Raw genomic sequence first — 229,241 nt, 5'->3', positions numbered from 1 at the left:
GCCGGTGCGCCCCTGCTGGTGACCGTGCGGACCTCCGCCGAGGGCGGGGGCGCGCGGCTGGACGACGACGCCTACCGGGCGCTCCTGCCGGCGCTCGCCGAGGGCCTGGCCGCCCTGCCCGGCCGAGTCCGGCCCGCGGCCCTCGACGTCGAGCTCGCCCGAGGCCGGACCACCGGGCTCGTCGCGCGGGCGCACGCGGCGGGGCTCGACGCCGTCGTCTCCTCCCACGACGTCGGCGCCACCCCGCCCGACGCCGTCATGCTGGGGCGCCTGCGCGCCATGGCCGAGGCGGGCGCGGACGCGGTCAAGCTCGCGGTCGTGCCGCACGACCCTCACGACGTCGCACGGCTCCTGGGCGTGACGGCCCGGGCGAGCGAGGAGCTGGACGTGCCGGTGGTCACGATGTCCATGGGCGGCCTCGGAGCGGTCAGCCGGGTGTCCGGCGCGGTGTTCGGCTCGGCCCTCACCTTCGCCACCGCGGGCGGCGCGCCCTCGGCCCCCGGTCAGCTGCCGGTGGAGCGGGTGAGGGCGGCGCTGGAGCTGCTCCCCGGCCCCTCCGGTTCCGCTTTCGCCGAGATCGGTCCGGTTCCGCGTCGAGATCGGTCGTAATCCACGTCGAGATCGGTCCGGTTCCGGCTCGAGATCGGTCCGACGGCGCCGTGCCCGGCCACCGGGGCCACGAGTCGGGCATTTCGGCGTGAGTCGGACGGCGGCGTCGTCGGACTCGTGCAAGGATGCCCGACTCGCGATCAGGGGGCCGGGCCCGCCGGCGCCGCCGCCCGCTCGCCCGCCCGCTCGGCCGGCGCCGCCGCCCGCTCGACCGGAGCCGCCGCCCGCTTGGCCGGAGCCGGGCCGCGCGCGTAGGGTGGCGGTGTTGCCCCGGCGAGGGACGCGCTCACCAGCGCGCATCCGTGATCGACGTGGTGGTGCCGCAGGGCGCTGCGCGTCGTCGCGCCCCGCCGGACCACCCGACCGCGGAGCGCCGCTCCGCCATGACCGAGGAGAACCTCATGGCCAACAACGCCATCACCCTCAAGGGCACAACCCGGACCACTGTCGGCAAGGGAGCCTCCCGCCGGGCCCGCCGCGCCGGCCAGGTCCCCGCCGTCGTCTACGGCCACGGCACCGACTCGCGCCACATCCTCCTCGACGAGCACGACACCCGCCTCGCCCTGCGCGACACCGACAACGCGCTCATCGAGCTCGACATCGACGGCGAGAGTCTGCTGACCCTGACCAAGGAGGTTCAGCGCCACCCCATCCGCCCCGGGGTGCAGCACGTCGACTTCCTCCTGGTGGATCGCAATGAGCGCGTCGAGGTCGAGATCCCCGTGAGCGTCATCGGCGACGCCGCGCCCGGCACCATCCACATCATCGAGCTGCCCCACGTCCTCGTCTCCGCCCCGGCCGTGTCGATCCCCGAGTCCATCGACGTCGATATCACCGGTGTCGAGGCCGGCACCGCGATCCGCGTCTCCGATCTCGTCCTGCCCGGGGGCGTCGAGGCCCTCACCGACGAGGAGATCGACGTCGTCAACGTGGCCGCCGAGGCCGCCGTCGCCGACAAGGCCCCCGAGGACGTCGCCGGCACCGAGGACGCCGGCGACGCCCCCGCCGAGTGACCTCCTGTCCGATTCCCCGGAGCCCCGCTCCTCCGAAGGAGCTCCCGTGAGCGAGGCCTGGCTCGTCGTCGGGCTGGGGAACCCGGAGGCCCGGTACGCCCGGAACCGCCACAACGTCGGCCGCATGGTCATCGACGTCCTGGTCCGGCGCACCGGGTCCCGGCTCTCCGGGCACAGAACCCGCGCGCGGGTCGCGGAGGCGCGTCTGGGCGTGCTGCCCGGAGGCGCGCCCGGGCCCCGGGTGATCCTCGCCGAGCCCGCCGCCCTCATGAACGTGTCGGGCGGCCCGGTCAAGGCCCTCGCCCGCTTCTACGACGTCGCCCCGGCGAACCGGCTGCTCGTCATCCACGACGAGCTCGACCTGCCCGCCCACGAGCTGCGCCTCAAGCGCGGTGGCGGCGAGGGCGGGCACAACGGCCTGCGCTCGATCAGCCGGGCCCTGGGCGCCAGGGACTACGCGCGCCTGCGCGTGGGGATCGGACGGCCCCCGGGCCGCCAGGACCCGGCCGACTTCGTCCTGTCCGACGTTCCCGCTCGGGAGCGCGACGCGCTCGCGGTCACGCTCGAACGGGCGGCCGACGTCGTCGAGGACGTCGTCGCCCACGGCTTCGCGGAGGCGCAGCAGCGGCTCCACTCAGCATGACTCCGTGTGACTCCGTATGACTGAGCATGACTCAGCATGAGACGACCCTCAGCCCCGCCCGATTGGATGCCCGACTGCTGCGACCGGTTCCGCAACGAGTGATGACGCCGTCCTCGCCTGCTCGCACCTGCGCCGGGTGTTCGGGAGGGATGAGTTCGTCGCGATCGAGGACGTCTCGCTGGAGGTCGGCGCGAGGCATGTTCACGCCCTGACCACGGGCGCCTCCGCGACCCGGTCTAGTCCCGGCCGGCCCCCGGAGGAGCCCCCGGGTCCCGGCCGGCCTCAGGCCATGAGGCCGGTCTCGTAGGCGACGACGACGGCCTGGACGCGATCGCGCACGTCCAGCTTGGCCAGGATGTTGCCGACATGCGTCTTGACGGTCGTGGCCGAGACCACCAGGTGCGCGGCGATTTCCGAGTTGCTCATGCCCTGCGCCATGAGGACGAGGATCTCCCGCTCCCGCGGCGTCAGGGAGACGATCCGAGGATCCTCATCGGCCTGCCGGCCGCCGCTGTCGGGCAGGTGGGAGGCGAACATCTCCAGCATGCGCCGTGTGACGCGGGGGGAGACGACGGCCTCGCCGCTGGCCACGGTGCGGATCGCCTCCGCGAGCTCGGCGGGACGGGTGTCCTTGAGCAGGAATCCGCTGGCGCCGGCGCGCAACCCCGCGAAAGCGTACTCGTCCAGGTCGAAGGTCGTCAGGATGAGGATCTTCGTGCTGGGGCACTGGTCGGTGATGGCCGCCGTCGCGTCGATGCCGTTCATGCCGGGCATGCGCACGTCCATGAGGATGACGTCGGGGCGCAGCGCGCGCGCCTGGGCCAGGGCGGAGGTGCCGTCGGAGGCCTCGCCGACGACCTCGATGTCGTCCTCGGCCTTGAGGATCATGCGGAAGCCCATGCGCATGAGCGCCTGATCGTCGGCCAGCACCACCGTGACCGGTGCGTCCTCGGGCTGGTCGGTGGAGTCGATGGAGGAGTTCATAGCGGAAGCTGCCACGGAGAGGTCCTTTCGTCGTCTTCGTCCCAGCGCAGGACGGCGCGCACGCGCCATCCCGTGGCGGTCGGCCCGACCTGAACAGTGCCACCATAGACGGCCGCGCGCTCCCGCATGCCGATCAGGCCCTTGCCCGATCCGTGCATGGGAGTGGAGCCCGGTGCGGCGTCGTTGTCGACCGTGAGCACCGCCGTCCCCACGTGGCGGTCCACGCTCACCGTGACCGCCTGCGTCGTGGGCGCGTAGCGCAGGACGTTGGTCAATGATTCCTGGGCGATGCGGAACAGCGTCAGCTGCAGGCCCTTGTCGTCGGGCAGCTGGTGGCCGTTCCACGCGTAGGTCACGGGGATTCCCGCCGCCTTGAACCGGGCCACGAGCGCCGCCAGATCCGCCTGCTCCGGTGCGGGCGCCATGGGTGTGTCGCCCCGGGAGGCGTCCGCGCCCTTGCCGGTGGCCTCTCGACGCAGGTTGACGATCTCCTCACTGGGCTCGACGGGAGCGACGGTGCCGGGCGGTGCGAACTCGGGCACGGGCAGGTCGCGGACCACCGGCGTCGGGCCGGTGCCGGCGGGGGAGGAGCTGCGGGGGCGGGGCCCGCCGGGGAGGACGGGCTCGCCGGGCTCCTCGCCGATGCTTCCGCCGGCCTCCTCGGGCACGAGCGCCGTCGGCGCCGATGGGGCGGACGTCTCGGGGTCGTCGCGCAGAACGCCGACGAGACGACGGGTATCGGCCAGGGCGGAGCGCCCGGTCTCGGCGAGCACCTCGAGCGCCTCCTTGGCCATGTCGGGGCTGCGGTCGATCGCGGCCACGGCGCCGTCGGCCATGGTGATCATGACGGCCAGCGAGTGGGCGACGACGTCGTGCATCTCGCGGGCGATGCGACTGCGCTCGTTGGCCGCCGCGAGAAGGGCCTCCTGCTCCCGGGCCAGCGCCAGGCGCGCCGAGCGCATCTCGACCTCGTGCAGCTGGACCTCCTGGATCCGCAGGATCATGCCGATCAGGGTGGCGATGGCGAAGATCAGGCACTGGAAGAGGTAGAGGATCCCCACATCCTTGAGAGACATGTCCATCAGGCGAATGTCGACGAGCAGTGATGGCACTCCCGAGACGAGGGTCGCCGCCCACGACCACGAGACGCGGTACCGCATGGCGAGCGCCGTCAGGCACAGGGGCGTTCCGATCAGGACATAGGCGTTCAGGGTGGTCGAGACGATGGCGAGGGTCCGTGAGTCGAGGTCGCAGGCGTGGTGGATGATGACGTCGTGCAGCGCCGGGACGACGACGCCGACGGCCCACGCCGTGGCCGGGCGGGTGCGCCGCAGGCACAGGGTCGCCGTGCTCAGGATGATCGCCGTGGTCGTGATGGGCAGCCAGGACGCGGCGGAGGACATGCCCTCGCTCAGCACGGGAACGACCCCCAGGAGCACGTCGAGGCCGAGCACCAGGGCCGCCAGGACGGAATCGGCCATGACTCGGTGCCTGCCCTGCCAGCGCATCAGGCGCGTCGCGGTGGGGGATATGCTCATCGCCACTGCTCCGTTCCGGCCCGCGGCGGGGGTGTCTGCGTGGTCCACGGGGCCATTGTGTCCTTGCGTCCGGTGCGACCGGCTGATGCGCGCGGGCCGGGTGCGCCGACGACGCCCGGAGGTTGCGCGTATCGGGCGTCGTCGGCGGGGTGATCGGGGCTTCCGGGGGCGCGAGCGCCGCGGCGGTCGGCCGCTGCGACGGTGCTCAGGCGTCGCGCCTGGTGAAGACGACCCAGCCCGCGATCACGGGGAGGAGGAACCATGCGCCGAAGACGAGGACGGCCTGCCACTGCTCGAGGAAGGCCATGGTGCCGGGGTATCCCCACATCTGACGAAGGGCGAAGGGGTCCTGAACGGCCAGCGCAACGGTGGCGGGCTCCAGGCCCTGGAGGGTGACGGCCCAGTCCCACTGGCGGCTCATGAATTGGAGGGGGATGTCGATGACGAACAGGAGCGTCATGACGGCGGTGACCGCCCCGGCCGTGGATCGCAGGAGGTGGCCCAGCCCCATCGCCATGAGCGCGAAGGCGGCGTAGGACAGGCCGACCCCCCAGAAGTAGCCCAGGTAGTGCGTGTCGGTGAGCGGCAGCGCGTGGCCGTCCATCATCGGGGCGGAGATCGCCCAGGTCAGGAGCATGGCGGCGACCCCGGTGAGGAAGGACCACACGGCGATGACGAGGGCCTTGGCGACCAGCAGGCGCCCGCGGTGGGGGACGGCGGCCAGGGAGGAGCGGATCTGGCCCGAGGAGTACTCGCCGGTGACGACCAGCACCCCCAGCACCGCCACCGCGATCTGGCCGAAGGTGCTGCCCGCGCCGATGACGTGGGCGGCTGCGGCCTCCTTGCCCGGTGCGTGGGCGTAGCCGACGGCGATGCCCGCGCCGAACAGGACGGTGAGCGCGATGGCGAGGAGGGAGGTGATCCAGGTGGATCGCAGGGTGCGGATCTTGAGCCACTCGGCCCTCACAGCGCGCAGGAGGGTCTGCTTGCCGGTCGTACGAGGGGCCCGCCTGCGCGGGAGGGCGCTCGCGGAGAGGGCGGAGCGGGCCGGGGGCGCGGAGACGGTGGCGGTTGTCGCGGTGGCCATGAGGTCGTGCCTTTCGTCGGCGGGGCGCGAGGATCGATGCCGCTCAGGCGTCGCGCCGTGAGAAGACGAACCAGGCGGCGACCAGGGGGACGATCGCCCAGGCGGCGAAGACCGCGACGGCCTGGCCGTGGCTGAGGAACTGGACTCCCTCCCCGCTCCACTCGGTGGTGCGCTGGAACGGGTCGGAGACGGCCTCGGAGACGGTGCTGGGCAGGCAGCCTATGATCTTGATGGCCCAGTCCCACTTACTGGCTGCGAGTCGGAGTGGGACCTGGATGACGAACAGGAGGGAGACGACCACGGTGATGGCGCCGGCGGTGGAGCGCAGCAGGAAGCCGACGCCCAGGGCCATCAGGGCGATGCAGACGAAGGTCAGACCCGAGCCCCAGATGTGGCCGACGTAGTGCGAGTCGGTGAGTGAACCGGCGTGCTCGCCGAGGAAAGGCTTGGAGATCGCCCAGGACAGGAAGACGGACACCGAGCCCAGGAGGAAGGTGATAGCGCTCAGGACCACGGCCTTGGACGGCAGGAGTCGTCCGCGGCGGGGGACGGCGGCCAGGGAGGAGCGGATCTGTCCGGAGGAGTACTCGCCGGTGATGATGAGGGCTCCCAGGACTGCCACCACGATCTGCCCGATTGTCAGACCGGAGGTGATCATGTTCATGGCCTTGTCCTGGTACTCCTCGGACTGTCCGACGGCGATGGCGATGCCGGCGCCGAACAGGACGGTCAGGATGATGGTGACGAGGGAGGTGATCCAGGTGGACCGCAGGGTCCAGATCTTGATCCACTCCGAGGCGATGGCGCGCGCGACGGTCTGGCGGCCGTGAATGCGAGAGTTCGCGCGGCGGTGACTCGTGCTGTCGCCGGACGAGGGGGCTGCGGCCGGGCGGGCGGGGGCGTTGGTGGTCATAACAAGGCCTTCGTGAGGAAAGAGCTGTGAGGAGTGCGAATGAGACATGGGAGGTGCGAAGGAGCTATGGGGCCGTCGGCGGTCGCCGGTGCGCGTGGGTCATCGGCGTGCGCCCGTCGGTCATCGGTCACCGTCCCGAGGGGCGCCCTCGGAGGGACCGCGCTGCGCCGCCCGCCGGGGCGCGTCCCGGTGGGCGGGGTCGGTGCGGTACTCCACGGAGTCGCCGGTCAGAGTCAGGTAGGCCTCTTCAAGGCTGGCGTGAATGATCGTCAGCTCATGCAGGACGATGCCGGCCTGCGCGGCGAGCTCGCCGATGGTGGCGGCGGTGGTGTCCGTGGTCTCCAGGACCCCGGGCCCGACGGCGCGGGTGACGAGGTCGCGCTGGGCCAGCAGCTCGGCGAGCCGGGCGGCCTGCGGGGAGGCCACGCGCACGCGGTCGGTGGTGGCCGAGGCGATGACGTCGTCGACCGGGCCGGCCGACAGGATGCGGCCGCGCCCGATGACCAGGAGCTGGTCGGCGGTCTGGGCCATCTCGCTCATCAGGTGCGAGGAGATGAAGACGGTGCGGCCCTCGCCGGCCAGCCGGCGGCAGGTCTCGCGCACCCATTTGACGCCCTCGGGGTCCAGGCCGTTGACGGGCTCGTCGAACAGGAGGACGCGCGGGTCTCCCAGGAGGGCGGCGGCGATGCCCAGGCGCTGGCCCATGCCCAGGGAGAACTCCTTGACGCGCTTCTTGGCGACGGCGGTCAGGCCGGTGATCTCCAGGACCTCGTCGACCCGATTGGCCGGGATGCCATTGGAGGCGGCCAGCTGGCGCAGGTGGTTGCGGGCGCTGCGCGAGCCGTGCAGGCCCTTGGCGTCCAGCAGGGCGCCGACCTCGCACAGGGGGGCGGACAGCTCTCGGTAGGGGCGGCCGTTGACGGTCACCTCGCCGTCGGTGGGCTTGTCCAGGCCCATGATCATGCGCATCGTGGTGGACTTGCCGGCCCCGTTGGGCCCGAGGAAACCGGTGACCGTGCCCGGTTCCACGGTGAAGGAGATGTGGTCGACAGCGGTCTTGCTGCCATAGCGCTTCGTCAGGTTGACGGCCTTGATCATGAGGAATCACTCTTCTGTAGAGCCTGAGTCGGTTGGCGAGGGGCGGCGCCCCCGGAGTGATGTCAGGTTAGGGACGGCCCGACTCCCGGCCATCGGCTCGTGTGATGAGCCGTCACGGGCGGTCGGCTCGTCCTGGAGGACGATGGGCCTCGGCCCGGGCGGTGAAGGGCGCCCGTGACGACGACGCGGGGCGGCCGGGGAGGCCGGAAGGGGACGGGGCGGGCCCGCCGTGACGGTGCCGCGCCCGCCCGCTCTCAGTCGGCGCCGCACCGGCCGGGAGCCGGGCTCTCGCGGGGAGGGGCGACCCCGGGGCATCAGCCCGCCGGCGCTGCGCCGGCCGGGAGCCGGACTGGAATCCCGAGCGGGATTCACGTGTTGCGTATGATGTACCAGCGTCGGAAGGCCCCGGTGCAGGCCGGCGCGCATCTTCGTCCCCCCATCGAGAGGACACCGCAGTTGAGTAATCCATTCTTCTCCCGCAGCCCTGCTTTCAACGATCGGGGCCCCGTCGCCGCACCGTCGCGGCCGCTGACGCCCAACGGCTACCCGACGATGCCCGGCTACCAGCCCGGCCAGTACGGCCAGGCCGGCTACGGCCTGCCCGGCCAGACCGGTCAGTACGGCCAGTACGGCCAGACCGGCCGGCCCGGCCAGGCCGGTTACGGCCAACCCGCTCCGGTGTCCGCCGAGCAGCTCGCCGGCCTGGAGAGCCAGTACGGGGCGCCGAGCGCCACCAATGTCGACCGCGGGCGCATGACGTACGACGACGTCATCGTGCGCACCGCCGGGATGTTCGCCGTCATCCTCGGCGTCGGCGCGGTCTCGTGGTGGGTCGCCACCAACCCGGCCACGGCCGGGCTCGGCTACGCCGCCATGCTCGGCGGCTGCATCGGGGCGCTCGTCCTGGGGCTCGTCAACGCCTTCAAGAGGGAGCCCAGCCCCGCCCTCATCATGCTCTACGCCGTCTTCGAGGGCGCGATGCTGGGGGCGTTCTCCGGCGTCATGGAGATGGCCTTCCCCGGCATCGTGGTCCAGGCGATGGGCGCGACCGCCGCGACCTTCGTCGTCATGCTGTGCGCCTACAAGTTCGCCGGCTTCCGCGTCTCGGGCAAGGCGGCGCGCATCCTGCTGATCGCCATGGGCGGATACCTGCTCTTCAGCCTCATCAACCTCGTCCTCATGCTCACCAACGTCACCACCGATCCGTGGGGTCTGCGCAGCATGGAGGTCATGGGGATCCCGCTGGGCGTGATCGTCGGCCTGCTGGCCGTCGTCATGGGCGCCTTCAGCCTCGTCCTGGATTTCGAGGCCATTCAGCGCGGTGTCGAGCGGGGCCTGCCCACCCGCTACGCGTGGGCGGGGGCCTTCGGACTCGTCGTCACCATCGTGTGGCTCTACGTCGAGTTCCTCCGCATCCTCGCCATCCTGCGCGACAGCTGATCCGGCCCGGCTGCGTCGGCCGAGCAGACTAGCTCGCTGTGCCGGATGGGTCGGTCGCCGTCGTCGGTCATGGGCACCCGGTGACGTCCCGCGCCGTCTCGCTCTCCTTGCGGTGCCCGGCGGCGATCGACCTCGGGGCGGGGCTCCCGGTGGTGACTCGGCGCGCAGTTCGCGCTGGGCCGAGGGCCGCGGCGGCCGGGAGCGGGCCGCCTCACGTAGGCTCCGCAGCATGATCAACACCAACATGCCCTCGGTCGAGGGATCCAAGGGGACCAAGCCCGTCCTCGCCTTCCCGGGACCGGACGCGCCCGAGGGGCTCCAGGTTCAGGTCCTCGACGCCGGCGACGGTCGGGTCGTCGAGGCCGGCGACACCATCGTCGCACACTATCTGGGCCAGACCTGGGACGGGGACGTCTTCGACAGCTCCTACGACCGCGGTCAGCCGCTGGACTTCCAGGTCGGCGTCGGCATGGTCATCCGCGGCTGGGACGACGCGCTCGTCGGCCAGCGCGTCGGCTCGCGCCTGCTGCTGTCCATCCCCGCCGAACTCGGATACGGGGACCGCGGTGTCCCGCAGGCCGGCATCGCGGGCGGTGCCACCCTCGTCTTCGTCACGGAGATCCTCGGCGTGATGTGACGTCGCGGCGGAGAAGGGCGGGAACAGGGGGGGGGACGAGAGGACGACGGAGGAGGATGAACGGAGAGGGAAAGGGGCGGAGCCGTGGTTTCGGCTCCGCCCCTTCGCGCGGCTCGGGGCGCGGCGGGGGCTCAGGCGCGACGTGCGCGTCGGAGCGCCATGGCGCCGGCCGCCGTCAGCAGCAGCGCGGCACCGAGCGGGCCGGCGCTCGCCGGTCCGGTCCTGGCCAGCTTCCCGGGGCTCCCGGAGCCGGTCGCCGCGGGCCTCCCGGAGCCGGTCGCCGCGGGGCCATTCGGGCCCTTCGGGTCGGCATCCGGCGTGGCGGAGGCGTCCGCATCGGTGGGGGCGGCGGATGCGCCGGGCGACTCGCTCGGCTCGGGAGCCGGCGCGGCGGAGGCGCTGGGCGTGGGAGTCGGCTCGGGGGAGGGAGCGGCGGCTCTGGTGGTGACGCGGAAGGAGGGCGCCATCACCGGCGCGCCGTCCACGGTGACCTCCGGGGCGTAGGTGGTGTCGGCTCCGTTGCTCTCAGGAGCCCGCCGGGTCACGGGAACGGTGGCCTTCCAGGCCCCGTCCTGCACCGTGCCGGTCACGGCCGCGCCGTCGACGGTGACCGCGGGCGGAGTGCCGGGCGCCCCGGGGTCCGATGGGGCGGGCGGGGTCCGGGAGTCCAGTCTCCAGGCGGCCAGGTACTCCCCTCCGAAGTCCCCCCTGCGGAAGGCCTTGAGCAGCGCGCCGCCGTCGGGAACCGCGCAGGTCACGGTTGCCCGCTCCCCGGGGCTCAGCCTCTGCTCCTCGGGGGTGCATGTTCCGGCGGGCAGCTCCGTCCCCGCCTCGTCGGTGATGTGGAAGCGCATGTCCGCGGGGCCGGCGAACAGTCCGGTGCCGTTCGTGATGAGCAGCGAGACCCTGCGCGGCGAGTCGGGGGAGGCCTGCGAGGGGATCTCGATCCCGTAGTTCCTGGTGATCTCGCTGCTCGGCTCCACATCCAGGGCGTCGGCCGGGGAGTCGAGCAGGGTGACCGTGGGCGTGCCCCAGGAGACGGAGGGGCCCGGCTGGTCGTCCGCGTAAGAGGCCGACAGGCTGCCGAAACGGCCCGGGCCCTCGCACATGAATCCGCCGTCGGCGCACTGCAGGGTCGGCTGGTCGGCGGCGGCGACGGGGGACAGGGCGATGCCTCCCACCGCGACGACGACAGCGGCCGCGACCGTGGTGAGCGCGGTGAGCGGATGGCGTGAACGATGATGTCTCATGGAGCCTCTCGTTTCAGGATGCGGGGAGCGGAATGGATGAGGGTAGGCGAAGCATATCCGTGGCGCATGATTCCGCGGACGCTCGGACCGGATGGAATGACTCACGTCACGGGGCCCGATCCGTTCGCCGATGAGCGGATCGTCGACATCTACGGACATCACCGCAACGGTCGCCGGCCTGGGAGCCCTGCCTGAGGTCGACGTCGAGGCCCCCCCCGCGAGCGCCCGTACCCTCGCGAGCGCCCGTACCCTGTCGTCCGAGTTCGCCCGCCGGACGCTTGTCGGCTCCCTCGCGCGGCTGCTGCAATGGCGCGATGAAGCTGCTTCCGCCCAAGGCCCGTGCCGGTGATCGCGTCGCGATCCTGTCCCCGTCCCTGGCGGCCCCCGGCTTCGCCCCGGCGGTTCACGAGCAGGCCATGGCCAGGCTTGAGGCTCTCACCGGCCTGGTTCCCGTGGAGTACCCGACCACGAGGCGGCTCGGCGCCTCGCCCGAGGAGCGCGCCCGCGACCTCAACGCCGCCTTCGCCGATCCCAGCATCCGCGCGATCCTGGCGACCGTGGGCGGCGATGACCAGATCGCGGTCATACCGCACCTCGACGGCGCCGCGGCGCTGTCCGACCCCAAGCCCTTCCTCGGGTACAGCGACAACACGAACCTCCACCAGTGGCTGTGGTCGCTGGGCATCGCCAGCTTCTACGGCGGCTCCACCCAGGTCCACGTCGGCCCGGGCCCGTACGTCGACCCGATCCACCTCGACTCGCTGCGGGCGGCGCTGCTGACCGGGGCCGAGCTGGAGATCACCGAGCCGGGGGAGTCCGAGGACATGGGGCGCGACTGGCTCGATCCCCGCGCCCTGACCGAGTTCGGTGAGCGTGAGGCCACCGGGCCCTGGACCTGGGCGGGGCCGTCCCTCTCGGTGACCGGCCCTACCTGGGGCGGTTGCCTCGAGGTGCTCCAGTGGGTGCTGACCGCCGGCAGGTTCCCGGCCGACCCCCACGTCCTGGATGGCGCCGTCATGCTCATCGAGACCTCGGAGACGCTCCCGTCAGCTTCCGAGGTGGGGTGGATCCTGCGTGCCATGGGAGAGCGCGGACTGCTGGCCGCCGTCGACGCGGTCCTCGTGGCTCGCCCGCCCGCCTCCTCGCTGGAGGACCGCCGGGACGCCCCGGACAGGGCCCGCTTCCGGGCGGAGCAACGCGATGTCGTCGTCGAGACCGTCGGGCGCTACAACCCCGAGGCGGTCATCTGCGTGGGGGTCCCCTTCGGGCACACCCGCCCCCAATGGATCGTGCCGCACGGCGGAGCCATGACTCTTGACGGCGCCTCGCACCGGATCACTGCCAGCTACGCCTGAACGGCCCGGGACGGGTGCCTCTCAGGTCCAGCCGTCGGCCGCGACCGCTGCGACGGGGCTCCGGCCGCGACCCTGGGGCAGTCGAACCGCTCGCCCCAAGGAGACGTTCATGCCCGCCTGCGCTGCGTCAATCAGCAGCCGATGACGACGGACGCGCGTTCGCGTACGGCGCCCCCGGGCCCGCGATCACTGCGATAGCCTTGGGGCGGCGCGCTCGCGCCACACCCGGTAGCACGAACTGCACGGTCCGGAGGAAGTCCGGATGACGCCGTCGGGGGCCGCAGTCCCCGGACTCGCCCCGACCTCGTCGTGGGCGCACAACAACCAGGCGTTCGTCACCTCGGGGATGCCGTTCACCGGCCGCCACGGGGACTCCTGCTGCACCGGGTGCGATCACTCGCACCCGAAGGAGCCCCATGTCGAACCTGTCCGCCTCTGACAGCCGGCCCGGCGTCCCCGCCAGCATCTCAGTCCAGTTCACCCTCTACTTCGACGGCCGCTTCTGGGTCGGCGTTCTCGAGTGCCGTGAACGCCATCATGGCGGTGACGTGAACGGTCAGGCGATCACTGTGCGGGCGGCGCGGCACGTCTTCGGGGCCGAGCCCAGCGACGTCGAGCTCTACGACTTCCTCCTGGCCCGCGGCGGCGAGCTCATCGACCGGGCCGCCGCCTCTCCTCCGGTGTCGGTGGGCTCGACGACGGCGGACCCGTCGTCGAGCCGCCGGGCCAGTCCCAAGCGCGCCGCCCGGCGGGCCGCCAAGGAGGCCGCTCGGGCCCGCCCGTCCACCGCCGCGCAGGCCGCCCTGGCAGCCGCCCGTGAGGAGACCGCGGCCCGCACCTCCCGCAACCGGAGCCTGCGCCGCCGTCAGGAGGCGGACGAGGCCTGGGCCCGTCGTCGGGAACGGGCCAAGCGCCGCCACCGCGGCCGGTGACGTATATCAGGCGCATCGGCGCCGGTGGATGCAGTGACGCAAGGTGAGTGTTCCGCAAATAGTGGCCGCGAGGGCCGCGTCGAGAACGGCGGTCCCAGATGCGGGGGAGTGGCCTGCGACCGCGCCGGGTCGGCGTTATCACGTCTCAGGGACGGATCTCGGTGCGTCAGGACGGGCCGGTGGGGGATACGCTGTGGCAACACGGCGTCGTGAAGCGTCGGCTCTCTCGCGGACGGCTCCCGGCGGCGCCATTCCCGTTGGACTGTCCGCAAAGGATTCCCCATGCCGCAGTATCGCAGCGCCACCTCCACCATGGGCCGCAACATGGCCGGCGCCCGCGCCCTATGGCGCGCGACCGGCGTGAAGGACTCAGACTTCGGTAAGCCTATCATAGCCATCGCGAACTCCTTCACCCAGTTCGTCCCCGGGCATGTGGGCCTGCGCGACGTCGGGCGGCTCGTGGCCGCCCAGATCGAGGCCGCAGGCGGCCTGGCCAAGGAGTTCAACACGATCGCCGTCGACGACGGCATCGCCATGGGCCACGACGGCATGCTCTACTCCCTGCCCAGCCGTGATCTCATCGCCGACTCCGTGGAGTACATGGTCTCCGCCCACTGCGCCGACGCCCTCGTGTGCATCTCCAACTGCGACAAGATCACCCCCGGCATGCTCATGGCCGCCCTGCGCCTGAACATCCCCACCATCTTCATTTCCGGCGGCCCCATGGAGTCGGGCAAGCTGGTCACGGCCGACGGCGCCACCCGCAAGCTCGACCTCATCGACGCCATGATGGACGCCGCCGACCCCACGGTGGCCGACGAGACCATCAGCGCCATCGAGCGCCTGGCCTGCCCGACGTGCGGCTCGTGCTCGGGCATGTTCACCGCCAACTCCATGAACTGCCTCACCGAGGCGCTCGGGCTGGCCATGCCCATGAACGGCACCCTGCTGGCCACCCACGCGGACCGCGGTGAGCTGTTCGAGGAGGCGGGCCGACAGATCGTCGAGATCACCCGGGCCTACTACGAGCACGATGACTCCTCCGTCCTGCCGCGCTCGATCGCCACCAAGGCCGCCTTCGAGAACGCCATGAGCCTGGACATCGCCATGGGCGGGTCCACCAACACCGTCCTCCACCTGCTGGCGGCCGCTCAGGAGGCCGAGGTCGACTTCACCATGGCCGACATCGACCGCCTTTCGCGCAGGGTCCCCCACCTGGCCAAGGTGGCCCCCTCGACGAGCCTCTACCACATCGAGGACGTCCATCGCGCCGGTGGGATCATGGGGATTCTCGGCGAGCTCGACCGGGGCGGTCTGCTGAGCACGACGACGTCGACGGTGCTGCGCGGCACGCTTGCCGACTCCCTGGCCGCCTACGACATCGCGCGGCCCGGTCCCGATTCCGCACCCGGCTCGGGGCTGGCGGACGAGGTGCGCACCCGCTACCTCGCCGCTCCTGCGGGCGTGCGCACCACCACGATGTTCGGCCAGGCCTCGCGCTGGGAGTCCCTCGACACCGACCGCGCCGGCGGCTGCATCCGCGACGTCGCCCACGCCTACTCCGCCGACGGGGGGCTGGCGGTCCTGTTCGGCAACATCGCGGAGAAGGGCTGCATCGTCAAGACTGCGGGCGTGGACGCCTCGATCCTCGTCTTCGCCGGTCCCGCCGTCGTCTTCGAGTCCCAGGACACCGCCGTCGAGGGGATACTCGGCGGGAGGGTCGAGGCCGGCGACGTCGTCGTCATCAACCACGAGGGCCCGCGCGGCGGGCCGGGCATGCAGGAGATGCTGTACCCGACCACGTACATCAAGTCCATGCACCTGGGCAAGGAGTGCGCCCTGCTGACCGATGGGCGCTTCTCCGGAGGCACCTCGGGTCTGTCCATCGGGCACGTGTCCCCGGAGGCGGCCGCGGGCGGGCTCATCGGTCTGGTGCGCGACGGCGACCGCATTGAGATCGACATTCCGGCGCGTCGCATCGAGCTCGTGGTCGACGACGCCGAGATCGCCCGTCGCCGGGCCGAGGAGGAGGCCCGCGGGAGCGACGCGTGGTCGCCGCACGCCGAGCGCCCCCGCAGGATCAGCGCTGCCCTGCGCGCCTACGCCATGCTCGCCACCAGCGCCGACGTGGGTGCGGTGCGCGACCTGTCGAGGCTGCCGCGGTACTGAGCCGGCTCTCCGTCGAGATCGGTCCGGTTCCGGCTCGAGATCGGTCCGGTTCCGGCTCGAGATCGGTCCGACGCCGCTGCGCCCGGCGGCCGGGACTGCGAATCGGGCATTCCTGCGCGAGTCTGCTGCCGCCGGACTCATCTCGACACGTCCATCTGAACGCGGGGCGCGAAGGCGGCGGAGCGGTGGAGGCCGTTCCGCCGACGCCGAGCCGCGAACTCGGGCGGGCCCACGCAGTACGCGGTTGTGCATCGGGGCGCTCGGCATCGGCCGCGGCCGCGCGGAACGGCGTGCCGTGATGCTCTCTCGGTCCTGAGGGGGTTCGTCCGAACTGCCATGACGCGTGCTGGGGCGGTCGAGCCTTGTCGGCGTGAGGGACTCTTCCGGGCCCGCTCGAACTCGGACGTCGACATGTGCTGCGGGGCGTCACGCGCGCCGCCGCCCGATGCCCCACCCGGCCGATGGTGATATGGGCCGCCCTGGAAGAATTTGAGGACATGTCATCCGCCCGCATAGGCTGATGGACATGAAAATCGTTCTCGCTGACCTGGGCGTGACCATCGGAGGTCGCACCCTTGTCGACGACGTCAGTCTTTCCCTGACCCGCGGCGCCCGGACGGCGCTCGTCGGCGCCTCGGGCGCGGGCAAGTCGCTGACCTGCGCCGCCCTGGCCGGAACGCTCACCCCTGCTGCGAGCGTCACCGGCAGCCTCACGATCGAGGATCCGGACGGTTCCCGCGACAGCGCCCCCGGCAGCGACCTCCTCCGGGTCCCGGCTGCTCGCCGCCCTCGTGGGGCCCGTGCGGCTCTCGTCCAGCAGGACCCCGCCACCGCTCTCCACCCGCTCCTGCGCGTCGGGGACCAGGTCGCCGCCGCGGCCAGCGCCGCTGGGCACGCCCGTCGGGAGGCGTCGGCCCGTGCGCTCGCCCTTCTCCAACGCGTCGGCATCGAGCCCGCCCTCGCCGAACGGGTTCCCGGGCGGCTCTCCGGCGGCCAGCGCCAACGCGTCGCGGTGGCGCTCGCCCTGGCCGCCGAGCCGGTTCTGCTGCTGGCCGACGAGCCCACGACGGCCCTCGACGTCGTCGCCCGAGCCGAGCTCCTCGCCGCCCTCGACGACGTCACGACCTCCGCCCCGGCTGAGCCCGGCGCCGTGCCCGCCCCGGCTGAGCCCGGCGCCGTGCCCGCCCCGGCCGGGCCCGGCGCCGTGCCCGCCCCGGCCGGGCCGCCAGTGCCCCCTGCCCTACTGCTCGTGACGCACGATCTCGCGGCCGCCGCCCTGTGCGACGAGATCGTCGTCCTCCACGAGGGGCGCGTCGTCGAGCGAGGACCGGCGCGCCGCGTCCTCACCCGGCCCGAGCATCCCGTCGCCCGCTCCATGTGCGCCGCCGCCCGCGAGGAGACTCTGGCGGGGGCCCTGGTCGCCATCGAGGCCCGCGCCGACCTCGACGACGACTCCGTCGGCGAGATCGCCGTCCCCGTATCCCCGGCGGAGGTCCGCGCGTGACCGCCTCCTGCCTCGAGGTCACCGGACTGCGCCGCACCTACCCCGACGTCGCGGGCGAACGTCGCACCGTCCTGCACGACGTCGACCTGCGCCTGGAGTCCTCCGAGAGCGTCGCCCTGCTGGGGCGCTCCGGCTGCGGTAAGACCACGCTCCTCAAAGCGCTTCTCCTCCTGGACGCCCCCGGCCCCGCCGACTCCGGCGCGATTCTTCTCGACGGCGAGCCCGTCGTCGCCGGCCGCCGACGTCCCGGTGCGCGCGCGCTGCGTCCCTACCGTCGCGCCGTCCAGTACGTGCCCCAGGACCCGGCCAGCAGCCTCGACCCGCGTCACGACGTCATCTCCCAGATCACCCGCGCGCTCCACACCCTTCGGGCGCCGGGAGGCCCCGACGAGCACAGGGAGGTCGCGGAGTCTCTTCTGGAAGCCCTCGACCTGCCCAGGGGGAGCTGGCACCGCCGACCTCACGAGATCTCCGGCGGACAGGCGCAGCGCCTCGCGCTGGCGCGGGCCCTCGCGCCCGGCCCCCGCTACCTCCTCCTGGACGAGCCGGTCTCCGGCCTCGATCCCGCTCTGCGCCACCAGGTCCTCGACCTGCTCTCCGGACTCGCCGGCGACGACGGCTGGTGCCTGCCCGTGCCCGCCCCGGACGCGCCTGCGGCGCGCCCCGCCGTGCTCCTCGTGTCGCACGACCTCGCCGCCGTCGCCCGCGTGTGCACCCGCAGCATTGTCATGGACGCGGGCCTCCTCGTCGAGGACGCTCCCACCGCCCGACTGCTCGACGCGCCCGAGCACCCCGCCGCCAGGGCCCTGCGCGACGCCGTCCCCGTGCTCCCCGAGGACTGAGACCCGGGCCGAAGCGCTCACCGACCACCTCCCGTGCCGTCCGGCACCCGACACAGAAGGACCCTTCACATGGCACACCCAGCACACGCAGCCGCCTCACTCCCGTCCCCTCCCGACTCCGCGCTCCCGGAGGTCTCCCGACGACACGTCCTGGCCCTGCTGGGGGTCGGAGCGGCGGCCGGCGCCGTCGCCGCCTGCTCGGGGCGCTCGGGTCCCAGCGGCTCCTCGGCCAACGGCCGTATCCGCCTGGCCATGCTCCAGCCGCCCCGCTCGGGCCTGAGCCCCCTGTCCGACGACGCCTTCAAGCTCTCGCGCTGGTCCACCGCCGAGACCCTCATCTACCTCGACGCCGACGGCAACGCCCTCGAAGGCCTGGCCGCCACCTGGAAGCGGGAGAACGACACCACCTGGCGCTTCGCCATTCGCGACGGCGTCACCTTCCACGACGGCACGCCCCTGACCGCCGACAGGGCCGCGGCCGCCCTCACCTTCGCCGCCGGATACGCGACCCCGCCGCGCATCCTCGACGGCGTCGACCTCAAGGCGACCGCCGAGGGCGGCGACGTCGTCGTCACCACGGGCGCCCCCGACCCCCTCGTCCCCCAGCGCCTGTCCAGCCCGCAGCTCGCCATTCTCGCCGAGGCCGCCTACCCCGCCGATGGATCGTCGGACGGCCCGCTCGCCCCCGTCGGCCACGGCACCGGCCCGTTCGAGCTGACCGCCGTGAACGGCACCGCCTCCGCCACCCTCGAGCGCTACGACGACTACTGGGGCCAGAGGGCCGAGGCCGCCGGCATCGACGTCACCTTCGTGCCCGACGGCACCGCCCGCGGAGCCGCCCTGCGCACGGGTGAGGCCGACCTCGTCGAGGCGGTCCCCGTCTCGCAGGTCGCCACCGTCGACGAGACGCTCCTCCACGAGGTGCCCATGCCCCGTACCGCCACCCTCTACCTCAACACCCGCGACGGCGCCTTCAAGGACCCGGCCCTGCGCGCCGCCGCCCGGGACGCCGTCGATGCGAGCAGTCTGGTCGACACCATGTACGAGGGGCACGCCGACGTCGCCGCCGGACTGCTCGGCCCGGCCCTGGCCTGGGCCTCCCAGAAGCGCCCCTGGGGCGGATCCGCCTTCGCGGGCGCCGACGGCGTCGCCGCCACCGGCAGGACGAACGGCGCCCCCGTCACCTTCACCAAGGCCGGCACCGTTCCCTCCGGCACCTCCATCGTCCTGGGCGGTTACACCGACCGGCCCGAGCTCGCCGAGATGGTCGTCCTCATCGCCCAGCAGCTGGAGGCCGTCGGCTTCACCGTCAAGCAGGACGTGCGCGAGTACGCCCAGATCGAGGCCGACGCCCTGGCCGGAGCCTTCGACTGCTTCCTGCTCTCGCGCGCCACAGTCCTGGACTCCGGCGACCCGGTCGCCTACATGGTCTCCGACTTCTCCTCCACCGGCTCCTTCTCGCTGAGCCTCCTCGCCGACGACGCCGTCGATGCCGCCCTGGCCAAGGCCGCCGGCATCGAGGCGGGCGAGGAGCGGCAGGACGCCATCATGGCCGCCGAGGAGCTCATCCTCGCCACCGGCGCGGCCGTCCCGCTCCTCCACGAGCGCGTTCTCCAGGGCGAGGCCGCCGGTCTCGCCGGTGCCGAGCGCGACCCGCGCGAACGCGCGCTCATCACCTCCGCGACCGTTGTCGCCTGAGCGCGCCCGCACCATGAGCACTGCGAGTCCCTCGAGCGCCGCGAGTACTGCGAGCCCCGGACCCCGGGGCTCCGGCGCCGCGCGGACGGCGGAGCGGACGCGCCGTCCCGGTCGTCTGCGACTGCTCGGGCGCGGGTCCGGCGCCGTGGCCGTCTCCCGGTCCCTGGCCGTTCTCGCACTGGTGGCCCTCGTGGGGCTGCTCCCGTGGCTGTCCAGCAACGACCCGGCGCTGACCATCCTGCGCGCCACCAGCGCCGAGCGCGAGGCCACCCCGGAGGTGCTCGACGCCATCCGCGAGCGGCTGGGCCTGAACGCGGGCCCGGTCGGCTCGATCCGGCACTGGCTGTCCGGCCTGATCCACGGAGACCCGGGAGTCTCCTGGATCTCGGGCGACTCCGTGGGCCCGGGGACCCTCGACGCCTTCGGCGTGTCCCTGGTCCTCATGGGCGCCTCGCTCGCCGTCGCCCTCGTGACCGCTGCGCTCCTGACCCTGCCGACCCTCGTGGACGGCCTGACCGGGCGCCGCCGCAGCCGGGGAGGCGCCCTCGCCGCCGCGCTGACCTCGCTGCCCGAGTATCTGCTCGCGCCCGTCCTGCTGCTGATCCTGTCGGTCTACCTCGGCTGGCTGCCGCCCTACGGGTGGGGCGGGCCGGAGCGGATCGTCCTGCCGGCCCTCTCCCTCGGACTGCCCGGAGGAGGTCTGCTCGGCGGGCTCCTGTCGGACGCGGTCGCCGCGGTCTTCGCCGAGCGATGGGTCACCACCTGGACGACGGCCGGCATCGGTGGGCGCGGGCTCGCGCTCGCCGTCCTGCGTCGTGCGCTCACCCCGCTGACCGGGCAGGTCGCGCTCGTCGTCGTGGGCCTGACAGGCGGCGCGGTCGCCGTCGAGAAGGTCTTCGCGATCCCGGGGATCGGGCGGGCCCTGCTCGGATCCGCCACCGCCCAGGACGTGCCCGCCCTCCAGGCGGGCGTGCTGCTCCTGCTGGTCCTGGCCCTGGTCGCGGGGGCGCTGGCCGTGCTCGCATCCCGCGCCCTGGTCGGCCGGGCCGCGGGGGCGGGCGGGCTCGCCCCCGCCCCTCCGGTGGAGCGCACCGGCGAGGGCGCTCGCGTCGTCGCCGTGCTCGGGGCGGCCGGCCTGGTCGGGCTGGTCCTGGCGGGGATCGGACGGGACCCGTACGCCGTGGTGGGCCGCCGTCTCGAGGCGCCGTCGTGGGCGCTGCCGCTGGGGGCCGACGCCCTGGGGCGCGACGTGCTGGCCCGGGTGGCCCACGGCGCGGTGGCGACGGCGGTCTCCGCGCTGGTCGTCACCGTCGTGTGCGCCGTCATCGGACTGCTGCTCGGGCTGGCGCCGCGCGCCTCGGTGGGGCCGGTGGAGGTGGCCAACGCCGCCCCGCCCGTGCTCGCGGGCCTCATCGTCGCCGCGGTCACCGGGCCGAGCGCCTCGGGGGCGGCGCTGGCCGTGGCCTGCGTCGCCTGGGCCCCGCTCGCGGCGCACGCCGGGGCGCTCGTCCAGGAGGCGCGCGAGCGCCCCGACGTCGCCCTGGCGCCCGCGCTGGGGGAGGGACGGGCGCGGATCATGCTCACCCGGGTGCTGCCGGGGGTCGTTCCCGTCCTCGCGCGCCATGCCGCCCTGCGCCTGCCGGGCGTGGCGCTGGCGCTGGCGGGGCTCGGCTTCCTCGGCCTGGGGGCGCAGGCCCCGACACCGGAGTGGGGGCTCGTGCTGGCCGAGGCGCTGCCCTACATCGAGCGGGCACCGTGGGCGGTAACGACGCCGGCGGGGGCGCTCGTGCTGCTGTCGGTCACGGCCGTGGCCGCCTCGCGCTCCGGTCGCTCCTGAGAGTGCGGGAGGACCTCGACGGCGTCTGCGGCGACTGAGGCCTCCGGCCCGGACGGGCCCGACCCGGCCCGCCCGGTGCCTCTCATCTAGGGTGGGGCCGTGAACGACCGCACCGCTGGGCCCGCCGACGACGCGCCCTGGGACTCCGCCCGCTACCTGCGCGAGATCCTGCGCGCCCCCGTCTACGAGGCTTCCGAGCACACGCCGCTGCAGGTCATGGCGACCCTGTCGGCCCGAGTGGGCAATACCGTGGAGGTCAAGCGGGAGGACCTCCAGGCCGTCCACTCCTTCAAGATCCGCGGCGCCTACAACGCCATGCGCTCCCTGACCGACGCCCAGCGGGCCCGCGGCGTCGTGACCGCCTCCGCCGGCAACCACGCCCAGGGGGTCGCGCGGTCCGCCTCGGTCCTGGGTGTCCGCGCCACCATCGTCATGCCCACCGTCACCCCGAGCATAAAGATCGACGCCGTGCGATCGCTGGGCGGGGAGGTCCTCCTGCGCGGCGAGAACTTCGACGCCGCCAAGGCCGAGGCCCAGCGGCTCTCCGAGGTCGAGTCCCTGACCTTCATCGCCCCCTTCGACGACCCGCGCGTCATCGCCGGCCAGGGCACCATTGGCCTGGAGATCATCCAGCAGGACGCCGAGCTCGACCGCCTCTTCGTGCCCGTGGGCGGTGGCGGTCTGGCCGCCGGGGTCGCCGTCCTCATCAAGGCCCTCATGCCGCAGGTGCGGGTCATCGGCGTCGAGCACGAGGAGTCGGCCTGCTTGGCCGCGGCCCTCGCGGCGGCCGAGCCGGTCACCCTCGAGCGCGTCGGCCTGTTCGCCGAGGGCGTCGCCGTGCGCCGCATCGGCGACGAGACCTTCCGCCTGTGCTCGGCCCTCCTCGACGACGTCGTCACCGTCTCCTCCGACGAGACCTCGGCCGCCGTGCGCGACCTCTTCGAGGACCTGCGCGCCGTGCCCGAGCCGTCCGGCGCCATCGCCCTGGCCGGCCTGAAGAAGTACGTCGCCGCCCACCGCCTGGCCGGCGAGCGGCTGGCCTGCGTGCTCTCGGGCGCGAACCTCAACTTCCACCAGCTTCGCTACATCTCCGAGCGCAGCGAGATCGGCGAGCAGCGCGAGGCCATCCTCGGGGTGACCATCCCCGAGGTCCAGGGAGAGTTCCTCCGCTTCGCCTCGGTCCTGGGCGGGCGGGCCGTCACCGAGTTCAACTACCGGGTCTCCGCCTCGGCCCCTCCCGGTTCGCCGGCTCGCATCTTCGTGGGCGTGCAGCTCACCCGCGGGCGCGAGGAGCGCGCCGAGATCGTGCGGGACCTGAAGGCCGTGGGCTACGGCGTCGTGGACCTGACCGACGACGAGCTCGCCAAGGTCCACGTGCGCTCCATGATCGGTGGCCGGGCCCCCCGGGGGCTGGCGGAGCGGCTCTTCAGCATCGCCTTCCCCGAGGCCCCCGGCGCCCTCGTGCGCTTCCTGGAGGTGCTCGGCACCCGCTGGAACATCACCCTGTTCCACTACCGCACCGACGGCGCCGACTACGGGCGCATCCTGACCGCCTTCGAGGTCGACGGCGACGGCCCGACCGACTCGACGCTCACCGAGCACATGGACCGCCTCGGGTACGCCTACCACGAGGTGACCGACGACCCCTCGGCCCGCTTCTTCCTCGCGCGGTGAGCGACCCGGGGCGGGGCCCGCCTCCGACCGACCGCCGGCTCGTCGGTGACCGCTGGCGCCGCCCCGCCGCGTGATGCGATTCATCGATGGGCGGCACGGCTTTGTGGGACTGAAGACCTAGGATGATTCATGAATCAATGACCGGTGCGCGCCGAGCGCGCGGGCCGGATCCGTGCTGTCTTCGTGAAGGACTCCCATGACCCGTCTTGCCGTCATCACCGGCTCCGTCCGTCCCAACCGCGTCGGCTCCGCCGTCGCCCAGTGGGTCGCCGAGAAGGCGTCCACCGTCGAGGGGGTCGAGGCCGAGGTCCTCGAGCTCGCCGACTTCGGCCTCCCGGTCTTCGCCGAGGAGATGCCTCCGATGATGGCCGCGCCGAAGGACCCCGCCGCCGTGGCGTGGAACGAGGCACTGGCCCGCTTCGACGCCTGCATCGTCGTCACCCCCGAGTACAACCGCTCCATCCCGGGGGCCCTCAAGAACGCACTCGACTTCGTCGTCCCCTCGGTGCTCGCCAACAAGGCCATCGGCCTGGTCGGCTACTCCTACCTGGGCGGCGTCCGCCCGGTCGAGGAGCTGCGTGACATCCTGACCAACTTCACCACGGGCGTCGTGGGCCGGCAGGTCAACCTGTCCCTGGCCACTGACTTCGAGAACGGGAGCGCCTTCATGCCCGCCGCCTACCACGACGGCGAGGTCCCCGCCATGGTCCGGGACATCGTCGCCCAGGACCGGGCGCTGGCGGCCCTGCGCTGAGCGGCCGTCCGGGTCGGTCTCAGGCCAGGTCGAGGCCCCGGTAGCGGTCGACCGCCCCGGCGACATCGACCATGCGAGGGCGCACCAGGAAGGCCGGGCGCTCGTGAATCGAGCACAGCGCGTCCAGGCCCTCGTCGTCCAGCAGCGCGTCCAGGTCCTCCAGGCACTCCGCCAGCGAGGAGATCCCGTCGAAGCGCTGCTCCAGCAGCGCTCGCAGCGCGTGGGCGATCGCTTCGGTCTGCCCCGGGTCGACGATGCCGGACACGTCGGCGACGTCGATCTCCTCGCGGTCCAGCTGGAAGCGGTCCAGGCCGCGCGCCCGCGTGCGCGTCGGCCCCCGCCGCTCGCGCGGAGGCGAGGGCAGGGGCGCGCGCGGGCGCGCCGTCGGCCACTGCGGCAGCGCCGTGTCCTCGCGCGGCTGGGCGGCCACGACGGCGGCGGCCCGGTCGGTGGCGTCGCGCAGCTCGTAGGAGTCCATGAGCAGGATCCTGTCGGCGACGTCCAGGTAGTCCCCCGACCCTCCCATCACCATGACCGTGGAGACCCCGGTGGCCGCCAGCGCCCCGACGCGGTCGACGAAGGGCGTGATCGGCTCGCGCTCGTCGGCCACCAGGGAGCGCATGCGGGCATCGCGGATGAGCAGGTTGGTCGCCGAGGTGTCCTCGTCCAGCAGCAGGGCGCTCGCCCCCGCCTCGATGGACTCGATGATCGACGCGGCCTGCGAGGTCGAGCCCGAGGCGTTCTTAGTGGTGAAGGCCACGGTGCCGCGTCCGCCCGGCAGGTGCGAGATGAAGGGGGACAGATCGACGCCGGTGACCGCCCGACCGTCCGCGGCGCGCACCTTGACCGCGTCCGGCACGGTGGCCACCAGCTCGCGGCCGTCCCCGGGCACGTGCGGGTAGACGCCCCGCTCGACGGCGCTCAGCAACGTCGACTTGCCGTGGTAGCCGCCGCCGACGATGACGGTGACGCCGGTTCCGATGGCGGTGCCCCGCACCTGCCCGGCGTGAGGCAGGGTGACGACGGCGGCCAGCGAGTCGGGCGCCTGAAGCGGCACGGCGTCCACGTGCAGGGGCTCGTCGCTCACCCCGGAGCGTCGTGGCAGCAGGGCGCCGTCGGCGAGGAAGGAGACCCATCCGCGCTCGCGCACGGTCCTCGTCAGGGCGCGGTGGTCCTCGAGCGCGGCCACATGGGCGAGCAGCCGCTCGGCCCGCTCGCCGGACAGGTCCAGGGCGGTGCCGATCGCGCGAGTCAGGTCGCGCGCCACGATGCGGGCCGCCTCGTGGCCCTGGATGGAGCGGCCGCGCGCGGGCAGCGCCATGCGGGCCCGCACCTCCAGCCTGCGGACTCCCGCCTCCGACGACCCCTCGTCCTCCGGCTTGTCGTCCGGGCTCCCGTCTCTCGTCTCCTCGTCCTCCGGGTCCTCGGGTGGGGCCAGGACCGCGGAGCGCTCCAGGATCTCCTGGCCCGGGGCTGCGATGGACAGGCTGGTGCCCTTGAAGGCCGCGTGCAGCTCACGGGTGAGGAAGTCGCACACCGCCAGGCGACGATCGTCGGTCGTCAGGAGCTCCCGATCCTCCAGGATCTCCAGCCCCGACAGGTCGGTGGGCGCCTCCAGACGGATGCGGGTCGGGGGCGCGTAGGGGTCGGGCTGGACGCGGTCGACGTGCAGGACCCAGTCCTCGGGCGCCTCGTAGCGGCCCACGATCGCCCTGTACGCCGCGTAGGAGCGGCCGTCCAGGGCGTGGAGGTGCCCCACGAGGTCGGACAGAGAGCCGTCGCGCGGCTCATCGTCGTACTGGCGACGCCGACGGTCGTCGCCGCGTCCGGGGACGCTGTAGTCGTCCCGTCCGCCGGATCGCGGTCCTCTGCGGTCGTCGCGATGCCCGCGGTAGCCGCGGTCGCCCCCGCGGCTCCTGTAGGGTCCGTCGTACCGGCGCGAGCCGCCGCTGCGGCCCGCGCGGCCGCCTCGCCCGTATCCCTGATGCCGGTCGTCCGGTCGCTGCCCGTCGTTGCTCATGGGGCGATCCTGGCACATCACTGCGGCTGTTCCGCATATGCGTCGAGATCGGTCCGGTTCCGCGTCGAGATCGGTCGGGCTCCGGCTCGGGATCGGTCCGTCCCCCGCCGTCCGCATTGCGAGGCGGGCCGTGGCGCGCGGAGCTCACCGGCTCCGCTTGAAGCCGTCGCGCACGGCCCTCGTGAGCCGGTCCAGTCCCGCCGAGGCGATCGACCAGCGGTGCCAGAACAGTGCACGGTCCAGGGCGGCCAGCCCGGGCACGGTCACCAGGCCCGGGTGCGCGTCCAGCTGGCCGGCGGGCAGCATGCCCCAGCCCAGGCCGGCCTCGATGGCCGCGGCGAGCCCGGCGGTGGTGGGGACGACGGCGCGCGGCGCGGGCACCGGCAGGCCCGCCGCGCGCAGGGCGAGGTCCTGCAGATCGTCGTCGGCGTCGAAGCGAACCACCGGCAGCGAGGAGGCCGTGGCCCCGGCGACCAGGAGCCCGGGCGCGACGACGGGGACGTAGGTGGTCGTTCCCAGGCGCTCCGCCCGGCATCCGGCCGCGCGCGCACCCGAGGCGGACACGGCGCACATGACCCGCCCCGATCGCAGCAGTTCGGAGGTGCGGCTCTCGTCGGCCACGATCAGGCGGAGACGGCAGTTCCATGCGGCGGCCTCGTGCAGGACGGCGGGGAACCAGGTCGCCAGTGAGTCGGCGTTGACGGCGACAGCCAGCTCGACCGGTTCCGCCTCCCCCGTTCCGGTGCCGGCTCGTGGGCCGGTCGTCCCGTCGAGGTCGAGCTCGGCCGTCATCTCAGCGGCCAGGAGTGATTGCTGGCGGGCGTAGCGCAGCACGACCTCGCCGTCGGGCGTCGGGGTGGAGGGGGAGCCGCGTCGTACGAGAACGCGACCGAGAGCGGACTCCAGCGCCCGGATTCGCTGGCTGACCGCCGAGGTCGAGACTGCGAGCCGACGGGCGGCGGCCTCGAAGGCGCCGGTGTCGGCGACGGCCTCCAGGGCGGCGAGCTGATCCGGATGCATGAAGGAACTCTTCATGAACTGAAGAATATCGCGTTGGTCTTTATGAGTGCGCCGTGCTTAACCTCGGCGCATGATCGTCTCGTTGACCGCTCTCCTGACCTCGGCCCGGACGGGCGCCTTCGCCGCCTCGGCCATGTCCGCTCCGGCCGGGCTGCCCGCATCGCTTGACCTCGCCCCCGCCCTGACCGGCTTCGGCACCGGGCTCGGCCTCATCGTCGCCATCGGCGCCCAGAACGCCTGGGTGCTGCGACAGGGGGTGCGCCGTGAGCACATCGGGCTGGTCGTCGCGATCTGCGCCCTCAGCGACCTCGTCCTCATCGCGGTGGGAACCGGGGCGATCCGCATCGTGACCGGCATGGCCCCCTGGGTGCTCGAGGTGCTGCGCTGGGGAGGGGTGATCTACCTGGTCGCCTTCGCGCTCACCTCGTTCCGCTCGGCGCTGCGCCCCGAGGCTCTGGAGCAGTCGGCGGCGCGCCCGGCCGCCTCGGTGGCGGCGACCACGCTGGCGCTGACCTGGCTCAACCCGCACGTCTACCTCGACACGGTCCTCATGCTCGGCACGGTGACCAACAACTTCGGGTCCGCCCGTTGGTGGGCCGCGGCCGGCGCCGGCGCGGCCTCCGTCCTCTGGTTCGCCGGGCTGGGGCTCGGAGCACGTGCCCTGTCGGGTCCGTTGTCCAGCCCCCGGACGTGGCGAGTGGCGGACGTGCTCGTCGGCTGCGTCATGCTGGGGGTCGCCGCGCACCTGGCTCTGGGCGCATGACGGGTCGTCCCCCCGCGTCGAGATCGGTCCGGTTCCGCGTCGAGATCGGTCCGGCCGGCAGCGCCTCGGAGCCGCTCAGGCGCCGCTCGCGTCCTCGGCGGCCTCCTTGCGGAGCGTGCGCAGGCCGAAGGAGAGCATGGTCCGCAGCAGGAGCGGGTTCCACACCCTGGTGAATCGGGTGACGGTTCGCTTCGGCATGCGGCGCAGGACGGCGACGACGCGCCTCGTCTCACCGCGTTCGGGCGCGAGCGGACTCGTCCTGACCATCGCCTCGACCGTGATGGACAGCGCCGCGCCGCGCCCGGCGAGATCCTCATCCGGCAGCGCGCGCCACGAGCCCTGACGATGGGCCTCCTCGAGGACGGTCAGGGCCGAGCCCAGCCCGGCACGAGACAGGCCCACCAGCTCCGGGCGGATCCGCTCGGCGTCGAGGCGCTCGAGGAGCTCCGCGGCCAGCGGTAGGGCCGAGGACGCCAGCACGTCGATCAGGCCGTTGACCTCGGCGCGCTCCTGGGGCGACATCTCGGGCGTCCCCGGCGCGGCCCCGCCCTCGTCGTCGACGTCCCCGGAGAAGAGCGCGGGCACGCCGAGCGCCTCGGCGCGCTTGGTGGCGCGATGCACGTCGGCCAGGCGCTGGTGCGCCGCCGGGGAGGCCGCCAGCGCGGTGAGCAGCTCGTCGGCGGCACGCCAGCGGAACTCGGCCCTCTCGGTTCGCTCGGCCTCCTCGTCGCCGGTCCGCGGCGCGGTCGGTCCCGGTTCAGACATCGGGAGCCGTCTCGGGCGGCAGCACGTCGGTCTGGGCGGGCAGATCCGCGACGCCCACCGGGCAGGTCACCCCGTTGGGGCCGTGGTTGCAGTAGCCGCCCGGATTCTTGTGCAGGTACCCCTGGTGATAGTCCTCGGCCAGGTAGAAGGGGCCGCCGAACTCGGCGTACAGCCCGTCGACCGGTCCGATCGTCGTCACGCAGGTGCCCAGACCCAGGCGGGTCAGCTCGCTCTGGAACAGGTCGCGGATCCCGTGGGCGGCGGCGGCCTGGGCGGGTGTCGTCGTCCACACGGCCGAGCGGTACTGGGTGCCGACGTCGTTGCCATGCCTGTTGGGGCGGGTCGAGTCGTGGTTCTCCCAGAAAGCGCGCAGCAGCGCCTCGCCACCCGCTCCGACGACGGCGGGGTCGTAGACCGCCCGCACCGTCTCGGCATGGCCGGTGGCCCCGGTGCTGACCTCCTGATAGGTGGGGTTCGGCGTCGTGCCGCCCATGTATCCGACGGCCGTGGCCACGACGCCGGGCAGACGCCACAGGATCCGCTCCACGCCCCAGAAGCAGCCGCCCGCCAGGTGGATCACCTCGGTGCCCTCCGGCCAGGGGCCGTCCAAAGGACCGCCGAGGACGACATGATCGCCCGGTTCCGGCAGCAGGCCGGTCTCGCGGCCGGGGATCGCGGGGTTTCGGGACGGGATCCCAGAGGGCGCGTTCTTCATGGCGGTCACACTACCGTCCCCGCCCTCCGCGGGACGGGCGCCCGGAACGCGCTCGCTCGTACGAGCCGCGGGCGTGGGAATACGTGCCGGTGCCCGATGACGGCCGGCACCGCCGGCCGTCATCTCAGACCGTGGTGACGTCGACGATCTCCGCCTCGATCTCCTTGCCGGTGGGGGCGGCGTAGGTGACGGTCTCGCCGGCCCTGTGCCCCATGAGCGCCTTGCCGAGCGGAGCATCGGGGGAGAAGACCTTGACGCCCGCGGGGACGTCCGCGGTGATCTCCTGTCCGCCGAGCGCGAAGCGCTGCTCCTTGCCGGCGACCCTCGCGGTCACGATCGTTCCGGCGGAGACCGAGCCGTCGGAGGCGGCCTCGCCGATCTGGGCGTTCTCGAGCAGGTCGGTGAGCTGGATGATGCGGGCCTCGTTGAGTCCGGCCTCCTCGCGCGCGGCGTGATATCCGGCGTTCTCGCGCAGGTCGCCCTCCTGGCGGGCGGCCTCGACGCGCGCCGCGATCTCCTTGCGGTCGGTGTCCTTACGGCGGCGCAGCTCCTCGGTAAGACGGTCGAAAGCGTCCTGCGTGAGCCAGGTGCCCTGTTGCTCGGTAGTCTCCTCGGCCATGGGTCCTCCTAGACTGAACGACGAGTTCAACTCGTGATCTTAGCCCCCGATCCTCGACCCATCAGTCCGCTCCCCGCCTCTCAGTCGAGGACGGCGAGGTAGCAGGCGACGCAGTGGCAGGCCCACCCCGCGACCGTGCACAGGTGGAAGATCTCGTGGAAGCCGAACCACTCCGGCGACGGATCGGGGTGCTGGCGGACGTAGATGACGCCCCCGATGGTGTACAGGACGCCTCCCGCTATGAGCAGGCACACGATGGCCGGTCCCCCGGCGACCCAGAACTGGGGCAGGAACCAGAACGCCACCCAGCCCAGGGCCACGTACAGCACCGTGGAGAACCAGCGCGGCGCGCTCCGCCAGACCAGGCACTTGACGATGCCCAGCAGCGCCCCGCCCCACACGATGCCCAGCACGGCCGCGGCGATCCCGGTGCTGAGCAGCGCCACGGACAGGGGAGTGTAGGTGCCCGCGATCAGCAGGAAGATGTTGGAGTGGTCGAAGGACTGGAGCACGACGGATACGCGGCGCGTCCACCGACCGCTGGAGATGTGGTACACGCCGGAATTGGCGAAGAGCAGCAGGGAGGAGACGAGGTAGGCGACGCACGCCCATGTCCGCCCGGCGCCGGGGGCCAGGACCGTCAGCACGATGCACGCGGCCAGCGCCAGGGGCGCGGTGCAGGCGTGGATCCAACCGCGCAGGTGCGGCTTGGGGTAGCCGTCGTAGGTGAGGGAGGGCTTCTTGCTCGTGCTGCTCTGCATGGTGCTCTCCTCGACGGCGTTGGACGCGACGACGTCCTCGGGTGCGCGCACGGTCTCGTGCGCGGGAGCCTGGATGCTCATCGACGGACCTCCTCGACGGGTTCGCTCAGCTCGCGGGCCAACAACTTACGGTTCCGTAGGTTACGTTACCGTAGGTTTGTGTGGAAGGGTGGGGAGCGCCTCATTCCCGCGCTACCGTTGCTCCAGAGAACCCGCGGGCGCCCGCGCGTGGCGGGCGATCGCACCCGGAGGAGGGGCATGGCAGGGAAAAACCTCGTCTACGAGTTCTATGAGCGTCGCCTGGCCGCGCAGATCGACCCCGAACGGGTGCCCGGTCACGTCGGCGTCATCCTCGACGGCAATCGGCGCTGGGCGCGCACCAGGGGCTTCGGGGCCGCCCAGGGGCACAAGCGGGGTGCGGACAAGATCGAGGAGTTCCTCGGCTGGGCGCAGATCGCCGGAGTCCGCATGGTCACCCTGTGGCTCCTGAGCACTGACAACCTCTCACGGGATCCGGCCGAGCTGTCCCCGTTGCTGGACATCATCGCCCACGCCGTCGATGAGCTCGCGTCCACCGGCCGCTGGCGCCTGCGCCTGGTCGGCGCGGTCGATCTGCTGCCCGCGTCCGTCGCCGAGCGCCTGCGCAGCGCCGTCGCCTCCACGGCCGCGCCCCGGAGCGCCGACGACGGCGCGGAGGGGACCTTGGGGGACCGGGCCGACACGCGCATGCACGTCAATATCGCGGTGGGGTACGGCGGCCGCCAGGAGATCGCCGACGCCGTGCGGGATCTCCTGCGGGAGCGGGCCGCCACCGGCGACAGCCTCGAGGACGTCGCGGCCACGCTGTCCGAGGAGGACATCACCGACCACCTGTACACCAAGGGCCAGCCGGATCCAGACCTGGTCATCCGCACCTCCGGCGAGCAGCGGCTCTCGGGCTTCCTGCTGTGGCAGTCGGTCCACTCGGAGTTCTACTTCTGCGAGGTCAACTGGCCGGCATTCCGGCGCATCGACTTCCTGCGCGCGCTGCGCGACTACGCGGGCCGGGAGCGCCGCATGGGACGATAGGCGCGTCCCGGGAGCCCGCAGCCGTTCCGGGTGCCCGTGCGAGGGCGCCCGGCGACCGGGCCCGCGCTCGCGGAGCCCGGGTCGCGAGGCCGACGGCTCGGGCTCAGGACTCGAGCTCGGCGCGGGTGGGCGGGTTCGCGCCCGCCCGCGAGACCGTGATGTCGGCGATCGCCGCGGCGTGCCGCACGATGCGCTCGAGCGTGGCCGCGTCGATGGCGCGCAGGGCCTCGCGCCGGTCCGCTCCCACGAGGTTCTCGGCCCACAGGCCGTCCTCGAGTCCGCCCATGAAGGAGTCCCCGGCGCCCACGGTGTCGGTGACGACGACGTCCGAGCCCGCGGGGACCTCCAGGCGCAGTCCGGAGGCGGTCATCGCCAGGGCGCCGTGCTTCCCCCGTGTCACGACGACGACGGCCGGCCCGCGCGTGAGCCAGTCGTTCAGGATGTCCTGGAGCGCGGAATCGGTGGAGGCGTCGATGCCGTAGAGCCAGGCGATGTCCTCGTCGGAGCACTTGACCAGGTCGGACAGGGCGACGAGCCGCTCGACGATGGCGCGTGCGCCGGCCGGTTCCCCCATGAGCTGGGGGCGGGCATTGGGGTCGTAGCACACGGTGGAGGTGGCGCGGAAGTCGGTCAGGACCTTCTCGACCGTGGTCGCTCCGGGAGAGAGGATGGCTGCGATCGAGCCGGTGTGGACGAGCAGCGGGGGCTCCGCGTCCTCGGCGCGGGTGGGGTAGGGGGGCTCCCAGCTCAGGTCGAAGACGTAGGAGGCGGCGCCGTCCGGACCGATGGTCGCCTCGGCGGTCGAGGTGCGCGCGGCGCCGTCGGAGCCCGGGGTCAGTCGCACGCCGTCGGCCTCGAGGTGGGCGCGGACGGCCTTGCCGCGCGCATCGGTGCCGATCCAGCAGTCGAGCTCGGCGTCGCGGCCCAGCCTGGCCAGGCCGAGAGCCACATTGGCCGGGGAGCCGCCGGGAATGTCGGTCGGCGATTCGTCGGGGCGGATGACGACATCGACGAGGGCCTCGCCGATGACGAGAGCGGTTCCTGGGCGGCCGGGGGCGGTCATGATGGCTCCTTGCGGTGGAGGTGACGGGGGTCAGGAGGGGGCTTTCTCCCGCTCGGCGACGGCGGCCAGGCGAGTGCGCGCGTCATCGAGCCAGGCCTGGCAGCGGGCGGCGAGGGCCTCGCCGCGCTCCCACAGCGTGAGAGCCTCCTCCAGCGGAACCTGGCCGGCCTCGAGGCGCTGGACGACGGAGACGAGCTCCTCACGGGCGCGCTCGTAGGACAGCGTCGCGACATCGGCGTTGGCGTCGGACGAGCCGTTGGACGGGTCGGTGGCGCCGATGGAGGAGGACAGGCTCATGGTGTGGATTGTTGCACGTTGTCCGCCTCCCGGGGGCGGGTCCGGGGTTCGAAGTCCGAAGTCGGCCCGGGAGGCGTCCCGGGGGCCGGCTCGGAGTCGAGCGCGGGCTTGGTGGCGCCCACCACCTGGGCGACCATGCGCCCGGAGGCGAGCACGCCCTCGATGAGGTCGCCCTTGGCGACGTCCTCGGCGCTGGTGATGATCGTGCCGCCGGGCTTGCGCAGGATGGCGTATCCGCGGTCGAGCACCCCCTGGGGGGAGAGCGCCGTCAGGCGCGCGCGCTCGGCGTGCAGGTCCGCCTGCGCCAGGGACAGGGCGGTGCCCAGGCCGCGGCGCAGGCGCTCGCGGATCTGGTCGAGCTCGGTCTCCCTGTCCCGGACGATGACGGCGGGGTCGGTCATGACGGGGCGCTCCCGCACCTGGTCCAGACCGCGCTGCTCGGCCTCCAGCCGCGCGGTCAGAACGCCCCGCATCCGCTCGCGCGCCGAGTCGAGCCCGATCGTCTCCTCGGCCAGATCTGGCACGATGCGCCGGGCGGCATCGGTGGGGGTCGAGGCCCGGTAGTCGGCGACGAGGTCCAGCAGCGGGCAGTCCGTCTCGTGCCCTATGGCGGAGACGATCGGAGTGCGGGCCGCGGCCGCCGCCCGCACGAGGCCCTCGTCGCTGAAGGGGAGCAGGTCCTCGACGGCGCCCCCGCCGCGGGCGACGACGATGACGTCGATGGATGCGTCGCCGTCCAGCTCGCGGATCGATGCGGTCACCTCGCGCACGGCCTGCGCGCCCTGGACCGCGACCTCGCGGACGACGAAGGGCAGGCCGGGCCAGCGCAGCCGGGCGTTGACCAGGACGTCGTCCTTGGCCTTGGCCCCCCTGCCGCACACGAGGCCGACGGCGCGCGGCAGGAAGGGCAGGGGGCGCTTGCGCTCGGGGGCGAACAGGCCCTCGGCCGCCAGCACCCGACGCAGCTGCTCGATGCGCGCCAGCAGATCACCGACGCCGACCGGTCGGATGTCGTCGGCGCGCAGCTCCAGGCTGCCCCGTTTGGCCCAGAAGCGCGGTCTGGCGTGGACGACGACGCGCGCGCCCTCGGACACCCGAGCGCCCGTCGCCGTCTCCAGGGCCGCCAGGTCGCGGGTGAAGATCGACACCGACATCGACACGTCCGCGTCGGTGTCGCGCAGGGAGAGGTACTGCATGCCCGAGCCGGGGCGGCGGTTGAACTGGACGACCTGCCCCTCGACCCACACGTGGGTCATCCGCGCCACGTAGTCGTCGATCTTGGACGACAGCAGGCGCAGCGGCCAGGGGTTGTCCGCGGTGGTGTCCCGGGCCAGGCGGGCGAGCGGGGCCCCGGTGGGCGGGACCGGGGTCGTCGTCGGCGCGGGCCGGGGGGCGCTGGGCCCAGCGGGTCCTGCGGGCTCTATCGGCTTTGCGGGCTCTGTCGGCACTGTCACGTGCACCACTGTGCCATGTTCTCCCCTGGGGGCCCGCGACGGGCTGTGGCACAGTGGTCGCGTGACCGACCATCCCACCGCTCAAACCAGCGCCCCGCCCGCTGATCCCGACGTCGGACGGATCCTCCTGGCCGCCCCGCGGGGCTATTGCGCCGGGGTGGACCGCGCAGTCGATGCCGTCGAGCAGGCGCTGACGCACTACGGGGCTCCGATCTACGTGCGTAAGGAGATCGTCCACAACAAGTACGTCGTCGAGGCCCTGTCGCGGCGCGGGGCGATCTTCGTGGCGGAGACCGACGAGGTGCCCGAGGGCGCGCGCGTGATCTTCTCCGCTCACGGCGTGTCCCCGGCGGTGCACGCCCAGGCGGAGGCCCGTCACCTGCGGACGATCGACGCGACCTGCCCGTTGGTGACCAAGGTGCACAAGCAGGCGATCCGCTTCGCCAAGGGTGATTACGACATCGTCCTGGTCGGGCACGCCGGTCACGAGGAGGTCGAGGGGACCCAGGGCGAGGCGCCCGACCACATCCAGGTCGTCAACGGCCCCCACGAGGTCGACGCGGTCACGGTGCGCGATCCGGAGAAGGTCGTGTGGATCAGCCAGACGACCCTGAGCGTGGACGAGACCCTGGAGACGGTCCGCCTCCTGCGCGAGCGATTCCCGCACCTGGCCGATCCGCCCGGTGATGACATCTGCTACGCCACCCAGAACCGTCAGGGAGCGGTCAAGGCGATCGCCCCGCGCGTGGATGTCATGGTCGTGGTCGGCTCGGGCAACTCCTCCAACTCCGTGCGTCTCAAGGAGGTCGCCCTTGAGGCCGGAGCGCCGGCCGCCTACCGGGTGGACGACGCCCGTGAGCTGGAGGAGGCCTGGTTCACCGGGGCGAGGACGGTGGGATTGACCTCGGGCGCCTCGGTGCCGGAGATCCTTGTGCGCGAAGTCATCGAGCGCCTCGGCGAGCTGGGCTTCGGCGAGGTCGAGATGGTGCGCACCGCCACGGAGAAGATGTCCTTCTCCCTGCCCAAGAACCTGCGGGCCGACCTCAGGGCGGCCGCCGGCGGGCCCGCAGCGGATCGACGGCGCGGGCCCGCGGCCGACCGCGCCCGCTGAGCGGGTCAGGCGGCAACGATCTGGGTCAGGCGGGTGTGGTCGGCGCAGACCTTGTCGAAGGGGACGATCCACGCCGGTCCCTCGGGCGTCGTCACCCGGGTCACGAGCCCCTCCTCCTGAAGGCACTCCAGACGCGTGGCGGTGTCCTCGCCCTGGGTCTGCCAGGCCGGCTCGCTGTCGGGGATAACGTATCCGCCGAGCGTCGGGGCGGCCCAGCGCAGCAGCAGCACGCGGGCGCCGGCCCGTCCGGAGACGTCGGGGTTGGACGCCAGGGAGGAGGCCACGCCCTTGGCGGAGCCGATGCCGACGGCGCTGGCCAGCGCGCCGTAGGTCGTGCACAGGGCGGGCGTGTGCGCCACCAGGCGGGCGACGGCGGTGGCCACACGCTCACGCGCCGAGGACGCGGCGGCGGCGTCGGCGATGGCGCGGACGCGGGCCCCGGTCAGGCGCGATCTGGCCGCCAGCTCGGAGGAGCTCATGCCGTGGGCGAGGCCGCGCAGGATGAGCTGGTCGCGCTCGTCGCGCAGGGCGGTGAGCTGCGCCTGGAGGGCCTCCTGCTCGGTGGCGAGTGATTCCAGGCGTCTGATGACGCGATCGACCTCGGTCGTGACGCGGGCTTCGTCGTCCAGGTTGGCGTCGGGGGCTGTGGAACGGATCGTGGCGGTGCTCAGGAGACTCGTGGTCATGGCAAGAGATCTTTTCGTTACGTACCAGGGAACGTGGGAAACCCTATATCGTGCACGGTTCGTCTGCCTACAGGTGCTTGGAGAGTGGTAGCAATAGGTGGCATTGCGGGGAAAGATCCGAAGTGGTGCAAGCAAGCCGCTCGATGCTGGCAATGTCCTTGCCAGCAAGTCCCACGGCGCGAAGGCCTTTGTTCCCGATACCTCGTTTGCGGCGCGTGAACGGTCGAAAGTCCGTTATCCCCCCGTGATCTGCTGGTTCTCCGTCGGTCGTCGATGGGGGGGCGTCCGTGTCGGTCGAGCGGGAGGTCGGCGGAATGGGGTCAATATTTGTGAATTGCCTCACTTGTGCGGCGTCGGGGGTGATCGGCGCGGGCGAGGACGGGCCCTCGCCGAGGGCGCTGAATGACCTCGCGGTGACGAGCAGCCGCGAGTCCATCGAGCCGACGGTCCGGTTGTACGCGGTCACCGAGCGGCTCAGGGCAGCGCCCAGCGCGTCGAGGTGGCCGGCCACGACGCCCAGGCGCTCGTAGAGCGTGCGCCCCAGTGCGAGCAGTTCGCGGGCGTCGTCGGCGGCGGAGCTGCGCGCCCAGGCCGTGGCGCAGGTGCGGAGCAGCGCCAGCAGCGACGACGGCGTGGTCAGGGCGACACCCCGTCCCAGGGCGTGCTCGAGCAGCGCCGGATCCGCATCCAGCGCCGCGGACAGAATGGGCTCCGCGGGGACGAAGAGCACGACGAGCTCGGGGGAGTCCTCCAGGTGCCGCTCGTAGTGGCGCTCCGCGAGGGCATCGACATGTCCGCGCAGGGCGCGCGCGTGCGCGGCCAGCAGCCTTCGGCGCTCGGCGTCCGACCCCGTCGCCCGGTCCTCCGCCGGACTCATGATCGCGGCGTTGAGGTAGGAGTCCAGGGGGACCTTGGCGTCCAGGGCCAGGTGACCGGACCCGGGCAGGTGAATGACGACGTCCGGTCTGCCCCCGGCCCCCTCCCGACTCGTGGCCGCACCCGCGCGCCGCCCCACCGCGGCGCCGACCGAGCGCTGCTCGACGAAATCGACGTGCGGCATCATCCCCGACAGCTCGAGCACGCGCGCCAGCTCGACCTCGCCCCAGATGCCGCGAGCCGAGCGCGAGCGCAGCGCCCCCTCGAGCGCTGTGGTCGCCCGGCGAAGCTCCCGATCGGTCTCGGCGCCGGCCCGCAGCTGCTCGGTGAGCGCGGCGTGCTGGGCCGAGCGCCGGCGCTCCATGGAGTCCACCCGGGAGCCCATCTGCTCCAGCTGCGCGCGCACGGGCGCCAGCGCGCGCAGAACCGAGCCATCGCGCTCGGCCCGCTCCTCTGCGAGCTCGGCCCTGTCCGCCAGCTCGTGCGCCCGCGCCCGCCACTGCGCCGCCTCGGCGCGCAGCGTGCTCGCCGCATCACTCCCGAGCGCCTGGCGGCGCGCGGCGCGGACCGTGGCGACGCCGTACCCGAGCGCCGCCCCCAGGCAGACGCCGATGAGGAGCAGCAGCACGGGCGGCGCAGTGATGGTCATGGCGCCACGATCTCACGGGGGTGCGACACGAATCGGGTCCACTCGCGCCGATCCCGACGCCGATGGGACGTGCCCGACAGGGCGCGTCCGGCGAGACATGACCGTCCGCACAGCGGCGGGTGCCGGCGAGGCTGGCAGACTTGGCGCCATGACAGCGATCAAGGGTGTCTCCCTGGAATCGGGCTACCTCCTGGCGGTGATGGTGGCCCTTCTCGTGTGCGCGGTGCTCCTGGGGGCCGTGCTGCTGGGGCGCGCCGGGCGGAGGGACCAGCCGCGGGCGGGCCGCGTGCCGCGCTGGGGCGCCGCGGTCCTCGCCGTCGTGGTGCCCGCCGTCATGGTTCTGGCGGTCGGCGGGCTGATCGTCAATCGCGCGGGGCACTACCTCGCGACCGTCGGCGATCTCATCGGCTCGCTCTCGTCCCAGTCTGCCGGTACGGGCGCCGTCCTTCCCCTGGCGACCGCGGAGCAGCTCGACGCCGTCCCCGCCGACGCCTGGAGGGCGAGCTTCACGGACGCGGGCGACGGCTCGCGGGCGACGACCTGGACCGGCCCGGTCAGCGGGATCGATCTGCAGGTCAAGGTCGTCCTGCCCGCGGGATACCGGCCGGATGACGGACGCACCTACGGCGTCATCGAGGAGCTCCACGGGTACACCGGCACCCCCGACTCCATGATCGACGGCCTGCAGTCGGCCCAGTCGCTTCAGGAGGCCATCGACGCCGGGCGCATCCCGCCGTCCATCGTCGTCATCCCCTCCCTGGACGTGGACGACGACCCGCACGACTGCGCCGACCTGCAGGGCCGGCCCATGGTCGGCACCTGGGCGGCCGAGGAGATCCCGCGCATGGTGCGGGCCTCCTTCCCCAATGTCTCCACCGACCGGCAGGCATGGATGATCATGGGGATCTCCTCGGGCGCCTACTGCGCCGCATGGACCGCCATCGAGAACCCCGATCAGTTCGGCTCCGCCGGGGTGATATCGGCCTTCAATGAACCCATCGAAGGAGGCCTGGCCACCTCGGGCCGCCGGATCGCCGACAAGTACACCCTGTCCACGATGCTCGCCGAGAGCAGTCCCGGCGACACCCGCTTCTACGTCATGGGCGCCCAGGACGACCCCCTCGGCTCGGCGCAGACCGCCTGGCGGATGGCCGACGCCGTCCATGATCCTGATTCCGTCACGGCGGACACGCCGGAGGCCGGCGGCCATGCCTGGCCGCTGTGGGACGAGCGCTTCCGCACGCTGCTGCAGTGGTGGGGGCAGGATCCCCGGCTGTGGTCCGCCGTGGGGCTGGACGCGCCGGCGAGTCCGCACGCCGACGACGGTGTGGCGAGCATCGTCGACACGCCGGCCTCGGAGAGGGGCGACGCCTCCAGCGCCATCAGGCCCACGTCTCCCGCGGGCCTGCCCGCGCGGATCGTGGCGGGGATCATCGCGCTGGTGGGCGTGGCGGCGCTGCTCCGGTGGGGGCCGCGGCTGGTGCCGGCGCCCGCGTCCGAGGACGCCGCCGGGCCCGGGCGGGCCGCCCGCGTCGGACTGTACGCGGCCAGGGCCGTCGCGGTCCTGGCGACCGCGGTGCTCGTGGCGGCGGCGCTGGGACTGGTGGGCAATGCCATCGGCGGCTTCTACACGACGTGGCGCGATCTCGGCTCGGCGTTCACCGAGTGGTGACCGAGTAAGGCCCGTCGACGCGCCCGCCGGGCACCCGCGTTCTCAGGAGGTGACCGGCGCCCTCACGATCTCGCGGATCACCTCGGCGTCGATCTTGGGGCGGCGGTGCGCGTCGGTCAGGCCGTTGGCCTCCTGCATGGTGTCCGTCAACTGCGTGTAGCAGAAGCCGGCCAGGTGGGGGCTCGCCTGGATCGCTCCGAAGGCCCGGCGCAGCCGCGCCTCGAAGTCCGCGGGCCCGTCGGCGGTGGTGTAGCCCCAGGTGGAACCCTCCGCCTCGTCCGAGCCGCTCGCGCGGCTCGCGGCCTTCGAGCCGCTCGCGCGGCTCGCGGCCTTCGAGCCGCTCGCGCCGTCCGGAACGTAGCGGATGCCGCCGAACTCCGTGACCATGACCGGCAGGTCGTGATCAACCGCCCCTTGCACCGTCATGCGCCGCCCGGCGGGGCCAAGGCCGGCCAGCAGCGCGTCGATCCCGTCCGCCTCGGCGTAGCGCAGCGTCACCGCGAGGTCGTCGGCGTCGTAGTCGTGGATCGAGATCATGTCCGAGTACGTGTGCTCCCAGCCGTCGTTGGAGATGACCGGGCGGGAGGGATCGATCGCGCGGGTCAGGTCGGCGAGCGCCCGGCTGAGGGCCCGCTGCTCGGGGCGCTCGGCGAGGTGCTGCACGCCCCAGCTCTCGTTGATCGGCACCCAGGTGACGATGCTCGGGTGCGAGCGGTCGCGGCGCACCGCCGCGCCCCACTCCGTCACCAGCCGGGTGATCGCCTGCGTCGTGAACTCGTAGGGCGCGGGCATCTCGCCCCACACGAGCAGGCCGAGGCGGTCCGCCCAGTACAGGAAGCGCGGGTCCTCGACCTTCTGGTGGACGCGCGCCGCGTTGAAGCCGAGCTCCTTGATCAGGGCCACCTCATCACGGCGGGCGTCGTCGTCGGGCGCCGCCAGGTGCGAGTCCGGCCAGAACCCCTGCTCCAGGACGCCGCGCACGTAGTAGGGGCGGTCGTTGAGCAGGAAGCGGCGGTGGTCCGCGCCCACCGTGCGCAGGCCCAGGTACGAGGCCACGACGTCGGGCACCGTTCCGCCCGCGCCGGTCGCGGCCGTTCCGCCGGCGAGCGGGGCCTTGGCGGGGGAGAGCATGACCTCGGCATTGATGAGCCGCGGGTGCTCGGGGGACCATAGGAGCCTCTCGTAGTGCTGGCCGTGCAGCTGCTGGCGCAGGTCGACGGTCAGCCTCGTCGTCGTCGTCTCGGGCAGCCTCGCCGTCACCTCGGCCAGGGGGCGCCCCTCGAAGGTCAGACGGGCGGTGATCCGCGACCCCTCGGGGACGGGGCGCGTCGCGGTCACCTCGAGCTCGACGGCGTCGCAGGCCCGGCTCGGCGTCCACGCGAGCTCGGCGATCGCCGTGCGCGGCACCGCCTCCAGCCAGACGCTCTGCCAGATGCCGGTCGTGCGCGAGTACCAGATGTCGTGCGGCTCGGATTGCCAGTCCTGCTTGCCGCGCGGCTGACCGGCGTCCAGCGGCCGGTCCTCGGCCCGCACGACGAGAAGGGCGTCCTCGCCGTCGCCCGGCAGCGCCCGCGTGATGTCGAGCGCGAAGGGGACGTGCCCGCCCTCGTGCTCGCCCACGAGCCGGCCGTCGATCCACACGCTCGCCCGGTAGTCGACCGCGCCGAAGTGCAGCAGGACCCTCTCTCCCTGGGTCGGTCGACCAGCGCGGGCCAGGTCGTCGGCGGTGATCGCGCGCGAGTACCACACGACCGGGTGGTAGCCGGTATCCCCGATGCCGGAGAGACCGCTCTCGGGCGGGAGGGGAACGGTGATGGTGCGCTCGCCGACGCCGCGGGAGGGCCAGTCCCGATCCAGTCCCGTCTCGGCGTCGTCGTAGGCGAAGTCCCAGGACCCGTCCAGAGTGCACCAGTGGGAGCGGCGCAGCTGGGGGAGGGGGTGGCCCCCGGACGGGTCCGCGTGCGACCGGTGCCCCGTCGTGGCGCCCCCGGAGGTCCCGGAGGCCTCAGGAGCCTCAGTGGGTTCAGCAGGTTCGTCGATGTCGGCACTCATCCATGTCCCCTTTCGCGGCCGGCGCGAGTCGAGTGTGCCACAACACCGGCTTCTGTTGACGGCCCGTTTCGCGGGGGGAATGATGGGGCGGGCCCGTTGAGTCCCGTCGAAGGAGACGCTCGCGTGACCACTCTGCATGTGAACCCAGACACCCTTGATGCCCAGGCCGGAAAAGTCGATGAGGCGGCGGCGGACCTGGAGTCCGTGTCCTACCCCGCCGCCCCCGACGTCGGGCGTTCGACCTCCTCGGTGTCCACCGCCATCAGCCGCCTCTCCTCCAAGGCGTCCGGCGCGGCGTCCAGCGCCCGATCGACGGCGAGCTCCCTGAGGAGGGCCGCCACCTCCTTCCGCAACACCGACGCGTCGGTGGCCTCCTCGACCCCGGGAGGCTCTCATGGGCACCCTTGATGCCAAGGTCATCACCGAGCCGTCGGGCGCCTGGAACGCGGCGCAGAGCCTGACGACGATCTCGACGACCGTCAGCACCGCGGGCGAGGACATCTCCTCGGCCCGCAACCAGGTGGCCTCGGACTGCACGAGCGAGACGACGAACGCCGCGCTCTCCTCACTCTCCTCGCAGCGGAGCACCCTGGACACGCTGTCGACGAACACGACGTCGCTGGCGACGGCGCTCACCGCATTCGGCAACTCGATGAACTCGGTCAAGACCCGGCTGGCTCAGGTCGTCGCCGACGCCGCGGCCGCGGAGCTGGTCGTGTCGGGGTCGACCATCCACTCCCCCGACGACCCCTCCGATGAGAAGTACGAGACGAAGAAGGCGAAGTTCGACGAGCTCAAGGAGACCCTCTACCTGATCCGCCAGGACGAGTCGTCCGCGCACGACACCCTCATCTCCGCCTGCGACTCCATCAAGAGCGCCGGTGAGTGGTTCAGGGACAAGTACCTGCCGACCGGAGGGGTGGGCGACGCCTCCAAGATGGCGGGGTGGGTGAGCCGCGTGGCGACTGGAGCCCATTGGGGATCGATCAGGGCGATCTCCAGGTTCCAACCGCGCTATCCGAAGGGACATCCCAATGCGGGGGCCTTCATGAGAGTGGCCGACCGCGACAAGATGGGGACCCTGCGCACGCTGTGGGCCAAGACGAAGACCTCGAACTGGGTGAACAAGCCCTACACCCGTGGCACGACCGCCTGGAAGGTGCAGCAGGGTGTGACCAAGGCCGCGCCGGTGCTCAAGGGGCTGGGGTACGCCTCGGCGGGTCTTTCCGGGGCACTCGCCGGTTGGGAGCAGTATCAGAAGGACTCGGCCAATCCCAGTATGGGCGAGAAGGAGAAGATCGCCCGTGCTGGGACCCAGGCCGTCACCCAGGGGGTCGGCGGATACGCGGGAGGATGGGCGGGAGCCCAGGTTGGTATGATGCTTGGCGCCGCTGGTGGCCCTATTGGCATTGCCGCCGGAGGGATTATCGGCGGGGCGATCGGCGGCATGGCCGGTTCGAAACTCGGAGAGTCAGTGGGCAATGCCATCAACAAGGGCTGGCATAAGCTCTTCGGCTAGGGTCCGACTCCCGCGGGAGAATGGAATGGAGAGAAATGGAGAGAAGCGGACGGAGGTCATGTCGTGTGGGGCGCATTCGGCGTTCTCGTCTTCGGTCTCGTGATCATCATGTACTGGGCGCTGGCCATGTTCACGGATACCGGGTACGGCGAGTTCGCGCGTGAGACGAGTGCCGAGATCGGTCATAAGAACAATCTCGCCCTCACGATTCCCTCCACGGGGCTCATGTTCGTCTTCGGCTCCGCGACAATGGCGGCGGAGGGATCCGACTCGACTCCCGTCTTCGTGTGCGGCATCCTGAGTGTTGTCTGCATGCTGGTTGTGGTGGTGAGCTTCACCCCGATCCCTCTGCCGGCGTGGATGTATCCCGAGTGGCACCTGGCCCGTCGTCGGGAGGGGCGGCTGGCGCGGATCGCGGAGGCGGAGCGACGTCGGAGCCGCGCCCGCGCGGCCCCATCGCACCCGTTGCCCGGCGCCTCGTCACCCCACTCGCCCGACCACTCAGGAGATGACGCATGACACCCCGACCGACCTCGGACCTGCCGCAGAGGCTGACGGGCCGCGCCATCGCGATGGCGGTCCCCGCCACGTGGATCCCCATCGACTCGGACGCCGTCGCGGGCGCCGGCGGGCCCCTCGCCACCCCGGGCGGTCCGGGCGGCCTGAGCGGCGCGAGCAGCCCGGGCGGTCCGGCGGGTTTCATCGACCTCATCTGCGCCGAGCCGCGCGGCGCCGGCCCGCCCGGCTTCGCGGAGAACTGCGTGGTCACCGTCGCCGACCTGCCGCCGGGGGCATCCGTCGAGGACTGGCACCGCGACTCCACCGCGCAGATCATGTCCTCCATCCCCGGGGCGCAGCTGATCGACATCACCGAGTGGGACATGGACGACCGCACGGGCCTGCTGCGCTCGGGCGTCTACATCAACGACACCGTCTCGGTGACCTTCCTGCAGTGGTCCTGGGTGAGCGGAGCCTCGCGGCGCGGCTTCTCCGCGACCTTCTCCTGCCCGACGAGATCCTGCGACACCGCGGCCCTGCGCTTCTCGGACATGGCCTTGACCCTGGAGGAGATCTAGATGGCTCACCTGGACACCGGTGGGTACGCCCCCGTCCTCATCCTCGGGGATGCCGAGTGGCTCGCCGTGCGGGCCGTGGCCGCGGGAGGGCGGGTCCCCGATGACAGGGCCGCCCGCCGCCTGCGCAGAAGCGGGATCCTGGACGACGACGGCATCGCGCCGCAGGCCGCTCCCGCACTGCACGGGGCCGCGGGGGCGACCCGGCACCTCGACGTCGCCCGTTTCGAGGGCGACGGGTCGGGCCGGCGTGTCGAGGCCTGGATCGGCCCCCGGCGCGCGACCCTCGTCAAGCACGAGCAGGACGGCTTCCACGTCTACGGGCTCGATGACTGCGAGGTGCCCTCGGCCTTCGCCCAGCTGCTCGACATCGGCCCGCGCTACAACGTCGACCTGGGGCCGCGCGTTTTGCCCGAGCGGGTCTACGGGCTTCTCGACAGCGGCGACCTCGACGCCCTGGCCATCGAGCTGGAGGACTTCGCCCGCCGCCTCGACCAGGGCGCGGAGCCCGGCGAGCTCGGCGGACCGACTCCGCTGACCGAGGGCTTCGCCCACCGGACCTGGACGCTCAGCCTGATCTCCACCGAGGCCCTGAGGGCCGACGGGTGGGAGCTCGACGGTGCCCTCACCACCCTTTCGGTCCCGGAGTGCCTCTACGAGCTGCTCCCCCGATCCGTCGCCGGCGCCCCTCCGGAGGCCCTCGCCTTGATGGGCGCGGCCGGGGCCGAGGAGTCCGGGGAGCCCGAGGAGATGGTGCTCGCGATGATGACCTCGCTGGAGCTGTGGGCGCGCGTGAGCACCTGGTTCTTCGCGGCGTGACGGGTCGGCTCCGGCGCGTGTGAGCGGCGCCCGCGGTCAGTATGCTGGTGCAGGCGTTCGCACCGGAGCCGAGAGGGGCGGACAGGATCAGCCGCCGTGCCGGTCGTTCGGGTTCGGAAAGACCGAGGAGCCGGCCTCACGAGAGACAGGACCCACCATCATGATCAATGGAGAACTCATCGACCTGGTCGCCGGGGACTACGAGGCTCGCATCGCCACCTCGGGCGCCACGCTCGTCCACCTGCGCAGGGCGGGCAGCGACCTCATCATCCCCTTCGACGCCGAGGCCTCGCTTCCCGGAGCCTGGCAGGGCAAGACGCTGGTGCCGTGGCCCAATCGGATCGTCGGGGCGCGCTACGCCTATCGCGGCGCGGAGTACCTGGTGCCCTGCAACGAGCCCGAGACCGGCTCCGCCCTGCACGGCCTGGTGGGCTGGGCCGACTTCCAGGTCGCCGCCGAGGGCGGCGGGACCGGGGACGGCGGTGGCGCCGATGACCGTCGCGCGGCCTCCTCGGTCGAGCTCGAGCTCGTACTGCCGGGCTCGTACGCCTACCCCTGGAGCCTGGAGATCGGAGTGCGCTTCGTCCTGGACGCGCGCACCGGACTGACCGTGACGGCGACCGCCACCGGCCTCGGGGCGGGCGTGTCGCCGGCGCCCGGCGTCGTCGGCGCCCCCGAGGCGGACGGCCGCCTCGCACCGGCGCCCTACGGCGTCTCCTTCCACCCCTACCTCACCCGGTCCGTGCCGCTGGACGAGTGCATTCTGCAGGTGCCGGCCACGCGCGTCCTCGACGTCGACGAGCGCATGGCGCCCGCCTCCGAGCGCGACATCACCGGCACCGACTGGGACTGGCGCGCTGGCCGCCTGGTGAGGCGGATCGCGACGGACAACGCCTACACGGGCCTGCCGCAGGGCCCCTGGGCGGTGCGGCTGACCGGTGGGGAGGCGGGCCGCACCGTGGTGATGAGCGCCGAGGCGCCGTGGGTGCAGGTCTACACCGCGGAGCACCTGGGGCGACGGGGCGTCGCCGTGGAGCCCATGACCTGTCCCCCCGACGCCTTCAACAGCGGGCGCGACCTGATCGAGCTCGCGGTGGGGCGGACCCACTCCTTCTCCTACGCCCTGCGCGAGGAGGGCTGAGGCCTCCTCGCGTCCTCCTCTCCTCGAGCCGGTGCCGACGGCCTGCTGGTGGACGCTGCCGTTGGGCCGGCTCCGCGGGCTCCCGGACTCACGCCCGGTTGGCGAAGCGCTCCAGCAGCATCGCGTCCCCGCCGACGACGAGCACGTCCTCCGCGCTGACCAGGGTCTCGGCCGTCGCGTACTCGAAGGGCTCCCCGGGGCTCATGAGGCCGAAGACCGTGATGCCGTAGCGCGAGCGGATCTTGGACTCGCCGATGGTGAATCCGTGCAACTCGGTCGGCGGACGCATCTTGACGATGGTGAAGCCGCCCTTCTCCATCTCGATGTAGTCCAGCATGCGCCCCGAGACCAGGTGCGCGGCGCGCTGGCCGGCGTCGAACTCGGGGTAGACCACGTGGTGGGCGCCGATGCGCCTCAGGATGCGGCCGTGCGCCCGTGAGATCGCCTTGGCCCAGATCTGCGGGGTCTCCAGGTCCACGAGGTTGCCGGCGATGAGGACGCTCGCCTCCAGGGACGTCGCCACCCCCACGACCGCGGTGCCGAACTCGGTGGCGCCCAGCTGCTCGAGGGCCTCCACGTCGGTGGCGTCGGCCTCGACGAGGGGGATGCGACCGGTCCACTGGCGCACGATCGTCGGATTGGTCTCGACGGCGAGGACTTCGCGGCCGAGGCGGTCCAGGGTCGCCGCTACGGCTGATCCGAAGCGTCCCAGTCCGATGACGAGGGTCGATTCGGTGCGATCGACGGGGGCTGCCATGGGTTCTCCTGCGCGGTGGTGCGTGTGCGTGTCGTCCTGAGCGCGAACGGCGCGGGCTCGGTGCTCCTTGTGCTCAGGGCGTCAATGTACTCGCTGACGACGGACTCGCCCGAGCCCCGAACCGCGGCGGTTGGGATGACCGCCGTGATCGCCCTGCCGTGCCGCCGCGAGATATCCCATGCCGTATGACGGCCCGGCGCTGGGACCGGCCGAGATCCGAAAGATCCGGAAGGGGAAGCCGGACCTCGTCAAGGCTCTGCTCGAGGCTCGGGAGGCCGGCTGGCGAAGATCGAGTCGGGATAACGGACTCCCCGAATGGTGTCCATCTGATCCCGCCCGATCTCGCTCCCGCGGAGCAGAACGAGGAGTGAGTTCCGGAATGCGCCGAGCCGACCCCCGTATCCTGACGCCATGCCGCGCGTCACTCAGTCGTACTGAGATCAGCGGGTCGCCAGGATCCTGGCGGCGGAGATCTGCTTCGCCCGGCGGGGCTTCGACGGCGCCTCGATGGACGAGATCATCGCCGAGGCCGGCATGTCGTCGAGCACGGTCTACCGCTACTTCCCGGAGGGCAGGCGCTCCCTCGTGCGGGCGGTCCTCGGCCGGGCCGCGGATCCGGTCGTCGAACGGATCATCACCGGCGAGTACGGCCGACGGGACGCCGCTATGACGGCCCGCGCGGTCGCGCGCCTCCTGAGCGCCCGAGGCGGGGGTCCGCATCACCGCTCGGGGGGATCGGGGGAGTCGGGGCGCGGTGACTCCTGAGCCGGTTCCCGAGTCGACCACTGCGATGCCCACTGGGGATCCGAGCTCGACAGCCTCGCCAGGATGAAGGCGTTGTCCATCTCGCGCTCGTCGCCCAGACCCCGGTAGGCCAGCCCCACGACTTCCCAGTACTCCTTGAGGTCGTAGTCGGTGGCGTCGGAGAACTCGTACAGGGCGCCGGCCAGCTGCGCGGCGTGCAGGCACTCGTCGTACTGATGCGCCAGCAGGTGCCTGACCGCCGCGGAGACGAGCTGCTGGGCCGGGCCGTAGGTGATCAGGCTCAGGTGCAGACCGGCCTGCTCGGCGCGGGTGCGGCCCGTCATGGCGGCGGTCCTCGCGCGCATGGCCAGCCGCGCGCCGTCGTCGTACATGCCCTGCGCGATGGCGCGCAGGGACAGCGAGCGCAGCCGCATGGTCTCCGGGTCGGAGACCTCCTCCAGCAGGTCGTCGTACCGCATCGTCGTCAGCCGCCGTCAGTCGCTGTGAGTCATCATCAGCCGATGAGCGGGCGCTCGGCGGGCATGCGGATCACGCGGCGCCGCTCGCGCATGGCCAGGGCGGTGGCCGCCGTCATGGTGCCCACGCGTCCCACGAACATGAGCACCACGATGACGTACTTGGCGCTGGTCGGGAGCGTCTGCGTGATCCCGGTGGACAGGCCGACGGTGGCGAAGGCGCTGACCACCTCGAACAGGATGCGGTCCAGCGTCAGATTGGTCATCTCCAGCATGAGCAGCGTCGCGATGCCGATGATGGAGGCTCCGATGAAGGCGACCGCCACGCTCAGACGCACCGACGACAGGGTGATGCTCCGTCCGAAGGCCTCGATGTCGCGATCGCCCCGGGCCTCGGCCAGGATCGCCAGGACCAGGATGGCGAAGGTCGTCACCTTGATGCCGCCGGCCGTGGAGGCCGATCCGCCGCCGACGAACATGAGGGCGTCCTGCAGGAACCAGGTCGCCTCGCGCATGTGCTCGGAGGTGATCGTGGACAGCCCCGACGAGCGCGCATTGACCCCGTTGATCAGCGCCGTCAGGATCTTGCCCCCCACGGGCAGCGCGCCGTAGGTGCGGGGGTTGGTCCACTCGAAGGCGGCGATGGTCAGCGTGGAGACGACCGATAGAGCGGCGTAGGTGGCCAGGGTGAGCTTGGTGTGCAGCGTCCACTGGCGTGGACGGCGTCGATGGCGCACGACGTCCAGGATCACGGGGAAGCCGACGGCGCCCACGAAGGTGCCCACCACGATCGGCATACCCATCCACCAGTCCGTCGCGTAGGGCGCCAGGCCCTCCGGCATGACGACGAAACCGGCGTTGTTGAAGATCGACAGCGCCATGAAGAAGGCGTACCAGCAGGCATGCCGGAGATCGAGGCCCAGGGTGAGGAAGCGGGGGAGCAGGACGAGCGCGAGCAGGGCCTCGGCGCCGATCGCCGTGTACATCACGGCTCGCAGCAGGGCGGCGACGTCGCCCAGGCGCGACTGGTTCTCGCTGGCCGCGAGCATGCGCTGGGTCAGGCCCACGTGGCGGGACACGGCGAAGGACAGCAGTGAGGCGAGAGTCATGATGCCGAGCCCGCCGACGGCCGCGCCCAGGATGATGACCGCCTGACCGAAGGGCGACCAGTAGGTCGCGGTATCGACGGTGGTCAGGCCGGTGACGCACACCGCCGAGGTCGCCGTGAACAGGGCGTCGATCATGCTGGCGTGCCGGTTGTCCGCCGCCGCCACGGGCAGGCTGAGCAGCATCGTGACCACGGCGATGATGGCCGCGAAGACGATGACGGCCAGGCGGGCGGGTGTGAAGCGCGCGGCCCGTGCCACGCGGGCGCGCAGGTTCCACCGCTGCAGGACCGCCAGGATCCTCGCGGTCCTGGATTCGCCGGGACCGCGAGGATCACCGGGGCCCCGGGGCGCGGTGACGGGTGAGGGGCGCCGTCGTCCGGCGAATGCCGGAGTCGGGGCGTGCCAGTTCCGGGTCACGGGGGCGCGTACGCCCCTCGCGCCCCCTCCACGAGGGGGCGGCGGGCTGTCGGGGCCGAGGCGGGGGTGCGAGGCGGGCACGGGGCCATTCTTGCTTGGACCGCTCGATGACGGTAAAGCGCGTCGTCTGTTCATCTCGTCAACTTTCGTGATCTAAATGTGATCTGCGACGCGAGTGGCTCTTGTGAGAGGAAATGGTCTATGCGGCACGAGTGGCTCAGGTTATATTGTTCCCGGCGGGTCTGCCCCGGGGCGGGCCCGCTCGGCGGTGGTGACACCGCTGCGCCACCGACATTCGACGACGGGAAACTCACCACCCATGGCACCGGGCATCCCTTCTCCTTCCGGCTCTTCGAGCACCCCCTCCTTCCTCACTGTGGCCGAGGTCGCCACCATGCTCCGCGTCTCCAAGATGACGGTGTACCGCATGGTCCACTCCGGTGATCTGCCTGCGATGCAGGTCGGCCGTTCCTTCCGCGTCCCCGAGCGCGCCGTCAGACAGTACCTCTCCGCCGGTCTTGGTGACTGGGGCCACGAGGAGTCGGAGTCGACGGGTTCCTGATACCCGCTAGACTCACGCAAGTCACCAGTGTGGCCGGAATGCGGGGCGCCTGCGGGCGCGCCGGTGGTCCTGCCGCCGTACTCGCTCGTGCTCGTCCGGCTCTCGACCGGTGTCGGCGGTTGACGCCAGGACGCGGTCGAGCCACCGGGCGCATGAACAAACTGAGGAGTCCCATGGGATCTGTTATCAAGAAGCGCCGCAAGCGCATGGCCAAGAAGAAGCACCGCAAGCTGCTCCGCAAGACCCGCCACCAGCGCCGCAACAAGAAGTGATGATCGCCCCGCCGCGCTCGTAGACTCCGCATCGCGTGCGGAGCGCATCCCCATGGTCGGATGTCGGCCGGGGTCTCGGAGCGCCGATCCGATCCCAGGAGCCAGTGATGAGCCAGTCCGCCAGTGGCGCAGTCAGTCCTCGTGAGTCCGTCGACCCCGCCGACTGGCCGGCGTCCGTCGAGGCTCTGGGCCGGACCCCGGGCACGCCGACGGCGACGGCGCCCGCCCTGGCCGAGCTGACCACCCTGCGCGTGGGCGGGCCGGTGGGCGATTACGTCGAGACCACCAGCGAGGCCGGGCTCATCGACGCCGTCAGGCAGGCCGACGCCGACTCGGTACCGCTGCTCGTGATCGGCGGCGGGTCCAACATCCTGGCCGCCGACGCGGGCTTCGAGGGCGTCGTCGTGCGTGATGCGCGGGCCGAGGTCGACCTCGTGACCGACGACCCGTGCGGCGGCGTGCAGGTCACCGCCACCGCCGGCACCACCTGGGACGACCTCGTGCGGCGGGCCGTCGCCTCGGACTGGGGCGGTTTCGCCGCTCTGTCGGGCATTCCTGGCACTGTCGGCGCCGCCCCCGTGCAGAACATCGGCGCTTACGGCGCCGAGGTCGCCGAGCTCCTCGCCTCCGTGCGCGCCTGGGACCGGGCCGCGGGGCGGACGGTCCACATCCCGCTGTCGGAGTTGCGCCTGACCTATCGCGACTCCGCGCTCAAGCGGTCCCTGACCGACCCGGACGTCGGGGCGGGCCGCACCTGGGGCCCGACGGGGCGCTGGGTCGTGCTCTCGGTGACCTTCCACGTGCACCGGGCTTCCCTGTCCGCCCCCATCGCCTACAGCCAGCTGGCCGGGGCGCTCGACGTCGAGATGGGCGCCCGCGTCGATGCCCGCGAGGTGCGCGAGGCCGTCCTGGCGCTGCGCCGCTCCAAGGGCATGGTGCTGGACGCCGCCGACCACGACACCTGGTCCGCCGGCTCCTTCTTCACCAATCCGATCCTCACCTCGGCCGAGGCCGCGGCCCTCCCCGAGGACGCCCCTCGGTTCCCCGTCGCCGACCGCGCGCGGGCCGTCGCCGGTACTCGTGGCGCCCCCGTCGTCGATGGCCTGGTCAAGACCTCGGCCGCCTGGCTCATCGACCACGCCGGCTTCTCGAAGGGCTTCACCGCGCCCGGGACGCGCGGGCGGGCGAGCCTGTCCACCAAGCACGTGCTCGCCCTGACCAATCGGGGCGGCGCCACCGCCGCCGACGTGGTCGCCCTGCGCGACGCGATCGTCGAGGGGGTGCGGGAGCGCTACGGAGTCGTCCTCGTGCCCGAGCCCGTCGCCGTGGGGTGGTGACGGCCCGCTCGTCACCGCGGCTTCCGGTGGCCGGGCTCGTGCCGCCGATGCGGAGGGGAGCGGCGCGCGAGGTCCGGCTAGGGTGGTGCCGGCGGGCGCCGAGGATCAGCGCTGCGGGAAGGAGGCCGCGCATGCCGGTCCCCAAGACCTTGCCCGACGACGGATGCCGGGGCGTCGTCGTCACGCGGACGGTGGCGCGCCCGAGCCGCAATATCCCGAGCATCGAGCGCACCGTGCTCGCCCACCGCGGTCTGTCATCGGCCGCGCCCGAGAACACGATGGCGGCCTTCCGCGCCGCCGCCGACGCCGGTGCGCAGTGGATCGAGACCGACGTCGACCTGCTCGCCGACTCCACGCCCGTGCTCATCCATGACACCGCTCTGGACCGGACAACCGATCGCAGCGGAAGCATCTATGAGCTTCGGGCCGCCGATCTCGAGAGCATCGACGCCGGAAGCTGGTTCGATCCCGGTTTCGCCGGCGAGCGCCTGCCCACGCTGGGGGCCTTCATCGACTTCATGAATGAGCGCTGCGTCAACGCCAATATCGAGCTCAAGGCCAACGAGCAGGGGGCGGCTCGCAGCATTGAGCTGGTCGACGCCCTCGCCGCGGCCCTGGAACGGCTCGACGCGCGCAGGGAGGTTCTCGTGTCCTCCTTCAGCCAGCCCCTGCTCATGGCCTTCCACCAGCGCCACCCCGGGTACGCCACCGCCGTCCTGTACAGGGCGGCGACCATCCGTCCCGACTGGCGCTCGGTCGCCGAGCTGTGCGGCGCCGTCGCGATCCACCCTGAGGACGCGGGCCTGAGTGAGACGGTGGTGCGCGCGGCCCGCGCGGCCGGCTACGGTGTCAACGTCTGGACCGTCAATCGGCCCGACCGCGCCGACCGGCTGTTCACCTGGGGCTGCACCGGCGTGTTCACCGATGTCTATCCCCTTCTCGACGCGAGACCGGCCCGCTGACCGGCTCGTCCCGACGACCCGTCCCCCAGTCTGCTCGATCCGTCCTCCTTGTCAGGAGTCCCTCTCATGACTGCATCCTCAGCGCCCTCGATCCCCTCGTCATCGTCAGCATCCTCACGACCCTCGGCATCCTCGCACCTCCCGGCACTCCGTCGTCCCCCGTTCCTGCGCCGGGGCCGCCTCCTCCCCTTCCTGACCATCGCCCTGTCCGGAGAGGTCATCTACGCGAGCTTCGAGGCCTTCAAGGGGTCGCTCCTGATTCCCCTGCAGCAGACCCTCGGAATCACCCAGACCCAGTTCGGGCTGCTCATGACCTATCTCGGTCTGGCCATGTTCCTGTACGTGCCCGCGGGCTGGGTGAACAACCGGGTACGGGTGCGCACGATCATCCTGGGCGGTCTCGGGTGGAGGATGGTCACCTCCCTCATCCTGTTCGTGGTCGATCCGCCCTTCGCGGTCATGGGGGTCATCGCGATCACCTGGGCGGTGGTCGATGCCATCATGTGGCCGGCCGTCGCCAACGGCGTGTGCATCCTGGCGGCGGACCGGGATCGCAAGGGCAGGGGGCTGGCCATGGGCCTGCTGGAGGCGGTCCGCCGCCTGACCGAGTTCGTCCTGAACGGGATCGTCATCCTGGTCCTCATGCTCCTGCCCGACTCGACGACGACCGTCATGCGCGGCTTCGCCATCGCCTACGCCCTGCTCCTGGTGCCGATGATGGTCGCCGTGGTGCGATACGTCCCCGACACCAGGATCGCCACGGGTGAGCGCGTCTCGCACTCGGTGGCCGCGCTCAAGGGGCTGCTGCACGTGCTCTCCCTTCCCCGCATCTGGCTCGCCGGCATCGCCGCGATGGCCGTGTACTGGTGCGACGTCAACCTCATGTACATCTCCGCCCCGTACGTGCAGCAGGTCTTCGGAGCCTCCACCGCGGTGGCGGCGGCCTTCGGCGTCTTCAATGTGGGGCTGATCGCCATGCTCGCCGGAATCATCTCGGGCGTCACGGCGGATTACGTCTTCAAGTCGTCCACTCGGATGATGATGGTCGCGCTGGGCTTCGTCGCGGTGGCGTGCGGCATCATCCTGACGCTGCCGGTCACCGCGGCCATGATCGTGCCGATCGTCGGCCTGCTCATCATGGTGGCGTTGGCCACCTTCCTCGGCAAGTCCGTCATCCTGGCGCCGATCGGCGAGCTGGAGCTGCCCGAGGAGATCGATGGCTCGGCCATGGCCGTCGGGTCCCTGCTGGCCTACGCCTCCATCCTGTGGGGCTACAACCTCGATGGTCGCATCCTCGACGGTCACGCCTCCGACCCGGCCGCCGGGTACCGGATCATCTTCATCATCACCGCGAGCGTCGCGGCGGTCGGCTGCGCGACCGCTGTCGTCCTCGACCGCGCGAATCGTCGCGCCTCCCGGCACGGGCGGACCGCTGACGCACGTGACGAGACCCGGCGGGAGGGCGCCTCCGTCTCCTGACCGATTCTTGGTGGCTCCGCGGCGATCCTCCAGCGATGCTGCGACGGTCTCGCGGCGGCTCGCCGCCCTGCGGTCGGGCCGCGTTCGGGCCGGGCCCGGCCGTGTCCAGACCGGGCCGAGCCGCGTTCAGGCCGGGTCGGGGGCGACGAGCCACGCATCGATCTCGGCCAGCCAGGTCTGCTTGGAGGACTGCGAGGCCAGCGATGCGCGGATGCTTCCCCGGGCCAGCTCGGCCAGGGCGTCGTCGTCCAGGCCCAGTCGGCGCGCGATCTCGTACTGGTCGGTCAGCCTCGTCTGGAACAGGAGCGGGTCGTCGGCGCCGAGTGCCACCTGCGCCCCGTGCTCCAGCAGAGTCGTCAGCGGCACGTCGTCCGGAGTGCGGTAGACCCCCAGGCACACGTTCGATGCGGGGCACACCTCCAGGCTGATGCCCGCCGCCACCACGGAGTCCAGCAGTGCCGGGTCCTCGCTCGTGCGCACGCCATGCCCCAGCCGGGTCGGTTTCAGGGCCGCTACCACGTCGCGCACGTGCTCCGGCCCCAGAAGCTCGCCGCCGTGGGGGAGGGAGGCGAGTCCCGCGCGCCTGGCGATCGCGAAGGCGGGGCCCCACGAGCTCGTATCCCCGGCGCGCTCATCGTTGCTCAGCCCGAAGCCGACGACGGTGCCCGGGGCGTCCCCCGCGTACCTGGCCGCGAGTCGGGCGAGCGTGCGCGCATCCAACGGGTGGCGCATGCGGGAGGCGGCCACGACAACGGCGACCTCGACCCCAGACAGGATCGTCGCCTGCTCCGCCGCATCCAGGACGATTTCCAGCGCGGGCGTGAGGCCTCCGACGAAGGGGGCGTAGGAGGTCGGGTCCATCTGGATCTCCAGGCGCCGCGAGCCCTCCGCGGCGTCATCGAGTGCGGCCTCCAGCACGATCCTGCGCATGGTCTCCTCGGCCGTGACCAGGTGACGGGCGGTGTCGTAGGCGCGTTGGAAGCGGAACCAGCCGCGATGGTCGGCCGGGACGTGGAGCGGGTCGCCGTCGATGAAGGACGACGGCAGGCGCGTGCGCGAGGCCTGAGCCAGATCCACCAGCGTCTCCAGGCGCATCGCCCCCGTGAAGTGCAGGTGCAGGTGCGCCTTGGGCAGACGGGAGAGGTCGCGCATGGGCGGGATTGTGCCACGGCCGACAGCGGTCGCCCGCGCAGCCTCCGCCGCGGGCCCGGAGCCCGTCCCCACCGCGGGCCCGGAGCCCGTGTTCGGCAGGGTGTGCTCGACGACGTCGCTCCGCCGTACTCGGCGGGGTGCTCGAGGCGCCCGCGTCCGGCCCGGCGGCGTCCGCGCTCGGCCGGAAAAGATCTGCGCGATGTAGGACGGTTGGCACCTCGTGGTGAGGCACACTACTCCCATGAGCAGCACGAAGGCCGCCCGTGAGCCAGAGGAGGTCGCCCTCCTGACCGGTCCGCGCGCAGCCTCTGTCCTGGCCGGGGCGCTCGCCCCCGCCGGCCAACAGTTGCTGAGCTGGGAGGTGCACTCGGTTCATCATCGTCCCGGCGCCGGTGTCTCAGTCGGCTACACCGCGGTCGTGGTCTCTCCGAGCGGATCGCGCAGCACCGAGTACCTGTGCGCGACCACGGCGCGACTGTCCAACCCTCAGGCGGCGGGCCTGACCCGAGTTGCGCCACGGGGCGGGGAAGGGCCGGTCGTTCACGTCTGGCGGCACCCCGCCGACCCCGAGTTGCCGGCGCTCGCGATCGCGTGCACGCCGTCGTTGCTCTCCCGGCGTCTGGGGACCGCCATCAAGGCCACCATGGTGGCCTACCGGCCCACGCGACGCGCTGTGGTCCGCGTGACGTACCCCGATTCCACCACCGCCTACGCCAAGGTACTGCGGCCCGGTCAGTCCTCCGCCTTCGCGGAGCGCCATCGCATGCTGCGCGCCGCGGGCGTGCCCGCCCCCGACGTCCTGCGCGACGACCCGGACGGCCTCGTTCTGCTCTCGACCGGGCGCGGCGTGGCCCTGTCGGGTCTGCTGTCCCACGGCATGGACAAGGGGCGCGCCGCACGCGTCTTCACCTCTCTCGCCGCGCTGCTGGACACTCTGCCGGCCAGCGCCCTGCGCCTCACCCCCCACCCGGCCTGGTCCGAGCGCGCTCGCCATTACGCGCATGCGGCCTCGACGGTGCTGCCCGAGCACGCTCTGCGCGCCCGCGCCGTCGCCGATGGCGTCGAGCAGCTCATGGCCGCCTGCGATCCGGGTCCGGTCGTCCCCGTGCACGGTGACTTCTACGAGGCCAACGTGCTCATGGAGGGGGAGGGCGTGGCGAGTCTGCTCGATGTGGACTCGCTGGGCCCCGGTCACCGCGTGGATGACCTCGCCTGTCTGCTCGGCCACGTCAGTGTCTTGGATCACCTGGCGCCCGCTTCGTACCCGCATCTGCGACCGGTGCTGGAGGTGTGGACGCGCCTGGCGGAGCAGCAGGTCGATCCGGTCTCCCTACGGGCCCGCTGCGCGGGCGTCGTCCTGTCGTTGGTCGCGGGAGCACGTCGGGAGGACGGCGGCCCGTGGCGGCCCGACGCCGAGGGGCGGCTCGCGCGCGCCGAGTCCTGGCTCGCCCAGGCTCGCGAGATTCAGGCCAGGCGCGGCGCGCACTGACGACGAGACGACCCGTCCTGGGCCCGGGGAGCCTGCTGGTGCCGGGGCCCGATGGCGTCAGAGCTCGCTCAGAAGGGTGGGACCTCGTCGAGGAGGGCGGTCAGGCCGAGGGTGTGGAGGGCCTGGGCGTAGGGGACGGTCTCGTAGGCTCCGGGTCGCTGCCCGGGACGCGGGCCCCGAGTGGCCAGGACGGGTGCCCCTCCCGGGGTCTCGGAGAGTCCGAGGTCGGCCCGGGCGAGTCCTTTGTCGAGACGGTTCAGGACCGCAGTGGTGACCGCGTCGGCCAGCCGGTCGGGGACGCGGGCCGCGGGGCGGAGGACGGACCGGGGCCCGACCCTGCGGGGAGCATGGTGATGGTGCCGTCGGGGTCTCGCCGGTAGCGGGCGCCGGTGGGGGGTGCGCCAGACCAGAACGCCATCGGTGGCGCGGCTCAGCGACCAGCCCGGCGTGTGCTTGAGGCGATGGTGGGCCTGGCACAGGCACGTCAGATTGTCCAGGGACGTGATGCCACCGGCACTCCACGGGGTGATGTGGTCCAGATCGCAGCGACGTGCGGGTGTACTGCACCCCGGGTGTGTGCACGCGCCGTCGCGGGCGCGCACCAGATCCGCCATGGCGGCCGGGGGCCGATAGCGGCGGCGGCCCACATCGACGACGGCATCGGACAGGGGGTCGGTGACGATTCGTCGCCAGGTGCCGCCCGCGGCCAGGGCGCGGGCGACGACCGCTGGCACGGGCGCGCTGCACCCACCCACCGTCAGAGTCGCCGCCTCGTCATGGCCATGGTGTTCGTAGCGCCCGTGATGCTCATGATGCTCATGATGTTCAGGATGTTCATGGCATCCGTGGCGACGGTCGATGGCTCGGATCCCACCGGTTCCGCATGGAATGGCCTTGGGCGGGACTGCATGATCCTGCTCTCCTGCTGCGGGTGGGCCGGCGTCGGGATCGTCGAGGACGTCGGTGAGGCGGTCCAGGGGAACGGTGACGTCGACCTGCGCCACCAGTCCGGGTGGCAGTGGCACGAGGTCGGTTCCCGACGGCGTCCACGATGGGCTGGTCGATCCGACGAGGTCGCTCAGAGCAGTGAGCATCCCCTCCAGAGGGACGCCGTCGGGCATCAGGCGCTCGGCCCCGGCGGCCGGCTCCGAGGCGCCGGCGACGTTGCCGACGGGACCGTCCTCGGAGACGGGGCCGCCCGTGGCGCTCGCGTTCGTCGGGCGCGCTGGAGCACCGGGGTCCGCGGACGCCGGGATGGGGGCGGTTCTGGCCGCGAGATCGGTCTCAGCGCTCCGGCAGGCCTCCTGCTGACAGGTGCGCAGGGCGCGCAGGCTCACGGCGACCAGGGCATCGGCGCGCAACTGCGAGGGGGTGCGCCCGTCGCCGGCGGCTCTCGCGGAGGCGGCTACGGCGCTGAGAGTGGAATCCAGCAGGAACGCGTCCATGGTGGGCAGGAGCATCGCCATCTCGTGCACGCCCTCTCCCGCGGGACGTGGCCGGGTGACGCGGCGCTGCGCCGCGTTGCGGAGGCGGCGCCGGCTGGACCCGTCGGGGTCCTGGATGGTCAGGGCGCGGTCGATGTCGCGGGCGAGCTGCGCATGGGTACGGCGCGCGGCAGCACGTGCTCCTGTACGGCCCTGGCCGGGCTCGCAGCGTCCAGGCGGCTGGCGATCAGGGCGGTCTTGGCCTCGTCGATCAGGCCTGCCCGATGCAGTCGCTCCGTGGGCGCGAGAGTGCTGGTCGCGAGGGCCCGACCGCGGTCCAGAACCTTCTGCGCCCGCACGCGCGAGATCCCCAGGCGGCAGGCGATCTCGCTGGAGGTGGTGAACCTGTTCTCCTCGGCGCTGACGACGTGCGAGCCGTCGTTCACGGGTCCCCGCTGAGCGGGGTGGTTGCTCAGTTCGGGGGTGCGGGCCAGGCAGGCGGCCGCCAGGGCGGCGGCCCATTGGGCCCAGGAGGACAGCCGAGCGCAGGCGGCCACCACTTCGCTGAGGGCGTCCGCCCCCAGGTCCGCCAGAGTATCGGCCGCCTCCGGGACGACCTCCATGGACTCGGCGGCCTCGGTCAGCGCCCGTTCACCGGGGCTCGCCGGCCGGTCGAGAAGGGGTCCCCCGGTTGCGTCGGGTACGTCGGGGCGCGGAGCCGACGTCGACGCCGGGCGCAGAAGAGACCCCAGGAGCCGCTCGATCACGTCGGCCAACTCCGCTCCCGGGACCATGGCGGCCAGACGCTCCAGAGCCTCTTCTCGGAGGTCGATCGCATGGATCGCGGGGTCGGTGCGGCCGGCGGGATCGCAGGACCGCGGCGCGCCGCCGTCCGCCGGGAGGGCCGGCGCGGGGGAGCCGCGGTCTTCGAACATATGTACAGTCTCGTTGACTCCGCCCCCTGAATCCAGCCCGGAAGCCCGAAAATACTGCGACCGCGCAGCGTTCGCGGACCTCGGTCGTCCCACTCCGTCTCCGTGCCCGCCTCTGGTCGGCCGTGTGCCGGGCCGGGCCCGGGACTCCACGGCGGGCCCGCGGGCCCGATGCGACCGTGCGTGCGATGCGTGCTCGAGCCCGTCGGCCGCGGCGACGCCGAGCAGGACCCCGACGGAGCCGCGCCAGTGCGTGCGCGAGCCCGTCACCCGGCCTCGGCGAGCAGGGCGGCGATGCGGCCGATGCCCTCGGTGATGGCATCGTCGCCGGTGGCGTAGGACAGGCGCAGGAAGCCCGAGCGGCCGAAGGCCTCGCCCGGGACGACGGCGACCTCGACGTGCTCCAGGATCGCGTCGGCCAGCGTGATGGAGGAGTCGATGGTGCGGCCCCTCAGATCCCGTCCGATCAGGCCCTCGATGCTGGGGTAGGCGTAGAACGCGCCCTTGGGGGTGGGGACCGTCAGGCCATCGATCTGCGAGAGCAGGGAGATCATGAGGCGGCGACGGCGGTCGAAGGCCCTGCGCATGGCGGCGACCGCGGACAGGTCCCCGGACACGGCGGCCAGAGCCGCGCGCTGGGAGACGTTGGCGACGTTGCTCGTCATGTGGGACTGCAGGTTGGTGGCGGCCCTGACGATGTCGGAGGGGCCGAGCATCCAGCCCACGCGCCAACCGGTCATGGCGTAGGTCTTGGCGACGCCGTTGAGGACGACGGCCTGGTCCGCCAGCTCGGGGACGAGGGCGACGATGTGGGCGGGCTCGGCGTCCTCGTAGAGGAGGTGCTCGTAGATCTCGTCGGTGATGACCCACACCCCGTGCTCCAGCGCCCACCGTCCGATGGCGGTGAGCTCGGCGGGCGTGTGGACGGAGCCGGTGGGATTGGAGGGCGAGCAGATGAGGACGGCCTTGGTGCGCGGTGTGCGGGCGGCCTCGAGCTGGGCGACGGTGACCTTGTAGTCCTGGTCCGCGCCGGCGAAGACCTCGACGGGGGTGCCGCCGGCCAGGCGGATGCACTCCGGGTAGGTGACCCAGTAGGGGGCGGGGAGGATCACCTCGTCGCCCGGGTCGACGAGCGCGGCGAAGGCCTCGAAGACGGCCTGCTTGCCGCCGTTGGTGACGATGACGTCGTCGGGGGAGACCTCGTAGCCGGAGTCGCGCAGCGTCTTGGCGGCGATGGCCTCGCGCAGGGCCGGCAGTCCCTTGGCGGGCGTGTACTTGTGATTGGCGGGGTCCCCGGCGGCGGCGACGGCGGCCTCGACGATGTAGCCGGGGGTGGCGAAGTCGGGCTCGCCGGCGCCGAATCCGATGACGGGGCGGCCGGCGGCCCTGAGCGCCTTGGCCTTGGAGTCGACGGCGAGGGTGGCGGACGGGGCGATGGCGGCCAGGCGCGAGGAGACCCGGGCGCCGGGCGCGATGCGTGCAGTGCTCACGGATCCGATGGTCCCACGCGCGGGTGTCACGCGCTCGTCACATCGCGTCGGACCGCGATCGCCAGCCTCATGATCGGCCCGTGGTGCGGCTTGGGGCATTCGGTGGGCGCCGCGGCGGCTCGCCCCGTGCCGCCGGCGGCGCGGGCGCCCTGCGCCGCGCGGTCCACGCGCTCCCATGTTCTGCCATAGCGCCGTCCGAAGAGGGCTTTCCGCGTGGCGCAGTCCACGCCCCGGGGCTTCGCGATCGGAGTGAACCTGTGACAAGATTGGTCACCGCTGAAGGGCAGTGGCGCAATTGGTAGCGCACCGGTCTCCAAAACCGGCGGTTGTGGGTTCGAGTCCCGCCTGCCCTGCTGAGAACGGCGGATCTGTCGGGAGATCCCGTCGGTTCCGTCCTCTCGCCCGTTGAGGGCATGACCGAACCGTCGAACCCGAGGAACCCGGAGCATGAGCGAGAGCGCGAGCGTCGCCAGGCGCAAGCAGGCCACCAAGTACGGCCCCCTGGGCCGGATCGTCCTGTTCTTCCGCCAGGTGGTCGATGAGTTGCGCAAGGTCGTGTGGCCCACCGGCAGTGAGCTGTGGACCTACTTCCTCGTCGTCGTGGTGTTCATCGTGGCGATCATGGCCTTCACCGGAGTTCTCGACTTCGCCTTCGACCGGCTGGTGATGTGGGCGTTCTCCCGTCCCGCGGGATCGCAGTCCTCCTGAGTCACTGACGTCCGATCGTTCGCCCTCAGCCGCACCAGTCCGAGGAAAGCAGGTACATCGTGTCCGAGCAGTCCGAGCAGATCCTTCCCGGGGGGCTCGCCCCCGTCGTGGACGAGGAGGCCATCCGGGTGGACGAGGCGCAGCCGGAGTCCCTGGACGCCCAGGCCGAGGAGGGCGCGGCCGAGCGCGCCGTCGGGACCGCCGAGGAGGAGCCCGGGCGGACCGGGGCGGCTGAGCAGACGCCCGCGGCGCCCGAGGCCGACCCCGTCGAGGAGTTCCGCAAGCAGATGTCCTCGCTGCCGGGCGAGTGGTACGTCCTGCACACGTACTCCGGCTACGAGCGTCGTGTGGCCGCCGATATCGCCGCCCGCGCGGAGAACTTCGAGGTCGAGGACTACGTCTTCGACGCCGTCGTCCCCATGGAGACGGTCATCGAGATCAAGAACGCGGGCAAGAAGAAGGAAGTCTCCCGGGTGCGCATTCCGGGCTACGTCTTCGTGCGCATGGACCTGGACGATCCTGAGACCTCCGACCGCGTATGGCGCACCATCAAGGACACCCCAGCCGTCACCGGCTTCGTGGGCGACCGCTACAACCCGGTGCCGTTGACCTTCGAGGAGGCCGTGTCCCAACTCGGCCCCACCCCCGAGGAGATCGCCGCCAAGCGGAGCGCAGCCAAGGCCGCTCCTCAGGAGGGCGCGGGCACCCGGGCCGCCGCCGATGGTCAGGTCTACGAGATCGCCTTCGAGGCCGGCGAGTCCGTCATCGTCACCGACGGCCCCTTCGAGTCCCTCCCGGCCACCATCGCCGAGATCCACCCCGAGACCCAGAAGCTTCAGGTCCTCATCTCCCTGTTCGGCCGTGACACGCCGGCCGAGTTGTCCTTCTCCCAGGTCGCCAAGATCTGAGGTCGCGGGTCGCGCCCTCGCTCATCATCGTCTCGCAGTCGCCGTCGGCCCTCGTGAGGCCCCGGTGGGCGTTGCGTCTCACAGCTGGTAACCCCTGTGATTCCCCGCACCGGGTGCTCTGCCGCCTCCGGTCGGGGATAGGATGAGCGTTCGTGCGCGTGCATGCATGATGCGCGCGCACGCTGCACGGCAGGCGTGCAGCCCATCCGGACAGGAAAGAGACTCATGGCTCCCAAGAAGAAGGTCTCCGGGCTCATCAAGCTCCAGATCCAGGCCGGCCAGGCCAACCCCGCTCCGCCGATCGGCCCGGCGCTCGGTCAGCACGGTGTCAACATCATGGAGTTCTGCAAGGCCTACAATGCGGCGACCGAGTCGCAGCGCGGCAATGTCATCCCGGTGGAGATCACGGTCTACGAGGATCGCTCCTTCACCTTCGTGACCAAGACGCCGCCGGCGGCCGAGCTCATCAAGAAGGCGGCGGGCGTGGCCAAGGGCTCCCCGAGCCCCCACGCCGACAAGATCGGCTCCCTGACCACGGCTCAGGTGCGCGAGATCGCCGAGTCCAAGATGGCCGATCTCAACGCCAACGACGTCGAGGCCGCGACGAAGATCATCGCCGGCACCGCCCGTTCCATGGGCATCACCGTCGAGGCCTGAGGCCCGATTCGAGGCCCGCCCGGGCCCAGCACCCCCGATCGAACCCCGTGGAAGGGCCGAGCGCGGCCCGTTCACCACGACTGCTAAGGAGAAGCAGATGACCAAGCGCAGCAAGGCCTATCGAGCCGCCGCTGAGAAGATTCAGTCCGGAGTCCTCTACACCCCGGCCGAGGCCGTCGCCCTCGCCAAGGCCACGTCCGTCACGACGTTCGACTCCACCGTGGATGTCGTCCTGCGTCTCGGCGTGGACCCTCGCAAGGCCGACCAGATGGTGCGCGGAACCGTGTCCCTGCCGCACGGTACCGGTAAGACCGCCCGCGTCGTCGTCTTCGCCCAGGGCGAGCGGGCCGAGCAGGCTCTCATCGCGGGAGCCGACGAGGTCGGCAGCGACGATCTCATCGCCAAGGTCGCGGCCGGCTACACCGACTTCGACGCCGCCGTCGCCACCCCCGACCTCATGGGCAGGGTCGGCCGTCTCGGCCGCGTCCTCGGCCCTCGCGGCCTCATGCCCAACCCCAAGACCGGCACCGTGACGATGGACGTGGCCAAGGCCGTCACCGACATCAAGGGCGGTCGTATCGAGTTCCGCGTCGACCGCGCCGCGAACCTCAACTTCATCATCGGCAAGGTCTCCTTCACCGAGGAGCAGCTGGCCGACAACTTCCAGGCCGTCCTGGACGAGGTCGTGCGCCTGAAGCCGTCGACCTCCAAGGGCCGCTACATCCTCAAGGCCACCATGGCCACCACCATGGGCCCCGGTATTCCGGTCGACGTCGCCAAGGCCTGAGCCTCGCGACGCCGCCGCATCCGCCGGGGCCGGAGCGGGACAGCCCGCCGCGGCCCGGGTGCGCCGCCCGCGCCGGGCCCGCGTGCGGATCCTCGGCATCCACGCGCCGACCTCCCCGCGCCCCGCGCAGTGGGCGCGGGGAGGTCGGCGACCCTGTAGGTTAGGTTGCGTCTCCTGTCAGCCCGACCGAGTGGAATCCGCATGACTGCTCCCACCCCGACCACCGCAGGAGGGCCCCGTCGTCTAGGCAGCGCCTATGTCCTGACCTCTCTCGTCGGTGCCGGTGCCCAGGGCGAGGTCTGGCTCGGACGGCGCGTCGATGGCTCCGCGGCCGACCTCGCGGTGAAGCTCCTGCGCGCCGACCTCCTCCAGGATCCCGGCGTCATCGAGCGCTTCGTGCGCGAGCGGGCCACTCTCATGCGGGTGCGCTCCCCCTACGTGGTCGGCATTCAGGACATGGTGGTGGAGGGCGATACCGCCGCCATCGTCATGGACTACGTCGGCGGTGGGGACCTGCGTCGGCTCCTGGAGTCCCGGGGAACCCTGCCGCCCGAGGAGGTCGCCAGGATCGGGGCGCTCCTGGCCGAGGGGCTGGCCGTGGTGCACGGCGCGGGAATCGTGCACCGCGATGTCAAGCCGGCCAACGTCCTCATCGATGTCGTCGACGGCAGCGGCCTCAACGGTGCCACCAGCGTCGGTGGCGCCCCGACACGGGCGCTCGACCCGCAGGCCGCCGCGTGGATCCCTCGCCTGGCCGACTTCGGCGTTGCGCGCATCTGCAGCACGGTCGCCTCGTCCAGGGCCACCGGCGCCATCGGCACGCCGCTGTACATGGCGCCCGAGATTCTCGACGTCCATGCTCCGACTCCGGCGGCCGACGTCTACTCCCTGGGCGTCGTCCTGTACGAGGCGGCGTGCGGCGCGCCGCCCTTCGTCGGCGTGCCCTCCCAGGTCCTGGGGCAGCACGCTCGGCGCGCACCGGGAAGGCCGCAGGGCATACCGGACGCCCTGTGGGGGACGATCGACGGGATGCTCGCCAAGCAGCCGGCGGCACGGCCCGGCGCGCCCGAGGCCGCCCGGGCTCTGGCCGCTCTCGCCCCCCGCCTGGCGGGACTGCCCGCGGCGCCGCGTGTTCAGGAGCCGCCGCCCTCGACTCCCTCGGCGATGCCGTACGTGTGGAACGAGGAGCCGACCGCGTCCGAGCAGGACGGGAGTCCCGCGGCCGAGACGCCTACGACGGTCGCCGATCAGTACGCGCCCACCCTGCTCGCCCCCTCGTCGCCGACCGGGGCGACGGCCCCTCCAACAGCCGTCGCCTCCCCGGCCCCGTCGACGGCCCCGGACGCCTCCCCGCCCGACGCGGCCACCGCCGTCGCCGCGTCGCCGCGCCGCCCGCTCATCGTGGCGGGCATCGCCACCGTCATCGTGATCGCCCTCGTCCTCGCCGCCGGCGGCCTGTTCCTGTGGCAGCGCCACCGCCGCCAGGCCGCCCTGGCCGGCACCATCGCCTCGCTGCCGGCCAAGGCCAAGGTGGTCGAGCTGCGCCGTATCGGGAATGTCTACGACTACCTTCCCTCGCCCGGTGGGGGCGCCCTGGCGGTCGAGTCCTCCGGGGACTGGTCGCTGTACGACCTCGACTCGACGGATCAGGCGCCGGTGTGGACGGGGAGCTGCGACAAGCCCCGCTTCTGGAACGACACGACGCTGCTGTGCAGGGACTCCGACGCGGCGACGCTGGTCTCTCTCGACGGGAGCACGACCACTGACGTGCCCGGTCCGGTCGACCACCGCCTCGTGGGCTCCGACGGTGAGCGCGCCATCCTCATCGACGGCGAGTCCCAAGGGTCCCTGGTGGCCCTCGACGAGGAGGGGAAGGAGTCCTGGCGCGCCGGGGGCCACTACTCCAAGGCGCGCGTGAGGAACGGATTCGTCATCGCCTACGACGGTCGTTCGAAGTCTCTCCAGGTGCTGTCCGCCGCTACCGGGAACGTTCTCTACTCCCAGCCCGCCGATGCCGACCCCGACTTCACGGGCAGTCGCTCCGGTGCCAGGGACCCCGGCCCCGCCGACAAGGCCTTCGAAGTCGGTGGCATCAATATCGGCGCCGGCACCAGGGCCTTCGTCGTTCGGGGAGGCTCCGCCGCCACCGTCTACGACTCGGAGGGGAACCGGATCACCGACATCTCCAGCGCCGCCTCGGGGAACCCGGCCTGGGCGATGTCGGCGAGCCGTGACGCCAAGGACTTCGCCGCCGACCTGTCCAAGGTCGAGAGCGCTTCCAACACGGTCGCCGTGGTCGGCACGGATGCGTCGGTGCCCGTCGCGGTGGACACCGACGCCTGCGAGGCCACGCGTTCCGACAAGGACGGGGTCTCCTTCGTCCCTCCCGCGCCCACCGATGGGGAGGCCTGCGTGATCACGCCCAAGGGCCTCATCGGAGGGGACTCCGCGGTCCTGTTCGACATGGGGCAGCCCACGAGCCGTTCCAAGGCCACCGGCGCGAACGTGGTCGCCTACGACGTCACGACGGGTGAGCAGCTGTGGCAGACTGCCGGCACTCTGGTCAAGGCGCTGCCTCCGTCCGGAAACGCCCCGGGAGAGGCGTCGGGTCAACCGCGCGTGCTCGTGCGTCAGGGGGGAAGCGGTAGCAACGGCGAGTTGGTCATCAGCGCCGTCGTGGCCGATTGAGCCCGGTGGGGCGTCACCGGGGCGGCTTCGGGTGAGCACTGCCCATGGTCGTCGTGCGCGCGGCGCGGTACGGTCATGCAACAGCATGCACAGGACGTGCAATGTGCAGAGGTTGTCAGGGAACGTAAGGAAAGTGGCCAGGTGAGTACCTCGTCCTCGTATCATCTCACGACGCGATCCGGTCTTTCGCGCCGGGTCGTGCTCTCATTGCCGGCGCTGGTCGCGGCCGGCGGCCTCGTCGCCTGCGACAGGGGAGGGGCGGCCATCGACTCGTCGGCATCGCCGTCGGCCTCCTCCGCGTCCTCCTCCTCGCAGGCCGCGATCGACGCCGAGGTGGTCGCGACCGGTGAGTCGCTCACCGTCGTCGTCGGGCCTCTCGTGCGGGTCTCGCACCGGGGAGCCGACCTGACGATACTTCCCCTCGACGTCACCCGCTCCGAGGACGGTGCCGCTCCGACGCTCGACGTCGCCGCCGTCGTGCTCGGCGGGACTGCCTCCGCCCTCGGCGCCTACAGACCCCTGCGTCTGATCGATCCCGAGGGCTCGCGCGTCTGGTCGACCACGATTGCGCAATCCACCTTCGACCCCGTCGGCCCCGGCGGGAGTCTGGCCCTCCACCCGACCTTCGGCCCGGTCGACGCCGACACGGTGACGGTCCTCCTGTCGCACGGAGGCTTCATCGAGGTCCCCGTCGTCGATGCCGACGACGCCCGAGCGCCCGAGCTGGACGTCGTCTCGGCCATCGCCGAGTCGAGTCCCCAGGACTCCCTGCGCGACCCGGTGACCGTCGAGCGCTACTCCGTCGCCCTGGACGGCTCCACCAGCGGACTGACCACGGGGGACGAGACCTCCGTCGACGTGGCCAGCGACGTCACCTTCGCCGTCGACTCGGCCGAGCTCACCGCGCAGGCGGACAACGCCCTGAAGGGGGTCGCCGAGACGATCGGCGGTTATGACGGCGGAGAGCTGACGATCACCGGGCACACCGACGACGTGGCGGACGACGCCCATAACCAGACGCTGTCCGAGCAGCGCGCGCGAGCCGTGGCCGACAGGCTCGGGCGGCTGACCGACCTGGGCGCCTGGACGCAGACCGTCACCGGCAAGGGCGAAAGCGAGCCCAAGGTCGCCAACGACACTGAGGAGGGGCGCCAGGCCAACCGGCGCGTCGAGGTGGTCATCGCCCCGACGCGGGGGACGGACGGCGCCCTGGTGCGCTCCCGGAGTGAGACCGCCATCCCGGACCCCACCGGGCCCGCTGCGGCGGGCCCCGACGGCGTCACCGTTGCGGGTGGCTTCGGGCTGGGGAGCATCAGCGTCCGGCTCGCGCAGGTGCAGCGCCGCGGGAGCCTGCTGCTGGGCGTCCTCGAGGTCACCGGGGGCAAGGGCGGGTCGGTGTCCCCTCTGGGCACCGGGTGGCTCGCCGACCCGGGCAGCGTGCTCAACAACGTCCGCGGGGAGCTGGGCGGCGCCACGAGCCTGCTCGCCTCCGACGGGCTGACCCTGCTGTCGGGGGCGGACCGGATCTATCCCGTGGACTACCTCCTGCCGGGAGCGGCTGCGCACCGCGCGCTCACCGAGCTCGAGCTCGCCGAGATCCTGGGCGACGGTCAGACGAGCCGGGTGTGCGTGGCCTGGCCGGACACAGGGGAGGACGCCGTCATGGTCGATCATCCCGCCGGCGGCGCCATGTCCTGCCCGTGGAGGCTGACCGACGTGCCCGTCGTCGAGGGGTGAGCCCGACTGGCGAGCCCGGCCGGCGAACCCGACTGGCGCCGTCTCGGGCGTCGGCGGCATCCGGCGGGCGGGTATCGCCGGCCCCTCGCGGTCGGGCGATCTCAATCCAGCGACCCGGGGTTTCGGAGTCATGTGGTGAGGGCGAGCGACTGCTCGATCGAGTCGCGCAGAGCGGTGTCCATGGCGCCGGTGCCCGAGTACTGCACAGCGGCGATGCGGGAGTCCTGACGCAGAACCCATATGCAGCCCTCGTCGGTGCCGTCGTCGCCGGCGCTGAAGTCGGTTCGCGTGGCCTCGGCGAGCCCCGACAGCTGAAGGGGGACCTCCTGCTGCTTCGCGTAGTCGTCCAGCGCGCCGCCGGCCGAGTCGCTCTCGATCTGCGCCATCGCGTCCTCGACGGTGCTCTGCGGCATCTCGGGCGCGAGGAAGAGCCTCTGCACCAGGATCTGGTCCTCGACCAGCCCCCATGTTCCTGTCCATCGCTGCGAGCCCTCCAGGGCCCCTGTGTCGATCCAGGTCGCCGGCAGTGCGCAGCTCAGGCCGGAGAGCTCAACGTGCTGGTTGCCGTCGGCGTCGGCTGATGCTGTTGCGGAACCCGCCGCGGTCGCGGAAGCGGCTCCTGTGAGCTCGATCCACGTGCCGACGGTCGTGAACTGGTCGTCGGTCACGGAGTCCCCGAACAGGTCGACGAGGGCGACGAGGCCATGGGCGCTGACCGCCCAGGTGGCGCCACGGCCATCGACCGGCCACGTCGTCCGATAGTCCTGGCGGGCCAGCGTGGTGGTGCCGTCGGACCAGGCGGCTCGTTCCCCGACCAGCTGGTAGCCGCGGGTCACGGACCGCGCGGAGTCCGCCGCGGTGTCGAGCGCCGTGTAGACGTCGTCCTCGTCGGCCGAGCGAATGGTCATGAGGACGTTGGAGTCGTTGTCGGGATCGGTCCACCGAGTCGTCCACGCGCCCTCCTCGGGACTGGACCTCTCCCACTTCTTCGGTATCGCGACCAGGAGGTCGCCGTCGTCCTCCCGCCGCCAGTCCCCCGAAGGAGCGGCGGTCCCGTCCGATGAGCATGCCGTGGCGGCGGACCCCAGGACGATCGTCGTCAGCGCGATGAGGCTCGTGCGTCGTCTCATGGCATCAGCCCTCGTCCAGGGCCAGGGTGGCCTCGATGCTGTTGCGCAGGACGTCATCGGCGTAGGCGCCCAGGAGGGTGGCGACCCCGATGCCGGCGGGCGAGGCGATCATCCAGGTGCAGCCGGGGGAGTCGGCGTCCGGCCCCCAGTAGAAGGAGACCCGCTCGATGGCGGTGGTGCCATCCGCCTCCCAGGAGATGGTGTTGAGCCGGCTGTAGTTCTCGATCAGTCCGCTGTTCATCATATCGACCGTCTGCCGGACCCCGTCAGCGGTCGTGACGTCGGTGGTGATGCCCGTGACCAGCACGCGCTGAAGCCTGCCGTCGTCCTCGCCGTCGTTCTCGTCGCCCTCGTCATTGCCGAGGAGGTCGTACGCGGCCCTGTAGATGCCCCAGTCGTCATGGGGGACGGGATCGTCGAAGGCCGTCGGGAGGCTGAAGGACTGCCCCTCGTAGGTCACGGTCTCCCAGTCGTCCTGCGCCTCGCTCGGAGGCGTCGTGGCGGGGTGGGGCTGGGGAACGTCATCGACCGTCGTCAGTCCGTCTCCCGGGGGAGGGGACGACGTCGCACCGCATGCCGCGAGAGCCGCCAGAGCGCCCCCTCCGAGTCCCGTCATGAGGAGTCGTCGCCGTCCGGTGACGATGCCGCGGCCGGCCGAGCGGCGCGGCGGGGACGCTCCGATGCTCTCCCTGATGCGATCCATGAGACTCTCCTTGCGTGGTGGTTGTGATGACGGCTCGACCGCGCGCGGTCGCGAATCCCGCTACTCCGTGTCGTCCTCGTAGACCCGTTCACCGTCCTGCCCGGGCCTGCCCAGGTGCTGGGAGCTGATCGTGTCCTGCGTGGAGGTGGTGGACTCCGTCTTGTACTTGATGAGCCAGAGATCCCATCCTCCTTCCTTGGTGACCGTCTTGCCGTTCTGGACGACCCGGGTCGTCCGCGCCTGCCGGTAGAGCAGGTTGTCGAAGTCGTCGTCGGACGGGCTCGACGGCTTGAGGGACGAGGGTGGGACGATGAGCGCTCCGTTGGTGAAGGAGGAGGAGGCGTAGCGCTCCGCGATCGCACGGTCCTCCGGGCTCAACTGGGACACGTCCAGCGTGGTCGTGATCGTCGTGGTCGCCGATCCTCCCGCTCCTTTCTTCCCGTGCTCCTTATTCTTGGAGGCGGAGGCCTCGCCCTCCCGGACGCTGGTGAACGTCACGGTCTTGAGCTTGCCGTCCCCGTCGTAGGTCACCTCGTAGCTGCCGAAGTAACTGTCATCGGCCCCGCCCTCGATGCCGAAGATCTCGTCCGCGGCATCGATCGTGCCCTTGTAGGCGAACCTGTGCGACCTGCTGGTGCTGCCATCCGCATTGGTCGTGGAGGTGTTGGTGTAGCCGGCCTCTCCGGATATGTTGATGCCGCTCTGGGCTGCGGCGCTCGTCTTGTCCTTTTTCTTTTTCTTCTTCTTACTCGACTCGTCTTTCTTCTCCTTCTCGCTCTTCTCGTTCTTGCTCTTGTGCTTGTCGTTCTTCTTCACTCCGGCACTGATGCTGGCGCCGGCCTTGAGGGACAGTTTGACGTTCCAGGCCCTGGAGGTGGTGTCGGGAGTCTGCTTGATGGTCTTGTCGCCGCTTCTGAAGCGCCCTATCCCCTGGTCGCGGAGTCGTTCCTTGGTTGCGGCCCGATTCTGCTTGTCGAATTCGGAGCACGAGATGTGGCGAGGGGTGTCGCATTTATAGGTCTGTGTTGTCGTGATGGTTCCGGATGCCTTCACCGAGCCTTCGAGGGAGACTTTGAAGGGGTCTCCATCGCCCTTCTTCTCGGTCTTCTCACCGTCTCCGGATTTTTCTCCATTTTTCTCCGCGGCCTTCTCCTTCTTCTTCGAATGGCCTGTGCCGAGGGAGTAGCCCACGGATCCTTCTATCGTCTTGCTGTACTGACGGCTGCCGGAGCCGTCGGCGTACGTCGTCCTCCTGACCGAGGAGCCATCGCTCACGTTGCCGGTCACCTTGATCAGCTCCACGCCCGCGGACGTCGACTTAGTGGTCTCCTGGACCTTCGAGGGAACCGCAGCGGGATTCGCGGCATAGGGATTGCTGCTCGAGGGGCACTCGTACGATCCCCCGGCGACGGAGCGGATCTGCTGAGCGATCTTGCAGACGATGGCCTGGCCGATTCCGTCCCCGGAGGCCACGGTGATTCCGCCCGCGACCACCAGGATCAGAACGACGACGACCAGTCCGATCCCGGCGTGCTCGGTGAGCGTCTGCCCGTGCTCGTGCTGCAGCGATTTCCTGCGAGGGCTCATCGGATCTCCTTGCGCTTGCTGTCGGTGCTGTCGGCAGTGAATCGCGCCGGTGCGCGACGGCGAAGGGGCGGGCGCCCCGGAATGCGCCCTGCGGCACCGGCGCGCGGGTCCGCGGGGGGGAGTCCGGTCAGGACCCGCTGATGGACATGGAGTCGAGCACGGCCTGCATGGCGTCGATGCTCCGCTGATTGCCCTTGGGCGAGCAGACGTAGACGCCGTAGGCGTAACCATCGGGGCCATCGGCCGTCTTCGCCTGGCAGGACAGGTCGATCGCGGGCGCCGTCTCGTCCCACGGGGGCGCGGTGCTCTGCTCCCAGGCGTAGGTGTACGCGTCGGGGGAGTTCTCGACGGTCGTCGGAGCGGGCGTGACGATGATGCCGTCCTCCGCGTAGGCCTCCTTGTCCAGGGAGGCGATGCTGGACGCCGTCCGGGAGCTCTCGGTGTAGTACTCGACGTCGATGACGGCGGGGGCGGACTCGTCCTGGACGTAGTAGTCGACGCGCGACTTGTCGTTCGAGCCCTTCGCGGGTTGGTCGTCGGAGACGAGGTCGGCGGGCATGGTCAGGGTGAGCCCGTGCGCGGGCGTGAGGGCGGAGGGCGTTCCGGCGGCCCGTGCGTCCGAGGGGGTGGCGCTCTCCGAGGAGGCGTCGTCGGCCCCGGGCCCGCCACTGCAGCCGGAGAGCAGGGCGAGCCCGACGACGACGGCGAGCAGCGGGCGTGAAGCGGCGGTGGGCACGATATCCCCCTGATGAGTATGACGATGATGAGGACGGTGGAGATGGTGGGATTCGACGGATGGAGCGGGTGAGGGATCCCCGGCCGGTGCGTGAGGGGTCAGGACACCAGTCTGGTGGTGACCCTCGCGTGCTCGCTCATGCCGTCGGGCACCTTGAACGGGGCGGTGGTCGGGGAGGGCGAGGGGGTGGACTCGGGCGCGGGATCCTCATCGGGGCGCTTGGCGACGCACCGGCCGTCCATCGTGAATCCGATCTTGCCGCCCTTGAGGCAGACGCCGTTCCCGAGGACGATCTCCGCGGTCGACTCGGCGGTCATCCTCTCGTCGACGCCCTCGACGGCGGAGTTCGTCTCCACGGCGACGGTGATGGTTCTCCTGGTCGCATCGACGGAGTACGCGGTGACCGTGGCCCCGTTGCGCGAGGCGTACGTCTCCGCCGCTCTTCTCGCCTTCGGCCCCGCGTACGATCCCACGCCGTTCCCGACCCCGCCCCACAGGTCGTCCGCGTTGCCGGCGCCGACGGCGTCGTCGTACGCCGACTCGATGGAGTCGGCCCAGGCGCCGGCCGCGGCCAGCGCGGCGGAGTCCGCCGCATTGCTCGCGTCCCGCCGGTGAAGGGTGGCGTCGCCCAGGCTGAGCATGACGAGCAGCGCGACCATGGTGAGAAGTCCGGAGGCGATGCAGAGATAGGGGGAGATGCTGCCCCGCTCGTCCTCGCGGGTCCGGTGGGAGTGCGCGCCGTTCGCCGGCGCCGGATGGTGTTTCATCATAGGTCAGTCCTGCATGACGCGATAGGGGCATGTGTCGTGGGAGCATGCGGTGGGCATATTCAGGGGGTGCGGAGGGCGTATGACCTGGACAAGCAGCGCGCGGCCAGGTGCATCCGTCTCCTCCGGATGCGCCTGGCCGTGCTGTCCGTGTCACTCCCTCGCGGGGGAGCTCATTTCCCGCCTGTCTTGATCGACCCGATGATCTGCGAGATCTTTCCCGTGATCGCTTCTCCGATGGACTTGTCCTTCCCGCTCACGGCCGCGGCCGCGGCCGCGACGATGGCGACGACGACCAGGCCGATGCCCGCGTACTCGACCATCGTCTGACCGCGCTCGCTGTCGCGCAGGTCGGTCCACGCCTGCTGAATGCGGACCTGAAGGCGGAGCAGGGAGTTGTTGTTCATCATGACCTCCGTGTGATGGGATGGAGCCGGAGGGCCGGCTGCGTCCTGCTGACGGAATGAAAAGTAGGCGGGCCCCCGCCCCGGGGCGCAGGGGCGGGCGCCTCGATCAGCGCCCTTGATTCCGCCCCAGCCAGGCGGAGACCGCCTCGGCCCGGTTGTGGACGTCGATCTTGGGATAGGCGGCATTGAGATAGTTCTTGACGGTCCGCTCGGACAGGTACAGCCGGGACGCGATCTCCGCATTCGACAGGCCCCCGGCCGCGAGGTCGAGGATCTCGGCCTCGCGCTCGGTCAGGTGCTCGCGCAGGGGGTTGGGGCGGTCGGCCTCGGAGGGGTGGAGCACGACCTCGGCCGCCTCCCGGCCGAGGACGAGTCCGCCGTGCCGACAGGTCTCGATGGCTCCGGCGACCTCGTTGACGCCCAGCTGGCCGTGCACCAGGTACCCGCGTGCGCCGGCGTCGATCGCCCGGCGGATCAGCGCCGGATCCTTCAATGACGTGAGCATGATGACGGACATGCGATCGACGAGCTCGGGGAGGATGTCCAGGCCGCTGCGCCCTGGCATCGAGATGTCCAGCAGGACGATCTCCGGCGACTCGGCGGTGGCTGTCTCCAGGGCCGCGAAGGCGTCCTCGGCCTCGACCACCTCCGTCACCGAGTCCACCCGCGTCAGCACCGCTCGAAGACCCGCGCGCACGATGGCGTTGTCATCCACGATCATGATCTTCACGTTCGTGCCTCCCGGGTGGTCGTCAGCGATGTCAGTGGGACGAGCAGCCGTGTCCGCAGTCCGATGCCGGGCTCCGGGTGCGACTCGATGCTCAGCTCGGCGCCGAGGACCTCGGCGCGCTCACGCATCCCCGTGAGGCCGTAGTGCCCCTCGGGAAGGAGGGGCTCACCGCCGTCCGTGTCGAGTCCGATGCCGTCGTCGCTGATCTCCATGCGCAGCCGGTCCCCCTCCGTTCGGGCGGAGAAGCGCATCGTGGTGGCCCGGGCGTGCTTCTCGATATTGGTGAGCGCCTCTCCGAGCACGCGCTGGAGCTGCCACATCGCCTCCGGCGAGCACGGCAGGCGCGGTGCCGACTCGGAGTCGGCGCGGATCGCTGCAATGCCGGTTCGGGCGCTCCAGCGCGCGACCTCTTCGGCGAGGGCTCCCACGGCGTCGTTCTCGCCGCTGATCCGCAGGCCGTCCAGGACCAGGCGAGCCTCCCGGCTGGCCTCGTCCGCCGACTCGAAGAGGGTGCGGCTGAGAACGGCGTCCTCATGATTCGTCGTGCGCAGCGAGTCGTCGAGGGTCTCGGCGAGCATTCTGATGCCGTGGATGCTCTTCGCCAGCGAGTCGTGGAGGTCCCGGGCGATCGTCAGGCGCTCGGTGAGAGCGCGCTCCTCGGCACGGGCGGCGGCGGCCTCGGCGGTGAGCCTGCCGACCTCCTGGAGCTGGACGAACAGACGATTGCCGAGGAGGACGCCCGCTGCGATGCCGAGGATCGAGATGATCGAGATCGCCGACGGGAGCGGCGCGTGGCTCGGCCTCATCGTGATGAGAATGGTCAGGATGCCGGTCGTCCACACGGCGGCCCAGGCCGCGCTCGTGATGATGCCGATCAGCAGCGCGGAGGTCAGGATGTAGGCGATGGTCAGCGCGTATGCGCCGTTGAAGGCGTCGGACAGGGTGAAGACGAGCGCTCCGGTGACGATGAGGTCCGTGCAGGGGAAGAGCCGGCCCCAGCTGGCCACGGCCGGGGCTCGCCGTACGGTTCGCAGCAGTATCCAGCTCAGACTCATCGTCACGAAGAGGGAGACGATCGACGGGATCGAGGTGCCGTTCGTTATGAGAATCAGTTCGCAGGTGAGCAGGATGCCCAGCCTCACGTCGCAGATGAGTCCTACGGCACCGGACATGCTGCGGTCCCGTATCTCCTGCGCCAGGGGCGGCCGGACGATCGTTGTCTGAGACGTCATCGTCAACCACCGAAGATGCGGGCGAAGACGTCTCGATTGGCGTACAGCATGCCGCCCGTCATGAGGATGATCGTGCCCGGCAGCATGGTCATCGTGGCGACGAGCGAGACCTTCGGCGAGGCCTTGGCGGCATCACGGCGCACCTGCTCGGCGCGTTCGCGTCTGATCTCCTTGACGATCGCCTGCAGGGCGTCGCCGATCGGGGTCCCCAGTTCCTCGGACTGGAGGAGGGCCGTGACGAAGGTGTCGATGCTGTCCGAGCGGCTCCGCCTCCTGACCGCGGAGAAGGCGTCTCGCCGGGATACCCCCAGACGCATCTCGTGGAGAGCGGTGGTCATCTCCTCGGACACCGGTCCCTCGAAGCGCTCGCAGACGCGCTCCAGCGCGTTTCGAAACGGGAGTCCGGAACGGACGGCGACCGCGAGGATGTCGAGGAAGTCGGGCAGGTCCTGGTTGATCCTCCTCTGCCGGCCGCGAAGAGACTGGGCGAGCCACAGCTGCATCCATCCTGAGAAGATGATGGCGATCACGACTCCGAGGACCGGCTGGTCCAGCAGGACGAAGACGAGCAGCAGGCCCGTGCTGAGCAGGACGAAACCCGCTTCGCGCTGAATGAACAGGTCGAGATGCAGGCCCTCCGGGTTGCCGGCGCTCCTGAGCCGCTGGTTGAGCGTGCTCAGGCGCACCGGCCCGTAGAGACGGCGAAGCACCTGCTGCCCCCGCAGCCCCAGGGCGTCGATGAACCTGACGAAGACGCCCTCGCGTCGGTGCGCGTCGGTCCCGACCGACTCATCCGTTCCGCCCGTCCCGCCGGTTTCGGTCGCGGGACCGGCCATGTGCCCCGTGCCGTCATCCCGGATCATTCGAATGCCGTTGGCGACCGCGAGCACGAAGCACGCGGCGAGGAGGCCCGCGCCGAGGGCGACCATGTCACACCTCCACCCGTGAGACGGTCTTGATGAGCAGGGCGCCGAGTCCGAAGAAGATGAGGGCGGCCAGCAGGACGAGGCGACCGATGAGGGAGGAGGCCATGTCGTCGAGGACGCCCGGTTTCATGAGATTGAGGAGTACGACGCACCCCACGCCCATGACGGGAACGATGTAGCCGCTGACCGCCGAGCCGAGAATCGCGGTGCGCACTTCGCGGTGCAGTTGCTTGCGGTCCTCGAGGGCGAAGGCGATCTCCTGCAGGGCGGCGACCAGGGTGCCGCCGGACCTGGACTGAATGATGATGGTGCGCACGAGGACGTCGAGCTCGCGCGAGGGCATCCGCTCCGAGAGGTCGGTCAGGGAGGCGTCCAGCGCCCATCCCAGTCCGAGCTGGGCGACCACTCGACTCAGCTCCGTCCTCGCGGGCTCCGGAACCTCCGCCGCCGCCATTCCGAGGGCCCGTTCCACGGACATTCCCGCCGAGGTGCCGTTGGACAGGAGCCGGGAGACATCCGGGAGCTGGGCGATGAAGTGCTCGGTTCGCCGGGCCGCGCGGCGCTGCATCCACCGGGAGAAGGCGAGCGGCACTGCGGCCGCCAGGACGCCGCCCGCGATCCGTCCGATGAACGGACGCGTTCCCAGGAACACGATGATGATGCCGGCTGCGAGGATCAGCTCGGTGCCCGCCGGATCCCAGTCGAGTCCGGCCCCGGTGAGCCGTTTGCGGAGCGCGCGGCCGAGGGGCGACCGCCGCAGCGGTGCCAGGAGGAGGCCCGTCGGCCTGGTTCGACGGGAGCTCTCCGCCGCCCCCAGGCTCTGCGCGACCCGAGCGGCGCGCTCAGCGCCGGTCCCCAATGACAGCACCGCGGCGGCGCCGGCGGCGATCGTCACCGCTGTGCTGAGGAGGATGACCCCGATGCCGTTCATGCTGCTGCTCCCGTCAGCCCCTCCGGGAGCGACTGGCCGTGCTGGAGTACTCGTCGTGCCATGGCTCCCGGGATCCCGCCGAACTCGAAGCTCCCCTCGCCACGGCGAGTCGCACGGACGTAGTGCAGGATCGGGCACGTCGCATACGCCTCTCGACGCTGCGACGTGACCGCGTCGATGCCGCTGACCCGGCGCACCCCCGAGGAGTCCCTCTCCAGCTGGACGATGACGTCGATGGCGCCGTTGATCTGGTCGCGCACGGTCTCCACCGGGAGGGCGACGTCCGACATCGAGGCGAGTGTCTCCAGACGACTGAGCGCGTCCACCGGGGAGTTCGCGTGCACCGTGGTGAGCGAGCCCTCGTGCCCGGTGTTCATGGCCTGGAGCATGTCCAGGGTCTCACCTCCGCGAACCTCTCCGACGATGATCCGATCCGGACGCATGCGCAGGGAGTTGCGCACCAGGTCGCGTATGGCGATCTGACCGCGTCCCTCGATGTTGGCAGGGCGCGCCTCCAGACGCACCACGTGGGGCTGCTGCAGCGAGAGCTCGGCGGCGTCCTCGATGGTGATGATGCGCTCGTGCTCCGGGATCGTGCCGGAGAGGGCGTTGAGGAAGGTGGTCTTGCCGGAACCGGTTCCGCCCGAGATGAGAATGCTGAGCCTCGCCGCCACCAGGGCGCCGAGAAGATCCGCGGCCTGCTGAGGCAGGCTGCGGCGAGCCACGAGATCCGCGAGGTGGAAGGGTTGGGGGAAGCGGCGGATCGTGATCGTCGGCCCGTCCAGGGCGAGTGGCGGGATGATGACGTTGACGCGTTCGCCCCCGGGCAGGCGGGCGTCCACCATGGGGCTCGACTCATCCACACGGCGATTGACCGAGGAGACGACGCGGTCGATGAGCCGGTAGAGATCCGCCTCGGAGGCGAACCGGGTGGGGACCCGCTCGATCCTGCCGGCGCGCTCCACGAAGACGTCGTCCGCGCCATTGACCATGATCTCGGTGACACTGCGGTCCGCCACCAGAGGCTCGAGCACACCGAGGCCGACGGCGTCATCGACGATCCGTGTGATGAGCCACGTTCTTTCCCGGGGCGACATGACCGGCCCCTCCAGGGACAGGAGCCGGGAGAGCATTCGCTCCAGCCGCGCTCGCTGCTGGGGGAGATCGAGCCCGGCCACCTCCTCCAGGTCGACCTCCTCCAGCAGACGGGCCCGATACCGGGTGACGAGCTCCTCCCTGCTGTTCGCCACCGGATGCCCTCCTGCGGCGGGCGAGGCCGTGCGATCTCTCAGCGCCATGTCAGTCCTCCGGGAAGTAGGCCGTTCGCGTCACGGTGACGTGCCTGGTGGTGAAGGCCGGCAGGCCGATCGGAACCCGTGCCGTCACCCGCACGCAGTGCTCCGAACCGCAGCTGTCCGTGACCGACTCGAGCGCGACCCAGTCCGGCAGGGACCGCTCCGCGGCGGCCGTGGCGGATCGCCCGAGCATGGCGGCGCGAGCGCCGTCGCGGGCGGCCGCGCTCGTGGAGGTCACGGTGGAGATGGCCAGGAAGCCTTGAAGGAGGAGAAGCAGGACGACGAGCAGGACCGGGATGAAGCCGGCGAGCTCGATGTCGAGGGCGCCGCGCTCGACGCGGCGCAGCCCGTGCAGCAGGCGTTGCGATGACGGGGCGGTCATGATCGCCCCTCCCGGACGATCCCGGCCTCGGCGGACGTGCGGAGCTCGACGACGGAGGGCACCGGCAGGGCGACGGTGACCGTGTCGTCGGGGTGCCGAGTGATGGTCATGCTCGAGTCGTACGCATCGGGAAGATGATCGGCGACGTCCCGGCGGACCTCCTCGGCGCTCATGCCGATGCCGTAGTCGCGAGCCGCCTCCTCGGCGGCGTTGTTGGCGAGCATGGAGGAGATCCCGTAGCCGAGGAGCTGCACGCACAGAAGGAGCGCTGCTGTGGCGAGGGCGAAGACCACGGGGAACTCCACCGTGACCTGGCCCTTGTCGGAGCGCTCGCGCCAGTGCCTCCCCTTTCCTCCTCTGCGCCGTCGGGGCGACGACCGGGCCTCGTCCTCCGGCTCGGGCGGGGGCGACGTCGATGCGCCTGCCCGCCCGGCCAGGATCGTGCCCGTGATGGAGCGCACGGCCTTGGCCAGGGGCGGCACCTCCGTCGTGAGCAGCGCGTTCGAGTTGACCGTCATCTCCATTCGCGTCGTCAGGTCCGGGATGCTGACGATCAGCGGAACCGCCGCCATTTTCGCCGCCGTCCTGGGCTGAATCTCGCGCCGGCGGCCACTGCGATTGACGATGAGGCCCATGGAGCGCCCGTGGGCGATGCCGAGCCGGTGGAGCGCGTCCGTCAGCCGCCGCACGGAGCGCACGGCCGGGGTGTCGGGAGTCGCCACGATGAGGACCCGATCGGCCGAGTCGAGCGCCATCGCCAGGACGTCGTCCAGGCGCCCGCCGCAGTCGAGGACGACGTGGTCGAACTGATAGCGCAGCACGGAGATGACCTGGCGGGTGGCGGTCTCGGTCACCGCCTCGCCCATCTCGCCATGATCCGGTGCGGGCAGCAGGGCGATTCCGCCCGGCAGCGGGTACATGACCTCCGAGAGTTCCCGGGAGCTCGCCTCCGCGGCGATGTCCACCAGGTCCGCGATCGAGCGTCGCGCGGACAGACCCGTCATGGCGGCGAGATCTCCTCCGCGCACGTCGAGGTCCACCAGGCAGGTGCGGGTGCGCCGCGCCAGCTGGGCCGCGGTCATGAGCGCGACGGTGGAGGCGCCGACGCCGCCCTTGGCTCCGACGATGGCGGTGACGCTGCCGGGGCGGTGAGCGCCGGGATCGTCGTGGGAGCCCGCCTCGTTGCGGACCGCCTGCGACCAGGCCAGGACCGGTTGGAGACGACTGTTCAGCTCCTCCAGGGAGAGCGGTACGGCGAGCACGGTGCGCGCTCCCGCGTCCATGGCGGCGGTGAGAACCTCGACGCTCCGGCCGCGGGAGAGCAGGACGACCGGGGTGAGCGGATGGGAGCGGGAGATCTCCTGCGTGACGGCCAGAGCGGAGACGCCCCCGAGAGCCTCGTCCACGAGGACGCAGGACGCGCTGCCGGCGCGCAGGGACTCGCGCAGGCGGTCGGGGGAGTCCACGGCCACGACCTCGCCGAGGCCTTCCGCCTCCGCGATGGCGGCGGTGACCTGGATGCGGACCTGTTCGTCGTCGGTCAACACGTACTGTGTCATTGATTACCTCCGTTGGTGGTGGGGGTGCCCGCCGGCGCCGAGTACTCGGGATCGCCGACGGAGCCGTTGTCGCCGTCGCGGCGCAGAAGAAGGCGCACCTTCTTGGAGAAGCTCTCGGCGTAGGCGAGCTTGAGCGAGTCATCCGGGGTGAGGGCGAAGGTCACGGGCACGGCTTGCGCCTCGGTGAAGTCGCCGGAGGAGTTCTCGTCCTCCACCGTGGTGGCGACACCGACGTTGGTGATGAGCGCGTTCTGGATGATGACGTGAGCGGACTGCTGATCGGTTCCGGGGTCCTGCAGGGTGGAGACGACGTCGACGCGAGAGCCGGATGCGATCCTGCCGGCCACGCCGGTCTCGGCGTCGACCATGATCGTCACCTCGCGATAGCCCTCGGTCAGCTGGGGCGGATCCTGGAGCATGCTGGTCTGGAGGACGGCGCCCCGTCGGTAGGAGGCGGCGGCGACCTCGCCCTGGACATCGGACAGGTCGTGGACGGCGTCCTTCGGGGCCCAGCGCTCGGGCACCTGCACGGCGGTGACGTCGGCCGCGGTGATCTCCTGCAGCTCGGTCACATCCTTCGACAGCTCCAGCACGGTGGTCCTGGGGCCGACCTGCGAGGAGACGGACTGGACGTAGTTGAAGACGGCTCCGAAGGTGACGACGGCCCCGAGGACTGTGACGAGGATGAGCAGAACTCCTCGTCGTTGACGCGGATTCATCGGATCTCCTTCGCTGGACGGGGCCGAGGAGGGCGCTGCGGATGCGGTGCGGGAGCCGGTGCGGGCCCGGGAGGATCCGCATACGGCCATGTGCCGCACATGAGGCATCCCGCTGGAAGGGACATCCGGCCGCAGCGGGGGCAGCTCGTTCGGGCGACGCGGGCGAGCGCCTCGGTGATGAGCGGGGCGGGATCCGCGTCGAGCACCGTCATCTCCGCCCACGCCTTCGCCGGCCATCGCCGGGATGCCCGCTGAAGGCGTTCGCGGCGGAGTCCGAGCCGAGCGAGGTCCGCGGTGACCCGCCCCTTCTCGTCATCGGCCGCCCAGACGCCCATGCGCCCGGGCGCGGGGGCGACCCACGCGGGACCGCTGATCCTGGTGATGCGGTTCCGATTCAGATCCAGTTCGAAGCGGGCCCCGGGCAGCATGCTTCGCGCGTGCTGCCAGACGGACGGGGAGGGGATGGCGACCCTCCTGACCGATGTGAGCACGACACGGGTGCGCAGCACGGGGCGCAGCGCGTCGATGACGACCGGAGCCTGGCCGAGCGCTCGGGGACTGAGCGGGCGCAGGCAGTGGGCGAGCACCCTGAAGCGGGTCTCGGACTCGTCCACTGGCAGTACACCCGGCGCGCCCCGGCTCAGAGCCGCGCGGATCAGCCGGGCAGCGCGCTCGTCGTCGCCGACGCGGCACAGCAGGAGGGCGGGAGCGGGGCCCAGGGCCTCGAGCGCGTCGATGGCCTGAAGCGCGTCCTGCTCGCCGGCCGTATCGGCCGGGGACTGGGAGCCGGTGAGCACAAGCATTCGGGAGGGACTTCCTGTGTCGTCAATTATCGAATCAACTGGGAATCGATTATCGAGGCGTGCGCCGTGTTGTCCTGGTGAACGGCTCCGCCTGTAATGAGTAAGGTAGGCCGGGCGCTTTTCTTGTGCCATGGGTACAGGTGCCCATGTATTCGACTGGCCTTATGCGACGTGGATCGATTCAATGCTTCGCCGATGCGACGATGATCTATTCGATGAGAATAGTATCCTCTCGCACTTTTCCGCATGCTGGTGCGAACGAGCGCACCGATCGGTGCAGCCGGTCCGCGGTGCGATGGCGGTGGTCCGAGACGGTCGGGAATCGGGTTCCCGGTGCGGGATTCGTCCAGTCGGCGATGATTCGGGAAATGAGGATGATCCGGATGGTCCAGGCGGTTCGGATCATCCGGACGAATATTATGCTGACGTTCTTCCTCGTCAGGCGACGGCCAGGGGCCAGCTCATCAGGGCGCCCGCGATGAGGTGCGGACCGTAGGCCATGGGATCCTTCCGCCCGGCGCGACGAGTGATGAGAAGAAAAATGGCGGCGAGTCCGCCGAGGGCGACCCCGGCGCACAGACCGAGGGTGAGCGGTAGTACGCCGTACCAGCCCAGCCAGAGACCGATGACCGTGCAGAGCTTGACATCCCCCAGCCCCAGGCCGGAGGGCGCCAGTGTGAGCAGCAGGCCGGTCGCTCCCGCCCCGAGCGCGCACAGCCCCGCCCGGATCGCCGCGTGGGCGTTCCCGGGATGGGCGACGACGGCCACGACGCCGCAGGCCGACAGCCATGCCGCCGTCGCCCCCAGGAGGCGGTTGGGCAGGAGGTGGGCGACGGCGTCGACGCAGGCGGCGCTCGTCAGCAGGGCGTAGACGGGGACGGCGACGAGTGCCGCGCCCATGACGTCCGCCGTCATGCCCCACCACGCGCAGAATCCGCAGAGCGCGAGCGAGAGCAGGCTCTGCGGGACGATGGCCAGAAGGCCGGGGCGGGGCGGCGTCGAGTATTCGGAGCGCTCTCGGTCCTCGGGGCGGTCGATGCCGCTGCCCCTGTCGTCGTGCCCGAGGGGATCGCGAACGTAACGGCGCGTCCACGCCGATACCGGGCCGGCCACGAGCGCCACCGAGCACGCGGCCACGGTCGCCAGGACCCAAGGATGGAACACCGACATGGGGATGCCTCTCAGACGAGTCGGACGAGTTCGGGCGGTCGTATCCACGGCCCCACCGTCGGCGGGGCGGGCAGGGACGACAGCATGCTGCCCGTGCGGATGCCCAGGCGGGCGGCTCCGCCCCGCACCATCTCGACGACGGCGGCGGCACGCGGGTGCGGCAGTCCGATACGGCCGGGGCGCAGGGGCCTCACGCCCAGCACTCTGCCGGGACGGGTCACGTGGATGACGTCGATCGCGTACCGCATGCCCAGGCAGTGCACCCAGTTGCAGCGGGGGATCCACAGGGCGCCGTCGATGCCGTCGGTGCCGAGCAGTCCTTTGCCGCGCTGCCGGCGGGTGCGCGCGATCCACAGCGGCGTGCCGGTGTCCTCCCCGTCGATGGTGAGGCGGGGGAGCCCGCCTACCGGCGTCGTCGACCAGATCGGTGTCGTCGTCATGTTCGGAGGCTAGGGAGGGGGGATCGGGCCGGGGCAGGGGCGTTCGCCCCCATGTCATGGGGCGCCGGCCCGGTCTGGGCGAGGCGGGCGTGACCGAACGCACTGTCGTCGGAGCCTCTGAGCGCTTGCGCCTTCGTCCCCGGCAACCTGTAACCTGTCGCTCGCCAAAGACCGCAGGTCCCCCACCCCGGTGGGGCCAAGTCCGACGCCGCGTGTTCGCCGCTGAGTCGTCACGGAATCGCAGAGTCGGAGCCCGCGCAGGTGAGAGACGAGTCCACTCCGAATGAGGAGCGCGAGCCCCGTGCCCACCGGCGCGGGGCTTTTCGATGAAGGGCGCCGGGCGCCTGCGGCAGACCACGGAAGGAGGGCCCATGGCACGGCCTGACAAGGAAGCGGCTGTTGCCGACCTGGCGGACAAGTTCCGCTCCTGCGGCGCTGTCCTGCTGACCGAGTACCGCGGGTTGAGCGTCGCCGATCTCAGGGCGCTGCGTCGCTCTCTCGCCGATAACGCCGAGTACGCCGTGGTGAAGAACACGCTGGCCGCGATCGCCGCCCGACGGGTCGGGCTCGAGGCGCTCGCGGGCGACTTCACGGGCCCCACGGCCCTGACCTTCGTCACCGGCGAGCCGGTCGAGGCCGCCAAGGCGCTGCGTGACTTCGCCAGGGAGAACAAGAACCTCGTCGTCAAGGGCGGCGTCATGGACGGCAACGTCATGGACGCCGCCGAGGTCGACAGACTTGCTTCGCTCGAGTCCCGCGAGGTGCTGCTCGCCAAGGCCGCGGGCGCCATGAAGGCGTCGCTGTCCAAGGCCGCGTACCTCTTCGCCGCGCCCGCCTCCAAGGCGGTCCGCACTGTCGACGCCCTGCGCGAGAAGCAGGAGACCGCGGCCTGAGGCCGCGCGCGTCAATCACCATCACACACACCCTGTGCTGACTGTGCTGACAAGAGCTGCCATGCGACAGTGCAGGACCCGTTTTGCAGGAAGGAACGCCCACCATGGCGAAGCTGACCACCGAAGAGCTCATTGAGCAGTTCAAGGACCTCACCCTTCTCGAGCTGTCCGAGTTCGTCAAGGCCTTCGAGGAGACCTTCGACGTCACCGCAGCCGCTCCGGCCGCCGCCGTCGTCGCAGCCGCTCCGGGCGCGGCCGGCGAGGCCGCCGCCGAGGAGGAGAAGGACGAGTTCGACGTCGTTCTCGAGGCCGCCGGCGACAAGAAGATTCAGGTCATCAAGGAGGTGCGCACCCTGACCTCCCTCGGTCTGAAGGAGGCCAAGGAGCTCGTCGACGGCGCCCCCAAGGCCGTTCTCGAGGGCGCCAACAAGGAGGCCGCTGAGAAGGCGAAGGCCCAGCTCGAGGGCGCGGGCGCCACCGTCACCCTCAAGTGACCCCCTCCCCGTCCCCTCGGCCACTCGGCTTCGGGGCGGGCCATCCGCTTCCGGCTCCTTCGAGGACCGACTGAGACCGAGGCTCTCGACACCGACCGGGCCCCGTTCGCATCACGTGAACGGGGCCCGGTTCGCGGTGCCGGAGCTGCGGGGAGCCGGACTGCGGGGCGCCGTGCTCGAGGGGGCGCTGGTGCCGTGAGGCTCCGGGGCGGGATCCGGGTGGGCGGGACGGGGCAGTATGCGTGACTGTGGTGCGAATCGCAAGACCCGATGCTCCTTCGGGCGTAGCCCGTGGTGTATCGGACGTGTACGCTAGCGCTTTGCGTCCATTGTGTGTACTGGCTTCGGTCGCACCGTCAGGGCTTCGGCGCCAATCGCTGGGGCCTCGCCGGGAAGACGGTATCGCACGTACTGCTGCGGACGCAGTGTGATCCCCGAGATGAGGGAAGGATCCCCTTTGGCTGCCTCGCGCACCTCTGCACCCACCGCCGCTGACATCGCCGCACGTACCGCGTCGCGTCGTATCAATTTTGCGAAGATCGCCGAGCCCATGCAGGCTCCCAACCTGCTCGCCCTCCAGACCGAGAGCTTCGACTGGCTCGTCGGCAACGAGAAGTGGCGCGCTCGCGTGGACGCCGCCAACGCCGAGCGTCCGGGATCTCTGCCCGAGACCTCCGGTCTGGAGGAGATCTTCGACGAGATCTCCCCGATCGAGGACTTCGGGGAGACCATGGCCCTGTCCTTCCACGACCATCGCTTCGAGGAGCCCAAGTACACCGCGGAGGAGTGCCAGGAGAAGGACCTCACCTACTCCGCCCCCCTGTACGTCGTCGCCGACTTCGAGAACTTCTCGACCGGTGAGATCAAGTCGCAGACGGTCTTCATGGGCGACTTCCCGCTCATGACGGACAAGGGCACCTTCATCGTCAACGGATCCGAGCGCGTCGTCGTCTCCCAGCTCGTGCGCTCGCCGGGCGTCTACTTCGAGCGCACCACCGAGAAGGCCAGCGACAAGTACGTCTACAACGTCAAGTTCATCCCCTCGCGCGGCGCCTGGCTCGAGTTCGAGATCGACAAGAACGACCACGTGGCCGTGCGCGTGGACCGCAAGCGCAAGCAGGACATCACCGTCTTCCTGCTCGCCCTGGGCATGGACGAGGCCGAGATCCGACAGGAGTTCAAGGACTACCCGGCGCTGACCTCCGCCCTGGACGAGGACCGCAAGGTCACCACCCAGGACGACGCCCTCCTGGACATCTACAAGAAGATCCGTCCGGGCGAGCCGCCGAGCGTCGAGGCGGGTCGCACCCTGCTGGAGAACTTCTACTTCAATGCCAAGCGCTACGACCTGGCCAAGGTCGGCCGCTACAAGATCAACAAGAAGCTCGGTCTGGCCGGGGACCTGACCGACTCCGTCCTGCGTATCGAGGACATCACCGCGGCCATCAAGTACCTCCTGGCCCTGCACGCCGGTGCCGAGACCATCGAGGGCGTGCGCGACGGCGAGATCGTCGACATCGTCGTCGAGTTCGACGACATCGACCACCTCGGCAACCGCCGTATCCGCGCCGTGGGCGAGCTCATCCAGTCCCAGGTGCGCACCGGCATGAGCCGCATGGAGCGCCAGGTCCGCGAGCGCATGACCACCCAGGACGTCGAGGCCATCACGCCCAACACCCTGATCAACATCCGGCCCGTGACGGCCGCGATCAAGGAGTTCTTCGGGACCTCGCAGCTCAGCCAGTTCATGGACCAGAACAACCCGCTGGCGGGTCTGACCCACAAGCGCCGTCTGTCCGCGCTGGGCCCCGGGGGCCTGTCCCGTGAGCGCGCCTCCATGGAGGTCCGCGACGTCCACACCTCCCACTACGGCCGCATGTGCCCCATCGAGTCCCCCGAGGGCCCGAACATCGGTCTCATCGGCTCGCTGGCGACCTTCGCCCGCATCAACCCCTTCGGCTTCATCGAGACGCCCTATCGCGTCGTCGTCGATGGCCGGGTCACCGATGAGACCCACTACCTGACGGCCGACGACGAGGACCGCCACGTCATCGCCCAGGCCAATGTCGAGCTGACCCCCGACGGCCACTTCGCCGAGGACCATGTCCTGTGCCGGGTCACCGGCGGCGAGCCGGCGCTCGTGGCGGCCGACCAGGTCGACCTCATGGACGTCTCCCCGCGCCAGATGGTGTCGGTGGGCACCTCGCTCATCCCCTTCCTCGAGCACGACGACGCCAACCGCGCCCTCATGGGCGCCAACATGCAGCGTCAGGCCGTGCCGCTCATCCGTCCCGACGCCCCGCTCGTGGGCACCGGGATGGAGCGGCGCACGGCGGTGGACGCCGGCGACGTGCTCGTGGCCGACAAGGCCGGTGTCGTCACCGAGGTCTGCGCGGACTTCGTGCGCGTGGCGGGCGACGACGGCACGGAGAAGGTCTACAAGGTCGCGAAGTTCCGCCGCTCCAATCAGGGCAACTGCTACAACCAGCGCGTCGTGGCCACCGAGGGGGAGCGGGTCGAGGTCGGCTCCGTCCTGGCCGACGGCCCCGCCACGGCCGACGGCGACCTGGCCCTGGGCCAGAACCTCCTGGTCGCCTTCATGACCTGGGAGGGTCTCAACTACGAGGACGCCATCATCGTGTCCCAGCGCGTCGTGTCCGACGACCTGCTCACCTCGATCCATATCGAGGAGCACGAGGTCGACGCCCGCGACACCAAGCTCGGCGCCGAGGAGATCACCCGCGACATCCCCAATGTCAGCGAGGAGACGCTGGCCAACCTCGACGAGCGCGGCATCATCCGCATCGGCGCCGAGGTCCGCAGCGGCGACATCCTGGTCGGCAAGGTGACCCCCAAGGGAGAGACCGAGCTGACCAGCGAGGAGCGCCTCCTGCGCGCCATCTTCGGCGAGAAGGCGCGCGAGGTCCGCGATACCTCCCTGCGCGTGCCGCACGGCGAGTACGGCATCGTCACCGGTGTGCGCGAGTTCGACGCCTCCACCGAGGACGCCGAGATGCCGGCCGGCGTCAATCGCATGGTGCGCGTCTACATCGCCCAGCGCCGTAAGATCACGGTGGGCGACAAGCTCTCCGGCCGTCATGGCAACAAGGGCGTCATCTCCAAGATCAACCCGGTCGAGGACATGCCCTTCCTGGCCGACGGCACCCCGGTCGACGTCATCCTCAACCCGCTGGGCGTGCCCAGCCGCATGAACGTCGGCCAGGTCCTCGAGCTGCACCTGGGATGGGTGGCCTCCCGCGGCTGGGACGCCTCCACGGCCCACGAGTCCGGCGAGGAGTGGGCCGCCCGCCTGCCCGAGGACGGCGTGACCGCCGAGCCGCGCACGCCGGTGGCCACCCCCGTCTTCGACGGCGTGCGCGACGACGAGCTCATGGGCCTGCTGGACTCGACTCTGCCCAGCCCCGACGGCGTCCAGCTGGTTCAGCCCAATGGCAAGGCGCGCCTGTTCGACGGCCGCTCCGGCGAGCCCTTCCCGTACCCGGTCTCGGTGGGCTACATGTACATCCTCAAGCTCCACCACCTCGTGGACGACAAGATCCACGCCCGCTCCACCGGCCCGTACTCCATGATCACCCAGCAGCCGCTGGGCGGTAAGGCCCAGTTCGGCGGACAGCGCTTCGGCGAGATGGAGGTGTGGGCCATGGAGGCCTATGGCGCCGCCCATGCCCTCCAGGAGCTGCTCACGGTCAAGTCCGACGACGTCAACGGCCGCGTCAAGGTCTACGAGGCCATCGTCAAGGGCGAGGACATCCCCGAGCCCGGCATCCCCGAGTCCTTCAAGGTGCTCATGAAGGAGATGCAGTCGCTGTGCCTGAACGTCGAGGCCCTCGATGCCGAGGGCGGTGTCATCGGCCTGGACGACACCGACGACGACTCCCGTCGCGCCTCCGAGGAGCTCGGCTTCGACCTGGGCCGTCGTCCGGGCGGATCCACCGTGTCCACGGTCGACGAGATCTGAGTGGTCACCCCGGTGACGACTTCGTGACAACTTCATCGAGCCCCGGTCGAGGGCGGGCGGCAGGTCCGTCGCCCGCCCTCCCACCAGGCTCGCAGGCGCCGTCGGAGTCGTGGAACAACGACGACGGAACGCCCCCGGACCACCACCTGATGAGATTCACCATCGGAAGTAGGAACTGTGCTCGACGCCAACGTGTTCGACAGGATCCAGCTCGGCCTGGCCACCGCGGAGGACATCAAGTCCTGGTCGCACGGCGAGGTCAAGAAGCCCGAGACCATCAACTACCGCACCCTCAAGCCGGAGAAGGATGGGCTCTTCTGCGAGAAGATCTTCGGACCCACCCGCGACTGGGAGTGCGCCTGCGGCAAGTACAAGCGCGTGCGCTACAAGGGCATCATCTGCGAGCGCTGCGGTGTCGAGGTCACCCGCTCCAAGGTGCGCCGCGAGCGCATGGCCCACATCAAGCTGGCCGCGCCCGTCACCCACATCTGGTACTTCAAAGGCGTTCCCTCGCGCCTGGGCTACCTGCTCAACCTCGCGCCCAAGGACCTGGAGAAGGTCATCTACTTCGCCGCCTACATGGTCACCGAGGTCGATGAGGAGGGCCGTCACGACGACCTGCCCTCTCTGCGCAACGAGCTGGAGGTCAAGAAGAAGCACATCGAGGAGGCCGGGCTGGCGGACGTCGAGGCGCGTCAGCAGCGTCTCGAGGCCGATCTCGCCCAGCTCGAGGCCGAGGGGGCGGAGCAGTCTCAGCGCGACAAGGCCCGCAAGACGGCCGAGCGCGAGATGACGGCCCTGCGTCGCAAGAACGCCCGGACCCTTGAGCACATGGACAAGGTCTGGGACCGCTTCGTGTCCCTCAAGGTCGGCGACCTGGAGGGTGATGAGGTGCTGTACCGCGACATGGTCGCCGACTACGGCATCTACTTCAAGGGCGCCATGGGCGCCGAGGCCATTCAGGCGCGCCTGCGCACCTTCGACCTGGATGCCGAGGCCGCCTCGCTGGCCGAGATCGTGGCAAGCGGCACCGGCCAGCGCAAGACCCGCGCCATCAAGCGGTTGAAGGTCATCAACGCCTTCCGCCTGACCGACACCGCCCCGGAGTCGATGGTCCTGGACAACATCCCGGTCATCCCGCCGGACCTGCGCCCCATGGTCCAGCTCGACGGCGGTCGCTTCGCCACCTCCGACCTCAACGACCTCTACCGCCGGGTCATCAATCGCAACAACCGCCTCAAGCGGCTCATGGACCTGGGCGCCCCGACGATCATCGTCAACAACGAGAAGCGCATGCTCCAGGACGCCGTCGACGCCCTGTTCGACAACGGCCGCCGCGGCCGCCCGGTCACCGGCGTGGGCAACCGCCCGCTGAAGTCCCTGTCCGACATGCTCAAGGGCAAGCAGGGCCGCTTCCGCCAGAACCTCCTGGGCAAGCGCGTGGACTACTCCGGCCGTAGCGTCATCGTCGTCGGACCCCAGCTCAAGCTGCACCAGTGCGGCCTGCCCAGCCAGATGGCCCTGGAGCTGTTCAAGCCCTTCGTCATGAAGCGGCTCGTCGAGCTCAAGGAGGCCCAGAACGTCAAGGCCGCCAAGCGCATGGTCGAGCGCGCCAACCCCAAGGTCTGGGACGTCCTGGCCGAGGTCATCCGCGAGCACCCCGTGCTGCTCAACCGAGCTCCCACCCTGCACCGCCTGGGCATCCAGGCCTTCGAGCCCCAGCTCATCGAGGGCAAGGCCATCCAGCTGCACCCGCTGGTGTGCGGCGCCTTCAACGCCGACTTCGACGGCGACCAGATGGCCGTCCACCTGCCGCTGGGCGCCGAGGCGCAGGCCGAGGCCCGTATTCTCATGCTCTCGAGCAACAACATCCTCAAGCCCTCCGACGGGCGCCCCGTGACCATGCCCAGCCAGGACATGATCATCGGCACCTACTACCTCACCCAGGAGCCGGATCCGGACGTCCCCGTCGAGGCCGACGACTCCGGCGAGCCGATCGTCCCGTCCTTCTCCTCCTTCGCCGAGGCGGTCATGGCCTACGACTTCGGCAAGCTCGACGTCAACGCCGCCTGCGACATCCGCTTCGAGGAGGGCATCACGCCCCCCAGCGAGTGGCGGGCCCCCGAGGACCGGAGCGAGGACGAGCCGATCACCCTGCGCACCTCGCTCGGACGGGCCCTGTTCAACACGGCGCTGCCCGAGTCCTTCCCCTACGTGAACTACACGGTGGACAAGAAGAGGCTGGGCAACATCATCAACGTCCTGGCGGAGAACTACTCCCGCGTGGAGGTGGCGGCCTCGTTGGACGCCCTCAAGGCCAACGGCTTCCACTGGTCGACCTGGTCGGGTATCACCGTCGCCTTCGACGACGTCGTGTCCCCGCCCTCGAAGCCCGAGATCCTCGCGCGCTACGAGGCCGAGGCCGCCGAGATCGAGGAGCAGCACAGCTTCGGCGCCCTCACCGAGGAGGACCGTTACAAGTCCCTCATCAGTATCTGGACCCAGGCGACCGCCGAGGTCGCCGAGGCGATGCGCGAGAACTTCCCGGAGCGCAACACCGTCTTCCAGATGGTGGCCTCCGGCGGTCGCGGCAACTGGGACCAGATCCGGCAGCTCGCCGGTATGCGCGGCCTGGTGGCCGACCCCAGGCAGCGCCTCATCGAGCGCCCGATCAAGTCCAACTACCGTGAGGGCCTGTCCGTCCTGGAGTACTTCATCGCGACGCACGGCGCCCGCAAGGGGCTGGCGGACACGGCGTTGCGCACCGCGGACTCCGGCTACCTCACGCGTCGTCTGGTCGATGTCTCCCAGGACGTCATCGTCCGCGAGGAGGACTGCGGAACCCGCAAGGGCCTGACCAAGCGCCTGATGACCCGGAAGGAGGTCAACGGCGAGCTCGTCAGGGAGGTCTCCGACATCCTGGAGACCACCGTCTACGGCACGACGCTGGCTCGCGACGCCGCCGATGCCGAGGGCAATGTCGTCATCAAGGCGGGCACCGATCTCAGTGACGCCGTCATCGCCAAGGCCATCGATGCCGGTATCGAGGAGGTCGTGTGCCGCTCGGTGCTGACCTGCGACTCCGCCGTCGGCACCTGCTCCGCCTGCTACGGCCGTTCGCTGGCCACCGGCAAGCGGGTCGATATCGGAGAGGCCGTCGGCATCATCGCCGCCCAGTCCATCGGCGAGCCCGGCACGCAGCTGACCATGCGCACCTTCCACACCGGTGGTGCGGCCGGCGCCGCCGACATCACCCAGGGTCTGCCCCGCGTCCAGGAGCTCTTCGAGGCCCGCACGCCCAAGGGCGAGGCGGCGGTGGCCGAGGCCGCCGGCACCGTCGCGATCGAGGACGACGCCGATGGCAAGCGCCTGATCATCACTCGCGATGACGGGGAGGAGGACCTGGTCGTCCCGATCTCGCGCCGCCAGCGTCTGCTGGTGGCCGACGGCGACCACATGGAGCCGGGCGACGCCCTCACCGAGGGCCCGGTCGACCCCAAGAAGGTTCTGCGCCTGCGCTCCGTCGGGGCCACTCAGCGCCATCTGGTGGATGAGGTCCAGGAGGTCTACCGCTCCCAGGGCGTGGACATCCACTCCAAGCACATCGAGGTCATCGTGCGTCAGATGCTGCGCCGCGTGACCGTGCTGGAGGCCGGGGACACCAACCTGCTCCAGGGGGACCTGGTCGATGTCATGCACTTCCGCGCCGAGAATCGTCGCGTCGTGGCCGAGGGCGGTAAGCCCGCCTCCGGGCGCACCGAGCTCATGGGGATCACCAAGGCCTCGCTGGCCACGGACTCCTGGCTCTCCGCCGCCTCCTTCCAGGAGACCACCCGCGTCCTCACGGAGGCCGCCATGAACGGCAAGTCCGACCCGCTGCTGGGCCTCAAGGAGAACGTCATCCTCGGTAAGCTCATCCCGGCCGGCACGGGCCTGAACCGCTACTCGGACATCGAGGTCGAACCCACCGAGGAGGTCAAGGCCGAGGTCTTCTCCCGCACCGGTCTGACCGAGGAGATGCTGGGCGTCGGCGAGGCCGTCGCGCTGGACGACTTCTCCTTCGGTGGCGGCTTCAGCGCCGACTTCTCCGATGATTTCCGCACCGGCTTCTCCTCGAGCGAGGACTATCAGTTCTGATGATCCGTCCGCCCGTCCCGGGGGCTCTCGGGGAGTCCTGAGCGGCTTCGAGTCGTCGGCTCTGCGGGGGGGCCGGCCGCCCCATGGGGCGGCCGGCCCCCCCGCACGTGCTTCCACTGGCGGATCCGCCTCCCCGGGGCATCCGACGGGCAGTCCGGCATTCCGATCGCGTGGGTGAGGGCGAGGGGAGAGCGAGGAGGCAGACATCGAGGAGCAGAGGGCGTAGCCTCATGCCGACAGCAGCCCACCCGTTACAGGAGTGCTCACCTTGTCCGTCTCCACACCGTCAGAACCTCCCTCCTACGACCCGCCCCGCCGTGCGGAGCGCACCAGCATCCTGGGACGCGCCAATGACTCCGCCGGGGCGATGCCGCCGGAGTCGGCAGCGACCGAGGCCCTCCCGGCCGGATGGGCGGATGAGCAGCCCGCCGCGACGTCTGTAATGCCCGCGGGCTCGGCCGGCTGGGCGGATGATCAGCCCGCCACCTCCGTGATGCCGACGCGCTCGGACGAGTGGGCGGACGGCCGGCCCACGACCGCTGTCCCCGCCTACGCCCCGGAACCGACGGTTCGGGCTCCTGCGGCGCCCGCGCAGTGGAACGCGCCGATGCCACAGCCCGCTGCGCAGCCTCAGCCCGAGCCGCAACCGGCTGCGCAGCCTCAGCCCGCGACACTTCCGCCGAACCGGTCGCTCAGGCGGCGCACGGCCGCCACGCCGATCGGGACGGTGCTGCTCATCGCCTCGGTGCTCCTCCTGGGCTGGGGCGTCTACACGCTGCTGACGTCCATTCGCGTCTTCGACATCATTCTCAGCGGCGCCGGCCTCATCAATGGGACCGCGGCGACGGCCGCCGGAGTCGGGGCTCTGCTGGCTCTCTTCGCCTTCATCGCGGCTCTGATCGCCTGCGCCCGGGCTCGGCCCAAGACGGCGGCGATCATGCTGCTTCTCGGCTCGCTGTTCCTGCCCCTGGCCTCCACCGTCGGTGCGGCCTACTACGGTGGTACCCAGTTGAAGGATCAGACCCTGGCCGACGCGCAGGGGATGGCGGGGAAGGTCAACGTCTCGCAGGTCCAGGACTTGATCAATCAGGTCAAGGGCACCGGCATCGACGTCTCCTGGGGCGATGAGCTGTTGCGCATTCTCGGAGGCGGCGGCAGTGACGATAGCAGCGGCAACGGCGCTAACGGCGGCAACCGGGGCGGCGGCAACGGCGGCGACAGCGGGAACAGCGATCGCGGTGGCAGCGGCTACGATGGCAACAGCGGGAATAGCGATCGCGGCGGCAGCGGCTACGATGGCGACAGTTCCGGCGACGGCAGTGGCGGCAGCGGCTACGGTGATAACGGCGGGAGCGGCGACGGCGACTCCTAGAGACTTCCAGGATTCCTGGTCCTGGAGACCCCTGGAGCGCCGTGGGGAGGTGTCGTCATACACGCCCCGCCGACGCCCCCCGAGGGGCTGCGCCTCTGCGAAGCCCGTGCGTGACCTCGTGCGTGGGATCGGACCCCCGAGCGCGTAGGCGATGGTGCGCATCGCCGTTCGGGCGCGCAGCCGGGCCGTGCTCGGGATACGGGCGTATTTGATCATCCGATGGGCATTGGATCACAATGCGCTCATCGTCCCCGTCCCCAGGAAGGTCGCAGTATGAGCGATACGACGTCAACAACGCCGAATTCCGATGAGCCCGAGGAGTCGTCGGTCGGTGATCCTGCGGTGACCCCGGGGCCGGATCCGGTGCCGCCGCCTCCCGGACCTGTCAATGCGGCTTCGGTGGCGGGTGTGCCCGCGCCGTCGGCGGCTTCGGCGGCGACGGGTGCTTTCCCGGTGGGTCCGGCGGCGGGTGTGCCCGCGCCGTCGGCGGCTTCGGCGGCGACGGGTGCTTTCCCGGTGGGTCCGGCGGCGGGTGTGCCCGCGCCGTCGGCGTCGATGAGTCCCAGGGCTCGACGGCAGCTCAAGGTCGGTGTCGGCGCGTTGGTCCTGGTCCTGGTCCTGGTCGTCGCCGCGGTGGTCGCCGTCAACGTTCTGAACTCTCGTCGGACCCCGGAGAAGGAGGTCGCGACCTACCTCGGCCTCATCGCCGACGGGCATGCGCAGGCCGCCAACGAGATGGTGGACCCGGGGGTCGCCAGTAGCAAGGGAGTGCTCCTGACCGACGAGGCCCTGAGCGCGGCGACCTCCCGCATTACGTCGATCAACGTCGAGGACGCGGACGTGGACCGCGGTGACGACAGCGTCCGCATCACAGCGACCTTCCGCCTCGACGGGGAGAAGCTCGAGCACACATTCTCCTTGAGGAGGGAGGATAGGGACTACGGGCTGCTCGACAACTGGACGATCGAGGACTCCCTGGTCGATAAGGTGAAACTATCATCGACCTCCTTCGACTCATTGACCATCGGGGGCCAGGATGTGTCGCTCGACAAGATCGATTCCGTCGGCACGATCGACACGAAGGAAGCGCACTACGAGACGGAGCAGTACGTCTACCCCGGCCTCTACGACATCGCCGCGGGCTCGTCCCGGTCGAAGTATCTGAGCCCGGACAAGACGTCGCTCCGAGTCGAGCCGTCGGACAGCTCATCCAACCGGTCGTCGGGGAACTCGTCCGACCGGTCGTCGGACAGCTCGTCCGACCGGTCGTCGGACAGCTCGTCCGACCAGACGGTGACGGTGGAGGGCGAGCCCACCCAGGACCTCAGGGATCTCGTCCTGAACAAGGTCAAGCAGGAGACGACGGACTGCACGACGGTGCCGACCAATACGGACTCCGAGTGCCCCCCCGCCGTGCAGTCGACCCATTTGTCGAAGATGGAGGTGTCCACGGAGGCCACGGACGTCACCATCGACTCCCCGCCAACGGGGTTCACGAGCAGCAAGATCGTCGTGACGACGACGGGAACCTCCAGCACCGGTGCCGTCACTCCCAGGCCGGAGAGGAGCTCGTTCACGTTCTCCGGAGACATCGAGTGGACCGAGGGTCAGGAGGAGCCCACGGTGACGGTCCAGCGGGCGATGAACTCCTACTGATTCAGTGGTGAGAACCACGAAACCGCAGTACTCCCAGGATGGTGGTCGGCATTGTCGACCACGTATCCTGGCCTGCGGTGCCCGCACACGGGTCACCCTCCTCCATTCCGTTCCCAGCACCTAGGCGGGCAGGTCCCGACGACGATGCCACGCGGGTCTGCCGCGGCGGGAACCGACGGGCCCCTCCACGGGGCTCCGGACGCGGTATGTCGATCACCGACGGCGGCGGGCCGGCCAGACTCCGTGGGGCGAGCGCGCCCGGCGGGGGCGGGGCCGGTGCGCGGGCAGCAGAACTGTCCAGATGCACTTCATTATGGAGATCGAGTAGTGCCTACGATTCAGCAGCTGGTCCGCAAGGGCCGCTCGACCAAGCGCTCGTCGTCGAAAACACCTGCGCTGAAGTCCAGCCCGCAGCGCCGTGGGGTGTGCACCCGTGTGTACACCACCACCCCCAAGAAGCCGAACTCCGCCCTTCGCAAGGTCGCCCGTGTGCGCCTGTCGACCGGCATCGAGGTCACGGCCTACATCCCCGGCGAGGGTCACAACCTCCAGGAGCACTCCATCGTGCTCGTGCGCGGCGGTCGTGTGAAGGACCTTCCCGGCGTCCGCTACCACATCGTGCGCGGCTCCCTCGACACCCAGGGCGTCAAGGGCCGCCAGCAGGCACGCTCGAAGTACGGCGCCAAGAAGGAGAAGAAGTAATGCCTCGTAAGGGTCCCGCCCCCCGGCGCCCGCTCGCCGTCGACCCCGTCTACGGCTCGCCGGTCGTCACCCAGCTCGTCAATCGCGTTCTTCTGGATGGCAAGAAGTCCACGGCCGAGCGCATCGTCTACGGCGCCCTGGAGGGTGTGCGCACCAAGACGGACCAGGACCCGGTCTCCGTCCTCAAGCGCGCCCTGGACAACATCCGTCCCGCGCTGGAGGTCCGCTCGCGCCGCGTCGGCGGCGCGACCTACCAGGTTCCGGTCGAGGTCCGTCCCAATCGCGCCACCACCCTCGCGCTGCGCTGGCTCGTCGACTTCTCCCGCCAGCGCCGTGAGAACACCATGACCGAGCGACTCATGAACGAGATCCTGGACGCCTCCAACGGCCTGGGCGCCGCTGTGAAGCGCCGCGAGGACATGCACCGTATGGCCGAGTCCAACAGGGCCTTCGCCCACTACCGCTGGTAACAGCCGCGCGTCGATCGGGACCCGCTTCCAACCCGTCCCGATCGACGACATTCTCCCCACCTCACGAACGAAGGACTTCACTAGTGGCACTCGACGTGCTGACCGACCTCACCAAGGTCAGAAACATCGGCATCATGGCCCATATCGATGCCGGAAAGACGACCGTGACGGAGCGCATCCTGTTCTACACGGGCATCAATTACAAGATCGGCGAGACGCACGACGGCGCCTCGACCATGGACTGGATGGAGCAGGAGCAGGAGCGCGGTATCACCATCACCTCCGCGGCCACCACTTGCTTCTGGGAAGACAACCAGATCAATATCATCGACACTCCCGGCCACGTGGACTTCACGGTCGAGGTCGAGCGCTCCCTGCGCGTGCTCGACGGCGCCGTCGCGGTCTTCGACGGCAAGGAGGGTGTTGAGCCCCAGTCCGAGACCGTGTGGCGCCAGGCCGACAAGTACAGCGTTCCGCGCATCTGCTTCATCAACAAGATGGATAAGCTGGGAGCCGACTTCGAGTTCTCCGTCCAGACGATCCGTGATCGTCTTCATGCCAAGCCCATCGTGCTGAACTTCCCGATCGGTGCCGAGAGCGAGTTCTCCGGTCTGGTCGATATCCTGGAGATGCGCGCTGTTCGCTTCCCCGAGAAGGATGCGGCCGGCAAGGATACCCGCGGAGCCATTGTCGAGTACGAGGAGATCCCGTCCGAGCTGGTCGCCAAGGCCGAGGCCCTGCGCGGCGAGCTCCTCGAGGCGGTCGCCGAGGCCGACGACGAGCTCATGGAGAAGTATCTGGAGGGCGAGGAGCTCACCGTCGCCGAGATCAAGTCGGGAATCCGCAGGCTCACCATCGCCGGCGAGGCCTTTCCGGTCATGGCCGGTTCGGCCTTCAAGAACAAGGGCGTCCAGCCCATGCTCGACGCCGTTCTGGACTACCTCCCCTCCCCGCTGGACGTCCCGGACGTCGAGGGGCACAAGCCCGGCGATGAGGAGGAGACGCTCACCCGGGCCGCCGACGAGAACGAGCCCTTCTCGGCGCTGGCCTTCAAGGTGGCCACCCACCCGTTCTACGGCAAGCTCGTCTACGTGCGCGTCTACTCCGGCAAGGTCTCCCAGGGCGATGTGGTCTCCAACGCCACCAAGGGCAAGAAGGAGCGCATCGGCAAGCTCTTCCAGATGCACTCCAACAAGGAGAACCCGGTCGAGCAGGCTCACGCCGGTCACATCTACGCGTTCATCGGCCTCAAGGACGTCACCACCGGCGACACCCTGTGCGCCCAGAACGCGCCGATCATCCTGGAGTCCATGACGTTCCCGGACCCGGTGATCCACGTGGCCATCGAGCCCAAGACCAAGAGCGACCAGGAGAAGCTGGGCATCGCCATCCAGAAGCTCTCCGAGGAGGACCCGACCTTCACCGTCAGGCTCGACGAGGAGACCGGCCAGACCGTCATCGGCGGTATGGGCGAGCTCCACCTGGACGTCTTCGTGGACCGCATGCGCCGCGAGTTCAAGGTCGAGGCGAATGTCGGCAATCCGATGGTCGCCTACCGCGAGACCATTCGCAGGAAGGTCGACAAGGTCGAGTACACCCACAAGAAGCAGACGGGCGGTTCCGGCCAGTTCGCCAAGGTGCAGATGTCCTTCGAGCCCCTCGTGCCCGAGGCGGATGAGAACGGCGAGGTCGCTCACTACGAGTTCGCGAACGCCGTCACCGGTGGCCGCGTGCCCCGTGAGTACATCCCCAGCGTCGACGCGGGCGTCCAGGACGCCATGCTCACCGGCGTTCTCGCCGGCTACCCGGTCGTGGATGTCAAGGCGACCCTCGTGGACGGCGGGTACCACGAGGTCGACTCCTCCGAGATGGCCTTCAAGATCGCCGGCTCCATGGCGTTCAAGGAGGGTGCGAAGAAGGCGTCCCCGGCCCTTCTCGAGCCCATCATGGCCGTCGAGGTCCGCACGCCCGAGGAGTACATGGGCGATGTCATCGGTGACCTCAACTCCCGTCGGGGCATGATCCAGTCCATGGAGGACGCCGTCGGCGTCAAGGTCGTCAAGGCCGCCGTGCCGCTGTCGGAGATGTTCGGCTACGTCGGCGACCTGCGTTCGAAGACGCAGGGGCGCGCCGTGTACTCGATGAGCTTCGACTCCTATGCCGAGGTTCCCAAGAACGTCGCGGACGAGATCATCGCCAAGGCCAAGGGCGAGTGATCGCGCCTTCCGGGGCCGGGCGATTCGCGCTCGGCCCCGGGACGTCCTCGGCGCTGCGCCCGGGACGACTCATTCCAGTAAGATTTCCAACAACCCACCAGTAGAGACTCTCTCCATCGCCGCGGCTAGCATATGCTTAGTCGGATCACGACGAAGAGACCTACCCGAGTCCCAGGAGGACACCAGTGGCCAAGGCCAAGTTCGAGCGGACCAAGCCGCACGTCAACATCGGAACGATCGGTCACGTCGACCACGGCAAGACGACGCTGACCGCCGCGATCTCCAAGGTCCTGCACGACGAGTACCCGGACCTGAACCCCTTCACCCCCTTCGACGAGATCGACAAGGCTCCCGAGGAGCGCCAGCGCGGCATCACGATCAACATCGCGCACGTCGAGTACGAGACCGAGAAGCGTCACTACGCCCACGTCGACGCTCCCGGCCACGCCGACTACATCAAGAACATGATCACCGGCGCGGCCCAGATGGACGGCGCCATCCTCGTCGTCGCCGCCACCGACGGCCCCATGGCCCAGACCCGCGAGCACGTCCTGCTCGCCCGCCAGGTCGGTGTCCCGGCCCTTCTGGTCGCCCTCAACAAGTGCGACATGGTCGAGGACGAGGAGCTTCTCGAGCTCGTCGAGATGGAGGTCCGCGAGTTGCTGTCCTCCCAGGAGTACGACGGCGACGAGGCTCCCGTGATCCGTGTCTCCGCCTTCAAGGCCCTCGAGGGCGACGCCGAGTGGACTCCGAAGATCAAGGAGCTCATGGACGCGGTTGACGAGTACATCCCGACCCCGCAGCGTGACATGGACAAGCCGTTCCTCATGCCGATCGAGGACGTCTTCACGATCACCGGCCGCGGAACCGTCGTCACCGGTCGTGTCGAGCGCGGCAAGCTCCCGATCAACTCCGAGGTCGAGATCCTCGGTATCCGCGAGGCCCAGAAGACCACGGTCACCGGCATCGAGATGTTCCACAAGGCCATGGATGAGGCCTGGGCCGGTGAGAACTGCGGTCTGCTCCTGCGCGGCACTCGTCGTGAGGATGTCGAGCGCGGCCAGGTCGTCGCCAAGCCCGGCTCCATCACCCCGCACACCGAGTTCGAGGGTCACGTCTACATCCTGACCAAGGACGAGGGCGGTCGTCACAACCCCTTCTACTCGAACTACCGTCCGCAGTTCTACTTCCGGACCACGGACGTCACCGGCGTCATCACCCTCCCCGAGGGCACCGAGATGGTCATGCCCGGTGACACCACCGAGATGAGCGTCCAGCTCATCCAGCCGATCGCCATGGAGGAGGGTCTCGGCTTCGCCATCCGCGAGGGTGGCCGCACCGTCGGCTCCGGCCGCGTCACCAAGATCGTCAAGTGATGACCTGATCCCGAGCGCCCGCCGTTCTCACGGCGGGGCCCATGCGGAGTTCCCTCCCCGCCGACCTCACCGGTCGGCGGGGAGGGTTTTTTCATGAGGCGCTCGCCCGTTTCCGAATCATCTGAATTCCTTTTGCTTGCTGTTGCCGAATCGCAGTTCTAACGAGATCGCACCGAGACCGGGAGCAGCAAGTCGTCGCATAGTCTTGGCGCATACCTAGGACGTGCTCTCCTTCGCTCCCCGCGGGGGAGGAGCATGTTTCCCTTGCTTCCGGACGCATTTTTAATGTCCAGGCCGTTCAAGCGATATCACGCGGGTCGGCTCATTCGATCTACGAGAGCCTCGCGTCATCGTATCGATGCCGTATTGCGATCGATCTGAGTGATGCGCGCTTGAGGTCGGGCATATGATTCATGCATTCCCGTAGTAAGTCAGTCGTTAGGTAGACCCACGCCTTGAGATTGCATTGGAGTTCTCGAGTGATACGTTCCCACCCGGCGAGACTATGCCGCCGTGTCGTGAGTCTCGTCGCCATGTGCAGTGCCGCCGCCGCTCTTGCGCTTGGCTCGAGCGCCATCCCCACCGTCGCCTCCGCGGCCCCCGGAGCCGGCGGGGCTCTTCCCGCCGTTTTCGCGACCGGGGGATCGGGTCGTTATGTCGATACCATTCAATGGCTCCAGTGGGGTGATTACGAGACCCAGTTCAAGGATCAGGCGAAGCCGAATGTTCCCGTCCTCGACTACGGTGAGACCAAGGACTTCGTCAATGAGCGGGATCTGGGCGACGCCGGAAAGCTCATGACGACCTGCACCCTGTCCGATCTGAAGCACCTCGGTCATTCCCCCGATCTGACCGATCAGCAGTCCAAGGGTCCGCTGGTCGCCACCATCCCCGGAGCGTGGGCGGGCGACGCCCTCGATAACCTCTACAACGTCGGCGGCGCCGGTCAGTGGAGCGACGGCAGCGAGGTCTGGCACAGCGGCCTGACCTATCCCAATGACTACGTCAACAAGAATCAGATGGCCATCGGCCTGGCCAACGGCTACGCCTACAACGGCAACGGCACCTGGGACGGGCAGAAGTGGGGGACACCGGGATCCAGCACCGAGCCGACCGGGTACGCCTCCCGCGTGAGCGTCGACTACTCCTGCACGGCCGAGCTTCATGCGCCGGATGGGAGCGTCACTCCTGTTCCGGTCGCGGGACTCGTCTTCGCCGATGCGGAGGCGTCGTCGAGGCGCTACGGGATCAAGTCCTGGGCGACCAACGAGTGGACCGATGAGTGGATCCAGGCCAGCACGGATCAGAACGTGACCTGGCGCGTCCTGGACACCATGCGCTCCGAGCAGTGCATCTCCAAGAACACCGGCAAGCAGGTGACCACCGATGCCGAGGTGTCCGACGCCGGGCACACTCTGCGCCTCATGCCCAGCGATGAGGAGTGCGTCTACCAGAGCGGGGGAAGCTACAGCCGCCCCAATGGGCTGGGCGGACCCGACGCCGTCATGTTCATGGAGGGCGCCACCAAGGCCACGGTGACCATACAGGGCTCCGGCTACTCGGCCGTGGCGCTGGGCCTCATCGTCGCCACCGACTTCGGCGACGCCCCCGAGTCCTACGGCCACTCGGGCTCCCTCTTCCAGCCCAAGTGGGAGGGCGGCGAGATCTCCTCGACCACCGATGTCTTCGGGGTCCAGCCCCAGGCCACCATGTACCTGGATCAGAGCGCTCCTCGTCTGGGGGAGCGCATCGATGCCGAGGGCCGCCAGATGTTCAGCGCCGACGCCCGCGGAGACGACGACAACGCCCTCTTCGACGACGAGGACGCCATCGACACCACCAAGTGGGACGGCGGCATACGAACATCGCCGGGCGCGACCCATACGGAGGACCTCACCTGCGAGGGCGCCGGAAAGCTCGCCGGGTGGATCGACTGGAACAACAACGGCGTCTTCGACGACACCGAGAAGAGCGACGAGGTGCCCTGCACCAGTAACAGGGCGACACTCACGTGGAAGGTCCCCCAGGACGTCAACAACACCGTGCGCAGCGTCGACAACGAGCCCGGCTCCAAGTCGGACAGCTATATGCGCGTGCGCATGACCAAGGACAACGACGGCAACGATCAGAAGCCCACGGGCATCACCGCCACGGGCGAGGTCGAGGACTACAAGGTCTCCATCCGCGTCCCCACCCTCCAGCTCAACAAGAGCGTGGACAACTCCTACGCCTCCGACGAGGTCCCCGGCCTGTCGGCGGACCAGTGGACCGTCGAGGGGCGGGCCGGTGACGTCACCCGTTCCGGTCAGGGCACCACGGGCGATCCCCTGTCCATTCCCCAGGGCGAGGTGAGCCTGTCCGAGACGTCCGACAATCCGGAGGCCGCGGGCTACGAGCCCGGTCAGTGGTCGTGCCAGGAGACCCCGGGCACCAACGGGGAGAACTACTCGTCCACCGTCGGCGAGTCCACCGATGGCAGGGCCACGTTGACGGTGAACAACCAGGACCGCGTCACGTGCGGCATCACCAACACGACCAAGCCCGGGTCCCTGACGTGGAAGAAGCTCGACGCCGATGGGACGACTCCCGTCGCCGGATCGGAATGGACCCTGTCGGGGCCGGACGTCCCCGCCGATACCCGTGTCGCCGACTGCGTCGGGACGTGCGGCTCGGGCGCCTACGAGGATCAGGACCCCGATCCGGGCGAGTTCAGTCTCACCGGTCTGAAGTGGGGCACCTACACGATCGAGGAGTCCCGAGCGCCCGACGGCTATGCCTCCGTCGCCGGCACGTTCGCCTTCACGCAGATCAGGGGCTCGGCTCTCGAGGGCACGTTGGTCCCCGTCGAGGGAGTGACCAACAACGGCGTCATCAACAAGCGGCTCCCCGCCGTGGCGTGGACCAAGGTCTCGGACACCGATGACGGCCCGCTCCTGGGTGGCTCGGTGTGGACCTGGCAGCCTGTGGATCCGGCCGGGTCCGCCGTCGAGGTCGCCGACTGCGCGGCCGACTCGGCCGCCGACTGCACCGGCGAGGACAAGGATCCCGCCGAGGGCAAGTTCCTGCTGAACAACGTCGCGGCCGGCCAGTACACCCTGACGGAGAAGAGCGCCCCCGCCGGGTACGAGCTCGATACCACCGTGCGCACGGTCACCGTCAGGAGCGATGAGGTCGGTCAGACGGTGAACGTCGGCTCCTTCGTCAACAAGAGGCTCGTGGGATCCGTCTCCTGGAGGAAAGCGGATGCGGACAACGCCGCGCCGCTGTCCGGTTCGACCTGGACCCTCACCGGTCCGGGCGTGCCCGCGGGCACGGTGGTGACCGACTGCGGTCAGGCCCCCTGCGAGGAGGGCGCGTACAAGGACCAGGACCCCGCGGCCGGCTCCTTCAAGGTCGGCGGGCTGGCCTGGAGCGATCAGGCCTACGCCCTGACGGAGAAGGACGCCCCGGCCGGGTACAAGCTGGATGGCACCAGGCACGAGTTCACGATCTCCGTGGACGCCCTGGACCACGCCTTCGGCCAGGCCTTCGAGAACTCTAAGACGACCGTTCCCGTCCTGCCGCTGACCGGTGGGCTCGGTGCGGACATGTTCCTGATAGGCGGCGCGGTGCTATCCATCCTCGCCGTGATCGCCGCAATCGTGAGGAGGCGCCGCTCGCAGATCGTTCAGTAAGGGCACCCGGCCCGCGGATCGGGAATCGCCGCGGCATGGTCGGTTCCCGATCGCGGGCCGGACACCGAGCGGAGCCTCGCCCCAGGGCGCGCCCTTGTCTCACCGTGTGTCCGCACAACCCGCAATCCCCAGCATCCCGCATGACTGTGTCGTGCACGATGAAAGGACAACCACATCCATGAGTAGGACTACTCGCACCTTCGGGCGCAGGGTCGCGGCCGTCGTCGGAGCTCTCGCTCTGACCATCGTCGGCCTCGGCGGCGCGACCGTCGCCCAGGCCGCCGATCTCGGCAACATCGATTCGAGCAAGACCGGGTCGCTCGTCATTCACAAGCACGAGACCGGTTCTCAGACCGCTGACGGCACTCCCGACGGTCAGACGGCGACTGGCGGCGCAGGCGTCGCGGACATCACCTTCACCGCGTACAAGATCACCAACCTGGACCTCACCACCCAGGCGGCCTGGGACGGGCTCAAGAACCTCGCGGTTCCGGCCGACGCCTGCGGCGCCGACTACAGCACTCCGTCGCTCGGCTCCTACACCTTCGACGGCGGCACGGCCAGCACCCCGACGAACGCCCAGGGCGACACGACGATCGGCAACCTGCCGGTCGCGGCCTACCTCGTGTGCGAGACGAACGCCCCGAGCACCGTCAAGACGAAGGCCGCGCCCTTCGTCGTGACGGTCCCCTTCCCGAACAACACCACGAACGCGGCCAACGGCAATGGCGAGTGGCTCTACGACGTCAACGTCTACCCGAAGAACACCGTCGTGCTCGCCCCGTCCAAGGGCGTGGACGTGAACTCCAACGGTCTGAGGACCAACGGTCAGGTCACCTTCCCGGTCACCGCGACGATTCCGAGCATCGCCTCCACGGACTCCTTCAAGCACTTCGTGATCTCCGACCCGCTGAACGCCAACTTCACGGACGGCAACGTCTCCTCGGTCAAGATCGACGGCCAGGACGTGGACGCCTCCTACTACACGGTCACAACCGGTCAGACCGTCTCGGTCGGCTTCAACAAGGACGGCCTGGCCTTCCTCAAGACCAAGCCGAACTCGACCATCGAGGTCGTCTTCACCGCCAAGGTCGTCTCCGTGCCCGAGGGCGGCAACATCGATAACACCGCGACGCTGTACGTGGACACCGTCCCGCAGGGCACCCCGCCGGAGAACCCGCCCGCCACTCCTCCGGGCGATGACCCGGGCACGCCCACCAACAAGGTCGTCACCTCCTGGGGCGATGTCAAGGTCAACAAGACCGATGCCGACAACAGCAAGTCCCTCCAGGGCGCGACCTTCCAGGTCTACAACGCCGCCGATCCGTACGCCGCCTCGTGCGACGGCGCGGTCAAGGACGGTGCCCCGATCTCGGTCGACGGCGCCACCGAGTTCACCTCTGACGCCAACGGCGTCGTGTCCATCGCGGGCCTCTTCGTGGATCAGAAGAAGGGGGCGCCCGGTGAGGATCCCGTCACCCCGGACCGCACCCAGCGCTGCTACGTCCTGGTCGAGACGGCCGCCCCGGCCGGATACGTCCTGCCCGCCAATGCGGACAAGCCGATCACGGTCAAGGCCGGCCTCACCGCCGCCGGCAGCTACGACCTGACGGTTCCCAACACCAAGCAGGACGTGCCCCGGCTTCCTCTCACCGGTGCCAACGGCCGTCTGCTCCTGATGGCACTCGGCGTCATCCTCGTCGCCGTCGCCGGGGGGTCGGCTCTCGTGGTCCGCTCCCGCAGGGCGCACGAGCAGGACTGAGCACCATCCGTCGGCGCCGACCGCGACTGCCCATGCGCGACCGCTCATGACGGCCGGTCGGCGCCGATAGGGGCGTGAGCCCTGCACCGGCAGCGCGTGGCGGGGAGACCTCGACGTCTCCCCGCCACGCTCGTCCTCGTCACCAGGAGACCCTCCGACCATGAGCCCTGTGAAATCCCGACGTCAACGATCCGCCCATACCTCCCCCAAGCACGAGCGCCGTTGGCGCTTCTCGCGCTTCTCCCTCATCCCGGCCCTGCTCGGCCTGCTCGGCATGCTGGCCTTCACCTACCCGACGGCGGCGAGCTGGATGTCCCAGTACAACCAGTCCAAGGTCGTGGCCGACTACTCCTCCGGGGTGGACAACGTGGACCCCGATGCCGCCACCCAGATCGCCCAGGCCCACGACTACAACGACGCCCTGTCCGTCGGGGCACTCCTCGAGGCGAACACGCACGTCCCCACCGGAGCGGGGACCTCCGGCGGCACCGACCTGGACTACAACGCCATTCTGAACGCCAACGGCGCCGGCCTCATGGCCCGCCTGCGCATTCCGTCCATCGACCTGGACCTGCCCGTCTACCACGGCACGTCGGACCAGACTCTCCTGGAGGGGCTGGGGCACCTCGAGGGAACCTCCCTGCCCGTGGGCGGCGTCGGCACGCGCTCGGTCATCACCGGGCATCGCGGACTGGCCAACGCCACCATGTTCACCAATCTTGACAAGGTCGGCGAGGGGGACACCTTCACCGCCGAGGTCTTCGGCGAGGTGCTGACCTACCGCGTGGTCGAGACGAAGGTCGTCGAGCCCGAGCAGACCGAGGAGCTGCGGGCCGATCCCGATCGTGATCTGATGACCCTCGTGACCTGCACGCCGCTGGGCGTCAACACTCACCGCATCCTGGTGACGGGGGAGCGGATCCCCACGCCGGACGACACCGTTGCGGGCGAGCGCCCCGACGTGCCGAAGTTCCCGTGGTGGGCGGTCGCCCTCGCCGCGGGCATCGTCCTCGACGGGCTCTACGTCTGGCGAGCCGGCTACCCGGCCAGGTCCAGGTCCAGGTCCGGATCCGGTTCCAGGGCCGCTTCCGCATCCGGGTCCGGATCCGCAGGCGGGAGTCCGCGAGCGTTCGGGCGACGCCGCGGACGGCCGCGCGACACGCCCGAGCGCGTGGGCCGGGTGGGCGGTCTCACAGACGGCTAGCCGCCCGCCCACTTCCGTGCTCCGGGGGGGCGCTGCTACCGTTATCGCGCCGGACGGGCCTGGTTCTCCGCCCGGTCACCCCCGGGAGCGACCCGGGAACCAGTTTGACGGACCCGGCTGCCGCCGGGTTTCCGTGTGTCCAGACCGGCCACCTCTTCTTCACAGCGGAGTCTCCTGCGCGTCCTCTCGCGACACGCCCGAGCGCGTGGACCGGTCACCGAAAGCAAGAGAGGTTAGGCGCCATGGCGGGACAGAAGATCCGCATCCGGCTCAAGTCCTATGACCACGAGGTCATCGACTCCTCGGCGCGCAAGATCGTCGACGTCGTGACCCGCGCAGGTGCGACGGTCGTGGGTCCGGTGCCGCTGCCGACCGAGAAGAACGTGTTCTGCGTCATCCGGTCGCCGCACAAGTACAAGGACAGCCGCGAGCACTTCGAGATGCGCACGCACAAGCGGCTGATCGACATCGTCGACCCGACGCCCAAGGCCGTCGATTCGCTCATGCGGCTCGATCTGCCGGCCGACGTCAACATCGAGATCAAGCTCTGAGGTAAGAGGCCATGACTACGCTTAACCAGCCGGCTGCCGCTGCGCCCACCAGGGCGCTGCTCGGCACCAAGCTCGGCATGACGCAGATCTGGGACGAGAACGGACGCCTCCGCCCCGTCACGGTCGTGCGCGTCGACACCAATGTCGTGACCCAGATCCGCACCGTCGAGACCGATGGGTACGAGGCCGTTCAGCTCGCCTTCGGCGAGATCGACGAGCGCAAGGTCACCAAGCCCCTCAAGGGCCATTTCGACAAGGCCGGGGTCGCCCCTCGTCGTCACGTCGCCGAGGTCCGCACCCCTCTGGCCGACGAGTTCACCCTTGGCCAGGAGCTCACCGCCAGCACCTTCGAGGTCGGCCAGCTGGTCGATGTCACCGGCACCTCCAAGGGCAAGGGCTTCGCGGGCGTCATGAAGCGCCACGGCTTCTCCGGCGTGGGCGCCTCCCACGGTGCGCACCGCAACCACCGCAAGCCGGGATCCATCGGCGCCTGCGCCACTCCCGGCCGCATCTTCAAGGGCCTGCGCATGGCCGGTCGCATGGGCCACGCCACCACCACCGTCCAGAACCTCAAGGTCCGCGGCATCGACGCCGACAAGGGCGTGCTCCTCGTGGGCGGCGCCGTCCCCGGCCCCAAGGGCGCGGTCGTCGTCGTCCGCACCGCCGTGAAGGGAGCCTGACACCATGGCAGAGGCACTCTCCGTCACGATCGTCGATTCGAAGGGCCAGAAGGCCGGCACCATCGAGCTGCCCGCCGAGGTCTTCGACGTCGAGCCCAATATCCCGCTCATGCACCAGGTCGTCGTGGCCCAGCTCGCCGCGGCCCGCCAGGGCACTCACGCCACCAGGACCCGCGGCACGGTCCGCGGCGGCGGACGCAAGCCCTACCGCCAGAAGGGCACCGGCCGCGCTCGTCAGGGCTCGATCCGCGCCCCGCAGTTCACCGGTGGCGGCGTCGTCCACGGCCCGCAGCCGCGCGACTACACCCAGCGCACACCCAAGAAGATGAAGGCCGCCGCTCTGCGCAGCGCCCTGTCCGACCGCGCGCGCAACGGCCGCGTCCACGTCATCACCGAGTTCCTCGTGGCCGACAGGCCCTCCACCAAGCAGGCGCTGGCCGGGCTGCGGAACCTCACCGATCGCAAGGCACTCGTCGTTGTGAATCGTGAGGACGTCCTCAGCATCCTCAGCCTGCGCAACCTGCCCGACGTCCACGTGACCTGGGCCGACCAGCTCAACACCTACGACGTCCTGAACAACGACGACGTCATCTTCACTGCCGACGCCCTGGACCGCTTCCTGGGCAGGGGCGAGGAGGAGTCCAAGTGAGCCTCGAGAAGTCCAAGAACCCCCGCGACGTCATCGTCGCGCCGGTCGTCTCCGAGAAGTCCTACGCCTGCATGGATCGTGGCCAGTACACGTTCATCGTCGCGCCGGGCTCCAACAAGACCGAGATCAAGCAGGCCGTCGAGGCCATCTTCGATGTCAAGGTCGCGTCCGTGAACACCCAGAACCGACAGGGCAAGACCCGCCGTTCCCGCACCGGCCTGGGGAAGTCGAAGGACACCAAGCGCGCCATCGTCACGCTGCGCGAGGGCACCATCGACATCTTCGGCGACGTGACGAAGTGACCCGGAAGGTAGAGGATCGACATGGGAATCCGTAAGTACAAGCCGACGACGCCGGGTCGCCGCGGCTCCTCTGTGGCCGACTTCGTGGAGATCACGCGCAACAGGCCCGAGAAGTCCCTCGTCCGCCCGCTGAGCAAGACCGGTGGGCGCAACAACCACGGTCGTGTGACCACTCGTCACAAGGGCGGCGGTCACAAGCGCGCCTATCGCGTCATCGACTTCCGTCGTCATGACAAGGATGGCGTGCCCGCCAAGGTCGCTCACATCGAGTACGACCCCAACCGCACCGCTCGTATCGCCCTGCTGCACTACGTGGACGGCGAGAAGCGCTACATCATCGCGCCGAACCGGCTCCGTCAGGGCGACCGGGTCGAGGCCGGGCCGAATGCGGACATCAAGCCCGGGAACAATCTGCCGTTGCGCAGCATCCCCACCGGCACCGTGGTGCACGCCGTCGAGCTGCGACCCGGCGGCGGCGCCAAGATCGCCCGTTCCGCGGGCGCCTCGGTGCAGCTGGTCGCCAAGGAGGGCAAGTACGCGCAGCTGCGCATGCCCTCCGGCGAGATCCGCAACGTGGAGGCCGCCTGCCGAGCCACCGTCGGCGAGGTCGGCAACGCCGAGCAGTCCAACATCAACTGGGGCAAAGCCGGCCGCATGCGTTGGAAGGGCGTGCGGCCGACCGTCCGAGGTGTTGTCATGAACCCCGTGGACCATCCGCACGGTGGTGGTGAGGGCCGCACCTCCGGCGGTCGTCACCCCGTCTCCCCGTGGGGCAAGCCCGAGGGCCGTACCCGTCGTCCCAATAAGTCCAGCGACCGTCTCATCGTGCGTCGTCGTCGGACCGGCAAGAAGCGCTGATAGGAGCCTGATATGCCGCGCAGCCTGAAGAAGGGGCCCTTCGTCGACGACCACCTCCAGAAGAAGGTGGACGCCCAGAACGAGAAGGGCACCAAGAACGTCATCAAGACCTGGTCCCGTCGTTCGGTCATCACGCCGGACTTCCTCGGACACACCTTCGCCGTCCACGACGGTCGCAAGCACGTCCCGGTCTTCGTCACCGAGTCCATGGTGGGCCACAAGCTCGGCGAGTTCGCTCCGACCCGCACCTTCCGCGGGCACGTCAAGGACGACCGCAAGTCGCGTCGCTGACGCCGGTGGACGATAGAGAGGCAGAGAACATGGAAGCCAAGGCGCAGGCCAAGTACGTGCGCTGCACGCCGATGAAGGCGCGTCGTGTTGTGAACGTCGTCCGCGGCAAACGCGCTGTCGAGGCCGTGGGCGTGCTCCGCTTCGCCCCGCAGGCCGCTGCGGTGCCGGTGCGCAAGGTTATCGAGTCCGCCATCGCCAACGCGCGGTTCAAGGCCGAGCGGGACGGCGAGCGCTTCGACGAGAACGACCTCTACATCACTGAGGTGTACGCCGACGAGGGCCCGACCCTCAAGCGGTTCCGTCCCCGCGCTCAGGGGCGCGCCAGCCGAATCCTCAAGCGGACCAGTCATATCACCGTCATCGTCGGAGACCGCTCCGACGCCGCACAGAAGGAAGGAGCCCGGTAATGGGGCAGAAGGTCAACCCGACCGGGTTCCGCCTGGGCATCACCACGGACCACCGCTCGCGCTGGTTCGCCGACTCCACGAAGCCCGGTCAGCGGTACCGCGACTTCGTGGACGAGGACGTCAAGATCCGCCGGCTCATGGCGGACGGCATGGAGCGGGCCGGTATCTCCAAGGTCGACATCGAGCGCACCCGTGACCGCGTTCGCGTCGATCTGCACACCGCCCGCCCGGGCATCGTCATTGGCCGTCGTGGTGCCGAGGCCGAGCGCCTGCGCGGTCAGCTCGAGAAGCTGACCGGCAAGCAGGTCCAGCTCAATATCCTCGAGGTCAAGAGCCCCGATCTGGACGCCCAGCTCGTCGCCCAGGGCATCGCCGAGCAGCTCGCCTCCCGCGTGTCCTTCCGGCGCGCCATGCGCAAGGGCATGCAGTCGGCCATGCGCGCCGGTGCCAAGGGCATCCGGGTGCAGTGCTCCGGTCGCCTGGGCGGCGCCGAGATGAGCCGCAGCGAGTTCTACCGCGAGGGCCGGGTGCCGCTGCACACCCTGCGGGCGAACATCGACTACGGCTTCTACGAGGCCAAGACCACCTTCGGCCGCCTCGGCGTCAAGGTGTGGATCTACAAGGGCGACATGACCGAGCGCGAGTTCGCTCGTCAGCAGGCCGAGTCCGGCCCGCGCGGTCGTGGAGGCCGGGGCGAGCGTCGCGGTGGTCGCCGTGGCGATCGCGCTTCGCGTCAGAACACCGAGCAGCAGCAGGCCGAGCAGGCGCCGGCCGCCGAGGCTGCTGCCGCAGACCAGGGAACGGAGGCCTGAGCCGTGCTCATCCCCCGTCGGACCAAGTTCCGCAAGCAGCACCGCCCGCATCGCACGGGCCTGTCCAAGGGCGGCAACCGGATCGCCTTCGGTGACTACGGCATCCAGGCCCTTGAGCCGGCCTACGTCACCAATCGTCAGATCGAGGCGGCTCGTATCGCCATGACCCGTCACATCAAGCGCGGCGGCAAGGTGTGGATCAATATCTTCCCGGACCGCCCGCTGACCAAGAAGCCCGCCGAGACCCGCATGGGCTCCGGCAAGGGCGCTCCCGAGTGGTGGATCGCCAATGTCAAGCCGGGGCGCATCATGTTCGAGCTCGGCGGTGTCGACGAGGCGCTCGCCCGTGAGGCCATGCGTCGTGCGCAGCACAAGCTTCCGATGAAGACCCGTTTCGTGACTCGTGAGGGTGGTGACGTCTGATGGCTATCGGCTCGAAGGATCTGACCCCGACCGACCTCGACGCCATGGACAACGAGCGCCTCGCCGAGGAGCTCTCCAAGGCCAAGGCCGAGCTGTTCAACCTCCGGTTCGCCGCCGCGACCGGGCAGCTCGAGGACCACGGTCGTCTCAAGGCGGTGCGTCGTGACATCGCCCGTATCCATACGATCGTGCGCGAGCGTGAGCTCGGCATCCGTACCGCTCCGAGCAGCCAGGAGTCCAAGTGAGCGAGCAGAACAGCACCAGTGCCACCGAGTCCAAGGAGCGCAACCAGCGCAAGGTTCGGCGTGGGTACGTCGTGTCCGACAAGATGGACAAGACCGTCGTCGTCACGCTCGAGGAGCGCTACAAGCATTCGCTGTACGGCAAGGTCCTCCGTCGTTCCAAGAAGGTCAAGGTTCACGACGAGCGCAATGAGGCCCACCCCGGCGATCTCGTTCGGATCATGGAGACCCGTCCGCTCAGCGCCACCAAGCGCTGGCGCCTGGTCGAGATCATCGAGAAGGCCAAGTGACGTGCCGGTGACTTGATCACCGTACTCGGTCATCCGGCCAATCGCACGACGCCGCAGCCCGCCTCCGAAGGCGGCTGCGGCGTCGCGGCGTCGCAGCCGCCTCTGCCCTTTCGCGGGATCGCTCGGGTTCCGCGCCGAGATCGTTTCGCCGGCACGGCACGCGGGTCCGGTGGGGTGACGCCGGTGCCGGCGTCTGTCCTCACCCGTCGTCATCATCCCCGGTGAGCAAAGGCACAGGCGGGCAATGAGCTCGGCAGTACCGTTGGAGTTCTGGCCTGCACTAGAGTTGCAGAGTTGCGTGCGCCCTCGGTGCGCCCGTCGGAGACCTTGCGCTAAGACCTCGAATCCTGTGCGCCTGTGTCTGGCGGAATACGCGAGCCTGTGCCAGCCGTGGATCCATTCGTCCCCGGCGGGTGGAGGAGTGCGCAAGAGAAGAAGGAACGTTCGGCCAGGCTCGCTCGCCCTCGGGAGGGCCGAGAACCGGCTCGACGACAGGAGAACACTCAATGATCCAGCAGGAGTCGCGACTGAAGGTCGCCGACAACACCGGTGCCAAGGAGATCCTTTGCATCCGTGTGCTCGGCGGCTCGGGTCGGCGCTATGCGGGCATCGGCGACACGATCGTCGCCACCGTGAAGGACGCCATTCCCGGCGGCAACGTCAAGAAGGGCGAGGTCGTCAAGGCCGTCGTCGTGCGCGCGGCCAAAGAGCGTCGCCGCCCGGACGGCTCGTACATCCGCTTCGACGAGAACGCGGCCGTCATCCTCAGGAACAATGACAGCGAGCCGCGCGGCACGCGCATCTTCGGCCCCGTGGGCCGTGAGCTTCGCGAGAAGAAGTTCATGCGCATCGTCTCGCTCGCTCCGGAGGTGATCTGAACATATGGCACGCATCAAGAAGGGCGACCAGGTCATCGTCATCGCGGGCAAGGACAAGGGCAAGACGGGCCGCGTGCTCCAGGTGATGCCGGGCGTCGACCGCGTCATCGTCGAGGGCGTCCAGCGCGTCACCAAGCATGTCAGGGCCGGGCAGACCGCGCAGGGCGCCCGCACCGGCGGCATCGAGACGGTGGAGGCTCCGATCCACATCTCCAATGTCATGCCCGTCGACCCCAAGACCAAGAAGCGCACCCGCGTCGGCTTCCGCGTCGAGGAGGGCGTGCGTCCCAATGGCCGCAAGCGCACCGTTCGCGTGCGTTACGCCAAGAAGTCCGGGGAGGACCTGTGACCGTGACCGAGAAGACTGACAGGGCCGAGAAGATCACCCCGCGCCTCAAGACGAGGTACACCGAGGAGGTGCATCCGGCCCTCCGCAAGGAGTTCAAGCACGGCAACGTCATGGAGGTCGGGCGTCTCGTCAAGGTCGTCGTCAACATGGGTGTGGGCGAGGCCGCCCACGACTCCAAGATGATCGAGGGCGCCGTGCGCGACCTGGCCGCCATCACGGGCCAGAAGCCCCAGGTGACCCGGGCCCGCAAGTCCATCGCCCAGTTCAAGCTGCGCGAGGGCCAGCCGATCGGCGCTCACGTCACGCTGCGCGGCGACCGCATGTGGGAGTTCCTCGACCGCCTCATCTCGATCTCGCTTCCCCGGATCCGCGACTTCCGCGGTCTGTCCCCGAAGCAGTTCGACGGCAACGGCAACTACACCTTCGGTCTTACGGAGCAGGCCGTGTTCCACGAGATCGACCAGGACAAGATCGACCGCGTGCGCGGCATGGACATCACCGTGGTGACCACGGCCAAGACAGACGAGGAGGCCCGCTCGCTGCTGCGGCAGCTCGGCTTCCCCTTCAAGGAGAAGTGACATGGCGAAGACCGCTCTGATCGAGAAGGCCAACCGCAAGCCGAAGTTCGGCGTCCGCGCCTACACCCGCTGCCAGCGTTGCGGCCGGCCGCACTCGGTGTACCGCAAGTTCGGCCTGTGCCGTATCTGCCTGCGCGAGATGGCCCTGGGCGGCCAGCTCCCCGGCGTGAGCAAGTCCAGCTGGTAAGAACTTACGTCGCAGGTCCGCGAGGAAACCACGACGAGGAAGGGCCAAGGCCCACTCATGACTATGACAGACCCGATCGCAGACATGCTGACCCGTCTGCGCAACGCAAACAACGCCTACCACGACACCGTCTCAATGCCGTCGAGCAAGCTCAAGGTGAATATCGCCTCGATGCTCAAGAACGAGGGCTACATCGCCGGCTACGAGGTCGCCGACGCCGCGGTGGGCAAGACGCTCACGCTGAGCCTCAAGTACGGAGCCAACCGCCAACGGGCCATCCAGGGTCTCAAGCGCGTCTCCAAGCCCGGGCTGCGCGTCTACGCCAAGTCCACGAACCTGCCCAAGGTTCTCGGCGGCCTGGGGGTGGCGATCCTGTCCACCTCCTCCGGTCTCCTGACCGACAAGCAGGCCGAGTCCAGAGGTGTGGGCGGCGAAGTGCTCGCCTACGTCTGGTGAGATAGGGAGCGGAGGAGAATTCATGTCTCGTATCGGACGACTTCCCGTTCCGGTTCCCGCCGGAGTGGACGTCACCATCAAGGGCAACGATGTGACGGTCAAGGGCCCCAAGGGCACTCTGTCCCGCACAATCGCCCAACCACTGAGCGTCACCCGCCAGGAGGACGGCACCATCCTGGTGACCCGCCCTGATGACGAGCGCGAGTCCCGTTCACTGCACGGCTTGTCCCGCACGCTCATCAGCAACATGGTCGTCGGCGTCACCGAGGGCTACTCCAAGCAGCTCGAGATCGTCGGCACCGGATACCGGGCCGCCCAGAAGGGCGCCGGCGTCGAGCTCTCGCTCGGCTTCTCCCACACCGTGACCGTCGAGGCCCCCGAGGGCATCGAGCTGAAGGTCGAGGGGAACCTGAAGATCATCGTCTCGGGCATCTCCAAGGAGCAGGTCGGCGAGGTCGCCGCGAACATTCGCAAGATCCGCCCGCCGGAGCCGTACAAGGGCAAGGGTGTGCGCTACGCCGGCGAGAACGTGCGCCGCAAGGTCGGAAAGGCTGGTAAGTGACCATGGCTTACTCGATCAAGAGGACCAAGTCCAAGGCGGTGGCCCGCAAGCTTCGCCACCAGCGCGTGCGCAAGCGCGTCAACGGCACTCCGGAGCGTCCGCGCCTGGTCGTCAGCCGGTCCAACCGCCACATGGTGGCTCAGGTCGTGGACGACACCATCGGCCACACCCTGTGCGCCGCCTCCACGCTGGAGGAGGCCGCCAAGGGCGCCCCGGGTCACAAGGTGGGCGCCGCCCGCAGGGTGGGCGAGCTCGTGGCCGAGCGCGCCAGGGCCCTGGGCATTGAGACGGTCGTCTTCGACCGCGGCGGCAACAAGTACCACGGCCGTGTGGCGGCCGTCGCCGAGGGCGCCCGTGAGGCCGGCCTGACGCTGTGAGCAAGACGACGAGAAAGCAGAGGAGCATCTGATGGCTGCACCGCAGCGAAACAGGTCCGCGTCGTCCGGCGGCTCGGCCCAGCGCGACAATGAGCGTGGCGAGGCCCGCGGCCGCCGTGACCGCAACGACCGCCGCGATCGTCGCGACCGCGGAAACGACGACAAGTACATCGAGCGCGTCGTCACCATCAACCGCGTGTCCAAGGTCGTCAAGGGCGGTCGCCGCTTCACCTTCACGGCGCTGGTCGTTGTCGGCGACGGCGAGGGCACCGTGGGCGTCGGCTACGGCAAGGCGAAGGAGGTCCCCTCCGCCATCGCCAAGGCTGTCGAGATCGCGAAGAAGAATTTCTTCCACGTCCCGATGATCCGTCGCACGATTCCCCACCTCGTTCAGGGCGAGGACTCCGCCGGAGTCGTCCTCCTGCGGCCGGCCTCCCCCGGTACCGGCGTTATCGCGGGCGGTCCGGTGCGCGCCGTGCTGGACTGCGCCGGCGTTCACGACGTCCTGACGAAGTCCCTCGGCTCCTCCAACGCGATCAACATCGTGCACGCGACGGTGGACGCGTTGAGCAAGCTCGAGCAGCCCGAGAACGTCGCGGCTCGCCGCGGACTGCCCCTGGAGGACGTCGCCCCGCAGTCCATGCTGCGGGCCCGCGCGGAGGGCGAGGCCGACAGGCGCGTCGAGGCTGAGAAGAAGGAGGCCGTCAAGGCCGCTGAAGGAGTGGGTGCGTAATGGCTACCGCCAAGCAGATCAGGGTGACTCAGGTTCGCTCGGGCATCGGCGGCACGCGCCGCCAGCGCGAGACGCTGAAGTCTCTCGGCCTGCGTAAGATCCGCCAGTCCGTCGTTCGCGAGGACAACGCGTCCGTCCGCGGCATGATTGCCAAGGTGACGCACCTCGTCACCGTTGAGGAGGCCTGAGATGGCTGATATCAGGAAGACCGGGGAGGACGCCGGGGAGCAGCCGCAGATCATCAGGCTGCACCACCTCCGCCCCGCCCCGGGCTCGAAGAAGGCCAAGACCCGGGTGGGCCGCGGTGAGGCCTCCAAGGGCAAGACCGCGGGCCGGGGGACCAAGGGCACCAAGGCCCGCCGCCAGGTCCGCCCTGGTTTCGAGGGCGGCCAGATGCCGCTGCACATGCGGCTGCCCAAGCTCCGCGGCTTCAAGAACCCCAACCGCATCGAGTATCAGCCCGTCAACGTCGGCCGCATCGCCGAGCTCTTCCCGGCCGGCGGCACCATCACGGTGGAGGATCTCGTGGCCGCGGGCGCCGTCCGCAAGCACCGCCCGGTGAAGGTTCTGGGATCTGGCGATGTGGATGTCAGGCTCGATGTCGTCGTCGATGCCTGGTCCGGTTCCGCCAAGGAGAAGATCGAGGCGGCCGGCGGATCCCTCACCGCTCGCTGAGCGCAGAGCGGGTACGCGAGCGAACGCCCCGGTTCGGGAGGGCAGCGGCCCTCGCCGCCCGGGGCGTTTCGCTTGATGGCTCCCTCGCCCCGTCCTCCGGGAGCGCCGTCGTCCCGGAGGCGTGACCGATACCCTGTTGCGACCGGGCAACGAGAGGGTAACAGCCGCATGAGGCAGGGTAGGGTGGCCAGCGGCGCTTTTCCGGCGCCGGAGCGTCGGCGCCCGTAACGGGCGGACGGCGTCATGACACCTTCCGCAACCCAGAGGAGACCGAGTGCTCAGCGCGTTCATGCAGGCGTTCAGGACGCCGGACCTCAGGGCGAAGCTCCTCTTCACCCTGGGCATCATGGCTCTGTTCCGTCTGGGGTCGGTCATGCCGACGCCGGGCGTGGACCTGGCCAATGTCCAGCAGTGCATCGGCTGGAGCAAGGAGCAGAACGGGCCCGGATTGCTGAGCCTCATCGACATCTTCTCCGGCGGGGCCCTGCTCCAGCTGAGCGTCTTCGCGCTGGGCATCATGCCCTACATCACCGCGTCGATCATCATCCAGCTGCTGCGCGTGGTCATCCCCCGTTTCGAGGAGCTCTACAAGGAGGGGCAGTCGGGCACCGCCAAGCTCACCGAGTACACGCGCTACCTCACCATCGGCCTGGGCCTCCTGCAGTCATCGACCATCGTCGCCACGGCCGCCGCCGGCAGGCTCTTCGGCAACTGCCCCTCGGCGGTCATCCCCGACAGCTCCGCCCTCAATCTGGCGCTCATGGTCGTGACGATGACGGCCGGCACGGGCCTCATCATGTGGCTGGGCGAGCTCATCACCGAGCGCGGCATCGGCAACGGCATGTCGCTGCTCATCTTCACCTCGATCGTCGCCCGCATGCCCCAGAACCTGCTGTCCATCGCCCGGGGCAACGGTGGCGTCTCCAAGTTCCTCGTCGTGATCGCCGTCATCCTGGTGGCCACGGTCGCGGTCGTCTTCATCGAGCAGGCCACGCGCCGCATCCCGGTCCAGTACGCCAAGCGCATGGTCGGCCGGCGCCAGTACGGAGGGTCGACCACGTACATCCCCGTCAAGATCAACACCGCGGGCGTCATCCCGGTCATCTTCGCATCATCGATCCTGTCCATGCCGCAGCTCATCGCCCAGTTCGGCAACCGGGCCAGCTCGTGGGTCCAGTGGATCGAGAGGAATCTTCATCAGACGGCCCCGTTCTACCTCGTCGGCTACGGCGTCCTCATTCTCTTCTTCACCTTCTTCTACACGGCGATCACCTTCAACCCCGAGGAGATCGCGGACAACATGAAGAAGTACGGCGGATTCATCCCCGGCATCCGCGCCGGCGAGCCGACGGCGAGCTACCTCAGATACGTCATCAACAGGGTGACGGTGGCGGGCTCGTTCTACCTCGTGGTGCTGGCCCTGCTGCCAACCATCGCAGTCATCTGGCTCGGCCTGTCCCAGAACCTGCCCTTCGGCGGCACGACCATCCTTATTATGGTCGGGGTCGGTCTCCAGACGGTCAAGGAGATCAACTCCCAGCTCCAGCAGCGCCACTACGAAGGGTTCCTCTCATGAGTGCACGCATGGTCCTCCTCGGTCCCCCCGGGGCCGGTAAGGGCACCCAGGCCGCTCGGATCTCCGAGCGCCTGTCCGTCCCGGCCATCTCCACCGGTGATATCTTCCGCGCCAACGCCCAGGGGGAGACCGAGCTCGGCAAGCGGGCCAAGCAGTACATGGACAGGGGCGAGTACGTTCCCGATTCCGTGACCAATGCGATGGTCAAGGACCGTCTGGCCGCGGAGGACGCAGCGCAGGGCTTCCTCCTGGACGGTTACCCTCGTACCGAGGCTCAGGTTCACGAGCTCGACGCCATGCTGGCCGAGGCCGGCCTCGCCCTGGATGTCGTCCTGGAGATCACAGCGGACGCCGAGGTCGTCGTCGAGCGCCTGCTCAAGCGCGCCACCGAGCAGAATCGGGCCGACGACACCGAGTCGGTCATCCGTCGCCGTCTCGAGGTCTACGCCGAGCAGACCGAGCCGTTGGCGTCGCTGTACGAGGCCCGCGGCCTGCTCGTGCGCGTCGATGGCATCGGCGACGTCGATGAGGTCACCGAGCGCATGATGGCTGCGCTCGCCGCTCGTACGACGACCTGACCGGACTGCCGTCGCGGCCGTTCCGTCGCGCGCAGTCATGACTGCGGCCGGCGACGACCCAGTAGGGAGCAGCGACTGGCGCGGCCGGCGGCGACTCGCCCTGACAGCAGCCCCGACCCGGCGAAGACAGCGACGGCGGCAACGGCGATGACGACGCGTCGGCGCCTTCCGCGGATGCTCCGCCACCACACGCAGGAGGAAGCGTGAGACTGCGCAACCGCATCGAGATCAAGACACCCGACCAGGTGCGTCACATGCGGCGCGCGGGCCTCGTCGTCGCAGACATCCACGCCGCCCTGCGGGAGGCGGTACGACCGGGGGCGACGACCGGCGAGCTCGACGCCGTGTGCGCGGCGACGATCGAGCGCGCAGGCGCCCACTCCAACTTCCTGGGGTACTACGACTATCCGGCGACGGTGTGCGTCTCGGTCAACGAGGAGGTCGTGCACGGCATCCCGGGCGAACGGGAGCTCCGCGAGGGCGACCTGGTCACCTTCGACTGCGGGGCCTACGTGCTCGATGAGTCCGGTACCCAGTGGCACGGCGACGCGGCCTTCACCACCGTCGTCGGCGGCCGCTACGCCAGCGATTCCGACCGGATCCTGGACTCCACGACCCACCGTGCGCTGTGGGCCGCCATCGCCTCCCTCGCCCGGGCGATGGCCGGCGAGGCCCCCGGTCGAGCCGGGCGCCTGAACGCGGTCGGCGACACCGTCGAGGACGTCGTGGCGGAGGCCCGCCGTGATCATGACATCCCCATCGGCATCCTCGAGGACTACGTCGGCCATGGGATCGGCACCGCCATGCACATGGCGCCCGACGTCCTGAACTACTCCGTCAAGCGCAGGGGGCCCCGCCTGCAACCGGGCATGGTACTCGCCGTCGAGCCGATGCTCGCCGCCGGAGAGCCCGAGGTCGAGGAGCTCGACGACGGGTGGACGGTGGTGACGGTCGACGGATCACGTGCTGCTCAGTGGGAGCACACGGTGGCGCTGGTCCCGGGCGGCGTCTGGGTCCTGACCGCCTCCGACGGGGGAGTGGAGGGACTGGATCCCTACGGCATCGAGCCGCGGCCGCTGCGCTGAGGCGGCCGATCCGGTGTGTCCGGAAACACCACTGCGACGTTCGATCTCGCATGGTGGTATACGAGCGGCCTGTCGTATTCTTGGCAGTCGGTGCGCCAGGCGGTCCGGCGTGCTCGCGTCCTCAGTCCGCGCGGGGTTTCCGCGACGGCGCGGGCGGGCACCGGGCCCGAGAGCGCGTCGTCCGGCGGCGACGTCGTCGGAGGAACTCGAGCGAGAAAGCACCGGCGGAGGAACATGGCTAAGAAGGATGGCGTCATCGAGGTCGAGGGTTCGGTCGTCGAGGCCCTTCCGAACGCGATGTTCCGGGTGGAGCTGAGCAACGGGCACGTCGTGCTCGCGCACATCTCCGGCAAGATGCGGCAGCACTACATCCGCATCCTCCCCGAGGACCGCGTGGTCGTGGAGCTGAGCCCCTACGATCTGTCTCGCGGCCGCATCGTCTATCGGTACAAGTGACAGTCCTCCCCGCACGGGGACGACGGAGGAACATCATGAAGGTCAAGCCGAGCGTGAAGAAGATCTGTGACAACTGCAAGGTGATTCGTCGCCATGGCCGCGTCATGGTCATCTGCTCCAACCCGCGGCACAAGCAGCGTCAGGGCTGAGCCCTCGCGCGGTCACCTCGCCAGTGGCCACAACATCAGCATCCACCTCAGCGGCGATCGGCTCGCGTCGACACCGCAACCCCCGGTTCTCGGAGGCCGGGGCCGTCCGGCACGTGGCGGAGAGGCGGGTGACGACCTCCGGGAGCACATGAGGAGAACCACTGCAGTGGCACGTATTTCCGGTGTCGACCTGCCTCGTGACAAGCGAGTCGAGGTCGCCCTGACCTACATCTTCGGGATCGGCCGCACCCGCGCGGGCGAGACCCTCGCGGCCACCGGGATCAATCCGGACACCCGTGTCAAGGACCTCACCGAGGACGAGCTGGTCGCCCTGCGCGGTCACATCGAGGCGAGCTACCGGGTGGAGGGCGACCTTCGCCGCGAGGTCCAGGCCGACATCCGCCGCAAGATCGAGATCGGCTGCTACCAGGGCCTGCGCCATCGCCGTCACCTCCCGGTTCACGGTCAGCGCACCAAGACCAACGCGCGTACCCGCAAGGGCCCCAAGCGCACCGTTGCCGGTAAGAAGAAGGCCAAGTAAGCAGCAGCCCACGGCGCCGGCTCGATCGCCCGCCGTGGAACGACGACCTCATCGAAGAAGAAGGAAGAATGCCTCCCAAGACCCGCTCCGCCGTGCGCAAGCCGCGCCGCAAGGACCGCAAGAACGTGACCCATGGTCACGCCTACATCAAGTCGACCTTCAACAACACGATCGTGTCCCTGACCGACCCCCACGGCGCTGTCATCGCCTGGGCCTCATCCGGTCAGGTTGGTTTCAAGGGCTCTCGCAAGTCCACGCCCTACGCCGCCCAGCTCGCTGCGGAGGCGGCCGCTCGTCGGGCGCAGGAGCACGGCATGAAGAAGGTCGATGTCTTCGTCAAGGGACCGGGCTCCGGTCGCGAGACCGCCATCCGCTCCCTCCAGGCCGCGGGCCTCGAGGTCGGTTCCATCACGGACGTGACTCCCCAGGCCCACAACGGTTGCCGTCCTCCGAAGCGCCGCCGCGTCTGAGGCTCCACGGGAGTCGGCGTCCCCGCTCATCCGAAGGGTCGGGGGCGCCGACGACTGAACGGGCTCATCCCGCCGGGATGGGCCGGCCGCCGCCCGGGTCCCGTCCCGACGGCAGCCGCACCATGAGGAACGGCGTCATATAGCGGGCGCCGCGACGAAAGGAAACCCAGTGCTCATTGCACAGCGACCCGCGCTCTCCGAGGAGGTCGTCGAGGAGAACCGCCGCTCGCGATTCGTCATCGAGCCCCTCGAGCCCGGTTTCGGATACACGCTCGGCAACTCCCTGCGCCGGACGCTGCTGTCGTCCATCCCGGGCGCGGCCGTGACGTCCGTGCGCATCGACGGAGTTCCGCACGAGTTCCGCACCATCGCCGGAGTCAAGGAGGATGTCACGCAGATCATCCTCAACATCAAGGAGATCGTGCTCTCGAGCGAGAACGACGAGCCCGTCGTCATGTACCTGCGCAAGTCCGGTCCGGGCGTTGTCACCGCCGGCGACATCACCCCGCCTGCCGGCGTCGAGATCCACAATCCGGAACTTGTGATCGCCGCCCTCAACGAGAAGGGAAAGCTCGAGATCGAGTTGACGGTCGAGCGCGGTCGCGGTTACGTCTCGGCCAACCAGAACAAGGATCCGAACGCGGAGATCTCCCGGATTCCCGTGGACTCGATCTACTCGCCCGTCAAGAAGGTCTCCTATGCCGTTGAGGCCACCCGAGTCGAGCAGCGCACCGACTTCGACCGTCTCATCGTCGATGTCGAGACGAAGGCCTCCATGACCCCCCGCGACGCCCTGGCCTCCGCGGGCAAGACGCTGGTCGAGCTCTTCGGGCTCGCTCGCGAGCTCAACGTCGAGGCGGAGGGCATCGAGGTCGGCCCCTCGCCCATGGACCAGGCTCTGCAGCAGGACCTGGCGCTCATGATCGACGAGCTGGATCTGCAGGCGCGCTCCTCCAACGCCCTCAAGCGCGAGGGTATTCACACCGTCGGCGAGCTCGTCGCGCGCAGTGAGGCGGACCTGCTCGACATCCGCAACTTCGGTGCCAAGTCGATCTCCGAGATCAAGGAGAAGCTGGCCGAGCTGGGCCTGTCCCTCAAGGGATCCCCGGTCGACTACGTCTCCGAGGACGACTACACCAGCCCCACGTTCAGCGACGAGCAGCAGGCCTGAGCCCGCCCGTCATTTCATTAGGAGACAGAACAATGCCTCGCCCCACCAAAGGCCCTCGCCTGGGCGGCTCCGCCCAGCACGAGCGCCACATGCTGGCCAACCTCGCCACGCAGCTCCTCGTCCACGAGTCGATCACGACGACGGAGGCCCGCGCCCGACGCCTGCGCCCCTACGTCGAGAAGCTCATCACCAAGGGCAAGCGCGGTGATCTGCACGCCCGCCGCACCGTGCTGAAGAAGGTGACGGACAAGTACGCCGTGTACCGCCTCTTCGAGAAGATCGCCCCGCAGCTCGAGGGACGCGACGGCGGTTACACCCGCATCGTCAAGACTCTGCCGCGCAAGGGCGACAACGCCCCCATGGCCGTGATCTCACTCGTGCTCGAGCCCGTGGCCAAGAAGGAGGTCGTGGCCGATGCCGTCACGACGGCCGGCAGGGCCGCGGCGAAGGCCGCCGCCGAGGCCTCGGGCGCCGGTCCCGTCGAGGCCGCCGGGGCCAGGGCGGCCGGTGAGTCGGAGGAGTCGACGAGCTCGGCGGACGACGCGGAGTCCGTCGCCGATGCGGGCGCGGCCCGGGAGGACGACGCCTGAGCCCCGATAGCCCTCGGCTCGTCCTGTGGGGCCCTCCCGCCGAACGGCGGGAGGGCCCCACAGTTGTTTCCCGTCCCCTCTTCCGCACTCTTCCGCGCTTCTGTCGCCTGCATCTCAGAATGACATCTTTGTCGTGACAAGGCTCACGCTTGAATTTGATAAACGCGCCTCATGAGGTTTCTCTTCGATCACGATCGCGCTACGCTGAACCGGTAACTCAAGTTGCGATCTACCCCTATGGAGTTCCCATGCCTCTAGCAAGAACAATTGCCAGCAGGTCGGTCACCCGCTCCCTGGCGCGGCGTATGGTCGGTGTGTTCGCAGCCGCCGGCCTCGCCACGACCCTGGGATGGGCCGCCGCGGCTGTGCCGGCGGCGCAGGCCGACGACTCGACGCCGGTGAAGGTCACCAATGTCGTCACGACGTCGAGGCAGGCCGAAGCGTGGCAGGAGATCGGCATCAACGCCGACTGGACCGCCGATTCCCCCAAGGCCGGGCAGACTCTGACAGTCGATCTCGGCAACGGACTGCGCTGGGCCAGCGGCGTTGACTTCAAGCTCGTCAAGAAGGGCGACGACAGCGTCGACCTCGGAGACTGCACCGCCGAGATCAACTCGAAGCACCTCACCTGCACTCTCAACTCCACCGTCGAGCAGTGGAGCCACATCGACGGCACCCTGTGGGCCCGCGGTCAGATCACCAACGAGCTGATCGGCCAGAAGGAGACGACGATCAATGTCAACGGCAAGGACTTCAAGGTCGTTCCGGGTGACAGCGATGGCGACGGCGTCTGCGACACGGACCACTGCGATGGGGTGATCCCCGAGCAGCCCCTGAAGAAGACCATCAAGACCGGGTGGCTGAGCGACCTGAAGAACGGCACGTACACGTGGACGTGGGCGGTCAACGTCTACGGCGCGACGTCCTACACCATCGTCGACGCCGATGCCGCCTTCCACAATGTCGAGTGCACGGACACCGACTGGTCCAAGACGTGGATTCCGGCGGACGTCAAGAATGACGAGGCCACTCACACGCTGACCTGGACGACGTCCTCCACGGAGACCGTGTGCCGCGTCTACTACACGTCCACCTCGGCCGTGGACACCGCCGGCAACACGGCGACGGTGAACGGCAAGAACCAGGTCGCCGAGGCGAGGGCGATGACCGTCGGCTCCGGTGACGGCGACGGCTCCAACCCCACTCCGCCCGCCACGCCGACTCCGACGACCGAGCCCAGCGTCACGCCTGAGCCCAGCTCCTCCCCCTCGTCGCCCTCCATGCAGGAGCCGACTCCTTCGCCGACCAGCTCCAAGGGCGTTCCGGAGATCCACGAGCGTCCCACCGCCCCGCCGATCCCGGACGAGCCCGCTCCGCCGGCCGCTCCCGTTCCCGAGGAGCGCGGTCCCGTCGGCCCCGCGCCTGAGAACCCGGCTCCCGCCGCTCCCGCGCCTGAGAACCCGGCTCCCGCGGCGCCTGCGGACCCGGCTCCCGCCGGTCCGCAGGAGCCCTCCGCCAGCCAGCCGGCCGCTTCGAAGACGCCCGAGGCCAAGAAGCCCGCGCTTGCTCGCACCGGTGCCGCTGCCGGCGTGACCGGCCTGGTCGCTGTTGCCGCTCTCGCCGCTGGTGGTCTGGGTCTGAAGCTGGCTCGCCGCCGCGCCTGAGGCGCCTCATAGCGCACGAGGCCGAGCGCGTCGATAGCGCATCCGCTCTCATCGGCCCCCGACTCGCGGAGAGTCGGGGGCCGATGCATGTCCGGCGGACTGAGGTTCTCAGGCGCCGGCGCCGCGAGTCATGTCCCAGCACCGCGCGCCGCCGGTCATGCCCGCCTCGTTGGGGACCACGACGACGTCGTCGCCGATCCTGTTCAGCTGGAAGGCGGTGATGCGACGGGAGTTCCCACCGCCGAGGTACAGGCGGTCCCACAAGTACATGGGTCGCAGGGCATCGACCACCCGTCGCACGCGGCGCGACCAGTGCGCGTCACCCAGGCGCAGGCGCTCGTGCTCTCCGATGTAGTCGTCGTAGGTCAGCCCCCAGCGCACCGGACCCTGGGAGACCTCGACGTGCGGGGCGAGCAACCCGTTGTCGAAGACCGCGTTGCCCAGTCCCGTTCCCAACGTCACGATCATCTCGTGGCCGTGGCCGGTGACGACTCCGCAGCCCGCCACCTCGGCGTCGTTGAGAATGAGGGAGGGGATGCCGAGGCGGTTACTGATCGCCCTGCCCATGTCGAAACGCGCCCACTGCTCGACCAGCTCGGGCAGCACCCGCGACCGAGGGCCGTCCCGGGTGATGTAGTGGGGCGTGGCGATGACGACGCCATGGCGGATCATGCCCGGCATGCCCACGGTGACGCGGTCGGCGTCGGGCAGTTGCTCGGCAAGGCCTGAGATCGTCTCGACCAGCTTGACGGGCGGCAGCGGGTAGGGCGTGGGGGTGCGCACGGCACGGGAGACGATGGCGCCCTCGGCATCGAGCACCGACGCCTTGATTCCGCCGCCGCCGCAGTCGACGGAGAGCGTGAAGATCGTGGTCACGGGCATGACGCTACCGTCGACTGCGGCGGCGCGTCCGACGGCGGGTGCGCGGACGTGATCGAATGGCGTCATGACCGATGCTCCTCCCACCGCCCGGGAGTGCGGGCCGCAGACCCTCCGAGTGCGCCTCGACCTCTCCTACGACGGCTCCGCCTTCAACGGCTGGGCCGCGCAGCCGGGGCTGCGCACCGTCGAGGGCGTCCTCGCCTCCGCGCTGAGCACCGTTCTGCGCTGTCCCGTGAAGCTGACGGTGGCCGGTCGTACCGATGCCGGTGTCCACGCCGCCGCGCAGGTGGTGCATCTGGATGTGAGCGAGGAGGCCTGGTCGCGGTTGCCCGGCCGCTCCGATCGGCTCCCCGAGGCCGCTCTGCTCACCCGTTTGGCAGGGGTCCTGACGCGCGAGGCCCGAAGCAGTCTGCCCGGCACACCTCGCGGAGCCGCCGATATCGCGGTCGTCGGCGCCCGCGTGGTGCCCGGCTCCTTCGATGCCCGGTTCTCCGCCCTCAGTCGTCGCTACACCTACCGGATCGCCGACGCCGGCGCCCGGAGGGACCCGACTCGCCGTGGCACCGTCCTGTGGCTCCCCGACTCCCTCGACGTCGCCGCCATGGCCTCCTCGACCGCTCCTCTCCTGGGCGAGCACGACTTCCTGTCCTACTGCAGGCCGCGGGCCGGGGCGACGACCATCCGTACCCTGCGCCGCCTGGACTGGCGGCGCAGGGCCGATGACGCCCGTGGTGACGCCGGGCTCGTCACCCTTGACGTGGTGGCCGACGCCTTCTGCCACTCCATGGTGCGGTCACTGGTAGGCGCCGGGCTCGCCGTCGGACAAGGGCGCAAGTCACCGGCATGGCCCGGGGAGCTCTTGGCGATGCGCTCGCGCGATGGCGCCGCACCGGTCGCTCCTCCCCACGGCCTCACTTTGGAGGAGGTCGTTTATCCGGCCGACGATGACGCGGCCGCGCAGGCGGCCCGCGCCCGAGTCGTGCGTCGCCGCACCTGCTGACGCCGGCGGAGGCGCGTGGCGGCCGGGAACGGTCGTCGGCGACGTCCCGGGCAGCCGGGGGCGCGTGGCGGGATTCACGATGCGGGGCGGAGCTGTTTCTTTGACCCTTCTCCCGTATCGCCGGTATCGTTGGTAACCGTCGTGCAGCACGTGATTGCATCCGTGGTGTTATCCCACTCGCCCGGGTCTCCGGTGCTCCGACCACTCACCCGACCACGGTGGTCTCGTCGTCCAGTGATGCTTCAGTGCTGGAGCCGACGTGTCCACTCGCCAAAGAGAAACGAAGGCAACGCCCGTGCGCACGTACACACCGAAGCCTGGCGACGTCGAGAAGAACTGGTACGTCATTGACGCCACCGATGTCGTTCTCGGCCGCCTCGCGGCTCAGGCCGCGAACCTGCTCCGTGGGAAGCACAAGCCCCGGTTCGCCCCCAATGAGGACTGCGGCGACTACGTCATCATCGTCAACGCCGACAAGGTCGTCCTGACCAACGGCAAGGCCGACAAGAAGTTCGCCTACCGCCACTCGGGCTATCCCGGCGGCCTCAGGGCGGTCTCCTATCGCGACCTGCTGGAGAACCGTCCCGAGCGCGCTGTCGAGAAGGCCATCAAGGGCATGGTGCCTCACACCAAGCTCGGCCGCGCTCAGCTCAAGAAGCTCAAGGTCTACGCGGGCGCGGAGCATCCGCACGCCTCGCAGAACCCGCAGGCCTTCGAAATCACCCAGGTCGCCCAGTAAGCGCTCTGGCGCTCGGCACACCGCGACAAGCAAAGGACACATCGTGGCTGAGACCACTGTCGATATCGATACGCTGGACGGGGAGAGCGTCCCCTCCAGCTACACCACCGAGTCCGCCGGCTCCTCCGAGGGCCGCGGTCGGTCCGTCACCGCTCCCGGCGCCGGCCTGGGCCGCCGCAAGGAAGCCGTTGCCCGCGTCCGTCTCATTCCCGGCACCGGTCAGTGGACCCTCAACGGGCGGAGCCTGGAGGACTACTTTCCCAACAAGCTGCACCAGCAGCTCGTGAGGGCCCCCTTCACCGTCCTCGACCTCGAAGGGCGTTTCGATGTCATCGCCCGCATCAACGGCGGTGGTGTCTCCGGACAGGCCGGAGCCCTGCGTCTGGGCATCGCCCGAGCCCTCAACGAGATCGACCGTGACGCCAATCGCGCCACTCTCAAGAAGGCGGGCTTCCTGACCCGCGACGCCCGCGTGGTCGAGCGCAAGAAGGCCGGACTGCACAAGGCACGCCGCGCTCCGCAGTACTCCAAGCGCTGATTCGACGCCGCGGCACCAGACCCGCGCACATGCGCCGCGCCCCGCCTCCCCGTCATCTCGACGGTGGACGGCGGGGCGCCGTTGTGCGCGCTCCGAGGCGCGCCGAGTGGGATCGTCGTCCCGATGTCATGAGCCATCAGGGCCCGCGCGACACCGCAGTGAAGGCGATGCGAAACCGTGGGGGTCCAACCTCCTGGCATGACAGCCATGACAGCACAGCGAGCGCACAAGGCGCCCATGAGTATCCTCGTCGTCGGCCTGGGGGTGATCGGGGCGACGTACGGGTACCTCTTCCAGAAGGCCGGTCAGCACGTTGAGCACCTGGTCCGGGAGAGCAGTGCCAGGGCCGAGATCCGCTCGCTCGAGGTGGAGATCCTCGATGGCCGCAGCGATCCGAAAGGCGCGCTGTCCCACGACCGCTATGGCGTTCGCCACCGGACGCGCACCAGCTACGACCTCATCCTGGTCTCGGTGCCGCAAGGCAGAGTCGCCGAGGTGATGGGCAACCTCGATGCGGACGGCATCGAGGGGCCCGTTCTTCTGTTCTGCGGGTTCTGGGGGGAGCGCGAGGAGCTCAATCGCCTGGCGGCCGACCGCGACGTCATCCTGGGGTACCCGGTGGCGGGCGGGAGCATCACGGGGAGCCGGCTCACCTGCTGCGTCTTCGACCACGTCATGCTGGAGCGGCGCGACAAGGCCCGATTCTCCGGCTACGAGCGGGTGGAGGCGCTGTTCGCCTCCTGCGGCATCGGCCTCGAGCGCCCCTACGACATGCTCGAGTGGATCTGGCTGCACATGGCGATCAATGCCGGCGTCGGCGCCGTGGCGGGGATGCACGGCGGCATCGAGGACACGACGCGCTCCGCCGAGCAGCTCATGGGCTCGACCAGGATGCTCGCCCGAGTGGTCAGGGCGATCCGTGAGACGTCGCGGATCGTGGCGTCGCGCGGCGTCGACCTGAGGCGCTACCGCGGCGAGATGTTCGCCTACAGGCTGCCGACAGTCGTTTCCGCTCCCCTGATGAAACGCATGTTCGCCAGGAATCTCCTCACGCGCAGGATCATGACGCTGCACGGCAACACCGGCGACCTGCTGTTCGTCTGCGGAACCGTCTACGAGCAGGGCCGGGTCAACGGGATTCCCGCCCCCGTCTTCTACGAGAGCTACGAGGCGGCCCGGGCCAAGGCGGCTCGTCATGAATCCGGCGATGTCGATACTGATCGTCGTTAAGAGGGCCGGCGGAAGACGCAGCACCCCGTGCCGGGCCCATCCGGCAGCGGCCCCGGCCGACCGGGCGCCGGGTCGCTACTCGTCGTTCGTGGCGCGATCGGCCTGCTCGGCCATGGAGGGATAGGCGACATCCGGCATGGTCCCGGGGATGTCGATGCGACTCGCGCTCCCGTGGCAGAGCGCGGATACCGTACGCGCAGCAGCCGAGACATGATCCCACAAGACGCGTGCGGCCCAGGGGCCGTAGCGTTGCGCAACAGCCTCGAGGTCTTCCCGCGTCGCGATCTCGTGGGCCTCGTTGTCGGCAACAGCGAACACGATGCCGGCTGTTGCGCCGACGAACCACTCCTCCGCCCCAATGGCAAGGTCACCGACGAGGGCGTAGACCGGAGGGATCTCCTCCGGCGTCTTCTGCACCTCAACCGGACTGATGCTCCAGTGGATGAAGCCCTGCTCCACGGCCTGCGGCTGGCAGATGACACGGAAGGTCTGGAGTTGCAGGACGGTGGCTGATCGCAGCGAGAGGCTCTGATCGTCCGTCTCGCCACGACTCGGTGCAGACGTCATGCTCCCACCAGCTTGTCTCCGGAGGCTCGGCGTGCCGCCTCAGTGGAGGATGAGTCCCATTTGTAGTCGGACATGCCCGCGCCGCGGGCGGTCAGGCGAACGGCATGCTCGTCGACTGGTACCACCTCGTGGCGGATGAGTGCGCCCACGGCCTTGGCGTAACGCCGTACCGTGGACAGGTGGGCGTCCGAGTGGCCCGACTCGAACCGGGAGATGGAGGCCTGGTCGGTGCCCATGGCACGCGCGACGTCGGCCTGAGTCATTCCGCTGCACTCGCGCACGGCGACCAGGTCGCGGACCAGCGCCCGGTCGGCAGCCACCAGGCTGCGCGCGTGCCTGTGGCCGGGGGCGCCTGGATCCTCGCCGAGAAGTTCGTAGATGTCCATGTGCTCTCACCACCTTGTGGGATATGTCGGTGATGACATACTAGCCTCTGCTCCACGTTCCTGAGTGACGTTTCGGCGCATCTCACATCACCTCATCCGCCGCGTCTGCGACCAGGAGTCGAAGCGCTTCTGCGCCTCGGCGATGTGCTGGTCCTGCTCCTTCAGCCCGATCCCTTCTCCTCGCTTGTGGCGGAAGCTGAGCGAGAGCAGCAGACTGTCCTCATCGTCCGGCTCGCTGAAGTACAGGCGTAGATGACGCTGCTCTCCGTCGAGGTTGATGGTCAGCTCCATGCGGGCCTCGAGTACGTCGTGCACGCTGCGAGCCTTGCAGACGACGCCCTTGTTGTAGCTGTTGTCGAAGTTGAGATGACCAGCTGCGGCATCCTGGAGCAGTTGGTTGACCTCAGCCAGGAGCATCTGCCACTCGTCGTCACTGACGCCGCACGCCCGCAGCTCACTCATCTCCTTGGTCAGGTAGGGTCGCCCGCCGTTGTCCACCGCGTGCTTCCAGTGCCCGCCAAGGCGGCACGAACGAGCCCCATAGCCGTAGACCTTGTCATTGAGAAGGGCGGTCACCACGACCACGCTCGCGATAAGAACGTTCTCATAGGGACTCCTCGGGGTGTCTGGAGCAGCTCACGAGGATGGTAGCCCCTACCCACTCGGCCCGGAGGGTGAAACCCGGCGGAGCCGGCGTGAAGGCGGGGTGAAACCGCGCGGGCCCAGCCTCGGGGGCATGACAGTCACGACAACCGCACCGCCCCCGGCCATCAGGACCGATGGCCTGACGCGGACCTTCGGCTCCTTCACCGCCGTCGAGTCCCTGAATCTGGAGATCCCCGTCGGCATCGTCTACGGCCTGCTCGGCCCCAACGGAGCCGGCAAGTCGACGGCTCTGCGCATGATCACCACCCTGCTGGCGCCCACCCGCGGTCGGGCGGCGATCCTGGGGCACGACGTCGTCCGGGAGCGTCATGCCGTACGCAGCCTCATCGGGGTCACGGGCCAGTACGCCAGCGTCGACGAGATGCTCACCGGGGCGGAGAACCTGCGGCTCTTCGGGCGCCTGCTGGGCCTTGGCCGACGTCGAGCGCGCGAGCGGGCCGATGAGCTTCTGGCCGCCTTCAGCCTGACCGAGGCGGGCGGCAAGCGGGTGAACAGCTACTCCGGTGGGATGCGGCGTCGGCTGGACCTGGCCGTCTCCCTCATCGCCCAGCCCCCGCTCGTCTTCCTGGACGAGCCCACCACCGGTCTGGACCCGCGCACGCGCGAGCAGATGTGGGACGTCATCCGCTCCCTGGTCGAGGGCGGCTCGACGATCCTGCTGACCACCCAGTACCTGGAGGAGGCCGACCGCCTGGCCCACCGGGTCGGCATCATCGACGCCGGTCGGCTCATCGCCGAGGGCACGTCCGACGAGCTCAAGGACCGGGTGGGCAGCAGCTCGCTCGTCCTGACCCCGGCGGCGCCCGAGAACCAGGCCGCGACCGCCGAGGTCGTCGAGCGGGTCACCGGTCGCGCTCCGGCGGTGGTCAACCCGGGCGTCCAGAGCGTGCGTCTGCAGGTACCGCTGAGCAGGGCCTCGGCGGCCACCGAGGTGCTCGTGGCCCTGCGGGACGCCGGTCTGTCCCCCAGGACCATCTCGGTGGACCGCCCCAGCATGGACTCGGTCTTCATGGCCCTGACCGGACGACCCCATGAGGACGACGAGGCGACCTCGCCCGACTCCTCCGCCATGCCGTCGGCGCCCTCCCTCTCCTCCCCGGCATCCTCTTCCACCGACGTCAAGGAGCAGTCATGACCTCGCCCGCAGCAGCATCCACCCTGTCGACCAGCACGGTCCCGCACCCCGGAGTCTCCCGCTTCAGTGAGGCGCGTCTGGCCTCGGACACCCTGGCCATGGCCTGGCGCTCACTGATCGCCATGGTGCGCAACCCGGGGGAGTTCTACGACATCCTCATCCAGCCGGTGATGTTCACCGTCCTGTTCGGCGAGCTCTTCGGCGGCGCCATCGCCGGGGACGTCAAGGCCTACCTGCCCACGGTCGTGCCGGGTCTCATCATCATGAACGCGCTGACCACGAGCCAGAGCGTGGGCGTGGACCTGCGCGAGGACATGGACAAGGGCGTCTTCGACCGCTTCCGCACCATGCCGATGTCCCGCATCGCGCCCGTCCTGGGCCCCATGGTCTCCGACGTGCTGCGCTACCTCGTCTGCACGTCGCTGACCGTGCTCACCGGCTACGTCCTGGGCTATCGGCCCGTCAACGGCTGGTCGGGGACGCTCGGCTCCATCGCTCTGGCCACGGGCTGCGCCTGGGCGATCGCCTGGACCTTCCTGCTGTTGGGGACGCTCTTCTCCTCGGCCCAGGCGGTCACCTCCTTCACGATCATCGTTCTGTTCCCGCTGACCTTCCTGTCCAACGCGATGGTGCCCACCTCGACGCTGCCGGGCTGGCTCAAGGCCTTCGTGCGCAACAACCCGGTCTCGCACATCGTGGACGGGTGCCGCTATCTGCTGGACGGGACGACGGGCTCGGCCGGGGACGTGCGCGCCGCCATTATCGGATCGCTCCTGGTGCTGGCCGTCATGGCTCCCCTGACGGTCTGGCGCTACCAGCGGCGCAACGCCTGAGCGCACGAGACCGGGCCACTCGCCCGACTGATCCTCAGTTGTCTCCCCTGTGTCAGTGATCCCGGCCGGTCTCGCCCGCCAGACGGCGGGCGAGACCGGCCGCGTGCGCGACCAGCTGGGCGCGGTCCAGGGCCCGGATCGTCTCCTCGGCCTCCGCCAGCTCTCGGGCGTCGAGCCGCTCGGTGCGAGTGCGCAGGTAGTCGTGGGAGAGCAGGCGGCAGGTCTGGTTGGTCCCCACGGCCAGGGCGGTGGCGACCAGTTCGATGCCCGCGCCGCGCCGGTCGGAATCGGCGGGCGCGGCGGCCGTGGAGGACAGGCCGACGGCCGCGGCGAAGGCCATGATGGTGGGGATGTCGCGCTGCCGTGGGGCGGGGTCGGAGAGGATGTCGCGCAGCAGCGAGGCGGCTCGGGCGCGGATGGCGCCGGCGTCGAGCTCAGCGGCATCGTCCGGGGCGAGCTCGACGTCGGTGATCAGGCACATGCTCAGGATGTAGAGCTCCCACTGGGATCCGGCCCCCAGGATGGAGCGCCAGTGCCCGGCGTAGCGCAGGCTCACGCGCTGGATGAGGGCGGCGGTGCGCGCGTTCCCACGGGTGAGCTCCAGCTCGCCGCGCACGGAGCGGGCGATGAAGCGTATGGTTCCCGGCAGGTCGACGGGCTCCAGGCTCTCCAGCAGCCTGCCCGCCGTCTCGGGGCGCGGATCGAGGTAGACCGCGCAGTAGGCCCCCTCCATGTGCAGTGTCGTGCGGAAGAACTTGCCCCAGCTGGGCAGAACCCGCTCCAGGAGCACCTGGGCGCGCGAGCAGGCGTCAACAACCTGGCTGTAACGCCCCAGGGACATGAGCACCTGCAGCCGGTGGAGGTGAAGCTCGAGCAGGTGAATGCCGGCCAGATCGTGACCGCGGAGTCGCCCCAGGAGAGCCTCGATGGTCTCCAGGGAGGCCTGAGGATCGCCGTCGTCCTCCTGCTGGGCGGCCAGGCAGCGGGTCGCCGCCCAGGCGACCCAGGGGTCGGCGTCGTCTATCAGCTCGGGCCACTGCTCGTCGCTCGCACGCAGGAAGCGCCTGACCCGGGAGAACGGCCCCTCGCCGTCGAAGGAGGCCGGCAGCAGGGAACGGACCTGTGCGGGCACGTGGCTCAGGAGCCCGAAGAGGGTGACGCACATGGCCAGGACGCTCAGGCCGGCCTCGTTCCCACGCGGGTTCTGGGCCGGTTGCGCGGCGGGACCGATGAGGCGCGAGCCGTAGTCCGCGATGCGCTCATAGCTCCAGGTCACGCTCCACAGGCGCATGAGCGCGGCGCCGACGAGGCAGATCGCGTCGCGCAGGTCCGCCGGCAGGGGGCCCGCGTCCTCGCCCTCGGCCTGCACCAGGAGCCGGTCGAGCTCCTGGAGGATGACGGCCTCATCGTGGGCGACCTGCTGGAAGAGGCGGTCGTGGTGGCGCGCCTCAGGGTGACGGGCATCTCCGAAGTCGCCGGCGTCCACGGGAAAGCGGATCTGGGAGCACAGGTCCACCGCCCACCGGTGCAGGGCCGCGCGGGCCTCGGCCTCGTCGCCGGAGGCGGACAGCTGCGCCAGGGCGAAGTCGCGGACGGTGACGAGCATGTGAAAGCGGGGCAGGCCGTGGTCGCGCACTACGAGCAGGGAGTGGGAGACCAGGGCGTCGAGGAGGTCGGCGGCCTCCGCGCCGATGAGCGCCTCCGCGGCTGCGAGGGTGAAGCCCTCGGCGAGCAGGGCCAGACGCGCCATGGCGCGGCGCTCGGCGGCGTCGAGCAGGTTCCAGGACCACTCGATGACCGCTCTCAGGGTGCGCTGGCGGGCGGGGGCGTCGCGGGCCGCGGTGAGCAGCTCGGGCCTGCCGGGCAGACGCTCGGCGATCTGGCCGACCGACAGGCTGCGGGTGCGCGCGGCGGCCAGCTCGATGGCCAGGGGGATGCCCTCCAACCGGCTCAGAAGCTCGCCCAGGTCGTCGTCGTCGATGACTTGACCGGGGCGGGCGTCCAGGGCGCGGGTGCGGAAGAGGTCGGCCGCCGAGGCGGTGTCGAGCGGCTCGAGGCGGTGGACGTGCTCCGCACCCAGGTCGAGGGGGCGGCGCGAGGTCGCCAGGACGCGCAGGTCCGGGCAGGTGGCCAGCAGCGGCCCGATGAGGTCGGCGACCTGGTCGGCCAGGTGCTCGCAGTTGTCCAGGACGAGGACGGTCCCCGGCATGGCGAGGGCTGCGGCCAGGGACCTGCGCGGGTCGCCGTCGGCCGCCCCGGGGCTCCCGACGGCGTCGAGGAGGACTTTGGCCAGGTCGGCGCCGGGCGGGACCTCGGCGAGGGAGGCGACGTAGACGGCGGGGCGACGGCTGCGGGCCGCCACCACCCGGGCCAGGGTCGTCTTGCCGACTCCGCCCGGCCCGGTGAGTGTCACCAGCCTGCGGGTGCTCAGGGCCCTGAGCACGCCGGTCACGTCCGCCTCCCGTCCCAGGACGTGCTCGGGAACGGGCTCCAGACCACGACGCACAGGGTTCTCGGCGGCCAGAACCGCTTCGTGGGCGGCGCGCATGGCCGGTCCGGGAACGGCCCCCCGATCGCGCAGCCGGCGGCGGTGCTCCTCGTAGATCTCCAGGGCGGCGGCGGGCGATCGGGTCCAGGACTCGGCGCGCATGAGAGCGGCGAGGACGGTCTCATCACCGGCGTCGCGCCCGGCGGCCTCGCGCAGCAGCACCGCGGCCCGCTCGTGCTCGCCGGTGGCCTCCAGGGCGAGGGCTCTGTCGCGGCGGGCGGCATCCGCGTGTCGGGCGGCCCGCGCCAGGAGCGGGGCGAGGGGCCCTGCTTCCCGACCGTCCGGAGCCGACAGGGCAGTCGTCTCGGGCACTCGGGGCAGGTCGTCCGTCAGGGCCAGGACCCGATCCCAGTCGCCCGCAGCGGCGCAGGCCCGGGCTCGTGCCGCCCGGGCGGCCAGGTCGCGAGCATCGACGTTCGTCGCGGGGAGCGCCAGCCGATACCCGTCGCCGACGCGTTCGATCACTCCTTCGCCCACCAGGACGCGCGTCCTGGAGACGACGACGTGCAGGGCGCGCACCGGGTGAGCCGGGGCGTCCCGGGGCCACAGGGCCCCGATGATCGCATCGGCGCTCGCATCGGCGCAGTCGGCCAGAACGGCGAGCAGGTCGAGGGATCTGCCGCTCAGGGCGGCGCCGCGCCAGGTGGGCGCCGGGTCCAGCAGGGTCAGGGGGTAGCGGGACGACGCCCGGGTGCGCTGCTGTCCTCGACGGGCCTCGGGGGCGGCCCCGGGACGCGAAAGGGTCACAGGGACAGCTTGTCCTTGACGACGACGGCCAGGCTGTTCGCGATCCGGTCGGCGGTCTCCTGAGAGGAGGCCTCGACCATGATGCGCACGAGCGGCTCGGTGCCGGACGGGCGCAGGAGGACTCGTCCGGTCTCGCCGAGCTCGGCCTCGGCCGCGGCGACGGCGTCCTGGACGGCCGGGTCGGTGCCGGCGGAGGCCTTGTCGACTCCCTTGACATTGACCAGGGTCTGGGGCAGCCGCGTCACGATGCTCGCCAGCTCGGCCAGGGTCCTGCCCGTGCGCTTGAGGCGGGCGGCCACTCGCAGGGATGTGAGCACGCCGTCTCCGGTGGTGGCGTGGATGGTGTCGATGACGTGACCGGACTGCTCGCCGCCCAGGGTGAAACCGCCCTGAAGCATCTTCTCCAGCACGTAGCGGTCGCCCACACCCGTCTGGACGATGCGGATGCCGTGCTCGCGCATCGCCAGGATGAGCCCGAGATTGCTCATGACGGTCACGACGAGCGTGTCGGAGCCGAGCGTGCCGTCGGCCTTCATGCCCACGGCGAGCAGTCCCATGATCTGGTCGCCGTCCACGAGGTCGCCCTCGGTGTCGACGGCGAGGCAGCGGTCGGCGTCCCCGTCGTAGGCCACACCCATGTCGGCACCGACGGACCGCACGTAGTTCTGGAGCTGCTCGGGATGGGTGGAGCCGCAGTCGGCGTTGATGTTGAGGCCGTCCGGGGAGGCGTTGATCGCGATGACCTCGGCCCCGGCGGCGCGCAGGGCGGCCGGGCCGACGTTGCTGGCGGCGCCGTTGGAGGCGTCCACGACGATGCGCAGTCCCGACAGATCCGTGGCGACGGAGTCCACGAGGTGGTTGATGTAGTTCTGGTCGGCGACCGTCTCGCCCTTGATGACGCGCCCGACCCCGGCGCCGGTGGGCAGGTCCCCGACTTTGCCCAGCAGCGACTCGATCTCGTCCTCGACGGCGTCGTCGAGCTTGTAGCCGCCGCGGGCGAAGAACTTGATGCCGTTGTCCTGGAAGGGATTGTGGGACGCGGAGATCATGACGCCCAGGTCGATGTCCTGCGTGGCGGTCAGGTGGGCGATGGCCGGGGTGGGCAGAACGCCGACGCGGGTGACGTCGACGCCCGAGGAGGCCAGACCCGCGCTGATGGCGTGGTCGAGGAACTCCCCGCTGGCGCGCGTATCACGACCGACGATGGCGTGCGGGCGCCCGGAGCGGGAGCGCTTGGAGGCCGGGGTCTCCCGGGTCAGGACGCGGGCGGCGGCCTCTCCGAGCTGGACCGCGAGGGCCGGGGTGAGCAGGTCGTTGGCCAGGCCCCGCACGCCGTCGGTGCCGAAGAGTCGTGTCATGAGCGGATTCCTCCTGTGCGGTAGGTGTCGCGAGTGCACCACACATCCTTCCACTCCTCCCGGGTGCACGAGAACGTCGAGAGACGGGATCCGCTTGGCGGGAGCGCGCGGCGCCTCCCGCCGCGGTGCGCCCGGATCGCCGGCGCCCGCCGTCGGCGGGCTCACTGATCGGGGTGGAGGATGTCGGCCGGCAGGGACTCGATGAGGCGCAGCCAGATCTCGCTGGCGGTCGGGTAGGCCGGCACGGCGTGGCGGAGCAATGGGACCGGGATCTTGGCGGTGATGGCGATGGTGGCGGCGTGGATGAGCTCACCGGCCTCGGGGCCCACGAAGGTGGCGCCCACGATGGTGCGGGTGGCGCGGTCCACGACGAGGCCGGCCTCCCCGTCGGCGTCGTCGCGGAGCAGCGCGGCCCCGGCGGAGGAGATGTAGGCGACGCGCGCGGTGATGATGTTCATACCCGCATCGCGCGCCTGCGCCTGCGTGAGCCCGGTGGCGGCGGCCTGCGGGTCGGTGAAGACCACCTGGGGAACCGGGATGCCCGCGGGCACCGCCTCGGGCGCCCGTCCGGCGGCGTGCGCCGCGATCCCCTCGCCCACGATCCGGGCCTGGTACTTGCCCATATGGGTCAGGGCCGTCTGCCCGCTGGCGTCTCCCACCGCGTAGAGCCACTCCGGGCACCTGCCGCCGACGACGTCCTCGGCGGTCAGGCCCACCACGTCCAGGCCGACTCCGCCCAGGGAGGGCCGCCGTCCGGTGGACACGAGGATCTCGTCCGCCTCGAGGACGTCCTGGTCGCAGACGACGCGCACCGCGCCGCCATGGATCAGGCCCAGGCCTCGGTCGGAGGCCTCGGTCCGTTCGCAGGAGGTCACCCGGGCCCCGGTGAGGATTCTGACCCCCCTCTCGGTCAGGGAGTCGGCCACGATCTGCGAGGCGAAGGGCTCGAACCCGGACAGCGGACGCGATCCCCGCACCAGCATGGTCACCTTGCTGCCCAGGGCGGACATCCAGGTCGCCGCCTCGCAGGCCACCGCGCCGCCGCCGACGATGATGAGCCGGCCGGGCACCTCGTGCATCGCGGTGACGTCGCGCGACCCCCATGCGTGCACTCCCTGCAGCTCGAGGGGGACGACGGGCTGCGAGCCCGTTGCCAGGACGACGGCGTGCCGGGCCTCGAGCAGGCGGTTCCCCTCGGGAGTGCTCACCGCCACTCGGCGCTCGCCGTTCAGGCGCGCCCAGCCCCGTATCACATCGATGCCGGCGCTCGCCGCCCAGAAGACCTGCCCGGCGTCATCGTACTGGGAGACCCATTTGTCGCGGCGCCGGAGAAGCCCGGACACCGAGACCCTGGCGGGCTCCAGTCCCGTGAGGTGGGCGGTGGCGGCTGCCACCTCCAGCGGGCGGAGCAGCGCCTTGCTCGGCATGCAGGCGTAGTACGAGCACTCCCCGCCCACCAGGCCGCCCTCGACGAGCACGGCGCTTAGACCGCTTCTCCGGATCGCGTACTGAGCGACGTTCTCCCCCGCCGGCCCGGCGCCGATGACGACGACGTCATAAACGTCATGAACATCATGAGAGTCCCGGGAGCCGGCGAGTCGGGACCCGGGAGCCGCGCTATTGCTGTTGATGTCGACGGCGCTATTCATGACGCCGATAATGTCACATACTGATCGCATATCGGCGCTCACCGGCTCGGGGCGCGCCGTTGGCTGATCGATTCCAGGAAATTTCGGGATTCTCCCATGCGTTCGCCGTTGATGGCGTCGGGCTGCGATGATCGTCGATTCCGGGGGAATGCCGCGGTATTGCAGATGACTGGGCGCGGGAATCATGGGGTGCGGATCGGGGCGGGAACGATCCGCCGGCACCCGGTCGTATCCCGGTTGCGCTCTCTCGAAGACCGGTGGGAATCCGGCGAGAACTCAGGCCTTGCGCAGCAGGACCCGGCGCATGCGGTGCCGGGCGTCCTCGCGCAGTGCCAGGGTGGCCCGCTCGCGAGTCGGGGCGATGCTCTCCCGCAGATTCACCAGGTTCACGCCCTCCCGGACCTCGGCGGCGGTTACGGCGATGCCATCGCGGATCGTCGCGTAGCGCTGGAAGTAGGAGCCCGGCTCTTCGAACGCGATGGGCTTGAGCGTGAGGAACCGGACGAGGTGCCGGCGTCGAATATCCTCGGGGTCGGCGTCCCGCCCACCCCGGCCATCGCCCACCCGACGGCCGGGGTGGGCATCGACCTGGGCGTCATGATCTCCGCGTCCCACAACCCCTTTCAGGACAACGGCATCGAGTTCTTCGCCCGCGGCGGCCACAAGCTCGAGGACTCCGTGGAGGATCGGATCGAGGGTCTCCCGGGCTGTATCGGTGACCTGCTCACCGGGGCCGGCGTGGGGAGGGTCGTCGAGGGTGAGATCGTCGCCGACCAGCGCTGCATCAGTCACCTCGTGGACTCCGGGGCCGCGGACGTGCCGGGACCGCGCATCGTCCGAAGGTGCCGGTGCCCGGCTTCGGGATACCGGTCCCTTGGGGGCGCAGAGGCGTTCGGGTCGGTGCTCGGGCGCCTGGGCGGGGCCGTTCGCGGCCCTCGCGGTCGTGCGATGCGCACCATAGTCATGTGGTGGCGGGGACCCGACGCGCGAGGGCGGTCCGCAGCAGCGCCTGCGGCCCCGCCCCGGGCGCCACCCCGACCGCCCCCATGCCTTTCGCAACGGGGCCTAGTCCAGGGCGCGGATGATGCCCTCGACGGTGTCCTTGGCGTCGCCGAAGAGCATGGACGTGTTGTCCTTGAAGAACAGCGGGTTCTGGACGCCGGCGTAGCCGGTGGCCATGGACCGCTTGAAGACCACGACGTGGCGGGACTCCCACACGCGCAGCACCGGCATGCCGGCGATGGGGCTCCCGGGCTCCTGGGCCGCCGGGTTGACCGTGTCGTTGGCGCCGATGACGAGCACGACGTCGACGTCGCCCAGGTCATCGTTGACCTCGTCCATCTCCAGGACGATGTCATAGGGGACGTCGGCCTCGGCCAGCAGCACGTTCATATGGCCCGGAAGGCGTCCGGCAACCGGGTGGATGCCGAAGGCGACGTCGATGCCCTCCTTGCGCAGCATCTCCGCCAGGGTGGCCACCGGGTACTGCGCCTGGGCCACCGCCATGCCGTAGCCGGGGGTGATGACGACGCGACGGGCGCCCTGGAGCAGGTTTGCGACGGCGGAGACATCGGTGGACTCGATGGTGCCCTCCTGGGCGCCCTCCGGAGGCGCCGAGGAGCCCTCGGTGCCGAATCCGCCCAGCAGCACCGACATGAAGGAGCGGTTCATCGCCTGGCACATGAGGTAGGACAGGTAGGCGCCCGAGGAGCCCACGAGGGTGCCGGTGATGATGAGAAGGTCGTTGTTGACCATGAAGCCGGTGAAGGTGGAGGCCCAGCCCGAGTAGGAGTTCATGATGGACACCACCACCGGCATGTCCCCGCCGCCGATGGCCGCCACCAGGTGCACGCCCAGGGCCAGGGCTATGACCGTCATGACCACCAGGCAGGTCCAGGCCGCCGGCGAGCCCTCGGGAAGGAGCGCGAAAGCCACCATGAGGCCCAGGGACACGAGCAGTGCGGCGAGATTGAGCAGGTTGCGCCCGGGCAGCGTGATGGGGCGCCCGGGGATCCTGCCCGCCAGCTTGAGGGCCGCCATGACTGATCCGGTGAAGGTCACCGCACCCACGAACACGCCGAGGAAGACCTCACCGAAGTGGAAGGCGCCCAGGGACTCCGACAGGGCGTCGGGGGCGATGTAGGAGTTGTAGCCCACGACGACGGCCGCCAGGCCCACCAGGCCGTTGAAGACGGCGATGAGCTGGGGCATGCCGGTCATGGCGACCCGGTTGGCGAAGACCATCCCCACGACGGCGCCGATGCTCAGGGCCAGGATGATGAGGATCGCCGTTGTCAGCGCTCCTCGGCCGGGGTCCGAGGTCAGGACCAGGCCGATGGCGGCGGCCACGGCCACCACCATGCCGCACGCTCCGGCGATGTTGCCGGCTACCGCGGTCTCGTGCTTGGACAGTCCGGTTGCGGCCATGATGAACAAGATCGCGGCCAGGATGTAGGCCAGCGCCACGGCAGGGGACAGGGTCCCCGGGGCGACGGCGTCGGCGGCGGTGGGGACCGGCCCGGTGGGCAGGGACGCAACAGGTGCGCAGAGCATCGTCTCAGTCCTTCCTGAACATGGCGAGCATGCGGTGGGTGACCGCGAAGCCGCCGAAGACGTTGACAGTGGACAGTACGACGGCCACGAAGGCCACGGCGCTGATGAACGGGTTGGAGCTGCCCACCTGGGAGATCGCACCCAGCAGGATGATGCCGGAGATCGCGTTGGTGACGCTCATGAGCGGTGTGTGGAGTGCCGGCGTCACGTTGGAGATGACGTGGAAGCCGAGAATGACCGACAGCACGAGGACGATGTAGTGGCTTGTCACCGCCGCCGGGCTGACCAGGACCAGGGCGGCTCCCGCCAGCGTGGCCGCGGCCAGGCCGACCATGCGGTTGCGCCGCGAGCGGGTCTGGGCGGCAGCGGCATCGGCCTCGATCCGGGCGAGCTCCTCGGTCGAGGGCCCGGCCTTGGCCGTCGGTGCCGCTGAGACGGTGACCGGTGGTGGCGGCCACATCAGCTCACCGCTGTGGCACACGGTGATCGTGCGGATGATCCGGTCCTCCAGGTCGAGTGAGAGCTCGCCGTCCCTCTCGGGCGTCATGAGGGTCAGGAGGTTGACGAGGTTCTGACCGTAGAGCTGGGAGGCCTGGGAGGGCAGACGGGCCGCGAGATCCGTGCGACCCACGATCGTCACCCCGCCCTCGGTGACGACCACCTCACCGGGAACCGTCAGCTCGGTGTTGCCGCCGTTGGCGGCGGCCATGTCCACGATGACCGAGCCGGGACGCATCGCCTCGATGGCGGCGCGGTCCAGCAGCACCGGTGCGCGCCGCCCGGGGATGTTGGCGGTCGTGATGACGAGGTCGGACCGGGCCGCCTGCTCGGCATAGAGGGCCGCTGCCAGGGCGGCCTGGTCGGCGGCCATCTCCTGGGCGTAGCCGTCGGAGGAGATCTCCTGGGCGGTGGGGACCGCGACGAACTCCGCGCCCATCGACCGCACCTGATCGGCGACCTCCGGCCGCACGTCGGTGCCCCGGACGATGGCGCCCAGGGAGTGCGCGGTTCCGATGGCCGCGAGCCCGGCGACGCCCGCGCCGATGACGTAGACGGTGGCGGGCGGGAACCTCCCGGCCGCGGTGACCTGACCGGTCAGGAGGCGGCCGAAGTGCGCGGCGGCCTCGATGACGGCGCGGTACCCGGCGAGGTTGGCCTGGGAGGACAGCACGTCCATGGCCTGCGCCCGGGAGATGCGGGGCACGGCGTCCAGCGCCAGGGCCGTGACGCCACGGGCGCGCAGGGACTCCACGAGCTCCGGCTGACGAGCCGGATCGAGCCTGGCGATGAGGGTCGCGCCGTCGCCCAGCCGGTCGAGGCGCTCGGCCTCGGGGGCGTCGACGCCCAGGACCAGCTCGCAGCCCCAGACCTCCGCGTCGTCGGTGAGCCGAGCGCCGGCCTCCTCGTAGGCGGAGTCGAGGAACCTCGCCGCGCGTCCGGCGCCGCGCTCGACGAGCACGTCGTATCCGAGGCGCACGAGTCTCTCGACGGTCTGCGGGGTGGCGGCGACCAGTGCCTGGTCGGGGCGCTCACATGGGACTCCAAGACGCACGACGACTCCTCAATCTCACGGTACGGCCGGGGCAGTGCCGCCTGCGGCCTCGGGCCGACGGCGGGTACTGGGGAGAAGCCTAGAAGAGTAATCGTCGATGCGGATATGTTTCCCGTCCGCGCAGTGGGACGGGTGCACCGAAGCCCGCGGGCCGGTACGCCTCGGGCCTTGCGCGGCGGAGGCCCGGGGCTCCTGCGCGAGACCGGTCCCGCGCGCTCAGGCCTTGCGCAGCAGGACCCGGTGCATGCGGTGCTCCGCGTCCTTGCGCAGGACCAGCGTGGCTCGTCCCAGGGTGGGGGCGATGTTCTCCCGCAGATTCACCAGGTTCACGCTCTCCCAGACCTCTGCGGCGGCTGTCAGGGCGATGTCGTCGGGGATGGCTGCGAAGCGTTGGAAGAAGGAGTCGGGGTCGGTGAAGGCTGTGCGCTTGAGGGTCAGGAAGCGATCGAGGTACCAGCGGCGGATGTCGGCGGGGTCGGCGTCGACGTAGATCGAGAAGTCGATGAAGTCGCTGACCGCCAGCGCTGAGGATCCCTGGGACGCCTCGGGCCCGTGGCGTCGGCGAGGAGCCGGCTGGAGCACGTTGAGCCCCTCCAGGACCAGGACGTCGGGACGCTCCACGACGATCGAACGGTCGGGCACGATGTCGTAGACGGTGTGCGAGTACACCGGGGCCGAGACCCTCTCCGCCCCCGACTTGACCGCGGCGACGAAGTCGAGCAGGGCCCGGCGATCGTAGGACTCCGGGAAGCCCTTGCGGGCGGTGAGCCCGCGCTCCTCCAGCGCGGCGTTGGGCAGCAGGAAGCCGTCGGTGGTCACCAGCGACACTCGCGGGGTCTGGGGGAAGCGGGCCAGCAGGTGGGCGATGAGACGGGCCGTCGTCGATTTGCCCACCGCCACCGAGCCGGCCACCGCGATGACGAAGGGCGTCGGGCACGGGGCGACCCCCAGGAAGTCGGAGATGCGCCGGGCCCGTTCGCGGGCGGTGTCGATGTAGTCCTCCAGCAGCGCGGTCAGGGGCCGGTAGACGACGTCGACCTCCGTCAGGTCGATCGGGTCGCCCAAGCCGCGCAGCTTCTCGACGTCCGCCTGGGTCAGCGGCAGAGGAGTGGTCGACGCCAGGGCGCGCCACTGGTCGCGGCCGAACTCGATATAGGGCGACGGGGCGGAGCTCACCGGTCAAGTCTGACTCATCCGCGCGAACGCCGTACTCCCGACCTGCGTGCGCGGGCGTCGCGGCCCCGGGGATGCCGCAGGTCTCACGTGATGCGGGAGGTGACCCGTTGTCTTGAAGGAATGACCGTGATTCCATCATCCCCATGTGTGGAATTGTCGGCCACGTCGGCCCCCTGCCCCCGTCCGAGCGCTCGCTGACCGTCCTCATGGACGGGCTGGGCCGCCTGGAGTACCGCGGCTACGATTCCGCCGGCGTCGCCCTCGTGGGACCGGGCGGACTCGACGTCGTCAAGGCCGCGGGCAAGCTCGACAATCTGCGCGAGGCGCTGACGGCCGCTCCACCGCACCCCGCGGTCGCCGGCATCGGCCACACGCGCTGGGCGACTCACGGCGGTCCTACGACGGTCAACGCCCACCCGCACCGGGCGGGCAGCGTCGCCGTCGTCCACAACGGCATCATCGAGAACTTCCGCGCTCTGCGGGCCGAGGTGGAGGAGGCGGGCCGCGAGCTGCTCTCCGCCACGGACACCGAGGTCGTCGCCCAGCTGCTCGATCTCGACCTCTCCGCGCGCCTCGCCTCCGCCGGCGAGGACATCGACGAGGCCCGGGTCTCCGCGCTCCTGGTGGAGTCCATGCGCGCGGTCACCGCCCGCCTTGAGGGCGCCTTCGCGCTCCTGGCCGTGACGGAGCTGGCCCCCGGCGCGATCGTCGCCGCCCGTCGCTCCAGCCCCCTGGTCGTCGGTCTGGGCGAGGGGGAGAACTTCCTGGGCTCGGACGTGGCCGCCTTCGTCGCCTTCACCAGGCGCGCGGCCGAGGTCGATGACGACCAGGTCCTCCTGCTCACCGACGAGGCCGTCACCGTGTGGGACGCCGATGGCGCGGTCGTCCGGCCGGCCACCTGGGAGGTCTCGTGGGACGCCTCGGCCGCCGTCAAGGGCGGCTACAGGACCTTCATGGACAAGGAGATCCACGAGCAGCCCACCGCCGTGGCCGACACCCTGCGCGGGCGCGTGAACGAGGCGGGCGACCTGATCCTGGACGAGATGCGCATCGATGCCCCGGTGCTGCGCAGCGTCGACAAGATCATCGTCGTCGCCTGCGGCACCGCCGCCTACGCCGGGCACGTCGCCAAGTACGCCATCGAGCACTGGTGCCGCATCCCCGTCGAGATCGAGCTCGCCCACGAGTTCCGCTACCGCGACCCCATCGTGGGCGAGAAGACCCTCATCGTCGCCATCTCCCAGTCCGGCGAGACCATGGACACCATCCAGGCCGTGCGCCACGCCCGGGAGCAGGGCTCGCGCGTGCTGGCCATCGTCAACACCTACGGCTCCACCATCGCGCGCGAGGCCGACGCCGTCCTGTACACGCACGCCGGACCGGAGGTCGCGGTGGCCTCCACCAAGGCCTTCCTCGCCCAGATCACCGCCTGCTACCTGCTGGGCCTCTACCTGGCTCAGCTGCGCGGCAACAAGTGGCATGACGAGGTCGCCGACTACCTGGCCCAGCTCGGGCGGATGCCGGCCAAGATCCAGCGGCTCCTCGACGAGCAGCAGGAGGACGTCGAGGAGCTCGGCGCGGGACTGGCGGACCGGGCCTCCTTCCTCTTCCTGGGGCGGCACGTGGGCTTCCCCGTGGCTCTGGAGGGAGCGCTCAAGCTCAAGGAGCTCGCCTACGTCCACGCCGAGGGCTTCGCCGCCGGCGAGCTCAAGCACGGCCCCATCGCCCTGGTGGAGGACGGTCTGCCGGTCTTCGTCATCGTGCCCACCCCGCGTCGCCCCGTCCTCCACGACAAGGTGATCTCCAACATCCAGGAGGTCCGCGCCCGCGGCGCCCGCACCATCGTCATCGCAGAGGAGGGGGACGAGGCGGTCACTCCCTTCGCGGACCACGTCATCCGCGTTCCGGCGACCCCGACGCTCATGTGGCCGCTGCTCACGGTCGTCCCGCTGCAGATCTTCGCCGCCGCTCTGGCCGAGGCCAAGGGCCTGGACGTCGACCAGCCGCGCAACCTGGCCAAGTCCGTCACCGTGGAGTGATGCGGAGCGGGCGGGGCGGTGCGGCCTCCGGGGAGCCCGGATCCGGGGCCCGGCCTCCCCGCCGTGCCCGATCCGGCTGTCCGCCGGCCTCCCCGCCGACCCGGGCGAGGTCCGCGCCGAGATCACGAGATTGCGGCATCCCACAGCCGGGTCGGGCGCGTAGGGCCGCACGGAGGCGTCGCCCGGTGACACCATGGGGCCGTGACCACCGCGCCCACCCTCTGCCCGACCACCGCCTACCGCGCCGAGGCCGTCGCCCGGGCCGAGCGCGACCTGACCGCTCGCACGGACCGCTACATGCGCCGCGCCGCGCACGCCCTCGCGCTCGCGGCCGTGCGCGAGCTGCGCAGCGCCGCGAGCCGGGTGACCGGCCGCGGCGTGCTCCTCCTCGTCGGGGGAGGCCACAACGGCGGCGACGCCCTGCTGGCGGGCGCCCTCCTGGCACGACGCGGCTGCGTGGTCACCGCCGCGCTGGCCACCGATCATCCCCACACGGATGCGCTGGAGGAGGCCCGGCGCGCCGGCGTGAGCCCGGCCCCGGAGCCCGTGGCGGCATGCGAGCGCGCCGTCTCGGACGGGACCGCCCTGGTCATCGATGGCCTGACCGGTATCGGCGCGGCCGGGCCGCTGCGCCCCCGCGCCGCCTCCCTGGTGGCGCCCCTGGCGATCGCCGGGCGGCGGGAGCGGCGGCCCTTCCGAGTCATGGCGGTCGACCTTCCGTCGGGCGCCGGCGTGGATGACGGCACCATGACCGGCCCCGTTCTGGCGGCCGACCTCAGTGTCACCTTCACCTGTCTCAAGGGGGCCCACCTGCTGCCGCCGGCGGCCGATGCCTGCGGACGCGTCGAGGTGGTCGATCTCGGCCTGCCCGTCCCCGGCGACGCCGCCGTCCTGGCCGTGCGCCCCGCTGAGGCCGACCTCGGGCGCCTCCTGCGCGTTCCCGGCAGCACCGACCACAAGTACACCCGTGGCGTCGTCGGCCTGTGGACCGGCAGCCGCGCCTACCCGGGGGCCGCCGTCCTGGCCGCCTCGGCGGCCGTTCGATCCGGTGCCGGAATGGTCCGCCTGAGCGCACCGCAGCGCGTCGAGGACCTGGTCCTGGCCCGACGTCCCGAGGTCGTTCTCGCGCCCGGCCGCTGCCAGGCGCGCGTCATCGGGCCCGGCATCGACCCGGCCGATGTCGTGCGCGGCGCCGAGCTCGACGCCGTTCTGGCGGAGGCGCTGGACGGGCGGGGCGACCCGGCCCCGACGGCGTCCCCCGCGTCCCCCGCGTCGCGGTCGCCCCAGCCCGCCGTGATCGACGCCGGGGCCCTTCCCATGCTCGCGGAGCGCCTGCGGACAGGAGCGCGCTGCTCGCCCGTGCACGTGCTGACGCCGCACGCCGGGGAGGCCGCCGCCCTTCTGGCGACCCTGGGCATGCCGATCGACCGCGCCGAGGTCGAGGCCGCGCCGGCCGCATGCGCCCGTGACCTGGCCCGGTTGACGGGCGGGACGGTCCTGCTCAAGGGCGCGCCGACGCTGATCGCGGTTCCCGCCTCAGCGGACGCTCCCGCCTCGGACTCCGCGCGCGCTGCGCCGCGTCTGCTGTCGGTGGAGGCCGGACCCGGATGGCTGGCCACCGCCGGCAGCGGTGATGTGCTGGCGGGGATCCTCGGCACCGTGCTGGCCGCCGCGCGAGTCGAGGCCGAGCGCGGCTGGTCCGCCGTCGACGCCGTCGACGCCATGGACGCCGTCGATGCGCCGGCCCGCGCCGCACTGGCCGTGCGCCTCCACGCGGTCGCCGCCGAGCTCGCCTCGGGCGCCGGCGCCCGCCCGCCCGGGCATCCGCTGGCGGCCCTCGACCTGACGGACCATCTGCCTCGCGCCTGCGCGGCAGTGGGAGGGTGGGCGGCATGAACCGCTCCGTTCTCGCCCCGTCCTCGCCCCCCACGACCTCGCGGGCCGTCATCGATCTCGACGCGCTCGCCCACAACGCTCGCGTACTGGCCGATGCCGCCGGCGTTCCCTGGATGGCCGTGGTCAAGGCCGACGCCTACGGGCACGGCCTGGGACCGGTGGCCCTGACCTGCCTGCGCTCCGGCGCCACCTGGCTCGGCGTCGCCCAGCTCGCCGAGGCGCTGCACCTGCGCGAGCTGCTCGACGGCGCCGGCGTCGCTCGCCCGGTGCCGGGGGAGGAGCCCGTTCCCGAGCGCCCGCGCCTGCTGTGCTGGCTCGTCCCGGTGCTCCCGCCCGAACTGGCCGCGGCCCCGGCCTCGCCGCTGCGCACCGCCCTGGACGCCGACCTCGATCTGTCGGTGTCCACCACGGCGCAGCTCCGCGCGGTCGCCGCCGCCGCGGCCGCGAGGCGCGCCGCCCGACCCGCCGCGCCGCCCGCCCGCATCCACCTCAAGGTCGACACCGGCATGTCCAGGGCCGGCGCCACCGCTCCCGAGCTCCGTGCGCTGGCGGTCGCCGCGCGCGAGGCCCAGGAGGCGGGAGACGCGGAGGTGGTCGGCCTGTGGTCCCATCTCTCGCGCGCCGACGAGCCCGCATCCGGCTCCACCGAGGAGCACCTGTCCCGCTTCCGCGCCGCCGAGGACGACGTGCGCGCCGCCGGCCTGAGCCCGAGCGTGCGCCATCTGGCCGCGACCGGCGGGCTCCTCTGGCATCCCGACACCCGTCTGGACCTGGTGCGGGTGGGCATCGGCCTGTACGGGCTGTCTCCCGATCCGGCCGTCGCCACCGCCGCGGAGCTGGGACTGCGCCCCGTCATGCGCCTCGAGGCGCCCCTGACGCAGGTCAAGCGCGTGCCCGCGGGCCGGGCGGTGTCCTATGGAGGCACGTGGACGGCGCCCACCGACCGGTGGCTCGGCCTCGTCCCGCTCGGTTACGCCGATGGCCTGCCGCGCGCGGCCGCCTCGGCGGGTCCCGTCGCGGTGGGCGGCCTGCGCACGCACGTGGTCGGCAAGGTGTGCATGGACCAGGTCGTCATCGACCTCGGGCCCGCCGGCGGCGCCGCTCCGGCCGCAGCGGGCGATGTCGCCGTGCTATGGGGCGATCCGCTGGCGGCCGGCGCCGATCCCGCCACCCCGACGGCCCAGGACTGGGCCGAGGTCTGCGGCACCATCGGCTACGAGATCATCGCCCGCCTGGGCTCCCGCGTCCCCCGCGTGGACCTCGGCGGAGAGCGAGGCGCTGTTGACATCACCGGGCCCGACGGGCCCGCCGATCCCGTTCCGGGCCCGCCGCCCGCCGCAGTCGAGGGCGGGCCCGGGCGTCAGGAGGAACCATGACCGGTCGGACCCTGCATGAGCGGCGCCGAGAGGCGGTGATCGACACCGCCGATGCCGATGCGACCCGGGCCCTGGGTTCCCGTCTGGCGGCCCTGCTGAGGCCGGGGGATCTCGTCGTGCTCTCCGGCGGCCTGGGAGCCGGCAAGACCACGCTGGCCCAGGGCGTGGGCGCCGCCATGGGGGTGCGCGGACGCGTGTCCTCGCCGACCTTCATCATCGCCCGCGTCCATCCGGCGACGGCGGATGGACCGGATCTCATCCACGTGGACGCCTACCGCCTGGGCTCCCCGGAGGAGCTCGATGCTCTCGACCTGGACTCCTCCATGGCCGACTCCGTGACCCTGGTCGAGTGGGGGCGCGACAAGGCCGAGGCACTGGCCGCCGACCGCCTTGAGATCACCATCGACCGGCCTCACGACAGGCCCGTCGGGGGTGCCGCCCTCGCGACTCCCGCGGTCGGCGTCTCCTGCGGGAGCCAGGCCGCACGCGAGGGCTCGGCCGTCATCGACCTGGTCGACGCCGACGACTCCCGGCGCACCGTGACCGTGACGGCGATCGGCCCGAGATGGGCCGACGTCGACCTGACCCGCCTCCGGGCATGAGGCGGCGGACCATGCGCGCGCTCCCGGGGCTGGGCGGTCTCCTTCTGGCTGTCGCCCTCCTGCCCGGTCCGTGGGCGTTCGCGCGAATCCCCGCGGTCGCCCCCGTGCCCGTGCCGGCGGCGACTGCGACGACTGCGACGACTGAGGCGACCCCGCGGATCCAGGAGTGGGCGAGCGAGAAGGGCCAGGAGATGGCTCGCCGGGAGGTCGCCCAGGACGCCTCCGTGGGCGCCCCCGTCAATGTCTCGACCTGGTCGACCGGCGTGCTCGACGCCACCGATCTGGACGATCCCACCGAGCCGACCGCCACCTGGGCCGCCGTCGTCTCCACTGCCGAGGGGCCGGCCGGCGTGCTCGTCATCGACGCCGACGGCTCCGAGCCGTCCGGAATGGTGCAGCACGACGCCGAGCTCGCCGCCGCCCTCGCGGCCCTGCCCGAGCGGGCCGTTGTCCTGCGCGAGCCGGCGCCCCCTTCCGCGTCGGCCGGCAGCGCGACTCCCTCCACCGCCGCGCCGCAGCCCTCGCCGGAGGCGACGCCGGCGGAGGCGACGACCGCTGCCGAGGACGACGCCGCCGAGACGTACGCGGACATGGCGGATCCCGTTGCGGGCGACGCCTGGTACGCCCTGATCGACGAGGTCGTCACCGCGCTGGACGATCAGGCGTCGGCCGGCCTGGCCGGACCGGTCGGCCTGCCGGTCTATGCGCAGGTCCTCCACGACCGGACGCGCGGCATCGTGGACACCGACACGACCGAGCCCCGGGAGTCCTCGCACACACTGGACGTGGCCATCGTCTACACGGGCCTGGGAGTCCTCGCCATCGGCGTCTTCATCGTCACCACCACCTTCGTGCACGAGCGGCGCGTGATGGCTCCTCTGCGGGAGGGGCCCGAGTCGGACGGGTCGAAGGACTCCGCCCCGACTCCGTGAGCCGGTCGGGAACGCCGTTCATGAGGACCTAGGCTGTGACTGTGCGCATCGTCTCCATCGACTCCTCTCTCGGATCCCAGCTCCTCGTCGCGGACGCGGAGCCCGACGCTCGTGGCGTGACCCTGAACGTGCTCAGCTCCGCCGAGCAGACCGATTCCCGGCGTCACGCGGAGTCCCTGGGAGCCATGCTCGCCGAGGTGCTGGGCGCTCCGGCGGTCGCGGACCGCCCGCTGGACGCCGCGGTGGCCGCCACCGGTCCCGCGCCCTTCACCGGGCTGCGCGCCGGCCTTGCGACCGCCCGCGCCCTCGGACGCGCCCTCGGTGTCGCCGTCCACGGCGTGCCCAGCCCGGATGCGGTCGCGCGGGTCGCCCTCGATGAGATCGACGGGGCCGTCGCCGGGGGCTCCGCCGTTCTCGTCGTCACCGACGCCCGCCGCCACGAGGTCTACGCCGCCCGCTACCGCGCCAGGGGGGCCGATGATGTCGAGCGCCTCGACGAGCTTGCGATACTCGCCCCCGAGACGGCGGCCGGGATCGATGACGTCGATGCCGTGGCCGGCTCCGGCGCCGTGCTGTACCCGCGGATCGCGGGGGGGCGCCCGACGCTCGCACCCGTCTCCGGCGACGCCCGCGCACAGGTTCGCATCGCCCTGTCCCGGCTCGCCCGCGCCGGATCCGCGACGGATCTCCCCGTCGAGCCGCTGTACCTGCGCCACGCCGACGTGCAGATGCCGACCGCGCGCAAGCGGGTCCGATGATGTCGCGGGATCGAGCCGCACGGGAGTCGGTCCCGGCGTTCCGGACGGGGGGCGCCCTGCCCGACGGCGTGCGTCTGAGATCCATGGAGCAGCAGGATCTTGCGACCGTCGCCGAGGCGGAGGCCTCCCTGTTCGGTGCGGAGGCCTGGAGCCCGGCGCTGCTGCGGGCCGAGCTGGCGGCCGCCTCCGGCCCCACCGCTGATCGTCGCTACGTCGTCGTCGAGCGGGTGGCGGAGGACGCGCGCGCAGGGACCCCTCGGGGACATCTCCTGGGATACGCCGGGCTCTGGTTCGGCGACGGCGCCGGTGATGCCGACCTGCTGACCGTTGCGACTCTCCCCGTGGCGCGCAGGCGGGGTATCGCGACCGCCATGATCGACCACCTCCTGCGGCGCGCCCAGCAGGCGGGCTGCACCGCGGTCGTCCTGGAGGTGCGCTCCTCGAACGCGGGGGCTCAGGCGCTCTACCGGCGTCACGGCTTCGTCCCCGTGGGCATGCGTCGGCGCTATTACTTCGCACCGATCGAGGACGCGCTCGTCATGCGCCTGGACATCGGCCCGCGGCGCGGCGCCGGTTCCGCCGGCGCCGCGGGCCCTGCTCGTCCCACGGGGCCCGTGGGGGCGGAGACGACGGGCGCCGCCCCCGCCGACGCCGCCGGATGAGCCGATCATCCCGCCGCCGTCGCATTTGCCTGACGGCCATGTCACGAAATCGACGGGCGTGCGGTGCCCCGGCGCCCTGGACTCGGGAGCCGGTCCTCTCCCGGCGGGCGGGCGGAACCAGCGGTTTTCGGCGCTATGGCGGGAGCCGCCGGTGATGGTGCCGGCCGGCCCGCAGGACCCGGGACCATCAGTGATCGATTTTCGTTAGCCTGCTCTCGTGGTCACAACGTCTGTTCCCTCCAAGAAGAGGGCCGCCTACACGACGACGGTCTTCATGAAGCGCCTGATGGCATGGTCGGGCATCTTCTTCCTCGTCTTCGTCCTCTTCCATGCCTATGGCAACACCCATTACTTCGAGGGCGAGATCGCCTACGACCACTATGCCTACTTCCTGCGCCAGCTGCTCGTCCCGATCCTGCCCCCCAGCGGTGTCCTGTGGATTCTGCGCGCGGCGCTCGTCGGATGCCTCCTGGCCCACGCCGGCAGCGCCTTCCACCTGTGGATCCGCAACAAGAGGGCGCGCGGCACCGACAAGTACGCGGTCAAGAAGCCCGGCGCCGAGTACGTCGCCTCCCGTTACGCCATGCGCACCATGCGATGGGGCGGCGTCATCCTGCTGCTGTTCATCATCTGGCACATCCTGCAGTTCACCACCCTGACGATCACGCCCGGCGGTCGTTACGAGCACGGCCGCGCCTACATGAACATGTGGTACGGCTTCCAGCTGTGGTGGGTCTATCTCATCTACCTAGTCGCGCTCGCCGCCCTGTGCCTGCACGTGTGGCACGGCGTGTGGTCCGCGTTGCAGACCCTGGGCGCCGCCCGCGGCAACACCATTCCCTTCATCCGCCTCGTCGCCTTCGTCGTCGCCTTCGGCCTGTTCACCGCCTTCATGTGCGTGCCCACCGCGATCCTCTTCGGCTGGGTGCCGGAGCCCATGGGAGCCGCCGAGTACGCGATCAAGGCCGCCGAGGCCGGCATCGTCCTTTCCCACTGAGAGCGAATGACCATGACTGAACTCATCGAGGGCCTGTACTACGAGGGCGAGAAGATCGCCGACACCAAGGCACCCCACGACGTGCCCATCGACCGGCGCTGGGAGCAGCGCAAGTTCGAGGCCAAGCTGGTCAACCCCGCCAACCGCCGCAAGCTCGACATCATCGTCGTCGGCTCCGGCCTGGCCGGTGGCGCCGCGGCCGCCTCATTGGGCGAGCAGGGCTACAACGTCAAGTGCTTCTTCTACCAGGACTCCGCTCGCCGCGCGCACTCCATCGCCGCTCAGGGCGGTATCAACGCCGCGAAGAACTACCGCAACGACGGCGACTCCACATACCGGCTCTTCTACGACACGGTCAAGGGCGGTGACTACCGCGCCCGTGAGGACAACGTCTACCGCCTGGCCGAGGTCAGCGCCAACATCATCGACCAGTGCGTGGCCCAGGGCGTTCCCTTCGCCCGCGAGTACGGGGGCCTGCTGGACAACCGCTCCTTCGGCGGCGTCCAGGTCTCCCGTACCTTCTACGCCCGCGGTCAGACCGGCCAGCAGCTCCTCATCGGGGCCTACCAGGCCCTGGAGCGCCAGGTCCACGCCGGCACGGTCGAGGAGTTCCGCCGCCACGAGATGGTCGAGCTCATCCTCGTCGACGGCCGTGCCCGCGGCATCGTCACCCGCGACATGGTCTCCGGCGAGATCGAGACCTTCACGGCCGACGCCGTCGTGCTCGCCACCGGCGGGTACGGCAACGTCTTCTTCCTGTCCACCAATGCGATGGGCTGCAACGCCACGGCCATCTGGCGCGCGCATCGCAAGGGCGCGTACTTCGCCAACCCCTGTTACACGCAGATCCACCCGACCTGCATCCCGCAGTCCGGGGACTTCCAGTCCAAGCTCACCCTCATGAGCGAGTCCCTGCGCAACGATGGCCGCATCTGGGTGCCCAGGAGGGCCGAGGACTGCGACAAGGACCCGCGCGACATCCCCGAGGAGGACCGCGACTACTACCTGGAGCGGATCTACCCGGCCTTCGGGAACCTCGTGCCGCGTGACATCGCCTCGCGTCAGGCCAAGAACATGTGCGACGAGGGCCGTGGCGTGGGGCCGGCCATCAAGGAGCGGGACCCGAACGGCAACGAGCGGATGATGCGCCGCGGTGTCTACCTGGACTTCTCCGAGGCCATCGGCCGCCTGGGCAGGGACGCCGTCTCCGCCCGCTACGGCAACCTGTTCGAGATGTACCAGCGCATCACCGGGGACGACCCCTACGAGGTCCCCATGCGCATCTACCCCGCCGTGCACTACACGATGGGCGGCCTGTGGGTCGATTACGACCTGGAGTCGAACGTGCCGGGCCTCTATATCGCCGGCGAGGCCAATTTCTCCGACCACGGCGCGAACCGTTTGGGCGCCTCCGCGCTCATGCAGGGACTGGCCGACGGCTACTTCGTCCTGCCCGACACCATGAACGACTACCTGGCGGACATGCTGCGCCTGGGCAAGGTCGACCCGAACGCCCCCGAGATCGCCGAGGCCAAGCGCTCCGTCGAGGAGCGCATCGCACGCCTCATGGCGTTGCGCGGCACCCGCAGCGTGGACGACTTCCACATGGCGCTGGGGCGCATCATGTGGGAGTACTGCGGCATGGAGCGCCGCGACGCCGGTCTGCGCGAGGCCATCACGCAGATCCGGGACCTCCGGGAGGAGTTCTGGCGCGACGCCCGCATCACCGGCCAGGCCGACGAGCTCAACCAGGCCCTGGAGAAAGCGGGTCGCCTGCTCGACTTCTTCGAGCTGGCCGAGCTCATGTGCATCGACGCCCTGCACCGCCGCGAGTCCTGCGGCGGTCACTTCCGCGGCGAGTCCCAGACCCCCGAGGGCGAGGCCCTGCGCCATGACGACGAGTTCCTCTACGTCGGTGCGTGGGAGTGGGGCGGCGAGGGCCGGCCCCCGATCCTTCATAAGGAGGACCTCATCTACAAGGACATCGAGCTCAAGCAGCGGAGTTACAAGTGAACATCAAGCTCAAGATCTGGCGGCAGCAGAATCAGAACTCCGAAGGGCACTTCGAGGAGTACCCGATGTCCGGCATCGAGGAGCACATGAGCTTCCTCGAGGTCCTCGACCTGCTCAACGAGCAGCTCTTCGCCGAGGGCAGGGAGCCGGTCGCCTTCGACTCGGACTGCCGCGAGGGCATCTGCGGCCAGTGCGGTGTCGTCATCAACGGGCAGGCCCACGGGCCGATCCGCTCGACGACCTGCCAGCTGCACATGCGCCATCTTGCGGAGGACCCCTCCTTCAAGGACGGCGACACCATCACCATCGAGCCCTGGCGCTCGGCGGGCTTCCCGATCCTCAAGGATCTCATCGTCGACCGCTCCGCGCTGGACCGCGTCGTTCAGGCCGGCGGCTACATCTCGGTCAACACCGGCGCGGCCCCCGAGGCCCACTCGGTGCCGGTGCAGAAGGAGAAGGCCGACGCCGCCTTCGAGGCGGCCGCCTGCATCGGCTGCGGCGCCTGCGTGGCGGCCTGCCCCAACGCCTCGGCCATGCTGTTCACCGGTGCGAAGATCTCCCACCTGGGCCTGCTTCCGCAGGGACAGCCCGAGCGCCTCGCCCGCGTGGTGAGCATGTTGAACCAGCACGACGCCGAGGGCTTCGGCGGCTGCACGAACATCGGCGAGTGCGCGGCGGTGTGCCCCAAGTCGGTGCCGCTGGAGGTCATCACCCGCCTGAATCGGGACCTGGGCCACGCCCTGTGGAAGGGCCAGAAGGCCCACGCCTGAGCGGCGCGCTCTCATCTTCGGCGACGGGCATCGGGGGCGGCCGCCGCCGATGCCCGTGCGCGGCCGTGTCAATCGCGTGCTCCCGGGCGAGTCGGTGAATCACGGTGCGAGGCCGGCGCCTCGAGTCGAGCACTCGACGCCGCGGATGATGATCTCGATCTTCCTGTCCAGTCCGCCTCGGCCGATCCAGCTGTCATCGGGGGACAGGACTGCGGGCATAGGGCTCTCCCCGGCAGTGGTCGCGAAGCGTCTCGCCTCCTCCAGCCCCGTCAGGTCGGCGCGGTGACCCCCCGGGACCGCATCGTCCGTCGCTCCGCGCGATGACAGGGTCCGGGAGCGCGTGACGGGGGAGCGCATGACCTCGACCTGCGCATGCGTGGTGATCACGGTGTCGCCCACGAAGTCGAGGAGGACGCCGGCGTCCTCGCCACCCAGGCCCCGGTCGATCAGGTCCTGGTGCGCCTGGGCGAGAGGGGCTGCGAAGAGCTGGTGCGCCCAGGGCACGCTCATGATCACACCGGCCAGCCCCGGGTAGCGTTCGAGCAGGGCCCACAGGCTCATGGCGTGGGCTCGTATCACCTCCTGCCATGTGACCCCGGTGCGGGAGAGGCTCATCCGGGCGGCGATCCGCTCCAGGCATGCGATCAGAAGGTCCTCGCGCGAGGAGATCGTGCGGTACAGGCCGGAGACGGCCACACCCAGACGCTCTGCCACCGCGGTCAGGGTGAAGTCGGCCACCCCGAGAGCGAGTGCGGCCTCCACCACATCCTCGCGAGAGAATCCGGGTCTCGGCCCGGTGGGCTTCCCCAGTCGTGTCATGGATCCACCGTAATGGGTGGAGACGGAGGTTGCTCGTGGGTCACGGCGGGAGTAAGGTCGCCCTCCATCAGGTCTGAAACTAGTTCAGTGTTGGGCTCGGCATCGGATTGAGGCACTTGATGAGCAAGCAGGCGGCATCATTGGCATCTCGGACCGCATCCTCCTCACCCCCCGGAACATCGTCCTCCGTTCAGGGCGCTCCGGGCGGGCGCACCCCGGGCATCCGTTCCGGCGATTCCGATGGCCTCGGGGAGGGGGACCGGCCGGGAGCCGACAGCGCTGCTGAGAGCACCGAGAGCCCTGAGAGCGCTGAGAGCGCAGCCAGGGACTCCCGTGAGAGGCGCTCCCGCGAGGGGCAGGAGGCCATCGCGCGTCTCGGCGCCCCCGTGCGCGCCCGGCTGCGGGTGGGGCAGGTCCTCGTCCTGCTCTCGGGTCTGCTCGCGGTCGCTCCCTACATCGCGCTGGTCCAGCTCGGCGATACCCTCCTGGATGCCTACCAGGCGGGTGCGAGTCCCGACTCGCAGCGCGTGCGAACCGCCGTCATGGTGCTCGTGAGCGCCTACTCCACCCGCTTGTTCCTGTACTTCGCGGCGCTGCTCCTCACCCACTTGGCCGACCTCTCCCTGCGGGACCGTCTACGCCGTGACATCGTCGAACGCATCTCCCGGGCTCCGCTGGCGTGGTTCACGGACTCCACCTCCGGGCGCATCCGCAAGGCCGTTCAGGACGACACGACCACCGTCCACACCGTCATCGCCCACGGCCCCGTCGAGCGCCTCAACGCCGTCGTCACCCCGCTGGCGCTGCTCGCCTGCGCCTTCTGGATCGACTGGCGCCTGGCCCTGCTGGCCGTGTCCACGCTCGTCCTCTACGTACTGACCTACTCGGTGTCCATGCGCGGCATGAACGAGAAGACCGTCGAGATGGACCGCAGGCTGGCCGCCGTCTCCTCCACCATGGTCGAGTTCGTCTCCGGCATCGGCGTGGTCAAGGCCTTCGGGCGCGTCGGGCGCGCGCACTCGGCCTACATCGCGGCTGCCGACGAGTTCTCCGCCTTCTACCGCGACTGGGCGATGCCCCTGGTGACCGTCACCTGCCTGTCCTTCACGTGGGTCTCGATCCCGGTCCTGCTCCTGGTCAACCTCGGTGGCGGGGCGCTGCTCATCCGCGCCGGAGCGGTCACCCTGCCCGAGGTCCTGGCCACCACCCTCATTGCCCTGGTCCTGCCGGCCGCGCTCATCACCATCGCGTCGATCTCCTGGTCCTACCAGATGGCGGGCGCGGCGGCGCTGCGCCTGTGCGAGATCATCGACACCCCCGTTCTGCCCGTCAAGGACCACTCCGAGCGGCCCCGGACGGCGCGCGTCGAGATCGATCGCGCCTCCTTCTCCTACGGGGACACCCTGGCCGTCGACGACGCCTCCCTGACCCTGGAGCCGGGCACCGTCACCGCCCTTCTGGGCCCTTCGGGATCGGGTAAGTCGACGCTGGCCACCCTCATCGCCCGCTTCGCCGACCCCGACTCGGGAGCCGTGCGCATCGGCGGGGTCGACCTGCGCGACATGGACGAGACCGCGCTGTACTCCACCGTCTCCTTCGTCCTCCAGGACGCCCAGCTGCTGGGCACCACCGTGCGGGAGAACATCGCGCTCGGGCGCCCCGAGGCCGATCTGGAGCAGGTGCGCGCCGCCGCCCGCGTGGCCCGCATCGACGAGGAGATCATGGCCCTGCCGGGCGGCTACGACACCGTCCTGGGGCGGGACACGGCCCTGTCCGGCGGCCAGGAGCAGCGCATCGCCATCGCCCGCGCGGTCCTGCTGGACACCCCCGTCATCCTGCTCGACGAGGCCACCGCCATGGCCGATCCCGAGTCCGAGGCCGAGATCCAGCAGGCGCTGAGCGCCCTGGTGGAGGGGCGCACCGTCCTGGTCATCGCCCACCGCCCAGCCGCGGTGCGCGGCGCCCACCGCATCGCCGTCATGGAGCGCGGGCGCATCGTGGCCGCCGGTACCCACGACGACCTGCTCGCCGAGCCCCACTATCGAGCCCTTCTGCGTCAGTCCGGCGAGCTCGACGACGCTCGGGGCGCAGCCGTCGAGGAGACCGCCGGGGGAGCCGCCGGCGGCACCGCGACCGCGGTCGACGGTCTCGCCCGCACCAGTGATGAGGCGGGCGGGGACGCCGAGACCCCCACCGACGTCGAGGCGCCCGACCACCCACGGTCCGCATCCTCGCGCCGGACACCGCCCCCCACCGGCTCGTCCGGCGCCGCATCGAACTCCCTGCTGGCCCGGTTCCACCGCCTCATGGCCGAGTCCTCCTGGCGGCAGACCAGGACCTGCATCGGCCTGGCGGCGGTCAACGGCGTCATATCGGGTCTCGCCCTCCTGGCGCTCCTGCCCGCCTCCGTCGCCCTGGGGACCGGCGAGCCCCGTTGGGGCCTGTCCTTCGGCGGCTGGCTCGTCGTGCTGGTCATCTGCGGCATCGGCGCGGCCGCCGCGGAGTTCCAGGGGCAGCGCAAGGGCATGTCCGGGGCGCTCGGCTTCATGCACGACGTCCACCACGCGGTCGGCGACCAGATCGCCCGGCTCCCACTGCGCTGGTTCACCGCCGACTCCGCCGGCACCCTGTCGCGGGCCGTCAGCCAGGAGATGGTGGCCCTGGGGGAGTCCGCCGCCCACTTCATGTACAGGCTCACCTCCACGACCTCAGCCTGCGTGGTCATCTGGGCCGGATCATGGGCCTGGGACTGGCGTCTGGGTCTCCTGCTCACCATCGCCGCACCGCTGTTCGCCGGACTCGTGCGCGTCGCGCGTCGTCTTCTGGATCGCGGCAAGTCGATCTCCGAGCCCGCCGAGCGCGAGCTCGCCACCCGCGTGGTCGAGATCGCCCGTTGCCAGGGCGCCCTGCGCTCGTGCCGGGCCGCCACCGGCTACCGCCGGCTGACCGCCGCCTTCGACAGCGGGGCCCGCGCCTCCCGGCGCTCCCTGTGGTGGGAGACCGCCGGCAATATCGTCACCGGTGCGCTGAGCCAGATCATCGTCGTGGCCATGATCGTGCTCACGGCCTCACTCGCCATCGGCGGCGCCATGGAACCGCTCGTCGTGGTCGCCGTCATCGGCATGTGCCTGCGCTTCACCACCATGCTCGATGACATCGGCGCCAACGTCATGGGCATGGAGGAGCGCCGCCAGATGATGAACCACCTCGATGCCGTCATGGACGCCGAGCTCATGGCCGAACCGCAGTCCCGCGCCGCGCTGCCGGAGCCCGGGGCCGTCGAGCTCGACGACGTCGTCTTCGGCTACCGGGCGGACGAGGCCGTGCTGGACGGGGTGTCGCTGAGCGTGCCCGCGCACGGAATGTGCGCGATCGTGGGCCCCTCGGGCAGCGGCAAGACGACCATCGCCCGACTCGTCGCCCGCTTCTGGGACGCCGACTCCGGAATCGTGCGGGTGGGCGGTACCGACGTGCGCGACATGCCGACCGCTCAGCTCATGGAGCAGCTCTCCATGGTCTTCCAGGACGTCTACCTCTTCGACGACACTCTGGCCGCCAACATCCGCATCGGCGACCCGGCGGCCGGTGACGACCAGGTCCACCGAGCCGCCGACCTCGCCGGCGTCACCGAGATCGTCGAGCGCCTGCCCCACGGGTGGAGCACTCGCGTCGGGGAGGGCGGACGGGCTCTGTCCGGCGGTGAGCGTCAGCGCGTCTCGATCGCCCGCGCCCTGCTCAAGCGCGCCCCGATCGTCCTGCTCGACGAGGCCACCAGCGCCCTGGACGCGGAGAACGAGGCCAACATCGTCGTCGCCATGGAGGAGCTCCGGCGCACCTCCACGCTCATCGTCATCGCCCACAAGCTGGAGACGATCGCCGCCGCGGATCAGGTCGTCGTCCTCGATGACGCCGGGCACGTGGCCCAGCGCGGTCGGCACGAGGACCTCGTGGAGGTGGATGGCCCCTACCGGAGCTTCTGGGAGCAGCGCACCCGGGCCCACGGCTGGGCGCTCGTGTGAGGAGGAGCGCGGTCCGACGGGGGGGGAGAGCCCGCGCGTGGGAGGATGTTCCCGAGTCCCGTTCACCCGACCGAGTGGTATCCGGGGCGCCCCGGATACCCGTGATGGATGACAGCACTCGCAGCACTCGCAGCGCCTGGGGCGCCTGCCCGCGGGGGACGCATCTGAATGATGAGGAGGAGGACCCGCGATGGCGCCGATGGGAACGTTTCCCCGCACGCGTCCGAGGACCCGGGTCGGGGGCTAGGCTGTGCGCGTGAGTGAGGCACTGGTCCTGGGCATCGAGTCCACCTGCGATGAGACGGGCGCGGCGCTCGTGCGCGGCCGCGAGCTCCTCGGGGACGTCGTCGCCACCTCCATGGACGCCTACGCCCGTTTCGGCGGCATCATTCCCGAGATCGCCTCGCGCGCCCACCTGGAGTCCTTCCTGCCCACCCTCGACGCGGCCCTGGATCGCGCGGGCGTGGATCTGGACGACGTCGACGTCATCGCCGTGAGCGCCGGTCCCGGTCTCGTCGGCTCGCTCACCGTGGGCATCAGCGCCGCCAAGGCCCTGTCCGCCTGCCTGGGCAGGCCCATCTACGGCGTCAACCACGTCATCGGGCACCTGGCGGTGGATGAGCTGGTGGATGGCCCCCTGCCCGAGCGCTTCATCGGCCTCATCGTCTCCGGAGGGCACTCCAGCCTCCTGCACGTCAAGGACGTCGCCGCCGACGTCGTCGAGCTCGGCGGCACCCTCGACGACGCCGCCGGTGAGGCCTTCGACAAGGTCGGCCGGTTGCTGGGCCTGCCCTACCCCGGCGGTCCGCACGTCGACCGGCTCTCCCAGGAGGGGAACCGGGACGCCATCCGCTTCCCTCGCGGCCTGGCCGCTGCCAAGGACAGGCGGCGGCACCGCTACGACTTCTCCTTCTCCGGTCTGAAGACGGCGGTGGCCCGCTACGTGGAGTCCCTCCAGAACGAGGGCGAGGGGATCCCGGCCGCCGATGTGTGCGCGGCCTTCTCCGAGGCCGTCAACGACTCCCTGACCTCCAAGGCGGTTCAGGCCTGCCTGGACCACGACTGCGACACGCTCGTCGTCGGCGGCGGCTACTCGGCCAACTCCCGGTTGCGCGCGCTCGCCGCCGAGCGGTGCGCGGCCGCCGGTATCGCCCTGCGTCTGCCGCCCCTCCGCTACTGCACCGACAACGGTGCCCAGATCGCTGCTCTGGGCAGCGCCGTCGTGCGCGCGGGCATCGAGCCCAGCCCCATGGACTTCGCCCCCGACTCCGCAATGCCCCTGGACGTCACTGTCGCGCGCTGAGCGCGGTGATCTCGTCCCCGCGCAACGGGCGCCCGGCCCGCACCTCGGCCAGCAGGAGTCGCACCGCCGCCTCGTTACCTCCCCCGGCTCGCACGGCGGCCAGCTGACGCTGGTAGGAGGCGCCCGCCTCCAGAGTCGCCCGCACTCCCTCCAGTTCGGCCTCGCATCCCAGGTCCGCCGCCACGGGCGCCAGATCAGTCAGCATCCGCTCCACCGTATCGGTCACCAGCTCCTCATTGCCGAGCGAGTCGGTGATGAGAATGGCGTCCATGCCGTAGCGGGCCGAGCGCCACTTGTTCTCGTCGACGTACCACGCCGGCATGACATCCAGCTCCTCGCCCCGGTCCAGAGCGCGCGAGAAGCTCTCCACCAGGCACTGGGTGAGCGCCGCGATGCCCGCCAGCTCGGTGAGGTTGGTGGCGGCGTCGCAGGCCCGCACCTCGATCGTGCCCAGGCGCGGCGACGGTCGTACATCCCAGCGGACCTCGGTGAAGTCCTCGATGACCTCGGTGTGGATCATGTCCCCGGCGTAGGCCTCGAGCTCGTCCCAGGTCTCCAGCTGGTGAGGCGCCCCCGCCGTGGGCAGCTGCTGGAACATCATGGCGCGGTTGTCGGCGTAGCCGGTGTCCGCTCCGGCCCAGAACGGCGAGGAGGCGCTCAGGCACTGCAAATGGGCCGTGCGGGTCAGCAGCGCCCGCAGGATCGGCAGGGCCTTGGCGCGATCCTCCAGCCCGACGTGCACATGGGTGCCGAAGATGAGCATCTGGTGCCCCCACAGGCGGGTGCGGTCCACGAGCCGCGCGTAGCGCTCGGTGTCCGTCACCTTCTGCACCAGGGGATCGGCGAAAGGATGGGTGCCGGCGCTGGTCAGGTCCACGCGCAGACGCTCCGTCACGGGCAGGAGCCGGTCGAAGGCCAGGGCGATGTCCTCGATGCACTCGGCCACGCTGCGCCGCGCCCCGGAGACAAGTTCGACGGTGTTGAGCATCATCTCGCCGTGGATGTGGTCGTCGGGCTGCACGGCTTGAAGAACCTCGGCGGCGCACTGGCGCAGATCGAGACTGTCGCGGTCGACCAGCTGGAGCTCCCACTCCACTCCGAGTGTGGATCGCTCGGAGCGGGCGAAGGGCAGGGGCTGGCGGTGGATGAGACGTGCGGGCGGGTTCACGGCGGCTCCTCGATGGTGTCAGGGGTGGCCGGGTCGGTGATCGGGCGCTTGACGCGGTGGGCGCGCCTCAGGATACGGATACGGGCTCCTCCGCCACGGGCGGGACCGCTTCGCAGGACTGCGCGACGATGACGGCGCCGCGGGCGCGCTCCCCGGACTCTCCACGAGGACCGATCCGGGTCATGATCCACGTCTCGCAGGCCTCGCCGCGCGGGTGGACGGCGGTGCGCACGGTGTCGGGCGAGATCGGTGCACCGCGCTTGTGGATCTCCAGGCGGCCGATGCCGCGCTCGCGGACGCGGGCCCTGAGCGACTTCAGATTCAGGGGCAGCGCCTCGCCCACTCGCCATGAGCGCACGAACGGGCGCAGCGCGGCATCGGGAAGCCGATCGCCGCTGAGATAGGCGATGCGCTCGCCCACCGGCGCCGCGTCGAGCCGCTCACCGAGGTGCGCCACCAGCCCGGCGCGGATGACCGCGCCGTCGGGCTCGTGGATATAGGCGCCCAGATCCTCGACGTCGGCCAGCGGCTCGAGCTGGACGGGCGGTGCGGAGGGGTCGTGGCAGTCGGGATCGCGCAGGATGCGCGCGGACTGCGAGGCGGCCGTGGAGTCCCGGGAGCTCGTGGAGCCCCGCGCCTCCCGGGGGGCGCCGTCGGCCGGCAGGACGAGGGCCGAGCGCCCAGGGCCCTCAGCGGCGAGCGGGCCGCACCAGATGGCGGCCTCCACGACGTCGCCGCCCGCGCTGACCCACTGCGCATGGGAGCCGGCGGGGATCGCCGCATGATCGATGCCGGGGGCGACCTTGACGCCGAGCGCCTCGACGTCCTCTCGCAGTGCCAGCACCCGGCTGAGCGCCGGCGACCACCGCTCGGGGTCGGCGATGCGATGCCCGTCGGCCCGTCGCGCCGGATCGGCGAAGACGGCATCGACGCCGCGCGCTGCCAGATCGAGGTCGAGCGCGTCGTGGCACACCACCTCGACGTCGGGGAAGGCCATGAGATTGACTGTCGCCAGCGCCGCGGTCGTCTCGTCGCGCTCGACGGCGAGCACCTCGAGCCCGAGGCCCGCCAGTGCCATCGCGTCCCCGCCGATGCCGCAGCCCAGGTCGGCCACGCGATGCGCCCCGGCGCGTTCGTATCGGGCGGCGTGGTGGGCCGCGACCGATAGGCGCGTGGCCTGCTCCAGGCCCTCGGGTGTGAAGAGCATCCGGGAGGCGAACGGGCCGAACTTCGCGGCTGCGCGACCGCGCAGCCGCTGCTGGGTCAGTGCGGCCGATACGAGCGCGGGGGAGTGCCCCTGGTCGCGCAGGGATTCGCCGACCGCCAGTGCGGTGGACTCGTCGTAGGGGGGCAGGTCGGCCAGCAGCGCCCAGCCCTCGGGGGTGAGCAGAGGAGCGAGATGCGAGGCGTCCATCGAGCGATCATGGCATGCATCGAGTCGACATGGGACGAGGCGCCACGTGGGAATGACAACGATCCGCGCGTTCGATCCGCGGAGATCGGCGCGGGCTCCATGGGATCCGCGAGGCCCCGTGGCTGAGGCCCCGTGACGCTCTGCGGAGCAGCGGATGAAGCGAGATGGACTCGGGACCTCGCGCGCGGTGCAGCTCTCCCCCTCGTGACTCGTCCGCCGCGGCATTACCGTAGTCGGGTCGGCCGATCCGCGGTGGCGCTGAGAGCGACGGCGCTGAGAGAAGGAGGTCCTCATGAGCGCAGGTGCACGACGTGCGCGCCGGGTCTGGTTGATCCGAGTGGCATGGGCGGTCGCGGCCCTGGCCGTCATCGTCCTCGTGCTGCCCAATGCGTGGATCCTGGCGGCGAGCGCGGGCCGGGTGAGCGACTACGGCGAGGACGGCGACACGGCGGAGGCGCCGGTCGCCATCGTCCTGGGCGCATCGGTCTGGGCTCCGGGGGAGCCCTCGCCGTGGCTGAAGTACAGACTCGAGACCGCCGCCGGTCTGTACGAGTCGGGGCGGGTGGACGCCATTCTGGTCTCGGGGGACAACAGTCGGGTCGACTACGACGAGCCCACCGCCATGCGCGACTACCTGGTGGGCCTGGGCGTCCCCTCCGAGGCGATCGCACTGGACTACGCCGGGTTCGATACCTACGACACCTGTGTGCGCGCCCGCAGGATCTTCGGGGTCGACCAGGCGCTCCTGGTCTCCCAGGACTTCCACGTCAGCCGGGCGGTGGCGGTGTGCCGCTCCGCGGGTCTGGATGCTCGTGGTGTGGGCGATACCCAGGCCGCGGCCGACCGCGGGACGTGGAGGATGAGCTGGCTGCGCGAGCGCCCGGCCGCCATCAAGGCGGCCTGGGACGTGGTCACCAGACGCGACCCTGTTCTGGGCGGGCGGGAGACGACCGTGGACGACGCCCTGGCGTGGACGCGGGCGCACCGCGAGTGACCGTCCGCGAGATCATCGTTATCGGTCGGTGGCCGGACGGCGGCGGCCAGCGCCGTGCGGCCGCCGCCGTCCCCCGCCGCACGTCCTCCTGAACGCCCAGGGCGAACCCCGCCGACCTCCCTGGCACTCGCGTTGACTGAGTGCTAATCGCGCGCGTACATTCCTCGTCAGACGCGGAGCGCATCCGCCCCGCGGCACGCGCCCCGGCGCTGACGGGCCGACCCCCGCGACGGCGGACCGGCACCGCCAGGACGCGGATTCAGACACCATCCGCATACCAAAGAAGCGAAGAAGGGGAGGACGACATGTCGGTCTCCATCAAGCCGCTCGAGGACCGGATCGTCGTGCAGACGGTCGAGGCCGAGCAGACCACCGCATCGGGCCTGGTCATTCCGGACACCGCCAAGGAGAAGCCGCAGGAGGGCAAGGTCGTGGCCGTGGGCCCCGGCCGCATCGACGACTCCGGTAAGCGCGTCCCGGTCGATGTCGCCGAGGGCGACCTCGTCATCTACTCCAAGTACGGCGGCACCGAGGTCACGTACGCGGGCGAGGACTACCTCATTCTCTCCGCGCGCGACGTCCTCGCCGTCGTCGCCAAGTGAGCCGGGATCCGGATCGTACTCGCGTGCGATCCGATCGCTCCCGCTAGCAGGACAAGGGGCGGTGCCGCCGGCAGGCGGCACCGCCCCTTCGTCTCGGCTCCCGGCCGCCCGGATACCGGGTGGCCGGGAGCCTCCTGATGATTGCCTCGATGGCCCTTGAAGGCACGATGGAGCCACGACGGAACACGGCCGACCTTCGTCGTCCAGAGGCGATGGCGCCCGGCGGGCGAAGGGGAGACCGTGCTGCGCGAGGGGCCGTGCGTGCTCCGAGGCCTCAGGCGACTGGAGTGCCGCGTCCGTTCTCCTCCCGGTCGATCCAGGCGCGGCGCTCCTCCTCGGTCATCCCGCCCCAGACGCCGTAGGGCTCATGAGTGGCCAGGGCGTGGTTGCGGCAGTCGATGATGACGGGGCAGGTGCGGCACACGGCCTTGGCGTCATCGTCGCGCTTTCGGCGCGAACTGCCGCGCTCGCCCTCGGGATGGAAGAACCGCATGGAGTCCATACCGATGCAGGCGCCCTGGTACTGCCACTCCCACAGCGTCGTGATGGGTTTGGGGAGGCGAGCATTTCCTGCCATCACGCCCCTTCCTCGTGCGAGTGCACGAATAGCGCTCGGACACGTTGTGTCCGCTACAACATTAGGTACATCGTGGTGGTGAGATCAAGCACCTGAGCGAGGCATTTTTTCGTAGGATACGAGCGATCTCTGCCTGCAAGACGGCCCCGATGGTGTCTCCGCACGATAAGGTCGACTCTGACGCACGATGGGCACAGTCGAGCGCTTTCATCTATCTGCAACAACGCTGCAAGATGCGTTCATGTCCGCGCGCCCCTACCATTCGTGGCGTGAGCGACTCGATCATCAGCCCCGACCTGTTTGCCCCCACCGGACTGACTTACGACGATGTTCTCCTGCTGCCCGGGCTCACCGATGTCATCCCGTCCGAGGTCGATACGACCTCGCGCCTGACCGCGAGCATCTCACTGGCCACACCCCTGCTGAGTGCGGCGATGGACACCGTTACCGAGTCCGGAATGGCGATCGCCATGGCCCGTCAGGGCGGAATGGGCGTCCTCCATCGCAATCTGTCCATCGAGGAGCAGGCCCAGCAGGTGCGGCTCGTCAAGCGCTCCGAGTCGGGCATGGTCTCCGACCCGGTCACGGTGGGCCCGGACGCCACCATCTCCCAGCTCGACGAGCTGTGCGGTCGCTACAAGGTCTCGGGCCTGCCCGTCGTCGACTCCGACGGCAACCTGCTGGGCATCATCACCAACCGCGACCTGCGCTTCGTGCCGCCCGAGAAGTGGAGCGCGCTGACCGTGCGCGAGTGCATGACGCCGCGGAGGAGCCTCATCACCGGATCCACCGGCATCTCGCGCGAGGACGCCAAGGCGCTGCTGGCCGAGCATCGCATCGAGAAGCTCCCCCTCATCGACGACGCCGGTCGCCTCACGGGTCTGATCACCGTCAAGGACTTCGTCAAGACCGAGCAGTACCCCCTGGCGACCAAGGACGAGGAGGGGCGGCTCGTCGTGGGGGCGGCGGTCGGCTACTGGGGCGACACCTGGGATCGGGCCGGGGCGCTCGCCGAGGCCGGCGTCGATGTCATCGTGGTCGACACGGCCAACGGCGGGGCTCGGCTCGCCCTGGAGATGATCGCTCGGCTCAAACGGGACCCCGCCTTCGCGAGTGTGCAGATCATCGGCGGCAACGTCGCCACCCGTGAGGGGGCTCAGGCCCTCATCGATGCGGGCGTCGATGCCGTCAAGGTGGGCGTGGGCCCGGGGTCGATCTGCACCACCAGGGTGGTGGCGGGCGTCGGCGTCCCGCAGATCACGGCCGTCCACGAGGCGGCTCGGGCCTGCACGCCGGCGGACGTGCCGCTCATCGCCGACGGCGGCCTGCAGTACTCCGGCGATATCGCCAAGGCGCTGGTCGCGGGCGCCGACACCGTTATGCTCGGCTCCCTGCTGGCGGGCTGCACCGAGTCCCCGGGAGATCTGGTCTTCGTCAACGGCAAGCAGTGGAAGCGCTACCGCGGCATGGGGTCGCTGGGCGCCATGAGCTCGCGCGGCCGCACGTCCTACTCCAAGGATCGATACTTCCAGGCCGACGTCACCGGTGACGACAAGATCGTGCCCGAGGGCATCGAGGGACAGGTCCCCTACTCGGGGTCGTTGGCGGCTGTGGTCTACCAACTGGTGGGAGGCCTTCACCAATCGATGTTCTACGTGGGCGCCCGCACGATCGACGCGCTCAAGGAGCGGGGCCGGTTCGTGCGCATCACGAGCGCGGGACTCAAGGAGTCCCATCCCCACGACGTCAGGATGACCGTCGAGGCGCCCAACTACGCCGGGCGGGAATGAGCGCGGGGGATCCCGACTCGCTCACACGCCGATGGGCAGGGGCCAGCCGAGCTCGGCTCCCGGGCGCTCGGGGTTCTTCCTCGCCAGCCACGCGTTGAAGGACTCGGCCCACTGGCGGTGGGCGTCGGCCTGGTAGGGGATGAGCTCGTCGCGGCTCAACCTGGCCAATTCGGGGTAGGCCTGCACCATGGCCTCCAGGACATCCAGGGTCGCGATGACGTCCACCTCGGCCGTGTGCAGGGACTCCGCCGCGCTCACGCCGTAGACCTCGCACAGGTCCCCCAGGCGGCGCTTGCCCCTGCGGTAGCGGTCGACCCGGCGGTCCAGCACGAGCGGGTCGAGCACGGGGCCCAGATCGCGGCCCAGGCGCTCGCGCACAGTGGGCAGGGCGTGCCGAGCCAGCTCGGTCTCCACGAGGGCGAGGTCGAAGGAGCCGTTGAACACCACGACCGGCGTGCCCGCACCCATGGCGGTGGCCAACGCGGTCGCCACCGCATCGAGCACATCGTCCGCCGGCCGCCCCTCTGCGCGGGCGCGCTCGGTGGTGATGCCGTGCACCGCTGCCGCACCGGCGGGAATCCTCACCCCGGGGTCGGCCAGCCAGGTCCGCACCTGCTGCGAGCGCGTGCCGTCGGCGGCGAGCGGTCCGCGCGTCACGAGGGCCGCGGTCACGAGCCGGTCGCTGCGAGGGTTCACGCCCGTGGTCTCGGTGTCGAAGCCGAGCAGAGGGCCCCGGACCCACGACGACGAGGGGATGTGCGGAAGGGGCGCCCGGGACTGCGCCGCCGGATGAGGTGATGCGGAGGAGCTCATGACCCGAGTGTGCCACCGCCCCCCGACACGTATCCGGATCCGGTGGGACGCCGGCGCCCCGGTGGCGGTTGACGGTTCGGGCGGTCTCCGTCGCGGCGGTCCTCGTGCGCGCGTGCCGGTCGGCACGGCTCCGCAGGGCCGGGGGCGCTCCGGTGGCCGTATCGCGATCATGCCCGTGCCCGGCGCCTCCTCGGCGCTGCGCCGGGCGCACTACGATCGGGCCATGACCTCAGAGATCGAGATCGGGCGTTCCAAGCGGGCGCGTCGCGCCTACTCCTTCGACGACATCGCGCTCGTCCCCGCTCGCCGCACTCGGGACGTCCGCGACGTCCGCGTGGGCTGGCAGCTCGACGCCTACCACGTCGATCTGCCCGTCATGGCGTCGCCCATGGACTCGGTGATGAGCCCCGACACGGCGATCCTCGTCGGCCGACTCGGCGGCATCGGCGTGCTCGACCTGGAGGGCCTGTGGACCCGCTACGAGGACCCCGCGGAGGCCCTGGAGCGCATCCGCGCCGCCGCTCCCGAGGACGCCACTCGCGTCCTCCAGGAGGTCTACCGGGCCCCGGTGCGCCCCGAGCTCATCGCCGCCCGCCTGGCCCGGATCGGTCAGGCGGGCGTCGTCGTCGCCGGACGGCTCAGCCCCGCCCAGACCCGGAGGCACTGGCGCACCGCCGTGGAGGCCGGCGTCGACCTGCTCGTCATCCGCGGCTCGGTGGTCTCCGCCGAGCACGTCTCGGGCAATTCCGAGCCCCTCGATCTCAGGCGCTTCATCTACGAGCTCGACGTGCCCGTCGTCGTCGGCGGGGCCACCACCTACACCGCCGCCCTCCACCTCATGCGCACCGGTGCCGCCGGCGTGCTCGTCGGCCAGGGCGGGGGCGCCTCCTCCTCCGTGCGGCAGGTACTGGGCCTGCACATGCCCATGGCCACCGCCGTCGCCGACGTCGCCGCCGCCCGGCGCGACTACCTCGACGAGTCCGGCGGCCGCTACGTCCACGTCATCGCCGACGGCTCGGTGGGCAACTCCGGCGATGTCGTCAAGGCGATCGCCTGCGGGGCCGACGCCGTCATGCTCGGCGCCGCTCTCGCCCGCGCGGCCGAGGCCCCCGGAGAGGGCTATCACTGGGGCGCCGAGGCCCGCCACGAGCGCCTGCCGCGCGGTTATCGCAGCTTCGTCGGCACCGTCGGCACCATGGACGAGATCCTCAACGGCCCCTCCGACCGCGCCGACGGCACTCTCAACATGATGGGGGCGCTGCGCCGCACCCTGGCCACCACCGGGTACGGCGACGTCAAGGAGCTCCAGAGGGTCCAGGTCGTCCTGGCCCCCTACGACCCGAGTTGAGGTCCGGGCCGAGGAGCGAGTCGGGCGACCTTTTTTTGCTATAAAAAATAGTGTAGGATTCCTTCCGAGCCCACCGCCGCGGGTCGCTGCGAGCACTGCGGCGGCCCGCGGCGACACGTCCGGGACGCCCCGATCCGGACGCGACCGATGCTCACGGAGGAGCTCCATGACCGACTCGCACACCGCCCCTGCTACCGTCACCGACACTGCCGCCGCCGCGGCCGGTACGATGACGGCTCCGCTCCGCCATCTGCGTCGGGGCGGCACCTCCCTGGTCCTCGACCTCATGGCCGATCGCTTCCCGGTGGTGCGCCACTGGGGCTGCGACCTCGGCGATCTCGACAGTCTCGGCGACGCCGTCCTGAGCGATCTGAGGGCCGCTCAGAGGATGACGACCGGTGCGAACCGGACGTGGACCACTCCCGACCTGCCGGTCCTGCCCCTGCCCCACCTGGGCTGGTCCGCCCGCCCCGCGCTCCTGGTCCACCGCCAGGACGGCTCAGCCTTCTCCGCCCACATCAGCGAGGTCTTCCATGAGGTGACCGCGGAGACGGGCCCGGGCGGTGAGGCCGATGTCGTCGTCTCGCGCGGCACCGACGCCGTCCACGGCATCGAGGTTCTCACCGAGATCCGCCTGGAGCCCAGCGGGCTGGTGAGGCTGCGCGCACGAGTGACCGATGCCGCCGGGGCCGGTGCGTCTCCGCTGGAGGTGGACGAGGTCACTCCGCTGCTGCCGGTGCCCTCCGAGGCCACCGAACTGCTCGACATGACCGGCCACCACGGCTTCGAGCGCCGTCTCGTGCGCACTCCCTTCGCCCCGGGCGCCAGGGTGCGCGAGGCCTGGGAGGGGCGTCCGGGGCACGACGCCGCCACCTGGCTCATCGCGGGAACCCCCGGTTTCGGCTGGCGCCGCGGTCGTGTCCACGGCGTGCACCCGGCATGGTCCGGCAACACCCGTGCCTTGGCCGCTCACCCGCCCCAGGGCTATCGGCTCCTGGGCGCGGGCGAGGCTCTCCACCCCGGCGAGGTGGTCCTGACGCCCGGCCGGTCCTACACCACGCCGTGGCTCGTCGGCTCCTGGGGGGAGGGCCTGGACGCCCTGGCCTCCCGCTCCCACGCGCATCTGCGCGCCCTGCCCTCCCACCCCTCGAGGCCACGGCCGGTGCTGCTCAACGTGTGGGAGGCCGTCTACTTCAACCACGACCCGGGCACCCTCGCGACGCTGGCCGACGAGGCCGCCGGGATCGGCGTCGAGCGCTTCGTCATCGACGACGGCTGGTTCGGCTCCCGGCGCGACGACACCTCGGGTCTGGGCGACTGGTGGGTCTCGCCCGAGGCCTGGCCCGCCGGCCTGGAACCGCTGGCCGAGCACGTGCGCGGCCTGGGCATGGAGCTGGGCCTGTGGTTCGAGCCGGAGATGATCAACCGCGACTCCGAGCTCGCCCGCGCCCACCCCGACTGGATCCTGTCCGACGGCGCCGGTGGGGCGGTCGAGCACCGGGGTCAGAGGGTCCTCGACCTCACAGCGCCGGGAGCGTGGGACTACCTGTACGGCTCCGTCGCCGCCCTCGTCGAGGCTCTGGACATCGCCTACATCAAGTGGGACCACAACTCCACGGTCCTGGCCGCCGGGCATATGGCGGTCAGCCCCGAGGCGGGCACGCGCTACGGGGCGCCGGCCGTCCACGATCAGACCCTCGCCCTCTACCGGCTCCTGGACGCCCTGCACGAGCGATTCCCGGATCTGGAGATCGAGTCGTGCTGCGGCGGCGGCGGGCGCATCGACCTGGGGATCATGGAACGGGTCCAGCGCGTGTGGACCTCGGACTGCAACGACGCCCACGACCGTGCGGACATCAACCGCGCCACCATGATGCTGCTGCCGCCCGAGCTGGTCGGCACCCACGTCGGCTCCGGCCGCGATCACACGACCCTGCGCAACCTCGGCCTGTCCTTCCGCGCGGGTCAGGCTCTGTGGGGCCACATGGGAGTCGAGTGGGACCTGCTGTCGGCCACCGAGGAGGACAAGAGCGCCCTGGCCGCCCTCATCGCCCTCCACAAGGAGCTGCGCTCCCTGCTGCACACCGGCGAGGTCGTGCACGCCGATGTCGACGAGGACGACGCCGTGCGCATCCAGGGCGTCGTCGCCCCCGATCGGGGAGACTCGCTCTACCAGCTCACGGCCCTCGCCCAGGCCACGACCTGGCCCGGGGCGCCCCGACCGCTGCCCGGCCTGGACCCCGAGCGCACCTATCGCGTGCGTCTCGCGGTTCCCGCCTACGAGGGCCTCCGGTACTCGGCCGACTGGATCCGGCCCGAGGGCATCACCCTGCCCGGCTCGTACCTGACGACCACCGGGCTCAGCCTGCCGGTCATCCATCCCGACCACCTGCTGCTCGTGCGCGTCACCGCGGTCGGCACGGCCTGATCCGCCCCGATGGCATCGAGCCGTCCGCAGCGGCTCCCGCCCCGCTCCTCGCCCTCGCGTCGCCCGTCCCGGCTCGGCGCTCCTCTCGAACACCCCTCCGGCGCTCCTGCCGACCCATCCACCCGCACCTCCATCAATGACGAAGGAGACACACCACAGATGTCCGCATTCACTCCGGCGGCTCCACGCCGGCGACCGAAGGACGACCGGATACTCGGCCCGGCCTTCATCCTGCCCGCGACGATCGGCCTCGTCGCCTTCTACATCTGGCCGCTCGTACGCGGCATCTACCTGTCCTTCACCGAGTACAACCTGCTCACCCCCGAGACCTTCACCGGCATCGACAACTACAAGCGCATGGTCCGGGACGACACCTTCTGGAACGCCGTCCGAGTGACTCTGGAGTACGTCGTCATCAATATCGGGCTGCAGACGCTTCTCGCCCTGGCCATCGCGGTCCTCATGCAGAGGCTCACCTAGTCCACCTTCGTGCGCTCGATCGTGCTGACCCCCTACCTGGTATCGAACGTGGTCGTCGCCATGCTGTGGCTGTGGCTCCTGGACGCCACCCTCGGGGTGTCCAACCAGGTGATCGAGGCCCTCACCGGCGAGTCGGTCAACTTCTTCTCCTCGACCCTGGCGATCCCCACCATCGCGCTCATCAACGTGTGGCGGCACATGGGCTACACCGCCCTGCTCATCTTCGCCGGGCTCCAGGCCATTCCGAACACGGTCTACGAGGCCGGCAAGATCGACGGCGCCAGCGAGTGGACCATGTTCTGGCGGATCACCATCCCCCTGCTGCGCCCGATCCTCGCGCTGGTCCTCATCATGACGATGATCGGCTCCTTCCAGGTCTTCGACACCGTCTCGGTGACCACTCAGGGCGGTCCCGTCAACGCCACCCGGGTGCTCCAGTACTACATCTACGACCTGGCATTCGGCCGCTTCCAGTTCGGCTACGCCTCGGCCATCGCCGTGGGACTGCTCATCATCCTGGCGGCCATCACCGCTGTGCAGTACCGGCTCATGCGGGCCGGCGAGACGGATCTGGACTGAGGAGAATCACCATGAGCACGACGAGCGCAACCGCCACGACCTCGACGACGACTGCGACAGCTGCTGCCGCGCCGGCCTCCGGTTCCCAGCGGCCCGGACGCCGTCCCACCGTGGGCAGGATCCTGGCCTGGACCGCCATGATCCTCATCATCCTGGTGACCCTCCTGCCCTTCTACTGGGTGCTTCGCACCGCACTGTCCTCCAACGCGGGACTGTCCGATCACCCGGCCTCCCTCCTGCCCGTGGACGTCAACCTGCGCGGCTTCGAGCGCGTCTTCGGGCTGCAGTCCGTCGAGGACAGTATCGCCGACGGCGGCGCCGGGGCCGCCATGAGCTTCTGGCTCTACTTGCGCAACTCCATCATCGTGGCCACCCTGGTCACGGCCGGCCAGGTCTTCTTCTGCGCCATGGCCGCCTACTCCTTCTCCCGCCTGCGCTGGCGGGGACGGGACGCCGTCTTCGGAGTCTTCCTGGGCTCCCTCATGGTGCCGAGCATCTTCACCCTGCTGCCCAACTTCGTCCTGGTCAAGCAGCTGGGCCTGGTGGACAACCTGATGGGCGTCGCCCTGCCGACCATGCTCATGACGCCCTTCGCGGTCTTCTTCCTGCGCCAGTTCTTCATGAACATCCCGCGCGAACTCGAGGAGGCCGCTCTGCTGGACGGGGCCAGCAAGGCGCGCGTCTTCTTCCAGCTCATCCTGCCCATGGCCAAGGCCCCGGTCACCACCCTGGCGATCCTGACCTACATCACCGCCTGGAACGACTACTTCTGGCCGCTCATGGTCTCCTACACGGACTCCTCACGGGTGCTCACCGTGGCCCTGGCGGTCTTCAAGTCCCAGACGCCGTCGTCCGGCCCCGACTGGTCCGGGCTCATGGCCGCCACCCTCGTCGCCGCCCTGCCCATGCTCCTGCTCTTCATGGTCTCGGCCAAGCGCATCGTCAACTCCATCGGTTTCACCGGGATCAAGTGAGGCTCACGATGATGAACAAGCACCTTCTCCGACAGACCCCCATGAGCCGCCGCGGCGCCCTGGCGGCGCTGGGCATCGGCGCCGCCGGCGCCGCGCTGGCCGCGTGCTCCTCCAGCACGACCGCGCCGTCGCAGACCTCCAGGGCCGTGGAGTACTGGCTGTGGGACGCCGACCAGCTGCCGGCGTACCAGGCTTGCGCGAACGCCTTCGAGGAGGCCACCGGCATTCACGTCAACATCACCCAGATCGCCTGGGACGACTACTGGACCAAGCTGACCGCCGGATTCATCGCCGGCGTCGGACCCGACGCCTTCGCCGACCACGTCTCCAAGTTCGCCCAGTTCGTCGATCTGGATGTCCTGGTGCCCCTGGAGGAGCAGGCCGCCTGGGCCGGCGTCGATGAGTCCGCTTTCCAGGAGGGCCTCATCGACCTGTGGAAGGGCGAGGACGGTCATCAGTACGGCTGCCCCAAGGACTGGGACACCGAGGCGATGTTCTACAACAAGGACATGGTCGCCGAGGCCGGTCTGACCGACAGGGACATGGCCTCCCTGGAGTGGAACCCCGAGGACGGCGGGACCTTCGAGAGGGCGCTGGCCCGACTCACCGTCGATGTCAACGGCGTGCGCGGGGACGAGCCCGGCTTCGACAAGGACCACATCGCGGTCTACGGCATCGGCATCCAGGACGGCGGCGCCGGGGACGGCCAGACCCAGTGGAGCCCCTTCGCCGCCACCGTCGGCGACTGGTCCTACATGGACACGACCACCTGGGGAACCCGCTACCGGTACGACGACCCGGACTTCCAGAGGGTCATCGACTGGTACTTCGGCCTGGTCGACAAGGGCTACATGAACCCCTACGGCGCCTTCTCGTCGACCACGAGCACGGACGCCATGCTCGGCTCGGGGTCGATCGCCCTGACCTGCCAGGGCGACTGGAAGCTCAACGCCTTCGCCAAGCTGGATATCAGCGTGGGCATCACCCCCACCCCGATCGGCCCGAATGGGACGAGCGCCTCCATGTTCAACGGCCTGGCCGACTCCGTCGCCAAGCAGTCCGACAACATCGAGAACGCCGCCGCGTGGGTGACCTGGCTGGGCAGCGCCGAGGCTCAGGACATCGTCGCCTCCTACGGCGTGGTCTTCCCCGCCGTGGCCTCCTCCACTGATAAGGCCGTCAAGGTCCTCGAGGAGACGGGTCTGTCGACCTCGGCCTTCACCGGGCACGTCGAGAGGAGAAGCACGTTCTTCTTCCCCCTGTCCTTTTTCGGGGCGGATATCACCGCGATCATGACCCCCGCCATGGAGGACGTGTACTCCAACCGGGTTCCGGCCTCCGCGCTGAGCAGGGCCAACGAGCAGATCAATCTCCTGTTCGAGACCTCGACCCGCGAGTGACGCCCCGACGCCTCGGCCCGCCGCGCCGGGCTCCTCGTCCTCCCCGCCCCGCTCGCGGGGCGGGGAGCCTCATGACGGGCTGCTCCGCCGTTCGCGAGTCATTGTTCCTCGGTCAAGCGCCACGGGCCGCGGAAGTCGGGTAGTGTGAAGGCGCAATCAGCCGCCGGCTGGTCTCCCGCATCGGCGCGGAGGCGCAGATGCCGCACCATCGCCGTCGGTTCCATCCCCGTTAGGAGCAACTCCATGGCCCAGGTCACCGCCACCATCGCCTCCAAGGTCGGCCTCCACGCTCGTCCCGCCGCCACCTTCGTCAAGGCAGTCGCCGAGAAGGGCGTTCCCGTCACCATTGCCAAGGAGGGCGGAGCCCCCGTCGACGCCTCCTCCATCCTGGGCGTCATGACGCTCGGCGCCGGCTTCGGTGACGTCGTCACCCTGGCCTCGGACGCCGATGGCGCCGAGACCGCGCTCGGCGAGCTCAAGTCCCTGCTTGAGACGGACCTCGACGCCTGAGCCGACTCAACCGAACTGAATGCGGGAGGGGCGCCCACCCATGGTGGGCGCCCCTCCCGCGCGGTCGTTCCCATGCCGGTGGTGCTGCTGGCTCGGCGCCGGCCGTCGGATCGGGGGCCCCGAGGCGCCCCACGGCGCCGCAGCGCGCTCCAGGACGCCGCAGGACTCAGTGCGAATTGCTCCGCTCGCCCTCGTCCTCCGAGGGGGCGACGGCGACCTCGTCGCCGGACTCCCCGCCCGGGCTCACCACCCACCACAGGGTCATGAGAGCGGCGATGACGACCAGGCCCAGGCCGGACCACAGGTTGGCGTTGACGTCCCCGGTCTTGGCCATCTCGTCGGGGCCGTTGAGGAAGGCCGAGCAGACGAGCAGGAACAGGCCGATCAGGCCCAGGGCGGCACCGATGACGACGCGGATGTCCGCCAGGGAGCGAGTACGTGCTTTCATGGTGGGCTCCGATCAGTGGAAGATGAGGTTGAGCAGGACGACGAGGCCGCCGGACAGGATCGCCAGCGGTACGGGACGGCGGAACCAGGCCAGTTCGCCGGCCGCTGGATCGCGTCGCTCGGATGCGGGCGTCAGCGAGTAGACGAAGCCCTTGAGGTGGGCGTCCGGGCGTGGCGTCGTCATGAGGGAGACCGCGATCGTCACCACGATATCGACGGTGAAGGCGATGCCCGCGGCGAGGAAGGCGGCCCCCTGCCCGGGGAAGCTGACGACGTGGCCCCAGTTGAGGATGTTGACGACCAGCGCCGCGAGCGTTCCGGCCGTCAGGCCCGCCCAACCGCCGTGGTTCGTCGCGCGCTTCCAGAACATGCCGAGGATGAAGGTGGCGAACAGGGGCGCGTTGAACATGGAGAAGAGCTGCTGGAGGTAGTCCATGAGATTGGAGTAGGTCGAGGCGATCAGCGCCGTGAAGATCGCGATGACCGTCGCCGCGCCGGTGGCGATGTGCCCGATGCGCAGATAGCGGGCGTCATCGGCGTCCTTGTTGATGTAGCGCTGGTAGAGGTCGACGGTGAAGACCGTGTTGAAGGCCGAGATATTGGCGGCCATACCGGCCATGAAGGAGGCCAGCAGGCCGGTGATCGCCAGGCCCAGCAGGCCGTTGGGCAGGACGTCGCGCATGAGGAGCAGGACGGCGTCGTTGTACTTGATGTCCCCGATCGAGGACTCGGCCCCGGCCAGCGTGCCGAGCTTGAGCTCATGGATCTCATTGACGAGCACCGCCGCCACCATGCCGGGGATGATGACGAGGAACGGCACGAGCATCTTGGCGAATGTGCCCACGATGGGCGCCGAGCGCGCCGAGGAGATGGAATCGGCCGCCATGGCGCGCTGGACCTCGACGAAGTTGGTCGTCCAGTAGCCGAAGGACAGGACGAAGCCGAGGCCGAAGACGATGCCGACGACCGACAGCGTCGAGGAGCTGAAGCCCGACAGCAGCACACCGGGCCAGGAGTGCAGCTGGGCGTCGGGGTCGGCGTAGGCGCCCGCGCCGTGCGCAGTGGCATCGGTGATGATCGAATTCGTCAGGCCTCTCCAGCCCCCGACCCGGTGCAGTCCGACGAGAGTCAGGGGCAGCAGGGCGGCGACGATGACGAAGAACTGCAGGACCTCGTTGTAGATCGCCGCGGACAGTCCGCCGAGGGTGATGTAGGAGAACACGATGATGGCGGCCACGATGAGCGCCACCCACAGGGGCCACCCCAGCAGCCTCTGGACGATCGAGCCCAGCAGGTAGAGGTTGACGCCCGCGATGAGCAGCTGCGCCAGGGCGAAGGAGAGGGCGTTGATCAGGTGGGCCGCGGTCCCGTAGCGGCGGAACATGAACTCCGGGACCGAGCGGACCTTCGAGCCGTAGTAGAAGGGCATCATGACCAGGCCGAGGAATATCATGGCCGGGATCGCGCCGATCCAGAAGTAGTGGAAGGTCGGCAGGCCGTACTGCGCCCCGTTGGCGGACATGCCCATGATCTCCACGGCGCCCAGGTTGGCCGACACGAAGGCGATGCCGGTGACCCAGGCGGGCAGCGAGCGCCCGGAGGTGAGGAACTCGTCGGAGGAGGCGGCCTTGCGCCTGGCCATGAATCCGACGCCGATGACGAAGGCGAAGTAGACGACGATCGGGAAGTAGTCGTACCAGCGGGCGTCGATGAGCGTGGAGCCCGCCGAGCCGGCGAGGAGGGCTGGGATGGAGGTCATGGGAGTCCTCGGGTTCGGGTCGTGCCCGGGCAACCGTTGCCCGGCTGGGGCTACTCTACGTCTTCACTCCCGAGCCATGAAACGCATCACTGAATCTGAGGATCCTCTTCCCGATGCGATTCGGGGTCCGCGCCCGATCCTCGCGACCGGGGCGCGCGGGGCATGATGTTGCTCATGGACCTCCCCACGGACACGGCTCTGCTCGTCAAGGCGCTCGGCGCCTTCTTCGCCATCATGAATCCCTTCGTCAACCTTCCCCTGTTCCTGGGCCTGACGGCCGGTCAGGAGGCCGCCCAGCAACGTCGGACCGCTTGGCGCACCGTTGTCCTCAGCGCGATCATGTGCGCGGTGGTGGCGGTGGCCGGCAGCACGCTCCTGAGATTCTTCGATATCACCGTGGACGACTTCCGGGTCGCCGGGGGGCTCGTCCTGCTCATGATCGCGCTGGGCATGCTCAGCGGGCGCGGGGCGAGTGCTCACGAGGGCACCTCGGCGGAGAGGGATCGTGCGACCGAGCGCGCCGGGGGCGCGGACGTCTCCTTCTACCCCATGACCTTCCCGATACTCGTCGGCCCCGGCACGATCACGACCATTATCGTCATGTTCTCCCAGGGGGAGAGCGCGGCCGGTAAGGTCATGGTGGCGCTCGCGCTGGCCGTCGTCCTGGCGATCCTGGGGCTCGTGCTCCACTTCTCCGGTGCGATCGGCCATCACATGTCGATGACGCTGCGCACCATCATGACTCGTCTCATGGGCATGATTCTGGCCGCGATCGCTGTCGGCATGCTGGCCGCCGGCCTGAAGGACCTCCTGCCCGGCCTGGCGGGCTGACGCGCCGCATCGCACCCCCGTGCCGTCTCCCCTGCCCGGTAGGGTGCGCCCATGACGATCATTGCTGCGGCGGACGGCTCCGCCCTGGGGAACCCCGGGCCCGCCGGCTGGGCCTGGTACGTGGACGAGGGCTGCTGGGCGGCGGGCGGCTGGCCGGAGTCGACCAACAACCGCGGCGAGCTCACCGCCGTGCTCGAGCTGCTGCGGGCGACGGCGCTCACGGAGGAGGATCTTCTCATCCAGGCCGACTCCCAGTACGTCATCAACTCGCTGACGAGGTGGAGGAAGGGCTGGAAGCGGCGCGGCTGGCGCAAGGCCGACGGCAGGCCGGTCCTCAACGAGGACCTCATGAGGGCGCTCGACGACGCTCTGGCCGGGCGCGCGGTGCGCTTCGAGTGGGTGCGCGGCCACGTCGGTCATCCCCTGAACGAGGCCGCCGACTCCCGTGCTCGCGCCGCGGCCACCGCCCACCAGCGGGGGACGGCGGTGCCCGCGGGCCCGGGCTGGACCCGCCCGGGCGCGACGCCGTCGGGCTCGGGCGCGGAGTCCCCGCCGCCGGCCCTCTTCTGAGCTCGTCGGGGCTCCCTCCGGGACCGGGAGGATCACCCGGGCACGAGAGGGACTCAGATGAGCGTGATCGCCTGGCGGGCGATCGCCAGCTCCTCGTTGGTGGGGAAGACCGTGATGACCACGGAGGACTCGGGCGTCGAGATCGTCACGGGCTCGGGGGAGCGCGCGGCATTGGCCTCGGCGTTGATGCGCACCCCGAGGTAGTCCAGGCGTCGGCACAGCTCGGCCCGCAGGCGCGCGTCGTTCTCGCCGATGCCGGCGGTGAAGGTGATGGCGTCCACGCCGCCCATGACGGCCGTGTAGGCGCCCACGTACTTCAGCAGGCGGTGGACGTAGACGTCGATGGCGTCGCGGGCATTCTGATCGCCGGCGTCGACGAGCTTCCACACCTCGCGCATGTCCTGCTGGCCGGTCAGGCCCTTCATCCCGGACTCGCGGTTGAACAGGTGGTCGATCTCGTCGATGGACATGCCCGCCACGCGCACCAGATGGAACACGGCGGCCGGGTCGATGTCGCCGGTGCGCCCGCCCATGACCAGGCCCTCGAGCGGGGTCAGCCCCATGGAGGTCTCCACGGCGCGGCCGCTCACGACGGCCGAGACCGATGCGCCGTTGCCCAGGTGCAGGACGATCTGCTTGAGATCGTCGCGCCCCAGGCGCTTGGAGATCTCGCCGGAGACGAAGTGGTGGCTGGTGCCGTGGGCGCCGTAGCGGCGAATGGAGTAGGTGTCGGCCACCTTGCGGTTCAGACCGTAGCGGGCGGCCTCCTCGGGGAGGTTCTGGAAGAAGGCGGTGTCGAAGACGGCCACGTGGGGCACGTCCGCCAGGAGCTCGCGTCCCACCTCGATGCCCTTGAGATGGGCGGGGTTGTGGAGCGGGCCGAGCGGCACCAGCTCCTCGATCCGGGCCGCGACGTCGTCGTCGATGAGGGCGGGGCCGGAGAAGTAGTGGCCGCCCTGGACCACGCGATGCCCCACGGCCACGATGTTGGCCTCCGCCAGGCTGGGGCCCTGCTCCTCGAACAGGCGCAGGACCTCGGCCAGTCCGAAGCCGTGGTCCGGCACCGGTTCGGTGATCTCCGTCTTCCCGCCGGCGTACGTGTGGGCGATGGAGCCGGTCGTGTCGCCGATGCGTTCGACGATGCCCGAGGCGAGCGACTCCCCGGAGTCGGGGTCGACCAGCTGGTACTTGATGGAGGAGGAGCCGGAGTTGATGACGAGGACGGTCCGGGTGGTCACGGTGGGCCTTTCTGACTGTGTGGCAGGGCCCGCTGGGCGGGCGTGGTGGTACTGAACGGGCATGAACGGCTCGGGCGGGCAAGGAATCGGACACTCCGGGGGACTCCCGCGGCGCTCGTGGGAGGCCCTTGGGAGGCCCGGAGAAGATGTCGTGGGAGCGCCCGCGCCGTGATCGGGTCAGCCCTGCGCCTGGACGGCGGTGATGGCGACGGTGTTGATGATGTCCTCGACCAGGGCGCCGCGCGACAGGTCGTTGACGGGCTTGTTCAGGCCCTGGAGGACCGGGCCGATGGCGATCGCGCCGGATGAGCGCTGGACGGCCTTGTAGCCGATGTTGCCGGACGACAGGTCGGGGAAGATGAAGACGTTGGCGCGCCCGGCCACTGCCGAGTCCGGGGCCTTCTTGGCGGCGACGGTCGGGTCGATGGCCGCGTCGTACTGGATGGGACCCTCGACGGCGAGCCCGGGGGCCTTGGCGCGCACGGTCTCGGTGGCCTCACGGACCTTGTCCACGTCCGCGCCCTTGCCGGAGGTGCCGGTGGAGAAGGACAGCATGGCCACGCGCGGGTCCACGCCGAAGCGCCTGGCGGTCTCGGCGCTCGAGATGGCGATGTCGGCGAGCTGCTCGGCGGAGGGGTCGGGGTTGACGGCGCAGTCGCCGTAGACCAGGACCCGGTCCTCCAGCAGCATGAGGAAGACCGAGGAGACGATCGAGGTGTCCGGCTTGGTCTTGATGATCTGGAAGGAGGGCACGATCGTGTGGGCCGTGGTGTGGGCGGCGCCGGAGACCATGCCGTCGGCGTCGCCCATGTGGACCATCATGGTGCCGAAGTAGGAGACGTCCTGGATCGTCTCGCGGGCCTGCTCCAGGGTGACGCCCTTCTTGGCGCGCAGACGCGCGAACTCGGCGGCGTAGGTCTCCAGCAGCTCGGGATCGCCGGGGGAGGAGATGCGGGCCGCTGCGATGTCCAGCCCCAGCTCGGCGGCGCGGGTCTGCACCGCCGTCTCATCGCCGAGCAGGACGACGTCGGAGATGCCGCGGCGCAGGATCGCGTCGGCCGCGCGCAGGATCCGGTCGTCATCGGGCTCGGGCAGGACGATCGTCTTGCGGTCGGCGCGGGCGCGCTCGACCAGCTCGGCCTGGAACATGATGGGCGTGACCACGTCGCTGGGCTCGACCTCCAGGGCGGACAGGAGGGCCTCGACGTCGGCCTCCTGCTCGAAGGCGGTCACGGCCACGTCGACCTTGCGCTCCGATCCGTTCGCCAGATCCCCGGTGAGGGAGCCGGCCGTGGAGGCGGCGGCGAAGGTGTCGAGCGGGGAGGTGAAGACCGGCAGGGGCATGCCGAGGCCCTCGATCAGCCGCAGTGCGTGCGGTGCGACCGAGAACCCGCCGTTGAGGACGAGCCCGGACATGCTGGGGAAGGAGGAGGACGCCTGGGCGGCCGCGAGCGAGATCAGGGCGGCGGAGCGATCGGCGGGGACGATGACGAGCTGGCCCTCGGTCAGGCGTTCCAGGACGTGGGAGACGTCCATGGCGGCCACGAGGACGGACTCGGCCTCGCGCTCCAGGAGCGCGGCGTCTCCGGAGATGAGCTCGCCGTCGAGGGCCTCCAGGACCTCGCCCACGCTCGGGGCGGTCAGGAGAGGGATCTCGGGCAGGGTCGTCGTCGTGAGCCCCTCGATGCCGGCGATCGCGGCGGAGACGGCATCGCGGGTCGCGCCCGGGCACTTGTTGGCGACGGTCGCGACCGTTCGGGCGTGGTTCTCGGCGATCTCGGCGATCGAGACCTCGATGCTGGAGCGCACGTCGTCGGGTGCCCCCTCACCGGAGACGACCAGGAGGACCGGGACGCCGATGTTCGCGGCGACTCGCGCGTTGAGGGCGAGCTCGGGGGTGCCCGCGACGTCGGTGAAGTCCGATCCGTCGATGATGACCACGTCGTGGTTGCGGGCGAGCGCGCGATACGAGGAGACGATGCGGGATAGCGCCTCCTCGGGATCGGCGTGGAACTCGTCCCAGGTCACGCCGATGCAGTCCGCGGCGGGCGAGGTCGAGCCGGAGCGCGCCAGGAGCAGGGTCAGGAAGGGGTCGGCCTCGCGCGAATCGACGAAGGGGCGGAAGACGCCGACCTTGGCGACCACCTTGGTCAAGGAGGCGACCAGGCCCAGGGCCACGGTCGATTTGCCGGTTCCGGCACTGGGGGAGGCGATGTAGATGCTGCGCGCCACGTGTAGGTCCTTTTCGCGTCTCGACGTCGAGCGGGTCGCCGGGATTCTCCGGCGGTGCTCCCCCGATTGTGCCCCCATGCGGTGGGTGCATGCGACCAAAGGCCCGCTGCTCTCGCGTGCGCGGCTGTGGGAACCCGCACATGCGGCCTGTCGGCGAGCGGAGGGGCGCTCTCGCGCACGATGGAAAGCACCCCTCCGCCGGTGCTTGTGTGTGGGGATCAGAGCCTGGCGGCGGCGAGCAGGTTCTTCGCGGAGATCCGGAGCCCCTCGACGTTGCCGTACTCGGCGTCCTCGTGCTCGATGTTGACGTTCATCTCCGGGTCGACCTCGGCGATGGCGGTCAGGAACTCGGCCCAGTAGTCGGTGTCGTGGCCCAGGCCGAGGGCCACGAACCGCCAGGCCGGGTCCTGGGGCCAAGAGTTGCACCAGTAGCCGTAGGCCACCGGGACCTTGCCCTCGGCCTCGGCGGGCACGTGGCCGAAGTCGGTGTCCAGGACGCCTCGGTAGGCGGCGCCGGGGAGGATCCTGGTGTCCTTGGCGTGGACGTGACCCACGAGGGGGCCCAGGCGCCTGGTGGCGGCGATCGGGTCCATCTGCTGCCAGAACAGGTGGGAGGGGTCCATGTTGACCTTGATGTTGGTCGCCCCGGTCTCCTCGACGAGCCGTTCGAAGGAGGGGACGTTGAAGACCAGGTTGCGCGGGTGCAGCTCCAGGCAGACCTGGACGTCATTGTCGCGGGCCAGGGCGTCGATCTCCTTGAAGAAGGGGACGACGACGCTCCACTGGTAGTCCAGGATCTCCATGTCGATCCCGTTCCACGGGTTGACGACCCAGGTGGGGTACGTCGCTCTCGGGTCGGTGCCCGGGGTGCCGGACATGGTGACGATCTCCTTGACTCCGAGCAGGCCCGCCAGGCGGATGGCCGCTCGGATGTCCTCGGCGTGCTTGAGGCCCTCGTTGGGCAGCGGCGAGGTGGGGTTGCCCGAGGTGTTGAGGCCCGAGAGCGTCATCCCCTTGTCCTGGAAGAGGCCCAGGTACTCCGCGCGGGCGGTGGCCGAGGCCAGGAGGGCGTCGACGGGGCAGTGCGGGGAGGGGATGAACCCCCCGACGTTGACCTCCGCCCCTGTGAGCCCCGCGTCCTTGAGGACGTCGAGGGCCTCGGGCAGGGAGCGGTCCTGGAGGCAGGCGGTGTAGGCGCCGTAGGTCAGTGGCATGAGAGGTCTCCTTGGGTGTTGTTCGCTACGTCGTGGGTGGCGGTGTGTCTGAAGGGGGTGGTCCAGTGGGGTGGCTGACTGGGCCTCTTACAGGCTCGCGAGCTCGGGCAGGTCCGAGACGTCGACGGCGGCGCCCCCGGCGGCGGCCGAGCGGGCCACGGCGTCGGCCAGGAGCATCTCGCGGTAGCCGTCGGCGAAGCTGGCGCAGCGCGGCAGGGCCCCCTGCCCGGGGGTGATGCCGGCGATCTGTTGGAGGAAGGCGTGGGCCTGGTAGGTGAACTGCTCGATCTGGGTCAGCCCGACCCCGCCGAAGGCCATGGAGGAGCCTCGGGCGAAGTAGGGGAAGTCGGGGCCCACCAGGACGCGGCGGGCCCCGCCCAGTCCGGCCGGGGAGCTGACGTCGTCGATCTTGATCTCACCGCATCGCGCCAGGTCCCAGGAGACACGGCCCTTGGTGCCCAGGACGTCCACCATGAGGGAGTTGGGCAGGCCCCAGGCCACGCGCGAACAGGAGAAGGTACCCACGGCGCCGTTGGCGAAGTGCGCGGTGAAGGTGGCGACGTCGTCGTTCTCCACCGGCTCGTAGGTGACGTCAGCGCAGTCGCCGTCGCCCAGGGCTGTTCCGCGAGTGACGTGGCCGGTGGCCACCGGGCGCTCCTTGATGGAGGTCATCATGGCCGCGCCCGAGACTGAGACGATGGGGCCGCAGATGACCTCGGCGGTGTCGATGAGGTGGCTGCCGACGTCGCCCAGGGCGCCCGAGCCCATGGGGCCCTTGTAGCGCCAGGCCATGGGGGTGGAGGGGGCCACGCCGTAGTCGCACCAGTAGCGGCCGTCGAAGTGGTTGATCTCGCCCAGGTGGCCCTCGGCGACGAGCTTGGCGAGCTCGGCCACGGCGGCGTTGCGGCGGTAGGTGAAGCCGACGGCGGTGACGACGCCGGCCCCCTTCTCGGCCCGCGCCATGGCGCGGGCGGACTCGAGCGTGTCCGCCAGGGGCTTCTCGCACAGGACGTGCTTGCCGGCCTCGATGAGGGTCTCGGCGATCTCGCGGTGCAGGGCGTTGCCCACCACGATGGACACGATGTCGATGTCCGGGTCCTCGGCCACGGCGCGCCAGTCGTCCACGGCCCGCTCGTAGCCGTAGCGCTGGGCGGCGTCCTCGGCGAAGGGGAGATGGGCATCGGCGATGGTGCGCAGGCGGACCGGTGGCAGGCCCAGGTCGAAGACGGTGCCGACCTGGCGCCAGGCGTTGGCGTGGGTGGTGCCGGCCATTCCGGCGCCGATGACGGCGACTGACAGGGGAGTGGTGCTCATGGGTGTGGACCTTCCGTCCGCGTTCTGTCCTCATCGACCCGAGCGCGCCTCAGAGGGATGGACCGCAGTGATTAACGCGCGTGAACATGTGACTCCAGTATGTGCGGGAAGCATGGCGCTGTCAATACCCCGCAGCGGAGCGAGGAGAAAATGGTCAGGACGAACTAGTCGGGGCGTCCCGGTGCGAACGGCACCGGCCGGCTACTGGTCGGTTCTGCGCGGGCCCGTGGTTCCGCCGGTTCCCGGTACGCGCGGCACTCGGTCGTCGATGGTGATCTCACGGGTCTCGTCCCAGGGCTGTGCCCAGCCCGCCCCGTCGAGGACGGTCGCCAGGAGGCGGCCCGTGAATCCCCAGATGACCGGCGCGCTTGTGGAGGTCCGGAAGGCCGGACCCCGGTGAACGGAGCCATTGCGCCTGAGCACGGAGGTCCAGCGCGAGGCCGGGTCGATGAGGGCCGCCACGGCCACGCGCATGGCATCGGCCGTCTCGACGCCATCCACCAGAAGAGCGCCCGGTCGGCTCCACCACCCGAGGACCGGGGTGACGAGGTTGCCGCTCGCCGGGAGCATGATCTCGGGCAGGCTGCCCAGGATCTCGACGCTCTCCGGGGCTATGCCCGTTTCCTCGCGGGCCTCCCGCAGCGCGGCCGCGGCGGCGCTGTCGTCTCCGCCCTCGATTCCCCCGCCCGGGAACGCCACCTGGCCGGGGTGGTGGCGCAGCTCCGTCGAGCGGATGGTGAGGAGGATGTCGGTATCGGCCGGGACGGCGTCCTCGGCGGAGGCCCCGGGGGCGAGGATCGTCTCTCGCGCACCGGCGAGGATGAGCACGGCGGAGCGGCGCGCGAGCGCGTTCGACGGCGATGGGGCCGGTCCGCCCGGGTGCGGATCGATGCGCGCCCGCCGTGTCAGCATCCGTCGCAGGTCGTTCTTCGCGCCCATGCGCCGGTTCCTCCCTTTGGATCGTCTCCGCACCGCCTCCGCGACGGGCCGCGGATCGGGGCTCGCGCGGATCCCGGCGCATCAGTGCGATCCGTCGGCGGAGTGGGCTGCATCGGGTGCTCCGATGACCGGGGGATCCGCCACGGGTGCGGCTGTGCGAGGCGCACGGCCCACCGAGGAGCTGCGCACCACCAGGTCCGGGGGCAGGACCACGGTGCGGGCGGTTGCGGACGCGGTCCCCGGTCCGCCGATCCCGGCGCGCTCGCAGAGCAGTTCGATGGCCCGGGCCGCCATGATCTCCTCGGGCTGGTTGATGCTGGTCAGGGAGAACTCGCCGCGTTCGGCCAGGTAGGTGTTGTCGTAGGAGACCAACGCCACTCCGGCCCCGGTCGACTCGGGGAGGCGACCCGCCTCCCGCAGGACGGGGACGGCGTCGATGGCCAGGATGTCGTTGTGGATGACCATGCCCAGGGCCTCGGGATGAGTCTGGACCATGGCCCGCACCGCCGGGCCGGCATCGTCCCCGCAGCCGTAGACCACCATCGGCACGTCCGCTCGGGCCCCGGCGCGCTTGAGGGCCATCTCGCGTTGGCGCCGGGAGGCGCTGTCCGCCACCCGCGGGCCGATGTACCCGATGGTCTCCACGTCCAGTCCCGTCAGATGCTCGACCACGAGGTCGGCGGCCGCCTCCTCGTCCATGTGGACGGAGTCCACCCGCCCGCCGGGGCCGCGTCGTCCGATCAGACAGGTGGGCGCCTCCTCGCCGATGGCCAGCAGGTCCTCGTCGAGAAGCCAGGGGGAGACCAGGATGATTCCGGCCACTCGTACCCCGAGCAGGGAGTCGATCGCCTGACCGAGCACTTCCGGCCGCTCGGCCCCCACCGTGATGAAGAGGGTCAGTCCGCGTGCCGACGCGGCGTCCCCCAGGCGGCGGGCGAGTCGCTCGAAGAAGACGTTGCGGAGATTGGGCAGGACCAGGCCGATAATGGTCGAGCTCTGGCGCGCCAGGGAGGACGCGGCCACATTCACCCGGTAGCCGAGGTCGACGGCCACCCGCTGAATGCGCTCGCGGGTCTTCGGAGCGACTCTGGGCGAGTTGCTCAGGGCTAGGGACACCAGGGAGCGTGAGACCCCTGCTGCGCGGGCGACGTCGCTCTGGGTGGCGGCATGCGCCTTGGTGCTCACAATAGGTCTCCAGGTGGCGTCGGGAGGGCTGTGCAGTCGCAGAGTACAGGCTCACCGGCCCCTCATCTGGAAGCGGTGCGGGCATGCGGTGGCGGTCGTGATCGGGGCGCGCAGGAGCCCTCCTCCCGTCGTGCCATGGGCCGTGCCGGCGACATGACCGGGCCGAACGCGTGCATCCGTGCGGCTGGAGATAAGGTGGGGAGATGCGGCCGGGGTATATGGAGGCGGGGCCGGAGGAGCCCTGGGACAACGGGTTTCCGAGGCGGATCGTTCCCGTCCGTCCGGCCGGTTCTCCAGCCCGGACGCGCAGCGCAGCCCGGCTGCGGGGGAGTGGGGTCTCGCAGCCGGGTGCGCCTGGCGGGAGCGGCCTCCCGCTCCCGCGGTGCTCCGTCAGCCGACGGCGACCGGTTCGCCCGTGCGCGCCGACTCGGTGGCCGCCTCGGCCAGGGCGAGCGCCTTGACGGCGTCGTCGATGGTCGTCGGAGTCGGCGTGCTGCTCTCAACGGCCTCGATGAAGGCGGACAGCTCCAGGCGGTAGGCGTCGGCGTAGCGCTCGAGGAAGAAGTCGAGGTACGGCTCCTGAGCGTCGGTCACCTCGGCGTTGGACAATCGTACCGTCGTGGGGCGGACGTTCTCGGCGAAGAGCGCCCCGTCGCGACCGGAGGCCTCCAGCCGTTGGTCGTAACCGGAGGCGCAGCGGCGGTTGTTGATGATCGTCGCCACCGCTCCGGAGGCTGCCTTGAGAGTGACGACGGCGGCGTCGAAGTCGCCGGTCTCCCTGATCGCCGGGTCGAGGTTCTGGCCCGCGGCATAGACCTCGGTCATCTCGCCCAGGAAGAAGCGGGCGGTGTCGAAGTCGTGGATCGTCATGTCGCGGAAGATGCCGCCGGAGACCTTGATGTAGTCCACCGGCGGAGCCGCCGGGTCCCGCGAGATGATCGTCAGCTGCTCGATCTCGCCGATGCGCCCGTCTCGGACGGCCGCGCGCGCCGCCGCGAAGGACGGGTCGAAGCGTCGGTTGAAGCCGAACATGACGGGAGTGGTGACGGCGTCCAGCTCGGAGCGGGAGGTCTCGACATCCTTCATGTCCAGGGCGATCGGCTTCTCGCACAGAACGGCCTTGCCCGCCCCGGCGGCGGCTAGTAGATGGGGGATGTGCAGGGGCGTGGGAGAACCGATGATGACGGCTCCGACAGCCGGGTCGGCGAAGACCTCCTCGGGCTCCTCGCACGCCCGCGCCCCGTACTGGTCGGCGAGTGCCCTGGCGGCGTCGCCGATGGGGTCGCACACGACGGCGAGGGAGGCGTTCGGGTGGGCGGCGATGGTCTTGGCGTGGACGTGGCCGATGCGGCCGGCGCCGATGACGGCGATGTTCAGCATGTCAGCACTTCCTTAGGTCGGGAGAGCCGGAGTCCCGGACTCACGGCTGAGGCATGATGACGTCACGGACGAGCGCGTCCAGGTCGGCGTCGGCCTGCAGGAAGCCGCGCAGGGTGCGCACGGTCGCTCCGTAGGCGTCGAACTCCTCCGGGGTCATGCCGTCGGGTTCGTAGGCGCGCACGAACTCCGGAATCGACATGAGTGTCCTCATGATCTCGGGGGCCACGGGCTCGTCGATGCGCTCGACGACCTTGTAACCGGAGTCGTTGATGAGCCTCTGCCACGCGAAGGGCGGGGAGACGACCAGGTCCCCGCCGACGAGCTCGGACCAGTGCATGACGTTGCGGAAGGCCGCGGAGAGCATGCGAGCGCGCAGGCCGCGCGACTGGAACTCCTGATAGGCGCGCTTGAAGGCGGCGATGCCGGCCCACTCCAGGTGGCCCGGGTCGAGGAAGAGGCGGTCGCGCTTGGCGACGATCTTGATCCAGTCGTCCAGGCGACCGACCATGAGGGTGACGACCGGGCCCATGGTGGAGACGTCCTCGCCCTCGGCCTCGCGGCGCTTGAGGCCGCGCTCGATGGCCTCGCCGGTGGCCACGGCCTGGGGCACCGAGAAGGAGACCGTCACGTTGACGGATACGCCCCGGTAGGTGGCGTCCTCGATGGCCTTGACGCCCACGGAGGTGGCGGGGATCTTGACGATGATGTTCTTGGCCAGGTTGGAGAACTCCTCGGCCTGGTCCGCCAGGGCCTCGGCGCTGCGGGCCAGACGGGGATCGGTCTGCATGGACAGGCGGCCGTTGCGCCCCTTGTGCTCCTCGAAGGCGGGCTCGAGCAGCTCGGCGGCCTCGGTGCTCAGCTCGCGAACGACCCGCCAGCCGATCTCGGACTCGGTGGCCTCGGGCATCTCCTCGGCGAGCTCGGCGATGCGGGGGAGCCACACGTCCTTGCGCTGGTTGATGCAGGTGTAGGCGATGGTGGGGTTGCAGGTGGCGCCCACGCCGCCGAATGAGATCGACTGGCGGAGCTCATCGGGGTCCGCGGAGTCATTCCACAGGGCGGTCGGTGTGGTGCGGGCGGCCTCGAGGAGAGGGCCGGGTGTGTATTCGATGCTCATCAGCGTGCTCCAAGGGGTGTGCGGCCGCGGAAGGCGTCCTCGCCGATTGCGGCTTTTGCCCTTATTCAAGTGCGACGCGGCACGGTTGTCAATGCTTTGTCCAGACAAAGATGGCGATCGTTCTGCCCCTTCGCCGAGACGGTCCGGAACCGGACCGATCTCGACGCGGAACTGAACCGATCTCGGCGAAGGGGGTGGGGCGGGGGCGGCGGCTATGCGTTGAAGAGGGTCGTCTCGAAGGAGTATCGAGAGGCGCGGTAGACGTGCGTGCCGTACTCGATGACGGCGCCCAGGGAGTCGTAGGCTGTGCGGGTCACCGTCAGCAGGGCGGCCCGGCGCTTCTCGTCGAGGGCCTTGGCCTCGACGGTCGTCGCGTTTCGCGCGCCGATGGACTGGGCGGCGGTCATCGGCACCACGCCCTGCGCGCGCAGAAGGTTGTAGAGCCCGTCGTGCTCCAGGTCGTCGTGGGACGGGGCGATCGCCGCCGGCAGGAGGTTCTCCATCAGGGCGATCGGCTCGCCGTCGGCGCAGCGCACGCGCCTGATTCTCGTCACGTTCGTGCCCGGCGCGATGTCGAGGTGCTCCGCCTCCTCCTCGTCGGCCGGGTGCGTGGAGTAGTCGGTGATCGTCGTGGACACCGTGTGGCCGCTCTTGGTCAGGTCCGCCAGGAGGCTCGACAGCTCCATCGGCCTGCGCACGTGCGGGGAGGTGACCATGGTCCCGGCTCCGCGGCGCCGTGAGATGAGGCCGCGGTCCACGAGGCGCTGGAGCGCCTGCCGGGTGGTCGGGCGCGACACCTCCAGGCGCCGCGCCATGGAGATCTCGTCCTCGATGCGGGTGCCGGGTGCCAGTGTGCCGTCGAGGATGAGAGCGGCGAGGGCCTCCGCGATCTGGCTGTAGAGCGGGGCCTCGCTCGCGCGATCGATGGCGATGTCGGGCTGGAACGGTGTGGTGGGCATGGGGTTTTCCCTGAAGGCGATGGGTCAGTTCATGATACATTGCGCGGCTCAATCGTCCGGGACGTGACGCTGCGAGCGCGTTCGGCGGTCGGGTCGGATGCTGGCAATCACCTCATATTTGTTCGGACAAATGTCTTGACGGGGGTGCGATGGTTGCGGCAGGCTGTTGGCACCGGCTCAATGCGAGTCCCGTGACGGACCCGCCCCGATGACGTGGAAGGGACCATATATCGTGACCACATCCCTCCTGACCCCGCCGCTCGACGTCCTGACCATCGGACGCTGCGGCGTCGATATCTACCCGCTTCAGATCGGGGTGGGACTGGAGGACGTGGAGTCCTTCGGCAAGTTCCTGGGAGGCAGCCCGACCAATGTCGCCGTCGCCGCCTCCCGCTACCGTCACCGCTCCGCGGTCGTGACCGGTGTCGGCGACGACCCCTTCGGGAGATTCGTCTGCGTCGAGATGCGCCGCCTGGGCGTCTACGACGACTACGTCGTGACCAAGTCGGAGTTCAACACCCCGGTGACCTTCTGCGAGATCTTCCCCCCCGACGACTTCCCCCTGTACTTCTACCGCGAGCCCTCCGCCCCCGACCTGGAGCTGACCGAGGGGGACGTTCCCCTCGACGCCGTGCGCGACGCCAGGATCTTCTGGGTGTCCGCCACGGGCCTGAGCAAGGAGCCCTCCCGCTCCGCCCATCGCGCCGCCCTCGATGCCCGCGGACGCAAGGAGCACACCATTATCGACCTGGACTACCGGGCCGCGTTCTGGCCCGACGAGGCCGCCGCCCACGAGGCCGTCTCCGCCGTTCTGCCCGGGACGACCGTCGCCATCGGCAACCGTGAGGAGTGCCGCATCGCCGTCGGGCAGACCGAGCCCGAGCGCGCGGCCGACGCCCTGCTCGAGGCCGGGGTCGAGCTGGCCATCGTCAAGCAGGGGCCGCTCGGAACCCTCGCCAAGACCCGCGACGAGCGCATCGAGATGCCCGTGACGCCGGCGACCACCAAGAACGGCCTCGGCGCCGGCGACGCCTTCGGGGGCGCGGTCTGCCACGGACTCCTGTCGGGCTGGTCCCTGGAGAAGCTGATCTTCGCGGCCTCGACCGCGGGGGCCATCGTCTGCGAGCGCATCGAGTGCTCCACCGCGATGCCCACCGAGCCCGAGCTGCTCAATGTCATGCGCATCCACCGCGACCGATGCGCCCCGAGCCTCACGGACCTGTGACATGAGCACCACCGCCTCCACCCCCCCTCACCGACAGGATCGTCGACATCCGCGCCCGCGCTCCTGAGAACGTCGCCCGCGTGCTCGCCGAGCGCCCCCGCGGGACCCTCCCCGAGGGCGATGGCGGGCTCATGATCATCGCCTGCGATCACCCCGCCCGTGGCGCGCTCGCGGCGGGCGGGGATCCCATGGCCATGGCCTCGCGCGAGGAGGTGCTCTCCCGCTGCGTGACCGCTCTGGGCCGGCCCGGCGTCAATGGCTTCCTGGGAACGGCGGACATGATCGAGGACCTCGCCCTGCTCGGCGCTCTGGACGGCAAGCTCGTCTACGGATCCATGAATCGCGGTGGCCTGGCTGGCGCGGCCTTCGAGATGGACGACCGCTTCACCGGCTACGACGCCCGCGGGATCGTGAAGTCCGGTCTCGACGGCGGGAAGATGCTGCTGCGCGTCAACTACGAGGATCCCAGGACCGCCGATACCCTCGCCGCCTGCGCCTCCGCCGTCGACGATCTCGCCGAGCGGAGGGTCATGGCCATGGTCGAGCCCTTCATCTCGCGGTGGAGCGATGGCAGGATCGTGAACGACCTCAGCGCGGACGCCGTCATCGCCTCCATGGCCATCGCCTCCGGGCTGGGGCGCACCAGCGCCTACACCTGGCTCAAGCTGCCCGTCGTGGCCGACATGGAGCGCGTCATGGAGGCCTCCACTCTGCCCGCTCTTATCCTGGGAGGCGCGGTGAGCGAGGATCCGGAGGCCGCTCGCTCCTCCTGGGCCAGGGCCCTGGCCCTGCCCACTGTCAGGGGACTGGTCATCGGCCGCTCCCTTCTCTTCCCTCCCGACGACGACGTCGCCGGTGCCGTCGATAACACCGTAGGACTGCTCTCATGACACTCGACCTTCACGTTCCCGCCGGCTCGACCGGCCACGACTCCCTCACCGTCGACATCTCCGCCGCCGACGCCGGCTGGACCTACTCGGGCCTGCGCGTGGCCGTCCTGGAGGCGGGGGAGAGCCTCGCCCTGGACACCGGCGACGACGAGCTCCTCGTCCTGCCGCTGGCGGGCGGCGTCGACGTCGAGACGGGCGGCGAGGTCCACCGGCTCACCGGGCGCTCCGGCGTGTTCGAGGGCATCACCGACTCCCTCTACGTGCCGCGCCGCACCGCCATGACCCTCACCTCGGCGGCGGGCGGGCGCTTCGCCCTGCCCGCGGCGACCGCCGTGCGCGATCTGCCGGTGCGCTACCTGGGGCGCGACCAGGTGCGCACCGACCTTCGCGGGGCGGGGGACTGCTCGCGCCAGGTCAACAACTACGCCCTGAACAACGGGGTCGAGACCTCCCACCTGCTGTGCTGCGAGGTGCTGACCCCGGGCGGCAACTGGTCCTCCTACCCGGCTCACAAGCACGACCGCAGGGGCGCCGACGAGCGCGAGCTCGAGGAGATCTACTACTTCGAGATCGCCTCCTCGCCCGCGGGCGACCCCGGCTTCGGCCTCCATCGCACCTACGCCTCCGATCCCGATCGGCCGATCGACCTGTGCGTGGAGATTCGCGACGGCGACGTCGCGCTCGTGCCCCATGGCTACCACGGCCCCTGCGTGGCCGCCCCCGGATACGACATGTACTACCTCAACGTGATGGCCGGCCCGGACGAGGACCTCGTGTGGCTCGCCCCCGATGATCCCGCCCACCACTGGATCCGCGATACCTGGGAGGGCCAGGACGTCGATCCCCGACTGCCGATGACCCGCTGAATCCTCTGACAGCGGCCGACGTCCGCCGACGATCCGCCGGTCATCCACCGATCCACCGCGCCCCACCGCCAACACCACCAGAGAAGAGCACATACCGTGAGCAATGAAGCCTACGCGGGAACCATCCGCCTGACGGTCGCCCAGGCGACCATCCGCTTCCTGACCAACCAGTACTCCGAGCGCGACGGCGTCGAGCACCGCCTCATCGAGGGCGCCCTGGGCATCTTCGGGCACGGCAACGTCGCCGGCATCGGCCAGGCGCTGCTGCAGAACGAGATCGCCCCCGTGGAGGGCGAGGGCGAGATGCCCTACATCATGCCCCGCAACGAACAGGGAGCGGTTCACGCCGCCTCGGCCTTCGCCAAGGTCCGCAACCGGATGTCGACGTACATGATCACCGCCTCCATCGGCCCCGGCTCGCTCAACATGGTCACCGGCGCGGCCCTGGCCACCACCAACCGCGTTCCCGTGCTGATCCTGCCCTCGGACCAGTTCGCCACCCGCGTCCCCGACCCGGTGCTTCAGCAGCTCGAGGACCCCACCAGTCTCGACGTCACGGTCAACGACTGCTTCCGCCCGGTGTCCCGCTTCTTCGACCGGATCAACCGCCCCGAGCAGCTCATCCCCTCGCTGCTGAACGCCATGCGGGTGCTCACGGATCCCGCCGAGACCGGCGCTGTCGTCCTGGCCATGCCCCAGGACGTCCAGGCGGAGGCCCACGACTGGCCGATCGAGTTGTTCCGCAAGCGCGTGTGGCACGTGCGCCGACCCGCGCCCGAGCCGGCCGCCCTGGAGCGCGCCGTCGCCCTCATCAGATCGGCCAAGCGCCCCATGATCATCTCCGGGGGCGGCACCATCTACTCCGAGGCCTCCGAGCAGCTGCGCGCCTTCGCCGCCGCCACCGGCATCCCGGTGGCGGACACGCAGGCCGGCAAGGGCGCCATCAACTACGATCACCCCTGCGCCATCGGGGGAGTGGGCTCCACCGGCGGCGACTCGGGCAACCACATCGCCGACAGGGCCGACCTGGTGATCGGCATCGGTACCCGGTACTCGGACTTCACCACCGCCTCCAAGACCCAGTTCAAGGATCCGGGGGTGCGCTTCGTCAACATCAATGTCACGCCCTTCGACGCCGCCAAGCAGAGCGCCGAGATGGTCGTGGCCGACGCCCGCGAGGCCCTGAGGGCCCTGACCATGGCGCTGGAGGGCCATCGCGTCAGCGAGGAGTACTCCCGCGAGATCGCCTCCGAGCGCGAGTCCTGGTTCGCCAGGACCGAGCGCTGCTACCACCTGGGCCACGGGCCGCTGCCGGCTCAGACGGAGGTCTTCGGCGCGCTCAACGAGCTCATGGGCGCCGACGACATCGTCATCAACGCCGCGGGCTCCATGCCCGGCGATCTGCAGGCCCTGTGGCGGGCCAGGACGCCGGTCCAGTACCACGTGGAGTACGCCTTCTCCTGCATGGGGTACGAGATCCCGGCCGGTCTGGGGTGCAAGCTCGCCCGCCCCGAGTCCGAGGTCGTCTCCATCGTCGGGGACGGGACCTACCAGATGCTCCCCATGGAGCTGGCCACGGTCGTCCAGGAGAACATCAAGGTCATCTACGTGCTCCTGCAGAACTACGGCTTCTGCTCCATCGGGTCGCTGTCGGAGTCCCGCGGCTCGCAGCGCTTCGGCACCACGTACCGGCAGCGCGGCGGCGGGTCCCACCTGGACGACACCGAGAGGGTCAGGGGCGTGGACATCGCCGCCAACGCCGAGTCCTGGGGGCTGAAGGTGCACCGGGTGGCGACCATCGAGGAGTTCAAGGAGGCCTACGCCCGGGCTCATGCGGGCGAGGAGGCCGCCATGATCCACATCGAGACCGATCTGTACGGTCCCAACCCGCCGGGGTCCTCCTGGTGGGACGTGGCGGTCCCGGGCGTCTCCCGGCTGGAGTCCACGCAGGAGGCCTACGAGCAGTACCTCCGGGATCGTAGGCCGCAACGGCACTACCTGTGAGGCCGTGCGAGGTGGCGCGGCGGGGCCCGCGCGCGGCGGGGCCCCGACGCGCCACCTCGTCCACCGGGCGAGAGCGCCCTGGCGGGCCCGCCCGTGCCCGGGCCCGCCATTGGCCTCTCGCGCGAGTGGGAACGGGATCGGAGATTCAGCAAATTGTCCTTACAAACATCTAGTAACTTGTTGATTTGTTCGTTATCCTGGTCCGTGTCCGGAACGATTCGGACGACACCCCCGTGAGGAGCGACAACGATGTCTCAGACGCCTGGAACGTCCAAAGCCGTCAACACAACCGATCCGAAGTACTCCAAGCTCACCATCGGGGTGTGCCCCGACCAGTGGGGCGTCTGGTTCCCCGAGGACCCCGAGCAGATGGGCCCCCGTCAGGCCTGGGAGGAGATGGCCGAGGCCGGCTTCGAGGTCATCGAGACCGGGCCCTTCGGCTACTTCCCGACCGACCCCGAGGAGCTCCAGAAGTGGTGCGACGAGTTCGGCATGAGGGTGGTGGCCGGCACCGGCTGGGGCGTCCTGCACAAGCAGGAGGCCTGGGGGACCACGCTCAAGACCTTTCGCGCCATCGCCGAGACCCACGCCGCCGTCGGCGCCGAGTACATCGTCCATCTGCCCCCGCTCTACCGCGACGACAAGACCTGGGAGTGGACCGACGACCGCGTCCTGTCCGACGACGCCTGGAAGCTCTACGTCGAGCACGCCAACGCCCTGGGCCAGATGCTCCTGGACGAGTACGGCCTCAAGATGGTCCTGCACCCGCACGGCGACTCCCACATCGAGACGCCCGAGGAGATCGCCCGCATCTTCGACGCCACCGACCCGACCTACGTCAACCTGTGCCTGGACTCCGGGCACGTCGTCTACGGCGGCGGCGACCCGGTCGAGCTGTGCCGGACGTACCCCGAGCGCATCACCTACGTCCACATCAAGGCCTTCGATGAGGGCATCACCCGCGAGGCCCACGAGAAGGACTGGCCCTTCGGCGAGGCCGTCACCAAGGGCGCCTCGGTCTGCCCGCCCGCCGGCCTGCCCGAGATGCACGAGTTCGTCGACGCCCTGGCGGCCCTGGACAAGCCGATCTACGCGATCTGCGAGCAGGACTGCTACCCCTGCGACCCCTCCTTCCCCAAGCAGAACGCCATCAACATGCGCACGTACCTGGCCGAGTGCGGTCTGGGACTGGCCTGACCGCTGACGCCGCTCACCATCGCGATCACTCAAGGAGGAGAGATGCACATGTCTGTTCGCATTGGACTCATCGGCGCCGGCGGCATGGGCCGCGCCCACGTCCAGCGCATCGAGAACGAGCTGGCCGGCGGCAGGATCGTCGCCGTGGCCGACCTCGACCTCGACGGCGCCAGGGCCGTGGCCGAGCCCCTGGGCGCCAAGGCCTACGGCAGCGGGGCCGAGCTCATCGCCGACCCCGACGTCGACGCCGTCCTCATCGCCACCTTCGGCAAGGTCCACGCCCCCGACGTCATCGCCGCCGTCGAGGCCGGCAAGTACGTCCTGTGCGAGAAGCCCCTGGCCACCACCCCCGAGGACTGCATCGCCATCATGGAGGCCGAGCGGAAGGCGGGCAAGAAGCTCGTCACCGTGGGCTTCATGCGCCGCTTCGACGCCGGCTACCAGGAGATGCGCGCCGCGCTGGAGGGCGGTGAGCTGGGCTGCGCCACGCTGGTGCACTGCCGCCACCGCAACCCTTCGGTGCCGGAGGGCTACACCACCCGCAACATGATCGACGACACCGCGATCCACGAGATCGACATCTGTCGCTACCTGCTCGACGACGAGATCGTCTCGGTGCGTGTGGACGCCCCCCGTTCCACCTCCCGGCGTTTCGACCACCTCCGGGACCCGCTCGTCCTGGTGGCCAGGACGGCGTCCGGTGTCCTCATCGACGACGAGATCAACGTCAACATCCAGTTCGGCTACTCCATCGAGTGCGAGCTGGTCATGGAGGCCGGCACCGTCCGCCTGGGCGACCAGAACACGGTGATCACCCGGGACTCGGCGGGCAACCGCAACCGGATCTGCCGCAGCCACATCGACCGCTTCCACGCCGCCTTCAACCAGGAGGTCCAGCAGTGGATCCGCGCCGTCGAGCGCGACGAGCACACCGGCTCCACCGCCTGGGACGGCTACGCCGCCACCTGCGTGGTCGACGCCGGCCTGGAGTCCCTGAGCAACGACGGCCGCCAGGTCGATGTCACGATGATCGCCAGGCCCGTCCTCTACGCCTGAGGGGCGACGCCCGTATCAACCGCCCTCGCGCCGGGCGAGCAGCCGGTGCGAGGGCGCCGGGTCCGGCCGGGCCCGCAGCGGGAGGTGAGCCCCCGATCTGCTCGCGGACGAAACCCCGCCGACGAGGACGTCGGCGTCCTGAGAGGAGACCCCATGGTCGATATCGCCCTCGACCCCAATATGTACTACATGACCATGTCGACAGCGGACACCCTGCGCAAGGCGGCCGAACTCGGCTTCCGGTACGTGGAGTTGTCGCCCAACAACGAGTTCCACCTGTGGCACCACTACCCCAAGGCGGACCGCGCCTTCATCGAGGACCTCAGGAAGGCGGAGAAGGACAGCGGGGTCGAGGTGCGCACCCTCAACCCGGTGTTCAACTGGTCCTCCCCGGACGAGGCCGAGCGGATGGCCCAGGTGCGCAACTGGCGGCGCCTGCTCGAGCTGGCCGATGCCCTCGACGTGCGCGACATCGTCTCGGAGTTCTCCGGCGACCGCAATCGCGCCAGCCGCTCCGAGCAGCAGTGGTACCGGTCGATCGAGGAGCTGACTCCGCACTTCGAGAGGTACGGCATCCGCCTGGCCATGGAGGCCCACCCCTACGATTTCGTCGAGCTGCACGACCGCGCCCTGGAGCTCGTGCGCTCCGTGGACGAGGACTGGTTGGGATACGAGTACTGCTGCCCGCACACCTTCCACCTGTCCGACGGCGCGGGCGACGCCGGGCGCATGATCCGCAGCGCCGCGGCGACCGGCAAGCTGCGGGAGGTGCACGTCTCCGACGGCTTCAACCACCGGATCAACGACGGCAACCGGTACATCATCAACCCGCCCGGCGCCGACGTCACCGTCCACCAGCACAACGCCATCGGGCAGGGCGAGGTCCCCTGGGACGAGGTCTTCTCGACTCTGCGGGAGGTCCGCTTCGACGGTGTGCTGTCCGTGTGCATCTTCGGCTGGCACGAGTACGCCGATGACTACAACAAGGCCGCGCTGGCGAGGCTCACCGCCGAGCTCGGCGGCTGAACACGATATGCTCCGCCACTGCTGGCGGGCGTCCTGAGGAGAAGCATCCATGTCTGCAACCCCCGTCGCGACCGATGACATGAGTCGCGACAAGATCCAGGAGCTGGTCGATGAGACCCCTCCGTCGGGCAGGAAGCGCTCGCTGGGGCTCATCGCCCTGGTGGCGACGCTCGGCTCCCTGCTCTTCGGCTACGACACCGGCGTCATCTCCGGCGCCCTCCCCTACATGTACCTGCCCACCAACGCCGGAGGCCTGGCGCTCAAGACCTGGGAGGAGGGCCTGGTCGGCACCTTCCTGTGCGTCGGGGCGGCACTGGGCGCCTCCGTGGGCGGCAAGCTCTCCGACAAGTACGGGCGCCGCCACAACATCACCCTGCTGGCGATCGTCTTCTTCTTCGGCGCGCTCGGGTGCACCGTCTCGCCGAACATCTGGATCCTCTACATCTGCCGGGTCATCCTCGGATTCGCCGTCGGCGGCGCCTCCGCCACCGTCCCGGTGTTCCTGGGCGAGACCGCGCCCAAGCGCATCCGCGGCACACTGGTCGCGGTCGACCAGATGATGATCGTCTTCGGGCAGTTCCTCGCCTACGCCATGAACGCCGCTCTCACCCAGTACCACGGCGGTCCCCAGGTCACCGTGACCCAGGACATTGTGAACTCCGAGGGCGAGACCCTGGCCCGGGCCGGCCAGACCGTCGCCTGGGAGACGATCAAGAACATCCAGGACGTCATGACCATGACCTCCGACGGCAACGGCATGACCTGGCGCTACATGCTGGTTCTGGCCTCGCTGCCCGCCATCGCCCTGTGGATCGGCATCCGGCTCATGCCCGAGTCCTCCCGCTGGTACGTGGCCAATCTGAGGATCCCCGAGGCCATCGGCTCCCTCAAGCGCGTGCGCGACGAGTCCAGGGACGGCCCCATCGCCGATGAGATCGACGAGATGCTGGAGATCCAGCGCAAGGAGGCGGGCCAGGAGAAGTGGGGGCTCGCTCAGATCTGGAGCACCGGATGGACTCGCCGCCTGCTCATCATCGGAATCATCCTGGGCCTCGCGGATCAGCTCACCGGCATCAACACCGCCATGTACTACACGCCCAAGGTGCTGTCCGCCGCGGGTCTGCCGATGAGCGATGCGATCTCGCTCAATGTCGTCTCCGGAGGGGTCTCCTTCATCGGCTCGGCCGTGGGCCTGTGGCTGGTGACCCGCTTCGCCCGCCGTCACGTGGGCATCTACCAGGAGACCAGCATCGTGGTCTCGCTGGGCCTGCTGGCCGCGGTGTTCTTCTTCCTCATCCAGCCGTACCAGGATGCCGACGGCAACATCAGCGGAGCGCCGGCCTTCGCGCCGTTCCTCGTCCTCATCATCGTGAGCCTGTTCGTATTCGCCAAGCAGTCGGGCACGGTCACCTGGGTCCTGGTCGCCGAGATCTTCCCCTCCAAGGTCCGCGGCACGGCCATGGGGCTGGCCGTGGGCGCCCTGTGGATCGCCAACGCCATCGTCGCGGCGGTCTTCCCCGTCATGATGGAGAAGCTCGGAGGCGCACTGACCTACCTCATCTTCTGCCTGATCAATGTGGGCTCGCTCATCTTCTACATGAGATTCGTCCCCGAGACGAAGTACCACTCCCTGGAGGAGCTCGAGGAGCGCTTCGAGAAGGAGTACGGCTGACTCGATCCCCGTGATCCCGTGGCGGCCTCACGGGAGTCCCGTCGGAAACGCGTCGGGATCCCGTGACGGTCGCGGTCCGGCCGGAGAGGAGACGGCCGCGGGTGATTATTTGTCAGGACAAAATGAGTTCTCTGTGCTAGTCTTCACTCATGGGCGGCCGATCGCCGCCGGGAACCCCGTCAGAGAGTGGCAGCGACATGAACAGCAGTGAACAAGTCGGACCGACGATCCCCGAGACCATGCGCGCCGCCGTGCTGCGCGATCACGACAAGGGTCTGCAGGTGGAGACCATCCGCACGCCCCGTCCCGAGGCCGGCGAGGTGCTCATCAAGGTCGCCGCCTGCGGCCTGTGCCACTCCGACCTCCATGTCATCGGCGGCGCCATCGCCTTCCCCCTGCCCGCCGTGCTGGGGCACGAGGTCACCGGCACCATCGTCGAGCTGGGCCCCGGCAACGAGCACACCGGCCTGGAGGTCGGGCAGAACGTCGCCGGCGGATTCCTCATGCCCTGCGGCCGGTGCGACGCCTGCGCCGCGGGCCGCGACGAGCTGTGCGGCCCCTTCTTCGACCTCAACCGCCTTAAGGGTCTTCTCTACGACGGCACCACCCGCCTGGCCTCCCTCGACGGCGAGCCCATCCACATGTACTCCATGGGCGGCCTGGCCGAGTACGCCGTCATCCCCTCCACCTCCGTGGCGCCCGCGCCCGCGACCATCGACCTCGTGCCCGCGGCCATCCTGGGCTGCGCGGCCATGACCGCCTACGGCGCCGTGCGTCGCGGCGCCGACCTGCGCTTCGGTGAGACCGTCGCCGTCGTCGCCACCGGTGGCGTGGGCACCAACATCGTCCAGGTCGCCCGTGCCTTCGGCGCCGGCCAGGTCATCGCCATCGACGTCTCGGACGACAAGCTCGCCCCCATGCCCGGCTACGGCGCCACCGCCGTCGTCAACTCCGCGACCCATGACGCCCGCGAGGAGGTCCTGGCCCTGACCGGCGGCAAGGGCGTCGATGTCGCATTCGAGGCCCTGGGCGTTCCGGCCACCTGGACCACCGCCCTGGACGTGCTGGCCGACGGCGGACGCATGGTGCCGATCGGCCTGGGCGCCGGCGTCCAGACCGCCGAGGTGGAGATCAACCGCACGGTGCGCCGCTCGCAGTCGATCCTCGGCTCCTACGGCGCGCGAACCCGTCAGGACCTGCCGGCCGTCGTCGACCTGGCCGCGCGGGGCGTCATCAACTACAAGGACGTCGTCTCCCGCCGCTTCCCCCTCGCCGAGGCCGGCGCCGGCTACGAGGCGCTGCGCGGTCGTCGGATCCGGGGCCGGGCCGTGGTCGATATGAGTCTGTGAGACCTCGGTGGGCTCCGCCTCGTGACGTCTTGTTGTCGCCGGGGCGGCCGGGCGCGGCTGCGACGCCGTCCGGCCGCCCCGGCGGCGCAGGGGGCGGCCCCACCGGACCGATCTCGGTGCGGAACTGAACCGATCTCGGCGATCAGCGCTTCAGCAGCGCGCTCTCGATGTAGGCGCGGGCCCTGGCGGCGTACTCGTGCGGGTTGGCGACCGCCGGGTCCTGCTCCGCCTCGACGAGGATCCAGTCCCGGTAGCCGTGATCGACGAGGGCGCCGTAGGGCTCGGTGAAGTCGATCATGCCGTCGCCCGGAACGGTGAACATACCGGCCAGGAACGAGTCGAGGAAGGAACGCTCCGCCTCGCGGGACTCCTGCATCTTGTCCGGGCGCACATCCTTGAAGTGCACGTGCTTGACGCGGTCGATGGTGGCCTCCAGCAGTCCCATGACGTCGCCGTCGCCGACGAGGGCGTGACCGGTGTCGAACAGGAGCGAGACCCTGGCCGGGTCGGTCATCTCCATGAGGCGGATCGTCTCCTCCTTGGTCTGGACGACGGTGCCCAGGTGGTGGTGGTAGACCAGCTCGAGCCCGTGGTCGTGGGCGATGCCGCCCAGGCGGCCCAGGCCCTCGGCCAGGACCCGCCACTCCTCCTGGCCGAGCACCGGCTTGTTGGTGAAGATGCAGACGTCGCGGATGCCCTGGACCGAGCCGGTCTGCTCCGATACGACGATCCTGGTGGCGTTCAGGTACTGGAGGTACTCGCAGGCGGCGGTGAAGTCGGGGACGACCGCCTCGATGCCGTCGCGCACGATGAAGGAGGAGAACCACTGGGCGACGATCGTGATGCCGCGGGCGTCGGCGCGCTCCTTGACGATCTCCCTGGGCGGGAAGAAACCGGCGCACTCGGTGCCGCGGTAGCCGACATCGGCCAGGTCGAGGAGCATGTCCTCCAGGGTGTTGAAGGCTCCGACCTCGGGGATGTCGTCGTTGCGCCAGGTGATGGGGTGCATGCCCCAGGAGATGCCGCTCGGGTCGGTGATGGCGGTGGCGGGGTCGAGTCGGAACGTCATGAGTATTCTCCTTCGAATTCTCCGGTTCTGCGGGACGGGCGGTGATGCGTCCGTTGCGGGCCCGGACCGACGGGCCCACTGCGGATGATCGTAATTGTCAGGACTAAGTCGAGTCCAGTGTCAGGAGTGGCGGGCCTCCGCGTCGGCCTCGATCCGCTCCAGGGAGCGCCCGGGGGTCTCGGGCGTGATCGTGAGCAGGACGACGGCGATGAGAAGGTTGAGCGCGCCGCGGGTGGCGCAGGCGTGGTCGGAGCCGAGGTCCTCGACGGCCTTCCGCCGGGTCTCCTCGATGGGGTTCGCCGCGGCCGCCGGGTGCGCCGTCGCGCCCGGCTCGGGGAAGCGCTCCGAGACGGAGCGGTAGCCGCGGGAGTGGAGTCGGCTCATCCACCCCGGGGAGAGGCCCCCGGGCGCGCAGGACCCGCCATCCCCGTCGCTCTCGCGCCCGTCGCCTACGCGAGAGGCCCCGGGCGCGCAGGACCCGCCATGTCCTGTGCGAGAAGCCCCTGGCGGACACGCAGGTCCCCCCAGGGACGCGCAGGACCCGCGGGGCGGGCTCGTGAGTCGGGCGTTGAGCGCGGAGGCGTTGCGGGCGCGCTATCCATCCTCCGGGTGCGCCGATGGGCCTCGGACCACAATAAGGGGCGACGGGGAGGGGGACCGATCGATGACGACTGCGACTCGTTCCGCCATGCGACGGCGTCTGGGCGCGCATCTGGCCTGCGTCGGAGCCGCCGCCGGGGCCGTCTGGGGCGCGCTGGGCGTCTCCCTGGCCGACGACGGCGCCGCGCGGGCCGCCCTGTCGCAGGAGTCGGACGGCTCGGCCGGCCGGATCGCGCTCCTCGTGGCGCTGCTCTCCGCCATCCCGCTCGGCTCCCTGCTGGGAGCCCCGGTGCTCGACCTGGTCTCGCATGTCGCGGGGCGCCGTTCCGCCGTTCTCGCCGCGGGCGTGCTCGTGGCGCTGGGTGCGGCCGTCGGCGTCGCGCCGGGGTCCTGGACGGCGGTGCCGTCGGGGGCTGTCACGGGGCTCGGGATCGGCGGATACGCCATCGTGGTGCCCAAGCTCGCCCACGAGCTCTCCGTGCGCGGGCACCGTCGTCTCGTGCCGCGCGTGCGCGCGCTGGCGCCGGCCGGAGCGGGACTGACCCTGGTCGCGAGCGCGTGCGGCGGGGCGATCGCGCCCGGCCAGTCGAGAGCGTGCGCATGGGCGGTGCCGGCATCGCTGGCCCTCGCCGGGAGCGCGCTCGCCATGGGTCTGCCGGAGACGCCCCACTGGTACGCGGCCCGTGGCAGACTCGACGCCGCCTACGAGGCGCTCAAGCGGATGCACGGAGTGCTGGAGGCCGCGGTCGCCATCGACTGGGTGAGACTGGACGCCGGCATGCAGGGGGAGCAGCATCCCCTGGCGGTCGATGACCTGCGCATCGCTCAGGTGCGCCGCACGGTGCTCGCCGGCCTCGTGCTCGAGGCGGTGCAGGCCCTGCCGCTGGGTCTGACGGCGATATGTCTGGCACCGTGGGCGTTGGGCGACGTGGGAGGGCCGGTGCCGGTGCGGCCGCTGATCGTGCTGGGCCTGTCGTGGACGGCTCTGGCGGTGGTGGGCGCGCGCAGGCGCTCGGAGAGGCTCCCGCTCGCCTGGGTGCTCGGTGGCACGGGCGCGTCGGCCTGCGCCGTCGTGCTGCTGCTTCTGCTGGATGGGCTCGACGGCGGCGGGGCGCTGGTCCTGCTGGTCGTCGTCGCGGGTCTGCTGGTGGGCGGCCAGTACGTCGCCGTGGTGCCCGCGTGCACCGGCTCCATCGACCCGATGGTGCCGCCGTGGCTGCTGCGCTCCCAGCGCCGCGCCAGCGCGGTGATCCGCCCGCTGGTCCAGATCGTGTCCGTGCTCGGCCCGACGGCCCTGCTGCTCGTCTCCGCCGAGGTCGCGATCGCGGTGGTGCTGGCCTGCCAGGTCGCCAGCATGCTGCTGGCGCTGGCGGCCCTGCCGCGTGCGCTGGCCGTGCTGCGATGAGCCGGTCCGGGACGAGGCGAGATGATGCGGGGTCCGCGGTGACGAGCGGGAGGAGTCCGGGGCCGGCGCCCCGGAGACGACGCGAGCGCCGACCCCGGTGGGGTGGCGCCCTCAGATGATTCTCGACGTGATGCGTGCAGTCGCGGCGGAGCGACTGGCTGCGCGGTCCTCGTCGCCCGCGCAGCTCGGGAAGGCTCGGCCCGTCGGAGGCCGGATCCTTCCGGGGCGATGCCCGCGCTCAGGCGGAGAGGTTGGTGCCGGTATAGACGCCGGTCAGCACGCCCGCGGTGCCGATGATGCCGGTGGCGATCAGCAGCGCGGGGGAGGACGCGATGACGCCGACCACGGCCATCACGAAGACGACGACGGCCAGGACGCTCATGCCGATCTTGAAGGTGAGCAGGTCGGCGGACCTGGTCCTGGACTCCGCCTGCGAGGGGACGGGAGCGGTCGTCGTGCTCGCAGTGGTCGGAGCCGAGGTGGCGGGGGCGACGGCGTCGATGGTGGGAGCGGTCATGGTTGGTGTCCTTTCGGTTCCTGTGCGGAACCGAAACGGGAGGCCCCGCACGGCGGTGTGCCCGACTCCGTGGAGTCGGTCCGACCGCGATCCGGCCGGTGCGACGAGACTAGGAGGGTGAGGCCTCTTTGTGTAGACAAAAAGGTGATAGTCGCGTCACGTGCCCCGAGGTGCCCTGGAGTGCCTCGGAGTGCTGTCGGCATGCGGCCGAGTCGCGGGTGGGTGCGCGTGTCGGGGCCCTCGCCCCGGAGGGCGGCGCGCGCATGAGGACCACTATCCTGAGCTCGTGATGATCACCCCCACCAGCATCCTCGCTAGCGCTGCCGCCCCTGGGGCGGCCGGGGACGAGCCCGTCGGCCCGGTCCTCGTCGTCGACTTCGGCGCCCAGTACGCCCAGCTCATCGCCCGCCGCGTGCGCGAGGCCTCGGTCTACTCCGAGATCGTGCCGCACTCGATGCCGGTGGCGGACATGCTCGCCAGGAGGCCGTCCGCGATCATCCTGTCGGGGGGACCGTCGTCGGTCTATGCGCCGGGCGCACCCGGCGTTGACGCGGCTCTGTTCGAGACGGGCGTGCCGATCCTCGGCATCTGCTACGGCTTCCAGGTCATGGCCCAGGCCATGGGCGGGACCGTGGGGCGAACCGGTACTCGCGAGTACGGGCGCACCCCCGCCCGCGTGGAGGGAGGCTCCTGCCTGTTCGACGGCACCCCGGAGGAGCACGTCGTGTGGATGAGCCACGGTGATGCCGTTCAGGCCGCTCCGGCGGGCTTCGTCGTCACCGCCTCGACGGCCGAGACGCCGGTGGCGGCCTTCGAGGACCGGGACCGACGCCTTTTCGGCCTGCAGTGGCATCCGGAGGTGGTGCACTCCGAGCACGGTCAGGCGGCGCTGGAGAACTTCCTGCACGTGGGGGCCGGCATTCCGGCGACCTGGACGCCGGACAGCATCATCGACGAGCAGGTCGCCGCCATTCGGCGGCTGGTCGGGGACTCCCACGTCATCTGCGGCCTGAGCGGTGGCGTCGACTCCTCCGTGGCCGCCGCCCTCGTCCACCGCGCCGTCGGCGACCAGCTCACCTGCATCTTCGTGGACCACGGGCTGTTGCGCGCCGGGGAGCGCGAGCAGGTCGTCCGCGACTACGCCGAGGGCATGGGCATCCGCGTCATCGCGGTCGATGAGACCGACCGGTTCCTGGCAGCGCTGGCGGGCGTGAGGGAGCCGGAGGCCAAGCGCAAGATCATCGGCCGGGAGTTCATCCGCTCCTTCGAGGCGGCTCAGCGCCGCGTCGTCGAGGAGGTGGGCGCGGCCGGCGGTGAGATCAGGTTCCTGGTCCAGGGCACCCTGTACCCCGACGTCGTCGAGTCCGGCGGCGGCGAGGGCGCGGCCAATATCAAGAGTCACCACAACGTCGGCGGACTACCGGACGACCTCGACTTCTCCCTCATCGAGCCGCTGCGCGCGCTGTTCAAGGACGAGGTGCGCGCCATCGGGCGCGAGCTGGGCGTGCCCGAGAAGATCGTGGCGCGCCAGCCCTTCCCGGGGCCGGGCCTGGGCATCCGCGTCATCGGCGAGGTGACGGCCGAGAATCTGCGCGTCCTGCGGGCGGCCGATCTCATCGCCCGAGAGGAGCTCACCGCCGCGGGGCTCGATGGCGAGATCTGGCAGTGCCCGGTGGTGCTGCTCGCCGATGTGCGCTCCGTGGGCGTGCAGGGGGACGGGCGCACGTACGGCCATCCGGTCGTGCTGCGACCGGTGAGCAGCGAGGACGCCATGACGGCGGACTGGACGCGTCTTCCCTACGACGTCCTCGCCCGCATCTCCACGCGCATCACCAACTCCGTGCCCGAGGTCAACCGGGTTGTGCTGGACTGCACGTCCAAGCCCCCGGGCACGATCGAGTGGGAGTGAGCGCGAGCGTTCGTTGTGAGGGCTGCGCAGCCGCGTTGCGCGCGGCCGACGGGAGTCGTTGCCCGCTCGCGGTGTGCCGCGGCGCATCGCGGAGGCGTCTGCTCGCGAGCTTGACCGCCGGGGCGAGGTTCCCATGCGGGCGTCCAGCCTGTCCGGCCTCGGACCGCGGCGACCTCGCCCCGGTCCTGCTCGCCGTGATGTGAAAATCTGGAGTTGCAGTCCAGATTTTCGCAGAGTGCCGTAGAATCCTTGCCATCGCGCGGTAAGGAGGCTGTTCATGTACAGGCATCGCGAGGCTGAGGCGGCACTGCTGTCCCTCATGAGGCAGTTCAAGGTGGTGCTGGTGACCGGGGCGCGTCAGGTCGGCAAGACCACGATGCTGCAGCACCTGCTGCCCGGAGATTTCCGCTACGTGACGCTCGATGACCCCCGGGCCGGGGTGCTCGCCCGGGAGGACCCGGCGCTCTTCTTCGACGCCAACCGACTTCCCGTGGCCGTTGATGAGGTTCAGCGGGTTCCCGGGCTGTTTCAGCAGGTCAAGTTCCTCGTCGATCAGTCCCCCGAGATGGGGCGCGTCGTGCTGACCGGCTCCCAGACCTTCCACCTCATGCGGGGCGTCAGCGAGTCTCTCGCGGGGCGGGTCGCGGTTCTGGAGATGACGGGCATGTCCCTGCGGGAGCTCGCCGGTTGCGGGGGGAGGGGCCCCTATGTCCCATCGGCGGTCGGCGACGGCGGAAGGCGCGATCCTCCTGAGGACCTCGACCTATGGGCCGCGATCCACCGCGGATCGATGCCCCGGCTTATGGACCCCTCGGTGTCCGGGGACGCCTTTTACACGGGATATGTCCGTACGTATCTTGAGAGGGATGTACGCGATCTCATCGCTGTCAAGGATGAGGCGAGCTTCTATCATTTCCTCGTCGCCTGCGCCGCGCGCACGGGCAGGCTCGTCAATCGCAGCGACCTCGCCCGGGATGCCGGGATCGACGTCAAGACGGCGCAGAACTGGCTCTCGGTCCTTCAGGCCTCCGGCGTGGTGCGCCTGCTGCGCCCGTTCTGGTCCAATGCCACCAAGCGGATCGCCAAGACTCCCAAGCTCTACGTCACGGACACGGGGCTGGCTTGTTATCTGCTGGGATGGAACTCTCCGGAGACCCTGCGCAGAGGAGCGATGGCCGGTCACATGTTCGAGACCTTCGTCGTCGGCGAGGTCATCAAGTCCTATCTCAACGCCGGCGGTGACGCCCGGAATGTGCATTTCTACCGGGATTCCCGTCAACGGGAGATCGACCTGATCATCCAGGAAGGGCGTGTGCTGCATCCCGTTGAGATCAAGACGTCGGCAACGGTGACTCGCGAGGCTGTAGCGGGCTTCTCCGTTCTCAACGACGCCGGCGACTACGACGTGGGGGCGGGCGCCGTCATCTGCCAGACCCGGGAGCCCTACCCCGTGACGGCCGCCGTGGAGGCGATCCCCGTCTGGTCGATCTGACGGCGCCGGGCGGGAGGGCCGGGATGACGGCGAGAGCGGGCCCCGGCCTCACCCCCGACCGCCGTCGTCGGACCGGCCGAGGATGATCCGGGCGATCTCGCGCCTGGCCCCCCTCCCCTCGGGGGAGGGGATCATCGGGTAGACGTGGTTGAGGTTGTGCCCGATATGCAGCGTGGAGTCGACGCCGGCCTCGACGAGCCTGTCGTGGAGGAGCGCGTTGTCCGGGAGGAAGATCTCCCGGCTGCCCACGAATGTGGTGACCCGGTGCAGTGCGGACAGGTCCCCGTTGACGGGCGACAGGTGCCAGTCGGTCGTGGGCGTGTCGCCGGCCCATGACCGACCCATGATCGTGAGCGGCTCGGGGGCCATGAGCGGGTCGATGTCGACGTAGTCGGCGATGTCCGGGTTCGTATGGGTGATGTCCACCCAGGGGGACAGGAGGATCAGCTCGTCGGGCTGGCGACTGCCCTGCTCCGCGAGCGACAGGGCGATGACGACGGCCAGACCCCCGCCCGCGCTGTCGCCCATGAGGACGATCCGCTTGCCCGGGTTCTCCGAGAGGGTGCGCGAGTACAGGTCCAGGACGAGGCGGTGCGCCTCCTGCCACGTGTGATGAGGGGCCAGAGGGTAGAGCGGCACGATGAAGCCCGCGCCCGTCCTGCGGGTGAGCTCGTCGATCAGCAGGGCCTGTCCCTGCGAGGCCGTGGAGATATAGCCGCCTCCGTGGAGGTAGACGACGATGGTGTCCGAGGCCGAGTGCGGACGGACGCAGTAGACCGGCATGCCGTCGTCCTCGCGTCGTTCGACGTCGTAGCGGCGCCGTGACCAGATGGGGAAGGACAGTGTCCGTCGGGGCTCCGGTCGGCTCGCCATCCGCGCGAGTCGGTCGGCCGCCGAGGTGCGGGCGTTGAGCTTCTTGATCGGGCGCACGCCGTACTCGGCCAGGGTCGCGATCGCCGAACGCTGGTAGCGCAGGCGGGAGAAGGCGCTGAAGGCGCTCGCGGCGAGTGCCGCGCCACCGGTGAGACCGAGGGCCCTGGACATCGTGAGCATGCGTCTCCTCGACATTGCGATTCCCCGGATCGGTCCGAACCACCGGACGTCCGGTCTGCCTGTGCCATCGTAGGCGGACCGCTCAACGGGAGCGGGACGATCCATGCTCGTCGCTTCCGCTCAGTGAGAACCACCGGGCTCCTGCCCGATGCGATGCCCGGCCGCTTCGACCAACGCGGAGCCAGTACGGACATGCCGGGGACTGGCAGGGCTCCCCTCGCCGAGGGGCCGGTGGGAGAGGAGCGTGATAGCGTCACGATCGAGCACGTGAGCGCCTTGAGCGCTCGGTGGGGCGGACTGCTATCCGCTGCCTCCACGGACACGGTCGTCCGGCGGCCGTCGCTCGAGCCTGAAAGGACAGATGACAATGGACTACATGCGACTCGGCAGCACGGACATCACCATCCCCCGCCTGTGCATCGGGGGGATGAGCTTCGGGAAGGTCTTCCCGGACTTCCACCAGTGGGTCATCGACCAGGAGGCCACCCAGGCCGTCATCGCCCGCGCCCTGGAGCTGGGCGTCACCTTCATCGACACCGCCAATGTCTACGCCCACGGCACGAGCGAGGAGTTCATCGGCGTCTCGCTGAAGAACCTGGGCGTGGCGCGCGAGGACGTGGTGCTGGCCTCCAAGGTCTACTTCAACGAGGGGCACCTGTCGCGCGCGGCCATCGAGCGCGAGATCGACGGGACCCTGGGACGTCTGGGCACCGACTACCTCGACCTCTACATCATCCACCGCTTCGACTACGCCACCCCGGTCGAGGAGACCATGGAGGCGCTCGACTCCCTCGTGCGCTCCGGGAGGGTGCGGGCCCTGGGGGCGTCCGCCATGTACGCCTACCAGCTGCACACCATGCAGGTGACCGCCGACGCTCACGGCTGGACCCGGTTCTCCTCCATGCAGAACCACTACAACCTGCTCTACCGCGAGGATGAGAGGGAGATGATCCCCGTGTGCCGCCAGTACGGCATGGCGCTGACCCCTTACAGCCCCTTGGCCTCCGGGCACCTGACCCGTCCCACCTGGGACTCCGGCTCCGTGCGCTCCACCACCGACGCCACCATGCGCGGCAAGTACGACCGCGAGCGCGAGACCGACATGCCCATCATCGAGCGCGTCGCCGAGCTCGCCGGGCGTTACGGGGTGGCGATGGCGGACGTTGCACTCGCCTGGCACTGGGCCAAGGGGGTGGTCGCCCCCATCGTCGGCTGCTCACGGCCGAGCCGCGTCGACGACGCCGTTCGGGCTCTCGACCTGACGCTCACCGAGGAGGACGTCGCCTTCCTCGAGGAGCCCTACCGGGCCCATGAGCTCGTCGGTCCGTTGGCCCGCCCCGGGGACGCGGCGCTGCCCGGCTCGGCCACCGATCGGGTGGCCTCTGCCGGGCGGGACGTCTCACAGCGTTGATCTGGCCCGGGTGCGGCCCACGGCCATGGCGACGGAGAGGACCGCGACGGCGAACAGGGTGCAGATCCCGCAGTCGACGAGCAGCGGGCGGATGACGTCAGCGGACATCGAGGTCGCGTTGTACGCCCCGGAGATCGCCTGATCCGCCCAGTAGCCGGGCGTGAGCCTGGCGGTTCGGGCGATGGCGTCGGGCATCCACTCGATGGGCACCCACGCCCCGGCCAGGAAGGACAGCGCCATGCCTCCGATGTTGGCGACCGCGTTGGCAGCGTTCTGGCCCAGGCCGAACTGCCCCACGAGGAATCCCAGCGAGACCGCCACGAGCATGTAGGAGCCCAGGGCCGCTCCGACGACGCCCAGGAGCGGGGCTGATGTCGTCACGGAGCCGGCCCCGAAGACCGCCACCCCCAGCCCGAGGATCCACAGCCACCCGACGACCCCGACGACGAGGCATGCGCCCAGAAGCCCGAGGTTGCGGGCACCGCCGCTGACCGGGGCGGCATCGAGGCGGGAACGGACCGCCCGGCGCCCCAGCGCCGTCATGAGCGCCGAGATGGCCACGACGGCGAAGGCCACCAGCGGGTAGAGGGAGAATTGGGCGTAGACGGTGAGGTCGTGGGGCAGGGGCGCGGCGTCCCGGGCGATCCGCTGCGCCGGGACGGAGCGGGCCGTCGTGTCATCGGCCAGGGCGACGGCCCGGGCCGGGTCCTCGGTGACGGCGGACAGGTAGTCGACGACCTGGCCCGCATAGGAGTCGATGCGCACGTTCATGAGCGCGCCCGAGGCCGACTCGTATCCGATGACGCTGTCCATCCGCGGCGGCTCGCCTCCTGCGCGCGCGGCCCGCCGGACCTCCTCCCCGTAGCCGGCGGGGATGATGAGGATGTAGTCGATGCGGTTCTGCGCGGTGGCGTCCTGCATGGCCCGCTCGGAGTCCTCCAGGTCCCGCACCTCGCCCACGGACTCGACGTAGCGCTTGATCCCCTGCGAGATCGTCGACCCGTCGCGGTCGATGACGGCCACGCTCACCGTCGTCTCCTCGACTTGGTCGGACGCGTCCCCGCTCTGGGCGACGCCGGTGAGCAGGCCGAGCATGGAGAGCCATACCAGGTAGACCAGGACGTACATCCAGTGGGCCGCCACGATCCTCAGCGACGTCTTAAAGGTGCTCATGGCTCATCCTCCTGGCGCGGATCAGGGCGATGGCGAGGAACAGGCCCGCCATGCCCGTCAGGACGGCGCAGCTGCGGGCGAAGGGGACGAGGGAGTCGTAGTAGAGCAGCCCGTAGAAGCAGTGCGCGCACTGCCACAGGGGGTTGACCCGGGTCAGGAGGGGCGCACTGCGCTCGACGGCGTCGGCCAGCGACTGGGCGCCGGGCCCGTAGAGCCCGGTGAACAGCGACAGCAGGACGGTGATCGCAATGACCATGTCGATCCTCATTCTTCGGATCGTTCCCAGGGCGGCGCCCGCCGCGCTCGACATGAGGCCGGTCAGGCCGATCGCCACCAGGCACAGGGGCGCGTGCGGGCCGAAGTCCACCCCGACGACCAGGGCGATGAAGGCGAAGGCGATGAGCAGGCAGCCCAGGACGCACACCCACGAGGCCGCGAGCGCGGCCGTGAGGACCTTCCAGCGGGGCAGGCCCGCCATGGTGCGCCGCGCGCCCAGGGGCGAGGCGGCCATGATGCCCTGCACGGCGAGCACGGCGACGGTCGCCCCCATGCCGCCGGCGAAGGCGAGCAGCGCGAAGTAGTAGCGGGTCGCGGGTTTGACCGGGGTGCGCGTCACCGGGACCGAGCGGGTGAAGCCGTGCGCCGTCCCGAGCCCGGCGACCCGCTCGGGCGCCGCCCCGGCGGCGATGGCCGCCTCCCGCTGGGCCCGGGTCTGGGCGTAGGAGTCCATGACCACCCGCAGGACCCTCAGCGAGGGCTCGTCGTCGCCCTCCTGCGTCACGTGCAGCACGGGGCCGCCGTTCTCGACGGCGAGGTAGCCCGCGGTGTCGCCCCGCTTCGCGGCGGCCTCGGCCTCGGACGCGGTGGAGTGGGCGACCTCGGCGATGAGGCGGGGGTCGGCGTCGGCGGCGGAGACGCGCTCGACGAGGGCGTCCAGGCCGGGGGCCGAGCGGTAGGCCTCGTCCTGGACGACGCCGAAGCTCATGGGGGTGGTCTCGTAGGCCCTCTCCAGGCCCGAGAACATCGCCATGAACATGAGCGACAGGACGATCGGCAGGCCCAGCGTCCACACCAGGAGGACCTTGTCGCGCAGGAGCCGGAGCACCTGGTAGGTGAAGACGGCTCTCATGTCAGGCCGCCTCGTCCCGCAGGGCGCGCCCGGTGATCTCCAGGAAGACGTCGTTGAGCGTCGGGGGCTCGGAGGTCACCCGGCCGCAGGTCGCGCCCGCCTCGGCCAGCGCCCCCATGACGTCGGAGAGGTTGTGCGCCCCTGGCGCGCACTCGACGACGAGCCCCGGGGCCTGCCAGGAGGCGGTGCGCACGTGCTTCAGGCGGCGCAGGGACTCCAGGGTCCCCTCGCCCGGCGGGACGGGGTCGACGACCTCGATGCGGATGCGCTCGCCGGTGCCGATCATGGCCTTGAGCTCGTCGGCGGTGCCGGCGGCGACCTGCCTGCCGCAGTCCATGATGACGATCCTGCGGCACAGCTCCTCGACCTCCTCCATGTAGTGGCTCGTGTAGATGATGGTGGCGCCGCGCTCGTTGAGGCGCCTGATGCCCTGAAGGATGGCGCTGCGGGACTGGGGGTCGACGGCGACGGTGGGCTCGTCGAAGATGATGAGCTCGGGGGCGTGGGCGATGCCGCAGGCGATATTGAGCCGGCGCAGCAGGCCGCCGGAGAGCTTCTTGGGCCTGAAGTTCGCGAACTTCTCCAGGTCGACGAAGGCGATCGCCGCCTCGACCAGGCGGCGGCGCCGGGCGCGGTCGCCCACGTACAGGGCGCAGAAGGCGTCGATGTTCTCCGCCACGGTGAGCTCGTCGAAGACGGCCACCTCCTGGGGCACCACGCCGATGCGGCGCTTGAGGTCGTAGGCGGTGGCGCTCATGGGCCTGCCGAACACCCGGATCTCGCCCTTGTCGTAGGTGAGCAGCTGGAGGAGGCAGTTGATCGTCGTGGTCTTGCCCGAGCCGTTGGGGCCGAGCAGGCCGAGGACCTCGCCCCGTCCGATCTCCAGCGACAGCCCGTCGACCGCGATCAGCTCCCCGTAGCGCTTGACCAGGGAGCGTATGGTCACCGCCCGGTCGGCCCGGTCGGCCGTGGGCGGGGCCTGGTCGTTCATGTGGTCTCCTTCCGCGGTGGCGCGATGCGCGTCCATGCTCGCGTCCGCGCCCGGGCGGGCGGAAGTGCACGCTGTCATGGCCCGGCGGCGCCGGGCATGACTTCTGTCATCGCGCCGGCGCTCGCGGGGCGCCCGCCTGACCGATAATCGTCGCGTGAGGGTTCTGGCGGACAGGGGCGCGGTCCTGGGGGCGTGCCTGCTCATGGCGCTGGCGCCGGGGGCCGTCGGCGCGGCCGAGGTCGTCTGGCTCCTCCTGGCCGTCGTCGTCGGCGGGCTGTGCGCGGTGGCGGACGGGCGGCGCGGGGCGATCGCCCTTCCTGCCTCCTACCTGCTGGCCGGCTGCCCGTGGGCGGCCTCGGCGGTGGGCGCGCCGCTGGTCGTCTACGACCTGGTGCGCCAGTCGGCCCTCGGTTCCCGGCGGGCCCGCCTGCTCGCGGTCTGCTGCGTCCCGCTGCCGGTGGTCCTGATGGTGCGGGCCCGGGGTGCCGCGGGCGCGGGGAGTGCGGTGGCGGGCGCGGTCGTGGCGCTCCTGGCGGCCCGCCTGGCCCTGCGCACCGCTCAGGAGGAGGCGGCGCGTGAGCGCCTGCACGCCATGAGGGACGATCTGCACGAGAAGGTCGTGGCGCTGCGGGCCTCGCGCGCCCGCCTGGAGGAGGCCCGGGAGCACGAGACGCGCGCCGCGGCCCTGGCCGAGCGCACGCGCATCGCCCGCGACATCCACGACGGCGTCGGGCACCTGCTGACCCGCCTGCTCCTTCAGGTCAAGGCCCTGGCCGTCACCCACCGGGACGAGCCCGCCGTCGCGGCCGACCTGGCGGAGCTGGACCGCGGGCTGGACGGGGCCCTGAGCGCCATGCGCCGGTCCGTCCACGCGCTGTCCGACGAGGGCGAGGACCTGGCGACCTCGCTCAATCTGCTGGGTTCGCGGTGCGGCATCGGCCATGTGGAGGTCGACTGCCCCCTGGAGGAGGCGCCCCCGCCGGCGGTGACGCGCTGCCTCGTCGCGGTGGTGCGCGAGGCCCTGACCAATGCCGCGCGGCACGGGCGGGCCTCCTCGGCGCGGGTGAGGGTCTCCGACTACCCTGCGTTCTGGCGGGTCGCGGTCGATAACGACGGCGCCGTCCCCGAGCGCGGCCAGTGGCCGGGCGGCGGGGCGCCGAGCAGCATCTCTCCGAACGGCGCCCCCGCCGGTCTGGGGCTGCGCTCCATGAGCGAGCGCCTCGAGGCGCTGGGCGGGACGGTGCGCCTGGCCCCGCGCCCGAGGTTCACCGTCATCGCAACGATTCCGAAGGGTGGAGCATGAGAGTGCTCATTGTCGACGACGACGCCTTCGTCGCCCAGTCGCTGGCCACCATCTTGTCGGTGGAGGCTGATATCGACGTCGTGGGCCTGGGCGGCTCCGGACCCGAGGCGGTCGAGCAGTACCGGGAGTTGCGCCCCGACGTCCTGCTCATGGACATCCGGATGCCGCTGGGCGACGGGCTCGCCGCCGCCGAGCGGATCCTCGCCGAGGACGAGGGCGCGCGCATCGTCTTCCTGACCACCTTCTCCGACGACGAGTACATTGTGCGGGCCCTGAAGATGGGCTCGCGCGGCTACCTCGTCAAGCAGGACGTCGCCCGTCTCGCCCCGGCGCTGCGCAGTGTCATGGCCGGGGTGTGCGTGCTGGAGGGGGAGGTGCTCTCCCGCAGCGCCGCCATGGGCCTGGGGCGGACGGGCGCGCCGGGCCGGGGGCCCGCGCCGCGCGGGGCCGTGTTCGCGCCCCTGACCGAGCGCGAGTACGAGGTGGTCGAGGCCGTGGCGGAGGGCCTCGACAACGCCGGGGTGGCGCGGCGGCTCTTCATGAGCGAGGGGACGGTGCGCAACCACATCAGTTCGATCCTGGCCAAGCTGGGGCTGCGCAATCGGACCCAGGTCGCGGTGGCGTACTACCGGTCCGCGCGGGCCGGGCGGGGGCGCGGCGGCCCGGACGCCAGATGAACGACTGAGAAGGCGCCAGATGAACGACTGGAACGACGCCACATGAACGATTACAATGACGCCAGATGAACGACTGGAACGACGCCGCATGAACGACTGCGGAGACGTCGCAGGCCGGGTCGACGCCGTGCGGCCATGACGAGGGGGAGAGGCCGATGAAGCAGAAGGGCTATCTGCCGCGGGTCGTGGACCGGCTCATCGACGACTCGCTCGGCTACTCGGGCGGCATCCTCATCGAGGGCGTTCGCGCTTGCGGCAAGACCATGACCGGGCGGCAGCACGCCTCCTCCGAGGTCGCGCTGGACTCGGGGCTGCCGCAGATCCGCGCCGCCCTGGAGGTCGACCCGTCGCTTCTCCTGAGAGGCGACGTGCCGCGACTCATAGATGAGTGGCAGATCGAGCCCTCGCTGTGGAACCTCGTGCGCAGGCAGATCGACTCCCGCCGCCTTCCGGGCCAATTCATCCTCACCGGCTCCTGCGTCCCGGCCGAGGACGCCTCCCGTCACTCCGGCGCGCACCGGCTCTCACGGATCCGGATGCGGCCCATGACCCTGTTCGAACGAGGCCGGGGCGACGGCGGCGTCAGCCTGGCGGGCCTGTTCGACGGTCGGGCTCCGGAACCGGTGCTCGACTCGGGAACCGGCGTGCCCGAGGTCCTGGACGACCTGGTGCACGGCGGATGGCCGGGCGACCACGACCTGACGACCCGCCAGGCGCAGCGCCACTTGCGCGACTACGTCGAGGACGTCATCAATGTCGACGTCGGCCGTCTGGACGGCGAACCGCGCAGGGACCCCGTGCGCCTGCGCGCGCTCATGCGCTCCCTCGCCCGGCACGTGGGGACGGAGGCGTCTTTCAGCACCATCGCCAAGGACGTGTCCGGGCAGTCCCTGACCGCCCAGACCGCCGTCGCCTACGTGAACGCCCTCAAACGCCTGTTCATCATCGAGGAGCAGCTGCCCTGGGCGCCGCACCTGCGGTCGCGCTACGCGGTGCGCACCTCCCCGAAATTGCATTTCGTCGACCCCGCGCTCGCCGCCGCGGTGACGGCCACGTCCGCCGAGCGGCTCCTGGAGGACCTGGAGACCGCCGGACTGTGGTTCGAGTCCCAGGTGGTGCAGCACTTGAGAGTCTTCGCCGAGGCTCTCGGCGGGCACGTCCACCACTACCGCGATAAGGCCGGCAAGGAGGCGGACGCCATCGTGGAACTCGACGACGGCCGTTGGGCCGCCTTCGAGGTCAAACTGGGCCGGCGCCAGATCCCGGCGGCGCAGGCCTCGCTCGCCGCCTTCGTGGCCGACGTCGATACCGCGCGAACGCCGTCCCCGGCATTCACCGCCGTCGTCACTGCCGACGGGCCCACGATGCCGCTTCCCGACGGCGCCGTGACCTTCCCGCTGGGGGCGCTGGGGCCCTGAGCGGAGCGCACCGGGGGCGTCGCCGTCGGCTTGATGCGGGCCGACCGGGGCGGACGCGCCTCAGTCCCACCACAGGCCCAGGACCGGGTAGGACTCCACGGACCGGACGAAGGCGGCGAGATCGGGGAAGCCGCTCTGCTCGTAGGAGTCCGGGCAGACCCTGTAGACCTCCGCGAGAAGGCTCATGACCTCGGGGCGGCTCAGGCCCCGCGGGGGCATCTGGAGCATGAGCAGGTCGAAGTCGATGCCGACCGGGGTGAGGTGGTAGCGCTCCTCCCAGGAGACGGCTATGCGCGCAATGCCGGCGCCCGCCAGGCCGTAGTTCGCCGGCCCCATCCATCCCAGCGTCGTCAGGGCGTCGGCCGGGGACATGGCCGGGATGAGGGCCAGCGCCACGGGCCGGGCGTCCCCCCACGGCACCAGGAGGTCCTGGGGCCCGGCTGGCGGGGCGGCGACCGGACCGCCCAGCTCCCGCACCGTCGCTATGGGGGCGATGGACTCCAGGTAGTCCACGATCTCCGGGTCCTCAACGCCGTCCAGCTCGCCGGGGGAGAGCAGGAAGGCCTCGACGTCGAAGTCCGATCCCTCGTCCGGGCCGAGGACCTCGCCGGAGCGCCACGGCCGTTCGAGGCCGTCGTCGTACCCCGTCACCGCGATCGGCCACAGGCCGGTGTCCCCGAAGCGGGAGGCCAGGTGGCGCACCCACTGCTGAACGAGCCCGGTCTCGACGGCCTCCTCGGTCACCCACGCGCACGGCGGGGCGTCGGAGACGGCGGCGACGGCGTCGAAGCCCGCGTCGTCGTCGGCGGGGCGGACGTGAAGGCCCGCGGGCAGGTCGATCCCGCCCAGTCGCAGTGGACCCTCGGGCGGGACGTCGCCCCGGGTCGTTGAGCGCAGCGGCGTGTTCGGCGTCATGGGACGATGGTAGGGCGGGCGCCGGCGGGCCGGGGCGCGCCGCATTCGTCAGGGGCCGTCGGCGATGACGCGCCACGTCCCCGCGCGGGCGCTGCCCTCACGCGCCAGGCGCCCCGAGTCGCGCAGGGCGGCGACCGCCCGCTCCGCCGTCCTGCGCGAGCATCCCAGGTGCTCGGCCAGGGCCTTGATCGTCGCGCGCGGGTTGGCGTCGAGGAACAGGAGGACCTGTTCTCGCCGATTCCGCGCCGAGGAGACCGTCGCATAGGGTGTCAGCGCGTCCCGGATGACCGTGAGCATGAAGGTCACGAAGGCCTCGCTCGATCCCCGTGCGTTCGAGCGGGCGATCGCCTCGTAGTAGCCCTCCTGACGGTCTCGGATCACGCTCTCGATCGGCAACCACGCCAGTGCCGGGCGCCAGTGCGACAGCAGCAGCGTGTGCCACAGGCGCCCCGTGCGGCCGTTGCCATCCGAGAAGGGGTGGATGAACTCGAATTCGTCGTGGAAGACGCAGGAGGCCGTCAGCGGGTGCAGATCGGTCGAGGTCATCCAGGCGAACAGATCCGTCATGACCTCGGGGATGTAGCGGGCCGGTGCGCCGGCGTGGATGAGCCCTCCTTCTTTGAAGACGCCCGTGTTCCCCGCGCGGTACCGCCCGGCGTCATCGATGAGTCCGCGCATCATGACGCCGTGGGCGCGCAGCAGGTCGTCGGGGGAGAGGGGGTCCAGATCGTCCATGAGCCGGTAGGCGCGGCGGGCGTTGTCCACCTCGAGGATCTGCCTGGCGGGGCCGAGGACGCGCTTGCCGTCGAGGATCGCCGTGACGGCCTCGCGCGAGAGCGTGTTCCCCTCGATCATGAGGGAGGAGTGGATGGTGGTGATGCGCAGCTCGCGATGCAGCACGGGACTCGTGCTCAGGGCGGACGCGGAGCCGAGTGCGCCGACGAGCTCGGCGATCTCCATGCACAGTGCGTTGATCTCGGCCGTGCGCACCAGCGGCGGCTCATGGGCCATGCGGGCTCCTCCGATCCGATCTGCGCGTGCGCGCCCGGTGCCGACGCACGCGGAGCGTGATGGGCATCACCGCCATATTTTACCGCCAGTGGCGGTGATCGGGCGGTCGACCCGAGGTGCTCGGGGTTTTCCGCGTCATGCTCCATCGCGCTCCGTGCGCGAGGAGGGCGCCCGCCTGCGGGACTTCACCCTTTGGGGGAGTCGATTCGGTGATGTCGCCTGGGCTCGCATTGTGCGAGGCGTGCTCGCGCGATGCGAGTTCAGCGCTCCTCTCCGAGGATCCGCCGGCGCAGGGCCGGAATGTTGCGGGCGCCGTCGGCGACTCCGAGAAGCGGCATCCGGTACAGCTGCGCCAGCCGCTGCGCGGTCGTGCGCATGATCTCGGCGACGGCCGGCCCGGGCAGCGACGAGCCGCGGGAGGGGGCGCCGCTCGACGCCGAGACGTGCACTTCGCACTCGAAAGTGCAGTTCCAGCCGTCGTTCTCGAGGGCGAAATGCACGTCTCGACGAGGAGCCCCCGGATTGGGAGAGAGCCCCAACGACCCCCGCCGTCGTCATCCTGGTTGTACTCGGCGAGAACGCTCAGGTGGTGGCCGACGAAGACGGCGCCGCAAGTCGCGAAGTCGGCGGGGGCGGTGCCCGGCGGGAAGGCGCCGGCGCGTCAGTAGAGGGCCGCGCCGAACGGGTCGGCCTTGCGGATGCGCTCGCTGACCAGCCAGGCGATCATCTTCGGATCGCGGTGGTCGAAGATGCGCGGGAAGGAGCCGTCGTCCAGAGCGGCGAAGGCGGCCATGTCCTCCTCGTCCAAAGAGAAGTCGAAGACGTCGAAGTTCTCCTCCATGCGGGCCCGGCGCACCGACTTGGGGATGACGATGACGTCCTTGTGCATGAGTGCGCGCAGGATCACCTGCCCGGCGGTCTTGCCGTACTTCTCGCCAATGGCGCTCAGCACCGGGTTGGTGAAGATGCCGTTCCTGCCCTCGGCGAAGGGAGCCCAGGCCTCGTGGACGACGCCGAGCGAGGCCATGAGCCCGTGCGCCTCGGCGTTCTGGCGGAAGGGGTGGGTCTCCACCTGGTTGACCATGGGCGGGACCTCGGTGAGCAGGGCGATGTCCGTCAGACGGTCGGGGTAGAAGTTGGACACTCCGATGGCGCGCAGCCTGCCCGCCCGGTAGGCCTCCTCCAGGGCGCGGTACGCGCCGGGGAAGTCGGCGATCGGCTGGTGCAGGAGCATCAGGTCGATGTAGTCCGTGCCGAGCAGGCGGAGGGACTCGTCGATGGAGGCGGCGGCCCGGTCGTAGTTCATATTGGCCACCCAGATCTTGGAGGTGATGAAGACGTCCTCCCGCGGCAGACCGCTGGCGCGCACGGCGGCGCCCACGCCCTCCTCGTTGCCGTAGGCCTGGGCGGTGTCGATGAGGCGGTAGCCGACTTCGAGGGCCTCGGCCACGCAGCGCTCGGTCTGATCCGGCGGGGTCTGGAAGACGCCGTATCCGAGCATCGGCATCTCGACGCCGTTGGCCAGGGCGCGGGTGGGGATGCTGGGTGCGGTCGTGGTGCTCGTGGTGCTCATGTGTTCCTTGGTTGGTTTCGGTTTGGTGGGCGGTGCTCCGGTCCGGTCAGGCGCCCAAGCGGGCGATGTCGGCTCGCAGACGGGCGGGTTCGTCCTCGAGCGGCACGAGGATCCGGTCGAGCACGCCGCGGCCGGTCTCGGTGTCGGGCCGGGTGGCGGCGAGGAGCCCCTCGAAGTCTGTGACCGGCTCGCCCGGTTCGGAGAAGACCTCGACCGTGCGGTGCTCGCCAGAGGGGTTGAGCGCAGCCTCGATGAGCACCTGGGCGATGTGGCGGCGGTCGACGCCGGGCCGCCCGCCGATGCGGTCCCCCTGCTTGAGATCGATCCGGGTGTCCTCAGTGCCCTGGTAATCGAACCAACCGGGGCGCACGATCGTGTAGGGGTGACCGCAGGCGCGCACGAGACGCTCGGCCAGGCGCTTCCAGTCCCACGCGGGCTGCTCGCGGTTGGGTGTCGAGACGTACATGGAGGTCATGAGGCCGATGTGGACCTCCGGCCGGTCCGCGAGCGCCTCGAGGAGCGCGGGGATGACGGCGTAGTAGTGGTTCTCGAGGTCGTCGTCGCCGCCGTGAGTCAGGATGACGACGTCGACGCCGTCGACAATGCTCCCCAGCGCGGCGGCGTCGGTGGGGGAGGCCTCGACGACCTGCGCCCCGGCGGGCAGCATGGCCTTCGCGCGGGCGGCGCTGCGGGACTGGGCGCGCACGGTCAGGCCTCGGGCCAGGGCCTCCTCGACGACGACGCGGCCGACCTGGCCGGTGGCGCCGATGACGAGGAATGTGCGGGGGTCGGACATGCCGGTGGTCCTTTCACGAATTATTGCGGAGTGAGTGGTGGATGGAGGGTGAATCTCGGGCGGGGGCGGCGCGGATGGCCCCGATGCTGTAGTCCTCGTCGGGGATCGGCCCGTAGCCGTGGGACAGCCCCATGCAGCCCATGCCGATCTCGGAGACCTCGATGGAGCCCAGTGCGCGTGTCCTCATGATTCCGTTCCTCTCTGGTCGTGGGGGCGCCGTCCTCCTCCGGACGGCCGGGCGGCGGTCAGGCGGTCGCGAGGGCCTCTTGCAGGAAGGCGCCGTACTCCTCGATCCAGTCGCCCTCGGCGCCGAAGCCGTGCGGCCAGCCGTCGAGCACGCGGGCGTGGACGGTTTCGCCGAGTCCCGCCAGGACTCCGACCTGGGCCTCGAACTGGTCGTAGAAGGGGTCCTCGGTGCCGTAGCAGTAGTACGTGGGGATGACGCCCTTGAGTTCGTCAGGATTGAGCTCGGCCACCGACAGGCGGCCGTAGAAGGAGTAGATCATGGCCGTCGCGGCGGCGTCGGCGCTCACGGCGTCGAGCTCATCGGGCGCGTAAGCCGGGTCTAGCCGGGTCGGGGAGACGGCGCCGGACCAGTTAGGATGGTCTCGCCGCACAGGATGCCGCTGGCGGAGTAGCCGCCCAGTGCGATGGCGTCATGAGAGGGCAGGTCGTAGTCGTCGGCATGGGCGCGCACGAAGCGGATCGCCCGGGCCAGGTCGCAGCCGGACTCGGCCTGGGTGTACGGGCGCACGCGGTAGTCGACGACGAAGCACTGGTAGCCCAGGGCGGATAGCCGCTGCGCCGTCGGGTAGCAGTCGGAGTTGTCGCCGCGGACCGAGAAGGCCCCGCCCGCGCACAGCAGGACGGCACCCCGAACCGTTCCCGCCGCGGCGGGAACGGTCGTGATCGTGGGCCGGAAATCGGCGGGGTCGCTACTGCCGCCGCCGGACGCCGTGGTGGTGGGCGCATTGCCCTCCTCCCACAGGAACAGGCACTGCCGATGCGAGGGATCCACCGCCGCCGTCGCGACCGTCCCCTCGACGCTGGCCGGGTCGGGACTGACGTGCTCCCAATCGACCCCGCTCAAGTCTGGCGGGGAATCGGATCTGACGTAGTCGCGCACACCTCCGAGGTCCGGGTTGCCGGAGGAGGCGCCGGCGCTTGTGCTCGTGCAGGCGCCCAGGGCCTGCGCCGCGGCCAGGGCGCCGAGCCCCCGCCCGAATGCGCGTCGTGTCATGGTTCTCATCCGTCCTTCCTCTCAGATCCCGGACGCTGCGGCGTCGATCTGCGCCTGCCAGAAGGCGGCGGCTCCCTCGATCCACCCCTCGGCGACGGTCCCGACGCCGAGCCCGAAGCCATGGGGGAGGCCGTCGTAGGCGTGGAACTCGGCGGGCGTGCCCGCGGCCGCGATGGCGTTCGTGCGCGCCCGCATGGTGCGCCAGGGGGCGATTCCGTCCGCGGTGCCGACGCAGGCGTAGGTGGGCGGTTCGGCGCCGGTGACCTCGCTCAGGCCCGTGTACTGCATGACGACGGCGCCGGGGCCGGGCACGTCGTCGCCCCCGAACCGGGCGGGCCCGTAGGAGCCCAGGTGCGCGGCCAGGCGCGCACCCGCGGAGCCGCCCCACAGCGAGTAGCCGGCCGGGTCCACGCCGAGCTCGTCGGCGCGGGCGTGGATGAAGGAGATGGCGCGGGCCAGATCCTGGCAGCCGAGTCGCAGGTCGGGCCGGTACTGGAGGGTGAAGGCCGTATAGCCGTGGCGGGCCAGCCACAGCGCGTGCGGCATGGAGTCGTGGATGGAGGCCACGTAGGCGAAGCCGCCGCCCGCGCTGCAGATCGCAACGCGGCGACGGCCGCCGGGGGCGCTCTGAGCCGGGAAGACGAACAGCCCGGTGTCCTTCAGGGCCGGGTCGGCGGATTTCTCGGCGTCGGTGTAGATGTGGTGGAAGACGGTCGCACCGTCCCGACGACGCGAGAGCACGTCGTTGATCACATCGACCGTGGTGCTCGTGTCGACGTGGGAGTACCAGGTGAGCAGGTCGGCGACGTCGGCCAGGGCGTCGCCGGGCCGGGGCGGGTTGAAGGTGATGGGGAACAGGAGGCGGCCGTAGTCCTCCAGCAGCGGGTCGCCGATGATATCGGCGATGAGCGTGTCACCATTCACGGCTCCTCCATCTCCTCCGGTTGAGTCCGTACCGCCCGGCGCCTGCCCGCCCGGAGAGGACGAGCAGCCCGCGGCGGCTGCCAGGGCGGCGGCCGCCGCGAAACCGAGCCTTCTACGCGTGAGCGTCATGAGTGCGCCCGCTTGGCGCGCCCGTCGGCGGGGTCGGGCGAGCCGCGGCTCAAGCCCCGGCGCCGTCGTCGTCGCCCCAGATCTCGGCGATCATGGGGAAGGTGCTCCAGGCCTTGGGCCAGCCGCAGTAGAAGGCGAGCTGAGTGACGATCTCCACGGCCTCCTCCCTGGTGATGCCGTGCGCCTTGCCCAGTTCGAGGTGGGCGCGCAGCTGCGGGTACAGGCCCGCGGAGAACAGGGCGGCGATGGTGATCATCGAGCGGTCGCGGGCGCTGAGCTGCTCCTCGCGCGCCCAGACCTCGCCGAAGAGCACGTCGTCGTTGAGGGCGGCGAACTGCGGGGCGATGGCGCCCAGGCGGTCTCGCCCCGCGGTCTGCTTGTCAGCCATGGTGTTCCTCCTGTGAAGACTGATCGATGGTCGTTCGGTGCATGCGCGACGGACCTTTTCGGCGGGGCCGCGCGCTCAGTACAGCGTCCCGCCGCCCAGCTGGTTCTTCTTGACGTAGTCGCCCAGCAGCCAGGCGACCGTCTTGGGGTCGTAGTGGTCGAAGATGCGCGGGAAGGAGCCGTCGTCCAGAGCGGCGAAGGCGGCCATGTCCTCCTCGTCCAAAGAGAAGTCGAAGACGTCGAAGTTCTCCTCCATGCGGGCCCGGCGCACCGACTTGGGGATGACGATGACGTCCTTGTGCATGAGTGCGCGCAGGATCACCTGGCCGGGGGTCTTGCCGTGCTTCTCGCCGATGGCGGTCAGGACCGGGTTGGTGAAGATGCTGTTCCTGCCCTCGGCGAAGGGCGCCCAGGCCTCGTGGGTGACGCCGAGCGAGGCCATGACCTCGTGGGCCGCGTCCTGCTGGCGGAAGGGGTGGGTCTCGATCTGGTTGACGGTGGGGGGGACCTCGGTGAGCAGGGCGATGTCGGTGAGGCGGTCGGGGTAGAAGTTGGACACTCCGATGGCGCGCAGCTTGCCGGCCCGGT

General features: G+C 70.4%; 213 protein-coding genes, 1 tRNA gene and 2 pseudogenes (2 of these 216 cut by a window edge). 129 read left to right on the top strand and 87 right to left on the bottom strand.

Annotated features, from left to right (window positions below):
* Window positions 1-609, top strand: partial view of a type I 3-dehydroquinate dehydratase gene (gene aroD / locus G448_RS14870; RefSeq protein WP_051268545.1) — the 3' portion only. The gene continues 201 nt to the left of window position 1, outside the view; 609 of the gene's 810 nt are visible here — the last part of the coding sequence; its start codon lies beyond the left edge, outside the window; it ends in the stop codon at window positions 607-609.
* 140 nt (window positions 610-749) lie between these two features.
* On the opposite strand, the gene G448_RS18480 is transcribed toward aroD, so the two are convergent.
* Window positions 750-899: a hypothetical protein gene (locus G448_RS18480; protein WP_156910898.1), complete on the bottom strand. Its 150-nt coding sequence runs from the start codon at window positions 897-899 to the stop codon at window positions 750-752.
* A 111-nt stretch (window positions 900-1,010) separates the two neighbouring features.
* Between G448_RS18480 and G448_RS0102915 the strand changes: the two genes are divergently transcribed.
* A complete protein-coding gene (locus G448_RS0102915) occupies window positions 1,011-1,622 on the top strand; it encodes a 50S ribosomal protein L25/general stress protein Ctc (RefSeq protein ID WP_026406767.1) in 612 nt (203 codons plus the stop codon).
* Window positions 1,623-1,668: 46 nt separating this feature from the next.
* Window positions 1,669-2,265: an aminoacyl-tRNA hydrolase gene (gene pth, locus G448_RS0102910; RefSeq protein WP_026406766.1), complete on the top strand. Its 597-nt coding sequence runs from the start codon at window positions 1,669-1,671 to the stop codon at window positions 2,263-2,265.
* 282 nt (window positions 2,266-2,547) lie between these two features.
* Here pth and G448_RS0102900 read toward each other — a convergent pair whose 3' ends face one another.
* The 5 genes from G448_RS0102900 to G448_RS0102880 all read right to left on the bottom strand — a co-directional run bounded on the left by G448_RS0102900 (window position 2,548) and on the right by G448_RS0102880 (window position 7,885).
* On the bottom strand, window positions 2,548-3,249 hold the full coding sequence (locus G448_RS0102900; RefSeq protein ID WP_026406765.1) for a response regulator: 702 nt from the start codon (window positions 3,247-3,249) through the stop codon (window positions 2,548-2,550).
* Entirely contained in the window at window positions 3,246-4,787 is a 1,542-nt protein-coding gene (locus G448_RS0102895) for a sensor histidine kinase (RefSeq protein WP_245572154.1), read from the bottom strand. Before G448_RS0102895 ends, G448_RS0102900 begins: the two co-directional genes overlap by 4 nt.
* 205 nt (window positions 4,788-4,992) lie before the next feature.
* Window positions 4,993-5,874 (bottom strand): ABC transporter permease, encoded by an 882-nt coding sequence (locus G448_RS0102890; protein ID WP_026406763.1) that lies wholly within the window; start codon window positions 5,872-5,874, stop codon window positions 4,993-4,995.
* Window positions 5,875-5,917: 43 nt separating this feature from the next.
* Entirely contained in the window at window positions 5,918-6,787 is an 870-nt protein-coding gene (locus G448_RS0102885) for an ABC transporter permease subunit (RefSeq protein ID WP_026406762.1), read from the bottom strand.
* Window positions 6,788-6,907: 120 nt separating this feature from the next.
* The gene (locus tag G448_RS0102880) at window positions 6,908-7,885 is read right to left on the bottom strand and encodes an ABC transporter ATP-binding protein (protein ID WP_026406761.1); all 978 of its coding nucleotides are present in this window, start codon (window positions 7,883-7,885) and stop codon (window positions 6,908-6,910) included.
* A 456-nt stretch (window positions 7,886-8,341) separates the two neighbouring features.
* Here G448_RS0102880 and G448_RS0102875 point away from each other — a divergent pair, with 456 nt between their 5' ends.
* Both G448_RS0102875 and G448_RS0102870 read left to right on the top strand, forming a co-directional pair.
* The gene (locus G448_RS0102875) at window positions 8,342-9,325 is read left to right on the top strand and encodes a Bax inhibitor-1/YccA family protein (protein WP_026406760.1); all 984 of its coding nucleotides are present in this window, start codon (window positions 8,342-8,344) and stop codon (window positions 9,323-9,325) included.
* 229 nt (window positions 9,326-9,554) lie between these two features.
* Complete coding sequence (locus tag G448_RS0102870) at window positions 9,555-9,962, top strand: FKBP-type peptidyl-prolyl cis-trans isomerase (RefSeq protein WP_026406759.1); 408 nt, start codon at window positions 9,555-9,557, stop codon at window positions 9,960-9,962.
* Between the two features lie 131 nt (window positions 9,963-10,093).
* Here the strand turns inward: G448_RS0102870 and G448_RS0102865 are convergent, their stop codons facing one another.
* Window positions 10,094-11,212, bottom strand: coding sequence for a hypothetical protein (locus tag G448_RS0102865; protein ID WP_026406758.1), 1,119 nt, complete (start codon window positions 11,210-11,212; stop codon window positions 10,094-10,096).
* Between the two features lie 314 nt (window positions 11,213-11,526).
* Here G448_RS0102865 and G448_RS0102860 point away from each other — a divergent pair, with 314 nt between their 5' ends.
* The 9 genes from G448_RS0102860 (at window position 11,527) to G448_RS0102820 (ending at window position 23,977) form a co-directional block, all read left to right on the top strand.
* Complete coding sequence (locus G448_RS0102860; protein ID WP_026406757.1) at window positions 11,527-12,567, top strand: S66 family peptidase; 1,041 nt, start codon at window positions 11,527-11,529, stop codon at window positions 12,565-12,567.
* Window positions 12,568-12,983: 416 nt separating this feature from the next.
* On the top strand, window positions 12,984-13,499 hold the full coding sequence (locus G448_RS0102855; RefSeq protein ID WP_034494119.1) for a DUF2992 family protein: 516 nt from the start codon (window positions 12,984-12,986) through the stop codon (window positions 13,497-13,499).
* A gap of 282 nt (window positions 13,500-13,781) precedes the next feature.
* Window positions 13,782-15,668, top strand: a complete 1,887-nt coding sequence (ilvD, locus tag G448_RS0102850; protein ID WP_026406755.1) for a dihydroxy-acid dehydratase — start codon at window positions 13,782-13,784, stop codon at window positions 15,666-15,668.
* A gap of 526 nt (window positions 15,669-16,194) precedes the next feature.
* Complete coding sequence (locus G448_RS14865) at window positions 16,195-17,172, top strand: ATP-binding cassette domain-containing protein (protein WP_084436279.1); 978 nt, start codon at window positions 16,195-16,197, stop codon at window positions 17,170-17,172.
* A complete protein-coding gene (locus tag G448_RS0102840; protein WP_084436263.1) occupies window positions 17,169-18,014 on the top strand; it encodes an ATP-binding cassette domain-containing protein in 846 nt (281 codons plus the stop codon). Before G448_RS14865 ends, G448_RS0102840 begins: the two co-directional genes overlap by 4 nt.
* A gap of 69 nt (window positions 18,015-18,083) precedes the next feature.
* A complete protein-coding gene (locus G448_RS0102835; protein WP_026406753.1) occupies window positions 18,084-19,712 on the top strand; it encodes an ABC transporter substrate-binding protein in 1,629 nt (542 codons plus the stop codon).
* Between the two features lie 13 nt (window positions 19,713-19,725).
* Window positions 19,726-21,549, top strand: coding sequence for an ABC transporter permease subunit (locus tag G448_RS0102830; RefSeq protein ID WP_084436261.1), 1,824 nt, complete (start codon window positions 19,726-19,728; stop codon window positions 21,547-21,549).
* 99 nt (window positions 21,550-21,648) lie between these two features.
* A complete protein-coding gene (ilvA, locus tag G448_RS0102825) occupies window positions 21,649-23,223 on the top strand; it encodes a threonine ammonia-lyase, biosynthetic (RefSeq protein WP_026406751.1) in 1,575 nt (524 codons plus the stop codon).
* Window positions 23,224-23,419: 196 nt separating this feature from the next.
* On the top strand, window positions 23,420-23,977 hold the full coding sequence (locus G448_RS0102820) for an NADPH-dependent FMN reductase (RefSeq protein ID WP_026406750.1): 558 nt from the start codon (window positions 23,420-23,422) through the stop codon (window positions 23,975-23,977).
* 19 nt (window positions 23,978-23,996) lie between these two features.
* Here the strand turns inward: G448_RS0102820 and G448_RS0102815 are convergent, their stop codons facing one another.
* On the bottom strand, window positions 23,997-25,997 hold the full coding sequence (locus G448_RS0102815) for an ABC-ATPase domain-containing protein (protein ID WP_026406749.1): 2,001 nt from the start codon (window positions 25,995-25,997) through the stop codon (window positions 23,997-23,999).
* A 144-nt stretch (window positions 25,998-26,141) separates the two neighbouring features.
* On the bottom strand, window positions 26,142-27,032 hold the full coding sequence (locus G448_RS0102810) for an ArgP/LysG family DNA-binding transcriptional regulator (protein WP_026406748.1): 891 nt from the start codon (window positions 27,030-27,032) through the stop codon (window positions 26,142-26,144).
* Between the two features lie 55 nt (window positions 27,033-27,087).
* Between G448_RS0102810 and G448_RS0102805 the strand changes: the two genes are divergently transcribed.
* On the top strand, window positions 27,088-27,780 hold the full coding sequence (locus G448_RS0102805; protein WP_034494117.1) for a LysE/ArgO family amino acid transporter: 693 nt from the start codon (window positions 27,088-27,090) through the stop codon (window positions 27,778-27,780).
* Between the two features lie 75 nt (window positions 27,781-27,855).
* Here the strand turns inward: G448_RS0102805 and G448_RS0102800 are convergent, their stop codons facing one another.
* The 4 genes from G448_RS0102800 to trhA all read right to left on the bottom strand — a co-directional run bounded on the left by G448_RS0102800 (window position 27,856) and on the right by trhA (window position 30,721).
* Window positions 27,856-28,545 (bottom strand): hypothetical protein, encoded by a 690-nt coding sequence (locus G448_RS0102800; RefSeq protein ID WP_026406746.1) that lies wholly within the window; start codon window positions 28,543-28,545, stop codon window positions 27,856-27,858.
* A complete protein-coding gene (gene msrA, locus G448_RS0102795) occupies window positions 28,538-29,260 on the bottom strand; it encodes a peptide-methionine (S)-S-oxide reductase MsrA (RefSeq protein ID WP_026406745.1) in 723 nt (240 codons plus the stop codon). Before msrA ends, G448_RS0102800 begins: the two co-directional genes overlap by 8 nt.
* A gap of 124 nt (window positions 29,261-29,384) precedes the next feature.
* Window positions 29,385-29,879 (bottom strand): GreA/GreB family elongation factor, encoded by a 495-nt coding sequence (locus tag G448_RS0102790; protein WP_026406744.1) that lies wholly within the window; start codon window positions 29,877-29,879, stop codon window positions 29,385-29,387.
* Between the two features lie 80 nt (window positions 29,880-29,959).
* Window positions 29,960-30,721 (bottom strand): PAQR family membrane homeostasis protein TrhA, encoded by a 762-nt coding sequence (trhA, locus tag G448_RS0102785; RefSeq protein WP_026406743.1) that lies wholly within the window; start codon window positions 30,719-30,721, stop codon window positions 29,960-29,962.
* Window positions 30,722-30,898: 177 nt separating this feature from the next.
* Between trhA and G448_RS0102780 the strand changes: the two genes are divergently transcribed.
* Complete coding sequence (locus G448_RS0102780; protein ID WP_026406742.1) at window positions 30,899-31,708, top strand: isoprenyl transferase; 810 nt, start codon at window positions 30,899-30,901, stop codon at window positions 31,706-31,708.
* A 103-nt stretch (window positions 31,709-31,811) separates the two neighbouring features.
* On the opposite strand, the gene G448_RS0102775 is transcribed toward G448_RS0102780, so the two are convergent.
* From G448_RS0102775 to xseA, 3 genes are read right to left on the bottom strand one after another with little or no spacing between them, the layout of a single operon-like run.
* The gene (locus tag G448_RS0102775; protein WP_026406741.1) at window positions 31,812-32,771 is read right to left on the bottom strand and encodes a carbohydrate kinase family protein; all 960 of its coding nucleotides are present in this window, start codon (window positions 32,769-32,771) and stop codon (window positions 31,812-31,814) included.
* 30 nt (window positions 32,772-32,801) lie between these two features.
* On the bottom strand, window positions 32,802-33,068 hold the full coding sequence (locus tag G448_RS0102770) for an exodeoxyribonuclease VII small subunit (protein ID WP_026406740.1): 267 nt from the start codon (window positions 33,066-33,068) through the stop codon (window positions 32,802-32,804).
* Window positions 33,065-34,531 (bottom strand): exodeoxyribonuclease VII large subunit, encoded by a 1,467-nt coding sequence (gene xseA, locus G448_RS14860; protein ID WP_084436259.1) that lies wholly within the window; start codon window positions 34,529-34,531, stop codon window positions 33,065-33,067. The genes G448_RS0102770 and xseA overlap by 4 nt, the downstream gene beginning before the upstream one ends.
* A 52-nt stretch (window positions 34,532-34,583) precedes the next feature.
* On the opposite strand from xseA, the gene G448_RS0102760 reads away from it, so the two are divergent.
* Complete coding sequence (locus tag G448_RS0102760) at window positions 34,584-35,633, top strand: 4-hydroxy-3-methylbut-2-enyl diphosphate reductase (RefSeq protein WP_026406739.1); 1,050 nt, start codon at window positions 34,584-34,586, stop codon at window positions 35,631-35,633.
* Between the two features lie 5 nt (window positions 35,634-35,638).
* Here G448_RS0102760 and G448_RS0102755 read toward each other — a convergent pair whose 3' ends face one another.
* Both G448_RS0102755 and G448_RS14855 read right to left on the bottom strand, forming a co-directional pair.
* On the bottom strand, window positions 35,639-36,319 hold the full coding sequence (locus G448_RS0102755; protein ID WP_026406738.1) for a hypothetical protein: 681 nt from the start codon (window positions 36,317-36,319) through the stop codon (window positions 35,639-35,641).
* A gap of 67 nt (window positions 36,320-36,386) precedes the next feature.
* Complete coding sequence (locus G448_RS14855; protein ID WP_084436257.1) at window positions 36,387-37,844, bottom strand: DNA recombination protein RmuC; 1,458 nt, start codon at window positions 37,842-37,844, stop codon at window positions 36,387-36,389.
* 148 nt (window positions 37,845-37,992) lie between these two features.
* On the opposite strand from G448_RS14855, the gene G448_RS0102745 reads away from it, so the two are divergent.
* Window positions 37,993-39,516, top strand: coding sequence for an alpha/beta hydrolase (locus G448_RS0102745; protein WP_026406737.1), 1,524 nt, complete (start codon window positions 37,993-37,995; stop codon window positions 39,514-39,516).
* 42 nt (window positions 39,517-39,558) lie between these two features.
* On the opposite strand, the gene G448_RS0102740 is transcribed toward G448_RS0102745, so the two are convergent.
* The gene (locus tag G448_RS0102740) at window positions 39,559-41,568 is read right to left on the bottom strand and encodes a glycoside hydrolase family 2 protein (RefSeq protein ID WP_026406736.1); all 2,010 of its coding nucleotides are present in this window, start codon (window positions 41,566-41,568) and stop codon (window positions 39,559-39,561) included.
* Between the two features lie 123 nt (window positions 41,569-41,691).
* Between G448_RS0102740 and G448_RS17315 the strand changes: the two genes are divergently transcribed.
* The 6 genes from G448_RS17315 (at window position 41,692) to G448_RS0102710 (ending at window position 46,120) form a co-directional block, all read left to right on the top strand.
* Entirely contained in the window at window positions 41,692-41,976 is a 285-nt protein-coding gene (locus tag G448_RS17315) for a hypothetical protein (RefSeq protein WP_084436255.1), read from the top strand.
* Entirely contained in the window at window positions 41,963-43,087 is a 1,125-nt protein-coding gene (locus tag G448_RS0102730; protein ID WP_026406735.1) for a hypothetical protein, read from the top strand. Before G448_RS17315 ends, G448_RS0102730 begins: the two co-directional genes overlap by 14 nt.
* A gap of 63 nt (window positions 43,088-43,150) precedes the next feature.
* Entirely contained in the window at window positions 43,151-43,606 is a 456-nt protein-coding gene (locus G448_RS0102725; RefSeq protein WP_026406734.1) for a hypothetical protein, read from the top strand.
* On the top strand, window positions 43,603-44,163 hold the full coding sequence (locus G448_RS0102720; RefSeq protein ID WP_026406733.1) for a hypothetical protein: 561 nt from the start codon (window positions 43,603-43,605) through the stop codon (window positions 44,161-44,163). Before G448_RS0102725 ends, G448_RS0102720 begins: the two co-directional genes overlap by 4 nt.
* Window positions 44,164-44,979, top strand: a complete 816-nt coding sequence (locus G448_RS0102715; RefSeq protein WP_026406732.1) for a hypothetical protein — start codon at window positions 44,164-44,166, stop codon at window positions 44,977-44,979.
* Between the two features lie 160 nt (window positions 44,980-45,139).
* The gene (locus tag G448_RS0102710; protein ID WP_026406731.1) at window positions 45,140-46,120 is read left to right on the top strand and encodes an aldose epimerase family protein; all 981 of its coding nucleotides are present in this window, start codon (window positions 45,140-45,142) and stop codon (window positions 46,118-46,120) included.
* Between the two features lie 88 nt (window positions 46,121-46,208).
* Here the strand turns inward: G448_RS0102710 and G448_RS0102705 are convergent, their stop codons facing one another.
* Window positions 46,209-46,877: a potassium channel family protein gene (locus G448_RS0102705; RefSeq protein WP_026406730.1), complete on the bottom strand. Its 669-nt coding sequence runs from the start codon at window positions 46,875-46,877 to the stop codon at window positions 46,209-46,211.
* 456 nt (window positions 46,878-47,333) lie between these two features.
* Here G448_RS0102705 and G448_RS19085 point away from each other — a divergent pair, with 456 nt between their 5' ends.
* A complete protein-coding gene (locus tag G448_RS19085) occupies window positions 47,334-47,642 on the top strand; it encodes a helix-turn-helix domain-containing protein (RefSeq protein ID WP_315558994.1) in 309 nt (102 codons plus the stop codon).
* Here the strand turns inward: G448_RS19085 and G448_RS0102690 are convergent.
* Both G448_RS0102690 and G448_RS0102685 read right to left on the bottom strand, forming a co-directional pair.
* Window positions 47,597-48,100 carry a hypothetical protein gene (locus G448_RS0102690; RefSeq protein WP_026406728.1) on the bottom strand — a complete coding sequence of 168 codons (504 nt, stop codon included), beginning with the start codon at window positions 48,098-48,100 and terminating at the stop codon, window positions 47,597-47,599. The two genes, G448_RS19085 and G448_RS0102690, sit on opposite strands and share 46 nt — an antisense overlap.
* A 35-nt stretch (window positions 48,101-48,135) precedes the next feature.
* On the bottom strand, window positions 48,136-49,758 hold the full coding sequence (locus G448_RS0102685) for a TrkH family potassium uptake protein (RefSeq protein ID WP_245572153.1): 1,623 nt from the start codon (window positions 49,756-49,758) through the stop codon (window positions 48,136-48,138).
* 184 nt (window positions 49,759-49,942) lie between these two features.
* On the opposite strand from G448_RS0102685, the gene G448_RS0102680 reads away from it, so the two are divergent.
* The 5 genes from G448_RS0102680 (at window position 49,943) to G448_RS0102660 (ending at window position 54,235) form a co-directional block, all read left to right on the top strand.
* Window positions 49,943-50,185, top strand: coding sequence for a helix-turn-helix domain-containing protein (locus G448_RS0102680; RefSeq protein ID WP_026406726.1), 243 nt, complete (start codon window positions 49,943-49,945; stop codon window positions 50,183-50,185).
* A gap of 173 nt (window positions 50,186-50,358) precedes the next feature.
* Window positions 50,359-50,457 (top strand): 30S ribosomal protein bS22, encoded by a 99-nt coding sequence (locus G448_RS17305; RefSeq protein ID WP_003792170.1) that lies wholly within the window; start codon window positions 50,359-50,361, stop codon window positions 50,455-50,457.
* 107 nt (window positions 50,458-50,564) lie between these two features.
* Entirely contained in the window at window positions 50,565-51,794 is a 1,230-nt protein-coding gene (locus G448_RS0102670; protein ID WP_026406725.1) for a UDP-N-acetylmuramate dehydrogenase, read from the top strand.
* A 131-nt stretch (window positions 51,795-51,925) separates the two neighbouring features.
* Window positions 51,926-52,756 carry a glycerophosphodiester phosphodiesterase family protein gene (locus G448_RS0102665; protein ID WP_211227949.1) on the top strand — a complete coding sequence of 277 codons (831 nt, stop codon included), beginning with the start codon at window positions 51,926-51,928 and terminating at the stop codon, window positions 52,754-52,756.
* Window positions 52,757-52,822: 66 nt separating this feature from the next.
* Window positions 52,823-54,235 carry an MFS transporter gene (locus G448_RS0102660; RefSeq protein ID WP_084436251.1) on the top strand — a complete coding sequence of 471 codons (1,413 nt, stop codon included), beginning with the start codon at window positions 52,823-52,825 and terminating at the stop codon, window positions 54,233-54,235.
* A 126-nt stretch (window positions 54,236-54,361) separates the two neighbouring features.
* Here the strand turns inward: G448_RS0102660 and G448_RS0102655 are convergent, their stop codons facing one another.
* Window positions 54,362-55,387: an adenosine deaminase gene (locus tag G448_RS0102655; RefSeq protein WP_026406722.1), complete on the bottom strand. Its 1,026-nt coding sequence runs from the start codon at window positions 55,385-55,387 to the stop codon at window positions 54,362-54,364.
* Window positions 55,388-55,628: 241 nt separating this feature from the next.
* Here G448_RS0102655 and G448_RS0102650 point away from each other — a divergent pair, with 241 nt between their 5' ends.
* Window positions 55,629-56,876, top strand: coding sequence for a phosphotransferase (locus G448_RS0102650; RefSeq protein WP_026406721.1), 1,248 nt, complete (start codon window positions 55,629-55,631; stop codon window positions 56,874-56,876).
* 68 nt (window positions 56,877-56,944) lie between these two features.
* On the opposite strand, the gene G448_RS16945 is transcribed toward G448_RS0102650, so the two are convergent.
* The 3 genes from G448_RS16945 to G448_RS0102640 form a co-directional block, all read right to left on the bottom strand.
* The gene (locus G448_RS16945; protein ID WP_245572162.1) at window positions 56,945-58,342 is read right to left on the bottom strand and encodes an HNH endonuclease signature motif containing protein; all 1,398 of its coding nucleotides are present in this window, start codon (window positions 58,340-58,342) and stop codon (window positions 56,945-56,947) included.
* A 98-nt stretch (window positions 58,343-58,440) separates the two neighbouring features.
* On the bottom strand, window positions 58,441-59,235 hold the full coding sequence (locus G448_RS16940; RefSeq protein ID WP_051268543.1) for a hypothetical protein: 795 nt from the start codon (window positions 59,233-59,235) through the stop codon (window positions 58,441-58,443).
* A 263-nt stretch (window positions 59,236-59,498) separates the two neighbouring features.
* Window positions 59,499-60,722: a pyridoxal phosphate-dependent aminotransferase gene (locus tag G448_RS0102640; protein WP_390882891.1), complete on the bottom strand. Its 1,224-nt coding sequence runs from the start codon at window positions 60,720-60,722 to the stop codon at window positions 59,499-59,501.
* Window positions 60,723-61,002: 280 nt separating this feature from the next.
* Between G448_RS0102640 and G448_RS0102635 the strand changes: the two genes are divergently transcribed.
* The 7 genes from G448_RS0102635 (at window position 61,003) to G448_RS0102605 (ending at window position 68,207) form a co-directional block, all read left to right on the top strand.
* Window positions 61,003-61,075: transfer RNA gene (locus G448_RS0102635), tRNA-Trp, on the top strand.
* Between the two features lie 94 nt (window positions 61,076-61,169).
* Window positions 61,170-61,430 (top strand): preprotein translocase subunit SecE, encoded by a 261-nt coding sequence (gene secE / locus G448_RS0102630; RefSeq protein WP_026406719.1) that lies wholly within the window; start codon window positions 61,170-61,172, stop codon window positions 61,428-61,430.
* Between the two features lie 59 nt (window positions 61,431-61,489).
* The gene (nusG, locus tag G448_RS0102625) at window positions 61,490-62,338 is read left to right on the top strand and encodes a transcription termination/antitermination protein NusG (RefSeq protein WP_026406718.1); all 849 of its coding nucleotides are present in this window, start codon (window positions 61,490-61,492) and stop codon (window positions 62,336-62,338) included.
* Between the two features lie 225 nt (window positions 62,339-62,563).
* Window positions 62,564-62,995, top strand: a complete 432-nt coding sequence (gene rplK, locus G448_RS0102620; RefSeq protein WP_026406717.1) for a 50S ribosomal protein L11 — start codon at window positions 62,564-62,566, stop codon at window positions 62,993-62,995.
* Window positions 62,996-63,092: 97 nt separating this feature from the next.
* A complete protein-coding gene (rplA, locus tag G448_RS0102615) occupies window positions 63,093-63,782 on the top strand; it encodes a 50S ribosomal protein L1 (protein ID WP_026406716.1) in 690 nt (229 codons plus the stop codon).
* Window positions 63,783-63,983: 201 nt separating this feature from the next.
* Window positions 63,984-66,470, top strand: coding sequence for a serine/threonine-protein kinase (locus G448_RS0102610; protein ID WP_026406715.1), 2,487 nt, complete (start codon window positions 63,984-63,986; stop codon window positions 66,468-66,470).
* Between the two features lie 141 nt (window positions 66,471-66,611).
* Window positions 66,612-68,207: an OmpA family protein gene (locus tag G448_RS0102605; RefSeq protein ID WP_026406714.1), complete on the top strand. Its 1,596-nt coding sequence runs from the start codon at window positions 66,612-66,614 to the stop codon at window positions 68,205-68,207.
* Window positions 68,208-68,335: 128 nt separating this feature from the next.
* On the opposite strand, the gene G448_RS0102600 is transcribed toward G448_RS0102605, so the two are convergent.
* The 17 genes from G448_RS0102600 to G448_RS14840 all read right to left on the bottom strand — a co-directional run bounded on the left by G448_RS0102600 (window position 68,336) and on the right by G448_RS14840 (window position 83,724).
* Window positions 68,336-69,337, bottom strand: coding sequence for a hypothetical protein (locus G448_RS0102600; RefSeq protein ID WP_026406713.1), 1,002 nt, complete (start codon window positions 69,335-69,337; stop codon window positions 68,336-68,338).
* Between the two features lie 4 nt (window positions 69,338-69,341).
* A complete protein-coding gene (locus G448_RS0102595) occupies window positions 69,342-70,040 on the bottom strand; it encodes a hypothetical protein (RefSeq protein ID WP_051268541.1) in 699 nt (232 codons plus the stop codon).
* 60 nt (window positions 70,041-70,100) lie between these two features.
* Entirely contained in the window at window positions 70,101-71,627 is a 1,527-nt protein-coding gene (locus G448_RS14845) for a hypothetical protein (RefSeq protein WP_034494116.1), read from the bottom strand.
* Between the two features lie 127 nt (window positions 71,628-71,754).
* Complete coding sequence (locus G448_RS0102575; protein WP_051268539.1) at window positions 71,755-72,363, bottom strand: hypothetical protein; 609 nt, start codon at window positions 72,361-72,363, stop codon at window positions 71,755-71,757.
* Window positions 72,364-72,461: 98 nt separating this feature from the next.
* On the bottom strand, window positions 72,462-73,133 hold the full coding sequence (locus tag G448_RS0102570) for a pilus assembly protein TadG-related protein (protein ID WP_026406708.1): 672 nt from the start codon (window positions 73,131-73,133) through the stop codon (window positions 72,462-72,464).
* Window positions 73,134-73,303: 170 nt separating this feature from the next.
* Window positions 73,304-73,540, bottom strand: coding sequence for a hypothetical protein (locus G448_RS0102565; RefSeq protein ID WP_026406707.1), 237 nt, complete (start codon window positions 73,538-73,540; stop codon window positions 73,304-73,306).
* Window positions 73,541-73,643: 103 nt separating this feature from the next.
* Window positions 73,644-74,258, bottom strand: a complete 615-nt coding sequence (locus G448_RS0102560) for a response regulator transcription factor (RefSeq protein ID WP_245572161.1) — start codon at window positions 74,256-74,258, stop codon at window positions 73,644-73,646.
* A gap of 5 nt (window positions 74,259-74,263) precedes the next feature.
* The gene (locus tag G448_RS0102555) at window positions 74,264-75,499 is read right to left on the bottom strand and encodes a sensor histidine kinase (RefSeq protein WP_245572152.1); all 1,236 of its coding nucleotides are present in this window, start codon (window positions 75,497-75,499) and stop codon (window positions 74,264-74,266) included.
* A gap of 2 nt (window positions 75,500-75,501) precedes the next feature.
* A complete protein-coding gene (locus G448_RS0102550; RefSeq protein WP_026406704.1) occupies window positions 75,502-76,428 on the bottom strand; it encodes a type II secretion system F family protein in 927 nt (308 codons plus the stop codon).
* A 1-nt stretch (window position 76,429) separates the two neighbouring features.
* The gene (locus G448_RS0102545; protein WP_026406703.1) at window positions 76,430-77,356 is read right to left on the bottom strand and encodes a type II secretion system F family protein; all 927 of its coding nucleotides are present in this window, start codon (window positions 77,354-77,356) and stop codon (window positions 76,430-76,432) included.
* The gene (locus G448_RS0102540; protein ID WP_245572151.1) at window positions 77,353-78,606 is read right to left on the bottom strand and encodes a TadA family conjugal transfer-associated ATPase; all 1,254 of its coding nucleotides are present in this window, start codon (window positions 78,604-78,606) and stop codon (window positions 77,353-77,355) included. The genes G448_RS0102545 and G448_RS0102540 overlap by 4 nt, the downstream gene beginning before the upstream one ends.
* Window positions 78,607-78,655: 49 nt before the next feature.
* Window positions 78,656-79,033, bottom strand: coding sequence for a TadE/TadG family type IV pilus assembly protein (locus G448_RS0102535; protein WP_026406701.1), 378 nt, complete (start codon window positions 79,031-79,033; stop codon window positions 78,656-78,658).
* Complete coding sequence (locus G448_RS0102530) at window positions 79,030-80,592, bottom strand: CpaE/TadZ family protein (RefSeq protein ID WP_026406700.1); 1,563 nt, start codon at window positions 80,590-80,592, stop codon at window positions 79,030-79,032. Before G448_RS0102530 ends, G448_RS0102535 begins: the two co-directional genes overlap by 4 nt.
* Window positions 80,589-81,311: a Flp pilus assembly protein CpaB gene (gene cpaB, locus G448_RS0102525; protein ID WP_026406699.1), complete on the bottom strand. Its 723-nt coding sequence runs from the start codon at window positions 81,309-81,311 to the stop codon at window positions 80,589-80,591. Before cpaB ends, G448_RS0102530 begins: the two co-directional genes overlap by 4 nt.
* Window positions 81,308-82,114, bottom strand: a complete 807-nt coding sequence (locus G448_RS0102520) for a hypothetical protein (protein WP_026406698.1) — start codon at window positions 82,112-82,114, stop codon at window positions 81,308-81,310. Before G448_RS0102520 ends, cpaB begins: the two co-directional genes overlap by 4 nt.
* Window positions 82,115-82,552: 438 nt before the next feature.
* Window positions 82,553-83,284, bottom strand: coding sequence for a prepilin peptidase (locus G448_RS0102515; RefSeq protein WP_026406697.1), 732 nt, complete (start codon window positions 83,282-83,284; stop codon window positions 82,553-82,555).
* A gap of 11 nt (window positions 83,285-83,295) precedes the next feature.
* Window positions 83,296-83,724 carry a DUF192 domain-containing protein gene (locus tag G448_RS14840; protein WP_051268537.1) on the bottom strand — a complete coding sequence of 143 codons (429 nt, stop codon included), beginning with the start codon at window positions 83,722-83,724 and terminating at the stop codon, window positions 83,296-83,298.
* 371 nt (window positions 83,725-84,095) lie between these two features.
* Between G448_RS14840 and rplJ the strand changes: the two genes are divergently transcribed.
* The 44 genes and pseudogenes from rplJ (at window position 84,096) to G448_RS0102290 (ending at window position 126,239) form a co-directional block, all read left to right on the top strand.
* Window positions 84,096-84,617, top strand: a complete 522-nt coding sequence (rplJ, locus tag G448_RS0102505) for a 50S ribosomal protein L10 (RefSeq protein WP_026406696.1) — start codon at window positions 84,096-84,098, stop codon at window positions 84,615-84,617.
* 104 nt (window positions 84,618-84,721) lie between these two features.
* On the top strand, window positions 84,722-85,111 hold the full coding sequence (gene rplL, locus G448_RS0102500; RefSeq protein WP_026406695.1) for a 50S ribosomal protein L7/L12: 390 nt from the start codon (window positions 84,722-84,724) through the stop codon (window positions 85,109-85,111).
* 457 nt (window positions 85,112-85,568) lie between these two features.
* Window positions 85,569-89,090, top strand: a complete 3,522-nt coding sequence (gene rpoB, locus G448_RS0102495; protein WP_026406694.1) for a DNA-directed RNA polymerase subunit beta — start codon at window positions 85,569-85,571, stop codon at window positions 89,088-89,090.
* A gap of 177 nt (window positions 89,091-89,267) precedes the next feature.
* A complete protein-coding gene (locus tag G448_RS0102490; protein ID WP_026406693.1) occupies window positions 89,268-93,227 on the top strand; it encodes a DNA-directed RNA polymerase subunit beta' in 3,960 nt (1,319 codons plus the stop codon).
* A gap of 268 nt (window positions 93,228-93,495) precedes the next feature.
* Complete coding sequence (locus G448_RS16935) at window positions 93,496-94,599, top strand: hypothetical protein (RefSeq protein WP_026406692.1); 1,104 nt, start codon at window positions 93,496-93,498, stop codon at window positions 94,597-94,599.
* Between the two features lie 555 nt (window positions 94,600-95,154).
* Window positions 95,155-96,255 (top strand): hypothetical protein, encoded by a 1,101-nt coding sequence (locus G448_RS18470; RefSeq protein WP_156910897.1) that lies wholly within the window; start codon window positions 95,155-95,157, stop codon window positions 96,253-96,255.
* 327 nt (window positions 96,256-96,582) lie between these two features.
* Window positions 96,583-96,957 (top strand): 30S ribosomal protein S12, encoded by a 375-nt coding sequence (gene rpsL / locus G448_RS0102475; RefSeq protein ID WP_008729379.1) that lies wholly within the window; start codon window positions 96,583-96,585, stop codon window positions 96,955-96,957.
* Entirely contained in the window at window positions 96,957-97,427 is a 471-nt protein-coding gene (gene rpsG / locus G448_RS0102470) for a 30S ribosomal protein S7 (protein WP_026406690.1), read from the top strand. The genes rpsL and rpsG overlap by 1 nt, the downstream gene beginning before the upstream one ends.
* 83 nt (window positions 97,428-97,510) lie before the next feature.
* Window positions 97,511-99,643, top strand: coding sequence for an elongation factor G (gene fusA / locus G448_RS0102465; protein WP_026406689.1), 2,133 nt, complete (start codon window positions 97,511-97,513; stop codon window positions 99,641-99,643).
* A gap of 185 nt (window positions 99,644-99,828) precedes the next feature.
* Window positions 99,829-101,019 (top strand): elongation factor Tu, encoded by a 1,191-nt coding sequence (tuf, locus tag G448_RS0102460; RefSeq protein ID WP_026406688.1) that lies wholly within the window; start codon window positions 99,829-99,831, stop codon window positions 101,017-101,019.
* 533 nt (window positions 101,020-101,552) lie between these two features.
* Window positions 101,553-104,693: a CshA/CshB family fibrillar adhesin-related protein gene (locus G448_RS14825; RefSeq protein WP_245572160.1), complete on the top strand. Its 3,141-nt coding sequence runs from the start codon at window positions 101,553-101,555 to the stop codon at window positions 104,691-104,693.
* Between the two features lie 178 nt (window positions 104,694-104,871).
* The gene (locus tag G448_RS0102450) at window positions 104,872-106,455 is read left to right on the top strand and encodes a SpaH/EbpB family LPXTG-anchored major pilin (protein WP_026406687.1); all 1,584 of its coding nucleotides are present in this window, start codon (window positions 104,872-104,874) and stop codon (window positions 106,453-106,455) included.
* Between the two features lie 160 nt (window positions 106,456-106,615).
* Window positions 106,616-107,659 carry a class C sortase gene (locus G448_RS14820; RefSeq protein WP_084436247.1) on the top strand — a complete coding sequence of 348 codons (1,044 nt, stop codon included), beginning with the start codon at window positions 106,616-106,618 and terminating at the stop codon, window positions 107,657-107,659.
* Between the two features lie 242 nt (window positions 107,660-107,901).
* Window positions 107,902-108,210, top strand: a complete 309-nt coding sequence (gene rpsJ / locus G448_RS0102440) for a 30S ribosomal protein S10 (RefSeq protein ID WP_003786051.1) — start codon at window positions 107,902-107,904, stop codon at window positions 108,208-108,210.
* An 11-nt stretch (window positions 108,211-108,221) separates the two neighbouring features.
* Window positions 108,222-108,890, top strand: a complete 669-nt coding sequence (gene rplC / locus G448_RS0102435; protein ID WP_034494115.1) for a 50S ribosomal protein L3 — start codon at window positions 108,222-108,224, stop codon at window positions 108,888-108,890.
* Between the two features lie 4 nt (window positions 108,891-108,894).
* Complete coding sequence (rplD, locus tag G448_RS0102430) at window positions 108,895-109,539, top strand: 50S ribosomal protein L4 (protein WP_026406685.1); 645 nt, start codon at window positions 108,895-108,897, stop codon at window positions 109,537-109,539.
* A complete protein-coding gene (gene rplW, locus G448_RS0102425) occupies window positions 109,536-109,841 on the top strand; it encodes a 50S ribosomal protein L23 (protein ID WP_026406684.1) in 306 nt (101 codons plus the stop codon). Before rplD ends, rplW begins: the two co-directional genes overlap by 4 nt.
* A 21-nt stretch (window positions 109,842-109,862) precedes the next feature.
* Entirely contained in the window at window positions 109,863-110,699 is an 837-nt protein-coding gene (rplB, locus tag G448_RS0102420) for a 50S ribosomal protein L2 (protein WP_026406683.1), read from the top strand.
* Window positions 110,700-110,711: 12 nt separating this feature from the next.
* Window positions 110,712-110,990 (top strand): 30S ribosomal protein S19, encoded by a 279-nt coding sequence (gene rpsS, locus G448_RS0102415; RefSeq protein ID WP_008729396.1) that lies wholly within the window; start codon window positions 110,712-110,714, stop codon window positions 110,988-110,990.
* Window positions 110,991-111,019: 29 nt separating this feature from the next.
* Window positions 111,020-111,397: a 50S ribosomal protein L22 gene (gene rplV / locus G448_RS0102410; protein ID WP_026406682.1), complete on the top strand. Its 378-nt coding sequence runs from the start codon at window positions 111,020-111,022 to the stop codon at window positions 111,395-111,397.
* The gene (rpsC, locus tag G448_RS0102405) at window positions 111,397-112,209 is read left to right on the top strand and encodes a 30S ribosomal protein S3 (protein ID WP_026406681.1); all 813 of its coding nucleotides are present in this window, start codon (window positions 111,397-111,399) and stop codon (window positions 112,207-112,209) included. Before rplV ends, rpsC begins: the two co-directional genes overlap by 1 nt.
* Before the next feature lie 3 nt (window positions 112,210-112,212).
* Window positions 112,213-112,632, top strand: coding sequence for a 50S ribosomal protein L16 (gene rplP / locus G448_RS0102400; RefSeq protein ID WP_009748896.1), 420 nt, complete (start codon window positions 112,213-112,215; stop codon window positions 112,630-112,632).
* Window positions 112,632-112,877: a 50S ribosomal protein L29 gene (rpmC, locus tag G448_RS0102395; protein ID WP_026406680.1), complete on the top strand. Its 246-nt coding sequence runs from the start codon at window positions 112,632-112,634 to the stop codon at window positions 112,875-112,877. Before rplP ends, rpmC begins: the two co-directional genes overlap by 1 nt.
* A complete protein-coding gene (gene rpsQ, locus G448_RS0102390; protein ID WP_026406679.1) occupies window positions 112,874-113,164 on the top strand; it encodes a 30S ribosomal protein S17 in 291 nt (96 codons plus the stop codon). Before rpmC ends, rpsQ begins: the two co-directional genes overlap by 4 nt.
* Before the next feature lie 506 nt (window positions 113,165-113,670).
* Complete coding sequence (gene rplN / locus G448_RS0102385) at window positions 113,671-114,042, top strand: 50S ribosomal protein L14 (RefSeq protein ID WP_026406678.1); 372 nt, start codon at window positions 113,671-113,673, stop codon at window positions 114,040-114,042.
* 4 nt (window positions 114,043-114,046) lie between these two features.
* Entirely contained in the window at window positions 114,047-114,391 is a 345-nt protein-coding gene (gene rplX / locus G448_RS0102380; protein ID WP_026406677.1) for a 50S ribosomal protein L24, read from the top strand.
* Window positions 114,392-114,423: 32 nt separating this feature from the next.
* Window positions 114,424-114,969 carry a 50S ribosomal protein L5 gene (gene rplE / locus G448_RS0102375; protein WP_026406676.1) on the top strand — a complete coding sequence of 182 codons (546 nt, stop codon included), beginning with the start codon at window positions 114,424-114,426 and terminating at the stop codon, window positions 114,967-114,969.
* Between the two features lies 1 nt (window position 114,970).
* A complete protein-coding gene (locus G448_RS0102370; protein WP_026406675.1) occupies window positions 114,971-115,156 on the top strand; it encodes a type Z 30S ribosomal protein S14 in 186 nt (61 codons plus the stop codon).
* A 57-nt stretch (window positions 115,157-115,213) separates the two neighbouring features.
* Window positions 115,214-115,612: a 30S ribosomal protein S8 gene (rpsH, locus tag G448_RS0102365; RefSeq protein ID WP_026406674.1), complete on the top strand. Its 399-nt coding sequence runs from the start codon at window positions 115,214-115,216 to the stop codon at window positions 115,610-115,612.
* A gap of 22 nt (window positions 115,613-115,634) precedes the next feature.
* Complete coding sequence (rplF, locus tag G448_RS0102360; protein ID WP_026406673.1) at window positions 115,635-116,174, top strand: 50S ribosomal protein L6; 540 nt, start codon at window positions 115,635-115,637, stop codon at window positions 116,172-116,174.
* Window positions 116,175-116,176: 2 nt separating this feature from the next.
* Window positions 116,177-116,551, top strand: coding sequence for a 50S ribosomal protein L18 (gene rplR, locus G448_RS0102355; protein WP_026406672.1), 375 nt, complete (start codon window positions 116,177-116,179; stop codon window positions 116,549-116,551).
* A gap of 31 nt (window positions 116,552-116,582) precedes the next feature.
* Window positions 116,583-117,284 carry a 30S ribosomal protein S5 gene (gene rpsE, locus G448_RS0102350; protein WP_026406671.1) on the top strand — a complete coding sequence of 234 codons (702 nt, stop codon included), beginning with the start codon at window positions 116,583-116,585 and terminating at the stop codon, window positions 117,282-117,284.
* A complete protein-coding gene (rpmD, locus tag G448_RS0102345) occupies window positions 117,284-117,472 on the top strand; it encodes a 50S ribosomal protein L30 (RefSeq protein ID WP_026406670.1) in 189 nt (62 codons plus the stop codon). The genes rpsE and rpmD overlap by 1 nt, the downstream gene beginning before the upstream one ends.
* 1 nt (window position 117,473) lies before the next feature.
* Window positions 117,474-117,959, top strand: a complete 486-nt coding sequence (gene rplO, locus G448_RS0102340; protein WP_034494108.1) for a 50S ribosomal protein L15 — start codon at window positions 117,474-117,476, stop codon at window positions 117,957-117,959.
* A 274-nt stretch (window positions 117,960-118,233) separates the two neighbouring features.
* Window positions 118,234-119,535: a preprotein translocase subunit SecY gene (gene secY / locus G448_RS0102335; protein WP_026406668.1), complete on the top strand. Its 1,302-nt coding sequence runs from the start codon at window positions 118,234-118,236 to the stop codon at window positions 119,533-119,535.
* The gene (locus G448_RS0102330) at window positions 119,532-120,113 is read left to right on the top strand and encodes an adenylate kinase (RefSeq protein ID WP_245572150.1); all 582 of its coding nucleotides are present in this window, start codon (window positions 119,532-119,534) and stop codon (window positions 120,111-120,113) included. Before secY ends, G448_RS0102330 begins: the two co-directional genes overlap by 4 nt.
* A gap of 203 nt (window positions 120,114-120,316) precedes the next feature.
* The gene (gene map, locus G448_RS0102325; RefSeq protein WP_026406666.1) at window positions 120,317-121,198 is read left to right on the top strand and encodes a type I methionyl aminopeptidase; all 882 of its coding nucleotides are present in this window, start codon (window positions 120,317-120,319) and stop codon (window positions 121,196-121,198) included.
* A 234-nt stretch (window positions 121,199-121,432) separates the two neighbouring features.
* Window positions 121,433-121,654, top strand: a complete 222-nt coding sequence (gene infA / locus G448_RS0102320; protein WP_003781847.1) for a translation initiation factor IF-1 — start codon at window positions 121,433-121,435, stop codon at window positions 121,652-121,654.
* 35 nt (window positions 121,655-121,689) lie between these two features.
* On the top strand, window positions 121,690-121,803 hold the full coding sequence (rpmJ, locus tag G448_RS0102315) for a 50S ribosomal protein L36 (protein ID WP_026406665.1): 114 nt from the start codon (window positions 121,690-121,692) through the stop codon (window positions 121,801-121,803).
* A 166-nt stretch (window positions 121,804-121,969) separates the two neighbouring features.
* Window positions 121,970-122,344, top strand: coding sequence for a 30S ribosomal protein S13 (rpsM, locus tag G448_RS0102310; protein ID WP_026406664.1), 375 nt, complete (start codon window positions 121,970-121,972; stop codon window positions 122,342-122,344).
* Window positions 122,345-122,412: 68 nt separating this feature from the next.
* Window positions 122,413-122,814, top strand: a complete 402-nt coding sequence (rpsK, locus tag G448_RS0102305; RefSeq protein ID WP_008729415.1) for a 30S ribosomal protein S11 — start codon at window positions 122,413-122,415, stop codon at window positions 122,812-122,814.
* A gap of 169 nt (window positions 122,815-122,983) precedes the next feature.
* Complete coding sequence (locus G448_RS0102300; protein WP_026406663.1) at window positions 122,984-123,985, top strand: DNA-directed RNA polymerase subunit alpha; 1,002 nt, start codon at window positions 122,984-122,986, stop codon at window positions 123,983-123,985.
* Between the two features lie 32 nt (window positions 123,986-124,017).
* A pseudogene (gene rplQ, locus G448_RS0102295) lies at window positions 124,018-124,444 on the top strand (50S ribosomal protein L17); the annotation flags it as partial.
* Between the two features lie 436 nt (window positions 124,445-124,880).
* Window positions 124,881-126,239 (top strand): Ig-like domain-containing protein, encoded by a 1,359-nt coding sequence (locus G448_RS0102290; RefSeq protein WP_169720815.1) that lies wholly within the window; start codon window positions 124,881-124,883, stop codon window positions 126,237-126,239.
* Between the two features lie 108 nt (window positions 126,240-126,347).
* Here the strand turns inward: G448_RS0102290 and G448_RS0102285 are convergent, their stop codons facing one another.
* Complete coding sequence (locus G448_RS0102285; protein WP_051268570.1) at window positions 126,348-127,121, bottom strand: ROK family protein; 774 nt, start codon at window positions 127,119-127,121, stop codon at window positions 126,348-126,350.
* A gap of 64 nt (window positions 127,122-127,185) precedes the next feature.
* On the opposite strand from G448_RS0102285, the gene G448_RS0102280 reads away from it, so the two are divergent.
* From G448_RS0102280 to G448_RS0102265, 4 genes are all read left to right on the top strand, one after another.
* Window positions 127,186-128,121 carry a tRNA pseudouridine synthase A gene (locus tag G448_RS0102280; protein ID WP_026406659.1) on the top strand — a complete coding sequence of 312 codons (936 nt, stop codon included), beginning with the start codon at window positions 127,186-127,188 and terminating at the stop codon, window positions 128,119-128,121.
* A 295-nt stretch (window positions 128,122-128,416) separates the two neighbouring features.
* On the top strand, window positions 128,417-128,860 hold the full coding sequence (gene rplM, locus G448_RS0102275) for a 50S ribosomal protein L13 (RefSeq protein ID WP_026406658.1): 444 nt from the start codon (window positions 128,417-128,419) through the stop codon (window positions 128,858-128,860).
* A gap of 43 nt (window positions 128,861-128,903) precedes the next feature.
* Window positions 128,904-129,398 (top strand): 30S ribosomal protein S9, encoded by a 495-nt coding sequence (gene rpsI, locus G448_RS0102270; protein WP_026406657.1) that lies wholly within the window; start codon window positions 128,904-128,906, stop codon window positions 129,396-129,398.
* A 237-nt stretch (window positions 129,399-129,635) separates the two neighbouring features.
* A complete protein-coding gene (locus G448_RS0102265; protein WP_026406656.1) occupies window positions 129,636-130,628 on the top strand; it encodes a ketopantoate reductase family protein in 993 nt (330 codons plus the stop codon).
* Between the two features lie 75 nt (window positions 130,629-130,703).
* Here the strand turns inward: G448_RS0102265 and G448_RS0102260 are convergent, their stop codons facing one another.
* From G448_RS0102260 to G448_RS0102250, 3 genes are all read right to left on the bottom strand, one after another.
* Window positions 130,704-131,195: a hypothetical protein gene (locus G448_RS0102260; RefSeq protein WP_026406655.1), complete on the bottom strand. Its 492-nt coding sequence runs from the start codon at window positions 131,193-131,195 to the stop codon at window positions 130,704-130,706.
* Window positions 131,192-131,581: a helix-turn-helix domain-containing protein gene (locus G448_RS0102255; RefSeq protein WP_026406654.1), complete on the bottom strand. Its 390-nt coding sequence runs from the start codon at window positions 131,579-131,581 to the stop codon at window positions 131,192-131,194. The genes G448_RS0102260 and G448_RS0102255 overlap by 4 nt, the downstream gene beginning before the upstream one ends.
* Before the next feature lie 87 nt (window positions 131,582-131,668).
* Window positions 131,669-132,166, bottom strand: a complete 498-nt coding sequence (locus tag G448_RS0102250) for a hypothetical protein (RefSeq protein ID WP_245572149.1) — start codon at window positions 132,164-132,166, stop codon at window positions 131,669-131,671.
* Window positions 132,167-132,317: 151 nt separating this feature from the next.
* On the opposite strand from G448_RS0102250, the gene G448_RS0102245 reads away from it, so the two are divergent.
* Both G448_RS0102245 and G448_RS0102240 read left to right on the top strand, forming a co-directional pair.
* Window positions 132,318-133,382, top strand: coding sequence for a daunorubicin resistance protein DrrA family ABC transporter ATP-binding protein (locus tag G448_RS0102245; RefSeq protein ID WP_026406652.1), 1,065 nt, complete (start codon window positions 132,318-132,320; stop codon window positions 133,380-133,382).
* A complete protein-coding gene (locus G448_RS0102240) occupies window positions 133,379-134,215 on the top strand; it encodes an ABC transporter permease (protein ID WP_026406651.1) in 837 nt (278 codons plus the stop codon). Before G448_RS0102245 ends, G448_RS0102240 begins: the two co-directional genes overlap by 4 nt.
* 52 nt (window positions 134,216-134,267) lie before the next feature.
* Here G448_RS0102240 and G448_RS14815 read toward each other — a convergent pair whose 3' ends face one another.
* From G448_RS14815 to G448_RS0102225, 3 genes are all read right to left on the bottom strand, one after another.
* Entirely contained in the window at window positions 134,268-137,510 is a 3,243-nt protein-coding gene (locus tag G448_RS14815; RefSeq protein ID WP_084436243.1) for an ATP-binding protein, read from the bottom strand.
* Window positions 137,507-138,868 carry a phosphoglucosamine mutase gene (gene glmM / locus G448_RS0102230; RefSeq protein ID WP_026406650.1) on the bottom strand — a complete coding sequence of 454 codons (1,362 nt, stop codon included), beginning with the start codon at window positions 138,866-138,868 and terminating at the stop codon, window positions 137,507-137,509. The genes G448_RS14815 and glmM overlap by 4 nt, the downstream gene beginning before the upstream one ends.
* A 161-nt stretch (window positions 138,869-139,029) precedes the next feature.
* The gene (locus tag G448_RS0102225) at window positions 139,030-140,517 is read right to left on the bottom strand and encodes a dihydrolipoyl dehydrogenase family protein (RefSeq protein ID WP_026406649.1); all 1,488 of its coding nucleotides are present in this window, start codon (window positions 140,515-140,517) and stop codon (window positions 139,030-139,032) included.
* A gap of 519 nt (window positions 140,518-141,036) precedes the next feature.
* On the opposite strand from G448_RS0102225, the pseudogene G448_RS18655 reads away from it, so the two are divergent.
* Window positions 141,037-141,354, top strand: a pseudogene (locus G448_RS18655) (phosphoglucosamine mutase); the annotation flags it as partial.
* A gap of 228 nt (window positions 141,355-141,582) precedes the next feature.
* On the opposite strand, the gene G448_RS0102215 reads toward G448_RS18655, so the two are convergent.
* From G448_RS0102215 to coaA, 3 genes are all read right to left on the bottom strand, one after another.
* The gene (locus tag G448_RS0102215; protein ID WP_026406647.1) at window positions 141,583-143,070 is read right to left on the bottom strand and encodes an NAD(P)(+) transhydrogenase (Re/Si-specific) subunit beta; all 1,488 of its coding nucleotides are present in this window, start codon (window positions 143,068-143,070) and stop codon (window positions 141,583-141,585) included.
* A gap of 4 nt (window positions 143,071-143,074) precedes the next feature.
* Window positions 143,075-144,622, bottom strand: a complete 1,548-nt coding sequence (locus G448_RS0102210) for a Re/Si-specific NAD(P)(+) transhydrogenase subunit alpha (protein ID WP_026406646.1) — start codon at window positions 144,620-144,622, stop codon at window positions 143,075-143,077.
* Window positions 144,623-144,838: 216 nt separating this feature from the next.
* A complete protein-coding gene (coaA, locus tag G448_RS0102205; protein ID WP_026406645.1) occupies window positions 144,839-145,798 on the bottom strand; it encodes a type I pantothenate kinase in 960 nt (319 codons plus the stop codon).
* A 143-nt stretch (window positions 145,799-145,941) separates the two neighbouring features.
* On the opposite strand from coaA, the gene glmS reads away from it, so the two are divergent.
* From glmS to G448_RS0102155, 10 genes are all read left to right on the top strand, one after another.
* Window positions 145,942-147,837, top strand: coding sequence for a glutamine--fructose-6-phosphate transaminase (isomerizing) (glmS, locus tag G448_RS0102200; protein WP_026406644.1), 1,896 nt, complete (start codon window positions 145,942-145,944; stop codon window positions 147,835-147,837).
* 201 nt (window positions 147,838-148,038) lie between these two features.
* Window positions 148,039-149,733, top strand: coding sequence for a bifunctional ADP-dependent NAD(P)H-hydrate dehydratase/NAD(P)H-hydrate epimerase (locus tag G448_RS14805; RefSeq protein ID WP_051268535.1), 1,695 nt, complete (start codon window positions 148,039-148,041; stop codon window positions 149,731-149,733).
* A complete protein-coding gene (alr, locus tag G448_RS14800; RefSeq protein ID WP_084436273.1) occupies window positions 149,730-151,109 on the top strand; it encodes an alanine racemase in 1,380 nt (459 codons plus the stop codon). Before G448_RS14805 ends, alr begins: the two co-directional genes overlap by 4 nt.
* Window positions 151,106-151,711: a tRNA (adenosine(37)-N6)-threonylcarbamoyltransferase complex ATPase subunit type 1 TsaE gene (gene tsaE, locus G448_RS0102185; RefSeq protein ID WP_026406643.1), complete on the top strand. Its 606-nt coding sequence runs from the start codon at window positions 151,106-151,108 to the stop codon at window positions 151,709-151,711. The genes alr and tsaE overlap by 4 nt, the downstream gene beginning before the upstream one ends.
* 11 nt (window positions 151,712-151,722) lie before the next feature.
* Window positions 151,723-152,643 carry a hypothetical protein gene (locus G448_RS0102180; protein ID WP_034494105.1) on the top strand — a complete coding sequence of 307 codons (921 nt, stop codon included), beginning with the start codon at window positions 151,723-151,725 and terminating at the stop codon, window positions 152,641-152,643.
* 41 nt (window positions 152,644-152,684) lie between these two features.
* Window positions 152,685-153,401 carry a tRNA (adenosine(37)-N6)-threonylcarbamoyltransferase complex dimerization subunit type 1 TsaB gene (gene tsaB, locus G448_RS0102175; protein ID WP_026406641.1) on the top strand — a complete coding sequence of 239 codons (717 nt, stop codon included), beginning with the start codon at window positions 152,685-152,687 and terminating at the stop codon, window positions 153,399-153,401.
* 83 nt (window positions 153,402-153,484) lie between these two features.
* Window positions 153,485-154,063, top strand: coding sequence for a GNAT family N-acetyltransferase (locus G448_RS0102170; RefSeq protein WP_051268565.1), 579 nt, complete (start codon window positions 153,485-153,487; stop codon window positions 154,061-154,063).
* Window positions 154,064-154,280: 217 nt separating this feature from the next.
* Window positions 154,281-155,060, top strand: a complete 780-nt coding sequence (locus G448_RS0102165) for a succinate dehydrogenase cytochrome b subunit (RefSeq protein WP_034494103.1) — start codon at window positions 154,281-154,283, stop codon at window positions 155,058-155,060.
* A gap of 12 nt (window positions 155,061-155,072) precedes the next feature.
* Window positions 155,073-157,073 (top strand): fumarate reductase/succinate dehydrogenase flavoprotein subunit, encoded by a 2,001-nt coding sequence (locus tag G448_RS0102160; protein ID WP_026406638.1) that lies wholly within the window; start codon window positions 155,073-155,075, stop codon window positions 157,071-157,073.
* Window positions 157,070-157,843: a succinate dehydrogenase/fumarate reductase iron-sulfur subunit gene (locus G448_RS0102155; RefSeq protein ID WP_026406637.1), complete on the top strand. Its 774-nt coding sequence runs from the start codon at window positions 157,070-157,072 to the stop codon at window positions 157,841-157,843. Before G448_RS0102160 ends, G448_RS0102155 begins: the two co-directional genes overlap by 4 nt.
* 99 nt (window positions 157,844-157,942) lie before the next feature.
* Here the strand turns inward: G448_RS0102155 and G448_RS0102150 are convergent, their stop codons facing one another.
* Window positions 157,943-158,662 carry a TetR/AcrR family transcriptional regulator gene (locus tag G448_RS0102150; protein ID WP_026406636.1) on the bottom strand — a complete coding sequence of 240 codons (720 nt, stop codon included), beginning with the start codon at window positions 158,660-158,662 and terminating at the stop codon, window positions 157,943-157,945.
* A 119-nt stretch (window positions 158,663-158,781) separates the two neighbouring features.
* On the opposite strand from G448_RS0102150, the gene G448_RS17295 reads away from it, so the two are divergent.
* Complete coding sequence (locus G448_RS17295; protein WP_084436241.1) at window positions 158,782-162,681, top strand: ABC transporter ATP-binding protein; 3,900 nt, start codon at window positions 158,782-158,784, stop codon at window positions 162,679-162,681.
* 256 nt (window positions 162,682-162,937) lie between these two features.
* Window positions 162,938-163,984, top strand: coding sequence for a tRNA (adenosine(37)-N6)-threonylcarbamoyltransferase complex transferase subunit TsaD (tsaD, locus tag G448_RS0102135; protein WP_026406635.1), 1,047 nt, complete (start codon window positions 162,938-162,940; stop codon window positions 163,982-163,984).
* Here tsaD and G448_RS0102130 read toward each other — a convergent pair.
* Together G448_RS0102130 and G448_RS14790 are read right to left on the bottom strand one after the other, a co-directional pair.
* Window positions 163,968-165,152 (bottom strand): glutamate--cysteine ligase, encoded by a 1,185-nt coding sequence (locus G448_RS0102130; RefSeq protein ID WP_026406634.1) that lies wholly within the window; start codon window positions 165,150-165,152, stop codon window positions 163,968-163,970. The genes tsaD and G448_RS0102130 overlap by 17 nt on opposite strands.
* A 67-nt stretch (window positions 165,153-165,219) precedes the next feature.
* Window positions 165,220-166,566, bottom strand: coding sequence for a class I SAM-dependent methyltransferase (locus G448_RS14790; protein ID WP_034494101.1), 1,347 nt, complete (start codon window positions 166,564-166,566; stop codon window positions 165,220-165,222).
* 292 nt (window positions 166,567-166,858) lie between these two features.
* Here G448_RS14790 and G448_RS0102120 point away from each other — a divergent pair, with 292 nt between their 5' ends.
* The gene (locus G448_RS0102120) at window positions 166,859-167,560 is read left to right on the top strand and encodes a SanA/YdcF family protein (RefSeq protein WP_051268533.1); all 702 of its coding nucleotides are present in this window, start codon (window positions 166,859-166,861) and stop codon (window positions 167,558-167,560) included.
* Window positions 167,561-167,865: 305 nt separating this feature from the next.
* Window positions 167,866-168,162 (top strand): co-chaperone GroES, encoded by a 297-nt coding sequence (groES, locus tag G448_RS0102110; protein WP_026406632.1) that lies wholly within the window; start codon window positions 167,866-167,868, stop codon window positions 168,160-168,162.
* 274 nt (window positions 168,163-168,436) lie between these two features.
* On the opposite strand, the gene G448_RS0102105 is transcribed toward groES, so the two are convergent.
* Complete coding sequence (locus G448_RS0102105; protein ID WP_026406631.1) at window positions 168,437-168,739, bottom strand: WhiB family transcriptional regulator; 303 nt, start codon at window positions 168,737-168,739, stop codon at window positions 168,437-168,439.
* Window positions 168,740-168,972: 233 nt separating this feature from the next.
* Between G448_RS0102105 and guaB the strand changes: the two genes are divergently transcribed.
* On the top strand, window positions 168,973-170,529 hold the full coding sequence (gene guaB / locus G448_RS0102100) for an IMP dehydrogenase (protein ID WP_245572148.1): 1,557 nt from the start codon (window positions 168,973-168,975) through the stop codon (window positions 170,527-170,529).
* 21 nt (window positions 170,530-170,550) lie between these two features.
* Here the strand turns inward: guaB and G448_RS14785 are convergent, their stop codons facing one another.
* Entirely contained in the window at window positions 170,551-171,342 is a 792-nt protein-coding gene (locus G448_RS14785; protein ID WP_034494097.1) for an exonuclease domain-containing protein, read from the bottom strand.
* Window positions 171,343-171,565: 223 nt separating this feature from the next.
* Between G448_RS14785 and G448_RS0102090 the strand changes: the two genes are divergently transcribed.
* The 7 genes from G448_RS0102090 to G448_RS0102060 all read left to right on the top strand — a co-directional run bounded on the left by G448_RS0102090 (window position 171,566) and on the right by G448_RS0102060 (window position 179,061).
* On the top strand, window positions 171,566-172,690 hold the full coding sequence (locus G448_RS0102090; RefSeq protein WP_026406629.1) for a GuaB3 family IMP dehydrogenase-related protein: 1,125 nt from the start codon (window positions 171,566-171,568) through the stop codon (window positions 172,688-172,690).
* Window positions 172,691-172,856: 166 nt separating this feature from the next.
* Entirely contained in the window at window positions 172,857-175,118 is a 2,262-nt protein-coding gene (locus G448_RS0102085; RefSeq protein WP_245572147.1) for an alpha-galactosidase, read from the top strand.
* Between the two features lie 159 nt (window positions 175,119-175,277).
* A complete protein-coding gene (locus G448_RS18650; protein ID WP_245572146.1) occupies window positions 175,278-175,598 on the top strand; it encodes a carbohydrate ABC transporter permease in 321 nt (106 codons plus the stop codon).
* A gap of 9 nt (window positions 175,599-175,607) precedes the next feature.
* The gene (locus G448_RS18645; protein WP_245572145.1) at window positions 175,608-176,177 is read left to right on the top strand and encodes a carbohydrate ABC transporter permease; all 570 of its coding nucleotides are present in this window, start codon (window positions 175,608-175,610) and stop codon (window positions 176,175-176,177) included.
* Window positions 176,178-176,188: 11 nt separating this feature from the next.
* A complete protein-coding gene (locus G448_RS0102075) occupies window positions 176,189-177,151 on the top strand; it encodes a carbohydrate ABC transporter permease (RefSeq protein ID WP_026406627.1) in 963 nt (320 codons plus the stop codon).
* A gap of 11 nt (window positions 177,152-177,162) precedes the next feature.
* A complete protein-coding gene (locus tag G448_RS0102070; RefSeq protein ID WP_245572144.1) occupies window positions 177,163-178,551 on the top strand; it encodes an ABC transporter substrate-binding protein in 1,389 nt (462 codons plus the stop codon).
* Between the two features lie 243 nt (window positions 178,552-178,794).
* The gene (locus tag G448_RS0102060) at window positions 178,795-179,061 is read left to right on the top strand and encodes an HPr family phosphocarrier protein (protein WP_026406625.1); all 267 of its coding nucleotides are present in this window, start codon (window positions 178,795-178,797) and stop codon (window positions 179,059-179,061) included.
* A gap of 166 nt (window positions 179,062-179,227) precedes the next feature.
* On the opposite strand, the gene G448_RS0102055 is transcribed toward G448_RS0102060, so the two are convergent.
* Both G448_RS0102055 and G448_RS0102050 read right to left on the bottom strand, forming a co-directional pair.
* A complete protein-coding gene (locus tag G448_RS0102055; RefSeq protein WP_026406624.1) occupies window positions 179,228-179,509 on the bottom strand; it encodes a hypothetical protein in 282 nt (93 codons plus the stop codon).
* A gap of 12 nt (window positions 179,510-179,521) precedes the next feature.
* Window positions 179,522-181,267, bottom strand: coding sequence for a sodium:solute symporter family protein (locus tag G448_RS0102050; protein ID WP_026406623.1), 1,746 nt, complete (start codon window positions 181,265-181,267; stop codon window positions 179,522-179,524).
* Window positions 181,268-181,429: 162 nt separating this feature from the next.
* Here G448_RS0102050 and G448_RS0102045 point away from each other — a divergent pair, with 162 nt between their 5' ends.
* On the top strand, window positions 181,430-182,098 hold the full coding sequence (locus tag G448_RS0102045; RefSeq protein WP_034494095.1) for a MarC family protein: 669 nt from the start codon (window positions 181,430-181,432) through the stop codon (window positions 182,096-182,098).
* A gap of 51 nt (window positions 182,099-182,149) precedes the next feature.
* Window positions 182,150-182,668 (top strand): ribonuclease H family protein, encoded by a 519-nt coding sequence (locus G448_RS14775; protein ID WP_034494094.1) that lies wholly within the window; start codon window positions 182,150-182,152, stop codon window positions 182,666-182,668.
* Between the two features lie 53 nt (window positions 182,669-182,721).
* Here G448_RS14775 and G448_RS0102035 read toward each other — a convergent pair whose 3' ends face one another.
* The 9 genes from G448_RS0102035 to G448_RS0101995 form a co-directional block, all read right to left on the bottom strand.
* Window positions 182,722-183,906: an acetate/propionate family kinase gene (locus tag G448_RS0102035; RefSeq protein ID WP_026406621.1), complete on the bottom strand. Its 1,185-nt coding sequence runs from the start codon at window positions 183,904-183,906 to the stop codon at window positions 182,722-182,724.
* Window positions 183,907-184,083: 177 nt separating this feature from the next.
* Complete coding sequence (pta, locus tag G448_RS0102030) at window positions 184,084-186,138, bottom strand: phosphate acetyltransferase (RefSeq protein ID WP_026406620.1); 2,055 nt, start codon at window positions 186,136-186,138, stop codon at window positions 184,084-184,086.
* A gap of 218 nt (window positions 186,139-186,356) precedes the next feature.
* The gene (locus G448_RS0102025; protein WP_026406619.1) at window positions 186,357-187,352 is read right to left on the bottom strand and encodes a sugar phosphate isomerase/epimerase family protein; all 996 of its coding nucleotides are present in this window, start codon (window positions 187,350-187,352) and stop codon (window positions 186,357-186,359) included.
* A gap of 87 nt (window positions 187,353-187,439) precedes the next feature.
* Window positions 187,440-188,666, bottom strand: coding sequence for a Gfo/Idh/MocA family protein (locus G448_RS0102020; protein WP_026406618.1), 1,227 nt, complete (start codon window positions 188,664-188,666; stop codon window positions 187,440-187,442).
* Window positions 188,667-188,867: 201 nt separating this feature from the next.
* Window positions 188,868-189,605 (bottom strand): NUDIX hydrolase, encoded by a 738-nt coding sequence (locus G448_RS14770; RefSeq protein ID WP_084436239.1) that lies wholly within the window; start codon window positions 189,603-189,605, stop codon window positions 188,868-188,870.
* 81 nt (window positions 189,606-189,686) lie between these two features.
* On the bottom strand, window positions 189,687-190,790 hold the full coding sequence (locus G448_RS14765; RefSeq protein WP_084436237.1) for a LacI family DNA-binding transcriptional regulator: 1,104 nt from the start codon (window positions 190,788-190,790) through the stop codon (window positions 189,687-189,689).
* A 390-nt stretch (window positions 190,791-191,180) separates the two neighbouring features.
* The gene (gene iolG, locus G448_RS0102005) at window positions 191,181-192,170 is read right to left on the bottom strand and encodes an inositol 2-dehydrogenase (protein ID WP_026406617.1); all 990 of its coding nucleotides are present in this window, start codon (window positions 192,168-192,170) and stop codon (window positions 191,181-191,183) included.
* Between the two features lie 40 nt (window positions 192,171-192,210).
* Window positions 192,211-193,287, bottom strand: coding sequence for a transaldolase family protein (locus tag G448_RS0102000; protein WP_026406616.1), 1,077 nt, complete (start codon window positions 193,285-193,287; stop codon window positions 192,211-192,213).
* A gap of 212 nt (window positions 193,288-193,499) precedes the next feature.
* Window positions 193,500-194,246: a GntR family transcriptional regulator gene (locus tag G448_RS0101995; protein WP_026406615.1), complete on the bottom strand. Its 747-nt coding sequence runs from the start codon at window positions 194,244-194,246 to the stop codon at window positions 193,500-193,502.
* A gap of 208 nt (window positions 194,247-194,454) precedes the next feature.
* Between G448_RS0101995 and iolC the strand changes: the two genes are divergently transcribed.
* The 9 genes from iolC (at window position 194,455) to G448_RS0101950 (ending at window position 205,531) form a co-directional block, all read left to right on the top strand.
* Window positions 194,455-195,471, top strand: coding sequence for a 5-dehydro-2-deoxygluconokinase (iolC, locus tag G448_RS0101990; protein ID WP_051268531.1), 1,017 nt, complete (start codon window positions 194,455-194,457; stop codon window positions 195,469-195,471).
* Window positions 195,472-195,509: 38 nt separating this feature from the next.
* On the top strand, window positions 195,510-196,361 hold the full coding sequence (locus G448_RS0101985) for a Cgl0159 family (beta/alpha)8-fold protein (RefSeq protein WP_026406613.1): 852 nt from the start codon (window positions 195,510-195,512) through the stop codon (window positions 196,359-196,361).
* On the top strand, window positions 196,358-197,227 hold the full coding sequence (iolB, locus tag G448_RS0101980) for a 5-deoxy-glucuronate isomerase (protein WP_026406612.1): 870 nt from the start codon (window positions 196,358-196,360) through the stop codon (window positions 197,225-197,227). The genes G448_RS0101985 and iolB overlap by 4 nt, the downstream gene beginning before the upstream one ends.
* A gap of 96 nt (window positions 197,228-197,323) precedes the next feature.
* Window positions 197,324-199,231 (top strand): 3D-(3,5/4)-trihydroxycyclohexane-1,2-dione acylhydrolase (decyclizing), encoded by a 1,908-nt coding sequence (iolD, locus tag G448_RS0101975; protein ID WP_026406611.1) that lies wholly within the window; start codon window positions 197,324-197,326, stop codon window positions 199,229-199,231.
* A 249-nt stretch (window positions 199,232-199,480) separates the two neighbouring features.
* The gene (locus tag G448_RS0101970; RefSeq protein ID WP_026406610.1) at window positions 199,481-200,428 is read left to right on the top strand and encodes a sugar phosphate isomerase/epimerase family protein; all 948 of its coding nucleotides are present in this window, start codon (window positions 199,481-199,483) and stop codon (window positions 200,426-200,428) included.
* A 48-nt stretch (window positions 200,429-200,476) separates the two neighbouring features.
* On the top strand, window positions 200,477-201,484 hold the full coding sequence (locus tag G448_RS0101965; protein WP_026406609.1) for a Gfo/Idh/MocA family protein: 1,008 nt from the start codon (window positions 200,477-200,479) through the stop codon (window positions 201,482-201,484).
* Between the two features lie 153 nt (window positions 201,485-201,637).
* Window positions 201,638-202,510 (top strand): sugar phosphate isomerase/epimerase family protein, encoded by an 873-nt coding sequence (locus G448_RS0101960; RefSeq protein WP_026406608.1) that lies wholly within the window; start codon window positions 201,638-201,640, stop codon window positions 202,508-202,510.
* A 49-nt stretch (window positions 202,511-202,559) separates the two neighbouring features.
* A complete protein-coding gene (locus G448_RS0101955; RefSeq protein ID WP_026406607.1) occupies window positions 202,560-204,182 on the top strand; it encodes an MFS transporter in 1,623 nt (540 codons plus the stop codon).
* A gap of 197 nt (window positions 204,183-204,379) precedes the next feature.
* Entirely contained in the window at window positions 204,380-205,531 is a 1,152-nt protein-coding gene (locus G448_RS0101950; RefSeq protein WP_026406606.1) for a zinc-binding dehydrogenase, read from the top strand.
* Between the two features lie 142 nt (window positions 205,532-205,673).
* Here the strand turns inward: G448_RS0101950 and iolE are convergent, their stop codons facing one another.
* Together iolE and G448_RS0101940 are read right to left on the bottom strand one after the other, a co-directional pair.
* Window positions 205,674-206,600, bottom strand: a complete 927-nt coding sequence (iolE, locus tag G448_RS0101945) for a myo-inosose-2 dehydratase (RefSeq protein ID WP_026406605.1) — start codon at window positions 206,598-206,600, stop codon at window positions 205,674-205,676.
* A 120-nt stretch (window positions 206,601-206,720) separates the two neighbouring features.
* Window positions 206,721-206,984 (bottom strand): hypothetical protein, encoded by a 264-nt coding sequence (locus G448_RS0101940; RefSeq protein WP_026406604.1) that lies wholly within the window; start codon window positions 206,982-206,984, stop codon window positions 206,721-206,723.
* A 280-nt stretch (window positions 206,985-207,264) separates the two neighbouring features.
* On the opposite strand from G448_RS0101940, the gene G448_RS0101935 reads away from it, so the two are divergent.
* Complete coding sequence (locus tag G448_RS0101935; RefSeq protein WP_026406603.1) at window positions 207,265-208,605, top strand: MFS transporter; 1,341 nt, start codon at window positions 207,265-207,267, stop codon at window positions 208,603-208,605.
* A gap of 238 nt (window positions 208,606-208,843) precedes the next feature.
* Here the strand turns inward: G448_RS0101935 and G448_RS0101930 are convergent, their stop codons facing one another.
* Complete coding sequence (locus G448_RS0101930) at window positions 208,844-209,122, bottom strand: hypothetical protein (RefSeq protein WP_026406602.1); 279 nt, start codon at window positions 209,120-209,122, stop codon at window positions 208,844-208,846.
* Window positions 209,123-209,411: 289 nt separating this feature from the next.
* Between G448_RS0101930 and guaA the strand changes: the two genes are divergently transcribed.
* The gene (gene guaA, locus G448_RS0101925) at window positions 209,412-211,031 is read left to right on the top strand and encodes a glutamine-hydrolyzing GMP synthase (RefSeq protein ID WP_051268529.1); all 1,620 of its coding nucleotides are present in this window, start codon (window positions 209,412-209,414) and stop codon (window positions 211,029-211,031) included.
* Between the two features lie 277 nt (window positions 211,032-211,308).
* Window positions 211,309-212,523, top strand: coding sequence for an ATP-binding protein (locus G448_RS0101920; RefSeq protein ID WP_026406600.1), 1,215 nt, complete (start codon window positions 211,309-211,311; stop codon window positions 212,521-212,523).
* A 48-nt stretch (window positions 212,524-212,571) separates the two neighbouring features.
* Here G448_RS0101920 and G448_RS0101915 read toward each other — a convergent pair whose 3' ends face one another.
* Complete coding sequence (locus G448_RS0101915; protein WP_156910896.1) at window positions 212,572-213,591, bottom strand: alpha/beta hydrolase fold domain-containing protein; 1,020 nt, start codon at window positions 213,589-213,591, stop codon at window positions 212,572-212,574.
* Between the two features lie 346 nt (window positions 213,592-213,937).
* Between G448_RS0101915 and G448_RS14760 the strand changes: the two genes are divergently transcribed.
* Window positions 213,938-214,987: an aldo/keto reductase gene (locus G448_RS14760; RefSeq protein WP_245572143.1), complete on the top strand. Its 1,050-nt coding sequence runs from the start codon at window positions 213,938-213,940 to the stop codon at window positions 214,985-214,987.
* On the opposite strand, the gene G448_RS0101905 is transcribed toward G448_RS14760, so the two are convergent.
* Genes G448_RS0101905 through G448_RS0101895 form a run of 3 tightly spaced genes read right to left on the bottom strand, consistent with a single transcriptional unit; the run spans window position 214,976 to window position 218,280 of the window.
* Entirely contained in the window at window positions 214,976-216,160 is a 1,185-nt protein-coding gene (locus G448_RS0101905; protein WP_026406598.1) for an ABC transporter permease, read from the bottom strand. The genes G448_RS14760 and G448_RS0101905 overlap by 12 nt on opposite strands.
* A complete protein-coding gene (locus tag G448_RS0101900; RefSeq protein WP_026406597.1) occupies window positions 216,147-217,289 on the bottom strand; it encodes an ABC transporter permease in 1,143 nt (380 codons plus the stop codon). The genes G448_RS0101905 and G448_RS0101900 overlap by 14 nt, the downstream gene beginning before the upstream one ends.
* A gap of 1 nt (window position 217,290) precedes the next feature.
* The gene (locus tag G448_RS0101895; protein WP_026406596.1) at window positions 217,291-218,280 is read right to left on the bottom strand and encodes an ABC transporter ATP-binding protein; all 990 of its coding nucleotides are present in this window, start codon (window positions 218,278-218,280) and stop codon (window positions 217,291-217,293) included.
* Window positions 218,281-218,434: 154 nt separating this feature from the next.
* Between G448_RS0101895 and G448_RS0101890 the strand changes: the two genes are divergently transcribed.
* The 3 genes from G448_RS0101890 to G448_RS0101880 all read left to right on the top strand — a co-directional run bounded on the left by G448_RS0101890 (window position 218,435) and on the right by G448_RS0101880 (window position 221,678).
* A complete protein-coding gene (locus tag G448_RS0101890; protein ID WP_026406595.1) occupies window positions 218,435-219,583 on the top strand; it encodes a sensor histidine kinase in 1,149 nt (382 codons plus the stop codon).
* Complete coding sequence (locus G448_RS0101885) at window positions 219,580-220,260, top strand: response regulator (RefSeq protein WP_026406594.1); 681 nt, start codon at window positions 219,580-219,582, stop codon at window positions 220,258-220,260. The genes G448_RS0101890 and G448_RS0101885 overlap by 4 nt, the downstream gene beginning before the upstream one ends.
* Window positions 220,261-220,415: 155 nt before the next feature.
* On the top strand, window positions 220,416-221,678 hold the full coding sequence (locus G448_RS0101880) for an ATP-binding protein (protein WP_026406593.1): 1,263 nt from the start codon (window positions 220,416-220,418) through the stop codon (window positions 221,676-221,678).
* 60 nt (window positions 221,679-221,738) lie between these two features.
* On the opposite strand, the gene G448_RS0101875 is transcribed toward G448_RS0101880, so the two are convergent.
* The 11 genes from G448_RS0101875 to G448_RS0101830 form a co-directional block, all read right to left on the bottom strand.
* Complete coding sequence (locus G448_RS0101875; RefSeq protein WP_156910895.1) at window positions 221,739-222,593, bottom strand: DUF4253 domain-containing protein; 855 nt, start codon at window positions 222,591-222,593, stop codon at window positions 221,739-221,741.
* Between the two features lie 48 nt (window positions 222,594-222,641).
* Complete coding sequence (locus tag G448_RS0101870) at window positions 222,642-223,604, bottom strand: Fic family protein (RefSeq protein ID WP_026406591.1); 963 nt, start codon at window positions 223,602-223,604, stop codon at window positions 222,642-222,644.
* A 260-nt stretch (window positions 223,605-223,864) separates the two neighbouring features.
* Entirely contained in the window at window positions 223,865-224,104 is a 240-nt protein-coding gene (locus G448_RS0101865) for a hypothetical protein (RefSeq protein ID WP_026406590.1), read from the bottom strand.
* Window positions 224,105-224,265: 161 nt separating this feature from the next.
* On the bottom strand, window positions 224,266-225,177 hold the full coding sequence (locus G448_RS0101860; RefSeq protein WP_051268526.1) for an aldo/keto reductase: 912 nt from the start codon (window positions 225,175-225,177) through the stop codon (window positions 224,266-224,268).
* Window positions 225,178-225,223: 46 nt separating this feature from the next.
* Window positions 225,224-225,973, bottom strand: coding sequence for an NAD(P)H-binding protein (locus tag G448_RS0101855; protein ID WP_026406588.1), 750 nt, complete (start codon window positions 225,971-225,973; stop codon window positions 225,224-225,226).
* A gap of 13 nt (window positions 225,974-225,986) precedes the next feature.
* Window positions 225,987-226,160, bottom strand: a complete 174-nt coding sequence (locus G448_RS17985; protein WP_211227947.1) for a hypothetical protein — start codon at window positions 226,158-226,160, stop codon at window positions 225,987-225,989.
* A 58-nt stretch (window positions 226,161-226,218) separates the two neighbouring features.
* Entirely contained in the window at window positions 226,219-226,506 is a 288-nt protein-coding gene (locus G448_RS16930; protein ID WP_051268524.1) for an alpha/beta hydrolase family protein, read from the bottom strand.
* 32 nt (window positions 226,507-226,538) lie between these two features.
* Window positions 226,539-227,213, bottom strand: coding sequence for an alpha/beta hydrolase (locus G448_RS16925; protein ID WP_156910894.1), 675 nt, complete (start codon window positions 227,211-227,213; stop codon window positions 226,539-226,541).
* A gap of 21 nt (window positions 227,214-227,234) precedes the next feature.
* Window positions 227,235-228,137, bottom strand: coding sequence for an alpha/beta hydrolase (locus G448_RS0101840; RefSeq protein ID WP_026406587.1), 903 nt, complete (start codon window positions 228,135-228,137; stop codon window positions 227,235-227,237).
* Window positions 228,138-228,315: 178 nt separating this feature from the next.
* The gene (locus G448_RS0101835) at window positions 228,316-228,654 is read right to left on the bottom strand and encodes a carboxymuconolactone decarboxylase family protein (RefSeq protein ID WP_026406586.1); all 339 of its coding nucleotides are present in this window, start codon (window positions 228,652-228,654) and stop codon (window positions 228,316-228,318) included.
* 75 nt (window positions 228,655-228,729) lie between these two features.
* Window positions 228,730-229,241: the 3' portion of an aldo/keto reductase gene (locus G448_RS0101830; protein ID WP_026406585.1), read on the bottom strand. 367 nt of this gene lie beyond the right edge of the window; only the last 512 of its 879 coding nucleotides appear in the window; the start codon falls outside the window, past its right edge — the gene reads right to left on this strand; it ends in the stop codon at window positions 228,730-228,732.

The organism is Actinomyces gerencseriae DSM 6844 (assembly GCF_000429265.1).
GTDB classification, from domain to species: Bacteria; Actinomycetota; Actinomycetes; order Actinomycetales; family Actinomycetaceae; genus Actinomyces; species Actinomyces gerencseriae.
This window is presented reverse-complemented; position numbering and strand designations above follow the sequence as displayed.

Coding starts and splice junctions, on each gene's coding strand:
- G448_RS0102650 (WP_026406721.1), top strand. CDS start 55,629: ATGAGCAGCACGAAGGCCGCCCGTGAGCCAGAGGAGGTCGCCCTCCTG.
- G448_RS0102515 (WP_026406697.1), bottom strand. CDS start 83,284: ATGTCGGTGTTCCATCCTTGGGTCCTGGCGACCGTGGCCGCGTGCTCG.
- tsaE (WP_026406643.1), top strand. CDS start 151,106: ATGACCGGTCGGACCCTGCATGAGCGGCGCCGAGAGGCGGTGATCGAC.
- G448_RS14825 (WP_245572160.1), top strand. CDS start 101,553: ATGTGCAGTGCCGCCGCCGCTCTTGCGCTTGGCTCGAGCGCCATCCCC.
- G448_RS0101970 (WP_026406610.1), top strand. CDS start 199,481: ATGTCTCAGACGCCTGGAACGTCCAAAGCCGTCAACACAACCGATCCG.
- rplO (WP_034494108.1), top strand. CDS start 117,474: ATGGCTGATATCAGGAAGACCGGGGAGGACGCCGGGGAGCAGCCGCAG.
- G448_RS0102060 (WP_026406625.1), top strand. CDS start 178,795: ATGGCCCAGGTCACCGCCACCATCGCCTCCAAGGTCGGCCTCCACGCT.
- G448_RS0102705 (WP_026406730.1), bottom strand. CDS start 46,877: ATGGCAGCCCCCGTCGATCGCACCGAATCGACCCTCGTCATCGGACTG.
- cpaB (WP_026406699.1), bottom strand. CDS start 81,311: ATGAATCCGCGTCAACGACGAGGAGTTCTGCTCATCCTCGTCACAGTC.
- G448_RS0102835 (WP_026406753.1), top strand. CDS start 18,084: ATGGCACACCCAGCACACGCAGCCGCCTCACTCCCGTCCCCTCCCGAC.
- G448_RS14770 (WP_084436239.1), bottom strand. CDS start 189,605: ATGGGCGCGAAGAACGACCTGCGACGGATGCTGACACGGCGGGCGCGC.
- G448_RS0102880 (WP_026406761.1), bottom strand. CDS start 7,885: ATGATCAAGGCCGTCAACCTGACGAAGCGCTATGGCAGCAAGACCGCT.
- G448_RS0102665 (WP_211227949.1), top strand. CDS start 51,926: ATGCCGGTCCCCAAGACCTTGCCCGACGACGGATGCCGGGGCGTCGTC.
- G448_RS0101930 (WP_026406602.1), bottom strand. CDS start 209,122: ATGACCGCTCCCACCATCGACGCCGTCGCCCCCGCCACCTCGGCTCCG.
- rplK (WP_026406717.1), top strand. CDS start 62,564: ATGGCTCCCAAGAAGAAGGTCTCCGGGCTCATCAAGCTCCAGATCCAG.
- guaB (WP_245572148.1), top strand. CDS start 168,973: ATGCGTTCATGTCCGCGCGCCCCTACCATTCGTGGCGTGAGCGACTCG.
- G448_RS0101875 (WP_156910895.1), bottom strand. CDS start 222,593: ATGACGCCGAACACGCCGCTGCGCTCAACGACCCGGGGCGACGTCCCG.
- G448_RS16945 (WP_245572162.1), bottom strand. CDS start 58,342: ATGGCGATGCTCCTGCCCACCATGGACGCGTTCCTGCTGGATTCCACT.
- rplN (WP_026406678.1), top strand. CDS start 113,671: ATGATCCAGCAGGAGTCGCGACTGAAGGTCGCCGACAACACCGGTGCC.
- G448_RS0101950 (WP_026406606.1), top strand. CDS start 204,380: ATGAACAGCAGTGAACAAGTCGGACCGACGATCCCCGAGACCATGCGC.
- G448_RS0102670 (WP_026406725.1), top strand. CDS start 50,565: ATGAGCCAGTCCGCCAGTGGCGCAGTCAGTCCTCGTGAGTCCGTCGAC.
- G448_RS0102120 (WP_051268533.1), top strand. CDS start 166,859: ATGAGCGCAGGTGCACGACGTGCGCGCCGGGTCTGGTTGATCCGAGTG.
- rplD (WP_026406685.1), top strand. CDS start 108,895: ATGGCAGAGGCACTCTCCGTCACGATCGTCGATTCGAAGGGCCAGAAG.
- G448_RS0102820 (WP_026406750.1), top strand. CDS start 23,420: ATGACCCGTCTTGCCGTCATCACCGGCTCCGTCCGTCCCAACCGCGTC.
- G448_RS14820 (WP_084436247.1), top strand. CDS start 106,616: ATGAGCCCTGTGAAATCCCGACGTCAACGATCCGCCCATACCTCCCCC.
- G448_RS0102870 (WP_026406759.1), top strand. CDS start 9,555: ATGATCAACACCAACATGCCCTCGGTCGAGGGATCCAAGGGGACCAAG.
- iolG (WP_026406617.1), bottom strand. CDS start 192,170: ATGCTGAACATCGCCGTCATCGGCGCCGGCCGCATCGGCCACGTCCAC.
- G448_RS0101965 (WP_026406609.1), top strand. CDS start 200,477: ATGTCTGTTCGCATTGGACTCATCGGCGCCGGCGGCATGGGCCGCGCC.
- G448_RS18470 (WP_156910897.1), top strand. CDS start 95,155: ATGAGTCCCAGGGCTCGACGGCAGCTCAAGGTCGGTGTCGGCGCGTTG.
- G448_RS0102545 (WP_026406703.1), bottom strand. CDS start 77,356: ATGAACGGCATCGGGGTCATCCTCCTCAGCACAGCGGTGACGATCGCC.
- groES (WP_026406632.1), top strand. CDS start 167,866: ATGTCGGTCTCCATCAAGCCGCTCGAGGACCGGATCGTCGTGCAGACG.
- G448_RS0102855 (WP_034494119.1), top strand. CDS start 12,984: ATGTCGAACCTGTCCGCCTCTGACAGCCGGCCCGGCGTCCCCGCCAGC.
- iolB (WP_026406612.1), top strand. CDS start 196,358: ATGACACTCGACCTTCACGTTCCCGCCGGCTCGACCGGCCACGACTCC.
- G448_RS0101880 (WP_026406593.1), top strand. CDS start 220,416: ATGAAGCAGAAGGGCTATCTGCCGCGGGTCGTGGACCGGCTCATCGAC.
- G448_RS0102800 (WP_026406746.1), bottom strand. CDS start 28,545: ATGTCTGAACCGGGACCGACCGCGCCGCGGACCGGCGACGAGGAGGCC.
- G448_RS14840 (WP_051268537.1), bottom strand. CDS start 83,724: ATGACGACGACACCGATCTGGTCGACGACGCCGGTAGGCGGGCTCCCC.
- G448_RS0102740 (WP_026406736.1), bottom strand. CDS start 41,568: ATGAGTGCCGACATCGACGAACCTGCTGAACCCACTGAGGCTCCTGAG.
- ilvD (WP_026406755.1), top strand. CDS start 13,782: ATGCCGCAGTATCGCAGCGCCACCTCCACCATGGGCCGCAACATGGCC.
- G448_RS14790 (WP_034494101.1), bottom strand. CDS start 166,566: ATGGACGCCTCGCATCTCGCTCCTCTGCTCACCCCCGAGGGCTGGGCG.
- G448_RS0102280 (WP_026406659.1), top strand. CDS start 127,186: ATGACCGATGCTCCTCCCACCGCCCGGGAGTGCGGGCCGCAGACCCTC.
- G448_RS0102075 (WP_026406627.1), top strand. CDS start 176,189: ATGAGCACGACGAGCGCAACCGCCACGACCTCGACGACGACTGCGACA.
- rplJ (WP_026406696.1), top strand. CDS start 84,096: ATGGCACGGCCTGACAAGGAAGCGGCTGTTGCCGACCTGGCGGACAAG.
- G448_RS0102805 (WP_034494117.1), top strand. CDS start 27,088: ATGATCGTCTCGTTGACCGCTCTCCTGACCTCGGCCCGGACGGGCGCC.
- G448_RS14865 (WP_084436279.1), top strand. CDS start 16,195: ATGAAAATCGTTCTCGCTGACCTGGGCGTGACCATCGGAGGTCGCACC.
- rpsS (WP_008729396.1), top strand. CDS start 110,712: ATGCCGCGCAGCCTGAAGAAGGGGCCCTTCGTCGACGACCACCTCCAG.
- G448_RS18650 (WP_245572146.1), top strand. CDS start 175,278: ATGTCCGCATTCACTCCGGCGGCTCCACGCCGGCGACCGAAGGACGAC.
- G448_RS14845 (WP_034494116.1), bottom strand. CDS start 71,627: ATGAGCCCTCGCAGGAAATCGCTGCAGCACGAGCACGGGCAGACGCTC.
- G448_RS0102260 (WP_026406655.1), bottom strand. CDS start 131,195: ATGACGTCTGCACCGAGTCGTGGCGAGACGGACGATCAGAGCCTCTCG.
- alr (WP_084436273.1), top strand. CDS start 149,730: ATGAACCGCTCCGTTCTCGCCCCGTCCTCGCCCCCCACGACCTCGCGG.
- G448_RS17985 (WP_211227947.1), bottom strand. CDS start 226,160: ATGAGGACACGCGCACTGGGCTCCATCGAGGTCTCCGAGATCGGCATG.
- G448_RS14855 (WP_084436257.1), bottom strand. CDS start 37,844: ATGACCATCACTGCGCCGCCCGTGCTGCTGCTCCTCATCGGCGTCTGC.
- rplR (WP_026406672.1), top strand. CDS start 116,177: ATGGCTTACTCGATCAAGAGGACCAAGTCCAAGGCGGTGGCCCGCAAG.
- G448_RS0102745 (WP_026406737.1), top strand. CDS start 37,993: ATGACAGCGATCAAGGGTGTCTCCCTGGAATCGGGCTACCTCCTGGCG.
- G448_RS0102815 (WP_026406749.1), bottom strand. CDS start 25,997: ATGAGCAACGACGGGCAGCGACCGGACGACCGGCATCAGGGATACGGG.
- G448_RS0102790 (WP_026406744.1), bottom strand. CDS start 29,879: ATGGCCGAGGAGACTACCGAGCAACAGGGCACCTGGCTCACGCAGGAC.
- rpmD (WP_026406670.1), top strand. CDS start 117,284: ATGGCTACCGCCAAGCAGATCAGGGTGACTCAGGTTCGCTCGGGCATC.
- G448_RS0102170 (WP_051268565.1), top strand. CDS start 153,485: ATGGAGCAGCAGGATCTTGCGACCGTCGCCGAGGCGGAGGCCTCCCTG.
- G448_RS0101960 (WP_026406608.1), top strand. CDS start 201,638: ATGGTCGATATCGCCCTCGACCCCAATATGTACTACATGACCATGTCG.
- G448_RS14785 (WP_034494097.1), bottom strand. CDS start 171,342: ATGAGCTCCTCCGCATCACCTCATCCGGCGGCGCAGTCCCGGGCGCCC.
- glmS (WP_026406644.1), top strand. CDS start 145,942: ATGTGTGGAATTGTCGGCCACGTCGGCCCCCTGCCCCCGTCCGAGCGC.
- G448_RS0102225 (WP_026406649.1), bottom strand. CDS start 140,517: ATGAATAGCGCCGTCGACATCAACAGCAATAGCGCGGCTCCCGGGTCC.
- G448_RS0101900 (WP_026406597.1), bottom strand. CDS start 217,289: ATGAGAGCCGTCTTCACCTACCAGGTGCTCCGGCTCCTGCGCGACAAG.
- G448_RS0102685 (WP_245572153.1), bottom strand. CDS start 49,758: ATGAACAGACGACGCGCTTTACCGTCATCGAGCGGTCCAAGCAAGAAT.
- G448_RS0102770 (WP_026406740.1), bottom strand. CDS start 33,068: ATGAGCCTGTCCTCCTCCATCGGCGCCACCGACCCGTCCAACGGCTCG.
- guaA (WP_051268529.1), top strand. CDS start 209,412: ATGATCACCCCCACCAGCATCCTCGCTAGCGCTGCCGCCCCTGGGGCG.
- G448_RS0101905 (WP_026406598.1), bottom strand. CDS start 216,160: ATGAGCACCTTTAAGACGTCGCTGAGGATCGTGGCGGCCCACTGGATG.
- rpsH (WP_026406674.1), top strand. CDS start 115,214: ATGACTATGACAGACCCGATCGCAGACATGCTGACCCGTCTGCGCAAC.
- G448_RS0102900 (WP_026406765.1), bottom strand. CDS start 3,249: ATGAACTCCTCCATCGACTCCACCGACCAGCCCGAGGACGCACCGGTC.
- rpmJ (WP_026406665.1), top strand. CDS start 121,690: ATGAAGGTCAAGCCGAGCGTGAAGAAGATCTGTGACAACTGCAAGGTG.
- G448_RS0101995 (WP_026406615.1), bottom strand. CDS start 194,246: ATGCCCACCACACCGTTCCAGCCCGACATCGCCATCGATCGCGCGAGC.
- iolE (WP_026406605.1), bottom strand. CDS start 206,600: ATGACGTTCCGACTCGACCCCGCCACCGCCATCACCGACCCGAGCGGC.
- G448_RS0102890 (WP_026406763.1), bottom strand. CDS start 5,874: ATGGCCACCGCGACAACCGCCACCGTCTCCGCGCCCCCGGCCCGCTCC.
- msrA (WP_026406745.1), bottom strand. CDS start 29,260: ATGAAGAACGCGCCCTCTGGGATCCCGTCCCGAAACCCCGCGATCCCC.
- infA (WP_003781847.1), top strand. CDS start 121,433: ATGGCTAAGAAGGATGGCGTCATCGAGGTCGAGGGTTCGGTCGTCGAG.
- G448_RS0102045 (WP_034494095.1), top strand. CDS start 181,430: ATGATGTTGCTCATGGACCTCCCCACGGACACGGCTCTGCTCGTCAAG.
- iolC (WP_051268531.1), top strand. CDS start 194,455: ATGACGTGGAAGGGACCATATATCGTGACCACATCCCTCCTGACCCCG.
- glmM (WP_026406650.1), bottom strand. CDS start 138,868: ATGACACGACTCTTCGGCACCGACGGCGTGCGGGGCCTGGCCAACGAC.
- G448_RS0102330 (WP_245572150.1), top strand. CDS start 119,532: ATGAGTGCACGCATGGTCCTCCTCGGTCCCCCCGGGGCCGGTAAGGGC.
- G448_RS0102070 (WP_245572144.1), top strand. CDS start 177,163: ATGAACAAGCACCTTCTCCGACAGACCCCCATGAGCCGCCGCGGCGCC.
- G448_RS0102715 (WP_026406732.1), top strand. CDS start 44,164: ATGGCTCACCTGGACACCGGTGGGTACGCCCCCGTCCTCATCCTCGGG.
- G448_RS0102020 (WP_026406618.1), bottom strand. CDS start 188,666: ATGAGCACCACTCCCCTGTCAGTCGCCGTCATCGGCGCCGGAATGGCC.
- G448_RS0102025 (WP_026406619.1), bottom strand. CDS start 187,352: ATGCCACTGACCTACGGCGCCTACACCGCCTGCCTCCAGGACCGCTCC.
- G448_RS0102240 (WP_026406651.1), top strand. CDS start 133,379: ATGACCTCGCCCGCAGCAGCATCCACCCTGTCGACCAGCACGGTCCCG.
- G448_RS0102450 (WP_026406687.1), top strand. CDS start 104,872: ATGAGTAGGACTACTCGCACCTTCGGGCGCAGGGTCGCGGCCGTCGTC.
- rplF (WP_026406673.1), top strand. CDS start 115,635: ATGTCTCGTATCGGACGACTTCCCGTTCCGGTTCCCGCCGGAGTGGAC.
- rpsJ (WP_003786051.1), top strand. CDS start 107,902: ATGGCGGGACAGAAGATCCGCATCCGGCTCAAGTCCTATGACCACGAG.
- G448_RS0102885 (WP_026406762.1), bottom strand. CDS start 6,787: ATGACCACCAACGCCCCCGCCCGCCCGGCCGCAGCCCCCTCGTCCGGC.
- G448_RS0102895 (WP_245572154.1), bottom strand. CDS start 4,787: ATGAGCATATCCCCCACCGCGACGCGCCTGATGCGCTGGCAGGGCAGG.
- G448_RS0102520 (WP_026406698.1), bottom strand. CDS start 82,114: ATGCTTGTGCTCACCGGCTCCCAGTCCCCGGCCGATACGGCCGGCGAG.
- G448_RS0102000 (WP_026406616.1), bottom strand. CDS start 193,287: ATGAGCATCGAATACACACCCGGCCCTCTCCTCGAGGCCGCCCGCACC.
- G448_RS0102105 (WP_026406631.1), bottom strand. CDS start 168,739: ATGGCAGGAAATGCTCGCCTCCCCAAACCCATCACGACGCTGTGGGAG.
- G448_RS0101920 (WP_026406600.1), top strand. CDS start 211,309: ATGTACAGGCATCGCGAGGCTGAGGCGGCACTGCTGTCCCTCATGAGG.
- G448_RS0102150 (WP_026406636.1), bottom strand. CDS start 158,662: ATGACACGACTGGGGAAGCCCACCGGGCCGAGACCCGGATTCTCTCGC.
- G448_RS0101885 (WP_026406594.1), top strand. CDS start 219,580: ATGAGAGTGCTCATTGTCGACGACGACGCCTTCGTCGCCCAGTCGCTG.
- G448_RS0102530 (WP_026406700.1), bottom strand. CDS start 80,592: ATGACACAGTACGTGTTGACCGACGACGAACAGGTCCGCATCCAGGTC.
- G448_RS0102055 (WP_026406624.1), bottom strand. CDS start 179,509: ATGAAAGCACGTACTCGCTCCCTGGCGGACATCCGCGTCGTCATCGGT.
- rpsE (WP_026406671.1), top strand. CDS start 116,583: ATGGCTGCACCGCAGCGAAACAGGTCCGCGTCGTCCGGCGGCTCGGCC.
- G448_RS0102755 (WP_026406738.1), bottom strand. CDS start 36,319: ATGACCACGAGTCTCCTGAGCACCGCCACGATCCGTTCCACAGCCCCC.
- rplX (WP_026406677.1), top strand. CDS start 114,047: ATGGCACGCATCAAGAAGGGCGACCAGGTCATCGTCATCGCGGGCAAG.
- G448_RS0102860 (WP_026406757.1), top strand. CDS start 11,527: ATGAAGCTGCTTCCGCCCAAGGCCCGTGCCGGTGATCGCGTCGCGATC.
- G448_RS0101835 (WP_026406586.1), bottom strand. CDS start 228,654: ATGGCTGACAAGCAGACCGCGGGGCGAGACCGCCTGGGCGCCATCGCC.
- rplV (WP_026406682.1), top strand. CDS start 111,020: ATGGAAGCCAAGGCGCAGGCCAAGTACGTGCGCTGCACGCCGATGAAG.
- G448_RS0102050 (WP_026406623.1), bottom strand. CDS start 181,267: ATGACCTCCATCCCAGCCCTCCTCGCCGGCTCGGCGGGCTCCACGCTC.
- G448_RS14775 (WP_034494094.1), top strand. CDS start 182,150: ATGACGATCATTGCTGCGGCGGACGGCTCCGCCCTGGGGAACCCCGGG.
- G448_RS0102610 (WP_026406715.1), top strand. CDS start 63,984: ATGACTGCTCCCACCCCGACCACCGCAGGAGGGCCCCGTCGTCTAGGC.
- G448_RS0102660 (WP_084436251.1), top strand. CDS start 52,823: ATGACTGCATCCTCAGCGCCCTCGATCCCCTCGTCATCGTCAGCATCC.
- G448_RS0102090 (WP_026406629.1), top strand. CDS start 171,566: ATGACCTCAGAGATCGAGATCGGGCGTTCCAAGCGGGCGCGTCGCGCC.
- rpsC (WP_026406681.1), top strand. CDS start 111,397: ATGGGGCAGAAGGTCAACCCGACCGGGTTCCGCCTGGGCATCACCACG.
- rpmC (WP_026406680.1), top strand. CDS start 112,632: ATGGCTATCGGCTCGAAGGATCTGACCCCGACCGACCTCGACGCCATG.
- G448_RS0102710 (WP_026406731.1), top strand. CDS start 45,140: ATGATCAATGGAGAACTCATCGACCTGGTCGCCGGGGACTACGAGGCT.
- rplB (WP_026406683.1), top strand. CDS start 109,863: ATGGGAATCCGTAAGTACAAGCCGACGACGCCGGGTCGCCGCGGCTCC.
- G448_RS0102555 (WP_245572152.1), bottom strand. CDS start 75,499: ATGACGTCTCAGACAACGATCGTCCGGCCGCCCCTGGCGCAGGAGATA.
- G448_RS0102810 (WP_026406748.1), bottom strand. CDS start 27,032: ATGAAGAGTTCCTTCATGCATCCGGATCAGCTCGCCGCCCTGGAGGCC.
- rplL (WP_026406695.1), top strand. CDS start 84,722: ATGGCGAAGCTGACCACCGAAGAGCTCATTGAGCAGTTCAAGGACCTC.
- rpsG (WP_026406690.1), top strand. CDS start 96,957: ATGCCTCGTAAGGGTCCCGCCCCCCGGCGCCCGCTCGCCGTCGACCCC.
- G448_RS16940 (WP_051268543.1), bottom strand. CDS start 59,235: ATGTTCGAAGACCGCGGCTCCCCCGCGCCGGCCCTCCCGGCGGACGGC.
- G448_RS0102690 (WP_026406728.1), bottom strand. CDS start 48,100: ATGCGGTACGACGACCTGCTGGAGGAGGTCTCCGACCCGGAGACCATG.
- G448_RS0102775 (WP_026406741.1), bottom strand. CDS start 32,771: ATGACCGCCCCCGGCCGCCCAGGAACCGCTCTCGTCATCGGCGAGGCC.
- G448_RS0102720 (WP_026406733.1), top strand. CDS start 43,603: ATGACACCCCGACCGACCTCGGACCTGCCGCAGAGGCTGACGGGCCGC.
- rplC (WP_034494115.1), top strand. CDS start 108,222: ATGACTACGCTTAACCAGCCGGCTGCCGCTGCGCCCACCAGGGCGCTG.
- G448_RS0101860 (WP_051268526.1), bottom strand. CDS start 225,177: ATGAGCACCACGAGCACCACGACCGCACCCAGCATCCCCACCCGCGCC.
- G448_RS0102560 (WP_245572161.1), bottom strand. CDS start 74,258: ATGATCGTGGATGACAACGCCATCGTGCGCGCGGGTCTTCGAGCGGTG.
- G448_RS0101895 (WP_026406596.1), bottom strand. CDS start 218,280: ATGAACGACCAGGCCCCGCCCACGGCCGACCGGGCCGACCGGGCGGTG.
- G448_RS0102915 (WP_026406767.1), top strand. CDS start 1,011: ATGGCCAACAACGCCATCACCCTCAAGGGCACAACCCGGACCACTGTC.
- G448_RS0101955 (WP_026406607.1), top strand. CDS start 202,560: ATGTCTGCAACCCCCGTCGCGACCGATGACATGAGTCGCGACAAGATC.
- G448_RS0102370 (WP_026406675.1), top strand. CDS start 114,971: ATGGCGAAGACCGCTCTGATCGAGAAGGCCAACCGCAAGCCGAAGTTC.
- G448_RS0102780 (WP_026406742.1), top strand. CDS start 30,899: ATGGCAGGGAAAAACCTCGTCTACGAGTTCTATGAGCGTCGCCTGGCC.
- G448_RS0102830 (WP_084436261.1), top strand. CDS start 19,726: ATGAGCACTGCGAGTCCCTCGAGCGCCGCGAGTACTGCGAGCCCCGGA.
- G448_RS0102255 (WP_026406654.1), bottom strand. CDS start 131,581: ATGGACATCTACGAACTTCTCGGCGAGGATCCAGGCGCCCCCGGCCAC.
- G448_RS0101870 (WP_026406591.1), bottom strand. CDS start 223,604: ATGGCCCATGAGCCGCCGCTGGTGCGCACGGCCGAGATCAACGCACTG.
- G448_RS0102595 (WP_051268541.1), bottom strand. CDS start 70,040: ATGGATCGCATCAGGGAGAGCATCGGAGCGTCCCCGCCGCGCCGCTCG.
- G448_RS0102570 (WP_026406708.1), bottom strand. CDS start 73,133: ATGATGAAACACCATCCGGCGCCGGCGAACGGCGCGCACTCCCACCGG.
- G448_RS0102215 (WP_026406647.1), bottom strand. CDS start 143,070: ATGCTCTGCGCACCTGTTGCGTCCCTGCCCACCGGGCCGGTCCCCACC.
- rplA (WP_026406716.1), top strand. CDS start 63,093: ATGACCAAGCGCAGCAAGGCCTATCGAGCCGCCGCTGAGAAGATTCAG.
- G448_RS0102600 (WP_026406713.1), bottom strand. CDS start 69,337: ATGAGACGACGCACGAGCCTCATCGCGCTGACGACGATCGTCCTGGGG.
- G448_RS14760 (WP_245572143.1), top strand. CDS start 213,938: ATGACAATGGACTACATGCGACTCGGCAGCACGGACATCACCATCCCC.
- G448_RS0101855 (WP_026406588.1), bottom strand. CDS start 225,973: ATGTCCGACCCCCGCACATTCCTCGTCATCGGCGCCACCGGCCAGGTC.
- G448_RS17305 (WP_003792170.1), top strand. CDS start 50,359: ATGGGATCTGTTATCAAGAAGCGCCGCAAGCGCATGGCCAAGAAGAAG.
- G448_RS0102550 (WP_026406704.1), bottom strand. CDS start 76,428: ATGGTCGCCCTCGGCGCGGGCCTCCTCGCCGCGTGCTTCGTGCTCGCG.
- G448_RS0101940 (WP_026406604.1), bottom strand. CDS start 206,984: ATGAGCCGACTCCACTCCCGCGGCTACCGCTCCGTCTCGGAGCGCTTC.
- G448_RS16925 (WP_156910894.1), bottom strand. CDS start 227,213: ATGACACGACGCGCATTCGGGCGGGGGCTCGGCGCCCTGGCCGCGGCG.
- trhA (WP_026406743.1), bottom strand. CDS start 30,721: ATGAGCATCCAGGCTCCCGCGCACGAGACCGTGCGCGCACCCGAGGAC.
- G448_RS0102285 (WP_051268570.1), bottom strand. CDS start 127,121: ATGCCCGTGACCACGATCTTCACGCTCTCCGTCGACTGCGGCGGCGGC.
- G448_RS0102865 (WP_026406758.1), bottom strand. CDS start 11,212: ATGAGACATCATCGTTCACGCCATCCGCTCACCGCGCTCACCACGGTC.
- G448_RS0101915 (WP_156910896.1), bottom strand. CDS start 213,591: ATGTCGAGGAGACGCATGCTCACGATGTCCAGGGCCCTCGGTCTCACC.
- rpsK (WP_008729415.1), top strand. CDS start 122,413: ATGCCTCCCAAGACCCGCTCCGCCGTGCGCAAGCCGCGCCGCAAGGAC.
- G448_RS0102245 (WP_026406652.1), top strand. CDS start 132,318: ATGACAGTCACGACAACCGCACCGCCCCCGGCCATCAGGACCGATGGC.
- G448_RS0102160 (WP_026406638.1), top strand. CDS start 155,073: ATGACTGAACTCATCGAGGGCCTGTACTACGAGGGCGAGAAGATCGCC.
- G448_RS0102180 (WP_034494105.1), top strand. CDS start 151,723: ATGCGCGCGCTCCCGGGGCTGGGCGGTCTCCTTCTGGCTGTCGCCCTC.
- G448_RS17295 (WP_084436241.1), top strand. CDS start 158,782: ATGAGCAAGCAGGCGGCATCATTGGCATCTCGGACCGCATCCTCCTCA.
- G448_RS0102730 (WP_026406735.1), top strand. CDS start 41,963: ATGGGCACCCTTGATGCCAAGGTCATCACCGAGCCGTCGGGCGCCTGG.
- G448_RS0102085 (WP_245572147.1), top strand. CDS start 172,857: ATGACCGACTCGCACACCGCCCCTGCTACCGTCACCGACACTGCCGCC.
- secE (WP_026406719.1), top strand. CDS start 61,170: ATGAGCGAGAGCGCGAGCGTCGCCAGGCGCAAGCAGGCCACCAAGTAC.
- G448_RS0102265 (WP_026406656.1), top strand. CDS start 129,636: ATGAGTATCCTCGTCGTCGGCCTGGGGGTGATCGGGGCGACGTACGGG.
- G448_RS0102535 (WP_026406701.1), bottom strand. CDS start 79,033: ATGACCGCCCCGTCATCGCAACGCCTGCTGCACGGGCTGCGCCGCGTC.
- G448_RS0102655 (WP_026406722.1), bottom strand. CDS start 55,387: ATGCGCGACCTCTCCCGTCTGCCCAAGGCGCACCTGCACCTGCACTTC.
- G448_RS0102680 (WP_026406726.1), top strand. CDS start 49,943: ATGGCACCGGGCATCCCTTCTCCTTCCGGCTCTTCGAGCACCCCCTCC.
- G448_RS0102565 (WP_026406707.1), bottom strand. CDS start 73,540: ATGATGAACAACAACTCCCTGCTCCGCCTTCAGGTCCGCATTCAGCAG.
- G448_RS0101935 (WP_026406603.1), top strand. CDS start 207,265: ATGACGACTGCGACTCGTTCCGCCATGCGACGGCGTCTGGGCGCGCAT.
- G448_RS0102290 (WP_169720815.1), top strand. CDS start 124,881: ATGGTCGGTGTGTTCGCAGCCGCCGGCCTCGCCACGACCCTGGGATGG.